Annotated in this window: 194 protein-coding genes and 8 pseudogenes (2 of these 202 cut by a window edge); 101 read left to right on the top strand and 101 right to left on the bottom strand. The window is 72.9% G+C overall.

From position 1 onward, the window contains the following. Together ACZ5NH_RS03265 and ACZ5NH_RS03270 are read right to left on the bottom strand one after the other, a co-directional pair. Positions 1–1,249, bottom strand: the 5' portion of a protein-coding gene (locus ACZ5NH_RS03265; protein ID WP_450982002.1) for a vWA domain-containing protein. The gene continues 104 nt to the left of window position 1, outside the view; only the first 1,249 of its 1,353 coding nucleotides appear in the window; it begins with the start codon at positions 1,247–1,249; the stop codon falls past the left edge of the window. After that, positions 1,246–2,103, bottom strand: a complete 858-nt coding sequence (locus ACZ5NH_RS03270; protein ID WP_451555928.1) for an AAA family ATPase — start codon at positions 2,101–2,103, stop codon at positions 1,246–1,248. Before ACZ5NH_RS03270 ends, ACZ5NH_RS03265 begins: the two co-directional genes overlap by 4 nt. Positions 2,104–2,285: 182 nt before the next feature. Between ACZ5NH_RS03270 and ACZ5NH_RS03275 the strand changes: the two genes are divergently transcribed. From ACZ5NH_RS03275 to ACZ5NH_RS03285, 3 genes are read left to right on the top strand one after another with little or no spacing between them, the layout of a single operon-like run. Then, on the top strand, positions 2,286–3,029 hold the full coding sequence (locus tag ACZ5NH_RS03275) for an ABC transporter permease (RefSeq protein WP_468772752.1): 744 nt from the start codon (positions 2,286–2,288) through the stop codon (positions 3,027–3,029). Further along, a complete protein-coding gene (locus tag ACZ5NH_RS03280; RefSeq protein ID WP_450982004.1) occupies positions 3,026–3,697 on the top strand; it encodes an ABC transporter permease in 672 nt (223 codons plus the stop codon). The genes ACZ5NH_RS03275 and ACZ5NH_RS03280 overlap by 4 nt, the downstream gene beginning before the upstream one ends. Then, entirely contained in the window at positions 3,694–4,632 is a 939-nt protein-coding gene (locus ACZ5NH_RS03285) for an ABC transporter substrate-binding protein (protein ID WP_468772753.1), read from the top strand. Before ACZ5NH_RS03280 ends, ACZ5NH_RS03285 begins: the two co-directional genes overlap by 4 nt. 6 nt (positions 4,633–4,638) lie before the next feature. Here the strand turns inward: ACZ5NH_RS03285 and ACZ5NH_RS03290 are convergent, their stop codons facing one another. From ACZ5NH_RS03290 to ACZ5NH_RS03320, 7 genes are all read right to left on the bottom strand, one after another. Further along, positions 4,639–5,793, bottom strand: a complete 1,155-nt coding sequence (locus tag ACZ5NH_RS03290; RefSeq protein WP_468772754.1) for an ABC transporter ATP-binding protein — start codon at positions 5,791–5,793, stop codon at positions 4,639–4,641. 282 nt (positions 5,794–6,075) lie between these two features. Continuing rightward, the gene (locus ACZ5NH_RS03295; RefSeq protein ID WP_468772755.1) at positions 6,076–6,717 is read right to left on the bottom strand and encodes a LutC/YkgG family protein; all 642 of its coding nucleotides are present in this window, start codon (positions 6,715–6,717) and stop codon (positions 6,076–6,078) included. Further along, positions 6,714–8,192, bottom strand: a complete 1,479-nt coding sequence (locus ACZ5NH_RS03300; RefSeq protein WP_451555924.1) for a LutB/LldF family L-lactate oxidation iron-sulfur protein — start codon at positions 8,190–8,192, stop codon at positions 6,714–6,716. Before ACZ5NH_RS03300 ends, ACZ5NH_RS03295 begins: the two co-directional genes overlap by 4 nt. Further along, complete coding sequence (locus ACZ5NH_RS03305) at positions 8,189–8,944, bottom strand: (Fe-S)-binding protein (protein ID WP_468772756.1); 756 nt, start codon at positions 8,942–8,944, stop codon at positions 8,189–8,191. The genes ACZ5NH_RS03300 and ACZ5NH_RS03305 overlap by 4 nt, the downstream gene beginning before the upstream one ends. Before the next feature lie 72 nt (positions 8,945–9,016). Next, positions 9,017–10,465: a rhamnulokinase gene (locus ACZ5NH_RS03310; RefSeq protein ID WP_468772757.1), complete on the bottom strand. Its 1,449-nt coding sequence runs from the start codon at positions 10,463–10,465 to the stop codon at positions 9,017–9,019. Beyond that, positions 10,462–12,501 carry a bifunctional aldolase/short-chain dehydrogenase gene (locus tag ACZ5NH_RS03315; protein WP_468772758.1) on the bottom strand — a complete coding sequence of 680 codons (2,040 nt, stop codon included), beginning with the start codon at positions 12,499–12,501 and terminating at the stop codon, positions 10,462–10,464. Before ACZ5NH_RS03315 ends, ACZ5NH_RS03310 begins: the two co-directional genes overlap by 4 nt. Positions 12,502–12,901: 400 nt before the next feature. After that, the gene (locus ACZ5NH_RS03320) at positions 12,902–13,777 is read right to left on the bottom strand and encodes an NmrA family NAD(P)-binding protein (RefSeq protein WP_468772759.1); all 876 of its coding nucleotides are present in this window, start codon (positions 13,775–13,777) and stop codon (positions 12,902–12,904) included. A gap of 169 nt (positions 13,778–13,946) precedes the next feature. Here ACZ5NH_RS03320 and ACZ5NH_RS03325 point away from each other — a divergent pair, with 169 nt between their 5' ends. Next, on the top strand, positions 13,947–14,807 hold the full coding sequence (locus tag ACZ5NH_RS03325; protein WP_468772760.1) for a LysR family transcriptional regulator: 861 nt from the start codon (positions 13,947–13,949) through the stop codon (positions 14,805–14,807). Between the two features lie 312 nt (positions 14,808–15,119). Here the strand turns inward: ACZ5NH_RS03325 and rhaI are convergent, their stop codons facing one another. Next, complete coding sequence (gene rhaI / locus ACZ5NH_RS03330) at positions 15,120–16,280, bottom strand: L-rhamnose isomerase (RefSeq protein WP_468772761.1); 1,161 nt, start codon at positions 16,278–16,280, stop codon at positions 15,120–15,122. Between the two features lie 272 nt (positions 16,281–16,552). On the opposite strand from rhaI, the gene ACZ5NH_RS03335 reads away from it, so the two are divergent. From ACZ5NH_RS03335 to ACZ5NH_RS03380, 10 genes and pseudogenes are all read left to right on the top strand, one after another. Next, positions 16,553–18,070 carry a sugar ABC transporter ATP-binding protein gene (locus ACZ5NH_RS03335; RefSeq protein ID WP_468772762.1) on the top strand — a complete coding sequence of 506 codons (1,518 nt, stop codon included), beginning with the start codon at positions 16,553–16,555 and terminating at the stop codon, positions 18,068–18,070. Further along, a complete protein-coding gene (locus tag ACZ5NH_RS03340) occupies positions 18,067–19,137 on the top strand; it encodes an ABC transporter permease (protein WP_468772763.1) in 1,071 nt (356 codons plus the stop codon). The genes ACZ5NH_RS03335 and ACZ5NH_RS03340 overlap by 4 nt, the downstream gene beginning before the upstream one ends. Next, positions 19,130–20,104 (top strand): ABC transporter permease, encoded by a 975-nt coding sequence (locus ACZ5NH_RS03345; protein ID WP_468772764.1) that lies wholly within the window; start codon positions 19,130–19,132, stop codon positions 20,102–20,104. Before ACZ5NH_RS03340 ends, ACZ5NH_RS03345 begins: the two co-directional genes overlap by 8 nt. Before the next feature lie 163 nt (positions 20,105–20,267). Then, on the top strand, positions 20,268–21,347 hold the full coding sequence (gene rhaS / locus ACZ5NH_RS03350; RefSeq protein WP_468772765.1) for a rhamnose ABC transporter substrate-binding protein: 1,080 nt from the start codon (positions 20,268–20,270) through the stop codon (positions 21,345–21,347). Between the two features lie 17 nt (positions 21,348–21,364). Further along, entirely contained in the window at positions 21,365–21,685 is a 321-nt protein-coding gene (locus tag ACZ5NH_RS03355; protein WP_468772766.1) for an L-rhamnose mutarotase, read from the top strand. 17 nt (positions 21,686–21,702) lie between these two features. Then, positions 21,703–21,977: pseudogene (locus ACZ5NH_RS03360) on the top strand (Tat pathway signal sequence domain protein); the annotation flags it as partial. A gap of 55 nt (positions 21,978–22,032) precedes the next feature. Then, positions 22,033–23,058: a LacI family DNA-binding transcriptional regulator gene (locus ACZ5NH_RS03365; RefSeq protein WP_388625193.1), complete on the top strand. Its 1,026-nt coding sequence runs from the start codon at positions 22,033–22,035 to the stop codon at positions 23,056–23,058. A gap of 110 nt (positions 23,059–23,168) precedes the next feature. After that, the gene (locus ACZ5NH_RS03370) at positions 23,169–24,470 is read left to right on the top strand and encodes an alpha/beta fold hydrolase (protein ID WP_468772767.1); all 1,302 of its coding nucleotides are present in this window, start codon (positions 23,169–23,171) and stop codon (positions 24,468–24,470) included. Between the two features lie 121 nt (positions 24,471–24,591). Continuing rightward, a pseudogene (locus ACZ5NH_RS03375) lies at positions 24,592–25,370 on the top strand (PIG-L deacetylase family protein). A gap of 10 nt (positions 25,371–25,380) precedes the next feature. After that, positions 25,381–26,238, top strand: a complete 858-nt coding sequence (locus ACZ5NH_RS03380) for a pentapeptide repeat-containing protein (protein ID WP_468772768.1) — start codon at positions 25,381–25,383, stop codon at positions 26,236–26,238. Positions 26,239–26,985: 747 nt separating this feature from the next. On the opposite strand, the gene ACZ5NH_RS03385 is transcribed toward ACZ5NH_RS03380, so the two are convergent. Further along, positions 26,986–28,632 (bottom strand): cytochrome P450, encoded by a 1,647-nt coding sequence (locus ACZ5NH_RS03385; protein WP_468772769.1) that lies wholly within the window; start codon positions 28,630–28,632, stop codon positions 26,986–26,988. Between the two features lie 134 nt (positions 28,633–28,766). On the opposite strand from ACZ5NH_RS03385, the gene ACZ5NH_RS03390 reads away from it, so the two are divergent. Together ACZ5NH_RS03390 and ACZ5NH_RS03395 are read left to right on the top strand one after the other, a co-directional pair. After that, entirely contained in the window at positions 28,767–29,372 is a 606-nt protein-coding gene (locus tag ACZ5NH_RS03390) for a TetR/AcrR family transcriptional regulator (RefSeq protein WP_388625208.1), read from the top strand. A gap of 112 nt (positions 29,373–29,484) precedes the next feature. Then, entirely contained in the window at positions 29,485–30,210 is a 726-nt protein-coding gene (locus ACZ5NH_RS03395; protein ID WP_468772770.1) for a DUF2470 domain-containing protein, read from the top strand. Here the strand turns inward: ACZ5NH_RS03395 and ACZ5NH_RS03400 are convergent. From ACZ5NH_RS03400 to ACZ5NH_RS03415, 4 genes are all read right to left on the bottom strand, one after another. Beyond that, positions 30,178–31,377, bottom strand: coding sequence for a lactonase family protein (locus ACZ5NH_RS03400; protein WP_468772771.1), 1,200 nt, complete (start codon positions 31,375–31,377; stop codon positions 30,178–30,180). The genes ACZ5NH_RS03395 and ACZ5NH_RS03400 overlap by 33 nt on opposite strands. Before the next feature lie 106 nt (positions 31,378–31,483). Next, entirely contained in the window at positions 31,484–32,539 is a 1,056-nt protein-coding gene (locus ACZ5NH_RS03405) for a hypothetical protein (RefSeq protein ID WP_468772772.1), read from the bottom strand. Positions 32,540–32,639: 100 nt separating this feature from the next. Next, positions 32,640–33,893 carry an FUSC family protein gene (locus ACZ5NH_RS03410; RefSeq protein ID WP_468772773.1) on the bottom strand — a complete coding sequence of 418 codons (1,254 nt, stop codon included), beginning with the start codon at positions 33,891–33,893 and terminating at the stop codon, positions 32,640–32,642. 254 nt (positions 33,894–34,147) lie between these two features. Next, on the bottom strand, positions 34,148–34,642 hold the full coding sequence (locus ACZ5NH_RS03415; RefSeq protein ID WP_451554946.1) for an FBP domain-containing protein: 495 nt from the start codon (positions 34,640–34,642) through the stop codon (positions 34,148–34,150). Between the two features lie 230 nt (positions 34,643–34,872). Here ACZ5NH_RS03415 and ACZ5NH_RS03420 point away from each other — a divergent pair. Together ACZ5NH_RS03420 and ACZ5NH_RS03425 are read left to right on the top strand one after the other, a co-directional pair. Beyond that, positions 34,873–35,319: pseudogene (locus ACZ5NH_RS03420) on the top strand (DUF3626 domain-containing protein); the annotation flags it as partial. Between the two features lie 631 nt (positions 35,320–35,950). Then, positions 35,951–37,240 (top strand): ROK family protein, encoded by a 1,290-nt coding sequence (locus tag ACZ5NH_RS03425; RefSeq protein WP_468772774.1) that lies wholly within the window; start codon positions 35,951–35,953, stop codon positions 37,238–37,240. A 118-nt stretch (positions 37,241–37,358) separates the two neighbouring features. On the opposite strand, the gene ACZ5NH_RS03430 is transcribed toward ACZ5NH_RS03425, so the two are convergent. Then, positions 37,359–37,535 (bottom strand): hypothetical protein, encoded by a 177-nt coding sequence (locus ACZ5NH_RS03430; protein ID WP_468772775.1) that lies wholly within the window; start codon positions 37,533–37,535, stop codon positions 37,359–37,361. Positions 37,536–37,568: 33 nt separating this feature from the next. Beyond that, positions 37,569–38,600 carry an SDR family oxidoreductase gene (locus ACZ5NH_RS03435; protein ID WP_468772776.1) on the bottom strand — a complete coding sequence of 344 codons (1,032 nt, stop codon included), beginning with the start codon at positions 38,598–38,600 and terminating at the stop codon, positions 37,569–37,571. A gap of 178 nt (positions 38,601–38,778) precedes the next feature. Between ACZ5NH_RS03435 and ACZ5NH_RS03440 the strand changes: the two genes are divergently transcribed. After that, complete coding sequence (locus ACZ5NH_RS03440) at positions 38,779–39,630, top strand: alpha/beta fold hydrolase (protein WP_468772777.1); 852 nt, start codon at positions 38,779–38,781, stop codon at positions 39,628–39,630. A 244-nt stretch (positions 39,631–39,874) separates the two neighbouring features. On the opposite strand, the gene ACZ5NH_RS03445 is transcribed toward ACZ5NH_RS03440, so the two are convergent. Together ACZ5NH_RS03445 and ACZ5NH_RS03450 are read right to left on the bottom strand one after the other, a co-directional pair. After that, positions 39,875–40,531 (bottom strand): HAD family hydrolase, encoded by a 657-nt coding sequence (locus ACZ5NH_RS03445; protein WP_468772778.1) that lies wholly within the window; start codon positions 40,529–40,531, stop codon positions 39,875–39,877. Between the two features lie 59 nt (positions 40,532–40,590). After that, entirely contained in the window at positions 40,591–41,634 is a 1,044-nt protein-coding gene (locus ACZ5NH_RS03450; protein ID WP_468772779.1) for a PHP domain-containing protein, read from the bottom strand. A gap of 162 nt (positions 41,635–41,796) precedes the next feature. On the opposite strand from ACZ5NH_RS03450, the gene ACZ5NH_RS03455 reads away from it, so the two are divergent. The 3 genes from ACZ5NH_RS03455 to ACZ5NH_RS03465 are packed head-to-tail and all read left to right on the top strand — an operon-like array spanning position 41,797 to position 43,884. Continuing rightward, positions 41,797–42,585 carry an SDR family oxidoreductase gene (locus tag ACZ5NH_RS03455; protein ID WP_468772780.1) on the top strand — a complete coding sequence of 263 codons (789 nt, stop codon included), beginning with the start codon at positions 41,797–41,799 and terminating at the stop codon, positions 42,583–42,585. Between the two features lie 4 nt (positions 42,586–42,589). After that, positions 42,590–43,603 (top strand): DNA topoisomerase IB, encoded by a 1,014-nt coding sequence (locus ACZ5NH_RS03460; protein ID WP_468772781.1) that lies wholly within the window; start codon positions 42,590–42,592, stop codon positions 43,601–43,603. Between the two features lie 35 nt (positions 43,604–43,638). Then, positions 43,639–43,884: a hypothetical protein gene (locus tag ACZ5NH_RS03465; protein WP_388625243.1), complete on the top strand. Its 246-nt coding sequence runs from the start codon at positions 43,639–43,641 to the stop codon at positions 43,882–43,884. Between the two features lie 12 nt (positions 43,885–43,896). Here ACZ5NH_RS03465 and ACZ5NH_RS03470 read toward each other — a convergent pair whose 3' ends face one another. Then, a complete protein-coding gene (locus tag ACZ5NH_RS03470) occupies positions 43,897–45,132 on the bottom strand; it encodes a lectin (RefSeq protein ID WP_468772782.1) in 1,236 nt (411 codons plus the stop codon). Between the two features lie 267 nt (positions 45,133–45,399). On the opposite strand from ACZ5NH_RS03470, the gene ACZ5NH_RS03475 reads away from it, so the two are divergent. The 8 genes from ACZ5NH_RS03475 to ACZ5NH_RS03510 all read left to right on the top strand — a co-directional run bounded on the left by ACZ5NH_RS03475 (position 45,400) and on the right by ACZ5NH_RS03510 (position 52,856). Then, entirely contained in the window at positions 45,400–45,594 is a 195-nt protein-coding gene (locus ACZ5NH_RS03475; RefSeq protein ID WP_451557676.1) for a hypothetical protein, read from the top strand. After that, positions 45,591–46,043: an MrpF/PhaF family protein gene (locus ACZ5NH_RS03480; protein WP_468772783.1), complete on the top strand. Its 453-nt coding sequence runs from the start codon at positions 45,591–45,593 to the stop codon at positions 46,041–46,043. Before ACZ5NH_RS03475 ends, ACZ5NH_RS03480 begins: the two co-directional genes overlap by 4 nt. 291 nt (positions 46,044–46,334) lie before the next feature. Beyond that, positions 46,335–46,598 carry a Na(+)/H(+) antiporter subunit B gene (locus tag ACZ5NH_RS03485; RefSeq protein WP_468772784.1) on the top strand — a complete coding sequence of 88 codons (264 nt, stop codon included), beginning with the start codon at positions 46,335–46,337 and terminating at the stop codon, positions 46,596–46,598. After that, a complete protein-coding gene (locus ACZ5NH_RS03490) occupies positions 46,595–47,332 on the top strand; it encodes an MnhB domain-containing protein (RefSeq protein ID WP_388625256.1) in 738 nt (245 codons plus the stop codon). Before ACZ5NH_RS03485 ends, ACZ5NH_RS03490 begins: the two co-directional genes overlap by 4 nt. Before the next feature lie 8 nt (positions 47,333–47,340). After that, complete coding sequence (locus ACZ5NH_RS03495) at positions 47,341–47,688, top strand: sodium:proton antiporter (RefSeq protein WP_468773078.1); 348 nt, start codon at positions 47,341–47,343, stop codon at positions 47,686–47,688. Further along, positions 47,688–49,460 (top strand): complex I subunit 5 family protein, encoded by a 1,773-nt coding sequence (locus ACZ5NH_RS03500; RefSeq protein WP_468772785.1) that lies wholly within the window; start codon positions 47,688–47,690, stop codon positions 49,458–49,460. Before ACZ5NH_RS03495 ends, ACZ5NH_RS03500 begins: the two co-directional genes overlap by 1 nt. A 188-nt stretch (positions 49,461–49,648) precedes the next feature. Further along, on the top strand, positions 49,649–51,868 hold the full coding sequence (locus ACZ5NH_RS03505) for an ArnT family glycosyltransferase (protein WP_468772786.1): 2,220 nt from the start codon (positions 49,649–49,651) through the stop codon (positions 51,866–51,868). Between the two features lie 40 nt (positions 51,869–51,908). Beyond that, on the top strand, positions 51,909–52,856 hold the full coding sequence (locus ACZ5NH_RS03510) for a ribose-phosphate diphosphokinase (RefSeq protein WP_468772787.1): 948 nt from the start codon (positions 51,909–51,911) through the stop codon (positions 52,854–52,856). Here ACZ5NH_RS03510 and ACZ5NH_RS03515 read toward each other — a convergent pair. Both ACZ5NH_RS03515 and ACZ5NH_RS03520 read right to left on the bottom strand, forming a co-directional pair. Continuing rightward, positions 52,831–53,205, bottom strand: a complete 375-nt coding sequence (locus tag ACZ5NH_RS03515; RefSeq protein WP_388625267.1) for an anti-sigma factor antagonist — start codon at positions 53,203–53,205, stop codon at positions 52,831–52,833. The genes ACZ5NH_RS03510 and ACZ5NH_RS03515 overlap by 26 nt on opposite strands. Before the next feature lie 153 nt (positions 53,206–53,358). Then, positions 53,359–54,309 carry an NADP-dependent oxidoreductase gene (locus ACZ5NH_RS03520; protein ID WP_468772788.1) on the bottom strand — a complete coding sequence of 317 codons (951 nt, stop codon included), beginning with the start codon at positions 54,307–54,309 and terminating at the stop codon, positions 53,359–53,361. Positions 54,310–54,380: 71 nt separating this feature from the next. Here ACZ5NH_RS03520 and ACZ5NH_RS03525 point away from each other — a divergent pair, with 71 nt between their 5' ends. Both ACZ5NH_RS03525 and ACZ5NH_RS03530 read left to right on the top strand, forming a co-directional pair. Then, positions 54,381–55,349 carry a GlxA family transcriptional regulator gene (locus tag ACZ5NH_RS03525; RefSeq protein WP_468772789.1) on the top strand — a complete coding sequence of 323 codons (969 nt, stop codon included), beginning with the start codon at positions 54,381–54,383 and terminating at the stop codon, positions 55,347–55,349. 60 nt (positions 55,350–55,409) lie between these two features. Further along, positions 55,410–55,736: a hypothetical protein gene (locus tag ACZ5NH_RS03530; RefSeq protein WP_468772790.1), complete on the top strand. Its 327-nt coding sequence runs from the start codon at positions 55,410–55,412 to the stop codon at positions 55,734–55,736. Between the two features lie 4 nt (positions 55,737–55,740). Here the strand turns inward: ACZ5NH_RS03530 and ACZ5NH_RS03535 are convergent, their stop codons facing one another. Beyond that, positions 55,741–57,366 carry an amidohydrolase gene (locus tag ACZ5NH_RS03535; RefSeq protein ID WP_468772791.1) on the bottom strand — a complete coding sequence of 542 codons (1,626 nt, stop codon included), beginning with the start codon at positions 57,364–57,366 and terminating at the stop codon, positions 55,741–55,743. 18 nt (positions 57,367–57,384) lie between these two features. Further along, a complete protein-coding gene (locus ACZ5NH_RS03540) occupies positions 57,385–58,887 on the bottom strand; it encodes an APC family permease (RefSeq protein WP_468772792.1) in 1,503 nt (500 codons plus the stop codon). 123 nt (positions 58,888–59,010) lie between these two features. Between ACZ5NH_RS03540 and ACZ5NH_RS03545 the strand changes: the two genes are divergently transcribed. Together ACZ5NH_RS03545 and ACZ5NH_RS03550 are read left to right on the top strand one after the other, a co-directional pair. Further along, a complete protein-coding gene (locus ACZ5NH_RS03545; RefSeq protein ID WP_450986728.1) occupies positions 59,011–59,730 on the top strand; it encodes a TetR/AcrR family transcriptional regulator in 720 nt (239 codons plus the stop codon). Positions 59,731–59,774: 44 nt separating this feature from the next. Beyond that, on the top strand, positions 59,775–60,236 hold the full coding sequence (locus ACZ5NH_RS03550) for a pyridoxamine 5'-phosphate oxidase family protein (RefSeq protein WP_468772793.1): 462 nt from the start codon (positions 59,775–59,777) through the stop codon (positions 60,234–60,236). Between the two features lie 29 nt (positions 60,237–60,265). Here ACZ5NH_RS03550 and ACZ5NH_RS03555 read toward each other — a convergent pair whose 3' ends face one another. After that, complete coding sequence (locus ACZ5NH_RS03555; protein ID WP_388625284.1) at positions 60,266–60,571, bottom strand: DUF4235 domain-containing protein; 306 nt, start codon at positions 60,569–60,571, stop codon at positions 60,266–60,268. 28 nt (positions 60,572–60,599) lie between these two features. Then, a complete protein-coding gene (locus ACZ5NH_RS03560) occupies positions 60,600–61,622 on the bottom strand; it encodes a glutathione S-transferase family protein (RefSeq protein WP_468772794.1) in 1,023 nt (340 codons plus the stop codon). A 151-nt stretch (positions 61,623–61,773) separates the two neighbouring features. Between ACZ5NH_RS03560 and ACZ5NH_RS03565 the strand changes: the two genes are divergently transcribed. Further along, complete coding sequence (locus tag ACZ5NH_RS03565) at positions 61,774–62,748, top strand: cation diffusion facilitator family transporter (protein ID WP_468772795.1); 975 nt, start codon at positions 61,774–61,776, stop codon at positions 62,746–62,748. A gap of 89 nt (positions 62,749–62,837) precedes the next feature. Here ACZ5NH_RS03565 and ACZ5NH_RS03570 read toward each other — a convergent pair whose 3' ends face one another. After that, complete coding sequence (locus tag ACZ5NH_RS03570) at positions 62,838–63,287, bottom strand: nitroreductase family deazaflavin-dependent oxidoreductase (RefSeq protein ID WP_388625288.1); 450 nt, start codon at positions 63,285–63,287, stop codon at positions 62,838–62,840. A gap of 712 nt (positions 63,288–63,999) precedes the next feature. Here ACZ5NH_RS03570 and ACZ5NH_RS03575 point away from each other — a divergent pair. Together ACZ5NH_RS03575 and ACZ5NH_RS03580 are read left to right on the top strand one after the other, a co-directional pair. Further along, complete coding sequence (locus ACZ5NH_RS03575) at positions 64,000–65,229, top strand: cytochrome P450 (RefSeq protein WP_468772796.1); 1,230 nt, start codon at positions 64,000–64,002, stop codon at positions 65,227–65,229. Positions 65,230–65,241: 12 nt separating this feature from the next. Then, positions 65,242–65,430 (top strand): ferredoxin, encoded by a 189-nt coding sequence (locus ACZ5NH_RS03580; protein WP_388625292.1) that lies wholly within the window; start codon positions 65,242–65,244, stop codon positions 65,428–65,430. Here the strand turns inward: ACZ5NH_RS03580 and ACZ5NH_RS03585 are convergent. Next, a complete protein-coding gene (locus tag ACZ5NH_RS03585; protein WP_468772797.1) occupies positions 65,417–66,016 on the bottom strand; it encodes a TetR/AcrR family transcriptional regulator in 600 nt (199 codons plus the stop codon). The two genes, ACZ5NH_RS03580 and ACZ5NH_RS03585, sit on opposite strands and share 14 nt — an antisense overlap. A 117-nt stretch (positions 66,017–66,133) precedes the next feature. Between ACZ5NH_RS03585 and ACZ5NH_RS03590 the strand changes: the two genes are divergently transcribed. Beyond that, a complete protein-coding gene (locus ACZ5NH_RS03590; protein ID WP_468772798.1) occupies positions 66,134–66,595 on the top strand; it encodes a nuclear transport factor 2 family protein in 462 nt (153 codons plus the stop codon). A 25-nt stretch (positions 66,596–66,620) separates the two neighbouring features. Beyond that, positions 66,621–67,145 carry a flavoprotein gene (locus tag ACZ5NH_RS03595; RefSeq protein WP_468772799.1) on the top strand — a complete coding sequence of 175 codons (525 nt, stop codon included), beginning with the start codon at positions 66,621–66,623 and terminating at the stop codon, positions 67,143–67,145. Here ACZ5NH_RS03595 and ACZ5NH_RS03600 read toward each other — a convergent pair. Together ACZ5NH_RS03600 and ACZ5NH_RS03605 are read right to left on the bottom strand one after the other, a co-directional pair. Beyond that, on the bottom strand, positions 67,142–68,011 hold the full coding sequence (locus ACZ5NH_RS03600; RefSeq protein ID WP_468772800.1) for a hypothetical protein: 870 nt from the start codon (positions 68,009–68,011) through the stop codon (positions 67,142–67,144). The two genes, ACZ5NH_RS03595 and ACZ5NH_RS03600, sit on opposite strands and share 4 nt — an antisense overlap. Positions 68,012–68,200: 189 nt before the next feature. Beyond that, on the bottom strand, positions 68,201–69,025 hold the full coding sequence (locus ACZ5NH_RS03605; RefSeq protein WP_468772801.1) for an endo alpha-1,4 polygalactosaminidase: 825 nt from the start codon (positions 69,023–69,025) through the stop codon (positions 68,201–68,203). 193 nt (positions 69,026–69,218) lie between these two features. Here ACZ5NH_RS03605 and ACZ5NH_RS03610 point away from each other — a divergent pair, with 193 nt between their 5' ends. After that, complete coding sequence (locus ACZ5NH_RS03610; RefSeq protein ID WP_468772802.1) at positions 69,219–70,187, top strand: aldo/keto reductase; 969 nt, start codon at positions 69,219–69,221, stop codon at positions 70,185–70,187. 12 nt (positions 70,188–70,199) lie between these two features. On the opposite strand, the gene ACZ5NH_RS03615 is transcribed toward ACZ5NH_RS03610, so the two are convergent. Continuing rightward, positions 70,200–71,009, bottom strand: coding sequence for a phytanoyl-CoA dioxygenase family protein (locus tag ACZ5NH_RS03615; RefSeq protein ID WP_468772803.1), 810 nt, complete (start codon positions 71,007–71,009; stop codon positions 70,200–70,202). A gap of 74 nt (positions 71,010–71,083) precedes the next feature. On the opposite strand from ACZ5NH_RS03615, the gene ACZ5NH_RS03620 reads away from it, so the two are divergent. Together ACZ5NH_RS03620 and ACZ5NH_RS03625 are read left to right on the top strand one after the other, a co-directional pair. Then, positions 71,084–71,998 carry a helix-turn-helix domain-containing protein gene (locus ACZ5NH_RS03620; protein ID WP_468772804.1) on the top strand — a complete coding sequence of 305 codons (915 nt, stop codon included), beginning with the start codon at positions 71,084–71,086 and terminating at the stop codon, positions 71,996–71,998. A gap of 284 nt (positions 71,999–72,282) precedes the next feature. Beyond that, positions 72,283–74,283: an RICIN domain-containing protein gene (locus tag ACZ5NH_RS03625; protein ID WP_468772805.1), complete on the top strand. Its 2,001-nt coding sequence runs from the start codon at positions 72,283–72,285 to the stop codon at positions 74,281–74,283. Positions 74,284–74,432: 149 nt separating this feature from the next. On the opposite strand, the gene ACZ5NH_RS03630 is transcribed toward ACZ5NH_RS03625, so the two are convergent. The 3 genes from ACZ5NH_RS03630 to ACZ5NH_RS03640 form a co-directional block, all read right to left on the bottom strand. Beyond that, positions 74,433–75,671 carry a polysaccharide deacetylase family protein gene (locus ACZ5NH_RS03630; protein WP_468772806.1) on the bottom strand — a complete coding sequence of 413 codons (1,239 nt, stop codon included), beginning with the start codon at positions 75,669–75,671 and terminating at the stop codon, positions 74,433–74,435. A 197-nt stretch (positions 75,672–75,868) separates the two neighbouring features. After that, entirely contained in the window at positions 75,869–76,561 is a 693-nt protein-coding gene (locus ACZ5NH_RS03635; protein WP_468772807.1) for a DUF4232 domain-containing protein, read from the bottom strand. A 153-nt stretch (positions 76,562–76,714) separates the two neighbouring features. After that, positions 76,715–78,106 (bottom strand): serine/threonine-protein kinase, encoded by a 1,392-nt coding sequence (locus tag ACZ5NH_RS03640; protein WP_468772808.1) that lies wholly within the window; start codon positions 78,104–78,106, stop codon positions 76,715–76,717. A gap of 47 nt (positions 78,107–78,153) precedes the next feature. Between ACZ5NH_RS03640 and ACZ5NH_RS03645 the strand changes: the two genes are divergently transcribed. Then, positions 78,154–78,702 carry an RNA polymerase sigma factor gene (locus ACZ5NH_RS03645; RefSeq protein WP_468772809.1) on the top strand — a complete coding sequence of 183 codons (549 nt, stop codon included), beginning with the start codon at positions 78,154–78,156 and terminating at the stop codon, positions 78,700–78,702. A gap of 257 nt (positions 78,703–78,959) precedes the next feature. Here ACZ5NH_RS03645 and ACZ5NH_RS03650 read toward each other — a convergent pair whose 3' ends face one another. Next, positions 78,960–81,359 carry a SpoIIE family protein phosphatase gene (locus tag ACZ5NH_RS03650; protein WP_468772810.1) on the bottom strand — a complete coding sequence of 800 codons (2,400 nt, stop codon included), beginning with the start codon at positions 81,357–81,359 and terminating at the stop codon, positions 78,960–78,962. A 265-nt stretch (positions 81,360–81,624) separates the two neighbouring features. Here ACZ5NH_RS03650 and ACZ5NH_RS03655 point away from each other — a divergent pair, with 265 nt between their 5' ends. Further along, complete coding sequence (locus tag ACZ5NH_RS03655; RefSeq protein WP_468772811.1) at positions 81,625–84,717, top strand: glycoside hydrolase family 2 TIM barrel-domain containing protein; 3,093 nt, start codon at positions 81,625–81,627, stop codon at positions 84,715–84,717. Between the two features lie 66 nt (positions 84,718–84,783). Here ACZ5NH_RS03655 and ACZ5NH_RS03660 read toward each other — a convergent pair whose 3' ends face one another. Beyond that, complete coding sequence (locus tag ACZ5NH_RS03660; protein WP_468772812.1) at positions 84,784–85,506, bottom strand: 2OG-Fe(II) oxygenase; 723 nt, start codon at positions 85,504–85,506, stop codon at positions 84,784–84,786. A 26-nt stretch (positions 85,507–85,532) separates the two neighbouring features. Beyond that, a complete protein-coding gene (locus ACZ5NH_RS03665; RefSeq protein WP_468772813.1) occupies positions 85,533–86,042 on the bottom strand; it encodes a methylated-DNA--[protein]-cysteine S-methyltransferase in 510 nt (169 codons plus the stop codon). Positions 86,043–86,218: 176 nt separating this feature from the next. Between ACZ5NH_RS03665 and ACZ5NH_RS03670 the strand changes: the two genes are divergently transcribed. The 3 genes from ACZ5NH_RS03670 to ACZ5NH_RS03680 all read left to right on the top strand — a co-directional run bounded on the left by ACZ5NH_RS03670 (position 86,219) and on the right by ACZ5NH_RS03680 (position 89,101). Then, on the top strand, positions 86,219–86,458 hold the full coding sequence (locus tag ACZ5NH_RS03670; RefSeq protein WP_388625325.1) for a hypothetical protein: 240 nt from the start codon (positions 86,219–86,221) through the stop codon (positions 86,456–86,458). 3 nt (positions 86,459–86,461) lie between these two features. After that, a complete protein-coding gene (locus ACZ5NH_RS03675; RefSeq protein ID WP_142219268.1) occupies positions 86,462–86,839 on the top strand; it encodes a toxin Doc in 378 nt (125 codons plus the stop codon). Between the two features lie 504 nt (positions 86,840–87,343). After that, positions 87,344–89,101, top strand: coding sequence for an RICIN domain-containing protein (locus tag ACZ5NH_RS03680; RefSeq protein WP_468772814.1), 1,758 nt, complete (start codon positions 87,344–87,346; stop codon positions 89,099–89,101). Positions 89,102–89,165: 64 nt separating this feature from the next. Here ACZ5NH_RS03680 and ACZ5NH_RS03685 read toward each other — a convergent pair whose 3' ends face one another. The 5 genes from ACZ5NH_RS03685 to ACZ5NH_RS03705 form a co-directional block, all read right to left on the bottom strand. Then, positions 89,166–90,335 carry a lactate 2-monooxygenase gene (locus ACZ5NH_RS03685; RefSeq protein ID WP_468772815.1) on the bottom strand — a complete coding sequence of 390 codons (1,170 nt, stop codon included), beginning with the start codon at positions 90,333–90,335 and terminating at the stop codon, positions 89,166–89,168. 68 nt (positions 90,336–90,403) lie between these two features. After that, on the bottom strand, positions 90,404–91,099 hold the full coding sequence (locus ACZ5NH_RS03690) for an alpha/beta fold hydrolase (RefSeq protein WP_468772816.1): 696 nt from the start codon (positions 91,097–91,099) through the stop codon (positions 90,404–90,406). Positions 91,100–91,225: 126 nt separating this feature from the next. Continuing rightward, entirely contained in the window at positions 91,226–91,897 is a 672-nt protein-coding gene (locus ACZ5NH_RS03695) for a cyclase family protein (RefSeq protein WP_468772817.1), read from the bottom strand. Next, positions 91,894–93,489, bottom strand: a complete 1,596-nt coding sequence (locus ACZ5NH_RS03700; protein ID WP_468772818.1) for a purine-cytosine permease family protein — start codon at positions 93,487–93,489, stop codon at positions 91,894–91,896. Before ACZ5NH_RS03700 ends, ACZ5NH_RS03695 begins: the two co-directional genes overlap by 4 nt. Positions 93,490–93,644: 155 nt before the next feature. Continuing rightward, the gene (locus tag ACZ5NH_RS03705) at positions 93,645–94,208 is read right to left on the bottom strand and encodes a hypothetical protein (RefSeq protein WP_468772819.1); all 564 of its coding nucleotides are present in this window, start codon (positions 94,206–94,208) and stop codon (positions 93,645–93,647) included. 335 nt (positions 94,209–94,543) lie between these two features. On the opposite strand from ACZ5NH_RS03705, the gene ACZ5NH_RS03710 reads away from it, so the two are divergent. Further along, positions 94,544–94,978 (top strand): protease inhibitor, encoded by a 435-nt coding sequence (locus tag ACZ5NH_RS03710; RefSeq protein WP_468772820.1) that lies wholly within the window; start codon positions 94,544–94,546, stop codon positions 94,976–94,978. 199 nt (positions 94,979–95,177) lie between these two features. On the opposite strand, the gene ACZ5NH_RS03715 is transcribed toward ACZ5NH_RS03710, so the two are convergent. The 6 genes from ACZ5NH_RS03715 to ACZ5NH_RS03740 form a co-directional block, all read right to left on the bottom strand. Next, positions 95,178–95,387 carry a CDGSH iron-sulfur domain-containing protein gene (locus ACZ5NH_RS03715; protein WP_388625348.1) on the bottom strand — a complete coding sequence of 70 codons (210 nt, stop codon included), beginning with the start codon at positions 95,385–95,387 and terminating at the stop codon, positions 95,178–95,180. Continuing rightward, a complete protein-coding gene (locus ACZ5NH_RS03720) occupies positions 95,368–96,042 on the bottom strand; it encodes a HemK2/MTQ2 family protein methyltransferase (protein WP_468772821.1) in 675 nt (224 codons plus the stop codon). Before ACZ5NH_RS03720 ends, ACZ5NH_RS03715 begins: the two co-directional genes overlap by 20 nt. After that, positions 96,043–97,056, bottom strand: a complete 1,014-nt coding sequence (locus ACZ5NH_RS03725; RefSeq protein WP_468772822.1) for an iron-containing redox enzyme family protein — start codon at positions 97,054–97,056, stop codon at positions 96,043–96,045. 265 nt (positions 97,057–97,321) lie between these two features. Beyond that, on the bottom strand, positions 97,322–97,498 hold the full coding sequence (locus ACZ5NH_RS03730) for a hypothetical protein (RefSeq protein ID WP_468772823.1): 177 nt from the start codon (positions 97,496–97,498) through the stop codon (positions 97,322–97,324). A gap of 55 nt (positions 97,499–97,553) precedes the next feature. Then, positions 97,554–98,051, bottom strand: coding sequence for a methyltransferase family protein (locus tag ACZ5NH_RS03735; RefSeq protein WP_468772824.1), 498 nt, complete (start codon positions 98,049–98,051; stop codon positions 97,554–97,556). Between the two features lie 76 nt (positions 98,052–98,127). Beyond that, entirely contained in the window at positions 98,128–99,636 is a 1,509-nt protein-coding gene (locus ACZ5NH_RS03740; protein ID WP_468772825.1) for an MFS transporter, read from the bottom strand. A 166-nt stretch (positions 99,637–99,802) separates the two neighbouring features. On the opposite strand from ACZ5NH_RS03740, the gene ACZ5NH_RS03745 reads away from it, so the two are divergent. The 5 genes from ACZ5NH_RS03745 (at position 99,803) to ACZ5NH_RS03765 (ending at position 103,775) form a co-directional block, all read left to right on the top strand. After that, a complete protein-coding gene (locus ACZ5NH_RS03745; RefSeq protein WP_388625362.1) occupies positions 99,803–100,123 on the top strand; it encodes an ArsR/SmtB family transcription factor in 321 nt (106 codons plus the stop codon). Between the two features lie 28 nt (positions 100,124–100,151). Further along, entirely contained in the window at positions 100,152–100,679 is a 528-nt protein-coding gene (locus tag ACZ5NH_RS03750) for an SRPBCC family protein (RefSeq protein ID WP_468772826.1), read from the top strand. Between the two features lie 538 nt (positions 100,680–101,217). Next, complete coding sequence (locus ACZ5NH_RS03755) at positions 101,218–102,069, top strand: SDR family NAD(P)-dependent oxidoreductase (protein WP_468772827.1); 852 nt, start codon at positions 101,218–101,220, stop codon at positions 102,067–102,069. A 6-nt stretch (positions 102,070–102,075) separates the two neighbouring features. Beyond that, positions 102,076–103,011: a DMT family transporter gene (locus ACZ5NH_RS03760; RefSeq protein ID WP_388625370.1), complete on the top strand. Its 936-nt coding sequence runs from the start codon at positions 102,076–102,078 to the stop codon at positions 103,009–103,011. A gap of 26 nt (positions 103,012–103,037) precedes the next feature. Beyond that, positions 103,038–103,775 carry a polysaccharide deacetylase family protein gene (locus ACZ5NH_RS03765; protein WP_468772828.1) on the top strand — a complete coding sequence of 246 codons (738 nt, stop codon included), beginning with the start codon at positions 103,038–103,040 and terminating at the stop codon, positions 103,773–103,775. Between the two features lie 35 nt (positions 103,776–103,810). Here ACZ5NH_RS03765 and ACZ5NH_RS03770 read toward each other — a convergent pair whose 3' ends face one another. Further along, positions 103,811–104,857, bottom strand: coding sequence for an MGDG synthase family glycosyltransferase (locus ACZ5NH_RS03770; RefSeq protein ID WP_468773079.1), 1,047 nt, complete (start codon positions 104,855–104,857; stop codon positions 103,811–103,813). A gap of 244 nt (positions 104,858–105,101) precedes the next feature. Between ACZ5NH_RS03770 and ACZ5NH_RS03775 the strand changes: the two genes are divergently transcribed. After that, complete coding sequence (locus ACZ5NH_RS03775) at positions 105,102–105,932, top strand: ribonuclease BN (RefSeq protein WP_468772829.1); 831 nt, start codon at positions 105,102–105,104, stop codon at positions 105,930–105,932. A gap of 29 nt (positions 105,933–105,961) precedes the next feature. Here the strand turns inward: ACZ5NH_RS03775 and ACZ5NH_RS03780 are convergent, their stop codons facing one another. From ACZ5NH_RS03780 to ACZ5NH_RS03800, 5 genes are all read right to left on the bottom strand, one after another. Beyond that, positions 105,962–108,778 carry an NHLP bacteriocin export ABC transporter permease/ATPase subunit gene (locus tag ACZ5NH_RS03780; protein ID WP_468772830.1) on the bottom strand — a complete coding sequence of 939 codons (2,817 nt, stop codon included), beginning with the start codon at positions 108,776–108,778 and terminating at the stop codon, positions 105,962–105,964. 1 nt (position 108,779) lies between these two features. Next, positions 108,780–110,999: an NHLP family bacteriocin export ABC transporter peptidase/permease/ATPase subunit gene (locus ACZ5NH_RS03785; RefSeq protein WP_388625379.1), complete on the bottom strand. Its 2,220-nt coding sequence runs from the start codon at positions 110,997–110,999 to the stop codon at positions 108,780–108,782. Next, positions 110,996–111,802, bottom strand: coding sequence for an HlyD family efflux transporter periplasmic adaptor subunit (locus ACZ5NH_RS03790; protein WP_388625381.1), 807 nt, complete (start codon positions 111,800–111,802; stop codon positions 110,996–110,998). The genes ACZ5NH_RS03785 and ACZ5NH_RS03790 overlap by 4 nt, the downstream gene beginning before the upstream one ends. A 101-nt stretch (positions 111,803–111,903) precedes the next feature. Next, on the bottom strand, positions 111,904–112,119 hold the full coding sequence (locus tag ACZ5NH_RS03795; protein ID WP_388625383.1) for a type A2 lantipeptide: 216 nt from the start codon (positions 112,117–112,119) through the stop codon (positions 111,904–111,906). A 452-nt stretch (positions 112,120–112,571) separates the two neighbouring features. Continuing rightward, positions 112,572–112,985, bottom strand: coding sequence for a PaaI family thioesterase (locus ACZ5NH_RS03800; protein ID WP_468772831.1), 414 nt, complete (start codon positions 112,983–112,985; stop codon positions 112,572–112,574). 183 nt (positions 112,986–113,168) lie between these two features. On the opposite strand from ACZ5NH_RS03800, the gene ACZ5NH_RS03805 reads away from it, so the two are divergent. Beyond that, positions 113,169–114,590 carry a S1 family peptidase gene (locus ACZ5NH_RS03805; protein ID WP_468772832.1) on the top strand — a complete coding sequence of 474 codons (1,422 nt, stop codon included), beginning with the start codon at positions 113,169–113,171 and terminating at the stop codon, positions 114,588–114,590. A gap of 106 nt (positions 114,591–114,696) precedes the next feature. Here ACZ5NH_RS03805 and ACZ5NH_RS03810 read toward each other — a convergent pair whose 3' ends face one another. Next, positions 114,697–116,841 (bottom strand): PP2C family protein-serine/threonine phosphatase, encoded by a 2,145-nt coding sequence (locus ACZ5NH_RS03810; protein WP_468772833.1) that lies wholly within the window; start codon positions 116,839–116,841, stop codon positions 114,697–114,699. A gap of 386 nt (positions 116,842–117,227) precedes the next feature. Here ACZ5NH_RS03810 and ACZ5NH_RS03815 point away from each other — a divergent pair, with 386 nt between their 5' ends. Further along, the gene (locus ACZ5NH_RS03815; RefSeq protein ID WP_468772834.1) at positions 117,228–117,836 is read left to right on the top strand and encodes a LuxR C-terminal-related transcriptional regulator; all 609 of its coding nucleotides are present in this window, start codon (positions 117,228–117,230) and stop codon (positions 117,834–117,836) included. On the opposite strand, the gene ACZ5NH_RS03820 is transcribed toward ACZ5NH_RS03815, so the two are convergent. The 4 genes from ACZ5NH_RS03820 to lanKC all read right to left on the bottom strand — a co-directional run bounded on the left by ACZ5NH_RS03820 (position 117,766) and on the right by lanKC (position 124,336). Next, entirely contained in the window at positions 117,766–119,598 is a 1,833-nt protein-coding gene (locus tag ACZ5NH_RS03820; protein ID WP_468773080.1) for an ATP-binding cassette domain-containing protein, read from the bottom strand. The genes ACZ5NH_RS03815 and ACZ5NH_RS03820 overlap by 71 nt on opposite strands. Positions 119,599–119,716: 118 nt before the next feature. Continuing rightward, a complete protein-coding gene (locus ACZ5NH_RS03825; protein WP_468772835.1) occupies positions 119,717–121,465 on the bottom strand; it encodes an ABC transporter ATP-binding protein in 1,749 nt (582 codons plus the stop codon). 116 nt (positions 121,466–121,581) lie between these two features. Beyond that, positions 121,582–121,695: a SapB/AmfS family lanthipeptide gene (locus tag ACZ5NH_RS03830; RefSeq protein ID WP_055704589.1), complete on the bottom strand. Its 114-nt coding sequence runs from the start codon at positions 121,693–121,695 to the stop codon at positions 121,582–121,584. Between the two features lie 37 nt (positions 121,696–121,732). Beyond that, positions 121,733–124,336 (bottom strand): class III lanthionine synthetase LanKC, encoded by a 2,604-nt coding sequence (lanKC, locus tag ACZ5NH_RS03835; RefSeq protein WP_468772836.1) that lies wholly within the window; start codon positions 124,334–124,336, stop codon positions 121,733–121,735. A 194-nt stretch (positions 124,337–124,530) separates the two neighbouring features. Between lanKC and ACZ5NH_RS03840 the strand changes: the two genes are divergently transcribed. The 3 genes from ACZ5NH_RS03840 to qcrB all read left to right on the top strand — a co-directional run bounded on the left by ACZ5NH_RS03840 (position 124,531) and on the right by qcrB (position 129,198). Further along, complete coding sequence (locus tag ACZ5NH_RS03840) at positions 124,531–126,990, top strand: SpoIIE family protein phosphatase (RefSeq protein WP_468772837.1); 2,460 nt, start codon at positions 124,531–124,533, stop codon at positions 126,988–126,990. A 442-nt stretch (positions 126,991–127,432) separates the two neighbouring features. Then, positions 127,433–127,708, top strand: coding sequence for a hypothetical protein (locus tag ACZ5NH_RS03845; protein WP_399174229.1), 276 nt, complete (start codon positions 127,433–127,435; stop codon positions 127,706–127,708). Continuing rightward, positions 127,705–129,198, top strand: coding sequence for a cytochrome bc1 complex cytochrome b subunit (gene qcrB, locus ACZ5NH_RS03850; RefSeq protein ID WP_468772838.1), 1,494 nt, complete (start codon positions 127,705–127,707; stop codon positions 129,196–129,198). The genes ACZ5NH_RS03845 and qcrB overlap by 4 nt, the downstream gene beginning before the upstream one ends. Here the strand turns inward: qcrB and ctaF are convergent. Together ctaF and ctaD are read right to left on the bottom strand one after the other, a co-directional pair. Further along, a complete protein-coding gene (ctaF, locus tag ACZ5NH_RS03855; RefSeq protein WP_468772839.1) occupies positions 129,134–129,517 on the bottom strand; it encodes an aa3-type cytochrome oxidase subunit IV in 384 nt (127 codons plus the stop codon). The genes qcrB and ctaF overlap by 65 nt on opposite strands. Beyond that, the gene (gene ctaD, locus ACZ5NH_RS03860; RefSeq protein ID WP_388625958.1) at positions 129,514–131,178 is read right to left on the bottom strand and encodes an aa3-type cytochrome oxidase subunit I; all 1,665 of its coding nucleotides are present in this window, start codon (positions 131,176–131,178) and stop codon (positions 129,514–129,516) included. Before ctaD ends, ctaF begins: the two co-directional genes overlap by 4 nt. 114 nt (positions 131,179–131,292) lie before the next feature. On the opposite strand from ctaD, the gene ACZ5NH_RS03865 reads away from it, so the two are divergent. From ACZ5NH_RS03865 to ACZ5NH_RS03875, 3 genes and pseudogenes are all read left to right on the top strand, one after another. Further along, on the top strand, positions 131,293–131,670 hold the full coding sequence (locus ACZ5NH_RS03865) for a DUF6479 family protein (RefSeq protein ID WP_388625404.1): 378 nt from the start codon (positions 131,293–131,295) through the stop codon (positions 131,668–131,670). A 117-nt stretch (positions 131,671–131,787) separates the two neighbouring features. Then, the gene (locus ACZ5NH_RS03870) at positions 131,788–131,982 is read left to right on the top strand and encodes a hypothetical protein (RefSeq protein ID WP_468772840.1); all 195 of its coding nucleotides are present in this window, start codon (positions 131,788–131,790) and stop codon (positions 131,980–131,982) included. A 13-nt stretch (positions 131,983–131,995) separates the two neighbouring features. Beyond that, positions 131,996–132,623, top strand: a pseudogene (locus tag ACZ5NH_RS03875) (sugar nucleotide-binding protein); the annotation flags it as partial. Positions 132,624–132,661: 38 nt separating this feature from the next. Here the strand turns inward: ACZ5NH_RS03875 and rfbC are convergent. The 5 genes from rfbC to ACZ5NH_RS03900 form a co-directional block, all read right to left on the bottom strand. Continuing rightward, positions 132,662–133,270, bottom strand: coding sequence for a dTDP-4-dehydrorhamnose 3,5-epimerase (rfbC, locus tag ACZ5NH_RS03880; protein WP_468772841.1), 609 nt, complete (start codon positions 133,268–133,270; stop codon positions 132,662–132,664). 4 nt (positions 133,271–133,274) lie between these two features. Then, on the bottom strand, positions 133,275–135,224 hold the full coding sequence (locus ACZ5NH_RS03885; RefSeq protein ID WP_468772842.1) for a glycosyltransferase family 2 protein: 1,950 nt from the start codon (positions 135,222–135,224) through the stop codon (positions 133,275–133,277). Between the two features lie 125 nt (positions 135,225–135,349). Beyond that, positions 135,350–135,934, bottom strand: coding sequence for a hydrolase (locus ACZ5NH_RS03890; protein ID WP_388625418.1), 585 nt, complete (start codon positions 135,932–135,934; stop codon positions 135,350–135,352). Between the two features lie 7 nt (positions 135,935–135,941). After that, positions 135,942–137,345 carry an MFS transporter gene (locus ACZ5NH_RS03895; protein WP_468772843.1) on the bottom strand — a complete coding sequence of 468 codons (1,404 nt, stop codon included), beginning with the start codon at positions 137,343–137,345 and terminating at the stop codon, positions 135,942–135,944. After that, entirely contained in the window at positions 137,342–137,779 is a 438-nt protein-coding gene (locus ACZ5NH_RS03900; protein ID WP_450983635.1) for a MarR family winged helix-turn-helix transcriptional regulator, read from the bottom strand. Before ACZ5NH_RS03900 ends, ACZ5NH_RS03895 begins: the two co-directional genes overlap by 4 nt. 164 nt (positions 137,780–137,943) lie before the next feature. Here ACZ5NH_RS03900 and ACZ5NH_RS03905 point away from each other — a divergent pair, with 164 nt between their 5' ends. From ACZ5NH_RS03905 to ACZ5NH_RS03920, 4 genes are read left to right on the top strand one after another with little or no spacing between them, the layout of a single operon-like run. Continuing rightward, the gene (locus ACZ5NH_RS03905) at positions 137,944–140,979 is read left to right on the top strand and encodes an FAD-binding and (Fe-S)-binding domain-containing protein (RefSeq protein WP_468772844.1); all 3,036 of its coding nucleotides are present in this window, start codon (positions 137,944–137,946) and stop codon (positions 140,977–140,979) included. Positions 140,980–140,990: 11 nt separating this feature from the next. After that, positions 140,991–142,100: an enolase C-terminal domain-like protein gene (locus ACZ5NH_RS03910; RefSeq protein WP_468772845.1), complete on the top strand. Its 1,110-nt coding sequence runs from the start codon at positions 140,991–140,993 to the stop codon at positions 142,098–142,100. A gap of 41 nt (positions 142,101–142,141) precedes the next feature. Continuing rightward, entirely contained in the window at positions 142,142–143,152 is a 1,011-nt protein-coding gene (locus ACZ5NH_RS03915; protein WP_468772846.1) for an SDR family oxidoreductase, read from the top strand. A 9-nt stretch (positions 143,153–143,161) separates the two neighbouring features. After that, positions 143,162–143,662, top strand: a complete 501-nt coding sequence (locus ACZ5NH_RS03920; protein WP_468772847.1) for a metallophosphoesterase family protein — start codon at positions 143,162–143,164, stop codon at positions 143,660–143,662. A gap of 11 nt (positions 143,663–143,673) precedes the next feature. Here ACZ5NH_RS03920 and ACZ5NH_RS03925 read toward each other — a convergent pair whose 3' ends face one another. The 7 genes from ACZ5NH_RS03925 to ACZ5NH_RS03955 are packed head-to-tail and all read right to left on the bottom strand — an operon-like array spanning position 143,674 to position 151,342. After that, positions 143,674–144,315, bottom strand: coding sequence for an SRPBCC family protein (locus tag ACZ5NH_RS03925; protein WP_468772848.1), 642 nt, complete (start codon positions 144,313–144,315; stop codon positions 143,674–143,676). Between the two features lie 21 nt (positions 144,316–144,336). Beyond that, positions 144,337–145,440: an XdhC family protein gene (locus tag ACZ5NH_RS03930; protein WP_468772849.1), complete on the bottom strand. Its 1,104-nt coding sequence runs from the start codon at positions 145,438–145,440 to the stop codon at positions 144,337–144,339. Next, on the bottom strand, positions 145,433–146,629 hold the full coding sequence (locus ACZ5NH_RS03935) for a vWA domain-containing protein (protein ID WP_468772850.1): 1,197 nt from the start codon (positions 146,627–146,629) through the stop codon (positions 145,433–145,435). Before ACZ5NH_RS03935 ends, ACZ5NH_RS03930 begins: the two co-directional genes overlap by 8 nt. A 5-nt stretch (positions 146,630–146,634) precedes the next feature. Beyond that, positions 146,635–147,510: an AAA family ATPase gene (locus ACZ5NH_RS03940; RefSeq protein WP_451557878.1), complete on the bottom strand. Its 876-nt coding sequence runs from the start codon at positions 147,508–147,510 to the stop codon at positions 146,635–146,637. Between the two features lie 15 nt (positions 147,511–147,525). Continuing rightward, positions 147,526–148,380, bottom strand: a complete 855-nt coding sequence (locus ACZ5NH_RS03945; RefSeq protein WP_468772851.1) for an FAD binding domain-containing protein — start codon at positions 148,378–148,380, stop codon at positions 147,526–147,528. Next, a complete protein-coding gene (locus tag ACZ5NH_RS03950) occupies positions 148,377–150,854 on the bottom strand; it encodes a xanthine dehydrogenase family protein molybdopterin-binding subunit (RefSeq protein WP_468772852.1) in 2,478 nt (825 codons plus the stop codon). The genes ACZ5NH_RS03945 and ACZ5NH_RS03950 overlap by 4 nt, the downstream gene beginning before the upstream one ends. Next, positions 150,851–151,342, bottom strand: a complete 492-nt coding sequence (locus ACZ5NH_RS03955; RefSeq protein ID WP_388625454.1) for a (2Fe-2S)-binding protein — start codon at positions 151,340–151,342, stop codon at positions 150,851–150,853. The genes ACZ5NH_RS03950 and ACZ5NH_RS03955 overlap by 4 nt, the downstream gene beginning before the upstream one ends. Before the next feature lie 261 nt (positions 151,343–151,603). Here ACZ5NH_RS03955 and ACZ5NH_RS03960 point away from each other — a divergent pair, with 261 nt between their 5' ends. Further along, on the top strand, positions 151,604–153,793 hold the full coding sequence (locus tag ACZ5NH_RS03960; RefSeq protein WP_468772853.1) for a GTP-binding protein: 2,190 nt from the start codon (positions 151,604–151,606) through the stop codon (positions 153,791–153,793). 69 nt (positions 153,794–153,862) lie between these two features. After that, positions 153,863–155,743 carry a cellulase family glycosylhydrolase gene (locus ACZ5NH_RS03965; RefSeq protein ID WP_468772854.1) on the top strand — a complete coding sequence of 627 codons (1,881 nt, stop codon included), beginning with the start codon at positions 153,863–153,865 and terminating at the stop codon, positions 155,741–155,743. A 66-nt stretch (positions 155,744–155,809) separates the two neighbouring features. On the opposite strand, the gene ACZ5NH_RS03970 is transcribed toward ACZ5NH_RS03965, so the two are convergent. Continuing rightward, positions 155,810–157,063 carry a YncE family protein gene (locus tag ACZ5NH_RS03970; protein WP_468772855.1) on the bottom strand — a complete coding sequence of 418 codons (1,254 nt, stop codon included), beginning with the start codon at positions 157,061–157,063 and terminating at the stop codon, positions 155,810–155,812. Positions 157,064–157,214: 151 nt separating this feature from the next. Here ACZ5NH_RS03970 and ACZ5NH_RS03975 point away from each other — a divergent pair, with 151 nt between their 5' ends. Together ACZ5NH_RS03975 and ACZ5NH_RS03980 are read left to right on the top strand one after the other, a co-directional pair. Next, positions 157,215–157,877 carry a TetR/AcrR family transcriptional regulator gene (locus ACZ5NH_RS03975; protein WP_468772856.1) on the top strand — a complete coding sequence of 221 codons (663 nt, stop codon included), beginning with the start codon at positions 157,215–157,217 and terminating at the stop codon, positions 157,875–157,877. 143 nt (positions 157,878–158,020) lie between these two features. Further along, a complete protein-coding gene (locus ACZ5NH_RS03980) occupies positions 158,021–159,046 on the top strand; it encodes an alcohol dehydrogenase (protein ID WP_468772857.1) in 1,026 nt (341 codons plus the stop codon). 28 nt (positions 159,047–159,074) lie between these two features. Here ACZ5NH_RS03980 and ACZ5NH_RS03985 read toward each other — a convergent pair whose 3' ends face one another. Then, a complete protein-coding gene (locus ACZ5NH_RS03985) occupies positions 159,075–159,371 on the bottom strand; it encodes a hypothetical protein (protein WP_468772858.1) in 297 nt (98 codons plus the stop codon). Here ACZ5NH_RS03985 and ACZ5NH_RS03990 point away from each other — a divergent pair. Then, complete coding sequence (locus ACZ5NH_RS03990; RefSeq protein ID WP_468772859.1) at positions 159,370–159,909, top strand: MarR family winged helix-turn-helix transcriptional regulator; 540 nt, start codon at positions 159,370–159,372, stop codon at positions 159,907–159,909. The two genes, ACZ5NH_RS03985 and ACZ5NH_RS03990, sit on opposite strands and share 2 nt — an antisense overlap. Positions 159,910–159,958: 49 nt before the next feature. Here ACZ5NH_RS03990 and ACZ5NH_RS03995 read toward each other — a convergent pair whose 3' ends face one another. After that, positions 159,959–160,324 (bottom strand): nuclear transport factor 2 family protein, encoded by a 366-nt coding sequence (locus ACZ5NH_RS03995; RefSeq protein ID WP_388625474.1) that lies wholly within the window; start codon positions 160,322–160,324, stop codon positions 159,959–159,961. A 175-nt stretch (positions 160,325–160,499) separates the two neighbouring features. Between ACZ5NH_RS03995 and ACZ5NH_RS04000 the strand changes: the two genes are divergently transcribed. The 4 genes from ACZ5NH_RS04000 to ACZ5NH_RS04015 all read left to right on the top strand — a co-directional run bounded on the left by ACZ5NH_RS04000 (position 160,500) and on the right by ACZ5NH_RS04015 (position 163,991). Beyond that, on the top strand, positions 160,500–160,805 hold the full coding sequence (locus ACZ5NH_RS04000) for a hypothetical protein (RefSeq protein WP_468772860.1): 306 nt from the start codon (positions 160,500–160,502) through the stop codon (positions 160,803–160,805). A 633-nt stretch (positions 160,806–161,438) separates the two neighbouring features. Further along, on the top strand, positions 161,439–162,524 hold the full coding sequence (locus ACZ5NH_RS04005) for an S-(hydroxymethyl)mycothiol dehydrogenase (RefSeq protein WP_468772861.1): 1,086 nt from the start codon (positions 161,439–161,441) through the stop codon (positions 162,522–162,524). Continuing rightward, a complete protein-coding gene (locus tag ACZ5NH_RS04010) occupies positions 162,524–163,153 on the top strand; it encodes an MBL fold metallo-hydrolase (protein ID WP_388625480.1) in 630 nt (209 codons plus the stop codon). The genes ACZ5NH_RS04005 and ACZ5NH_RS04010 overlap by 1 nt, the downstream gene beginning before the upstream one ends. A 49-nt stretch (positions 163,154–163,202) precedes the next feature. Beyond that, a complete protein-coding gene (locus tag ACZ5NH_RS04015) occupies positions 163,203–163,991 on the top strand; it encodes an SDR family NAD(P)-dependent oxidoreductase (RefSeq protein WP_468772862.1) in 789 nt (262 codons plus the stop codon). 4 nt (positions 163,992–163,995) lie between these two features. Here ACZ5NH_RS04015 and ACZ5NH_RS04020 read toward each other — a convergent pair whose 3' ends face one another. Together ACZ5NH_RS04020 and ACZ5NH_RS04025 are read right to left on the bottom strand one after the other, a co-directional pair. Next, the gene (locus ACZ5NH_RS04020) at positions 163,996–165,384 is read right to left on the bottom strand and encodes a pyridoxal phosphate-dependent decarboxylase family protein (RefSeq protein ID WP_468772863.1); all 1,389 of its coding nucleotides are present in this window, start codon (positions 165,382–165,384) and stop codon (positions 163,996–163,998) included. A 166-nt stretch (positions 165,385–165,550) separates the two neighbouring features. Then, positions 165,551–166,433: pseudogene (locus ACZ5NH_RS04025) on the bottom strand (LysR family transcriptional regulator). A gap of 11 nt (positions 166,434–166,444) precedes the next feature. Here ACZ5NH_RS04025 and ACZ5NH_RS04030 point away from each other — a divergent pair. After that, positions 166,445–167,044 (top strand): maleylpyruvate isomerase family mycothiol-dependent enzyme, encoded by a 600-nt coding sequence (locus tag ACZ5NH_RS04030; RefSeq protein WP_468773081.1) that lies wholly within the window; start codon positions 166,445–166,447, stop codon positions 167,042–167,044. Positions 167,045–167,157: 113 nt separating this feature from the next. Next, positions 167,158–167,853, top strand: coding sequence for a L,D-transpeptidase family protein (locus ACZ5NH_RS04035; RefSeq protein ID WP_468772864.1), 696 nt, complete (start codon positions 167,158–167,160; stop codon positions 167,851–167,853). A gap of 42 nt (positions 167,854–167,895) precedes the next feature. Here the strand turns inward: ACZ5NH_RS04035 and ACZ5NH_RS04040 are convergent, their stop codons facing one another. After that, entirely contained in the window at positions 167,896–169,098 is a 1,203-nt protein-coding gene (locus ACZ5NH_RS04040) for a Gfo/Idh/MocA family protein (protein WP_468772865.1), read from the bottom strand. A 136-nt stretch (positions 169,099–169,234) separates the two neighbouring features. On the opposite strand from ACZ5NH_RS04040, the gene ACZ5NH_RS04045 reads away from it, so the two are divergent. Together ACZ5NH_RS04045 and ACZ5NH_RS04050 are read left to right on the top strand one after the other, a co-directional pair. After that, positions 169,235–170,383 (top strand): ROK family protein, encoded by a 1,149-nt coding sequence (locus ACZ5NH_RS04045; RefSeq protein WP_468772866.1) that lies wholly within the window; start codon positions 169,235–169,237, stop codon positions 170,381–170,383. Positions 170,384–170,482: 99 nt separating this feature from the next. Further along, positions 170,483–170,668 carry a hypothetical protein gene (locus ACZ5NH_RS04050; protein ID WP_468772867.1) on the top strand — a complete coding sequence of 62 codons (186 nt, stop codon included), beginning with the start codon at positions 170,483–170,485 and terminating at the stop codon, positions 170,666–170,668. Between the two features lie 97 nt (positions 170,669–170,765). Here ACZ5NH_RS04050 and ACZ5NH_RS04055 read toward each other — a convergent pair whose 3' ends face one another. Together ACZ5NH_RS04055 and ACZ5NH_RS04060 are read right to left on the bottom strand one after the other, a co-directional pair. Further along, the gene (locus ACZ5NH_RS04055) at positions 170,766–172,157 is read right to left on the bottom strand and encodes a S1 family peptidase (protein ID WP_468772868.1); all 1,392 of its coding nucleotides are present in this window, start codon (positions 172,155–172,157) and stop codon (positions 170,766–170,768) included. Positions 172,158–172,291: 134 nt separating this feature from the next. After that, on the bottom strand, positions 172,292–173,122 hold the full coding sequence (locus tag ACZ5NH_RS04060) for an SAM-dependent methyltransferase (RefSeq protein WP_468773082.1): 831 nt from the start codon (positions 173,120–173,122) through the stop codon (positions 172,292–172,294). A gap of 145 nt (positions 173,123–173,267) precedes the next feature. Here ACZ5NH_RS04060 and ACZ5NH_RS04065 point away from each other — a divergent pair, with 145 nt between their 5' ends. Together ACZ5NH_RS04065 and ACZ5NH_RS04070 are read left to right on the top strand one after the other, a co-directional pair. Beyond that, entirely contained in the window at positions 173,268–174,446 is a 1,179-nt protein-coding gene (locus ACZ5NH_RS04065; RefSeq protein ID WP_468772869.1) for a MalY/PatB family protein, read from the top strand. A gap of 46 nt (positions 174,447–174,492) precedes the next feature. Further along, positions 174,493–174,879 (top strand): PPOX class F420-dependent oxidoreductase, encoded by a 387-nt coding sequence (locus tag ACZ5NH_RS04070; protein ID WP_388625503.1) that lies wholly within the window; start codon positions 174,493–174,495, stop codon positions 174,877–174,879. A gap of 98 nt (positions 174,880–174,977) precedes the next feature. Here the strand turns inward: ACZ5NH_RS04070 and ACZ5NH_RS04075 are convergent, their stop codons facing one another. Both ACZ5NH_RS04075 and ACZ5NH_RS04080 read right to left on the bottom strand, forming a co-directional pair. Beyond that, the gene (locus ACZ5NH_RS04075) at positions 174,978–175,397 is read right to left on the bottom strand and encodes a Zn-ribbon domain-containing OB-fold protein (protein WP_388625505.1); all 420 of its coding nucleotides are present in this window, start codon (positions 175,395–175,397) and stop codon (positions 174,978–174,980) included. 158 nt (positions 175,398–175,555) lie between these two features. Then, complete coding sequence (locus tag ACZ5NH_RS04080) at positions 175,556–176,302, bottom strand: TetR family transcriptional regulator (protein ID WP_468772870.1); 747 nt, start codon at positions 176,300–176,302, stop codon at positions 175,556–175,558. Positions 176,303–176,565: 263 nt separating this feature from the next. On the opposite strand from ACZ5NH_RS04080, the gene ACZ5NH_RS04085 reads away from it, so the two are divergent. The 3 genes from ACZ5NH_RS04085 to ACZ5NH_RS04095 all read left to right on the top strand — a co-directional run bounded on the left by ACZ5NH_RS04085 (position 176,566) and on the right by ACZ5NH_RS04095 (position 178,934). Then, a complete protein-coding gene (locus ACZ5NH_RS04085; RefSeq protein ID WP_468772871.1) occupies positions 176,566–177,417 on the top strand; it encodes an ATP-grasp domain-containing protein in 852 nt (283 codons plus the stop codon). A 167-nt stretch (positions 177,418–177,584) separates the two neighbouring features. Further along, entirely contained in the window at positions 177,585–178,226 is a 642-nt protein-coding gene (locus ACZ5NH_RS04090; protein ID WP_468772872.1) for a peptidoglycan-binding protein, read from the top strand. A 234-nt stretch (positions 178,227–178,460) separates the two neighbouring features. Beyond that, entirely contained in the window at positions 178,461–178,934 is a 474-nt protein-coding gene (locus tag ACZ5NH_RS04095; protein ID WP_468773083.1) for a flavin reductase family protein, read from the top strand. Positions 178,935–179,208: 274 nt separating this feature from the next. Here the strand turns inward: ACZ5NH_RS04095 and ACZ5NH_RS04100 are convergent, their stop codons facing one another. From ACZ5NH_RS04100 to ACZ5NH_RS04125, 6 genes are all read right to left on the bottom strand, one after another. Further along, on the bottom strand, positions 179,209–181,530 hold the full coding sequence (locus ACZ5NH_RS04100; RefSeq protein WP_468773084.1) for a SpoIIE family protein phosphatase: 2,322 nt from the start codon (positions 181,528–181,530) through the stop codon (positions 179,209–179,211). A gap of 267 nt (positions 181,531–181,797) precedes the next feature. Next, a complete protein-coding gene (locus tag ACZ5NH_RS04105; protein ID WP_228618288.1) occupies positions 181,798–182,178 on the bottom strand; it encodes a hypothetical protein in 381 nt (126 codons plus the stop codon). 444 nt (positions 182,179–182,622) lie between these two features. Further along, entirely contained in the window at positions 182,623–183,540 is a 918-nt protein-coding gene (locus ACZ5NH_RS04110) for a MurR/RpiR family transcriptional regulator (RefSeq protein WP_388625967.1), read from the bottom strand. A gap of 78 nt (positions 183,541–183,618) precedes the next feature. After that, complete coding sequence (locus ACZ5NH_RS04115; protein ID WP_468772873.1) at positions 183,619–185,793, bottom strand: phospholipid carrier-dependent glycosyltransferase; 2,175 nt, start codon at positions 185,791–185,793, stop codon at positions 183,619–183,621. A 92-nt stretch (positions 185,794–185,885) separates the two neighbouring features. After that, positions 185,886–187,793: a phosphatase PAP2 family protein gene (locus ACZ5NH_RS04120; RefSeq protein WP_468772874.1), complete on the bottom strand. Its 1,908-nt coding sequence runs from the start codon at positions 187,791–187,793 to the stop codon at positions 185,886–185,888. 356 nt (positions 187,794–188,149) lie between these two features. Continuing rightward, positions 188,150–189,049: an N-acetylglucosamine kinase gene (locus tag ACZ5NH_RS04125; RefSeq protein WP_468772875.1), complete on the bottom strand. Its 900-nt coding sequence runs from the start codon at positions 189,047–189,049 to the stop codon at positions 188,150–188,152. A 283-nt stretch (positions 189,050–189,332) separates the two neighbouring features. Between ACZ5NH_RS04125 and ACZ5NH_RS04130 the strand changes: the two genes are divergently transcribed. From ACZ5NH_RS04130 to ACZ5NH_RS04150, 5 genes are all read left to right on the top strand, one after another. After that, entirely contained in the window at positions 189,333–190,478 is a 1,146-nt protein-coding gene (locus ACZ5NH_RS04130; protein ID WP_468772876.1) for an ROK family transcriptional regulator, read from the top strand. Positions 190,479–190,782: 304 nt separating this feature from the next. Further along, on the top strand, positions 190,783–192,114 hold the full coding sequence (locus ACZ5NH_RS04135) for an ABC transporter substrate-binding protein (protein WP_468772877.1): 1,332 nt from the start codon (positions 190,783–190,785) through the stop codon (positions 192,112–192,114). 136 nt (positions 192,115–192,250) lie between these two features. Then, positions 192,251–193,228, top strand: coding sequence for a carbohydrate ABC transporter permease (locus tag ACZ5NH_RS04140; protein WP_468772878.1), 978 nt, complete (start codon positions 192,251–192,253; stop codon positions 193,226–193,228). An 18-nt stretch (positions 193,229–193,246) separates the two neighbouring features. Next, a complete protein-coding gene (locus ACZ5NH_RS04145; protein WP_468772879.1) occupies positions 193,247–194,125 on the top strand; it encodes a carbohydrate ABC transporter permease in 879 nt (292 codons plus the stop codon). A 5-nt stretch (positions 194,126–194,130) separates the two neighbouring features. Then, positions 194,131–195,960 carry a hypothetical protein gene (locus ACZ5NH_RS04150; protein WP_468772880.1) on the top strand — a complete coding sequence of 610 codons (1,830 nt, stop codon included), beginning with the start codon at positions 194,131–194,133 and terminating at the stop codon, positions 195,958–195,960. A gap of 6 nt (positions 195,961–195,966) precedes the next feature. Here the strand turns inward: ACZ5NH_RS04150 and ACZ5NH_RS04155 are convergent, their stop codons facing one another. Then, a complete protein-coding gene (locus tag ACZ5NH_RS04155; protein WP_468772881.1) occupies positions 195,967–196,629 on the bottom strand; it encodes a nucleoside/nucleotide kinase family protein in 663 nt (220 codons plus the stop codon). 85 nt (positions 196,630–196,714) lie between these two features. On the opposite strand from ACZ5NH_RS04155, the gene ACZ5NH_RS04160 reads away from it, so the two are divergent. Together ACZ5NH_RS04160 and ACZ5NH_RS04165 are read left to right on the top strand one after the other, a co-directional pair. Further along, positions 196,715–197,455 carry an HAD family hydrolase gene (locus ACZ5NH_RS04160; RefSeq protein WP_468772882.1) on the top strand — a complete coding sequence of 247 codons (741 nt, stop codon included), beginning with the start codon at positions 196,715–196,717 and terminating at the stop codon, positions 197,453–197,455. Next, positions 197,452–199,815, top strand: a complete 2,364-nt coding sequence (locus tag ACZ5NH_RS04165) for a glycoside hydrolase family 65 protein (RefSeq protein WP_468772883.1) — start codon at positions 197,452–197,454, stop codon at positions 199,813–199,815. The genes ACZ5NH_RS04160 and ACZ5NH_RS04165 overlap by 4 nt, the downstream gene beginning before the upstream one ends. A gap of 29 nt (positions 199,816–199,844) precedes the next feature. On the opposite strand, the gene ACZ5NH_RS04170 is transcribed toward ACZ5NH_RS04165, so the two are convergent. After that, positions 199,845–200,738, bottom strand: a complete 894-nt coding sequence (locus tag ACZ5NH_RS04170) for a M48 family metalloprotease (protein WP_468772884.1) — start codon at positions 200,736–200,738, stop codon at positions 199,845–199,847. After that, positions 200,735–201,118, bottom strand: a complete 384-nt coding sequence (locus ACZ5NH_RS04175) for a BlaI/MecI/CopY family transcriptional regulator (protein WP_388625558.1) — start codon at positions 201,116–201,118, stop codon at positions 200,735–200,737. The genes ACZ5NH_RS04170 and ACZ5NH_RS04175 overlap by 4 nt, the downstream gene beginning before the upstream one ends. 167 nt (positions 201,119–201,285) lie before the next feature. On the opposite strand from ACZ5NH_RS04175, the gene ACZ5NH_RS04180 reads away from it, so the two are divergent. From ACZ5NH_RS04180 to prcB, 3 genes and pseudogenes are all read left to right on the top strand, one after another. Next, positions 201,286–202,773, top strand: coding sequence for a hypothetical protein (locus ACZ5NH_RS04180; RefSeq protein WP_468772885.1), 1,488 nt, complete (start codon positions 201,286–201,288; stop codon positions 202,771–202,773). Further along, entirely contained in the window at positions 202,770–203,750 is a 981-nt protein-coding gene (locus tag ACZ5NH_RS04185; RefSeq protein ID WP_468772886.1) for a lysylphosphatidylglycerol synthase transmembrane domain-containing protein, read from the top strand. The genes ACZ5NH_RS04180 and ACZ5NH_RS04185 overlap by 4 nt, the downstream gene beginning before the upstream one ends. Before the next feature lie 73 nt (positions 203,751–203,823). Continuing rightward, a pseudogene (gene prcB / locus ACZ5NH_RS04190) lies at positions 203,824–204,677 on the top strand (proteasome subunit beta). Between the two features lie 219 nt (positions 204,678–204,896). Here prcB and ACZ5NH_RS04195 read toward each other — a convergent pair. The 4 genes and pseudogenes from ACZ5NH_RS04195 to ACZ5NH_RS04210 all read right to left on the bottom strand — a co-directional run bounded on the left by ACZ5NH_RS04195 (position 204,897) and on the right by ACZ5NH_RS04210 (position 207,227). Further along, positions 204,897–205,563, bottom strand: a pseudogene (locus tag ACZ5NH_RS04195) (response regulator transcription factor). Then, on the bottom strand, positions 205,517–206,272 hold the full coding sequence (locus tag ACZ5NH_RS04200; protein ID WP_468772887.1) for a phosphatase PAP2 family protein: 756 nt from the start codon (positions 206,270–206,272) through the stop codon (positions 205,517–205,519). The pseudogene ACZ5NH_RS04195 and the gene ACZ5NH_RS04200 overlap by 47 nt, the downstream one beginning before the upstream one ends. After that, positions 206,269–206,568: a hypothetical protein gene (locus ACZ5NH_RS04205; RefSeq protein ID WP_468772888.1), complete on the bottom strand. Its 300-nt coding sequence runs from the start codon at positions 206,566–206,568 to the stop codon at positions 206,269–206,271. Before ACZ5NH_RS04205 ends, ACZ5NH_RS04200 begins: the two co-directional genes overlap by 4 nt. Beyond that, on the bottom strand, positions 206,568–207,227 hold the full coding sequence (locus ACZ5NH_RS04210) for a DedA family protein (protein ID WP_451556463.1): 660 nt from the start codon (positions 207,225–207,227) through the stop codon (positions 206,568–206,570). The genes ACZ5NH_RS04205 and ACZ5NH_RS04210 overlap by 1 nt, the downstream gene beginning before the upstream one ends. Before the next feature lie 222 nt (positions 207,228–207,449). Between ACZ5NH_RS04210 and efeU the strand changes: the two genes are divergently transcribed. From efeU to ACZ5NH_RS04235, 5 genes are all read left to right on the top strand, one after another. After that, on the top strand, positions 207,450–209,480 hold the full coding sequence (gene efeU, locus ACZ5NH_RS04215) for an iron uptake transporter permease EfeU (protein ID WP_468772889.1): 2,031 nt from the start codon (positions 207,450–207,452) through the stop codon (positions 209,478–209,480). Positions 209,481–209,536: 56 nt separating this feature from the next. Beyond that, positions 209,537–210,808, top strand: coding sequence for an iron uptake transporter deferrochelatase/peroxidase subunit (gene efeB / locus ACZ5NH_RS04220; RefSeq protein WP_468772890.1), 1,272 nt, complete (start codon positions 209,537–209,539; stop codon positions 210,806–210,808). 102 nt (positions 210,809–210,910) lie between these two features. Next, on the top strand, positions 210,911–212,068 hold the full coding sequence (nicT, locus tag ACZ5NH_RS04225) for a Nickel transporter NicT (RefSeq protein WP_388625583.1): 1,158 nt from the start codon (positions 210,911–210,913) through the stop codon (positions 212,066–212,068). 69 nt (positions 212,069–212,137) lie between these two features. Further along, the gene (locus ACZ5NH_RS04230; protein ID WP_468772891.1) at positions 212,138–212,614 is read left to right on the top strand and encodes a DUF5709 domain-containing protein; all 477 of its coding nucleotides are present in this window, start codon (positions 212,138–212,140) and stop codon (positions 212,612–212,614) included. 397 nt (positions 212,615–213,011) lie between these two features. Continuing rightward, positions 213,012–214,145 (top strand): molybdopterin-dependent oxidoreductase, encoded by a 1,134-nt coding sequence (locus ACZ5NH_RS04235; protein WP_468772892.1) that lies wholly within the window; start codon positions 213,012–213,014, stop codon positions 214,143–214,145. Between the two features lie 144 nt (positions 214,146–214,289). Here ACZ5NH_RS04235 and ACZ5NH_RS04240 read toward each other — a convergent pair whose 3' ends face one another. Next, entirely contained in the window at positions 214,290–214,496 is a 207-nt protein-coding gene (locus ACZ5NH_RS04240; protein ID WP_388625588.1) for a hypothetical protein, read from the bottom strand. Between the two features lie 153 nt (positions 214,497–214,649). On the opposite strand from ACZ5NH_RS04240, the gene ACZ5NH_RS04245 reads away from it, so the two are divergent. Both ACZ5NH_RS04245 and ACZ5NH_RS04250 read left to right on the top strand, forming a co-directional pair. Then, the gene (locus ACZ5NH_RS04245) at positions 214,650–216,500 is read left to right on the top strand and encodes a glycoside hydrolase family 15 protein (RefSeq protein ID WP_468772893.1); all 1,851 of its coding nucleotides are present in this window, start codon (positions 214,650–214,652) and stop codon (positions 216,498–216,500) included. 91 nt (positions 216,501–216,591) lie between these two features. Next, complete coding sequence (locus ACZ5NH_RS04250) at positions 216,592–216,825, top strand: hypothetical protein (RefSeq protein WP_388625593.1); 234 nt, start codon at positions 216,592–216,594, stop codon at positions 216,823–216,825. 13 nt (positions 216,826–216,838) lie between these two features. On the opposite strand, the gene ACZ5NH_RS04255 is transcribed toward ACZ5NH_RS04250, so the two are convergent. From ACZ5NH_RS04255 to ACZ5NH_RS04270, 4 genes and pseudogenes are all read right to left on the bottom strand, one after another. Continuing rightward, complete coding sequence (locus tag ACZ5NH_RS04255) at positions 216,839–218,158, bottom strand: hypothetical protein (RefSeq protein WP_468772894.1); 1,320 nt, start codon at positions 218,156–218,158, stop codon at positions 216,839–216,841. 67 nt (positions 218,159–218,225) lie between these two features. Beyond that, positions 218,226–220,964, bottom strand: a complete 2,739-nt coding sequence (locus ACZ5NH_RS04260) for a SpoIIE family protein phosphatase (protein WP_468772895.1) — start codon at positions 220,962–220,964, stop codon at positions 218,226–218,228. A gap of 83 nt (positions 220,965–221,047) precedes the next feature. Then, positions 221,048–223,558: a SpoIIE family protein phosphatase gene (locus ACZ5NH_RS04265; protein ID WP_468772896.1), complete on the bottom strand. Its 2,511-nt coding sequence runs from the start codon at positions 223,556–223,558 to the stop codon at positions 221,048–221,050. A gap of 170 nt (positions 223,559–223,728) precedes the next feature. After that, positions 223,729–224,336, bottom strand: a pseudogene (locus ACZ5NH_RS04270) (2-phosphosulfolactate phosphatase) (it continues 129 nt past the right edge of the window).

Consider the following 224,336-nt stretch of genomic DNA (forward strand, 5'->3'; position numbering starts at 1 on the left):
TGCCCCACCGGTCCCGCGGCTCGGGGTTCAGCCAGTACACGCGGCGGGCCCGCCCGGCGACCTCGCGTACGGCGGCCAGGTTCGGGTCGCTCATGTTCGTCCGGGCGTCCCCGAGGACGAACACGGTGGTGCGCGGGCCCACCGCGTCGCCGTATCGCGCGGCGAACTCGCCCAGTGCCACGCCGTAGTCGCTGCTGCCGTGCCAGCCGGTGAGCGTGGCCTCGGCGTGGATGCGGGCGCCGAGCCCCTCCGGGTCGGCGCGGCCGTGGTCGAGCAGACCGGTCACCTCGTCGAGCCGGTTGACGAAGGCGAACACGCGGACCTTGCTGAACTGGTCGTGCAGCGCCTGCACCAGCAGCATCGTGAAGTCGGAGAAGCCGGATACCGAGCCGGACACGTCGCACAGCAGCACCAGTTCGGGGCGCACGGGGCGGCGCCTGCGCAGCACCGGCCGCATCGGCACCCCGCCCGTGGACAGCGAGGAGCGCAGGGTGCGGCGCAGGTCGACGGTGCCGCGCGCGGCCCGGCGGCGGCGTGCGGCGAGCCGGGTGGCCAGCTTGCGCGCGAGCGGCTGAACCGCCCTGCGCAGTTCGGCCAGTTGGTTCCGGTTCGCGTACAGGAAGTCCACCCGGTCCGCGGTCGGTACGACGCCACGCCGGGCGATCTCGTCCCGCCCGCGCCGCTCGGCGACCCTGCGCCGCGCCTCCGCCCCGACCATCCGCCGGAACTCCTCGATGCGGCCCCGGATCTCGTCGTCCAGCAGCCGGTCCGCGAAACCGGAACCGCTGCCGTCCCGGCCCCGGACGTCCGCTCGCACCCGGGCCAGCAGGGTCTGCGGGCGCAGCCGGTCCAGCGTCTGGTACGCCGACCAGCCGTCCGAGCCGGGTGAACTGCCGTAGCCGCCGAGGGCGTCGACCGCGTCCACCGCCAACCGGGCCATCAGTGCACGGTCGTCCGCCGCCAGGGCTTCCGCCAGCCGGTCGCGCAGCGCCTCGCGGTCCCTGGATTCTCCGTCCGGGCCGCCCACCCCGCGCGGGAAGTACAGGTCGAAGACCGGGTCGAACACCGCTCGCTGACCGGGGCCGTGCAGCAGCGTCGCGGCCAGCCCCTCGCGCAGCCGCTCCCGGTCGGCGAGCCCCAGCGCCTCCGCGGCACGGGCCGCGTCCACGGTCTCGCCGGTGCCGATCCGCACGCCGTGTGCGCGCAGCGCCCCGACCAGACCGGTGATCCGCTCGGCGACCGCGGTCACAGCGCGTCCAGGTCGAGCTTCGCCGCCGCCTTCTGGATGTCGTCCTGATGCTTGAGGATCACCCCGAGGCTGTCCCGTACGACCGTCTCGTCCAGGGTGTCGGCGCCCAGGGCGAGCAGGGTGCGCGCCCAGTCGATGGTCTCCGCGACGGACGGCGCCTTGCGCAGGTCCATCGCGCGCAGCGCGCCGACCACCCGGACCACCGACTCGGCCAGCGCCGCGTCGAGGCCCGGCACCTTCAGCCGTACGATCCGCCGCTCCAGCTCTTCCTCGGGGAAGCCGATGTGCAGGAACAGACAGCGGCGGCGCAGCGCCTCGGACAGCTCCCGGCCGGCGTTGGAGGTGAGGACGACGAACGGGCGCCGGGTCGCGATGACCGTGCCCAGCTCCGGGACCGTGATCTGGAAGTCGCTGAGCACCTCCAGCAGCAGCCCCTCCATCTCGATGTCGGCCTTGTCGGTCTCGTCGATCAGCAGCACCGTCGGCTCGTCACCGCGGATCGCGGTCAGCAGCGGGCGGGGGAGCAGGAACTCCTCGCTGAAGATGTCGGTGCGGGTCTCGTCCCAGCTCTCGTCGCGGCCCGCGCTGATCCGCAGCAGCTGCTTGGCGTGGTTCCACTCGTAGAGCGCGCGGGACTCGTCCACGCCCTCGTAGCACTGCAGCCGGACCAGCCGGGCCCCGGCCACCTGGGCGACGGCCTTGGCCAGCTCGGTCTTGCCGACCCCGGCCGGGCCCTCCACCAGCAGCGGCTTGCCGAGCCGGTCGGCGAGGAACACGGTCGTGGCGACGGCGGGTGAGGCGAGGTAGCCGGTCTCGGCGAGGCGGGCGGAGACGTCGTCGACGGACGTGAACAACGGGGCCTCCGGCGGGTCGGGAGCGGTTCGCGGACTCCTATCTAAGCGCTTGTTCAGCACCGCTGTCACGTGGATTCTGCGGAGCGGGCCGGCGCGCATGCTGTTGTCCGCTGTCCCGCGCAGCACCCCGTACGGGCCAGCCCAGCGCGCCGACCGGCTCGCCCGCCCGGTCCAATGAAACCGTGACCGCGCCCCCGGACGACTGCCTCGCGCGCAACGAATGGATCTGCGGCGCCTATCTGAGCACCCGCCGCCGGATCCTCCTCGACGCGGGCGTGCAGCACCTCCAGCTGACCGTGCTGTCGGTCCTCATCGGCCTGGCCGTCGCGCTGCCGCTCGCCGTGCTGGCGCGCCGCTGGGCCTGGACGGCCGGGCCGGTGCTCGCCGTGACGACGATCCTCTACACGATCCCGTCGCTCGCCATGTTCTCCCTGCTCCTGCCGCTGTACGGCCTCTCGGCCACGCTCGTCGTCGCCGGCCTCGTGCTGTACTCGCTGACCCTGCTCGTCCGCAACATCCTCGCGGGCCTGCGCGCCGTCCCCGAGGAGATCCGGCAGGCCGCGCGCGGCATCGGCTACGGCCCGATCCGGCTGCTGCTCACCGTGGAACTGCCCCTCGCCCTGCCCGCCGCGATGGCCGGCCTGCGCATCGCCACCGTCTCGGCGGTCTCCCTGGTCACGGTCGGCGCGATCGTCGGCTTCGGCGGGCTCGGCAACCTGATCTATGAGGGCATGAACACCTACTTCAAGGCCCAGGTGCTCACCGCCTCCGTGCTCTGCGTGCTGATCGCCGTCGCCGCCGACCTGCTTCTGCTGGGCGTGCAGTGGCTGATCACGCCGTGGACCAGGGCGGGCCGCGCAGGGGTGCCCGCTGGACGAGGCGGGCCGCGCACGAGGGTCCTCGGGGTGAAGGCGGGCCGCGCATGAGCACACTCACCGCGACCTGGCAGTGGCTCACCGACCCCGCGCACTGGTCGGGCGACGACGGCGTCCGGCACCGGCTGCTCCAGCATCTGGTGCTCACCGCCGTCTGCCTTTTCCTCAGCTGTCTGCTCGCGCTGCCCGTCGCCCTGGTCCTCGGCCATCTCGGCAAGGGCGGCGCGCTCGCCGTGAACATCTCCAACGTCGGCCGGGCCGTGCCCACGTTCGCCGTCCTGGTCCTGCTGCTTCTCACCCCGGTCGGCCAGTGGGGCGAGGGTCCCACGGTGGTGGCCCTGGTGCTGTTCGCCGTACCGCCGCTGCTCACCAACGCCTACGTCGGCATGCGCGAGGTCGACCGCGGCGTCGTACAGGCGGCCCGTGGCATGGGGATGACCGGAGGGCAGATGCTGCTGCGGGTGGAGCTGCCCCTCGCGCTGCCGATGGTCCTGAACGGGGTGCGGATCGCCGCGGTCCAGCTCGTCGCCACCGCCACCATCGCCGCGCTCGCCGGCGGCGGCGGGCTCGGCCGGATCATCACCGCCGGCTTCAACCTCGCCAGTACGCCCCAGGTGGTCGCTGGCGCCCTGCTCGTCGCCGGGTTCGCGCTCGTCGTCGAGGGTGTCTTCGAGATCGCCGAGCGACTGGCACCGGGGTGGGCGAGGAGCGGCCGATGAGAAGAAGAGCGCTCACAGCCGTCGCGCTCCTCACGCTCACGGCCTGCACCACCGGCCCCTCCCTGGAGAACCGCGGCCAGGTCACCGCATCGCCCGGCGACAGCCACCACCTCACCATCGGCTCGGCCGGCTTCACCGAGAGCGATCTGCTCGCCCAGCTGTACGCCCAGTTGCTGGACCGGGCCGGCTACAAGACCTCCCTGCTCACCGTCAACAACCGGGAGCTGTACGAACCGGCCCTGGAATCCGGCCAGATCGACGTCGTCCCCGAGTACGCGGCCACCTTCGCCGACTGGCTGAACGCCAAGACACACGGCGCCGACGCCGAGCCCGTCGGCTCACCCGGCCTCGGCAGGACGATGACCGCCCTGCGCCGGCTCGCCGCGCCTCGCGGCCTCACCGTCCTCCCGCCCGGCCGCGCGGTCGACCAGAACGCCTTCGCCGTGCGCGCGGACTACGCCCGCCGGCATGGCCTCAAGACCCTCAGCGACCTCGGCGCGGCGAAGCTGAGGGTGCGCCTCGCGGCCGGCGACGAGTGCGTCCAACGGCCTTACTGCGCACCCGGGTTGAGGAAGGTGTACGGCATCGACGTCACCGGCGTCGACCCCAAGGGCGTCGGCACCACGCAGGCCAAGCGGGCCGTGCAGGAGGACCGGGACCAGATGGTGCTGACCACCACCACGGACGCCACCCTCGACTCCTTCGGCCTGGTCCTGCTGGCCGACGACAGACATCTGCAGAACGCCGACTACGTGGTCCCGGTGGTCAACCGCTCCCGGGCGGGCAGCGCGGGCGTGGCCAAGGCGCTGGGCAGGCTCAACGACGTCCTCACCACACAGGACCTGGCCGACATGAACCAGCAGGTGGACAGCTGGCGCCGGCTGCCCGCCGACGTGGCCCGCGCCTACCTGGAGGACAAGGGCCTGCTGAAGTGACCGGGTTCAGGCATCCGCCACCGAGTCGAACGGAACCTGCCCCCGCGCCACGCCCCGCGCGTCCGCGTCCACCGAGCGGCGCAGCGCCTCGTGCAGCTTCGCAGGAGTGAGCACGCCGAGGAAGCGCGCACCGTCCAGCACCGCGACCCACCCGGCGTCGTACTGGAGCATCATCCCGAACGCCTGCTTGAGCGGTGCGCCGACCGGCACCCACGCGGTCATCCGGCGGGTGTGGTCCCCGACCGTGCCGCCCCGCACCAGCTCGTCGATGCCGGCCCAGCCGTGCAGATCGCCGTGCGCGTCGAGGACGACGGCCCACCGGGCACCCTCGGCCCGCAGCCGCTCGACGGCACGTTCGCCCGGCTCGTCCACGCGGGCCACGGGCGGCTGCTGAAGATCGTCCGGCTCGATCGCGGTGACCGACAGCCGCTTCAGCCCCCGGTCGGCGCCCACGAAGGAGGCGACGTACGGGGTCGCGGGCGCCCCCAACACCGCGCCGGGCGTGTCGAACTGCTCGATCCGGCCCTGCCCGTACACGGCGATCCGGTCACCGAGCCGCACCGCCTCCTCGATGTCGTGCGTGACCAGCAGCACGGTCTTGCGCACCGCGGCCTGCATCCGCAGGAACTCGTCCTGCAACTGCTCGCGCACCACCGGGTCGACCGCGCCGAACGGCTCGTCCATCAGCAGCACCGGAGGATCCGCCGCGAGCGCCCGCGCCACCCCGACGCGCTGCCGCTGTCCGCCGGACAGCTGCTCCGGATAGCGCGGCCCGTGCGTCTTCGGGTCGAGCCCCACCAGGTCCAGCAGCTCGGCGGCCCGCGCCCGCGCCTTCGCCCGCTTCCAGCCGAGCAGCGCGGGCACGGCCGCGGTGTTGTCCAGGACGGTGCGATGCGGAAAGAGGCCCACCTGCTGGATGACGTACCCGATGCGGCGGCGCAGCCGCACCGGGTCGACCGAGGCGATGTCCTCGCCGTCGACGAAGATCCGGCCGGAGGTCGGCTCGATGAGCCGGTTGACCATCATGACGGTCGTCGTCTTGCCGCAGCCGGAAGGCCCGACGAGCGTGACGAGTTCGCCCTCGGCCACCTCGAAGGAGAGGTCGTCCACGGCCGTCGTGCCGTCCGGATACCGCTTGGTGACCTGCTCGAACCGGATCATGTCCGCACGCTAGCGGGGACGTGCGCGCGGCGCGCGGCGGTGGGGTCCACCGGGTGGCGCAGGCCGGACCCGTTCGGGGGTTGCGGCTCCCCGATCGGACCAAACCGGCGCGCCGCCCGCCGAAGCAGGTGATCAGCTGAATCGCGGCACACCTGTCACCGGCACCGGGGGACGGGCGACGGACAGCCCGATCGCCCCCGCCCCCGGCGTGGTGTGCGGCGGCGGCATCGGCAACCAGGGCACGCTGGCGAACGCCGATGAACCAGCCGAAGTGACGCCCCGTCAGCTCAGCAGGATCACTTCCAGTGTGCGCGGACCGTGCACGCCTTCCACCCGGTCCAGTTCGATGTCGCTGGTGGCCGAGGGGCCGGAGATCCAGGTCAACGGGCGGGCCGGATCGAGGCGTTCGAGGGCCTGCGGGACCGAGGAGACCACCTGTTCCGGGACTCGGACGACACAGATGTGGTGGTCGGGGATGAGCGAGATACGGCGCCGGCCCTGGTCGGGGGAGCCGTCCAGGACGATCGTGCCGGTCTCGGCGATCGCCACCGCACACCCCGTCACCACACTGCCCACCCGGTCCAGCCGCTGCGGCGTGCTCACCGCCCGGTCGTGGATCCGCACCGGGTCCGCGGCGGACAGCCACGCCGGTGGCAGCCCCGGCGGTACCAGCACCTCCTGCGAGCCGCGCCGGGCCAGCAGCCGCATCACGAGATGCGGCATCTCCTCGTCGGTGGCCCGGTGGACGACCGCCCGGTAGTCCGCCAGGTTCTCGGCCAGCAGTTCCACCGTCCGCTCGGTCGTGCGCGTCCCGTGCTCCCGCAGATAGTCCCGGCTCACGGCCTGCTCGTACGGCCTCTCGTCCGGTGTCACATCGGCGAGCGCCCGCCGCACCCGGCCCAGGATCCTGTCCCTGCTGCTCACTTGGCCCCGTCCTTTCCACCCTGCGTGCGCTGCCACCAGTCCCGGAAGGGTTCCGCCGGTACGGCGGGCAGGTCCCGGGTGCCGCTCCACGCCCTGCCCGGGCCCGGCAGGGTACGGGGGTGCAGCCGGCGGGTGCGGGAGGCGAGGCGCTGGCCGGAGCGCAGGGCCCCGGGGTGGGTGAACGCCCAGCGCGCCGCCCGCATGGCCGCCCGCTCGGCCGCATGCCCCTTGGCCGGCTTCAGCACCACCTTGTTGCCCTGCCGTACCGCCGGACCGCCCTCCACGACCCGCTCCCGCAGATGCACCAGCACCTCGGGGATGTCGATGGCGACCGGGCAGACCTCGTAGCAGGCGCCGCACAGACTCGACGCGTACGGCAGTGAGGCGTCGATTTCGCTGGCCGTGCCGCGGAGTTGGGGACTGAGGATGGCGCCGATGGGGCCCGGATACACCGAGCCGTAGGCGTGGCCGCCCGCCCGCTCGTACACCGGGCACACATTCAGGCAGGCCGAGCAGCGGATGCAGCGCAGGGCCTGGCGGCCGACCTGGTCGGCGAGGGTGTCGGTGCGGCCGTTGTCGAGCAGGACGAGGTGGAAGGTGCGCGGGCCGTCGCTGTCCGTGGTGCCGGTCCACATCGACGTGTACGGGTTCATGCGCTCGGCGGTGGAGGAGCGGGGGAGGGTCTGCAGGAAGACCTCCAGGTCCCGCCAGGTCGGCACGATCTTCTCGATGCCGACGACCGAGATCAGCGTCTCCGGCAGGGTCAGGCACATCCGGCCGTTGCCCTCGGACTCGACGACGACCAGGGTGCCGGTCTCGGCGACCATGAAGTTGGCGCCGGAGATGCCGACCTTCGCGCGCAGGAACTTCTCCCGCAGGTGCAGCCGGGCGGCCTCGGCGAGTTCGGCCGGGGTGTCGGTCAGACCCTCGGGAGCGGGCCGGCCCCACTCGCCCATCTCCGAGCGGAAGATGTCCCGGATCTCCCCCCGGTTGCGGTGGATGGCGGGCACGAGGATGTGCGAGGGCCGGTCCTTGCCCAACTGCACGATGAGCTCGGCGAGATCGGTCTCATAGGCGTGGATGCCTTCTTCGAGGAGCGCCTCGTTGAGCCCGATCTCCTGCGTGGCCATCGACTTGACCTTGACGACCTCCGATTCGCCGGTCTCCTTGACGAGTTCGGCGACGATCCGGTTGGCCTCGTCCGCGTCGGCGGCCCAGTGGACCGTACCGCCCGCCGCGGTGACCGACTCCTCCAACTGCACCAGATAGCGGTCGAGATGACGTAGCGTGTGGTCCTTGATCCGGCGGCCCGCCTCCCGGAGCGCCGCCCAGTCCTCCAACTCGGCCACCGCGCGGGCTCGTTTGGCGCGGATGGTGTGGGTCGCGTGCCGCAGATTGCCACGCAGGGTGGCGTTGTGCACGGCATCGTGCGCGGCCTTCGGAAAGGCCGGCATGCCGACGAACGTTCCGCTCATGCCGCCGGTTCCTCCTCCGTGCTCGCCAGGATCTCCGCGATGTGGACGGGCCGCATGCCGACCCGCAGTCGGCTCATGGTGCCGCCGATGTGCATCAGACAGGAGTTGTCGGCCGCGCACAGCACCTCCGCGCCCGTCGACTCGGCGTTGCGGACCTTGTCCGTGCCCATGGCCGCCGAGACCTCGGCGTTCTTCAGCGCGAACGTGCCGCCGAACCCGCAGCACTCCTCGGCACCCGGCAGCTCGACCAGCTCCAGGCCCTTGACCGCCCGGAGCAGCCGGCGCGGCCGGTCACCGAGCCCGAGGGAGCGCAGGCCATGACAGGTGGGGTGGTAGGTGACCGTGTGCGGGTAGTAGGCGCCGACATCCGTCACCCCGAGCACGTCCACCAGGAACTCGGTCAGCTCGTACGTCTTCGGCACCACCGGCGCCAGCGTCCGCGCCAGCGAGTCCCCCCGCCCCTCGGCACGCGCCCGCTCGCCCATCCGCGGATACAGCTCCCGCACCATCGCCCCGCAGGAACCGGAGGGAGTGACGACCGCCTCGTACTCGCGGAAGACATCGGAGAAGTGCCGGGCCAGCGGCTCGGCCTCATGCCGGTAACCGGTGTTGTAGTGCGCCTGCCCGCAGCAGCCCTGACTCATCGGGAAGTCCACGTCGACACCCAGTCTGGTCAGCAGCTTCACCACGGCACGGCCGGTGTCCGGATAGAGCGTGTCGTTGACACAGGTCAGGAACAGGGCGACACGCATCGCGGCTCCTCGGGATCGGTCATCGGACGAGTGCAGGGTAGTAGGCGAACAACGCCGAAGGGAGACCGCCGCTCACCGTGCGGCGAGGCGCGCCTCGGCCTCCCGCCAGCGCGCGCCGTCGCCACGCGGCGCGTACCGGGTCAGCGGCTGGGTACGGCTGAGCAGCCGGCGCATCGCGGCCAGGTCGCCGACCAGCCCCTGGGCACGGGCCTGGACCAGGACGTTGCCGAGGGCCGCCGCCTCCGTCGCACCGGCGGCCACGGGCAGCCCGCAGGCGTCGGCGGTCAGCTGGCACAGCAGCGCGTTGCGGGTGCCGCCGCCGACGAGGTACACCACGTCCACCGGATGGTCGGCCAGCCGCTGCGCGTCCGCGACGGCCCGCCGGTGGGCGAGGGCCAGTGAGTCCAGGATGCACCGGGTGACCTCGGCCCGGGTGACCGGCACCGGCTGCCCCGACGCCCGGCAGGCCTCGGCGATCCGTTCCGGCATCCGCCCCGGCGCCAGGAACGTCTCGTCGCCGGCGTCCACCACCGAGCGCAGCGCCGGCACGGCGCCGGCCTCGCGCAACAACACACCCAAGTGGGGCTCGCCCCACGTGCGTTGGCATTCCTGGAGCAGCCACAGTCCCATGATGTTGCGCAGATACCGGACCGTGCCGTCGAGCCCCAGCTCGTTGGTGAAGTTCGCGGCCCGGCTCTCCTCGGTGAGCACCGGAGCGGTCAGCTCCAGTCCGGCCAGGGACCAGGTGCCGGTGCAGATGTAGGCGAAGGGCTCGCCGGTGGCGGGGACGGCGGCCACCGCGGAGGCGGTGTCGTGCGAGCCGACGGCCGTCACCGGCACGGGACCGGTCAGCCCCGTGTCCTCCAGCACCTCCGGCCGCAGCAGCCCGGCCGGATCGCCGGGTTGCCGCAGCGGTGCGAACAGGCCGAGGTCGATTCCGAGCCGCTCGGCGATGCCGTACGACCACGTCCGCGTCCGGGGATCGACGAGCTGGGTGGTGGAGGCGTTGGTCAGCTCGGTGCCCTGCTCGCCGGTCAGCCAGTACGACACCAGGTCCGGGATGAGCAACAGCCGCTCGGCATAAGTGAGTTGACGCTTCTCGCGGGCGGCAGTCAGCTGGTACAGGGTGTTGAAGGGGGCGTACTGGATGCCCGTCGCGGCGTACAGCTCCCCGGCCGGCACGTTCGCCCACACCTTCTCCGCGACGCCCTCGGTGCGGGCGTCGCGGTAGTGCACCGGATTGCCCAGCAGGGCTCCGTCGGCGTCCAGCAGGCCGTAGTCCACGGCCCAGCTGTCGATGCCGACCGAGTCCACCGGGCCGGCCGCCCGCAGCCCGTCCAGGACACCGCCGTACAGCGCGAGGATGTCCCAGCGCAGGCCCTCGGGGGTGCGCACCGGGCGGTTGGGAAACCGGTGCGCCTCGCTCAGCTCCAGCGAGTCCGGGCTCACCCGGCCGACCATCACCCGCCCGCTGGAGGCGCCCAGGTCGACCGCGGCGTACGACTTCACGAGCCCGCTCATCGCAGGAACGCGGCCGCCACACCCGCGTCGACCGGGACATGCAGCCCGGTGGTGTGGGTCAGCTCGCCGCCGGTCAGCGCGAAGACGGCGTTGGCGACGTGCTCCGGCAGCACCTCCCGCTTGAGGATGGTCCGCCCGGCGTAGAACTCGCCCAGCTTCTCCTCCGGCACCCCGTACACCGCGGCCCGCTGCGCACCCCAGCCGCCCGCGAAGATCCCGGAGCCGCGCACCACACCGTCCGGATTGACCCCGTTGACCCGGATGCCGTGCTCACCCAACTCGGCGGCCAGGAGCCGCACCTGGTGGGCCTGGTCGGCCTTGGTGGCGGAGTAGGCGATGTTGTTCGGCCCGGCGAAGACCGCGTTCTTCGAGGCGATGTAGACGATGTCACCGCCCATCCCCTGCGCGATCATCACCCGCGCCGCCTCCCGTGAGACGAGGAAGGAACCGCGGGCCATGATGTTGTGCTGCAGGTCCCAGTCGCGTGCCGAAGTCTCCAGCAGCGGCTTGGAGATGGAGATCCCGGCGTTGTTGACGACCAGGTCGACTCCGCCGAAGGCGAGCACCGCCGCCTTGAAGGCGTCCGCGATCTGCTCCTCGGACGTGACGTCGACGGTGACGGCGACCGCCTTGTCCGGCCCGCCCAGCTCCTTTGCCACGGCCTGGGCGCTCTCGTCGTTCAGATCGGCGACGACGACACACGCGCCCTCGGCCACCAGCCGGTGCGCGATGGCCCTGCCGATCCCGCTGCCCGCGCCGGTCACCAGCGCCACCCGGGTCGCCAGCGGCTTCGGCCGCGGCATCCGCTGGAGCTTGGCCTCCTCCAGCGCCCAGTACTCGATGCGGAACTTCTCCGACTCCTCGATCGGCGCGTACGTCGACACCGTTTCCGCGCCGCGCATCACGTTGATGGCGTTGACGTAGAACTCGCCGGCCACGCGAGCGGTCTGCTTGTCCTTGCCGAAGCTGAACATGCCGACGCCGGGCACGAGCACGATCGCCGGGTCGGCGCCGCGCATCGCGGGGGAGTCGGGCAGGGCGTGCCGCTCGTAGTAGGCGGCGTACTCCTCTCGGTACGCGGCGTGCAGCTCCTTGAGCCGGGCCACGGCCTCCTCCAGCGGCGCGGACGGCGGCACGTCCAGAACCAGGGGGCGCACCTTGGTCCGCAGGAAGTGGTCCGGGCACGACGTGCCCAGGGCCGCGAGCCGTGGATGCTCGGCGCGGGCGAGGAACTCCAGCACGACGCCGGAGTCGTCGAAGTGCCCGACCTGCGCCTTGTCCCGCGAGGCGACGGCCCGGACGTACGGCGCCAGCGCCGCCGCCCGCTCCCGCCGCGCGGCCTCGGGGAGGGCCTCGTACCCCTCGATCACCGGCCCGAAAGGCTCCGGCTTCCCGCGCTCGGCGAGAAACGCCTCCGCGGTGCGGATGATGTGCAGCGAGTTGCGCTCGCACTCCTCGGACGTCTCACCCCACGCCGTGATCCCGTGCCCGCCCAGAATGCAGCCGATCGCCTGCGGGTTGGCCTCCTTGACCGCCGCGATGTCCAGCCCGAGCTGGAACCCGGGCCGCCGCCACGGCACCCACACCACCGTGTCCCCGAAGCACTCGGCGGTCAGCTTCTCCCCGTCGGCGGCGCAGGCGAGCGCGATCCCCGAGTCCGGATGCAGATGATCGACGTGCACGGCTTCGACAAGCCCGTGCATGGCGGTGTCGATGGAGGGAGCCGCCCCGCCCTTGCCGTGCAGACAGAAGTCGAAGGCGCCGACCATCTCGTCCTCGCGCTCGACGCCCGGGTATACCCCCTTCAGTGCCCGCAGCCGGTCGATCCGCAGCACGGCGAGCCCGGCCTCGGTGAGCGTCCCGAGGTCACCACCGGACCCCTTGACCCACATCAGCTCGACATCACCGCCGGTCACGGGATCGGTGGCGGTGCCCTTGGCGGACGCGTTTCCGCCGGCGTAGTTGGTGGTGCGGGGATCGGAGCCGAGCCGATGGGACCGTGCCAGAAGGGCGGCGGCTTCGGGGTGGGGTGCCATGATCGGTTCTCTTTCCTGCGTCGTCGGAGCGGGGCGGCGCTGCGGTCGCGTGTTGTTTGAATCGTTTCAGGAAATTAGTCGCATGGGTGCGCGGCGTCAAGATGTCGGCGCAGTCGGCCCCGGTGGGTGCACGGGGTGCGGGAATTCATTCTGGTCCTCGGCGTCATGGTGTATGAAACGTTTCATGACATTTCACGGTCGACGGCACGTATGGGCGCGGCGGCGTTCGCCGACGAGTTGGCCACGCGGGGCGCGAGGTGGGCTGGCGGAGCGAGGCCGGGACGCTCGTGGTCGACGTCCTCGTTCCGCCGCACCTTCCGGCGGCCGTACCGCGCGCCCGCCCGGCCGTCGGCCGCGATCCGGCATTCGTTCGCCGGCCTCGAATGCGCGCGGGGGTTGCTCAGGCCAGGAAGGCGGGCCTGAGCACCTCCTCGCACCACTGGCGGAAGCCGGTGGGGCCGGGCGGTGTGGTGCGGTGCTCCTCGTCGTAGGCGCCGTTGTTCTGGGCCACGGCCATGTCGGCCAGACCCTGCGCCCAGGCCTCGCTCGCCCCGTGCTCCAGCATCGTCGCGCGGTAGGCCTCGACCGGCACCTGCTGGAAGCGGACGGCCCGCTCCAGCACCTCGGAGACGATCCGGGCCACGCCGGCGGGGGACAGGGAGTCGGGGCTGACCACGGGCACGGCGCCCTGACCGCTCCACGAGTCGTCGAGCAGGAGCGCGGCGGCCTTCGCGGCGATGTCGCGGGTGGCGACGAGAGCGAAGGTGTCATCCGCGGGGTGGGGCCAGAAGAAGGCGCCCTGGTTCCTGATCGTGTCGAGCTGCCAGAGCAGGTTCTCCATGAAGCCCGGGGGACGCAGCGCCCGGAACTTCACGCCCGTGCCCGCGAGCAGTTCCTCGCCGGCCCGGGCCGCCGAGAGGTGGCCGGCGTTCCGCTCGATCCCGGTGCCCATGGTCGAGACGGCGACGACCCGCTGGACGCCGTGGCTGCCGATCGCCTCGCACGCCGACCGGGTGGGGTCCAGGACATGGTCCTCCACGCTCTCGGCGCGCGGGTCCGGGGGTACCAGCCAGAACACGGCATCCGCGCCGGTGAACGCCTTCATGACCACATCGCGGTCACGGTGTGAGCCCTGCACGACTTCGACCCGCTCGCGCACATCCGGGGCGAGCCGGCCGGGATCGCGCACGATCACACGGACCGGCTCCTCTGTGCCGAGGACACGGTCGACGACCTGCCGGCCGATCTGGCCGGTGGGAGTGGTGACGACAAGCATCAGGAAGCTCCAAGAGAGTTCGTGGGAAAGGCGGTTGACGCCACGCGGCACGAGCCGGCGTACCGGGAGACCGCCTGCGCCGATCCTGCGCCGAAGCCGCACCGCACGGAAGGACCGGTCGGATCCCGCTTGTTACCCTCAGGGACATACCGAACGGAGGTGCCAGATCGTGGAGTCCCGGTCACTGCGCTACTTCGTCGCCGTCGCGAAGGAACTCAACTTCTCCCGAGCCGCCGAACGGCTGGGCATCTCCGCCCCGCCCCTGTCCCGTGCCATCCGCCGACTGGAGACGGACCTCGGCGTCCGCCTCTTCGAGCGCACCACCCACAGCGTCACCCTCACCCCGCCCGGCCGTGTCCTGCTGGCCGAGGCCCGGATCGCCCTCGACGCGCTGCACGCCGCCGGCCGCCGGGCCCAGCGCGCCGCCGACCCCGAGCCCAAGCTGGTCCTGGCCGTGAAGGCCGACGGCGACGCGGGCCTGCTGGAGCCCATCCTGGCCCGCTACGCAACCGAGCCCGGAGCCCGGCCCGTCACCGTCCGGCTCTCCGGCTGGCGCGAGCAGGTACGGCTGCTGCGCGAGGGCGAGGCCGACGCGGCCCTGATCTACGAGCCGTTCGACCGGACCGGTCTGGACGCCGAGCCGCTGGCCGTCGAGGCCCGCCTCGCCGCTCTCCCGGCCGCCCATGCCCTGGCCGCCCGCGACCACCTCACCCTCGCCGACCTGGCCCTCCCGGGCGTCGAGCCCGGCCGCCTCGACGGCCTGGACCGCTACCTGGACACCGTTGTCGAGCGCCACAGGATCGCCGACCTGTCGCAACTGCTCACCCTCGTCGAACTGGGGGAGGTGGTGACGCTCCTGCCCGAGTCGGTCACGACCCGCTACCCGCGCCCGGGCGTCGTCTACCGCGAGCTGCCGGACACACCCCCGGTCACCCTGTCCATCGCCTGGCCCCAGCAGTCCCGCTCGACGGCCACGGCGGCACTGATCCGCGCGGCCACCGCGGTGGCCCCCGTCGGCGTGGCTCCCTGATACCGCTGTCAGGCCACGAGGCGAAGAGGCGGCCGGGCCGGGTGGGGCCGGCGGTCGCACGGGATGGTGTGGAGGACGTTGACGCGTCGTCGAGCCAGGCCGATCCGGGGACCGCTCCACGATGTACGACCCGACCAGCCGCCGGAGTTGCGGACCACTGGAGCCCGCCGAGCGGGCCGCCCGACCGCAGCCGCGGGACGAAGACCCGGCGCGGATTGATCACGGTCACCGTGATGTCGTCACGCTTCGTCATACGATCGGCCGCCATCACGCCGGCGTATCCGCCGCGGCCTGATCGGGCCGCCCCCCGCCTCAGGCCCCCCACCCCGCCTGCTGCCCTCCGACGCGCTCCGCGACGATGCTCTCGGCCCAGCCGGAGCGGCGGTAGGCGGCCATCGGGTCGGGGTCCAGCCCCAGCTCCTGTCGCACCTCGGCCAGCAGCGGCCGTACATCGGTGTTGTACGCGTCCATGAGCACGGCGTTCGCCCCGAGCACATCACCCTCGCGCTGGGCGAGCGCGAGCGCTTCCCGGTCGACCAGCAGGGCCTTGGCGGTGGCTTCCTGGACGTTCATGACCGAGCGGATGATCGCCGGGATCTTGGGCTCGATGTTGTGGCACTGATCGAGCATGAACGCGACGTCCGGCCCGAGCCCGCCCCCACGCACCACCTCGTACATGATGCGGAAGAGCTGGAAGGGGTCGGCGGCGCCCACCATCAGGTCGTCGTCGGCGTAGAAGCGGGAGTTGAAGTCGAACCCGCCCAGCTTCCCCTCACGCAGCAGCGTGGCGACGATGAACTCGATGTTGGTGCCGGGCGCGTGGTGGCCGGTGTCGACGACGACCTGGGCCCTGTCGCCGAGCTTGAGACAGTGGGCGTAGGCGGTGCCCCAGTCCGGGACGTCGGTGGCGTAGAAGGCCGGCTCGAAGAACTTGTACTCCAGCAGCAGGCGCTGTCCGTCGCCGAGACGCTCATACACCTCGACCAGCCCCTCGGCCAGCCGCTCCTGCCGCGCCCGGATGTCGTCCTGGCCGGGGTAGTTCGTGCCGTCGGCGAACCACAGCTTCAGGTCCCTGGACCCCGTGGCGTCCATGATGTCGACGCACTCCAGCAGATGGTCGAGCGCCTTGCGCCGTACCACCGGGTCCGCGTGGCAGAGGCTGCCGAGCTTGTAGTCGTCGTCCTGGAAGGTGTTGGAGTTGATCGCCCCCAGTGCCAGCCCGCGGTCCTCGGCGTACTTGGCCAGCGCCGCGTAGTCCTCGACCTTGTCCCACGGGATGTGCAGGGCGACGGTGGGGGCCACGCCGGTGAACTCGTGCACCTTCGCCGCGTCCTGCAGCTTCTCCCAGGGGTCGCGCGGCACGCCCGGCTGGGCGAACACCTTGAAACGGGTTCCCGAGTTCCCGTACGCCCACGACGGCGTCTCGACGGCCTGGGTCTTGAGCGCGGCCTTCACCGCGGCGAGGTCGGTCACTGCGCGACTCCTGGTGATTTCGATCGTAACGACGAAGCTTGGTGAAACGATTCAGACCCGCAAGCTAGGACCCCTTCGGAAAGGTGTCAAGCGCTCCGGCCAACCCTGTTGTCTGTGATCCGGCCGTGAACTTTGGCTATCGAAACTTTTTCGAACCCGGCCATTGACGCGCCCCGGCCACCGTGCCTACGGTCCCGGCAATCCAGTTGAAACCTTTCACGACGCGGTGGAGGCCCTCGGGTTCTCCGGCCGGTGTCGTCGAGGAGCCTCACATGACCCACCCGCCTGACACGGGGCCGACGCCGGTGCTGGCGCTGAAGGGCGTCTCCAAGTCCTTCGGCGCCGTACGCGCCCTCAGGGACGTCTCCCTGGAGCTGTTGCCCGGCGAGGTGCACGCCCTTGCCGGCGAGAACGGCGCGGGCAAGTCGACGCTGATCAAAACCCTCGCCGGGGTGCACCGGCCGGACGCCGGCCAGGTGCTGCTCGACGGTCGGCCCGTCGTGTTCCACGGCCCCGGCGACGCCCGCGACGCCGGCATCGCCGTGATCTACCAGGAACCCACCCTCTTTCCCGACCTGTCGATCGCCGAGAACATCTTCATGGGCCGACGGCCGAAGCGGGCCCTCGGCCGGATCGACCACAAGGCCACGCATGCCGCGGCCCTGGCCCTGATGAAGCGCCTCGGCGTCGAACTCGACCCGGACCGGCCGGCCCGTGGTCTGTCCATCGCCGACCAGCAGATCGTCGAGATCGCCAAGGCCCTCTCTTTCGAGGCCCGGGTACTGATCATGGACGAGCCGACGGCCGCCCTGACCGGCAGTGAGGTGGCGCGGCTCTTCGGGGTCGTGCGTACCCTGCGGGAACAGGGCGCGGCGGTGCTGTTCATCTCGCACCGGCTGGAGGAGATCTTCGAGATCTGCCAGAAGGTCACGACACTGCGCGACGGCGCCTGGATCTCCAGCGAGCCGATCGACGGCATGACCGAGGACGACCTCGTACGGCGCATGGTCGGCCGCGAGCTCGACGCGCTGTATCCCAAGCAGGACGTGGCGCCGGGCGAGGTGGCGTTGAGCGTGCGGCGCCTGACCCGCGAGGGCGTATTCACCGACGTCTCCTTCGAGGTGCGGCGCGGCGAGATCGTCGGCCTCGCCGGACTCGTCGGCGCCGGCCGGACCGAGGTCGCGCGGGCCGTCTTCGGCATCGACCGCTGGGACGCCGGCGAGGTCGAGGTCGCCGGGCGCAGGCTCACCAACGGCGCCCCGTCCACGGCGATGGCGGCAGGGCTGGCCCTCGTCCCGGAGGACCGGCGCGCCCAGGGCCTGGTGATGGGCATGTCCATCGAGCGCAACATCGGCCTCACCGGTCTCCGTACGACCGTCAGGGCGGGGCTGATGGACCGCGGCGCGGAACGCAGCCGCTCCCTCGACTGGGCCGTCAGGCTCCAGGTGAAGTACGCCAGGATCGCCGACGCCGTCTCCACCCTGTCCGGCGGCAACCAGCAGAAGGTGGTCCTCGCCAAGTGGCTGGCCACCGACCCGAAGGTGCTGATCGTCGACGAGCCGACGCGCGGGATCGACGTCGGTACGAAGGCGGAGGTGCACCGGCTGCTGTCCCAGCTCGCCGCCGACGGGGTGGCGGTGCTGATGATCTCCTCCGACCTGCCCGAGATCCTCGGCATGGCCGACCGCGTGCTCGTCATGCACGAGGGCCGGCTCACCGCCCAGATCCCCCGCGCCGAAGCCACCGAGGAAACCGTGATGGCCGCAGCCACCGGGAGGGCCGCCGCATGACGGTGACCACCCAGGATCAGTCCCCCGCCGTCGCGGTGCCCCACTCCGCCGGCACCCGGCTGGTCGACCGCGTCTTCAAGATGCGCGAACTCGCCATCCTGGCCGTCTTCCTGGTGATGATCGCCGTCACCCAGGCGGGCAACAGCGAGTTCCTGTCCGAGCAGGGCATCAAGGACCTGCTGCTCAACGCGACCATCCTGGTGCTGGTCGCCACCGGCCAGTCCCTGGTGGTGATCACGAGGAACGTCGATCTGTCGGTCGGCTCGACCCTCGGCATCAGCGCCTTCACGGCCGGCACCTGTCTGCACGGCGGCGGCAACGCCGTCGTCGCGATCCTCCTCGCCGTCCTGCTGGGAGTCGGTTTCGGCCTGCTCAACGGCCTGCTGGTCAGCCTCGGCCAGGTGCCCGCCCTCGTCGTCACCCTGGGCACGCTGTACATCATCCGCGGCGTCGACTCCATCTGGGTCGGCTCCCGCCAGATCACCGCGGCCGACCTTCCGGGCGGTTTCGTGGACTTCGGCTCCGGGGGCGTCTCGGCGGTGCCATGGCTGGCCCTGATCGCGCTGGTGGTCCTGGTGGCGACGGCGTACTACCTCAAACACTTCGGCAGCGGGCGGGAGCTGTACGCCCTCGGCTCCAACCCCGAGGCCGCGCGCCTGGCCGGTATTCCGGTCCGCAGGCGGATCCTGGCCGCCTACACCTTCTGCGGCGGCCTCACCGGGCTCGCGGGCGCGATGTATCTGGCCCGCTTCGGAAACGTCGACTCCGGCACCGGAAACGGTTACGAACTCACCGTCGTCAGCGCCGTCGTGGTCGGCGGCGTCGTCTTCACCGGCGGCTCGGGAAGCGTGTACGGAGCCGCTCTCGGCGCCCTGTTGCTCACCTCGATCAACAGCGTGCTGCCCGCTCTCGGCGTCAGCTCCGTCTGGGTGCTCGCCATCAACGGCGTCCTGCTGCTGCTCGCCATCGCCGTCGACCGGATCGTCGCGCTGCGCGTCGCCGCCGCCCTGAAGAAGAAGTCGGACCGGAGGAACACCCCCATGGCGAAGGAGAACACCGGTGCCTGATTCGCTGACCCGCGCCGTTCGCTGGGACACAGTCGTCGGCGCGCTCCTGGTGGTCCTCCTGCTGGTCTCCTTCGGCACGGTCGACGGCTTCGGCAACGCCCTCAACCTGTCCTTCCTGATCGGCAACACCCTGCCGATCGCCCTGATCGCCCTGCCGATGACCCTCCTCGTCGTCTCCGGGGAGATCGATCTGTCCGTCGCCTCGACCGCCGGCCTGTCCGGTGCGGTGATGGGCAAGCTGTGGAACGACGGTATGGCCATCGAGACGATCATCCCGCTGTGCCTGCTGCTGGGCGTGGTGTGCGGGCTGGTCAACGGGCTCCTCGTGACCCGCCTCGGGCTGCCCTCCCTCGCCGTCACCATCGGCACCCTCGCCGCCTACCGGGGCATCGCCCAGATCGTGCTCGGCTCCGACGCGGTGACCGACTTCCCCGCGCAGTACCTGGACTTCGCGGCCGGCCGGGTCGGGAACTCCTTCCTGCCCCAGGCGTTCCTGCCCTTCCTGGTGCTGCTCGCCATCGCCGTGGTCGTCCTGCACGCCACCCCGTTCGGCCGGTCGCTGTTCGCGATCGGCGCGAGCGAGGAGGCCGCGCGGTTCGCCGGCATCCGGGTGAAGCGGACCAAGCTGCTGCTCTTCGTGGCCACCGGGTTCATGTCGGCGCTCACGGGTGTGTTCTGGGCGCTGCACTACGCCAGCGCGCGGTACGACAACGCCACGGGTCTCGAACTCTCCGTCGTGGCGGCCGTACTGCTCGGCGGCATCGACTTCGACGGGGGCAAGGGGACGCTGGGCGGCGCCGTCGCCGGGGTGTTCCTGCTCGGGGCGCTGCAGAACGTGATGAGTCTGCTGAACGTCTCCGCGCAGTCGCAGATCGTCGTCACCGGTGTGCTGCTCGTCGTCTCCGTGTTGGGCCCGCGGGTGGCCCGGCAGATCTCGATGGCCCGGGCGGCCGGTTCCGCCGGTTAGGCCGTTCCTCGGCCGCGGACCCGTCGTGGCCGGTCGCTCCCCCGAGTTCTCGGCTCCGCTCGAACCCGGGGGGACCCCATCGCGGCGGTATCCGTACATCAAACACAGCCCCGCGCCCCTGTCGGGGCGCTACACCACTCCTCCTTGCAAAGGACCGACCCCTATGCGCAAGCCCTCGCTCCGCCGCACCTGCGCCGCCCTCGCCGTCGGTACGTCCCTCGCCCTGGCGCTCACCGCCTGCGGCGGCACCACCAAGAAGGACGTCAAGGCCGACAACGCCTCCGCCGCCTCCGGCGGCACGGCCGACCCGAACGCCGCCACCAAGAAGGGCCTGACCGTCGGCTTCCTGCCCAAGCAGGTCAACAACCCCTACTTCACCACCGCCGACAAGGGCGGGGAGAAGGCGCTCACCGAACTCGGGTCGAGGTACAAGGAGGTGGGCCCCTCCAGCGCCACGGACACCTCGGGACAGGTCAGTTACGTCAACACGCTCACCCAGCAGCAGGTGAACGCGATGGCGGTCTCCGCGCAGGACCCGGGTGCCCTGTGCACCGCCCTCAAGCAGGCCATGAGCAACGGCATCAAGGTCGTCACCTACGACTCCGACACCACCCCCGGCTGCCGCAACGCCTTCGTCTCGCAGGCGTCCGCCGAGGACCTCGGCCGTACCGAGGTGCAGTTGCTCGCGCAGCAGATCGGGTACAAGGGCGAGATCGCCGTCCTGTCCGCCGCCCAGACCGCCACGAACCAGAACGCCTGGATCGGGTACATGAAGGACGAGCTGAAGGACCCGAAGTACAAGGACATCAAGTTGGTCAAGATCGCGTACGGCAACGACGACGCCCAGCAGTCCTTCCAGGAGACCCAGGGCCTGCTCCAGCAGTACCCGGACCTGAAGGGGATCATCTCCCCGACCACCGTCGGCATCAAGGCCGCCGCCCAGTACCTGTCGGGCTCGAAGTACAAGGGCAAGGTCAAGCTGACCGGCCTCGGCACCCCGAACGACATGCGCAAGTACGTCAAGAACGGCACCGTGGACGCCTTCGAGCTGTGGGACCCGGCCGAGCTCGGCGACCTGGCCGCCCGCACCGCCGTCGCGCTGGCCTCTGGGCAGATCAGCGGCAAGGAGGGCGAGAGGTTCAAGGCCGGCGGTACGACGTACACCATCGGCAAGGACGGCGTGATCACGCTGGGCAAGCCGACCGTGTTCGACGCCAAGAACATCGACCAGTTCAACTTCTGAGTGCCGGAGGGCAGTTGATGCAGCGCGTGTGTTTCCTGCTGAAGGTCAGGGCGGACCGTCTCGACGAGTACCGTGAGCGGCACGCCGCCGTGTGGCCGGAGATGCTCGACGCCCTGAAGGCGACCGGCTGGCACAACTACTCGCTGTTCCTGCGCGAGGACGGCCTGCTCGTCGGCTATCTGGAGACCGAGGACTTCGCCGCCGCCCAGGCCGGCATGGAGGCGGCCGAGGTCAACGCGCGCTGGCAGGCGGAGATGGCGCCGTTTTTCGAGTCGCTGGACGGCGCCCGGCCCGACGAGGCCATGCAACCGCTCACCGAGGTGTTCCACCTGTCATGACCGCCGCCGGAAGCGGGCTCGCGGCCAGCCGGCGCACCAAGCTCGTCCTGGACCGGTACGACAACGCTTACGCGGTTTTCCCGTTCGGCCGGATCGCCGCCGCGTCGAAGGACGCCGGGCACCCGACTGGACACTGCTGTACGACGGTGGTGACCTGAACGCCTTCGGCGAGGTGGTGATCGACGAGACGCGGATCCGGGCGGACAGCGTCCTGTCCTTCATGTGCCAGGAGAGGTCCACCGGTACGACGCCCTCGCCCCTGTACGTGGCCGACTTCGCGCTGCCGGCATGACGGTAATGTGAAGGTCGTCCCGCCGCCCCTAGTCTCCCCTGGAGGTCTTCGCCCGATGACCCAGTCGGTGGGTATCAAGGACGTCGCCCGTGTCGCCGGAGTATCGGTCGGCACGGTGTCGAACGTCATCAACCGCCCGGACACCGTCGCGAGCGAGACCCGGGCGCGGGTGCTGTCCGCGATCGACCGGCTCGGCTATGTCCGCAGCGAGTCCGCGCGGCAGCTGCGCGCGGGCCGCAGCCGGATCATGGGCCTGCTCGTGCTCGACATGGGCAACCCGTTCTTCGTGGACGTGGCGCGGGGCGCCGAGCGGGCGGCCCGCGAGGCCGGGCTCGGCGTGATGGTGTGCAACAGCGCCCAGAACGCCGCCGAGGAGGCCGACTACCTGGGGCTCTTCGCCGAGCAGCGGGTGCGGGGCGTGCTGCTGACCCCGGCCGACGCCACCGGCCGGAACATCGAGACCTTCCGCCGGCACGGCATCCCGTTCGTGCTGGTCGACCGGGTCGCCGAGGGCACCACCGAGTGCTCGGTGTCCGTGGACGACGTGGCCGGCGGCGCGCTCGCGGTGCGGCACCTGGTGGATGCGGGCCACCGCTCCATCGCCTACGTCAGCGGACCCCCCGGCCTCAACCAGGTCCGCGACCGCCGTACCGGCGCCCTGCACGCTCTCGCGGAGGCCGGGCTCGGCCCCGAGGCGCTGCGCGAGCTGCCCACCGAACGCCTCGACGTGGCCGCCGGCCGCGACGCCGGCGCCCGTCTGCTGGGCCTCGCCGACCGCCCCACCGCCGTCTTCTGCGCCAACGACCTGCTCGCCCTCGGCGTCCTGCAGGCCATGTACGCCGCCGGTGTCACCGTCCCCGACGACCTGGCCATCGTGGGCTACGACGACATCGAGTTCGCGGCGGCCGCCGCCGTACCGCTGACCTCCGTACGGCAGCCCGCCGTCACCATGGGCGCCCTCGCCGCCGAGCTGCTGCTGGAGGAGACCGAACAGGCCGAGGGCACGCGCACGCACGAGCACCGCCGGGTGGTGCTCCAGCCGGAGCTGGTGGTGCGCCGTTCCAGCCTCGTGGCACGCTGAGCCGGGCGCTGACCGGAAGTTCAGTAAGAATCCATGATCCGCGGGCTCCGTGCGGGCCCGGTCATGTGCTGAACTGGGACCCGTCCGTACCGTCCGTCCCGGGAGACCCGTTGAGCCTCAGCTACCGCCAGCCCGGCGTCATCCTCACCGACCGCTGCTTCACCGTGCCCCTCGACCACGCCGCCCCGGACGGCGAGACGATCGAGCTGTACGCCCGTGAGGCGGTCGCGAGCGACAAGGCCGGGCAGGAGCTGCCGTGGCTGCTGTATCTCCAGGGCGGCCCCGGCTTCGGGGCGAATCGTTTCGTCGGACGTCAGGCCTGGCTCGACCGGGCCCTGAAGGACTACCGCGTCCTGCTGCTCGATCAGCGCGGCACCGGCAGCTCCACCCCGGCCACCCGGCAGACCCTTCCGCTCCGCGGCGGGCCCGCCGAGCAGGCCGACTACCTCACCCGTTTCCGCGCCGACGCCATCGTCCGGGACTGCGAGGCCATCCGCGCCGAGGTCACCGGCGGCGCCCCCTGGACCGTGCTCGGCCAGAGCTTCGGCGGCTTCTGCGCGGTGGCGTACCTCTCCCTCGCCCCCGAGGGCCTGGAAACCGCCGTGATCACCGGTGGCCTGCCCTCGCTGCACGCCCACGCCGACGACGTCTACCGTGCGGCCTACCCGCGCATCGAACGCAAGGTCGGCGCGCACTACGCCCGCTACCCCCAGGACGTCGAGCGGGCCCGCCGGATCGCCGACCACCTCCTCACCCATGACGTGACCCTCCCGAACGGCTACCGCTTCACGGTCGAGGCCTTCCAGTCCCTCGGACTGATGCTCGGCGCGAGCGACGGCAGCCACCGGCTGCACCACCTCCTGGAGGACGCCTTCGTCCGCACACCGTTCGGCCTGGAGCTGTCCGACGCCTTCCAGGAACAGGCCCAGTCCCTGCTGTCGTACGCCGCCCACCCCCTCTACGCGCTCGTCCACGAGTCGATCTACGGCCAGGACGCCCGCCCCACCGCCTGGGCCGCCGAACGGATCCGCGCCGAGTTCCCGCAGTTCGACGCGGCCAAGGCGCTCGCCGGTGACACCCCGGTCCTGTTCACCGGCGAGACGGTCCACCCCTGGATGTTCGAGGCGGACCCCGCCCTGCGCCCGCTGCGCGAGACGGCCGACCTGCTCGCCGCCCGCACCGACTGGCAGCCCCTCTACGACCCCGCCCGCCTCGCCGCCAACGAGGTCCCGGTCGTGGCGGCCGTCTACCACGACGACATGTACGTCGACACCGCCCACTCCCTGGAGACCGCCCGTGCCATCCGCGGCCTGCGCACCTGGGTCACCGACGAGTTCGAACACGACGGCCTGCGCGCGGGAGCGCCGCGCGTACTGGACCGACTGCTGGCGATGGCGAGAGACGCGGTGTGAAGCGCCCCCGAAGGGGCGCGGGGCTGTATCGACATGCGGCTCCGCCGCGTGGGCGCGAGAAGCCACGACGGGCCCGCACCCGCCAGACGGCAGACGTGGGCGGACGATTGGTGTGCAGCCCATGACCGAGCCGAAGACCACTCAACTCCAGCCCATGCCCGAGGACTGGCAGCGTGCCCTGGCGGTGGTGGCGCACCCCGACGACCTGGAATACGGGTGCTCCGCGGCGGTCGCCGTCTGGACCGACGCCGGCCGCGAGGTCGCCTGCGTCCTGGCGTCCTCGGCGAGGCCGGCATCGACACCCTCGACCCCGCCGCGTGCGGCCCGCTGCGCGAGCGCGAGCAGCGGGCCGGCGCGGCCGTCGTGGGCGTCACCTCGGTCGAGTTCCTCGACCACCGGGACGGGGTGATCGAGTACGGGCTCGCGCTGCGCCGCGACATCGCCGCCGCGATCCGCCGCCACCGCCCCGAACTGGTCGTCACCCTCAACCACCGGGACACCTGGGGCGAGGTCGCCTGGAACACCCCCGACCACGTCGCCGTGGGCCGCGCCACCCTGGACGCGGCCGCCGACGCCGGGAACCGCTGGATCTTCCCGGAACTCACCGAGCAGGGACTCGAACCCTGGAACGGCGTCCGCTGGGTCGCCGTCGCCGACTCCAGCCGGCCCACCCACGCGGTGGACGCGCGGCCCGGGCTGGAGCGGGCGGTGCGCTCGCTGCTCGAACACCGCACCTACATCGAGGCGTTGACCGACCAGGACCCCGAGACGTACGTTCGCGAATTCCTGACCACGCAGACCACCGCCGTCGCCGAGCGCTTCGGCGGCATACCGGCGGTGGCCTTCGAGGTGTTCGGCCGCCGAAGGCGCCCGGCACAGGGCGGTTATGCAGGTCAGTAGGCTGGAGGGCATGCCGGAACAGACTGCGGACCCCTCCGACCTGCGGGGCGCGTGCGCCCAGTGCTTCGGGCTGTGCTGTGTCGCCCTGCCCTTCGCCGCGTCCGCCGACTTCGCGCTGGACAAGCCCGCCGGGAAGCCGTGCCCGAACCTCCAGGGCGACCACCGCTGCGGCATCCACGCCGACCTGCGGAAGAAGGGTTTCACCGGCTGCACGGTCTACGACTGCTTCGGCGCCGGACAGAAGGTCTCCCAGGTCACCTTCGGAGGCCAGGACTGGCGGACGGGGTCCAAGGAGCGCGCACGGCAGATGTTCGACGTGTTCCCGGTCGTACGGCAGTTGCACGAGCTGCTGTGGTACCTCACCGAGGCGCTCGGACTGCCCGCCGCCCGTCCCGTCCACCCGGAGCTGCGGCGGGCGCTGGCGGAGACCGAGCGGCTCACCCGGCAGACCCCGGAGGAACTGGCCGCACTGGACGTGGCCGCGCACCGGCAGCAGGTCAATGTGCTGCTGCTGCGGACCAGCGAGCTGGCCCGGGCCGGTGCCGCCGGCGGGAAGGGCGGCAAGAAGGGCAAGGGCAAGGGGAAGGACCGGCGGGGCGCGGATCTCATCGGGGCCCGGCTCCGGGGTGCCGACCTGCGCGGGGCGAGCCTGCGCGGCGCGTATCTCATCGCCGCCGACCTCACCGGCGCCGATCTGCGGGACGCGGACATGATCGGCGCCGATCTGCGCGACGCCGACCTGACCGACGCGGACCTCACCGGCGCCTTCTTCCTCACCCAGCCCCAACTCAACGCGGCCCGCGGCAGCACCGGCACCAGACTCCCGGAGTCGGTGACGCGCCCCACGCACTGGACAGCGGCCGGCTGATCCGAGGCGCCGACCGGCCAAGGCCGACTCGGTGTGAGGTGGGGACCGCGGCGGTGCCCCGGGGCCGGGCGGTGCCGAGGGGATGGGTCCGGCGTGCTGTTCGGGTTCAGTGTGCGGGCTGGTGCGTGGGAGGGCCGCGGGTTGGGATGGTGAGGGCGGCGGTGTCCCGGGCGGCGGCCGGGTCTGGCCGTGCCGAGCGGAAGGCCCGGGTGCTGTTCGGGCTGGTGACCTCGGCGGTGCCCTGGCCCGGGCGGTGTCGAGCGGGTGGGTCTGGCGTGCGGGCTGGTGCATGGGAGGGCCGCCGGTCGGGGTGGTGAGGGCGGCGGTGTCCCGGGTGGGGGCCGGGTCTGGTCGTGCCGAGCGGAAGGCCCGGGTGCTGTTCGGGCTGGTGACCTCGGCGGTGCCCTGGGCCGGGTGGTGTCGAGCGGGTGGGTCTGGGGTGCTGTTCGGGTTCGGTGTGCGGCTGGTGCGTGGGAGGGCCGCGGGTTGGGGTGGTGAGGGCGGCGGTGTCCTGGGCGGCGGCCGGGTCTGGTCGTGCCGAGCGGAAGGCCCGGGTGCTGTTCGGGCTGGTGACCTCGGCGGTGCCCCGGGCTGGTGACCTTAGTGGTGCCCCGGGCCGGGGGCCGAGTCGGGCGATGGCCCCAGGGTGCCTTCCGGCGTCGGCGTGCCGACTGGTGTGCCGGGCAGCCGCCGGTCGGGCCCATGGCCCCGGCGGTTTTCTGACTGGGCCCGGCGGGCTGTCGGGCTTCAGTGCGTCGACTGGTGTGCCGGACAGCCGCCGGTCGGGCCGGTGATCGGTGGGCCCTCGGTGGGCCTGTCCGTCGCATGGGTGGCGTTCGGCTCCGCGGTGCTTCCCGGCGCGCTCACCCCGTGTGCCGGGCACGCCTGTGGCGCGCTCGGCCCCGGTGTCGGGTCGGCCTCCGGTGCCCGTACCGGCGCCGGCCGGCGTACCAGGCTCAGCCGCAACCCCTCCGGCATCACCGTCAGCCGCTCGGTCACGGTCAGCCGGTACGCCGGGTCGGGCAGCAGGTCGTAGCGGCGCAGCAGGAGGCCGAGGACCAGCGTCGCCTCGTGCAGGGCGAACTGGCGCCCGATGCAGGCCCGCGCGCCGGTGCCGAACGGTTTGAAGGTGTGCGGGGGACGAGACCGTACGGCCGCCGCCTCGAAGCGGTCCGGGTCGAAGCGCTCGGCGTCCTCGCCCCAGACCTCCGGGTCGCGGTGCAGCATCGGTGTCAGCACCAGGGCCCACGCGCCCCGCAGCATCGGGTGGTCGTCGGCGAGCACGGTGTCCTGCCGGGCCTCCCGGGCGAAGGCCGGGGCGGTCGGCCACAGGCGCAGGGACTCGTCCAGCACCCGGCGGACATGGCGCAGCTTGGCCACCTGGTCGTAGCCGGGCTGTGCGGTGTCGCCCCAGACGCGGTTCACCTCGGCGCGCGCCCGGGCGGCGATCTCGGGGTGCCGGGCGAGGTAGTACAGGGCGAAGGAGAGCGCGCCCGAGGTGGTCTCGTGGCCCGCGACCAGGAAGGTGATCACCTGCCTGCGGACGTTCTCCGCCGACAGCTTCTCGCCGGTCTCCGGGTGCGCCGTCTCCAGCATCCGGTCCAGCAGGTCGCCCTCCCCGCGGCCCGTCCGGCGCCGCTCCGCGACCAGGTCGTCGACCGTCCTGTCCAGATACGCCATGTCGGCCGCGTTGCGCCGCGCGGCGGTGCGCAGCAGCAGCGGGGCCAGCGGCCCGGGCACGCTGTTCAGACGCTGGGCGTAGGTGAGCGTGCCGACCATCGCGGTGACGAAGGGATGCGGGCGGTCCCGCTCGAAGGAGCCGAAATCGTGCCCGAAGCCCGTCCGTGCGATCGTCTCCAGGGTCAGCTTGGTCATGTCCCCGGGCACGTCCACCGTGCGCCCGGCCGCCGCCTCCCGGTCCCAGTGATCGGTCAGGCGTCCCGCGACCGACAGCATCATCCCGTGGTAGGCCTCCATGGCCTCCCGGCTGAAGCCGGGGGCCAGGACGTCGTGCGCGAGCTGCCAGTTGGGCTCGTGGTTGTAGGCGGTGAACAGGCCGTCTCCGGCGACCGGCCGCAGATTGGCCACGCCGAGACCGACGTGTTTGGCGAACCGGGACTCGTCGGCCAGGTCCGCGGCCGGCCGGGCGCCCCACACGAACACGAACTCCTTGCCGAAGGCCCGCCGCCGGAAGATCGGCCCCAGCTCGCGCGCGAAGCGCATGGAGTCCTGGATCGGCTTGCGCCGGTCGACGCCGAGCACATCGCCGAGCAGCGGCACCCGGCGCGGCGGATGCGGGATGCGGTGCAGCTCGGGCCAGCCCAGTTCGGCGCTGCGGAATCCCTTCGGCAGCTCCGTCTCCGTCGTCTGCGTCCTGCGCGTCGTCTCCGCCATGACGCCGATCTCCCTTGATCCAGCGGACCGTTGAACCCGCGAGGTGCAGCTGTGGCGCGCCGTGTTGTACGTGGGTTCAATAACCGGCTTCAGTCTGGTCCGCTTGTTGAACCCGCGTCAAGTAAAGTGACGTCATGCCCGCGAACCAGGGGGAGCGCGCCCGGCGCAGACTCAGCACCGCGGAACGCCGTGAGCAGCTGCTGTCGGTCGGCGCGAAGCTGTTCTCGGAGAGCCCCTACGACGACGTGTGGATCGAGCAGGTCGCCGAGATCGCCGGGGTCTCCCGCGGGCTGCTGTACCACTACTTCCCGACCAAGCGGGACTTCTTCGCGGCGGTCGTCGAGCGCGAGAGTGAGCGCATGCTGCGCATGACGGCGGCCGTGCCCGGTGTGCCGGTGCGCGAGCAGCTCACCGCCGGGCTCGACACCTACCTCGGTTACGTCCAGGCCCACGCCCACGGCTTCCGCGCCTTCCATCGCGCCGACGCGGCCGGCGACCAGGCCGTACGCCGCGTCTACCAGCGGGCGCTGGCCGCCCAGGAGCAGCAGATCCTCGCCGCGCTCGCCGCCGACCCCGAGTTCGGGCCCGTCTTCGAGAACGCCCCGCATGTCCGCCTGGCCGTGCGCGGCTGGCTCGCCTTCACCACCGCCGTGTGCCTGGAATGGCTGCGCGACGGCGAGTTGACCCGCGAGCAGGTGCGCGACCTGTGCGCGCGGGCGCTGTTGGGCGTCATCGCCTGACCACCGCCCACCGCCGTCTGCCCCCTGCCTCATCCTTTCCGCCGGTGGGGTGTGGTTGGCGTGCACCCCGATCTCCGATAGGTTAGGCAAGGCTTACCTAAGGAGGTCGAGGATGGGTGACACGCAGGACTGGACGGCCGCACCCGGCGCGGCGGAGCGGGCACGGTCGGTGCTGGCCGCCGCCTGGTCGTGCGCGGTGACCGCGGACGGCGCCCGCGAGGAGTACGTCGGCGCGCACACCGTGACCGACGGCGGCGCCGTGCGGCTGGCGGTGCCCGAGGACAGCGCCCTGCTGACCGCGGCCATCTGCGCACCGCGCCAGGAACCCTCCGCCGTACTGGAGTTCGCCGACGTGGCCCCCGTACCGATGCGGGGCCGGATCCGGGCGCGGCTCCACCTCGCCGGCTGGTTCGCCCCGGACCGCGGCACCCTGCTGTTCCGGCCCACGCGGCTGGTGCTGCGGCGGTCCTCCGGGGCTGTGGTGGTCGACCTCGACGAGTACGCCGCCGCCCGGCCCGACCCGCTCGCCCAGGCCGAGGCCCGGCTCCTGACCCACCTCGCCGACGCCCACCCGGACGCCGTCGAGCGGCTGACCCGCCTGGTGCGGCCGGAGAGCCTGCACGCCGCGACCCGCGTGCTGCCCCTCGCCGTGGACCGGCACGGACTGACCCTGCGCATCGAGCGCACCCGCGCCCACGGAGACGTACGGCTGCCCTTCCACACGCCCGCCGACGACGTCGCCCAGCTCACCGAGCGCATGCACACCCTGCTGGCCCAGGCCGCTGCCGCCGCCCGCCCGCGCGCGCTACAGCGGCAGCGCGCAGACGGCGACGGGTGAGGCGAACGGCTCGCCGGCCGACCGGAGTTCACCGCTGCCCGCGTCGACGTGGAAGACGGTGACCGTCCCCGAGCGCTGGTTCGCCGCGAACAGCAGCCCGCCGTCCGGCGAGAGAGCGATCTGCCGCGGGAAGTCCCCGCCCACCGGAACCGTGCCGAGCAGCCGCGGCCGGGCGCCGTCGGCCTCGATCGCGTACCGCGCGAGGCTGTTGTGGCCCCGGTTGGCCAGGAACGCGTACCCGCCGTCCGCCGTCACCACGAACTGCGCCGGGTAGTTGGCGCCGCCGCCCGAGCCCGTGGGCTGCGGCGCGCCGATCGTCAGCCGGCCGGAGGCCGGGTCATAGCCGCAGACGGCGACCGTGTCGTCCACCTCGTTGGCCAGATAGGCGTACCGGCCGCCCGGATGGAACGTCAGATGGCGCGGTCCGGCCCCGGGCCGGGTGTGCGCCTGCGCCACCTCCGTCAGCGTGCCGTTCGCCTCGTCCAGGCGGTAGGTGTAGACGGTGTCGGTGCCGAGGTCGACCGCGAGGACGTGGCCACCGTCGGGGCTGGTGATGAACTGATGTGCGTGCGGCCCCTGTTGACCCGGGCCGGGAGGCGGGGTGGTGTGCGTGACGACGTCGGTGTGCTCGCCGAGGGCGCCCGAGGCGTCGATGGGATGCACGGCGACACCGCCCGAACCGTAGTCGGCGCTCAGCAGCCAGCGTCCGGAGGGATGCACCGACAGATGACACGGGCCCGCGCCGCCCGCTGCGCGAGTGCCGAGGACCCGCCGGTCGGCGAGGCGTACGGCCGTCACACCGCCGTCCTGGCGCTCGTCCACCGCGTACAGCGTGCGGCCGTCCGGATGCGCGGCGAGGTACGACGGGTCGGGGACGCCGGTGAGCGTGCCGGAGCCGGTGATCCGGCCGGTCGCCGGGTCGTAGGAGGCCAGTCCGATGCCGGTGCCGCCGCCGTCGGCCGAGGTGTAGGTGCCCACGTACAGCGGACGCGGACCGGAGGGCTTGCGGTGTGGTGCGGCGGCCCTGGGCCCGTCGGCCGCGGCCGGGGTGTCGGCCGGCGGGGCCGCCGGGGAGGGCACCGCCACCACGGCCGCCGTCCCCGCCACGGCTCCGACGAACCGGCGCCGGCTCCAGCCTCCGTTCACCGGTTCGTCGTCCGTGTCCATGCAGCACCTCAGGTCGTCGGTGGGCCCGGTCGTGACAGCCACCTTGGCCTCTGCCGCCCGCGAAGGGCAAGTACGGCAACGGGCGTTGCACTTTACGCAACGGCGCTTACCAGTCGCCGTCCTCCACCGGCTTGCCCGGCGCGTCCTTCAGCGGGGCCACCTGGCCGGCGGACGGCGCCTGCCACGGGTCCAGGTCGTCCCCGAGCCACTCGCCGACCGGCTTGACGGCGCCCAGCGTGTCCGTCGGGGCCAGATCCTGGGCATCGGCGTCGTAGTAGTCGTACCAGGGCAGGCCGGCCCGGGTGTACGCCGCCCGGTCCACCGGCGACGGCGGGGGTGCCTCACCGGTGATGCGCCGCCACTCCGGCGGCGTGACCAGGTGCACGAACACGCGCCCTGCGGGCTCCTCGGACCAGTCGGTCAGCGGCCGGTCGTCCCGGTACACCTCCTGGCGCATCGAGCCGCCGACGCCGAGACCCATGGCGGCGCCGCGGGGTGCCCCACCGGGGGCCGGGGGAGGCGGCATCGCCCCGGGCGCGGAGGCCGTCATCGGCATCGCCGCGCCGTACCCACCCGTCGGCCCGGCCGTCAGGGCCCTGCGCCGCGCCTCCTCCCGCTCCCGCTCGCGGCGCCGCCACTCGGTCAGGAGCGGCTCCCGCAGCGGGAACGACTGGAGCTGCACGCCGCCCCACACCTCCTCACCGGTGACCTGTCCCTCCACCGTCGCCCCCAGGCCCAGGGGCACGGCGACGAACTGGCGGACGGTCCCCTTGCCGGAGTTGATGCCGTCCAGCCAGGGCTGGCGGGGCAGCGCCACGTAGTTCTGCGGATCCCGGGCGAGCCGGTCGCTCCAGGGCCGGCCGGACACCGCGCACACCTTGCCGACCCCGACCTGGAGCGCCGCCGGCTCCCGCGTGCCGGAGAAGCTCAGCCACATCGCCTCGCGCAGATACACCGGCAGCATCACGCCACCGCGCGCCCGCCACTCGGCCGGGACCGTGTCCGGATAGTCCGAGACGCGCCGGATGGGGAACTCGCCCAGGCCGGGCGGAAGCGGATGCGTGCCCGTCTCCGGCAGCCGCAGGGTGCGGATGAACCGCACCGCCACCTCGCCGGGCAACCGCAGTGTGTTCCCGTCGATCCGCACCCCGGAACCGGCCATCCCGTCGCCCCCTCGCATCCGTGCCGGTCGCCCGGCAGCCCTCGCACTCCGTGCCGGCCGTCCCGGCACCCTGAGCGCCGAGCCCTGCCCGGCGCCTTCCTCACCAAAAACGCTCACCGAACCCCGCACGGTTCCGCCACAGCTCCTCCTGCACCCCGAGCCGTTCGCGCAGCCGGGTCATCCGGGGCAGCTTCGTCCGCTGCCTGCTGGAGACCCGGTCCAGCTCCTCGAACAGGCGCCGAGTGCGGTGTTCGGTGTTCAGCTCGTCGATGATCCGGGTCGTCTCGGTCAGCACGGCCCCGTACAGCTGCCAGTTCGCCGAGTCCTTGCCGATCTCCTCCTGGAGCAGCTCGGCCAGCCGGTCCCGGGTGCCGGCCGCCGTGTGCAGCTCGGCGGACAGCCGGGCCTCCGCCGACTCGGCGTTCTCGCTCAGATGCGTGGTGACCAGGACCGCGAAACTGACCACCGCGTCGGCGATCTCCGACAGCAGCTGTTCCACGGTCGCCCCGACCCGGGCCGGAAACAACTCCTCGGCCCCCCGGGCCTTGGCCAGGTCCGTGAAAGTACGGGCCAGCACCCGCAGGACCACCGTGCAGATCTCCAGCGCGTCCAGACCGGTGCGCAGCACCACCCGGTGCAGCAGCCCCTCCTTGACCCGCGGATTGAGCCGCAGGCTGTCCTCGGCCTGCCGGAGCGAGGCGTCCACCCGGGAGATGTGCTGGTCCAGCCCCCGCGCCTCGTGCAGCCGCTCGGCCGCCCGCTCCCAGGAGATCCGGCCGGCGGCCTCCTCACCCATCCGCAGCATCAGCTGCCGCACCCGGCGGGCCTGGTCCTCGATCGAGCGCCCCGCCTCGTCCACCCACACGGGGGGCGGCAGCAGCAGATTGCAGGCCGTGCCGACGACCGCGCCGATCAGCGTCTCCACGATGCGCGCCCAGGCGGTGAAACCGACGGTGGTGACCCCGAGGACCAGCATGGCGCTGATCGCCACCTCGGCCACGTACTCGTCGACCCGCACCAGGTGCCCGACGGCCAGCGAGGCCACGATCAGCAGGGCGAGACTCCACCAGGTCAGCCCCACCAGCACGCTGAAGGCGATCGCGACCAGCACTCCGGCGACCACCGAGTTCACCCGGCGGATGCCGTTGGTGAGGGTGGCGTAGAAGGTCACCTGGACGACCAGCAGCGCGGTCAGCGGCGCGGTGAGGGGGGCCGGCTCGGGGCTCAGCCGGAGGGCGATGACGTAGGCGATCGTGGCAGCCGTCGCCGACCGCAGCGTCTGGACGACCACCGGCTGCCGGCGTCGTTCCACCAGGCGCCGCAGTCCCGTGGTCCACTTCCGTACGTCGTGCATCCCTTGGCCTGTTCCCGTTCCTGGGGTGGGTCGAACGTCCCGCGACGGCGGACCGTTCCTGCCGCAAGGGTTCGTACGGTGATCCCGGCGGTTGAGCGGCTCGACCAGCAGGCCTACGGCCTCGCGCGCACCCCTGGCCGCCGGTGCGGGCGCCCTGGACGCCGCCGTGCACGCCTCGGACATCGTGTCGCCACCGATCAGAACCGGCCACTCGTACCGACGTCGGCGGCGGCCCTGCGCGGCTTTCGGTGTCGTCAGACGTACAGCTTGTCGATGAACGCGGACAGATTGCCCGTCGTACGGGCGATCTGCTCCTCCGTCGTCAGGGTCTCCTCGAACCGGGCGCCGGACTCCGGCACCTTCCTGCCCCGCACATACAGCGAGCACGCCAGGTCGGTGCACATGTAGAGACCGACCGAGTTGCCCTCACGGCCCGCCGCCCCCGCCTTGCGTGCGGCCATCAGCGTCACCCCTCCGCCGGGATGTGTGGTCAGACACACCGAGCACATGCTGCGGTGCAGAAACCCGCGCTGCGAGGCCTGGAAGCGCAGCGCCACGCCGACGAGTCGGTCGGCCCGTTCGGTCACCAGATAGCTGCGGTCGGGCGCCCCCGGATCCCGCCAGCCGAGGAAGTCCAGGTCGTCCCACGGGCGTTCGGCGAGATCGCGGGGCACCGTCAGTCGCTTGGCCTCCCCCTTGGAGCAGTTGACAAATGAGTTGCGGATGTCCTGCTCGGTGAGCGATCTCATGGGGGGAGTCCTTCCGGATTCGTCGCCGTGAACCTCGCGGTCCATGAACCTAATGGGTCTAGGTTCGCGGCTAGCCTAAGTAGTCAAGGGGAGGGTGGGCCAATGGATTTCCGGCAGGGGCTGCCGCCGCGCGCCCGACGGGCGCCGGACCATGTCGCCGCCGGGTGAGCGGCCCACCGCTCGACGCCGCATCCTGACTTGGTCTCCGGCGGACTGCGGAGCCTGGCCCGGCCGAGCGCCCGCTGTGTGGCGGGCTGAACTTCCGGCGCCAGGTCGTCGGCGCTGCCCCGCGCTTCGGATCCTCGCATCTCAGGCTGGCCGCAGCGGTGCTGGACCGGGCCACCTTCTGCTACCCGGACAGCGCGGACCGAGCCCGCAGACTTCGGCGTGGCCTCGGCGATGCCGCTGATGGCGCTCGCGGACGAGCAGGACTCCCTCGACGACTACATCGAGAGCCATGTGCACGGAGGCGTGTTGGCGCTCGACGCGAGCTACCGGTGGAAACGGCGGCCCGGAACCTGCCCTTCCCGCTGGAGTGGCTGACCCCGCGCGTCATCGGCGACGCGGCCCGCACCGCCCGGTACGAGCTGCAGGGCCTGAAGATGGGCTGGCACACCCCGATACGGCTCCCGACCCGGCACCGTCGGCTGCGGCGGTCTCTCCCCGGCCGGGCGTAGACGGCCCCGCAGCCCGGATCAGGTCCCCGTCCTGGACGCCCCCGTCCGCTCCGGAAGGGGCCGCTACCGGTGTACAGGCTCCGGCCACCTCGCGCCCCTCAGGCCCGGCGACACCCTGTACGCCCGCGTCCAGCCCTGCCGCGAGGCCTTCCGGACCGACGGCTCGGCACCGGCACCGGGCTCGCCACGTTCCGCGGGCCGTCGCCGACCGTGCCGCGGCCCGCGCGGCAGGCGACCGAACTCCCGCCCGCGCCGCTGTACTTCGGCTGCGACACCCCCGACGCCGACTCCTGCACGCCGGGGAGCTGCGGGCCGCCGAGGAGGCCGGCGCGGTCTCGCTGCGCCCGGCCTTCAGCGCGGCCCCGAGAACGGCGCGATGTTCGTCCAGCACCGCATCGCCACCGAGGCCGACGAGGTCTGGCAACTGCTGGCATCCGGTGCGAGGGTGTACGCCTTACGTGGAGGACGTGTACACGGCGGGGCGAGCCGCGCCCCGAACGGACGCTTCTCGCAGACGCTTCCCGCACCTCCCGCTTAGCTCAGGCCGTGAACTAAGGGTTGGCAGAATCTCGCCTTCCGCCTGTCCGAAGGGGTATGTTGCAGGTCGGGCAGGGTTTGTGAAGGGAGCGGCATGGCGGGGCGTAACGGGCGCACGGTGCGCGACCTCAGGCGCGGCAACCGTACGGCGGTGCTGCAGAAGCTGTACTTCGACGGCCCCCTCAGCCGTTTCGAACTGGGCCCGGCCACCGGCCTGAGCTCCGGCTCGGTCAGCAACGTGGTCGCCGATCTGATCGCGGACAGTCTGGTCGAGGAGGCCGGCAGCGTCGACTCCGACGGCGGCCGGCCCCGCACCCTGCTCCGCGTCGCCCCGGACAGCGGGCAGATGATCGGCGTCGACGTCGGCGAGACCCGGGTCCGCGTCGAGCTGTTCGACCTGGCCCTGACCGAACTCGCCCGCACCGAACGCCGGTTGGCCCCGCAGGGCTATGACGTCGAGGTGATCGCCGGCCACATCCGGGACGGCATCGCCGAGGTCCTGGGCGCCGAACAGGCCGTGCCCGAGCGGCTGCTCGGCGTCGGGGTCGGCGTCCCCGGCATCGTCGAGCACACCCCGGAGCAGGGCGCCGTGGTCCACGGGCAGACCATCGGCTGGGACGCCGTCCCGCTGGAGCAGTTGCTCCGCTCGGCCTCCCGACTCCCGGACGAGATCCCGTACTTCATCGACAACGGCGCCAAGACGCTGGGCCAGGCGGAGATGTGGTTCGGCGCGGGACAGGGCGCCCGCAACGCCGTGGTGGTGCTCTTCGGCTCCGGCGTCGGCGCCTGCGTGGTCACCCCCGAGGTGGAGCACGGGCGGGCGGTGGAGTGGGGGCACCTGACCGTGCGGGTGCGCGGACGCCGCTGCCGCTGCGGTGCGCCCGGCTGCCTGGAGGCCTACGCGGGCGCCGAGTCGCTGCTGGCCCGCTGGCGCGAGGAGGGCGGACGGCCGCCCGAGGACACCGACGAGGAGACCGCGCTCACCGCGATGCTCGCCGCCGCGTATCCGGCCGAGGGCGCGCAGCCCGACGCGGTCGCGCTGGCCGTGCTGGAGGAGACCGCGGAGTACCTCGGGGCCGGCCTGTCCGACCTGATCAACCTCTTCCAGCCCGAGCGGATCCTCATCGGCGGCTGGGCCGGACTCCAACTGGGTGCCCGCTTCCTGCCGGCGGTACGGCGACACGCGACGACCTACGCGCTGCGTCATCCGGCCGACAAGGTCACCATCGACCTCGGCCGGCTCGGCCCGGACGCGGTCACCGTCGGCGCGGCGATCCTGCCCCTGGCCGAGTTCTTCGCCAGCGGCGGCCGCCGCCCGGAACCGGTCACCGAGGACCGCCTGCCGGCATGGCGAGCCGCGCTGCGACAGAGGGCCCCTCGCTGACCGACCGCCGCCCGAGCAGGCGCGGGAACAGTGTGCGACATGCGGCTACCGTCGTGTGGGCAGCCACAGCCGGCCGTACACCACCTACGGCCTCCGCCGGCACTGCGCCACCCGCCGCTCAGGCCGGCGGTTCGTCCGCGTCCGGCGCGTCGTCCGCCGGAGTCACTTCGTGCTCGCGCGGCTTGGCCGGTGGGACCTCCCACCGGTCCTCGCCGGCGCCCGCCTGCTGGTCGGGCATGTCCCTCGGGACCGGGCCCGCGTCGCGGCCCTGCTCCGGCTCTCGATGTGCGCCCATGGCGTTCTCCCCTCGGCCCGGGCGCGCGGCGGGTCAGCCCACCTTGCGCCCGCGCATCGGCTCGGTGTCCATCCCCGCTCCCTTGTGCAGGCCGTCGAGGAACTCCCGCACCACCTCGGTCGCCGTGCGCCGCGGCTGCCAGCCCAGCTCGGTGCGGGCGCGGCCGGAGTCCATCAGCGGCAACCGCAGCACGGCGTCGAACAGGTGCGGTGAGGCCGGCAGCAGATGCAGCCCCCAGGCCGCGGCGATCGCCGACCGGGCCGCCGTACGCGCCAGCCGTACCGGGCGGCTGCCCAGCAGCTCGCCGAGCACGCCGGCGTCGAGCGGCGGGTCCGCGGCGAGGTTGAAGGCGCCCCGCGCGCCGTCCGGGTGCACGGCGAGCCGGTAGGCCTCGGCGGCGTCGTCCGTGTGCAGCGCCTGCACCCTGAGCCCCGGGACGTCCGGCAGGATCGGCAGCAGCTCCGGCCGGGCCAGCGGACCGGGCAGGAAACGCCCGCCGAAGATCCGCCGCTGCTCGCTCGCCGACTGCCACTTGAACAGGAACGCCGGGCGCATCCGCACCACCCGCACCTCGGGATGGTCCCGCTCGAACACGTCCAGCGTGCGCTCCAGATACGCCTTCTCCCGGCAGTAGGCGGCGTCCGGCCAGCCGTGCGTCGGCCAGGACTCGTCCACCGGGCGGTCCTTCGGGCCCGGTGAGTACGCGCCCACCGACGAGGCGTGCACCAGCACCGGCACCCGCGCCGCGGCGACCGCCTCGAACACCCGGATGCCGCCGAGCACATTGGTCCGCCAGGTGACCGCCGGATCGTGCGTCGGCTGGAACGCCCAGGCCAGATGGACCACCGCGTCGGCGCCCTCGAACCGCTCGGCGAGGTTCGCCTCTTCGGAGCCGATGTCGACCGCGGACCACTCGGTCTTCGGCGGCGACCACCCCGGCGTACGGCGGGCCAGTCCGCGCACCGACTTGATCCCCGGGTCCGCCGAGAGCAACCGCACCACACTCGTGCCGACATTGCCGGTGGCACCCGTGACCACGACCCTGATGCCCGCTGTGCTGCTCACCTTCGGCTCCTCTCCGCCCACCCTCCGGGGGACCGGCCGGGTACCCGGGCCCGGGCGCGCGCACACCCGGCCATGACCTGCCAGGTAATCGACCGGTGCCCGGGTGCCCGGAAGCATCGGGGCGTCGGTGCGGCCGAGCAGCGTCGCACCTGGTCCACACCGCCCGAGGAGGCACCGCATGCCGTACTACGACAGCCCGGTCGACGGCACCCGACTGCACTACGTCGACCACGGCCCGGCCACCGGCCCCGTGGCCGTGTTCGTCGCGAGCGCCTACATCGGCCACGAGATGTGGGAGTACCAGATGCTGCCCCTCGCCGAGGCCGGCTTGCGCTGTGTGGCGCTGGACCGGCGGGGCCACGGGCGTTCCGACGACGGCTGGAACGGTTACGACCTCGATACCCTCGCCGACGACCTGCACGGTCTGCTCGACCACCTGGAGCTGCGCGAGGCGACCCTGATCGGGCACTCCGTCGGGGCCGGGGAGGCGGTGCGCTGCCTCACCCGCCACGGCTCGGCCCGCATCTCCCGGCTCGCGCTCGTCGCCTCGATCAGCCCGGGCGTCGTCCGCTCACCGGGCACCCCGGACGGCGTCGACCCGGCGGTGGTGCAGGCCGACCTCGAGGTGTTCCGGCGTGACCGGGCGGCCTGGTTCGCCGCCGGTGTGGACAGCTTCTTCGCCGTGCACCTCCCCGGGAACGAGGTGTCCCCCCAGTACGTCCGCTATGTGACCGACCGCAGTATGAACACCGGCCCGCGCGCGGCGACGGGCATCCGGGCCGTCATCGCCGCTCTCGATCTCGCCGCCGAGCTCCCGTCGGTGGACGTACCGGTGCTGGTCGTGCACGGCACCGACGACAGCTCCGCACCCCTGGCCCGCACCGGTGAGCGCACGGCCGAGCTCGTGCCGGACGGCACGCTGAAGGTGTACGAGCACGGTGGCCACGGCCTGTTCGTGACCCACGCGCTGCAGCTCACGGCGGACCTGCGGGAGTTCGTCGAGGCGGGCCGGGCCGTGGCGGCCGGGTGAGGACACCGGCATGCAGGAGCCCCGGCCGTGACGGGGGATTCACGACCGGGGCGGTCTGGTGGTGGGCACGGACGGCGGTCGCCTCTCGGCGAAAGGCTCCACAGGGCTTCAGCCGAACGATCGTCCCTGTGGGCAGAAGGTGAGGCCCGGGGACACTGTCCCATCCGTACCCACGGCTGGTTCAACGGGCAACTACCTTCTGGTGTTCCAGCCGCCCATGTGACCTGTACCACTCCCATGATGCTCAGGTCAGCGGGCTCCCGTCCAGCCGTTCGAGCAGGTCGGCGGGGTCCGCGTACACGAGCTCCGCCCCGGCCTCCTCCAGATCGGCCCGGGGAATCCCGCCGCACAACACCCCCACACAGCGCACCCCGGCCTTGACGCCCGCCCGCATGTCCCACACGGTGTCCCCGACGAACACCGCCCGCGAGGCCGGAACCCCGGCCAGCTTCAGGGCGTGCTGCACGGGCTCCGGGGCCGGCTTGCCCTCCTGTACGTCCTCTGAGCTCGCCGTGTCCGCGATCGCGTCGTCGGCGTCGATGGCCCGGCGCAGCGCGCCCAGCTCGGCGCCGCTCGCCGACGTGGCGAGGACGACCGTCCAGCCGTCCCGGTGCAGCCGGCGCAGCAGCTCCCCGGCCTTCGGCAGGGCGGGCAGCCGGTCGAAGTACTGGCCGTACAGCGCTTTGTGCGCCGTGCTCAGCTCACCGTCCCGGTCCTTGTCGCGGCCGTCGCCCAGCAGGTGGGCGATCAGATCCGCGGAGCCGAGGCCGACGGCCCGGTGCACCGCGTGCATGGGCACGTCGTGTCCGGCCTGCCGGAACGCCTCCCACCAGGTGACGACGTGCAGGTGGTTGGTGTCGACGAGAGTCCCGTCGACATCGAAGACGGCGGCGCGCTCCATCCGGGTCCTCTCGTGGTTCTCGCTGCTCCTGCTGCATGCCGGGTACCACGCCGCCCAGATCAGGAACCCACCGCGCGGGCCGGGACCCGGCCCTCCCGGGTCCAGGCCAGCAGCTCGTCGGCGGACCAGGTGGTCACCACCCGCTCGGCGGGCACACCGGACTCCTCGGCCCGGGCGCAGCCGAGGATCTGCCAGTCGAGCTGGCCGGGCGCGTGCGCATCGGTGTCGACGGCGAAGAGCACCCCCGCGTCCACGGCCCGGCGCAGCAGGCGGCGGGGCGGGTCCAGCCGCTCGGGACGGCTGTTGATCTCCACGGCCGTACCGGACTCGGCGCAGGCGGCGAACACCGCGTCCGCGTCGAACTCCGACTCCGGCCGCCCCCGGCCCGTCACCAGCCGCCCCGTGCAGTGCCCGAGCACATCGGCGTGCGGATCGCGCACGGCGGCCACCATCCGGCGGGTCATCGAGCGGGCGTCCATCCGCAGCTTGGAGTGCACCGACACCACGACCACGTCCAGCCGCTGAAGCAGCTCCGGCTCCTGGTCCAGCGAGCCGTCCTCGAGGATGTCGCACTCGATGCCGGTGAGCAGCCGGAACGGCGCCCAGCGGGCGTTCAGCTCCGCCACCACCGCCAGCTGCTCGCGCAACCGCTCCGGCGACAGGCCGCGGGCGACGGTCAGCCGGGGGGAGTGATCGGTGAGAGCGGTCCACTCGTGCCCGAGCCCGGCCGCCGCCCGCCCCATCTCCTCGATCGGGCTGCCCCCGTCGGACCAGTCCGAATGGGTGTGACAGTCGCCGCGCACCAGCGCCCGCAACTCCGCCCCGGCGTCCTCCGCCCCGACCGAGACCCCGGCGTGCTCCTCCAGCTTCCGCAGATACCCGGGCACCTCCCCGGCCAACGCCTCCCGCACCACCTGCGCGGTCTTGGGCCCGACCCCTTTGAGCGCCTCCAGGGTCCCGGCCGCGGCCCGCTCGGCAACCTCGTCCGCGGGCAGCGCGGCCAGCGTCCGGGAGGCGGTCCGAAAGGCCTTCACCCGATAGGTGGGAGCCAAGGCCCGCTCCAGCAGAAACGCGATCCGGTCGAGGGCGGCCACGGGTTCCATGCAACCCAGGGTGCGACGGATGCCGGTCGGTGGCGCGGGGAACCGCGCGACAAGCCACAACGCACCCGCGGACCGCGACGGCGTCCCACCACGCAGCCGAAAGCCGTTTGCCCACCCCACGCACGGGTACTGCGATGCCCACACACGCTGAGGAGGCCGCCCATGCCCCGCGCAGCGATCGTCACCGGCGCGGACTCCGGAATCGGCCGAGCCACCGCCGTACGCCTGGCCGAGGCGGGCCTGGACATCGGCATCACCTGGCACACCGACGAGAAGGGCGCCGAAGGCACGGCGGAGGAGGTCCGCGGCATGGGCCGCCGCGCCGCCGTCGCCCGGCTGGACCTCACCCGGCTGCCCCAGGCCGCCGACACCGTGGACGAGCTGTGCGCCGAACTGGGCCGTCTGGACGTCCTGGTCAACAACGCCGGGACGGGCGTCATGACCCCGTTCCTCGACCTGACCCTCGCGGACGTGCGCCGGGTCCTGGACGTCGACCTCGTCGGCCCGTTCCTGTGCGGGCAGCACGCGGCCCGGCACATGATCCGGCAGGGCGACGGCGGCCGGATCGTCAACGTCACCTCCGTCCACGAACACCAGCCCCGGGTCGGCGCGGCACCGTACTGCGCGGCGAAGGGCGGGCTCGGGCTGCTCACGCAGGTCATGGCGCTGGAGCTCGCCGAGTACGGCATCACCGTGAACGCGGTCGCACCGGGCGAGATCGCCACCCCGATGACCGGCCAGGAGGACACCGACGTGCACACCGAGCGGAGGCCCGGCGTGCCGCTCGGGCGGCCCGGCGACGCCCGGGAGGTCGCCGCCGTCATCGCCTTCCTGGCGAGCCCGGACGCCTCGTACGTCACCGGCGCCTCCTGGAGCGTCGACGGCGGCATGCTCCGGATGGGCCCGCAGGCCGGCTCCCATCTGACCGGCGACGAATGGCGCCGGCCCTGAGACCATGTGCCTGCGGACCAGCTCCTGCGACGGGCCCGGCTACCGGCGCATCCGCTGCGGCCGGGGCTTCCGCTACGACACCACTGGCCGGCCCCTCACCGATCCCGGAGAGCTCGCCCGGATCCGGGCCCTGACCATCCCGCCCGCCTGGCGCGACGTGTGGATCTGTCCCTGGCCGGGCGGCCACCTGCAGGCCGTCGGCACCGACGACGCCGGGCGACGCCAGTACCTGTACCACGAGCAGTTCCGGGCCGAGCAGGAGAAGGCCAAGCACGAGCACGTGCGACAGGTCGCGCGGGCCCTGCCCGAGCTGCGGGGCAGGGTCGCCGTCGATCTGGCGGGGCGCGGGCTGAGCGCGACCCGGGTCACCGCCTGCGCGGTCCGCCTGCTGGACCTCGGCCTCTTCCGCATCGGCAGCGACCGGCACACCCGTTTCAGCGAGACGTACGGCCTGACGACCATGCTCCGTGAGCACGTCAGCTGCGGCCGGGGCGAGATCACCTTCAGCTATCCGGCCAAGGGCGGCGTGGAGACCGTCCGCGCCCTCGTCGACGAGCAGGTCCGCACCGTCGCGCGGGCCCTGCTGCGGCGCCCGCGCGGCGGCGACCGCTTCCTCGCCTACTACGCGCGCGGTCTCTGGCACGACCTGCACAGCGACGACCTCCACGAGGCGCAGCGCCGGCTGACCGGAACCGATGTCACCGCCAAGGACTTCCGCACCTGGCACGCCACCGTGCTCGCCGCTGTGGCGGTCGCCGAGAGCGGCCGGGCGAGCCGCACCGCCCGGCGCCGGCAGATCACCCGTGCGGTCCGCGAGGTCAGCCACTACCTGGGCAACACCCCGGCGGTGTGCCGGTCCTCCTACATCGACCCGGCCGTCTTCGAACTGTTCGAGGACAACGTGACCATCGCCCCCGTGCTCACCCGGCTGGGGGAGCACGGGGACTTCGGGCGCCCGGCCACCCAAGGGGCGGTCGAGGCGGCGGTTCTCGATCTTCTGGACGGCTGCGGCGGATGACTCGTCGGCGGGCGAAGCGTTCTACGCTGAATTGCATGACCGAACAAGGAGCCCCCTACATCTCCCATCCACGGGTCCTGGTGCACGGAGTGTGCCCGGGCAAGCCCGGCGAGCCGCCTTTCAGGATCATGGAGATCGACGGTCAGGTCATCGGTGAGGCCAGGACCGTCACCGACGTACTGGAGGCCGCCGCCTCGTACGGCATCACCATCCACGACCTGGACGACCCCGATGTGGTCCGCTGGGTCGGTGGTGGCAAGTACACCTGGACGCTGCACTGAGCGGCGCGCGGCTCAGCCGACCGTCCACTTCTGGTTGGCTCCGCCCGTGCACGTCCAGATCTGCAGGCGGGTGCCGTTGGCCGAGTTGTTCCCGGTCACGTCGAGGCATTTGTTCGCCTGCGGGTTGACGATGTCGTGCGCTCCGGTGACGGTCCACTTCTGGTTCGGGCCGCCGGTGCAGTCCCAGAGCTGGACGGTCGAGCCGTCCGCGGTGCCGTTGTCCGTGACGTCCAGGCACTTGCCGAGCGCCCGGATCGTGCCGTCCGAGCCGACCGTCCACTGTTGCGCGGCCGTGCCGTTGCAGTCGTAGAGCTGCACTGGTGTGCCGTTCGCCGAGTTCGCGCCCGCCACGTCCACACACTTGCCAGCCAGACCGCGTATCGGCACCCCGGCCGCGCTGTCGCTCGTCGTCACCGACACCGAGTCCACCACCAGTTGCTGCGGGAACTGGGTGCTGGAGTCCGGGTCGCCGGGCCAGTAGCCGCCGACGGCCAGGTTCAGGATCAGGAAGAACGGCTTGTTGTCGAACACCCAGGTCTTTCCGCCGAGGTCGGCGGGCGTACGCCGCTCGTAGACATTGCCGTCCACGGACCAGGTGATCGAGCCGGGCGACCAGTCGACGGCGAAGGTGTGGAAGGCGTCCGCGAAGGCCTGTCCGTTCGGCAGGCTGTAGGCCGCGCCGATGCCGCCGGAGCCGGAGTAGCCGGGGCCGTGGATGGTGCCGTGCACGGTCGAGGGTTCGAAGCCGACGTTCTCCATCACGTCGATCTCGCCCGAGTCCGGCCAGTTCACGGGCGTGCCGAGCATCCAGAACGCCGGCCACATGCCCTGCCCGCGGGGAATCTTCATCCGCGCCTCGACGTGCCCGTACCGGGCGTCGAACTTCCCGGCGGTGTTCAGCCGGGCCGAGGTGTACTGGCACGTGCCGTACCAGCACTGGTAACCGGCCGGGTTCTCCTTGCGGGCCGTGATGACCAGGTGGCCCTGGCCGTCCAGGGCCGCGTTGTTCGTGCCCGAGGTGTAGTACTCCCGTTCGTGGTTGTTGACGTTGTCGCCGGTCTCCAGGTTCCACTTCGAGGAGTCGACCGCGGAGCCCGCGGGCCCGTCGAAGTCGTCGGAGAAGGTGGTGACGGTCGCCGCCGCCGGCGCCGCGGCCTGGGCCCGCGCCGGACCGACGGCGGCGGAACCGACCAGCGCGGCGGACAGCGCGGCGAGGAGACATCTGCGGAGCGTGCGTGAGGAGGCCATGGCTCTCCGTTCGGCGTGGGGGGGTGAGACGCCTCTTGATTTAAGGAGTGAGGAAAGGGGTCGTCAATACTTTGGTGCAGACCTGCTCTTGACGAGCCGTCAGGCGCTCTGGGCGCACAACTGGTTTCCGTTCACGCTCCCGGGGCACTCCGGCTGCGGACCCGCGTGCCGCCGCCCCTGTGCGGGCCCGGCGGTGCTTGGATGCCCCGAGCGGCACACCGGACACTTCGCCGCGCATGTGTGCACGGCGGACCGAGGAGGTGGTCGATGACCCGGCGTACGGCCCCCCGCACGGTCCTCCTCGCCCTCGGTGAACTCCTCGCCTGGTGGGGAGCGCTGATACTGCTGTGGCTCGTGCTCATCACACCGGTCTACCCGCTGGAATGGGTCGTCGGCGGGAGCTCGGCGGCCGCCGGGGCACTGCTGGCACGGGCCGGCCGGCGGGCGGTGACCTGGCGGTGAACGGCTGGATCCTCGCGGCGGCCGTCGAACTGGGCGGGGGAGGGGCGGCCGCCCTGTGGGGCGTCACCACCGGCGGGCCGGCCCGCCGGGTCGTCGCGCAGAACATGACCACCTCGGCCCTGTGCCCGGCCCTGTTGCTGCTCTCCCAGGGCTACGGCCGCCCGGCCTACGTCGACCTCGCCCTGCTGTTCGCCCTGCTCGGCCCGGTCGGCACGCTGGTCTTCGCCCGCCTCCTCTCCGACGACCTGGAGGCGGAGCGGCCGAGCGCCTGGGGACTGACCTGGACCGCCGCCGCACTGAGCGCGGTGGTCGTGACCGCCGTCTGCGCCGCCACCGGCCCCGGCCGCGCCATGGCGAAGCTGCTGGTCATCGGCGCCCTCCTGATCTCCGGCAACGTGATCGCCTCACGCGCGCTGTCCGGCGGGTTCCGGGGGGTGCGAGGTGGCTGACACAAGAGCGCCCGGCGCCCGGGCGACCGCGCCACCCGCACCCCGTCCGCACCGACGCGAGGCGGCAGACCAGCGCTCGGCAGGCGCTCGGCGCTGCGCGGCCGATGCGCTCGCGGGCCGTCCATGGGGATGCCCCGCGGGCGGGGCGGTTGCGGGAGCGTGCGAAGGAGCGCGTGGCGGCTGCTGTGTGGGGCGGTCGCCGGAGGGGGTGGCGGTCCAGGTGTCCGCGCGCCGGCCGACGGGATGCGCGGCGGCTGACGAACCGTCGGCGGGGCCGAGCGGAGGTGCGGCATGGATGATGCCGTGATCGTCGTCGCGCTGCTGCTGATGGCCGCCTCCGCCACCGCCGCCGTCGTCCAGCGCGACCCCGTACGCCAGGCGCTGGTGCTGTCCGTGCTCGGGTCCGTGCTGGCCGCCTTGTTCACCGTCCTCCAGGCCCCGGACGTCGGCCTGTCCCAGCTGGCCGTCGGTTCCGCGCTGACCCCGCTGCTGATCATGCTGAGCGTGCGCAAGGTCAGACGCCGCGGTCGCGCGGAGGACGGTGGTGCGGAGTGAACCGGTTGCGGCTCGCCCTGCTGGCCCTCGGCGGCGCCGGCCTGGCCGCCCTGCTCGTCGCCGCCTGCCTCGGCCTGCCCCGCTTCGGCGGCCGGAGCCATCCGTACGGCACCCGGGCCGTACACGCCTCTCTCACCCGGCGCACCGCCAACACGATCGCCTCCGTCAACTTCGACCAGCGCGCCTACGACACCCTCGGCGAGATGAGCATCCTGTTCGCCGCCGTCCTCGGCTGCGTGGTGCTGCTGCGTCAGGCCCGCGACGAGCACCGGGCTCAGCCGCAACCCGCCGAGGTGGCCCGCCCGGTCCGCCGTTACGCGCTGATCGTGCTGCCCGTCGCCCTGGTCACCGGCCTCTACGTCATCGCCCACGGCCAGCTCAGCCCCGGCGGCGGCTTCCAGGGCGGAGTCGTCGCCGCGACCGCCCTGCACCTGCTGTACCTCGGCGCCGACTACCACGCGCTGGAACGCATCCGCCCGCTCGCCGTCTACGAGGCCTCCGACTCGCTCGCGGTCTCCTCCTACCTCGTGCTGGGTGTCGCCGGTGTCCTGGCCGGCACCGCGTTCCTGGCCAACACACTGCTGCCGTACGGCACCTTCAACACCCTGTCGTCCGGTGGCACCGTTCCCCTGCTGAACGCGGCCATCGGCATGGAGGTGGCGAGCGCGATCATCGTGCTGCTCGCGAACTTCCTGGAACAGGCCGTCGAGATCGAGGAGGGGCAAGGGAGTTGACCACCGTGATGCACGTCCTTCCCTACCTGGTCGCCGCCTACGTCTTCGTGACCGGCTGCTACGGCCTCGCCACCAGCCGCAACCTCATCCACGCCGTCGGCTGTCTCGCGGTCTGCCAGTCCGCCACCTATGTGCTGCTGCTGGCGGTCGGGTACCGGGACGGCGGCACCGCACCCGTCTTCTCCGACATCAAGCCCGGCTCCCGGCCGGTGGTCGACCCGGTCGTCCAGGCGCTCACGCTCACCGACATCGTCGTCGGCGCCACCGCCACCGCGCTGCTGCTCGCCCTCGTCCTGCAGATCGCCAAGCGGCACGGCACGGTCGACCCCGACGAACTACGGGAGCTGCGCGGCTGATGCACCATCTGCTCCCGCTGCTCGTCGCGATCCCGCTGCTCGGCGCAGCGCTGCTGGTGGCCGTCGGCCGCCATCTGCCCCGGATCGCCGCCGACGTCACCGGCTTCGTGGTCGCCGGCGGTACGGCCGCCCTCGCGCTGGTGCTGCTGCTGAACTCCTCGCCGCCGATGGTCGAGTGGGTCGGCGCATGGCTGCCCGTCGACGGCGAGAGCGTCGGCATCGCCGTGGTCGGCGACGGGCCCTCGCTCGGCATGGCCACGCTGGTCTCCCTGCTGACGCTGGCCGCGCTCGCCTACTCCTGGCGCTATTTCGACGAACCGCCACGCGGCCACCCCGGCGCGTTCACCGCGCTGATGCTGGTCTTCCAGGGTGCCATGTGCGGGTTCGCCATCGCCGGCGACCTGTTCAACGCGTTCGTCTTCTTCGAGCTGATGAGCGTCACCGCGTACGCGCTCACCGGCTACCGCATCGACGACGCGAAGGCCGTACAGGGCGCGCTGACCTTCGGTGTCGTCAACTCGCTCGGCGCCTACGCCATGTTGATGGGCATCGCACTGCTGTACGCCCGCACCGGCGAGCTGGCCATGGCGAAGATCGGGCGCGGTCTCGACACGGCGGCGGGCCACGGGGGAGCGGACCCACTGGTCCTCGCCTCCTTCGTGCTCGTGCTGACCGCGCTGCTGGTGAAGGCGGCCGTCGTGCCCTTCCACTTCTGGCTCCCGGACGCCCACGCCGTCGCCCCCACGCCGGTGTGCATGCTGCTGTCCGGGGCCATGGTCGAACTCGGCGCCTACGGCGTCTGGCGGGTGTACGGCACCGTCTTCGCCGGCCCCGGCGGCATCCCCGCCGCCGACCTGACCCGGGCCCTGGTGACCCTCGGCGTGCTCACGGCCGCGACCGGTGCCGTCATGTGCTGGTACCAGCGGCACATCAAGCGGCTCCTGGCCTACTCCACCGTCGCCCACACGGGCCTGTTCCTCGTGGGCCTCGGCATCCTCACCCCGCAGGGCGACGACGGGGTCGCCCTCTACATCCTCGGGCACGCCGGAGTGAAGGCCGCGCTGTTCGCCTGCGCGGGCGTCCTCCTCGACCGGTACGGTTCCGTCGACGAGCACGCGTTGCACGGCCGGGCCCGCGAACTGCACGCCACCGCGGTGATGTTCGCCGTGGGCGCCCTCGGCCTCGCGGGCCTGTTCCCGTTCGGTACGGGTCTCGGCAAGGCGGTCACCGAGGAGGCGGTCGGCGGGCCGCTCACCGTGGTGTACGTGGCTGCCTCGGCGATCACCGCCGGCGCCGTCCTGCGCGTCACCGCACGGGTGTTCCTCGGCCTCGGACCGCGGCCCGAGGAAGCCCACACCGAGCTGGAGACCAGCGGATCCGGGGAGGAGCCCGAGACGACCGGGCCGCTGAGCCGGATCCCGGACACCATGACGACGGTCCCCGCCGTGCTGCTCGCCGCCGCCCTCGCCGTCGGAGCGGTCCCCGGATTCGGCGACATGGTGGCCCGCTCCGTCAACGAGGCCGGATCGGGCGGCGCCCAGGCCTCGGCGCAGTGGACGGCGCACGGCATCCTGCTGAGCCTCGTCTCCACCGCGCTGGCCGTGGGCCTCGCCGGCCTCGCGGTGACCCGCCCGCACTGGACCGCCGCCCCCGACTGGGCACGGCCCCTGCGCCGGCTGCAGTCAGGCCATGTCGGTGACTACGTGGCCTGGCTGCTGGTCGGCGCCACGGCGCTGGGGGCACTGGCCCTGCCGGCGGTGCTCGGCGGCTGACCAGGAGACCGTGCGTACGCTGTCGGAATCCTGGGCATGACGGAATCAAGCCTCGGGTAAGGAACCGTCTTTCACGGTGCAAATTCCATGTTGTGTGATTAAAGAAATTCCCTCGGTGAGGTGAGAGTTTCCTTGAAGGGTGTTGTAACGGCGTGGTCGAGGCACGCGGTTGACGAAGACTGCTGCGCATGGCCACGAACGTCCTCGACGCAACGGCGCCCACCGGTGCCGTCCGCCGCGCACCCTGGCGATCCCCGGCGGACGAGCCCGCGTACGCGCGCCCGGCGCTGCTGCTCCTCACCGCCCTCGCCGCCGTTCTCTACAGCTGGGGCATCGATCACAGCCAGTACCACACGTTCTATGCGAGCGCCGCCCGCAGCATGACGGAGAGCTGGAAGGCGTTCTTCTACGGCTCTTTCGACCCCGGGAATTCCATCACGCTCGACAAATTGCCGGGATTCCTGTGGCCGCAGGCGCTCTCCGCGAGGCTTTTCGGATTCCACCCCTGGGCGCTGGTCCTGCCCCAGGTCCTGGAAGGAGTGGCCAGTCTGCTGCTCCTCCACCGCCTGGTGCGCCGCTGGGCCGGGGTGAACGCGGCGCTGATCGCCTGCGCGGCCTTCCTGGCGACCCCAGTGGCGGTCGGGTTGTTCCGCACCGCGGTCGAGGACCCCGCGTTCACGCTGTGCCTGCTGCTGGCGGCCGAGGCCACCCAGCGCGCCGCCCGTGACGGCCGGCTGCGCCCGCTGCTGGCGGCCGGTGTCTGGGTCGGCCTCGGCTTCCAGGCCAAGATGCTGGAAGCGTGGGCCGTACTGCCGGCGCTCGCCCTGGTGTACCTGCTGTCGGCACCCCTCACGCTGCGCCGCCGCCTGTGGCACCTCGGAGTGACCGCCCTGGTGGTGACCGCCGTGTCGGCGTCGTGGATGCTCGCCGTCACCCTCACCCCGGCCAAGGACCGGCCGTATGTGGATGGCACCACCAACAACTCCGCCTTCAGCATGGTGGTCGGCTACAACTTCCTGAACCGCTTCTCCTCCCTCGGCATCAGCGCGGCCTCCACGGGCAGCGTGAGCGCGACCCAGGGCGGCGGAGGCGGCCATAGCCTCGCCGGACACGGCTTCGGCGGCGCGGGTGGCACGGATGCCGCGCTCGTCCGGGACGCTCGCGGACCGGCGGTCACGGCCGCGGCCGGGGCGCGCGCCGGCCGGCCGGGCGCCGGCGGCTTCGGCGGCGACCAGAACGGCTGGTCGAAGATGTTCGGTACGGCGCTCGCCTCCCAGACCGGCTGGTTCTACCCGATCGCCGCGGTGGCCGCGATCTGCGGACTGCTGTGGCGCCGGGGACGGCCGCGCACCGACCGCCTGCGCGCCGGATACGTCCTGTGGACCACCTGGCTCGCTCTGTACTTCCTGGTCTTCAGCGCCGGAAGCGTCGCCGGCCACACGTACTACATGGGCGTCATCGCGGTACCGCTCGCCGCGCTCACCGGCGCCGGGACCGTGCTGATGTGGCGCGCCCTGCGAGCCGGCGGGCCCCGCGCCTGGGCCCTGCCGGGTGCGGTGGCGGCGACGGCCGCCTGGAGCGTGTATCTCGCCGGCCGGTTCCCGTCGTTCCTGCCCTGGCTCGCCCCCGCGGTCGCCGTGCTCGGCATCGCCGCCGTGCCGCTGCTCCTCCTCGCCCGGCCCGGCCGGGCGAGCGCCGCGGGCCGGATCGCGCTCGCCGGGCCGGCCGCCGCCCTGGCCGCCCTGCTCCTCGCGCCGAGCGCATGGGCCGTACAGGTCTTCAACCCGAGTTACCGCTCCTCCATCATGGGCACCGTCGGCCCGTCCGCCATGAGCCGTGGCTTCGGAGCAGGGCGACCGGGGCCGGGGCGGTTCGGCCAGGCCGCCTGGGCCGGCGGCCCGATGCCTTGGCAGCCGGCCCGCGGCGGCGCGCGCGGCCAGGGCCGGACCGGGTTCGGCGACTGGGGCGGCTTCCCCGGCCGCGGCGCCGACGGCAGCTCACTGACCGCGGACCAGCGCCGGGTGCTGGATTACACCCGGGCGCACCAGGGCTCCGCCACCTACGCGTTCGCCACCAGCAGCTGGAGCACCGCGTCGCCGTACATCCTGGCGACCGGCGCCCGCGTCCTGCCGCTCGGCGGGTTCAGCGGCCGGGTGCCGTTTCCCACCCAGGCGCAGTTCCGGCGGCTGGTCGACGCCGGCGAGGTGCACTACGTGCTGCTGGGCGGAGGCCGCGGCATCGGGCCCGCTTCCGCACGCACCGGGAAGACGGCCGCCGCGCAGATCACCACCTGGGTGCGGTCCGCCTGCACCGAGGTGCCGGCCGCGGCCTACGGCGGGACGACTCCCCTGAGCGACGCGCGGACGGCCACCGTCCAGACCCTCTACCGGTGCGGCCCCGGTCGGTAGCATGATCCCGGTCCTGCGGTGATCGGGCGAGGAGCGGATCATGAGAGACATCGCCGTCTTCAGCGGCAGTGCCCATCCCGACCTGGCCCACGAGGTCTGCGCGCACCTCGGCGTGCCGCTCAGCCCCACCCGGATCAGCCGGTTCGCCAACGACTGTCTGGGAGTGCAGCTCCAGGCCAACTGCCGGGAGCGGGATGTCTTCCTGATCCAGCCGCTGGTCCGGCCGGTGCAGGAGCACCTGGTGGAGCTGCTGCTGATGTGCGACGCCGCCCGGGGCGCCTCCGCGGCCCGGATCACCGTCGTCATGCCGCACTACTCCTACGCCCGCTCCGACAAGAAGGACGCGCCGCGCATCTCGATCGGCGGCCGGCTGGTCGCCGATCTGCTGGTGGCGGCCGGCGCGGGCCGAGTGCTCGCCATGACCCTGCACTCCCCGCAGGTGCACGGCTTCTTCTCGGTGCCGGTCGACCATCTGAACGCGCTGCGCGAACTCGCCGCGCACTTCCGGCGGTACGACCTGACCCGCACCACGGTCGTCTCGCCGGACCTCGGCAACGCCAAGGAGGCCGCCGCCTTCGCCCGGCTGATCGGGGCTCCGGTGGCGGCCGGTGCCAAACAGCGGTTCGCCGACGACCGGGTGAGCATCAGCTCGGTCATCGGAGATGTCACCGACCGGGACGTCATCGTGCTGGACGACGAGATCGCCAAGGGCAGCACCGTGATGGAACTCCTGGCTCGGCTGCGGGAGTTGGGCGCGCGGACGATCCGGGTGGCGTGCACGCACGGGCTGTTCGCGGCGGGTGCGCTGAAACGGCTGAGCGATCAGCCGGACGTGCTGGAGATCGTCTGCACCAACACCGTGCCGCTCCCTGAGGAGGAGGAGCAAACCGACAAGCTGCGCGTGCTCTCCATCGCCCCGGCCCTCGCCGAGGCGGTTCGGCGCATTCACAACGGTGAATCGGTCAGCGCCCTGTTCGAGCAGTCGTAGCCAGGGCCGCGTCCAGCGTCGGGTGCGGTGGCAGCAGCCGGGACAGACCCGTGACCCGGAAGACGCGCAGGGTCAGCGGATGCGTGCACACCAGGTGGACCTGTCCGCCGCCGTCCAGCACCCGGGCGCGGGCCCGGTACAGCAGCCGCAGCCCCGAGCAGTCGAAGAACTCCACCGACCGCAGGTCGATGACGACCCGTGCCCCGGGCCGGCCGGTGACCCGGTCCAGCGCGGGGCCGATCTCGGTCGCCGAGAGCAGGTCGATCTCGCCCCGCAACTCCAGCACCGTGTGCGCCCGGTGTTCGTACACACGGAGGTGAGGGGTGAGTGGTGCAGGCTCGTCTCCCACGACGGCATCACCTCCCACCCGCGCCCGGACGACGGTCTCCCGATCGTCAAGTTACCCTCGATGGAAGGAATTTGAGCATGTTCGGTTGACATATGTCTTCGAGTTTGAGGCGTGTCGCCCGGTAACCCTGGTCGGTCCGCCCGGTGTTGCCGCTCAGTCGACCAGAAGGACCAGCTTGCCCGCCGTCCGTCCGGTGTCGCCCACTTCGTGCGCCTTCGCCGCCTCGGCCAGCGGGAACGTCCCGGCGATCGTCGCCCTCAGCTTTCCGGACTCCACCAGCTCCGCGATCGTCTCCATCCCGGTCCGGTCGGCGTCCACCAGCATGCGCACCGCCCGTACGCCGAGCCGCTCGGCCTCGTCGTAGAACTCCCGCGAACCCACCGGCAGGATCGACACCACGACACCCCCCGGCCGCAGCACCTTCAGCGACTCGACGGAGGTGTCCCCGCCGAGCGTGTCCAGGACCACGTCGACGTCCCGTACCGCCTCGGTGACATCGGTCGTCCGGTAGTCGACCGGCTCGTCCACGCCGATCTCCCGCAGGAAGTCGTGCTTGCCCGCGCTGGCCGTGCCGATCACGTACGCACCGCGCGCCTTCGCGATCTGCACCGCCACATGCCCGACCCCGCCGGCCGCCGCGTGGATCAGCACCCGCTGCCCGGGTCGTACGTCCGCGTGCTCGGTCAGCGCCTGCCAGGCGGTCAGGGACACCAGCGGCAGGGCGCCCGCCTGGGCGTGGTCGATCGAGGCCGGCTTGGGCGCCAGGGCACGGACCGGGGCGATCACATACTCGGCGTGCGAGCCATGGCCGTAGGGGTAGGGCAGCATGCCGAAGACCTCGTCACCGGGCGCGAAGGCGGCCACGCCGATCCCGGTCTCGGCGACCTCGCCGGAGACGTCCCAGCCGAGGACGAACGGTGGCTCGCCCAGGAAGCCGCCCGTCGCCCGGTGCTTCCAGTCGGTCGGGTTGACCCCGGCCGCCCGGACCCGGACCAGCACCTGGTTGGGGCCCGGCTTCGGCCGTTCCACCTGTACTTCCTTCAGGACCTCGGGACCGCCGAGGACGCCCTGGCTGATGGCTCGCATCGTGTTCACATCGCTCATGGTCACCCAGCCTGCCGGGCCCCACCCGCCCGGGAAATGGCATGATTGCCAAGCTTCGATAGGATCGTGCCATGCCCGACATGCAGTTGCGCGCCCGGCGCCCGGAGCGCGTGGTCGTCCTCGCCCTCGACGGCGTCTATCCCTTCGAGCTGGGCATCCCCAGCCGCATCTTCGGCGCCGCCGACGGTCACTACGAGGTGCTGACATGCACGGTCGACGGCCGTCCGGTGCGCACCAACGCCGACTTCACGATCGGTGTGGCGCACGGCCCGGAGATCCTCGGGACGGCGGACACCGTGGTGATCACCTCGATGCCGCCCGCGTACATCCCCGCCGAACTGCCGGACGAGGTCGCCGCCGCCCTCGCCCGCATCCGCCCGGACGCCCGGATCGTCTCGATCTGCACGGCCGCGTTCGTGCTCGCCGAGGCCGGCCTGCTCGACGGCCGACGGGCGACCACGCACTGGCAGGTGGCCGACGTGTTCCGTCGCCGCTTCCCGAAGGTCGACGTCGACCCGGACGTCCTCTTCGTCGACGACGGCCGCATCCTCACCTCCGCCGGAGCCGCCTCCGGCGTCGACATCTGCCTGCACATCGTCCGCACCGACCACGGCAGCGAGCTGGCCAACTCCGTCGCCCGCCGCTGTGTCGTCCCGCCGTTCCGGGACGGCGGGCAGGCCCAGTACATCGAGCAGCCGGTCCCGGTCAGCGGGGCGGCGAGCACGACCGCGACCCGTGCCTGGGCCCTGGAGCGCCTGGACGAGCCGCTCACTCTCGCCGACCTCGCCGGCCACGCCCGGATGAGCCTGCGCACCTTCGCCCGCCGCTTCAACGACGAGGTCGGCCTCAGCCCGGGCCGCTGGCTGATCCAGCAGCGGGTCGCCCGCGCCCGGCATCTGCTGGAGTCCAGCGACCTGCCGGTGGACCGGATCGCCGCCGAGGTCGGCTTCGCCACCGGAGCCTCGCTGCGCCAGCACCTGCACGCCGCGATCGGGGTGTCCCCGCAGGCGTACCGGCGGACGTTCCAGCAGACCCGCTGAACGTTCTGGCCCGGCCCGGCGTCGAAGAGCCGGATCATGGCACCGGCGTAGGGGGCGGGAATGCGCAGAGGGCTGGTGGCGGTGACGGTACTGGCGGCCGTGGCGACGGCGGGGTGCGACGACGGCAGCGGTCCGGACCGGGTGGTGAAGGGATCCTCTCCGGCCCACCCGTACCACGGTCCGCTGGACGTGCCCACCAAGGAGCTCGACGGCAGCGGCCCGCGCGCCCTGCGCCTGGCCTCCGGCGCCGCCGGCCGGGCGCTGGAGTGCGACGGGGAGATCCACGAGGGCTCCGGACCCGACGGATGGGCCGCGTCCGAGGGCGGCGGCGCACCCGGCGGAGCCGAGGCCTGGCCCCGGCTGAAGCAGGCCGTGGGCTGCAAGTGAGCCGTCACCCGGCCGCGTACACCCGCTCCCCGCCCACATAGGTGAGCGCCACGGCCGTCTCCGCGATCGCCTCCGGCGGACCGGCGAACGGATCGCGGTCCAGCACCACCAGATCGGCGAGCGCGCCGACGGCCACCCGGCCGGTGTCGTCCAGATGGTTCACATAGGCGGACCCGGCCGTGTACGCCGTCAGCGCGTCCGCGAGGCCGAGCCGCTCCTGAGGCAGGAACACCGGGCCGGTGCCGCCCGGTTCGACCCGGTTGACCGCAACATGGATGCCCTGGAGCGGATCGGGGCTGCTCACCGGCCAGTCGCTGCCCGCCGCGAGCCGCGCTCCCGAGCGCAGCAGCGCGCCGAACGGGTACTGCCAGGCGGCCCGTTCGGGCCCGAGGAAGGGGATCGTCAACTCGTCCATCTGCGGCTCGTGCGCGGCCCACAGCGGCTGGATGTTCGCGGTGGCGCCGAGCCGGGCGAAGCGGGGCACGTCGTCCGGATGCACGACCTGGAGGTGCGCGAGATGCGGCCGGGTGTTGCTCGGCCCGTTCGCGGCGCGGGCCGCCTCGATCGCGTCCAGCGCGTCGCGAACGGCACGGTCGCCCAGGGCGTGGAAGTGGCACTGAAAGCCCAGGGCATCCAACTCGGTGACGAACTGGGGAAGTTGCTCAGGGTCGATGAAGCTCTTGCCGCGGTTGCCGGTGGCGCACCCGCACCGGTCCAGATAGGGGTCGAGCAGCGCGGCCGTGCCGTTCTCGGCGACCCCGTCCAGCATCAGCTTCACCGTACCCGCCCTGAACCGGCCGTGGCTCAACTCGGCACGCTTCTCGACAAGTTCGGGGATCTGCTCGGCCCCGCGTTCCCGGTCCCACCACAGCGCGCCCCGCACCCGCGCGGTGAGCGAGCCGTCCCGCGCCGCCGCGCGATACGCCTCGGCCGGGTCGTCCATGCCGAGGAAGTCACCGACCAGCGCGTCCTGCCAGGCGGTGATGCCGAGCGCGTGCAGATGCCGCTGGGCGTGCAGCAGCGCGGCCAGCCGGTCGGCCGGTGTGGCGGGCGGGGTGAGCCGGCCGACCAGCTGCATCGCACCCTCCTGGAGCGTGCCGCTGGGTGCTCCGGAGGCGTCCCGCTCGATCCGCCCGTCGGCCGGGTCGGGCGTGTCCCGGTCGACCCCGGCCAGCTCCAGCGCCCGGCTGTTGACCCAGGCGCCGTGGTGGTCCCGGTTGGGCAGATACACCGGCCGGTCCGGTACCACCGCGTCCAGCAGTTCCTTCGTCGGCGTACCGCCCGCGAACGCCTCCATCGACCAGCCGCCGCCCAGGATCCACTCCCGCTCGGGATGGGCCTCGGCGTACGCCCGTACGGCGGCCACGGTCTCCGCGGCCGTCGCCCGACCCGACAGATCGCACTGGGCCAGCTCCAGGCCCGCCGGCACCGGATGGACATGCGCGTCCTGGAAGCCGGGGAGCAGCAGCCGTCCGGCGAGGTCGACCACTTCCGTGCGCGGCCCGGTGAGGTCGCGCAGCTCGTCGTCCCCGACGGCGGTGATCCGGTCCCCGGTGACGGCCACGGCGGTTGCCGTACGGCCGTCCGGGGTGAGGACGGGGCCGCCGGTGAAGAGGAGGTGAGCGTGCATGATGCCTTTCCTGACAGGTCAGTTGGAGGTGGTGAGCAGCTCGGGCGCGTCGGCGTCGGTGCCCGCCCCGGTACGGAAGTACGGTGATCTGCGCACCCACTTGGCCCACGCGGCCACCGCGAACCCGGACACGATCATCGCGACCGGCATCAGCAGCAGGAACCAGCCGTTGTCCGCGCGGAGTTCGAGGTGGTCGGCGGAGGTGTAGAAGGACCAGCCCAGATAGCCGCCGAGGCCCAGCAGGGCCAGTGCGCTGAGCGCGGGCAGCAGCACCGCCCGCACGCCCTGCCGCCAGTCCTCGCGCAGCAGGGCGCGGAAGCGTACGGCGGCCGCCAGCGCCGTCAGCGCGTAGGACAGGGCGACGACGATGCCGACGGCGTTCACGATCGCGTCGATCATGTCGGCCAGACGCGGGATCACCAGCGCGGCCGCCGCCACGACGACGGCCAGCGCCCCGATCAGCAGTGTGCCGGCCGCCGGAGTCCCGTACCGGGCGCTGACCCTGGACCACACCGGACCGAGGGTACGGTCCCGGCTCATCGCGAACGTCCCGCGCGCCGTCGGGATGACCCCCGCCTGCAGCGAGGCCACGGCCGAGAACATCAGGGCGACGAGCGGCAGCGCGGCCAGCGGCTGGTCGGCCAGCCGGTCCCCGTAGTACGCGAGCCCCTGTGCGCCATGACCGGCCAACTCGCTCTGCGAGAGCACCCGTTGGAAGGCGACCGAACCCAGCAGGAACAGCCCGAGCATCGTCACCAGGGTGATGGTCCCGGCCCGGGAGGCGTCCCCGGGGTCCCGTACCTCCTCGTTGACGGTGAACGCCGCCTCGAAACCCCAGTAGCAGAACACCGACAGCAGCAGGCCCTGCGCCAGCGCGGTCGCCGAGGGGATCGCGAAGGGGTCGAACCAGGAGAGGCTGAAGGAGTGCGGCCCGGTGACGACGCCATAGCCGCAGAAGCCCAGCAGGACCAGGTACTCGAAGACCAGCAGCCCGGTCTGCAGCCGCGCCGCCGTGCGGACACCGGTCACGGCGGTCAGGGTGACGGCGACCAGGACGACGATCCCCAGCGCCGTCGTCTGCGCGGTCGAGCCCGGATCGAGACCGAGGGACCCGATCCGGTGCAGCCCGGCCTCACCGGCGAGCTGCAGCAGCGCCGAACCGGTCACCGCCGTCGTGTAGGCGAGGAACGCCACGCTCGCCACGACGTTCACCCAGCCCACCATGAAACCGAGCCAGGGACTGAGCGAACGGCCTACCCACACATAGCCGTTGCCCGCGTTCGGCTCCACCCGGTTCAGCCGCGAATAGGCCCCGGCGATACCGAGCACGGGCAGGAACGCCAGCAGCATGATGGCCGGCAGATGCGGGCCGACCACGCCCGCGGTCACCCCGAGCCCGATGCCGATGCTGGTCGTGGCGGCCGTACTGGACGCGGCGACGGCGACACCGTCCACCACGCTCAGGGACCTGCGCAGCTCGGGCCGCGCGGGGGGATCCACGCCGAAGGGTCTGTCGCTCATGGCCGGTTCTCCGCTCGCACCGCGGGGCCCCGGACGGCCCCGGTGACCGGAAATGAAACTGCCGGGGCACTTAACAGGTCAACGGTGTTGTCGTAAGGTGCCGACACACCCGAGGGAGGCCCCATGACCGACCGCGTTGTCCCGGCCGCCGCCCGGCAGCGACGCCGCCCCACCAAACAGGGCGTGGTGCTCTCCGAGGAGCTGATCGTGGAGACCGCCCTCCGGCTGATCGAGGAGCACGGCGCCGACGCGCTCTCCGTGCGCCGCCTCGGCCGGGCTCTCGGCGCCGACCCCAGCTCCCTCTACCGGTACTTCCGGCACACCGACGACCTGATGCTGGCCATCGCCGACGAGCTGATCGGCCGCACCCTGCGGACCTGGCGGCCGACCGGCGACTGGGCGGCCGACCTGCGCGATCTGGGCCTGCGTATGCACGCCGGGGCGCTCGCACACCCCCGGGCGGCGATGCTCAGCGCCCACCGCGTCACCGGGCGAGCCCAGGAGATCCAGGCCGTGGAGAGCATCCTCGGCGTACTGCGCCGGGCGGGCTTCCCGGACCCGGAGGCGGTGCGGATCTACCACGCGTTCGTCGACCAGGCCCTCGCCTTCGGCGCCCTGGACTCCGCGGGCACCGCCCTGCCGAGGGCCGCGCGCGAGGCCGAGGCGGACGTATGGCGCAGCACCTACGGCCGGCTGCCCGCCGACACCCACCCGCACATCGCGGCCACCGCGCCCCATCTCGTCGCCACCATGCGGTCCAGCTCCTACCCGGCCGCCCTCGAACTGCTTCTCACGGCGGCGCGGACACGCCTCGATCACATTCGTGCGGGGAGCCGGGGCTGACGGCCACACTGGACGGGATCCGGATCCCGAGGAGGCCGTACGCCATGACCCCACCGCCCGCCCGCACCGCCGCAGAGCGCAAGAAGGACACCCTCCACCGGCTGGAGAACGACGTCGACGTGTGGGTCGCCACCGCCGGCCCCGACGGCGCCGCCCCCTATCTCGTGCCGTTGTCCTTCGTATGGGACGGCGCCACCGTGCTGATCGCCACCCCGGCCGAGAGCCCCACCGGCCGCAACCTCGTCGCCACCGGCCGCGCCCGGCTCGGCCTCGGCCCGACACGGGACGTCGTCATGATCGAGGGCACCGTCCAGTCGTGGACCCCGGAGGACTTCCCCGAGGAGGACGCCGAGGTCTTCGCCGGCAAGACGGGCTTCGACCCCCGCCAACTCGCCACCCGCTACCTGTACTTCAGGGTTCTCCCGCAGCGTGTGCAGGCGTGGCGCGAGGAGAACGAGCTGAGGGGCCGGGAGTTGATGAGAGACGGTGAATGGATCACCCCGTAGGCGGCGCGGGGCTGTGTTCGGTACGCGGCTCAGCCCCGGCCCCCCTCCTTGGAAGCCACAGGCCAAACCCCCGTGGACCGGGCGATCGCCTTCGCGCCGGTACGATTCACCGCACTGCGCACCACCGCGAAGATCGCCCCCTGCACCGCCGCCGCCAGCAGAATCTCCCCCCACCCCCGGTCCTCGTCCAACGCGTCCGGCGCGTCCTCCTCGTGCCGGAGCGCCATCCACGCCTTCCGGAAGGCCATACCGGCCAGCGCGCCGCCCGCCCAGCTGAGCACGAAACCGATCGGCTGGTAGACGACGGGAAGCTTCTTCTTCTTTGTCTTGGCCATGTGTCACTTCTTCCTCGCCGGACGGCCCTCATGCGGGCCTTCCGCCGGGGGCCACCCGTTCGCCGGGCGGCACCGGGCCCGGTGGGGTACCGTCCCCGAAGGGCCGTCCGTCCAGCTCCTGGCGGTGGTGCGGAGTCAGCCAGCCGGCGAGATCGGGGCCGAGCGGCACGATGCCGGTCGGGTTGATGCCGGTGTGCACCTGGTAGTAGTGCCGCTTGATGTGGTCGAAGTCGACCGTGTCACCGAACCCGGGCGTCTGGAACAGGTCCCGGGCGTACGCCCACAGCACCGGGATCTCCGTCAGCTTCCAGCGGTTGCACTTGAAGTGGCCGTGATAGACGGCGTCGAACCGGACCAGCGTCGTGAACAGCCGGATGTCCGCTTCCGTGAGGGTGTCGCCGACCAGATACCGCTGTCCGGCCAGCCGCTCGGCGAGCAGTTCCAGCCGCCGGAAGACGCCCGCGCACGCGTCCTCGTACTCCTTCTGGTGCGTGGCGAACCCGGCCCGGTACACGCCGTTGTTCACGTCCTCGTACACCCCGGCCGTCACCCGGTCGATCTCCTCGCGCCGGCCGGCCGAGTACAGATCGGGCGCGCCGGCCCGGTGCAGGGCCGTCCACTCGGTGGCCAGGTCCAGGGTGAGCCGCTGGTAGTCGTTGGTGACCAGCCGTCCGCTGGGGACGTCCACGACCGCGGGCACGCTGACCCCGCCCGGGTAACCGGTCTCGCGGCGGTCGTGGGCCTCACTCAGGAACCGGATGCCGAGCACCGGGTCGCGGCCGTCCGGGTCCAGGGTGAACCGCCAGCTGCGGTCGTCCTGGACGGGATCGGCGACCGCCAACGACAGCGCGTCCTCCAGGCCCAGCAGCCGGCGTGAGATCACCGCCCGGCTCGCCCACGGACAGGCGCGCGAGACCACCAGCCGGTAACGGCCCGCCTCGACCGGCCGGCCGTCCCGGCCGTCGGCGGTGATCCGGTCCGTGAAGTGGCTCCTGGACCGGGTGAACGTCTTGTGCCCGTAGGCGCGGTTGCCTTCGCCGTCGCCTTCCATGTCTCCTCCTCGCCGTCCTCGCCGGCCGGGCTCCTCGGGCAACGCGTTCCCCGTCTTCCGCCGCCCGCACGGTGTGATCCGCCCGCTCGGGGGCAGTCGGCGTTAGGTGAGCGGGACATTCTCAGAGGGGGAGAAGGCCGCACGCACGGCCATGGACCACGCGCCCGGCACGGGCTCGAAAGCGGACCGGCAGACCAAGGTCACCGTCCTGGTGGCGCTCGCCGCCAACCTGGTGATCGCCGTCGCCAAGGCCGCCGGCGGTGTCCTCGCCGGCTCGCCCGCGCTGCTGTCCGAGGCCGCGCACTCCGTCGCCGACAGCTTCAACGAGGTGTTCCTGCTGGCCGCGCTGCGCCGCAGCCGCCGCCCCGCGGACGCACAGCACCCCTTCGGCTACGGCAAGGAACGCTTCTTCTGGTCCCTCCTCGCCGCGGTCGGTATCTTCGTCATGGGCGGCTGTTTCTCCTTCTTCCAGGGCTTCGAGGCCCTGCGTCAGGGCACGCAGGAGAAGTTCAGCGGCTATGTGGCGGGCCTGATCGTGCTGGGCGTGGCCCTCGTCGCCGAGGGCGTCTCGCTGCTGCGGGCCCTGCACCAGGTGCGCCGGCAGGGCGCGGGCCTCGGCTCGGTGGCCGACCCGGCGCTGCGCACCGTGGTCGCCGAGGACGGCACGGCGGTGCTCGGCGTGACGCTCGCTCTCGCCGGGATGGGTCTGCACATGGTGACCGGGCAGGTCGCCTGGGAGGCGTCCGCCTCGCTGGCGATCGGCGTCCTGCTGGTGTACGTCGCCTACCGGCTCGGCCGTGACGCCCGCGACCGGCTCATCGGGGAGGCCGCCGACCCGGAGCTGAGCGGCAGGATCCGCTCGCTGCTGCGGGCACAGCCGGAGATCGACAGCGTCGAGGCGCTGTTCACGATGAAGACGGGCCTGTACTCCACCCTGGTGGCCGCGCGCATCGACCTGGTGCCGGGTCTGGACAGCGAGCGGGTGGAGGAGGTCGCCGTACGCATCAAGCGGTCGCTGGCCCGGACGTTCCCCGAAGCCGGGCAGATCTTCCTCGACGTGACCGACCGGCCGGCCGGCGAGGCACGAGAGAGCCCCGCCGCGACGGGGGAACGCGGCGGGGCCTGACGCACGGGTGCCCGCCCCGGGACGGGTTCACACCTCCCCGGCGCAGATTCTTCCGAATCCCGCCGGTGCCCGGCGCGAATCAGCTCTCATCAGCTCGCGTCGAGGGGTTCCAGTACGAAGACCGGGATCTCCCGCGCCGTCTTCTTCTGGTAGTCGGCGTACGGCGGGTACGCGGCGACGGCCCGCTCCCACCACCGGGCCTTCTCCTCGCCGGTGACCTCACGGGCCCTCATGTCCCGCTTGACCGGCCCGTCCTGCAACTCGACCTGCGGATCGGAGGTGATGTTGAAGTACCACACCGGGTGCTTGGGCGCACCACCCTGGGAGGCGACCACCGCGTACGTCCCCTCGTGTTCCACCCGCATCAACGGCGTCTTGCGGATCTTTCCGCTCTTCGCGCCCCGGCTGGTCAGCAGGACGACCGGCAGCCCGGTGTCCATCAGCGTCGTGCCCTTCGTCCCGCCGGAGCTCTCGTACAGCTCGACCTGCTCGCGCACCCACTGCGCCGGGCTGGGTTCGTACTCGCCCTCAAGAGGCATGGGATCCGTCCCCTTCGTCGGTCCAACAGCCATCTGCCATCGGCATTCAACACCGGCGGCCCCGCGAATCATCCTTACCGCGGATCACTTGCGCCGACCGGGTGACAACCTCCCGGCAATCGCGCAACGCGGCGGCGCCCGCGTACCGACCGCCCGCCCGGCGGTCACCCGTGTCGGGCAGATCCTGGCCGACGGCGAGGACACGCTCGGGCCCGGCGCCATCCGGCGGACAACCGCACCGGGCGGACAACCGCACCGGGCGGACGGCGGCACCGGTCTGGCGGTGGCACCGGTCTGGCGGTGGCACCGGTCTGGCGGTGGCACCGGTCTGGCGGTGGCACGGGTCTGGCGGCGGCGCGGGGCTGGCGGCGGCACGGGGCTGGCGGCGGCGCCGGCCGGACGACCGCGCCGGACGGCCGGTGTCTGTGCCACCCGGTTGGCCCCGCACCTGGCTTCCCGGGACGGCCTGGTCTTACAGCATCACGTGGACGAGGCCGGCCCGGCCGTGGCGCGCGCCTTCGCCGCCTCCGGCGCGAGCCATCGGTTACCGTGAAACGTGGACGGACTCCGGCCGGTTTCCGTCCCTGTGACCCCTGTTCTTCGGCCAGATCACCCACATCGCCGAACTGGCCGAACTTGCAGTCGACCCATAGATGCCCGGGGCATCTAATGAAGATCGGCACGACGCACTACTTCGTCTGCGAGGTCTTCCATGACGGAACTGACGGACCCCACCGGCCCGGCGAACCCGGCCGACCCCGTCGCTTTCCCGCAGGACCGCACCTGCCCCTACCAGCCGCCCCCCGGATACGAGCCGCTGCGCGACGGGCCGGCCCTGTCCCGCGTCACCCTGTTCGACGGCCGCGAGGTCTGGGCGGTCACCGCCCACGCCACCGCCCGCGCGCTGCTCGCCGACCCCCGCCTGTCCACCGATCGCCGCCGTCCCGGCTTCCCCATGCCCACCGAACGCTTCGCGGGCATCCGTGACCGCCGGGTGGCCCTGCTCGGGGTGGACGATCCCGAACACCAGCGCCAGCGGCGGATGATGATCCCGTCGTTCACCGTCAAACGCGCCGCCGAACTGCGGCCGTGGATCCAGCGGACCGTGGACGGTCTGCTCGATGCGATGATCGCGCAGGGGCCGCCCGCCGACCTGGTCCCCGCCTTCGCACTGCCCGTGCCGTCGATGGTGATCTGCGGGCTGCTGGGCGTGCCGTACTCCGACCACGAGTTCTTCGAGGAGCAGTCCCGCAGGCTGCTGCGCGGCCCGCGGGCGGCCGACTCCGTGCAGGCCCGCGCCCGTCTGGAGGAGTATCTCGGCGGGCTCATCGACGCCAAGGCGAAGCAGGTGGAGCCCGGCGACGGAATTCTCGACGACCTGGTGCACCACCAGCTGCGCGACGGCACGGTGGACCGCGCCGAACTCGTCTCGCTGGCTGTCATCCTGCTGGTCGCCGGCCATGAGACGACCGCCAACATGATCTCCCTCGGCACCTTCACCCTGCTCCAGCACCCCGACCGGCTGGCCGAGTTGCGCGCCGACCCGGCGCTGCTGCCCGCCGCCGTGGAGGAGCTGATGCGGATGCTGTCCATCGCGGACGGGCTGCTGCGCGTGGCGCTGGAGGACATCGAGATCGCCGGCACCACCATCAGGGCCGGCGAGGGCGTGCTCTTCTCGACCTCGGTGATCAACCGCGATCCGACGCTGTACGACGACCCCGACGCGCTGGACTTCCACCGCCCCACCCGTCACCACGTGGCGTTCGGCTTCGGGATCCACCAGTGCCTGGGCCAGAACCTCGCCCGCGCGGAGCTGGAGATCGCCCTGCGCAGCCTGCTGGCCCGGCTGCCGGGGCTGCGGCTCGCCGTACCGGCCGAGGAGATTCCCTTCAAGGGCGGCGACACGATCCAGGGGATGCTGGAACTCCCCGTGACCTGGTAAGAGGCTCTGCTCATGCACATCGAGATCGACAAGGACGTCTGTATCGGCGCCGGTCAGTGCGCGCTGACGGCACCGCGCGTCTTCACCCAGGACGACGACGGCTACAGCACCCTGGTGCCCGGGCGTGAGGACGGCGCGGGCGACCCGATGGTCCGGGAGGCGGCCCGCGCCTGCCCGGTGAGCGCGATCAGGCTGTCCTAGGACGGCCGGCCGAGCCCCCCGGACCGGCGGCCGCCACCAGGGCCCGCGCCGCCTCGCGGGCCTCGGCCGCAGGCCGGGTGCTGCCCGTGATGCCCGCCGTCACCATCGCGCCCTCGGCGAGCAGGAACAGGGGCCCGGTGAGCGCGGCGGGCAGTCCGGCGTCCGCCACGAGCGAGGCCAGATAGTCCCGGAACGCCTCCTTGTGGGCCCGCACCTGCTCGGCGACCAGCGTGGAGGTCGCGCCCAGCTCGCCGTAGGCGTTGATCCAGGCGCAGCCGCGGAAGCCGTCCTCGCCGAACCACCCCTCCAGCCAGTCGAACACGGCCGGGATCCGCTCCCGCCGGTCCCGCTGCCGTGCCACGTGCTCGGCGAGGCGTCCGCGCCAGCGCTCGTCCCGCCGAGCCAGGTACGCCGCGACGAGCTGCTCCTTGGCGGGGAACAGCTGATAGAGGCGCTTGAGCGAGACACCCGACGCGCCGCGCAGTTCGTCCATGCCCACGCACTGCACGCCCCGGGCGTAGAACAGCTCCTCGGCGGCGTCGAGCGCCCTGTCCCGGGCGGCCGTGCTGTCCGTCGGCGACACCATGACTCCTCGAAGCCCTTGACCTCACGCCCTCCTTGACTGGAGAACGACCGTTCTCCTACCGTAGCAGCCACCTGGAGAACGCTCGTTCTCCGGTGCTGCCGCGCCCAGGAGGAGACCATGGCCGACGACCGTCCGCCCTTGCCGCCGTTCACCCGCGAGACCGCCGCGCAGAAGGTCCAGGCCGCCGAGGATGCCTGGAACACCCGCGACCCCCAGAAGGTGGCGCTCGCCTACTCCGAGGACTCCGTCTGGCGCAACCGCAGCACCTTCGTCACCGGCCGCGCCGGGATCGTCGCGTTCCTGACCGCCAAATGGGAGCGCGAGCTGGACTACGCGCTGCGCAAGGACCTGTGGGCCTTCGACGGCAACCGCATCGCCGTCCGCTTCCAGTACGAGTGCCACGATGCCGACGGCCAGTGGCGGCGCTCCTACGGCAACGAACTGTGGGAGTTCGACGAGCACGGCCTGATGACCCGGCGGGAGGCCAGCATCAACGACGTACCGATCGAGCAGAAGGAGCGCCGCATCCACGGCCCGCGCCCGGAGGCCGAGCGAGGGCAGTCCTTCCCGCTTCGGTAGCGTGATCGTTCAGTAGGGTTCCGGGATGACCGAACAGGCCGAGAAGCCCTTCCTCTACGTCGTCGTCTGCGCGGCCGGGGTCGCCGCCGGCGTCAGCAAGCTGATCAGCGCAGCCCAGGAACGGGACTGGGAGGTCGGCGTCATCGCCACACCGGTCGCCATGGGCGGCTTCTTCGACAGCGCGGCCGTGGCGGCGCAGACCGGCCGGCCCGTCAGATCGGCCTGGCGCACGCCGGCCGACCCCCGGCCCTTCCCGCCGCCGGACGCCGTCGTGGTGGCACCCGCCACCTTCAACACCGTCAACAAGTGGGCGGCCGGCATCGCCGACACCCTCGCGCTCGGCACCCTGTGCGAGGCCGCGGGCCTGGGCATACCGATCGCCGTCCTGCCCTGTGTCGCCGACGCACTGGCCGCCCATCCCGCCTACCGGGCCGGCCTGGAACGGCTGCGCGGGATGGGCGTCCGCTTCGGCGAGCCGTACACCGGCGAGGCCGGGCCGGACGGCGGCCGGCCGGACTTCGCCTGGGAACGGGCGCTGGATCTGCTCTAGCGGCAGGTCAGTGTCGGCCCCGCCAGCATGTTCCCGGTGAACATGTCCTGGCCCTTCGGCACCCAGTACCCGAGTTTCGACACCACCGTGGAGCACTTGGCCCCGACCGTGAAGCGGACCTGCAGCGTCTCCGGGTGGCCGGGCTGCAGCTCGGTCACCGTGCAGTCCAGGGAGTGCGCCACCCGGGTCTTCGACGGGTACCGCCCCACCAGCGGGTTCACGCAGCGCTTGTCGGCGGTGCTGATGCGCAGACCGGTGCCCTCCTCGCCGATCATCCCCAGCCGCGCGTTGCCGTCGCCCACGTCGGCGTCCCGGTGGATCGTGTACGTCACGGTGGTCGTGGCGTTGCGGCGCAGCACGTTCTTGTCGACGGTGACGGAGTGCGTCGCCTTCGCCTTGGGCGCGGTCAGCGACACGGTGGCCTGCACCGTGCCCTTCAGATCGACCCCATCGGGCGTCGACCGCACCCGCACCGTGGCGCTGAGGCCGTAGGTGCCCGGACCCGGGTACAGGCCCGAGCCGGGCAGCAATCCGTTGCCGAGGGTCTTGCCGGACCGGGTGGCCTTCCAGGTGCCCTCGGTGCGGCAGGCGTAGCGGACCCGGGAGCCGGCGATCCGGCAGCTGGCCGGGGCGGTGATGTTGAACCTCGGGACGCCGGTGTCCGCGCACAGGCTGACCTCGGCCTGCTCACCGTGCGCGCCGCGCAGCGTGCCGGCCGCCGAGCACAGGGTCGCCGGGGCCTCGGGCGCGGGCGCGGCCGCCGGCGCGGCGGCGGGCCGGGACTGCGCACAGGCGGGGGTGACCAGGGCCAGCGGCAGCAGCGCGGCTCCGGCCAGGGTTCTGAAAGTGGTGGGACGAGTCGGCACCGCGTTTCCTCCGGAGCGGCCGAGACCGGCCGGATGCCGGTCGTCTGCGCCGAGGATGAGCCGACAGTACGACGATCGTTCCGCTCCCACGCCGGACGGGTCACCTGGGGGCAGCAACGGAATCGTCCGTCTGCGGCTCCGTCCTGGTTGCTCGGACCGGGGACGACGACGCGGCACCCCGGACAGCCCTCACCCCGCCTCGCGCACGTACCCCTTGCTCCCCGGAGTGGACACGTCCCGGTCCCGCCGCACGATGCTCAGCCGGTCCCCCCAGTGGGTGACCGCCGACCGCAGACCGGCGTCGCTGTACTCGATGTCCACCACCCGGTCGTCGAACGCCTTGGCGAACACCCCGCACTCGTCGTACTGCCCGCACTCCTCCGTGACCGCGAAGTCCAGCCCGGCCCGCTCCCGCACACCGGCCAGCTCGGCGGTGTTCTTCTGCGCGACGGCCAGGTGCCGGGCGTGCGCGTGCCGGGACAGCAGGGTCATGAAGGCGGTCGCGTCGGCCGCGGTGAGCAGCCGGTGGGAGCGGGTGTAGCTGTCGTAGTTGTCCGGCTCGACCGCGTCGAAGCCCCTCTGCGCGCAGCCGTCGATCCACTGGTTCACCTGCCCGGCCACCCGCTCCCGCTTGGCCGGGGTGCGGATGTCGAGCAGGGCCTCGTGCCAGTCCTCGTCGATGACGGCCCTGCCGTGCGCATCGCGCAGCAGCAGGTCGGCAGGCCAGGAGGAGCGCTCTGCGGGCTGGGCCTGGAAGGCGTTGACGTAGCAGATGTTGTACAGGCCGGGCGCGGGGGCGTCGGAGCGGTCGCGGCTGACGATCCGTACGCCCTTCGGCGGGGGATAGGCGCCGCCGATCTGGTAGTCGAACCCGGCGTGCCGCGGCGGCAGCCGTACCGCCACGGGCTTCGGCGAGCTCCGCCGCTCCTCGCCGCCGGAGCCGCCCGCGGCACGGGAACCGCCGGAATCGCAGCCGGCCAGCACCGACAGGGTGACGATCAGGGCCGCTGCCAAGGCGCCTGCGGTCCTCCGGGAGCCCGCGGCGCGGAGAACACCCGTGGGGGGCACGTCCGCTCCATCCTGCCCACGCCGGGCGGCGCGGCGCGTGGCAGGATCAAATCGCCCGCCCGCTCCGGTCGTCAAGCCGGTGCCGGGCCACGCCGTAGGCTCGTGGGTGACCATCGTCCCGAAGGCAGGAGCAGCAACGATGCAGTACGTGAAGCTCGGTTCGACGGGCCTGGACGTCTCGCGGATCTGTCTGGGCTGCATGACCTACGGCCTGCCCGACCGCGGCGTCCACGAGTGGACCCTCGACGAGGAGGCGTCCCGCCCGCTCGTCCGGCAGGCGCTGGAGGCGGGCGTCAACTTCTTCGACACCGCCAACGTCTACTCCGACGGCACCAGCGAGGAGATCGTCGGCAAGGCCCTGCGCGAGTTCGCGAACCGCGACGAGATCGTGCTGGCCACCAAGGTGCACGGCCGGATGCGGCCGGGCCCCAACGGCGCCGGGCTGTCCCGCAAGAACATCATGACGGAGATCGACCACAGCCTGCGCCGCCTCGGCACCGACTACGTCGACCTCTACCAGATCCACCGCTACGACCACGCGACCCCCGTCGAGGAGACGATGGAGGCGCTGCACGACGTGGTCAAGGCGGGCAAGGTCCGCTACCTCGGGGCGAGTTCGATGTACGCCTGGGAGTTCTCCAAGCTGCAGTACACGGCGGAGCGGCACGGCTGGACCAAGTTCGTGTCCATGCAGAACCACTACAACCTGCTCTACCGCGAGGAGGAGCGGGAGATGCTGCCGCTCTGCGCGGACCAGGGCGTCGGCGTGCTGCCGTGGAGCCCGCTCGCCCGGGGCCGGCTCACCCGCGACTGGGGCACGGTCACCGAGCGTAGCGCCAACGACAACTTCGGCAGCCGTCTGTACCTGGAGAGCGACCGCTCGATCGTCGAGGCCGTCACCCGGATCGCGAACGACCGCGGTGTGCCCCGCGCCCAGGTGGCCCTCGCCTGGCTTCTGCACCAGGACACGGTGGCGGCCCCGATCGTCGGCGCCGCCAAGCCGCACCACATCGAGGACGCGGTGGCCGCCGTGGAACTGGAGCTGACCGAGAAGGAGATCGAGGAGCTGGAGCAGCCCTACACGCCGCGTGCGATCAGCGGCCACTGAGATCCTGGCGGCTCAGTGAGGTCCGTGTGGTGTGAACTCCGTGCCGCACGGACCCGCACCCTCGCTCTGCGGCAACGGCACCCGCTCGCCGGACATCGTGAGCGTCCGGTAGTACGCCCCGATCCGTTCCGCCGAGCGGCCCACGTAGTGCCCGATGAACGAGCGCCGGAACCGGTCGGCCGTGCGATTGGGCCCGGAGCCGTGCACGAGGCTGCCGTTGAAGAACAGCACGTCACCCGGAGCCAGATCCACGGGGACCGGTACGAGGCCGGGCGGCGGCGGAACGTACTCGCGAGCGAACGACAGCTGCTCGTCGGCGAGTTCGGGGCAGAACAGCTCCATCCGGTGGGTGCCCGGGACGACCTGGAGACCGCCGTTGTCCCGGTCGATCGGCTCGCAGGCCACCCAGGCCGCCACACAGGTCCCCGGTTCGACCCGCAGATAGAAGTTGTCCTGGTGCAGCGCCTGCCCGCGCGCACCCGGCGGCTTGAAGTAGAACATGCTCTGCGCGGCCAGCACCTCCTCGCCGAACAGCACCTCCAGCACGGCCCGCAGCCGGGCGTCCAGCAGGAACTGACGTGCGGGCGCGCTGAATTCGTGCGGCTGCATCACCCGGGGATACCGGCGCAGCGGGTCGGGGTCCGCCGGGCGGGGCTCGAAGCGGCCCGGCACCGGACCGGCCGCGTGCAGTGCGGTGAACGCGGCGCACAGCCGCTCGGTCTCGTCCTGGCCGAACAGCCCTCGTGCGACGGTGAATCCGTCCTCCTCGAACCGCTGCCGCAGCGCCTGAGCGAGGATGGCGCTGTTGTCCGTGGCTGTCATGTGCCCGCTCCTGTGAGTCCGGTGGTCAGGTGGTCACTCACTCGTCACGCTAGGCCGACGCGCCCGACGGGAGGATGCCCGTGCATGCTGAGGACCTGCCCGTGACGGCTGCCGCCGCCGACCCGTCCCCGCCGCCCGGACTCGTCGTGACCGGCCGCTACGACCAGCGGCCGGGCTATGGCGTCAACCGGCCCCGCGGCTCGGACAGTTGGCTGTTCACCTTCACCCTCGACGGCTGCGGACTGCTGCGCCAGGGCGCCGCCCGGGCCCGCGTCGGCACCGGGGACCTCGTGGTGCTCGCCCCGGGCACCGGGCACCACTACGCCGTCGCGTCCGGCGCCGGGAGCTGGCGGTTCTGGTGGACGCACTGCCAGGCCCGTCCGTCCTGGACGGCCTGGCTCGCCCCGTACGCCGTGTCCGACGGCCTGTACGCCGTGACGTCCGTGCCCGGCGCCCTGCACGGCCGGATCGAGGCGGCGTTCGGCCGGATGCTCACCGACGCCCGCGGACCGGCCGAGGGCATCCCGGCCGAGGCCACACCCCGCGAGCCGGACCCGGTGGCCGTGGCGCACGGCAGCCTGGCGCGGGAACTGGCCCTGTGCGCACTGGAAGAGATCGTCCTGCTCGCCGCCGGCGGCGCCCGGACGCCGCTGCACGCGGCGGACACCGACACCCGGGTGCGCCGGGCCGAGGAGCTGATCGCTGCCCATCCCGGCGCTCCGCACACCGTCCGCTCGCTCGCCGAGAGCGTCGCGCTGTCCCCGTCCCGATTCGCCCACCTGTTCACCCTGCGCACCGGCCGGTCACCGATGCGGGCGCTGCGCGAGGCCCGGCTGCGGCACGCGGCCCGGCTGCTGGAGGCCACCGACCTCACGGTGGAACGGGTGGCGGCGGCCTCCGGATTCAGCAGTCCCTTCCACTTCAGCCGGGTTTTCCGGGAACGCTACGGAGTGCCGCCCGGCGCCTACCGGGCGGGCGAACGGCCGTAATAGGCGGAGAAAGGGATTACTTTGAATCGGCGTCAATAAGGATCCGTGTCAACGGTGATTGTCGATAATCGAGAGATCCCTTGTTCGCGCCTGTGTCGCTGTGCAAAAGTGTGCGCTGTCGGCGCGCAGGCTCATCGCATTTCCCGCTGTATGCGCCAGGCCGCTCCCCGTACACCCCCCACGCTTCAAAAGAGCCGCCTCAGGTGGACGTTCGAGCAGCCCACCACCTTCCCATACTGCTTGGTATGGACTAATTTCCGTATCACGTCTGGAGGAATGCAGTCGTGAATGAGGCAGGCCGGTCGGACGAGCAACTCAGTGCCGAGCTGAAGAAGTGGACGGGAGGGACACCCGCGCTCCATCCCGTCGGTGAACTCCTCGACCGGCACTGGGAAGCGGCCTTCGCCTACGCTCGGTTGTGCACGGACGGGGCGCGTGCCGCCGGCATGCTCACCACCGCCGCTTTCACCCGGCTGTTCGGGGAATCGCTGCGTCAGTCCGGCCCGACCGCCGCTTGGCGGCCCCATGTGCTGGTCGCCGTCCGGCGGATCGCGGCCGAGTGGGACAACGACGGCCGTCAGGAACTCCTCCACCCCGCGCTGCGGTCCGGCGCCACCGGTGAGCGCGCCGCCGCCCGGCTGCTGCCGCCGCCCGGCCGGCGACTGCTGTCCCGCGCGTTCCAGCGGGTGCCTCAGGCCTCCCGCGCCGTGCTGTGGCACACCGAGGTCGAGGCCGAACCGCTCGCCGTCCCGGCGGCGCTGCTCGGCCTGGACGAGGAGGACGCGCGCGCCGAGCTGCGCCGGGCCCGCGAGCGGCTGCGCGAGGAGTGTCTCCAGGCCCACCGCGAACTCGCCCCCGAGAACGAGTGCCGGCGCTATCTGCGCATGCTCGACGTGACCTTCCGGCGCGGCGGCGTCGACATCGACCCTGATCTGCGCGAGCACCTGGGCCGGTGCGGCCACTGCAGCCGCACCGCCGACCAACTCGTCGCGTTCAACACGGGACTCGGCCTCGCCCTCGCCGAAGCGGTCCTGGGCTGGGGCGCCCACGCCTATGTGAACTCCCGCGCCGGCCAGGCCGAGGAGCCTGCCGCTCCGGCCCCGCGGCCCGAGACCGTCGCACCCTCGTCCGGCGAGCCCTTCCTGTCCGCCGAGCCGCCGCAACGGGCCGGTTCCGCCCAGTCAGTGGGCCGGGGTGGTTCCGGCGGCGGCGAGCGTCGGGGTGCTTCCGGCGGGTCCGCGCGCCGGGGTGCTTCCGCCGCCTCGGCCTCCGCCGATGCCACCGCGTCGGCCTCCGCCTCTGCCGGCTCAGCCTCCGCCTTCGCTGATGGCGCCGACTTTGTCGTCGGTGCGGGTGCCGGTGCCCCGGGATCCCCCGGAGACACCGTTCCCTCCCGCCGGTCGGCTCAGCGGGCCGCCCGTGCCCGCCGTGCCCGGCGGCGGAATCTCGCCCTGGCCGTCGTCACCGTCAGCGGGCTGGTCGTGCTGCCCCTGGTGCTGTGGTCGGTGCTCGGGTCGGGTGACGGAGGGTCCCCCGACGGCAAGGGCGCGTCTTCCCCGGCGCCGGGCAAGGACACTTCGAATCCCGGCGCGTCCCGGGCCGGTGCGCACGCGGCCGGCGGCGGCACCCTGCACGGCCGGCTGCACAACCTCGCCTCAGGACTCTGTGTCGGCGTCGTCGGCAAGAAGGCCGTCAAGGACGCCGAGACCGAACTCGCCCCCTGCTCCACGACCCCGAGCCAGCAGTGGACGTACGAGACCGACGGACTGCTGCGCAACTCCTCCGCGCCCGGCCTGTGCCTGGACTCCCATCTCGGTTACTCGGTCCGCCTCGCCCCCTGCTCGGCCACCGGCGAGGCCGCCAGGAACATCCGCTACGACTTCACCCTCCAGGGCGCCCTGATACCCCGCTGGAACCAGGACCTGGCGCTCACCCCGGCGGCCACCGACGGCTCCGGCGCCCTCGTCCTCAAGAACCGCGCCCCCGGCGCCGACCAGCGGTGGTCCGTCGACACCACCGAGCCCGAACTGCAGATGCAGAACGTCGACTGGGACAGCGGCATCACCCCGGCGCCGGCCGCCACCCCGCATCCCACGGCTCCGGCGCCCGCGCCCGCACCGAGGAAGAGCACCGCAGCCCCGGCACCCACGGCCACGAGGTCGAGTCCGCCACCGACGCCGTCCGCCACGCCCGACCCCTGCTCCGCGTACCCGTACTACTGCGGCTGGGGCAGCGGGGGATACGGGGACGGCGGGGGCTACGGCGGTGGGCGCCACCTCCGCTGACTCAGGGGCGGTGCCGCGGCGGCGGTGGGATGGTGCCGAGCCCCGGGGCCGCAGGCCCGGTACCGCGGGCAGATTGTTGATCAGGTGGGCGGGTCCTTCCGGCATGGATCAGTTGGTGCCCGCCCATGAAAACAGGCGACGTTCGGCGGCTACGAGCTGTGGCTGCCCGCCGCGCCCAGGAACTCCTCCCAGCCGCCCGCCGGGGCCTGTCCCGGCACCAGCGTGCGCAGCTTGCGCAGCATCGCCGGGTCCTGCGCCTCCAGCCAGGCCACGAGCTGCTTGAACGACACGAACCGCACATCGTCGCCGTACGCGGCCATCTTCCCGATGGCCTCCTCGACGGCGTCCATGTAGATGCCGCCGTTCCAGCGCTCGAAGTGGTTGCCGATGAAGAACGGGGCGCGGTTGGTCGTGTACGCGCGCTGGAAACCGGCGACATAGGCGTCGCGGGCCTGGGTGCGCCAGGCGTCGAACTGCGCGCGGTCGCCGTTCGGATTGCCGCCGGACTGGTTGAACATCATGTTGTAGTCCATCGACAGGACCTGGAAGTTGTGCCCGGGGAACGGTATGGACTGCAGCGGGAAGTCCCAGATCTTCCCGCCCTGCACCTTGCCCGGCCAGATCTGCAGCCCGCCGGGGGAGCTGGCGTCGTACTTCCAGCCCAGCGCGGCTGCCGTGGGCAGCAGGTTGGCCTGGCCCTCCAGACAGGGGGTACGGCCGCCGATCAGCTCCTTGCGGTAGTCGAAGGGCAGCGGCTCAAGGTCGGTGAAGCCGGTGTTGGTCTTCCACTGGGTCACGAAGTCGACCGCCTGGTCTATCTCGCTGCGCCACTCGGCGGAGGACCAGTTGCGCACGCCGGTCGCGCCGCAGAAGTGACCGTTGAAGTGGGTGCCGATCTCGTGGCCCTCCAGCCAGGCCGCGCGGACCTGCTGGAGGGTGGCGTGGATGTGCCGGTCGGCGAGGTAGCCGATGGCGGAGGCGCCGACCGGGTGCTGCGGCGGACGGTACAGGTGCTTCTTGGACTCGGGCAGCGTGTAGATGCCGCTGAGGAAGAAGGTCATCTTGGCGCCGTGGTCGGCGGCGACCTTGCGGAACCGGGAGAAGAGCTGGTTGCTCAGCTCTCCCGCGCCGTCCCAGGAGAACACCACGAACTGCGGGGGCTTCTGGCCGGGCCTCAGCCGTTCGGGCTTCGGCTGGTGCGGCTGGGCCCCGGTGTCGGCCGTGGAGCCGTCGCCGATCGGCTTCACCGGACGGCCCTGGGCGGTGCCCGTGCCGTCCGCCGGGCCGTCGACCCGCAGGCCGGTGCCGGAGGAACACGCGGCCAGCGTGCCCAGGGCGCCCGCGGCCGCGCCCGCCGTCAGCACCCGCCTGCGTGAGATCCCGCTCATCTTGTCCCCGATTCCCTTGTCACGGCCCCTGTGGGGCCTGCTCGCCGGTATTGGTCGACGGGTTCGATGACGGGAGCCGGGGGAAAGATCGTGGCCTCGGGGGCCTGTTGCCGTCCTGTGACAGTTGTGGCGCGAGCATGATGAACCCCGCTGCCCAGGGAGCGGGACAGCGGGGTTCTCGGGGGTGTCCGGGCCGGTCAGGGCGCCGTGCCGGGGCTGAACACCGACAGGAAGACGGAGGAGGAGTTCCCGGAGACGGGCACCGCTCCACCCGTCCACGCGACCTTCAGCGAGTCCCGCTCGTCCGGCGGCGTCACCAGCAGCGCGGCCGGGGTGGCCGTCTTGGCGCCGCTGATGCCGGGGTTGGAGAAGGTCAGCCCGGCCCAGGCGCTCTGGCCGGGCTTCAGGGTGATGGTCGCGGGAGAGCCCGACTCACGCTTGGGATCCGGGCCGATCCGGCTGCCGGAGCCGTTCACGAACGCCGCGCCCGGAAAGCCGCGCACGGTGCAGGTCCGGCCGGACCTGTTGGTGAGGACCACCGGAAAGTTCTCCTGGCCGGCGCCCGGGCTGTTGCGGCCCACCGAGGCGCTCAGCTCGAAGGTGTGGCAGCGGGTGCCCGCCGCGGCCGTGCCCGCACCGCCGCCACTCGCGGAGGGGGCCGCCGTCGAGGCGGAGGACGTCGTGGCACCGGTCGGGGTGCCGTCCGGGGCGGACGTGGCGGAGGCCGGGCTCTTCGTGGTGCCCGTCGCCGGCGCTGCCGTACCGGAGACCGTGACCGGCGAGTTGCTGTGGACGTCCTTGCCGTTGCCACAGGCGGTCAGCAGGCCCAGCACGGAGACCGTGCCCACGAGCAGGGCCCCGCGCCGCGCGGACCGGGGGGTGTACACCATGTCGCTCAACACTCCTGGAGGGTCATGGCACGCGCCGGAACGCGTGCCTGGAAGCGCTGGGTGCGCCGTCCGCACGCTCCGATGCTCGCAGCGCCGGAAGAGTTCGGCACACGCAGGAATCTTTTCCCAGCCATGACCTCTTGCAGCCGCCCGTCAGGTCACGCTCAACGAACGGAGTATCTCCTCGGTCGCATCCTTGTCGCCCCGCTCCCGGACCTGCACATACACCTGCGGCTGCGCGGCGCCGTCCGCCGGAGCCAGGGCGGACTCCGTGACCGAGCCGCCGTCCGGGCAGCCGCTCCAGGCCCGCACCAGACCGTGCCAGTCGGCGTCGGTGAAGGTGCGGCTGCCGGAGAAGCGGCAGCCGGAGTGGGCGAGGGCCTTCACCCGCGCGGTGACGTCACCGTGCTCGCTCATCCCGACGAACGCGCCGTCCACCGCCGCCCCCAGATCGGGCCACCGGCTCAGGTCGTCGGCGACCACCAGCCCCGGTTCGTGGCCCTTGGCGAGCCCCAGCGCGCCCGGGTCCCAGCCGGAGCCGCGCAACTCGCGGCCGAAGCCCGCCGGCACCCTGACGGCCACTCGTCCCGTCGAGTCCGTCACCCGCACCTGGTCCGAGGAGCCGCCGTGGTGGATCACCAGGGTCACCGTGGCCGCGGCCGCCACCGCCGCGAGGACCGCGGCCACGGCCAGCGTCACCGAATTCAGCCGGCCGCGCACACCGTCCAGCCGCCGGGTGGGCCGGAGCGCGGGCGGCCCCGCCGCCAGCCGGTCCAGCTCGTTCGCGAACGCCTGCGCGCCGGACCAGCGGCGCGCCCGGTCCGGCTCCAGCGCGCGCAGCAGCGCCCGCTCCACGTCCTCGCCGAGGTCCGGCCGCAGCCGCCGGGGCGGTGTCACCCGGCCCGGCGGGCCCGGCACGCTCCCGGTGACCAGTTCGTAGCCGACCGCGCCCAGGCTGTAGACGTCGGCCCGCTCGTCGATGCCTTCCCCGGGCTCGGCCTGCTCCGGCGGCTGATAGCCCGCCGAGCCCGCGGCCAGCGTGAGTACCGAGGCCTGCGCGAGGCTCTTGGCGAGTCCCAGATCGGCCAGCAGCACCCGCCGGGTGCCGTCCGGGGCGGTGTGCAGCAGCACGTTGGTCGGCTTGATGTCCCGGTGCACGATGCCCGCCTCGTGCAGCGCGGCGGCGGCCCGGGCGGCCTCGGCCGTCAGCGCGAGCGCGTGCCCCACCGGCAGCGGCCCGTGCGCCAGCAGGTCGGCGAGGGTGCCGCCGGCGGCGTACTCCATCACGAAGTACGGCCTGCCGTCGGGGAGTTCACCGATGTCGTAGACCTGCACCACGCGGCTGGACCCGGCCCGGCGCAGCAGCCGGGCCTCGGACAGGAAGCGGTCCCGGATATCCAGCCGGTGCGACCAGTTCTCCGCGAGGACCTTCACCGCGACCGGGGCCTCGAGCTCGTCGTCGTGAGCGAGCCAGACCGTGGCGAAGGCGCCGGTGCCCAGCGGCCGTTCGAGACGGTAGCGGCCGATCCGATCCAGGGAGTGCATAGGACTATCATGCCTGGCCTGAGATCGACTCGAGGGGGGACCCGTACGTGCAGGACCAGGCGCCGGTGGAAGACCTCGCCCGGTGGGCCGCCGCCGGCGACAGCGCGGCCCTGGACCGGCTGCTCACCGAGATCCGGCCGGAGGTCCTGCGCCGCTGCGGGCGCTTCCTGCCGTGCCGGGAGGACGCCGAGGAGGCCGCGCAGGACGTGCTGTTCCAGGTGGCCCGGCACATCAGCCGCTTCGAGGGCCGCAGCCGCTTCAGCACCTGGCTGTACACCGTGGTCGCCAACTGCTCCCGGCAGAAGTACCGCGAGCTGAAGCGGCGGGCCGCCGAGCAGCCGGCCGCCATCGAGCCCTCGCACGCCGTCGACCCGCGCACCACCAGCGTCATCGCCGGATCCCGGGTGGACCTGCTGGAGGCGCTGGAGCGGCTGGAGCGGACGCATCCACACCTGGTGGCGCCGCTGGTCTACCGGGACATCTGCCAGCTGGACTACGCGGAGGTCGCCGAGCGCGTCGGCATCCCCCTCGGCACCCTGAAGTCCCGTCTGCACGAGGCGCGCAAGCTGGTACGGCCCTGGCTGGTGGGCGGCTGAGCCGCTGCGCACCGGACCGGGCCCCGCGCGCTGGGATTCGGCCGGGCCACATGGTGTTTCCTGACGGCTGGTCGCCGGCGGTGGGCGCTGCGCCCCCGCCCCGGCCCTCGCGCCCGGCGCCTGTGTGGGACACGCCCGTGGGGGCAAGTCCGCCGTGTGCCGCCGGGTGACGGCGGACGACCGTCACGGCGGCGGGGGTCGTAGCCGGGACCCGGTGCCGTCCGGCTGGCCGGCCGGAACCGCGCCGCCGGGACGCTCTACTGCGCCACCTCGTACAGCGGCAGTTCCGCCCAGATCGTCTTGCCCTCCGGGGTGTGCCGGCTGCCCCAGCGCTGGGTGAGCTGGGCGACCAGCAGCAGGCCGCGGCCGCCCTCGTCGAAGATCTTGGCCCGGCGCAGGTGCGGGGCGGTGTGGCTGGTGTCGGACACCTCGCAGATCAGCGTGCTGGTGTCGTGGATCAGACGCAGCCGGATGGGGTGCGAGCCGTACCGGATGGCGTTGGTGACCAGTTCGCTGACCACCAGTTCCGTCGTGAACGCGGCCTCGCTCAGCCCCCAGGTGTCCAGCTGCTCCACCGCCTCCTTGCGGATCGGCGCCACCAGCGCCGGGTCGGCCGGGATGTCCCACGTCGCGACCTGCGTGGCCGGCAGGCCCTGGGTGCGGGCGAGCAGCAGTGCCACGTCGTCCAGGGAGCCGCCCGGCGGCAGCACGGTGTGCAGGATCCGGTCGCAGGTCCCGTCCAGGGAGTCCGCGTACGTCCCGAGCGCCTCGTAGAGCATCGCCCGGTTCGTCTCCGGATCCCGCTCCCGGGACCACACCAGACCGTCCGTGTACAGGGCGAGGACGGTGCCCTCGGGCAGTTCCACCTCCGTGGCCTCGAAGGGCAGCCCGCCCAGGCCGAGCGGGGGACCGGCGGGCACGTCCAGTGCCCGGGGCACACCGCCCGGCGGCAGCACCACGGGCGGCGGATGCCCGGCGCGGGCCACCGTGCAGCGCCGGGACACCGGGTCGTAGACGGCGTACACACAGGTCGCGCCGACCTCGCCGGGGCTGCCCGCCTCACCGGGGCTGGTGACGACGCCGGACTCCTCCGACAGCCTGACCACCAGGTCGTCCAGATGCGTGAGCAGCTCGTCCGGGGCGAGATCGATGTCGGCGAGGGTGCGCACGGCGGTCCGCAGCCGGCCCATGGTGGCCGAGGCCTCGACGCCGTGCCCGACGACGTCCCCGACGACCATCGCGACCCGCATCCCGGACAGCGGGATCACATCGAACCAGTCGCCGCCCACCCCGGCCCGTGCGGCCGGCAGATAGCGCGAGGAGGCCTCCAGCGCGGCCGTGCGCGGCAGCGTGCGGGGCAGCAGGCTGCGCTGGAGCGCGAGCGCGGTCTCCCGCTCGCGGGAGTAGCGGCGGGCGTTGTCGATGCAGACGGCGGCCCGGGCGGTGATCTCCTCGGCGAGCAGCCGGTCGTCCGCGGTGAACGGGTCCGGCCGCCGGTGGCGGGTGAACACCGCGACACCGAGGGTGAGCCCACGGGCCTGGATGGGCACCGCCATCGAGCAGTGGACGCCGAATCTGCACACCCGTTCGCCGCGCTCGGTGCTCCAGATCAGCCACGGCTGCGTCTCACCCGCCGCCACCGAGCCGAGGATCGTGTGGCCCGCGGTCAGCGAGTCGGCCTGGGGCGAGCCCGCCGAGTACTCCTCGTTCTGGCCGGGCCTCATCACCGCCTCCGGCACTCCCTCCAGGACCGACCGATGGGCGGCCCGGCGCAGGGTGACCGGCGCGGTGAGGCGGGCCGGGGGCTCACCGCCGTAGTCCTGCGGGTCCAGCAGGTCGATGGTTACGAAGTCGGCGAGCGCGGGCACACAGACCTCCGCCAGTTCCTGGGCGGTGCGGGCGACGTCCAGCGTGCTGCCGATGCGCACGCTCGCCTCGTTGACCAGCTGCAGCCGCTGCCGGGCCCGGTAGTTGTCGGTGATGTCGTGCGCGGCCAGGCTCACCCCGTGCACCCGGCCCTGATCGTCCCTGACCGGGGCCATCCCGGCGAGCCAGGCGTGAGCGCGGTCCTCGCCACCGGTGCGCATGAAGATCTGCATGTCCAGCGGGCTGCCGGTGGTCAGCACCTGGAGCATGCCCCGCTCCAGCTCCTCGCTCTGCGGCTTGCCGCCGATCTCCGAGAGCCGCAGGCCCCGCACGCGCTCCTCCGGCAGACCGATGACCTCGGCCATCGCGTCGTTCATCCGGCGCAGCCGCAGCTCCGCGTCGTACACGGCCACGGCGCACGGCGACTGGATCAGGCCCGCCGAGGCGAGCGGGTCGTCCTCGGCGGGCGGTGCCATGCCGGTCAGTGGGGTGACCACGAGCCAGCTGCCGCCGTCTCCGTCGTGCGCCGACCGGCGGTGGGCGAGCAGCCAGACCGGGACGGTACGGCCGTCGCGGTGGCGCAATCCGACCGTTCCCTGCCAGCGGGGGCCCGTGGGCAGGGAAGGGATGTCGTCCTCGGCCAGGAGGCGGGCGGCGGGGCGGCCCAGGACGGCGTCCGGCGGGTGACCGAGCAGGCGCCTCGCGCCCTCGTTCCACTCGACCAGCCGGCCGTCGTCGTCGATGACGGCCCGGGCCGTCGCCGCGTCGTCGAACGGATAGCCCCGGCTCATCCTCGCCGCTCCCAAGCGCACACTCACAGTGAACAGGTGGCACCTCTCGTGTTCCAGCGTAGTGCTTCGGGGCTTGCCGTGAACCGCCACCACCGCCGGCCTGGCCGACCGGTCGAACAGGGTCAAGGGGGAAATCCGGCCGATGCGCCGACGGGGGCGGTCGCGGGGCTCCGGACCCTTGACGATCGTGAGTGGCGACCCGTCAGAATCTGTTTGTTCACGATCAGTTGTGAGTACTTCTGGGCCCTGATGAGGGAGAGCCGTCATGACGGTCACTCGCCGATCGGTTCTGGTCGCCGCCACCGTGACACCCGCGGCCGGAGCGCTGCTGAGCATCCCCGCACCACCGGCCGCCGCCGCGGCGTCCGCCGGTGCCGACGGCCGCCACACCGTGCCTCTGCGGGACGGCTGGCGCTTCGCCCTGGTCGATCCGGGCGGCCTCACCGATCCCACCGGCGCCTACGCGCAGGCCGCCGATCCCGGCTACGACGACTCGGCCTGGCGCGAGGTCGCCGTGCCCCACGACTGGTCGATCGAGCAGACCCCCACCACCGACCACGGCACCACCAGCGGCACCGGCTTCCTCCCCGGCGGCCTCGGCTGGTACCGGCTCGCCTTCACCCTGCCGCCCGCGTACGCCGGCAAGCGCATCTCGGTGGAGTTCGACGGCGTCTACATGGACTCGTACGTCTACTGCAACGGCACGGAGGCCGGCCGCCACCCCTACGGCTACACCGGCTTCGCCCTCGACCTGACCGGCCTCGTGCACAGCGACGGCAGCACGCCGAACGTGCTCGCGGTCAAGGTGCAGAACCAACTGCCGAGCAGCCGCTGGTACTCCGGCAGCGGCATCTACCGCGAGGCCCGGCTCGTGATCACCGAACCGGTGCACGTGGCGCGCTGGGGCACCCGCGTCACGACCCCGGAGGTCTCCGCGGGCAGCGCCCTGGTGCGGGTGGCCACGACGGTGCTGAACGAGTCCGGCACCGGGGCGGACGTTCAGGTCCTGTCCCGGATCACCGGCCCCGACGGCCGCACGGTCGCCCGCACGTCCACCACGGCCGCCGTCTCCGACCGGGCCACCGAGACCCATGAACTGACCGTCGCCGAGCCCCTGTTGTGGGACTTCGTGACCCCGGAGCACCGCTACACCCTGCACACCGAACTGCGCGTCGCGGGCCGCACCTCCGACACCTACAGCACCCCTTTCGGCATCCGCAGCTACCGCTTCGACCCCGACGAGGGCTTCTCCCTCAACGGCACGTATACCAAGATCAAGGGCGTCGACCTGCACCACGACCAGGGCGCGCTCGGCGCCGCGATCAGCATCGACGCGGTCCGCAGACAGATGCGGATCATGAAGTCGATGGGCGTCAACGCCTTCCGCACCTCCCACAACCCGCCCTCGCCGCAGATGATCCAGGTCTGCGAGGAGCTGGGCATCGTGATGATGGTGGAGGCCTTCGACTGCTGGCGCACCGGCAAGACCAGGTACGACTACGGCCGCTTCTTCGACGAGTGGTGCGAGAGGGACGCCACCGAGATGGTCCTGGCCGCCCGGAACTCACCCGCCGTCGTCCTGTGGTCCATCGGCAACGAGATCCCCGACTCCACCTCGACGGCCGGACTCGCGATGGCCGACCGGATCATCGGCGCGATCAAGGCCGCGGACGACACCCGGCCGGTGGTGATCGGCTCGAACAAGTACCACGGCGTGCCCGCCCAGGGCTCGGCGGCCGACCTGATGCTCGCCAAGCTCGACGGCCTGGGCCTCAACTACAACACGGCCAAGTCGGTCGACGCGCTGCACGCGCGCTACCCCCACCTGTTCCTCTTCGAGTCCGAGTCCTCCTCGGAGACCTCGACCCGGGGCACGTACCAGGAGCCGGCACACCTGAACACCGGCGAGAACCACACCCCGGGCAGACGGGAGACCTCCTCCTACGACAACAACCTCGCCTCCTGGACGATGAGCGGCGAGTACGGGCACAAGAAGGACCGGGACCGGAAGTGGTTCGCGGGACAGTTCCTGTGGTCCGGCATCGACTACATCGGCGAGCCCACGCCGTACGACGTCTTCCCGGTCAAGACGTCCTTCTTCGGCGCGGTCGACACGGCCGGGTTCCCGAAGGACATGTACCACCTCTTCAGGAGCCAGTGGACGACCGAGCCGATGGTCCATCTGCTGCCGATGACCTGGAACCACGAGGAGGGCGACACGGTCGAGGTCTGGGCGTACGCGAACGTGCAGCAGGTCGAGCTGTTCCTCAACGGAAAGTCCCTCGGGGTACGGCAGTTCGACGTCAAGCGGACCACCGACGGCCGCGGCTACCTGGAGACCACCGAGGCCACGGGCGACGACAAGACCTTCCACGGTGGCCCCTACCCGGGCAGTTACACCAGCCCCAACGGCAGCGCGGGCAAGCTGCACCTGACCTGGAAAGTACCGTTCCGGCCCGGCGAGTTGAAGGCGGTGGCCCGGCGGGACGGCAAGGTGGTCGCCACCGATGTGCTGCGCACGGCGGGTGCCGCGCATGTCGTACGGCTGACCGCCGACCGCAATTCCCTTGCCGCCGACGGCCGTTCGCTGATCTTCGTCACCGCCGAGATCGTCGACGCTCACGGCGTGGTGGTGCCCGACGCGGCACACCTCATCACCTTCGACGTCACCGGCGGCTCCCTGGCAGGGGTCGACAACGGCCGCGAGGAGAGCGCCGAACGCTACCAGGCGAGCACCCGCAGCGCGTTCCACGGCAAGGCCCTCGCCATCGTCCGTTCCGGTACGAAGCCCGGCCCGCTGACGGTCACCGCCCGGGCGGACGGACTGCGCACCGGCACGGCGAGCGTGCCCACCACCCCGGCTCGCGACACCGCCCGCACCCCGGCGGCCGGCTTCCGGCCCGACCGCCCGTCGCCCGCGAACTACCCCTACGCGGACGCCGGCTACTCCGGCCGCCCGGACACCCCGCCCGCCGCGATGCTCGACGGCGACCCCGCCACCGGCTGGTCCAACGCCTTCGCCAAGTCGGCCACCGCGCTGCTGCCCGCGTTCAACGGCGCCCGCGCCGAGGACTGGGTCTCGGTCGACTTCGGGCGCACCCGGACCTTCGACCGGGTGGCGGTCTCCTTCACCGTGGACGCCACGCACGCCCTGCCCGCGAAGGCCGGCGTGGCGGTGTGGGACGGGCGGGCCTTCGTCCCGGTCACGGGCGCGAAGGTGGACTGGGCCACCGCGTCGGACAGTCCGACGGTGATCACCTTCGACGCGATACGGGGCTCCCGGTTGCGGTTGACGCTCACGAGCGCCTACCCGGGAGAGGCGAAGGGGGCGGTGCGGATCAGCAGGCTGGATGTGTGAGCAGAACGCCGGACACCGGAGACCTCGGCCGGGACGGGCCGCGGGCCCGCGGTGGCCGCGGTGCCCTCATGTCGCGTCGTGGAACACCAGCCCCAGCGTTCGCCGCCGGCCCGACCGCACGGTGCTCACCCCGTGCCGCATCGCCCCGGCCGACCAGCCTCGGCGGGTGCGCACGGGGTGGTCCCTGGTGGTGAACACCAGGCCGTGGCCCTGGCGCAGGATGCTCGCCGTGCCCCGGGACTGGGCGCGCGGGCGCTGTTCGACCATGAGGAACTCGCCGCCGGTGTAGTCGGTGCCGTACGCGTCCAGCGCGACCACCACCTGGAGCGGGAAGACCAGCTCGCCGAACACGTCCCGGTGCAGGGCGTTCCAGTCGCCCGGACCATAGCTGAGCAGGATCTGCGCCGAGCGGTCCTGGCCGGCGGCGTGACAGCGCTCCAGCCACTCGGAGAGGGAGTCGGGCCAGGGCGCCGGGCGGCCCAGACGGGCCGCCCAGTCCCGGGCGACCGGCAGCAACCGCGGGTAGAGCGCGGCGCGCAGCGCGGCCACCGGGGCGGGCAGGTCATGGGTGAAGTAGCGGTACTCGCCGGAGCCGAACCGGTGCCGGGCCAGATCGACCGTCGTCCGGAACAGTTCCGGCTTGTCGTAGAGAGCGGCCAGGTCGGCGCAGTCCGCGGGGGAGAGCAGCGGGCCCGTGGGCGCGTTGCCGTGCTCGTCCAGCTCGGCCGCGAGCGCGGCCCAGTCCGTGCGGGCCACCCGGCGGCGAGCCTCGGCCGGGGTGAACGTCATGAGGTCCTCCTTCACAGCAGGGTCCTTCACGGCAGGGCGGGCTGCAGTGCGCCCTCGTGCGTGAGCAGCCACAGCTTGCGTTCGACTCCGCCCGCGTAACCGCGCATCGAGCCGTCCGCGCCGATGACCCGGTGGCAGGGGCGGACGAGCAGAAGGGGGTTGGCGCCGAGCGCCCGGCCCACCGCGCGCAGGTCGGCGCGCGGCACGCCCAGCCGGGCGGCCAGTTCGCCGTACGTGGTCGTCGTGCCGTAGGCGATGTCGTCGAGGGCCTGCCACACCGCCCGCTGGAACGGGGTGCCGGTGGCGGCGAGCGGCAGCTCGAAACGGGTCCGGCGGCCCGCGAAGTAGGCGTCCAGCTGCCGGTGCGCCTCGGCGAAGGGCCCGTCGTCGCGGTCCTCGGCGCGGACGACGGGCGCGCCGCGCTGCCCCGGCATGCCGAGCGAGCCGAGTGTCAGGCCGGCCGCGGAGACCGTGCCGGTCAGCAGCAGGTCGCCCAGCGGGCTCGGGTGGAGGGTGTGGACGGTACGTGTGCTCATGGCAGGGCTCCTGGGTTTGCGCTGTCGGCTTCTTCCTCGCTGCCGAGTCTGCTGCAGTGCGGGCCGCTTGACCGGCGGGAATCGGACATGGCCCTGCGATCTTGCAGGTACCGATGGGAAGGGCACCTGACCTGCCGATATTTACGGGTAAGTACCCGCGCGGTACCGTGAGGGGCATGCCAGCTCTGAATGTGGAGTTCAGTGAACGGGAACTAGAGGACCTGCGGCAGATCGCCAAGGAGCGCGGTACGTCGATGAAGGCCCTGGTGCGCGAGGCCGCCGCCGCCGACATCGCCCGGCACCGGGCGCTGCAGGAGGGCGCCGAGGCCTTCCGCACGTTCTTCGCCGCGCACGCCGAGGAGTTCGCCGCGGCCTTCCCCGACGACGAGTCCCCCACGAAGGACGAGGCCGCCTGACGCATGCCCTCCGTCATCCATATCGACGTCCCCTGGCTGCTCCAGCGCCACGAGGAGGTCCTGCCCGACCAGCCCGCGGTCGACGACTTCTCCGCGCTGGTCGCCGCCGTCGCCCGGCACCGCGTGGATCCGCCCCGGCTCGGCGTGGACTCCGACCCCGCCTGGCGGGCCGCCGCCCTGCTGCACACCCTCGCCCTACTCAAGCCGCTGCCCGCGGCCAACGCCCGCTTCGCCTGCGCGACCGCCGTGGCCTACATGTTCGTCAGCGGCGTGGGCATCGACCCGCCCTACGGCGCCCTCGTCGACCTCGCCCGCGATCTGATCTCCGGCAAGACGGACGTGTACGGCGCGGCCGACCGGCTGCGGTCCTGGCAGATCTGAGCGGGCGGGCCCACAGCGCCCGTCCCGCCCCGGCCGGCGGGGGAAGCCGCCGGGGCCGCCGTCCGGGGCAGGGTGGGCGGGGCCGCCGGCCGAGGGCGGGAGGAGCGGGGCCGGCGGCCGGTTTCGCGCGGGAGAGCCGCCATCCCGCGCGGGGCCTTTCCGAGGAGGCCGGCCCCAGTCCACTACCGGACCGCACACCCAGGAAGCGTGCGCGGCCCCGCCGCCGTGTGCGCGTGCTTCACACGGGGCGCGTGAAAAACCGAAAGCCGCTGCACGGGGCCCGCGGGAGGGCGGTTTCTGACTTTCTTTCAAGACCGCCGATGTCTGCGGGCGCCTTGTTGCCCGTGTGGAAGTTGTGCAAGGGTTGAAACGACCGTGCGGGGGATAATATCCGGGGGTTCTCCCGGCAGTTGCAGAACTTCACCGGCCGAGCGCCGGCCAATTCCTTCCGCGCGCGTCGCAGAGCTACGCATCAACGCACGTCGCACCAAAGGAATCCGCTCAGTGCCCACCCCCCACCCTCCTCGTCCTCCCTATCCGCCGCCCGGCGGCGACCCCGGGGAGTCCGACGAGTCGCTCGCCGGTCCCCTGCGGGCCGGTTCCGATGCGGAGGCCTCCCGCTCCGCAGCCCTGCTGATGTCCCGGCACTGGCAGCCGGCGCAGGACTACGCGGTCGTCTGCCTGGCCCTGACCGGGCCGCTCGCCCACATGGTCACCGCGACCGCCTTCCACCAGGTGCTCGGCCGGCTCGCGCTCGGCGAACCCGCGGAGGCGCTGCGGCCCCGGCTGCTCGTGGCGGTCCGGGACACGGTCGTCAACTGGTCCGGCACCGACCGGATCACCGCCGTACTGCCCGGACTCGGGAAACCCGCCGGGGGGCGCGGTATGCGCGCCGCGAAGACCCTGATACCGGAAAACCGCGCCCTCTCGGACCGCTCATTTCACGCCCTTCCCCGGCTGGAGCAGGCGCTGCTCTGGCACATCGAGGTCGAGGCCGAGCCGATAACCGTTCCCGCCGGACTGCTCGGCGTGGACATCGAGAGTGCGGCGGTCGCGCTGGAACAGGCACGCGAGAAATTCCGGGAGGGCCTGGTACGCGCCCACCGGGAACTCGCGCCCGGCAAGGAATGCCGCTACTACAACCGTCTGCTCGACGTTCCGATCCGCCGCGGCGGCGCGGGCGCCCTGCTGCCCGACGTCCAGGAGCATCTGTCCGCCTGCTCCTACTGCCGGCACGCCGCCGAGCAACTGGGTCACGCCGACGCGGCGTTGGGAGTGCTGCTCGCCGAGGCCGTGCTCGGCTGGGGCGCCCGCCGCTACCTCGACTCGCGTCCCGGCCGGCGCCCCGGTACCGCCCGCACCCGCGGCGGCTCCCGGCGATCCGGCGGGCGCCGGCGCGGCGGCGGCAAGCCCGGTCTGCTGAATCGTGTCGCCCTGCCCGGCACCGGGCGGCGCGCCGACGGCGAACCCCGGACCCGGATCTCCGTCTCCCGCGGCCGGCGCCACGGCGGCGAGCCCGGACAGCCGGCCCGGGTCCCCGGCACCGCCTGGTCGTCCAGGACGCTGCTGACCGGAGTCGGCGTGGCCTCGGCCGGACTGCTCGCGACCGTCCTCGCGATCAGTGTGTGGCCGGACGGCGGCGACGGCACCGACCCGGTCGCCTCCACCAGCACCGTCCCCGGCAGCGCCGGCGGCCAGTCCCCGCCCGCCTCGGCCACCGTGCCCGGCACCGCGACCGGCACCGCGGGACTGCCCGCCACCGGCCGCCCCGCCCGGCTGCGCAACGCCGCCGCCGCCCTGTGCCTGGACATCAAGGGCACGCCGAAGGCCGGTGCGGGTGCGGTCCTGGCCGTCTGCTCCTCGGCACCGACCCAGCAGTGGACGTACGAGGCCGACGGACGCTTGCGCAGCGCGACCGCCCCGGGGCTGTGCCTGGACTCGCACGCCGACGCCGGAGTGGTGATCCTCGGCACCTGTGCGGACGCCGGGACGAAGCGGGGTGACGACGTGCGCTACGACCTCACCGGGCGGGGCGAGTTGCTGCCCCGCTGGGACCGGACGCTCGGGCTGGCGACATCCGCCGACGCTGTGGGCGCCGACCTCGTGGTCAAGGTGCGGGACGGGTCGGCCGGCCAGCGCTGGATGACCGATGTGGCCTCTGCGAGCCCCGGTTCCCTCTCGATCGCCGGCACGGGTGGCCCAGCGACCCGAAGGGGCGCGGGGAACTGCGCGACCTGCCGAGACGGCGCCGCAGACGCCTGACGGCCTGCCGCGGCACCCCGCGGAGCGCTGCGTGGCACCCAGCGGAGCGCTCCGCGGGCCGGGGTCAGGCCGGGTCCTCGACCAGGTCCGCCGACGTCACCGTCCCCGGACCGGTGTGCCCGGACAGAGCCAGCGTCAGATCCAGCTCCGCCAGCACGCACCGGACGACATGCTCCACGCCGGCCTGTCCATCCAGCCCGAGGCCGTAGACGTACGGCCGGCCGAGGAGCACGGCACGCGCGCCGAGGGCCAGTGCCTTGAACACGTCGTCGCCGGTGCGCACCCCGCTGTCGAACAGCACCGTCAGCCGGTCGCCGACCGCGTCCGCGACCCGGGGCAGCGCATCGGCGGCGGCGACCGAGCCGGCCACCTGCCGGCCGCCGTGGTTGGAGACCACCACGCCGTCCACCCCGGCGTCGGCGGCGAGCCGGGCGTCGTCCGGGTGCAGGATGCCCTTGAGCACGATCGGGCCGTCCCAGTGCTCCCGCAGGAACGCCAGGTCCGGCCAGGTGTGGCCGGCGTCCCCGAACAGGCCGAGGAAGTGCAGCACCGCCGCGTTCGGGTCCTCGTGCACGGGCTTGGCGAGTCCCGCCCGGAAGGCCGGGTCGGTGAAGTAGTTGGCGGTGCCCACCCCGTGCAGGAACGGCAGATACGCCTGGTCCAGGTCGCGCGGCCGCCACGCCAGCAGCGGGGTGTCCAGGGTGACCACGAGCACCGAGAACCCGGCGGCCTTCGCCCGGCTCAGAAAACTCCGCGTCACCTCACGGTCCTTGCCCCAGTACAGCTGGAACCACCGCTCGGCGTCCCCCATCGCCTCCGCCACCTGCTCCATCGGCGTGCTCGACGCCGAGGACAGGAGGTACGGCACGCCCTGCGCGGCGGCGGCCCGGGCGGCGGCGGACTCGGCGTCCGGATGCATGATCGACAGCACGCCGACGGGTGCCAGCGCCAGCGGTGCCGGGAGTGCCCGGCCGAGCACCTCGACCGACAGATCGCGCTCGGCCACGTCGCGCAGCATGCGCGGCACGATCCTGCGCCGGGCGAGCGCGGCCCGGTTGGCGCGAGCCGTGCTGCCGTCGCCCGCGCTTCCCGCCACATATCCCACCGGGCCCGGACCGAGCCGGTGTTCGGCCAGTTCCTCCAGCCGGGTCAGGTCGCTGGGGAGCCGGGGCACGGCACCCGACATCCCGTTCAGATAGATCTCGTACTGGAAATCAGCCCAGTGCTTCGCCATCCGGCCGTCCCGCCTCTCGTCGCTGAGTACGCGTGCAGCCCGACGATACTGGCGGGTAGTCGGGGGCCTCAGCGACGGGTGGCTGCTTTGTCCAGGATGCGGGCCAGCTCCCGGGGCGTGGAGAACATCGGCCAGTGGCCGGTGTCGAGCTCGACCAGCTCCCAGCGTCCGCCGCGCAGCGCCTCGGCCACGGCGGGCAGTGGATCGCGGCCGTCGAGGAGGCACTTGATGTACGTCGCCGGCAGCTCGGCAAGTGGGCGCTTCAGCACGGCCGGTTCGGTCAGCGTGGCGGCCGGGTGCGGGGTGCCCTCGTCGATGAGACGGGCGATCTGCTCGTCGGTGAGGTCCTGGTTCGCATAGGCCGCCGGCGGCAGGAGCGGCCACACGCCCTCGTGCTCGGCGAGAGCGGCACGGATGTGATCGCTGGGGAAGCCGTCGAGGAACGACACGCCGTCCGCCGGCACGTTGGAGTCGACGAACACCACGCGGCGCAGCCGGTCGCCGATCCGCTCGGCCGCCTGTCCGACCGGCACGCCCGAGTAGCTGTGCCCGACCAGGACGACGTCCCGCAGGTCCAGCCGCTCGACCTCGTCGACGATGTCCTGGACATGGATCCGCTGCCCGGCGGGCAACTCCCTCTTCTCGGCCAGCCCGGACAGCGTGAGGGCGTGCACCTCATGGCCGGCGGCGCGCAGGTCGGCCGCCACCTCGTCCCACGCCCATGCGCCCAGCCATGCCCCCGCCACCAGCACCAAGTCGGTCATGGCCGCCAACGTACCGCATGGATCCGACAACTTCGCCTGGAGACGGCTGAGTTGCGATTCCGGTCGCGGCCGATGCCGGATCTGCGAGCAGGCGTGCACTCCACCACCGGGCAGCCCGCGAGGCGTTCAGCCGGTCCGGGCCATCGCCCGCACCGGCGCGCCGTCCGCCCCCGGAAGCAGCAGCGGGAAGAGGAACACCTCGACCGCCGCCGCCCCGACCAGGCGGTCCAGGCCGGTGAGGTTCTCCGCGATGACCCCGCCCGCGCCGCACAGCACCCGATGGGCCGGCAGACCGTGGTCCGCGTCGGGATCGCCGGGCCGGGGGCTCGGGTCCACGCTGAGCGCATCCACGGCCACGGTACGGGCGCCGGTCTCGACCACGGCCCGGGCGGCCCCGGGGGTCAGCCAGGGGTGGTCGAGGTAGGCGTCGCTGCCCCAGTGCTCCGACCAGCCCGTGGCGAGGAGCAGCAGTGCGCCGGGTGTGGCCGTGAGGGCGTCGAGCGCGGGGGCCAGCAGAGCCTCGGTGATCGGCGAGCGGGCGGGCAGTCCCCGCACGTCGGCCACGACCGCGCGCCCGGCGAACCGGTCCGCCGGCAGTTCGTCCAGGCGCGGCCAGGCGTCGTCGACGTGGTACGGCGCGTCGACGTGGGTGCCGGACTGCGAACCCAGGTGGAGCGCCAGGACGTTGACGCCGTCGGCCGGGGCCCGCAGTGCGGGGGAGACCGTGACCTGAGGGTCACCGGGATACACGGGCATCCCGGTGACGATCGGCACCGACAGGTCGATCCAGGCCGTCATCGGCCGCCCTCGGCCGCCAGCGCGGGAGACACCTCGTCCGCCGGGGTGCCGGGACCGGTGATCGGGGCCACCGGGGCCTCGACGGTACGGGCCAGCCGCGGACCCTCGGGGCCGTACGCCGCCCGGGGCTCGGGGAACAGCCGCAGCAGCGTCAGGAACAGGATCGCGGCCACCGCGAGCGACAGCGGCAGGCTGATGTCGACGCCGTTCGCCAGGCCGCCCAGCGGGCCGACGAACTGACCCGGGATGTTCGTGAACAGCACGCCGATCACCGCCGCCACCCACCAGGCGGTCATGCCGCGCCAGTTCCAGCCGTGCGCGAACCAGTAGCGGCCGCCGCGCTGACGGCGGTTGAAGACCTGCAGCGCGTCGGGGTCGTACCAGCCGCGGCGGGTGCAGAAGCCGAGCATCATGACGACCATCCACGGTGTGGTGCAGGTGATGATCATCGTGGCGAACGTCGAGATGGACTGCACGAGGTCCAGGCCGAACCGGCCGATGAAGATGAACGCGATGGACAACACGCCGACCAGCAGCGTCGCCTGCACGCGGGAGAGCTTCGGGAACACCGACGAGAAGTCGAGGCCGGTGCCGTACAGCGAGGTGGTGCCCGTCGACATGCCGCCGATCAGGGCGAGCAGACACACCGGCAGGAAGAACCAGCTCGGCGAGATCGCCAGCAGCCCGCCCACGAAGTCGGGCGCGGCCGGGTCGACGTACTTCGGCGCCTTCGTCGCGATGATGCTCGCGGTCGCCAGGCCGAAGACGAACGGCAGCAGGGTCGCGATCTGGGAGAGGAACGCGGCGCCGACCACCCTGCGCCGCGGGGTGCCGGCCGGGATGTAGCGCGACCAGTCGCCGAGGAAAGCGCCGAAGGACACCGGGTTGGACAGCACGATCAGGGCCGCCCCGATGAACGACGGCCAGAACATCGACCTGGTCGCCGCGTCCGCCGAGGCCGTGAACACACCGGCGTACGACGGGTCGAAGTCACCGGCGAAGGCGATCGCGCCGAGCAGGAACAGCACGGTCGCCGAGGTCACCGCGATCTTGTTGACGAACAGCATGAACCGGAAGCCGTAGACGCACACCGCGAGGACCAGCCCGGCGAACAGGGCGTACGCGACGACGTACGACGGCGTGCCGCGCTCCAGGCCGAACAGCCGGTGGGCGCCGCCGACCAGCGCGTCGCCGGAGCTCCACACCGAGATGGAGAAGAACGCGACGGCCGTCAGCAGCGACAGGAACGAACCGACCACGCGGCCGTGCACGCCCAGGTGAGCGGAGGACGAGACCGCGTTGTTGGTGCCGTTGACCGGGCCGAACACGGCCATGGGGCAGAGGATCAGCGCACCCGCGACGACACCGAGGACGGTGGCCGCGAGTCCCTGCCGGAAGGAGAGTCCGAACAGGATCGGGAACGCGCCGAGTACGCAGGTGGAGAAGGTGTTGGCGCCGCCGAAGGCGACCCGGAACAGGTCCAGCGGGGTCGCGGTGCGGTCCGCGTCGGGAATCCGCTCGACGCCGTAGGGCTCGACCTCGGTGAGGGCCGGCGGCGGCGCGGTCGGCGAGTCGGGGGACTGAGGGGTCACGGAGGGCTCCAGCGAGGTCGCGGCGATGGAGCGCTGGGTCGCGCGGCGGTGGCGGACGACCGCCGTGCCGCAGGGGTGGTGCGGCGCCGGCGGGGGTCGCCCGGAGCGGTCTGCAGACGGTAAGACCGCGGTGAGGACCCCTGCCAGAGGACGATTCATCCATCTTCGCCGTCGTCAGTGGAGGAATCGGCCACCTCCTCCGCGTCGGGTCCCTGCGCCCGTACCCGCTGGACGTGTTCCAGCGACTCGCGCAGCTCGGTCAGCCAGTCCTCGGTGTGGCGCTGGACCAGGCGCACGCACCAGGCGAGGGCGTCACTGCGGCTGCGGGCGACGCCCCCGGCGATGAGGGTGTCCAGCACCAGACGCTCCGGCTGGCGCAGCCGGGTCATGACCGGCGCGGCGACATGGGTGAACAGGGCACGCTCCGGACCGCACACCACGCCCCAGGAGACCTTGCGGCGGAACAGGTGCTCGGCCTCCCGGGCCACCTCCATCCGGTCCTCGCGGGTGCGCTCGCGGAACTCCTGGATCCGGGCGCGCAGTGCGGCCTCCCGCTCGGCGTCCGAGGCGCCCTCGGCGAGCCGGGGCTCGGGGACGCGGCCGATCACCGTGATCTCCTCGCGGTCGGCGGTGACCTCCACCAGTTCCTCGAAGAGACCGTCCGGCAGACGGCCGGCGAACCAGCCGCGCAGCTTCTCCTTCTGCTCTGCTGTAATCATGTAATCAGCGTTACGCGGACACCTTCATGAACACAAGGAGTCGTGAAGGCGTCGTGAAAGCTTTCACTCACGGCGAACCCGGAATGTTTCAGGCCGATTAACGAGTCGGTGGTTTTCGGCCATGTGACCGCTCTCTGCGATCAAGAACCGCTCAGTTGCGCGGTCAGGGGCTTCCATTTCCGTAACTTCACGCCACTGTTTCAACACGCAAGGTTACTGAAAGCGGTGGGTTCGATGTGTGTTTCGGCGGCGGACTCGGCAGAGTGGCGCTCGCCGCTCCGGCGCCCACCGGGTCGGAGCCGGCAACCATCTATCCGAGCGGAAGGATGCATACAATGCGGAACACCGCGCGCTGGGCAGCGGCACTCGGCCTCACGGCCGCCGCCGTTTGCGGACCCCTGACCGGGGCCGCCGTCGCTGCACCGGACGCCGCCCCGTCGTCGCTCTACGCCCCCTCGGCGCTGGTCCTCACCACCGGCCACGGCAACGACGCGGCCACGGCCACCCCGGAGCGCGCCGTCACCCTGACCTGCGCCCCGACGGCCTCCGGCACCCACCCGGCAGCGGCCGCGGCCTGCGCCGAACTGCGCGGCACGGGCGGCGACTTCGACGCCCTGAAGGCCGCCGGCGACGTGTGGTGCAACAAGCTGTACGACCCGGTCGTCGTCACCGTCCAGGGCGTCTGGCAGGGCAAGCGCGTCTCCTACGAGCGCACCTTCGGCAACACATGCGTGCGGGACTCCGTGGGCGGCGGCGTCTTCGCCTTCTAGGACCGGGATCGCAACGGACCCCGCACAGGCCGGAACAGGTCCGCAACCGGGGAGTGCGGCCCCTGGAGCGGGGAACCTGCGATCTCGTACCGGAACCGACGGGCGGAGTGGGGCCGCCCGCCGGCTTCCGGGCACACAGCCGCTCCCCGGGCGGGCCCGTGGGGGGCCTTTCCCGGGGAGCGGCGAAAAACAGCCGGTTTCAACCGCTGTCCTTGGTCTTGCGCCGGTGACTCGTGTCGCACCAGGGATAACGGCGACTGCGCCGGCAGGTACACAGAGCGACCAGGAAACGGTCCGAGGACACCGTGGTGCCGTCCTCCAACTCGACCTCCACCGGCCCCTCCACGAGCAGCGGCCCCTGCCGCCGCACCGTGATCCGGCGGGCCCGGTCAGCCCGTTCGTTCGGCACGGACGACCACCAACTCCTCCTCCTGTGCGACCGGAGCGAGCAGACCGCACCGGCGCAGCCAGTCCTCCCGCGAGCGCAGCACCGGACCGAAGGGGATCCAGCGACGCCGGACCACCGAGGCCTTCAGGCGTGCGGCGCGCAGCAGTTGCAGGGTGCGTTCGGGATCGCTGAGCGCGGACTGCACGACCAGCAGCACGCCTCCGGGGCGCAGCAGTGCGGGCGCGTCCCGGCAGATCCGGTCCAGCACCTGCCTGCCGTCTTGGCCCGCGTCCCAGGCCCGGGCCCGGCCGCGCGGCCCGCGTCCGGCATCGGGTGCGGGGACGTACGGCGGGTTCGCGAGGATGAGGTCGTACGTGCGGCCCCGGACCGGTCCGAAGAGGTTGCCGCGCCGGATCCGCACCGGCAGCCGGGTCAGCCAGGCGTTCATCCGTACCGTCCACACCGCCAGCCGGGACACGTCCACCGCGGTCACCTCGGCGCCGTGCCGGGCCGCCTCCAGGGCCAGCGCCCCGCTGCCGGTGCCGACGTCGAGCACCCGGGCGCCGGGCGCCGGGGCCTCCTCGCGGAGGGACTCGGCCAGCAACTCCGTGTCGTCCTGCGGGGCGTACACGCCCGGAAGCACCACAGCGATCACACCGCGCGAGTACCCCGACATTCAGGATGTATGGGACACCTGCGGCGTCAGGGGTGTGCGCAGGGACGAGCGCCCGGCGCGCCAGTCGGCGAGCAGCCGCCGCGCCAGCCGGTCCTCCAGATACTCGGTGGCATCGATCCCGAAGGTCACGTCCGCCGCGAGTTCCGGCTCCTCGGCGAGCAGCCCGCCGATCACCTGATGGCGTACGACCTGTTCGTGGACGGCGTCCGCCTCGACATGCTCGTCGTAGAAGAACTCCGCCGCGGGGCCGGCGCCGGTGCGGCGCATGGCCTCGGCGAGCCGCCGGGAGGCCGGTGAGGAGGTGATCTCCACGTCGGCGAAGTGGCCCACCAGCGCGCCGCGCAACCCGCGGTGCAGGCCGAACAGGGACATCAGGTTGACTACGGCGAGCATCTCCGCGCGGGCCGCGTCCAGATACCGGCCGTAGGCGCTGTCCAGGCCCAGGTCCTGCATCAGTGCGGCGAACAGGCGCGCGTGCACCCTGTCGGCCCGGCCGCCGCCGAACTCGTCGAACTCCACCGCCGCCATCCCCGCCTTGGCCCGGCCCCACAGCCGAGGCAGCACCCAGGCGTGCGGGTCGGCCTCCTTCAGGTGGTACAGCGAGCGCTGGGCGGCGTACTCGCGCAGCTGCCACAACTCGCCCTCGGCACAAAGGAAATGGCTGACCCCGCTGCCCTCGACCGGTTCGACCAGCAGCGCGGCGAGGGCGTCGTCGAGGCTGTCGTGGCCCGGCGCGTCGGCGCGCAGCGCGGACAGGAAGCGGCGCTCCAGCGCGGCGCGGACACGCAGCAGGTCCGGATCCCATTCGGCCTCGGGGCCGACGCCGGCGAAGCCCCGGTAGTGCAGCTCGTAGCACAGGTACAGGGCGAGTTGCGGGTCGTCACCGTAGGTATCCGCCTCCTCGGCCTCGGCGGGGCGCGGGAGCGGTCCTGCGCCGCGCAGGCGGGCGGCGACCGCGGCGGAGAGGGGGCCTCGGGGCGGGGGCAGCCGGGGCCCGCGATCATGGCTGTTCATGAGTACCGGGTACCCAGGCCCCGGGAGGGCACGGCGGGCCGTGCCGCCCCGGGGACGGCTGCGGGTGGCGGTTCGGTCGCGGGACGGCTGCCGGTGGTGGCCGGGCGCCGGGACGGACACCGGCGGTCGTTCGGCCCGGGAAGATCTCCGGTGTGGCTCCGCCGTCGGCGCGCACGAGCCGTGGCCACGCCTGGGGCGCATGTGTGCCGGCCTGGGGCACATGTGTGCCGCCCCCCGAGCTACGGCCGGTTCCCGGCCGGTCTCCTCAGTCCCCGTCCGCCTGCTCCTGCGCCTCGGTGTTCGGTGTGATGACGTCCCCGGCCTCGCCGCCGGCGGCCCTGTCCTCGTCGCGCTTCTCGGCCTCCTCCACCTCCCGGAGCACTTCCTGCAGGGCGGTGTCGAACTGTTCCTTGCGCTCCTGCTCGTCTTCTTCGCTGGTCATGGCCTCTCCTTCCGCCGCCGTACCCCTGATCGCTGAGTTACCCGCCGACGGCGTCTCAAGCGCTCTGCCAGGGAGTGCGCCGGGGCCGCCAGGCCGGCACCGCACGACAGTAGCGCTCGTACTCGGCGCCGAACCGTCGCACCAGTCCCGGTTCCTCGTACCAGCGGACGAACGCCCAGGTCAGCACCCAGGCGCCGGCGGCATAACCGAAGAGCACCGGCCGGGCGAGCAGCAGACCCTGCCCGATGAGTACGGCGATCATCGCGACGTAGATCGGATTGCGCACGTACCGGTAGGGGCCGCTCACCACCAGCCGCACGGGCGGCGCGACCGGCGCCGGCGTGCCGAGCCCCTCCAGGGCGAACCGGGTGAAGGCCGCCAGTATGACGACGGCACCGGCCGCCAAGGGCAGCAGACCGAGCAGCCGCAGCGGCGGCCACCAGTGGCCGGCCCGCCAGCCACCGGTCAGCCACCACGGCACCAGCACGGCCGCGCTGCCCGAGACGAGGACGAGGAACAGGGCGCTGCCGAGCGCCGCCGACGCCTTGCGCACAACCCCACCATGCCAGGGCGAGGGGCCGCCGTCTCCCTGCTGACGGCGGCCCCTCGGGCCGGATGGCGCGTGGCCGTCACATGTGGACGACCGGTGCGGCGCCCGCGTCCTGCTGCGGCACTCCGCGCCGGTAGAACAGGAAGGCGAGCACCGTGCCCGCGGCGAAGAAGCCCGCCGACCACCAGAAGGCGGTCGTGTAGCTCTCGATCGTCGCCTGTGCCCGCACCGGCTTGCTGGTGGCGTCCCGGCCGGAGAGGTAGTCGGTGGCGGCGCTCGCGGCGAGGGTGTTCAGCAGTGCCGTGCCGATCGAACCGCCCACCTGCTGCATGGCGTTGACGGTCGCGGAGGCCACACCCGCGTCCTCGGCCGCGACCCCGCCGGTGGCCAGCTGCATGGCCGTCGGCATGACCAGGCCCAGGCCCACGCCGATCACGATCAGCTGCGGGAGCACCGCGCTCAGGTAGTGCGAGCCGAGGCCGATGCCGGTCAGCCAGGCCATGCCGGCCGTGGCGACGGCGAAGCCCAGCGGGATGACCGCCTTCGGGCCGATCCGGGGCAGCAGGACCGTGGTGCCCAGCTGGGCCGTGACCATCAGCGCACCGACCATGGGCAGGAACGCCACACCGGTCTTCGTCGGGCTGAAGCCGAGGTTGAGCTGGAGGTAGTAGGTCAGGAAGAGGAACACGCCGAACATGCCCGCGCCGGTGATCAGCACCGCGACGAAGGAGGCCGCGCGGTCGCGGTCGAGCAGGATGCGCAGCGGCAGCAGCGGATGCGCGGCCCGGGTCTGCCACCAGGCGAAGGCCGCCAGCAGCAGACCGCCCGCGATCAGGAAGCCCCAGGTCAGCGGCGAACCCCAGGGGCGGGTCTCGGCGTTGGAGAAGCCGTAGACGAGGGAGAACAGACCGGCGGCCACGAGGACGGTGCCCGGCACGTCCAGCTTGGCGTTGGCCGCGTCGCGGTGGTTGCCCAGCAGGATCCAGCCGCCCGCGAAGGCGACGACCGCGATGGCCACGTTCACGTACAGGGTCCAGCGCCAGTCGAGCGCGTCGGTCAGCACACCGCCGAGCAGCAGGCCCACGGCACCGCCGGCGCCGGCGATCGCGCCGTACACGCTGAAGGCGCGGGCCCGTTCCCGGGCGTCGGTGAACGTGGTGTTGAGCAGCGACAGCGCGGCGGGCGCGAGGAGCGCGCCGAAGGCACCCTGCAGGGCCCGGGCGACGACCAGCATGGTGAAGCCGTTCGCGGCGCCGCCGAGCGCGGAGGCCGCGGCGAAGCCGACGACGCCGACGAGGAAGGCGGGCTTGCGGCCGAACAGGTCGGCGATCCGGCCGCCGAGCAGCAGCAGGGAGGCGAAGGCGAGGGCGTACGCCGTCACGATCCACTGCCGGTTGCCGTCGGAGAAGCCGAGGTCCGTCTGGGCGGAGGGCAGGGCGATGTTCACGATCGTGGCGTCGAGGACGACCATCAGCTGGGCGAGGGCGATGACCGCGAGGATCCACCACCGCTTCGGCGACGCGGCGCCGCCGTGCTCGATCGCGGCGGCTCCTGCTCGGGAGCCCTCGGCCAGGGTCTTCTGGGGCATGGGGAAAGCCACTCCAGGGCAAGTCGTTCGGGATACGGGAAGGCGAACAGCCCTAAACGAAACTGTTTCGTACACGTCGAGCCTACGGCGCGCCTGGCGAAACGGCAACGTTTCTCTTCCGTCTATTCCTTGACTGGCATATAACTAGCAACGCATATTAGAGCCCATGTCCGACACAGCGCTCTGGTCCGCCCTGGCCGACCCGCACCGGCGGGCCATCGTCGCGCTCCTGCTGGAGCGTCCCCGGTCCGTCGGGGAGATCGTCGAGGCCTGTGGGCTGAGCCAGCCGAGCACCTCCAAGCATCTGAAGGTCCTCCGGAAGGCGGGCCTGGTCCGGGTCCGGCAGGACGCGCAGCGCCGCGTCTACGCCCTCGACCCGGCACCCATCGCCGCCCTCGACGCCTGGCTGGCGCCCTACCGCCGGCTGTGGAACCGCAGCCTGGACGCCCTGGGCCGGCGCCTCGACGAGACGTCGGACGACATGTGACACCTCCCAGCGAAGGACTTGACGCACCATGCCCGTCGACCTCACCGGCACCTATCTGACCCTTCAGGACGGCCGCCCCGCCGTCCGCTTCAGCCGCACCTACGACCACCCGGCGGACCGCGTCTGGCGGTTCGTCACCGATCCGGACGAACTGGCCCAGTGGTTCCCCTCCCGCGCCGAGATGGAGCTGCGCCCCGGTGGCACCATCCGCTTCAGCGGCGACCCGAACATGCCCGAGTCCACCGGCCGTGTGCTCGCCGTCGACCCGCCCCGGCACCTGTCCTTCGCATGGGGCGGCGACGAACTCCACTTCGACCTGGAGGCCGTCGGCGAAGGGCGCACCCGGTTCACGCTCACCAACGTCCTCAGGGAGGCGAACACCGCCGCCCGCAACGGCGCCGGCTGGGAGGTGTGCCTCGCCGCCCTCGACGCCAAGACGCGCAGCGAGCGCTTCGAGGGCGCGCACGCCGGGGTGAGCCCGGCCTGGAAGGAGTTCTACGACGCCTACCTCGGCGCCGGCGTGCCCTCCGGCGCGCCCGTGCCGGGCCTGGACTGACGGGCGCCCCGCCGGCCGGCTCACGAACACCCGGCTCAGGTCCGCGGACGACGTGCGGGGCTGGGCTGCCTGGCCGGGGACATTCGTACGCCCGGATGGCCGTCCGGGCGCACCAGGACCGCGGGCTCCCGGCGCTCGCTCAGGCGCACCGGGCCCGCAACTCACCCGCCTGTCTCTCGGCACCGAGAACTCCTCGGTCGCATCGCGCAGGCAACCGCCGTCCGGGGCGTGCTCGCCCGATGCCGGCCGGCGCCGGAGGTCGGGCCGGGCTCCACGACTGGGCTGTCGGGGACGTCCCGGCGTACGGTCGTGACGTCGGCCCTACGCCCCCGGTCCTGCCCCCCTTCGTTCCCCGCAACCCATGATCGTCCCGGACGCACCACCCGGCGACCCGGGCCCCGTCCGTACACCGGCGGCACGCGTTCGGCCGGACTCCGCCGTGCGCGTTGTTTCAGTGTGTGGCGCCCTGGATACACCGCGAAGGTTCGGCCCCGGAGTTCGCGAGCCCGTGCCCACATGTCGCAGTGAGGTCGTCACCATGTCCCACGCCCCGCCCCCCGCAGGACCGTCGAAACGCGCCGGGCCGATCGCGACCGTCCCGGACGCGGGCTCCGTCCTCGGATCCGCCGGGAACCGGGCCGCCCGGGGCGGCACCGCCCTGGTGACGGGCGCCTCCTCGGGCATAGGTGCCGTCGTCGCCCGCCGGCTCGCCGCCGAGGGAGGCTGGCGGCTGGTGCTGAACGGGCGGGACGCCACCCGCCTGGAGCAGGTGGCCGCCCCGCTCGACGCCCTGGCCGTGCCGGCGGACCTGACCCGGCCGGGCGCCGGCCGTCTGCTCACCGATCTGGTCCTGGACCACACCGGCCGCCTCGACCTGCTGGTGGCGTGCGCCGGCCTGGGCTGGGCCGGGGACTTCACCGGCATGCCGCACGCGCGCATCGACGAGATCGTCGGCGTCGACCTGCTGGCCACCCTGCACCTCGTGCGCGGCCTGCTGCCCCACATGGTCGCGGCCGGCTCCGGACGCATCGTGCTCATCGGGTCCGTGGCGGGCAGCGTGGGCGTGCGCGGCGAGGCCGTGTACTCCGCCGCGAAGGCCGCCCTCGCTGCCTTCGCCGACGCCCTGCGCTACGAGCTGCGCCGCACCGGGGTGGGCGTGACCCTGGTCATCCCCGGCGCGGTCGACACGCCGTTCTTCGAGCGCCGGGGCGCGCCCTACACGCGGGTATGGCCGCGCCCGGTGCCGGCCGAGCGGGTGGCGGACGCCGTCTGGGCCGCCGTCCGGCACGGCAGGGACGAGGTGTACGTCCCCGGCTGGCTGCGGTACCCCGCCCAGGTGCGCGGCGTCGCGCCCGGGCTCTACCGGTGGCTCGCCGCCCGCTTCGGGTGACCGGCCATGCTCACCGTCACGGTGCTGCTCGCGCTGCTCGCGGCCCTGACCAACGCGTCCGCGTCCGTGCTGCAGCGCCGGGCCGCAGTGCAGGAGCGGTCCGAGGAGGACGGGGCCGACGGCGGCCGCGGCGCGGGACCGGCCGTGCGCCGGCTCGCCCGGCTGCTGCGGCGCCCGTACTGGCTCGCGGGCGCCGCGCTGCTGGCGGTCTCGGGGCTGCTGCAGGCCGGGGCGCTGGCCGTGGGCAGCCTCTCCCTGGTCCAGCCGCTGCTCGCCACCGAGCTGCTGTTCACTCTCCTGGTGGGTGGTGTCGTCTTCCGGCGCCGCCCCGCCCTGTGGACCTGGCTCGCCTTCGTCGCCCTCGCCGCCGGGCTGGCCCTGTTCCTGCTGGCGGCGGCCCCGGGCGCGGGCCGGCCGACCGCGCCGCCGCGGGCCTGGCTGCTGGGCGGCGGCGGGGCGCTCGGCCTGGTCGTGCTCCTCGTGGCCGCCGCCCGTCCGACGAAGGGCGCGCTCCGGGCCGCGCTGTTCGGCCTCGCCTCCGCCGTGTGCTTCGCCGCCACCGCCGCGCTGCTCAAGGAGGCCGTGGGGCGGCTCGGACACGGGCCCGCCGCGATGTTCACCCACTGGTCGCCGTACGCCACGGCCGGCGCCGGACTCGTGGCCTTCCTGCTGCTGCAGAGCGCGCTGGGCGCCGGATCGCTCACGGCCTCCCAGCCCGCCCTCACCCTGGGCGACGCGCTCACCAGCGTCGTCCTCGGCTGGGTGCTGTTCGCCGAGGCGATCCACCTCGGGCTGCGGATGCTGCCGGAGGCGCTCGGCGTCGCGCTGATCGGGGCGGGCAGCATCGGACTGGCCCGGGCACCGACCGTGGGACGGGAGTGGGACACGCGGTCCCGGGACGGGAAGGAGACCGGGAGGCGTCTGCACCGGACGCACCGATGAGGACACGAACGGAAGGCGGGTGGGCCATGTCCCCCATGTGCGGCCGTCCATGGCGGACCGCGGCCGTCCTGCTGCCGGCCGCCGTCGCCGCCGCGCACATCGGACCGGCGGCCACCTGGCTGCCCGGGGTGCGGCTGCTGCTGTTCCCGCGGCTCTCCGGCACCGGCCGCCGCCGGCACGTCGCGCTGACCTTCGACGACGGTCCCGACCCGCGGTCGACGCCCCGCTTCCTCGACGTGCTGGACGACCTCGGCGTGCGGGCCACGTTCTTCGTGCTCGGCGAGAACGTGGTGCGCCATCCCGCGCTGGTCCGGGAGACCGCCCGGCGCGGACACGAACTGGCCGTGCACGGCTGGACGCACGACCGTCCCTGGCGCCCCGCACCTGCCCGGGACGCGGCCGAGGTCGCCCGGACCGTCCACGCCCTGCACGAGGTCTCCGGCCACCGCCCGCGGTGGTACCGCCCGCCGTACGGGATCCTCACCTCCGGACGCTGGCTGGCCGCACGGCGGGCCGGGCTGCGGCCGGTGCTCTGGTCGGCGTGGGGCAGGGACTGGACGGCCGAGGCCACCCCCGCGTCGGTACGGGCCCTGGTCGCGGCGGACCTGCGCGGCGGCGGCACCGTCCTGCTGCACGACTCCGACCGGCTCGCGGCCCCCGACTGCTGGCGCTCGGCCCTCGGCGCGCTGCCGGACCTGGTCGCGGACTGCCAGGAGGCCGGCCTCTCGGTCGGCCCCTTGCGCGACCACGGGGCACGCTGCTGAGCAAAGGCCGAGGAGGCGCCGGCGCCCCCGCCCCGTCACAACCACGCCACGTCGGCCATCGGATCGCCCCGGAACAGTGCCCGCCCCCGGGACAGCCGTTGCGTTCGCTCGGGGCTGCCCTCGGGGAGCCGGGCCAGGGCCGTCAGCAATGCGGGGCCGTCCGGGGCCAGTTCCGACACGCCGAGGCCGGCCATCCGGCGGACGCCGTCCACCCCATGGCCGGGCAGCGGCCGGTAGCCGATCACGGGCAGACCGGCGGCCAGGGCCTGTACGGCGGTCTGGCCGGCCGCGTTGTCCACCAGGGCGTACGCGGCGGACAGCAGCCCGGGCATGTCGTCCACCCAGTCCAGGGCCAGCACTCCCGGCACCCGGGACACCCGCGCCCGCAGCCGCGCGTTGCGCCCGCACAGCACCACCGGCAGATAGCCGGCCCCCGCCAGCAGCCGGGCGGTGGTGTCCGGGCGGTGCGCCGCGCCCCAGGCGCCCGCCGAGAGCAGGACCGCCGGCCGGCCGGGCGCCTCGCCGGCGAAACGCCCCCGCCACCGCGCCGCCCCGGGCGCCGGTGCGCGGAATTCGGGCGCGACCGCCGGGCCGGTCGTCACGGCCGGGGTGCCCAGGGCCCTGCGCACCTCGGCCGCCGCCCCGTCCGTCAGGCACAGATACCGGTCGTTGCCGGGATGCAGCCACTGCCGGTGCACGGCGAAGTCGACCAGGAACACCGCGCTCGGCACCCGCAGCCGCCCCCGGGCCCGGAGATGACCGGTGAGCTGGGCGGCCAGATGGAAGACGGACACCACCACATCGGCGTCCAGCCGCTCCACGAGCTCCGTCAGCCCGGCGGCGGCGAGCCGGGCCAGCGGCACCCCGCTCGGGCGTGGCCCCCCGCCGCCCCGCAGGAACGCGCCGTAGACGCCGGCGTACGCCCACGGGAAGTGCCGTACCGACGCCTGGTAGGAGCGGCGCAGCCCGCCGCCCAGGCCGTACGGCAGCAGGCTCAGGACGTCGGCCACCTGCGGCTCGTGTCCGTGCGCCGCGGCGCGCCGCGCCAGTTCGGCGGCCACGGTGTCGTGACCCGCGCCCATGCTCGCGCTCAGGATCAGCGGTCGCCGCCGACCGCCCGGCGGGGCCGGCGGCGGGGAGGGCACCTCGGCAGGAGTACGCACGGGGTCCGATTCTCCGGTGGAGGCCGCCCGCAAACCGGTCACTCCGCCGCCGTGTCGCCGGACCGCGGACCCACGACACGGCATCACCGCAAGTTGCCCCGAACCCGCCGGGGTGGATGAATCGGCTCAGGACAGCGTGTGCGCGGCGAGCACGGGAGGAGCCGTGAGGTGGTGGCGGCGCGGCCTGCACCGCGCTTGGGAGTGGCTCAGGGTCGGGGCCCTGGTCGAGCGCGGCCGCGAGCTGGAACTGATGCACCGGGCCATGGGGTTCGCCACCCTGGCGCTGGTGACGCTGGCGCCGCTGCTGATCGTGGTCGCCGCCGCCGATCCCCTGGTGCGGGGCGGATTCGCCTCGTGGCTCACCGACGGCATGGGCCTGTCCGGCCGGTCCGCCCGAGTGGTCACCGACGTCATCAGCCCGCCCCGCAACGTCATCGGCACCACCAGCGTCTGGGGTGGTGTCCTGCTGGCCGTCTTCGGCGTGTCCTTCGGCGGCAGCGTGCAGAACGCCTACGAACGGATCTGGACCGTGCCTCCCGGCCCCTGGCACCGGGTCTGGCGGCAGGCGACCTGGCTGGTGGCGCTCACCGCCTACCTCTACCAGGAGGTGGCGACCAAGGACGCGCTGCACGGCGGCCAGCGGATCGCGCTGTCCGCGGCGAGCGGCATCGCCTTCTTCTGGTGGGGGCAGCGCTTCCTGCTGGGCGGCCAGGTCAACTGGCGCTCCCTGCTGCCCGGCGCGCTCGCCACCGTCCTCGGCCTGGCCGGCCTGCGGGCCTTCTCCTACCTCGTCTTCACCCCTCTCATCGTCACCAACGCGCTGAGCTACGGCGCCGTCGGCACCGTCCTCGTGGTCGAGTCCTGGCTGATCGGCGTCGGGTTCGTCATCTACGGCGGAGCCCTGTTCGGCCGCTGGTTCACCGAACACCACTGGACGCCGCACCACGACGACGGGGGAGACGAGGAGCGGGAACCGCGCCGGGGGAAGTACTGAACCCTCCCCGCGGCCGGTCGCGGCGGACGCTACGTCAGCTGCCGGCGCACCAGCTCGTGCAGCCGGCCCGTGGTGTCCGCGAGCAGGTCCGCCGGTGCGCCCTGCTGGACGACCTTGCCGTCCTCCATCACGACCACCCGGTCGGCGTCCAGGACCGTCGACAGCCGGTGCGCGATGACGACACGGGTGGCGTTCAGCTTGCGGGTGCTGTCGATGACGATGCGCTGCGTGTCGTTGTCCAGGGCACTGGTGGCCTCGTCGAAGAACAGGATGCGCGGGCGCCGGATCAGGGCCTGCGCGATCATCAGCCGCTGCCGCTGACCGCCAGAGATCGCGCCGTTGCCGGCCACGATCGTGTGCAGTCCCATCGGCATCCGCTTGATGTCCTCCGCGAGCCCCGCCATCTCGGCCGCCGCCATCGCCTCCTCCGGCGTGTACGGCTCGGCGCCGCAGATGACGTCCAGGATGGAACCGGTGAACGGCTGCGCGTGCTGGAGCACCACCCCGCACTGGCGGCGCACGGCCGACTGGTCGAGCGCCGCGAGGTCCTGGCCGTCGTACAGGACACTTCCGGAGACCGGCTTGTCGAAGCCGATGAGGAGGCGGAGCAGGGTGGACTTGCCACAGCCGCTCGGGCCGACGATCGCCACGAACTCGCCCGGCCGTACGGCGAAGGAGACGTCGTCCAGGACCAGCGGGCCGTCGTCGGTGTACCGGAAGGACAGCCGCCGGGCCTCGATCGCGCCGGACAGCGGACCCGGACGGGTACTCGACGTGCGCACCTCGGGGGTCGCCTCGAAGACCGGCTTGATCTCCTCGAACAGCGGCAGCGCCGCCACGGCCGACACGAAGGAGCCGGTCAGCTGGGTGACTGAGGTCAGCACCATCGTCACCGAGGTGTTGAAGGTGAGGAAGTCCGCCGCCGACATCGCGCCCTTCGCCGGACCGGCCAGCAGCATGAACATCAGCAGCGTGCACACCGGCAGATAGATCCCGCCGAGCACCGTGGTGAGGTTCTTGATCCGGCCGACCTTCTGCTGCAGCTCCCGGCTGCGCGCGAACTCCCGCGCCCAGGCGGCGTACGCGTAGTTCTCGGCCGCCGCCACCCGCAGCTTGGGCAGGCCGCGCAGGGTCTGGAAGGCCTGGTTGTTGAGCTTGTTGCCGAGGACCGTCAGCTTCCGCTGCCAGCGCACCTGCCACAGCCCCAGCCCCAGGAACACGGCCCCGATGACGACGAGCATGCCGAGCGCCGCCAGGGCCATCGACGGGCTGTACCAGAACAGCAGGCCCAGGTTCATCGCGCCGACGGTCACCGACTGGGCGACCACCGGGCCGACGCCCGCCAGCAGCCGGCGGATCGCGCTGATGCCCATCGCGGCACTGGCGAGTTCGCCGGTGGAGCGCTGGGTGAAGAACCGGGTCGGCAGGCGCAGCATCCGGTCCCAGACGGCGGGCTGGAGCGCGGCCTCGATCCGGCCCTCCAGACGCAGGATGGAGAGGTTCTCCAGCAGGGTGAACGCCGCCGCGACCACCCCGCTCACCATCACGGCCAGACACATCTGGACGATCAGGCCCGTCTGCGCCCTCGGCACGAACTCGCCGAGCACCTTGCCGGTGGCGACCGGCACCAGCGCGCCGATCGCCACCGTCACCAGGCCCGCGAGGAGCAGACCCGTCAGGTCGCCGCGGGTGCCCTGGAGACTGAACCGCAGCAGGCCGAACGGCGAGAGCCCCTTGTCGGGCAGTGGCCGGTAGAACATCACCGCGCGCGGCTCGAACTCCTCCGCGTTCGCCTTCTCGATCGGCGTCTCGCGTCCGGTGCCGGGGTGCACGGCCACATACCCGCCGCGCCGCCACAGCAGCGCGACCGGCGCCCCCGACAGCGCCCGGTGCCCGACCAGCGGGCCCACGTTCTCCCGCCACCAGCGCCCCTGCAGCCGTACGGCCCGCGTACGCACCCGGGAGGCGAGCGCCACCCGTTCGACCGGGTCGAGGCGTTCGCTCTCGGTGCCGCTCTGCGCGGGCTCGGCGAGGGTGATCCCGGCCGCCTCGGCGACCAGCTTGCAGGCCGCGTAACCGGCGTCGGCGTCGGCGGCCGTCGCCCGGCGGGCCGAGCGCTTGCCGATGGCGGCCAGCAGGGTCCGGTCGGCCTGGGCGCGCACCGCCTCACCGGCCTTGATCCCGGCGGCCGTACGCGTCTCGTGGGTGCGCTCCAGCTGCTCGATCCACCGGTCCAGCGCGGTCAGCAGCCGGTACTGCTGGTCGACCATGGTCTGCCACAGCGCCGGGTCCATCAGCAGGTCGGCGACGGCCTCCGCGCCGTACAGCGAGCCGTACTGGACGCTGCCCGGCGGCACCTGCATCCAGAACACGTCGTCGTCGGTCGGTGCGGCCGCCCGGTCCTCCGCCATCGGCGCCTGGAACAGCACGGACAGGCCGCGGCCGACGCCGAGCGCGACCGCGTACTCCAGCGGGCTGGTGGCGGGCGGCACGTACTGGGGGTTGCCGTACTCGTCGTACGACCAGGTCTGGGTGTTCGCCGGCTGGTACAGCTCGCGCAGATTGATCCGGTGCACCACGCAGTCCCGGACCGGGCGGGCCACCAGGGTGTGCTGGGGGCCCGCGACCGGGCCGAGCAGCAGCGCGCCCGCCTCCAGCCGGCCCAGGTGGTGCCAGTGGCCCTGCTGGACGGCGTCCACCGCGAACAGGTCCAGGGCGCCGGCCGCGACCAGCCACAGCAGCTGCGGGCTTTCCAGGTCCAGCCGGTTGAACCCGGCGCAGTCGATGCGGGTGCCCATGGACCCCAGCGCACCGAGAACGAGGTCGCCTTCGCCGACGGTCGTCATCTCATCGCTCCCTGACCAGCGCGGCGTACGCGCCACCGTGCGCCACCAGCTCCTCGTGCCGCCCGCGCTCCACGACCGTGCCGTGCTGGAGCACCACGATCTCGTCGCTGTCGCGGACCGTGCTCAGCCGGTGCGCGATCACCACACAGGCGCAGCCGCGCCGGCGCAGGTTGTCCATCACGATCAGTTCGGTCTCCGCGTCCAGCGCGCTGGTCACCTCGTCCAGGACGAGGATGCTCGGCCTGCGCACCAGGGCCCGGGCGATTTCGAGCCGTTGCCGCTGGCCGCCGGAGAAGTTGTGGCCGTCCTGCTCGACCTTGCTGTGGATGCCGCCGGGCCGGCGCATCACCACGTCGTACAGGGCCGCGTCCTTCAGCGCCTCCACCACGGCCTCGTCCGGGATCGACGGGTCCCACAGCGCCACGTTGTCGCGGACCGAGCCCTCGAAGAGGAACACGTCCTGGTCGACGAAGGAGACGGAGGCGGCGAGCGCGCCGCGCGGGATGTCCTCGAGGCGGCGGCCGTCGATGCGGATCACCCCGTCCCACGGGGCGTACAGGCCCGAGATCAGCCGGGACACCGTGGACTTGCCGCTGCCGGAACCGCCGACCAGCGCCACCTGCTCACCCGGTCCCACGGTCAGGTCGAAGCCGCTCAGCAGGGGCTTGTCCAGCGGGCTGTAGCCGAAGGTGACGTTCTCCAGCTGGACGTGCCCCTGCAGCCGGCGCGTGGAGTCGCCGCTGCCCCGGCGGGCGTAGAGCGGGTCGGCCTGGAAGTTCTCCACGTCCTTCAGCCGGGCCACGTCGGCCGCGAAGTCCTGGATACGGCCCGCGACACCGTTGAGCCGGGTGAGGGGCGCGGTGAAGCGGGTGACCAGCGCCTGGAAGGCGACCAGCAGACCCACCGAGATGTGGCCCTCGACCGCGCGCAGTCCGCCGATCCACAGGATCAGCGCGCTGTTGAACGTGGCGAGCGTCGGCGCGACCACCCCGAGCCAGGCGCTCGGCACCCCGAGCCGCTGCTGCTCCTCCAGGGTGGTGGCGTGCTGACCGGCCCACTTGCGGAAGAAGCCGTCCTCGCCGCCGGTCGCCTTCATCGTCTCGATCAGCTGAAGACCGGTGTACGACGTGTTGGTGAGCCGCGCCGTGTCCGCGCGCAGCTTCGCCGTACGGGTCGCGCGCAGCCGTACGACCAGCCGCATCGCCACCACGTTGAACAGGGCGACGCCGATGCCGACGAACGTCAGCTGCGGGTCGTAGGTGTAGAGCAGGACGGCGTACAGGACGACGACGATCGCGTCCACGCCGGCCGCCGCCAGGTCGCGGGCCAGGGTCTCGGCCACCTGGTCGTTGGACTGCAGGCGCTGCACCAGGTCGGCGGGGGAGCGCTGGGCGAAGAACGTCACCGGCAGCCGCAGCAGATGGCGCAGGAAGCGGGCGCTGGAGAGGGTGGAGGAGATGATCCGGCCGTGCAGCAGGTTGGCCTGCTGGAGCCAGGTCAGTACCAGGGTGAGCAGGACGCAGGTGCCCATGGAGGCGAACAGCACGCCCAGCAGGGAGGTCCGGCCGCCGATGAGGAACGTGTCGATGTAGGTGCGGCTGAGCGCCGGCACCGCGGCGCCGACCGCGACCAGCAGCAGGCTCGCCAGGACGGCGGCGGGCAGGGTGCCGGCGGTGCCGCGCAGCCGGGCCGGCATCGCACCGAGCACGCCAGGCTTGCGCCCGCCCTTGCTGAAGCCGTCGCCCGGTTCCATCACCAGGACCACGCCGGTGAAACTGCCGTCGAACTCCTCCATGGGCACGAAACGGCGGCCCTTGGCGGGGTCGTTGATGTACACGCCGCGCCGGCCGAAGCGGCGGCCCATGCCGTCGAAGACGACGTAGTGGTTGAACTCCCAGAACAGCACGGCCGGCGCCTGTACCTCGGCGAGGGCGGCCAGGTCCATCTGCATGCCCTTGGCCGTCAGGCCGTAACTGCGGGCCGCCTTCAGCAGGTTGGAGGCACGCGAGCCGTCGCGGGAGACACCGCAGGCGATGCGCAGCTCCTCCAGCGGGACGTGCCGGCCGTAGTGGCCGAGGACCATGGCGAGGGAGGCGGCGCCGCACTCGACGGCCTCCATCTGGAGGACGGTGGGCGTACGGACCGTGCCGCCACGGGGCTTGGGGACCGGCCGCTTGGCCGGGGCGGCGCGTCTGCGGCCGCGTTCCTGGGTGGCGGTCACGGGAGCAGCCAATCGACGGGGTGCTGGTCGGCCAGCCTGATCGAACCGGAGGCGAGCGTCATGGAGTCGAGCCGGAACGGCGGCCCGTCGGTGGTGGACCAGCGGTAACCGCTCTTGGTGGACTGCGACTTGTCCAGCGCCACCAGTACGGCCACCGGGCGCCCCTTGCCGGTGAACTGCTGCCCGAGCTGGCTGTCGCCGAGGAACGCGGAGATCGACTGCGCGGACTGCGCGGTGCGGTCCACCGACTTCACCCGGCCGCGCAGCACGCCGTAGGTCTGCGTGGGCACCGAGGAGACCGTGAGGTCGACGGAGGCGTGTGCCGGGATGGCGGCGGCGTTCTCTGCGGGCACGTACACGGTGGCGTACAGCGGGTCGGAGGCGTGGGCGACCTTCTCCACCGCGGCGACATTGGTGCCGGTCTGGATGATCTGCCCGATGGTGGCGGCGAGCGCGGTGACGCGGCCCGCGGCGACCGTACGGACCACCGAGTCGCCCTGGCTCGTACGGACCTTGAGGACCGGGGCATTCGCGGGCAACCGCTCGCCCTGCTGGGCGAGGACGGCCGTGACCTGGCCGGAGACCGGGCTCTGCAGCAGATAACTGCCCTGTCCGTGGGTGAGGATGGCCGGTGCGCTCACCGTGGAGGCGACCGAACCGGTCACCGCCCAGACGGAGGCCGCCGCCATGACGACGACGGTGACGCCGAGGGCGAGCCAGCCCTGGGGGCGGGCCAGCCGCACCGGAAGGTCCAGCTCCTCCGGCGACTGGAGCTTGGCGAGGGCCTGTTGGCGGAACTGCACGGAACTTCCCTCACCTGTGGGAGAGACGCGGGTGTTTCAGGGCATCGATGAGCCCCGGAGCCGGGGGGCGGCTCCGGGACCTTCGATGCGACGAGGTGCGATCAGAGACCGGCGACCAGGTCGGTGACCGGCTGAACGTTCAGACCGGTGACACCCTCGACGGTACCGACGGCGGTGGTGACCGCACCGGAGACCGGGGCGACGCCGTTCACGGCGCCGGTCACGCTGTTGAGGGTGTTCACGGACAGACCGCCGGAGACGTTGTCCAGCTCGGTGTCCGAGATCTCGACGGTCTCGACCTGGGGGGTGGAGTTCATGATGGAACTTCCCTTCGTATGGATATTTCACAAGGGGGAGCGGCCCCCTCTGGGGACAGACGGACGGCCGCGACCGCGGGCGCCGGGCCCCCGTCGCCGGGAGCCCGCCGCGACCCCCGCGGTGTGATTGATCAAAGCACGCAGGCAGGGGGCGCTTCCAATCAATCAGGGCTCTCACCAGGGGACTTGGCTGGGGGAGGGCGCCATCCGTGCAGGTGTGTGCACGGCATGTCGGCGACTCCTTCACATGCCACACGGCATCGTCGCGCGCGAAGGCTTGCCCGCCGGACCGCGAATCCGGCACTCCGCGCCAAAGGAGTGCCGGGGGGCGCGCGGATGTGCAGATCCCCGGCCGACAGTGACTTGGTTGAGTATTCAATGTGCAGATTCCCTGAAGCGGGGATTCCACATTGAGTGGGGAACGGACCGTTACTGATCGGTAGCGGAGCGTGTCAGTCCAAAAGTGCGTACACCGTGCTCGCCCGGGCCGCGAGCGCGCCCGAATCCGTGTCGCTCAGGGTGATGTCCGCGAACGCCATCCGGCGGCCCAGCTTCGTCAGGACCGCTTCGATCCGGACATCCGAACCGGTCACCGCCCGCTGGAACGACGTCGACTGCTGAACCGTCGTCATCGGCACGAAAGCGCCCCGGGCGGCGGACACCGCGATCACCGTCGCCGTGTCGGCGGCCGCCATCAGCGCCTGCCCCGACAGGCCGCCGCCCTCCCGGGCCAGCCGCTCCGACCAGGGCAGTCGCAGCACGGCCCGGTCCTCGCCCACCGCCTCGACGGCGAGCCCGAGATCGAGCACCCAGGGGGCGAAGTGGGCGGAGAGGATCTTGTCCGCTTCGGCGGGGGTCAGCGTCATACGGGGGTTGTTCCCGGCTCTTCGCGACGGCACGCGGAGCATGGCCGATTCGCCCGTCCGACACGGCCGTTGGGAAACGGAATTGAACACACCGCACGGCCGGTGCGTACGTACGGCCATCCAGGCGCCCCGATACGAACTGCCCGCAAGCGGCAGGCCCCCGTCCCCAGGAGGTCGAGAAGTTTGAGTCACAAGCGAATGCCCAAGCGCAAGGCGGCGATAGCGGTGGGCGGTGTCGCGGCGCTCGGAGCGGCGGCCCTTCTGCTGCCCAACGCCAACGCGTCCCAGGACAAGAACCAGGCGTCCGGAGCCACCGGCACGGCGAAGACGCTGAAGGCCACACAGGCGTCCAACCTCGCCGCCCAACTGCAGAAGGTCCTCGGTGACGCCGTCGCCGGGTCTTACTTCGACAGCGGCAAGCAGCAACTCGTCGTCAACGTGGTCAGCGGCGACAACAACGTGATCGCGCAGGTGAAGAAGGCGGGCGCGGTCGCGCGCCAGGTGAACAACAGCACCCGCGAGCTCAAGGCCGCCGCCACGACGCTGAAGACCAAGGCGACGATCCCCGGGACGTCCTGGGCCGTGGACCCGCGCACGAACAAGATCCTCGTCACCGCCGACTCCACCGTCACCGGCGCCAAGTGGAACAGACTGCAGTCGACCGTGCAGAGCCTCGGCTCCGGCATGGCAACGCTGCAGAAGTCCGCCGGCACCTTCAAGACCTTCGTCGCGGGCGGCGACGCCATCTTCGCCCAGACCCAGCAGGGCGGTGTCCGCTGCTCCCTCGGCTTCAACGTCACCGCCTCCGACGGCAGCCCCGCCTTCCTGACGGCCGGTCACTGCGGAGTCGCCGCCAAGGACTGGTCCGACTCACAGAACGGCCAGCCCGTCGCCACCGTGGACCAGGCCAAGTTCCCCGGCAACGACTTCTCGCTCGTCAAGTACAACGACAAGACCACTCAGACGTCCAGCACGGTCAACGCCGGCAACGGCCAGACCGTGCAGATCACCCAGGCCGCCGACGCCACCGTCGGCGAGACAGTGTTCCGCATGGGCTCCACCACCGGCCTGCACAACGGCCAGGTCACCGGCCTCGACGCCACCGTCAACTTCGCGAGCGAGACCGTCCCGGGCGGCACCGACACCGTCAACGGCCTCATCCAGACCAACGTCTGCGCCGAGCCCGGCGACAGCGGCGGCTCCCTGTTCACGCAGGACGGCGGCGCCGTCGGCCTCACCTCCGGCGGCAGCGGCGACTGCACCAGCGGCGGCGAGACCTTCTTCCAGCCGGTCACCGCAGCCCTGCAGGCCACCGGCGCGACCCTCGGCAACGGCGCAGGCGCCGCCGGCGGCGCGGGCGACCAGTCCGGATCCGCCGCCCCGTCGGCCTCGGCGGGCGACCAGTCCGGCGCGGGTGACCAGTCCGGCTCCGCGAACCCGTCGGCCTCGGCGAGTGACCCGGCCGGCGCGGGCGGCGACCAGAGCGGCGGCTCGGCCGACCCCTCCGCCTCGGCCGGCGACCAGTCCGGGAACGGCGCGGGCTCCGGCGACCAGTCCGGCAACGGCTCTGCGAACGACGGCTCGTCGTTGACCAGTACACGCTGAGCGCTGCCCTTTCAGGGCGCTGCCCACCCCCATCGCCCCGCCGGTCTCACCCACGGTTCCGGCCGGCGGGGCAACGGTCCGGCCCTCCGGCGGGAGGGCCGGACCGTCATGCGCCGCCGCACGCACGCAGCAACAGCACCGCCACGTCGTCCGCCCGCTCCCGCGCGGCCGCGCCGTGCCGGACCACCTCGTCCGCCAGCTTCTCCAGCGGCTGGTCGCCGGCCTGCGACAGCAGTTCGCCGAGGACGACCAGCGCGTCCTCGATGTCGGTATCGGGCGTCTCCACCAGGCCGTCGGTGTACAGGACGAGCACCGAGCCGGGCGCGAGGGACACCTCGGTCGTCGGATACACCGCGTCCGGGTCGATCCCGAGCAGCGGGCCCCCGGCCAGGTCCAGCACCCGCACCCGTCCGTCCGGCCGTCTGAGCAGCGGCGGCGGATGCCCGGCCCGCGCCATCACGGCCTGCCCGCGTGCCGGGTCCAGCCGCAGATACAGGCAGCTGGCGAACAGCTCGGTGCCGAGGTCGACCAGCAGCCGGTTCGTGCTGCTCATGACCTCGTGCGGGGCCTGCCCGACCGTGGTGTACGCCCGCACTCCGGTGCGGATCTGCCCCATCAGGGCCGCCGCGGTCACGTTGTGCCCCTGGACGTCGCCGATCACCGCGGCCGTGAGCGGCAGCGTCGGTACCAGGTCGTAGAAGTCGCCGCCGATCTCCATGCCGTGGGTGGCCGGCAGATAGCGGGCGGCCGCCTCGATGCCGGGCGGTGGCGCCAGCGAGTTCGGCAGGAGGGCCTGCTGCAGCCCGTGCGCGAGCCGGTGCTTGGCGTCGTAGAGCCGGGCCCGCTCCAGCGCCTGCGCGATCAGGCCGCCCAGGGACGTCAGTACGGCCCGCTCGTCGGCCGGGAAGACATGCGGCTCGGCATACGCGAGCACACAGGTGCCCACCGGCCGCCCTGACGCGATCAGCGGCAGATACGCCCAGGCCGCGAAGCCGTCCGGGGGCTGGTGCCGGCCCGGATACAGCCGTTCCAGCTCCTCCTGGGATTCGAAGAACGCGGGCACCCCGCTGTTCAGCGCCTGGGTGCCCGGGGTCCGCTCGGTCAGCGGCAGCCCGTGGAACCGCTCCACGGTGTGCGGGTCCGGGTAGCCGCGATGTCCCAGCACGTGCAGCCGCCCGCCCTGCGAGCCGAGGATCATCGTCGCCTGGCTGCCGGCCGCCGGCGCCACCTCGTCCCAGACGAGTTGCACCACGTCCTGCACTCCGACCGCCTCGGTCAGCGCGCCCGCGAAGCTCAGGACCTGGGAGATCGTCACCAGCCGGGGCGGGGGCGGCTCCGCCCGCGCCGGCCCGCGCGCCATCTCCGCCACCGCCCTGGCCCGGCTGATCCGCACGCTCAGCCCGGTCGTGCTCGGGTACATCCGGAACGACAGCCACTCGCCCGGCGGGCGCATCGCCACGAACGACGTCGCCTGCTGGCTCATCAGCGCCCCCCGGTAACGGTCCTCGTACATCGGGTCGTTCAGCCAGGGCACCGACGCCCACAGCGGCGTGCCCAGGATCTCCCCGGCCGGCCTGCCGAGCAGCTCGGCCGCGGCCGTGTTGACGAACGCGATCCGGCCGTGCAGATCCAGCGAGACCAGCCCGTACGGCAGTCGGGACACCATCCGTGTCGCCTCCACCGAGCCCAGCGTGTCCGCCACGGCCGTCATCGGCTCCGTCAGCACCTCCGCCCCGCGGTCGAGCGTCCCGTCCTCCCCCGCGGCCCGCTCCAGCCGCAGCGCCAGCCGCTCGCAGGCCGTCCACAGATGGTCCCGCTCCCAGTCGGACAGCTCCGGCGGGTGCGCCCCCGGAAAGGTCACGAACACCGCGCCGTACACCTGCCGCCCGGTCGCCACGGGCAGCGCGGCCAGCGCGAACGGGTACGGCAGCACCACCGCGATCCGCGGATAGCGGCGGACCATCTCCTCCTCGCCGCCCACCCACACCAGCCGCCGCTCGCGCACCGCGTCGGCGACCGGGATCGGTGCGGACCGTCCGACCCGCTCCCACGGCGCCGCGAACGCCCGGGGCATCCCCGCGTGCACCGCCAGCTCCAGGACCGGCTCGTCGGGCCTGAGCAGGTAGAGCCCGCCGGCGTGCGCGTGCACCTCCTGCATCATCGACACCAGCGCAAGCGACAGCACCGGATCGACAGCCGGTGTCCCCTCGGCCGCCGGTGGCGGTACCGGCCCATCGGACACGCCGACCACCTCCTCGTACGGCCGCGTCGCGCATCCTGGGCACAAGATTCCCTCGTGAGGGCGCGCCGCGCACGGCGAGCACTCCGGCCGCGCTCCGGGGGACCACCGGATAAAGCGCCTTCGGATACCCCGTCCGGCCGCAGCCAAGCCCCTGCAGCGGAAGCGCGGGCGGCGTACGGGCGCCTCGCGTGCGCCCCCGCGCACCCTGATGGCCAGATCTCCGCGCCCGCGAACGGTACCGGCCCCCAAGAATGGGCACGCGCCTTCCGCGCCCGGGCCACGGCACGGATCGTGGCGGACCGCGCAGGGCACGAGGCGGCGGACCCCGACGGCACGGGCGGCGGCGAAGAGGAACGGAAGAACGGGCCTACGACGACGATCCGAGGGGGCGGACAGTGATCCGGGTACTTCTGGTGCAGGACGCGTGTCTGGTGCGATCGGTGCTGGCCGAATGGCTGCGGCGGGAACCCGGTCTCGACGTGGACGACACGCCGTGGCGGAGTGCCGTCGCGCGGGTGCGGTCCCTGGCGCCGGACGTGTGCGCGGCGGACATGGACTGTGCCGACGGCCACGGCGTGCCGCCGCTCGGCGAGCTGTGCCCGCCCGGCACCGGCGGCAGACCGCCGGCGCTGGTGGTGCTGGCCCAGGCGGACCGGCCGGGCCTGCTGAAGCGGGCCGCCGAGGCGGGCGCGCTCGGCTTCGTGGACAAGGCGGGCTCACCGGACCGGCTGGTACGCGCGATCCGGTCCGTCGCCAAGAGGGAACGTTTCGTCGATGACTCGCTGGGCTTCGGTTTCCTCAAGGCGGCCCAGATGCCGCTGACCCGACGCGAACTGAGCGTGCTGTCCCTGGCGGCCGGGGGCGCGTCCATCGCGGAGATCGCCGGCAGCCTGCATCTGTCCCACGGGACGGTCCGCAACTACATGGCGTCGATCACCCGTAAGACCGGGGCGCGGAACCGGGTCGACGCCATTCGGATATCACGTGGGGAGGGGTGGGTGTGAGGGGCGGGTCCGGCCGGCGGGGCAGCGGCGCCGGGCCCGTCCAGCGGCCGGCCAGGTCCCGGTACAGCGCCGAGGTGCTGAGCAGCTCCGCGTGGGTGCCGCAGGCGGTGCGCGCGCCGTCCATGACGAGGATCCGGTCGGCGCGGCGGGCGGAGCTGATCCGGTGGGCGACGACGACCAGCGTGCCGCCCGGGCGTGCCGCGAAGGCCCGCTCGGCGCGTGCCTCGGCCGCCGGGTCGAGGTGACAGGTCGCCTCGTCCAGCAGGGCCAGCGGGGCGGGGGAGAGGTAGGCGCGGGCGAGGGCGATGAGCTGGCACTCCCCAGCGGAGAGCTCCGCTGGTTCGACGGGGGTTTCGGGTCCGCCCAGTCGTCTCAGCAGGGGGGTCAGACCGACTGCGTCGGCGGCGGCGAGGAGTTCGGGCTCGGGCACCCGGTCCGAGCGGTGGAGGGTCAGGTTCTCGGCGAGGGTGCCGGTGTGGACGTAGGCCTCCTGCGGGATGAGGACGGGTGGGGAGGACCGGATGGTGCCGTGCTGTGGGGTGAGCAGGCCGGCGATGAGTGCGGTGAGCGTTGACTTGCCGATGCCGCTGGGGCCTACGACGGCCAGGTGGGCGCCGGTGGGGAGGGTGAGGTCGAGGTCGTCGAGGACGGGTTCGCCGGCTTGGCCGTAGGCGAAGGTGACGGAGCTCAGGAACAGGGCGGTGGTGTGTGCGCCTGATGAAGGGGGGAGTGCGGGCGTTGGGCGGGGGCGGGTTGCGTGGGGCTGGTCGCCCCCTGCGGCGGAGCCGCTGAGGAACACGGCCCCGCGCCCCTCAGGGCGATGGACGGTCAGTCGGCGAAGGACCACTGTGAGCCGTGAACCGCTCGTGCCCAGGCCGTGGACCAGGTTGTGCAGAGCAGGCAGCAGGGACTGGGTGACGTAGGCGAGCGCGCCCACCAGGGCGCCTGGGGTGACGCCGTGGCCGAGCAGCCAGGGGGCCGTGAGCAGGAGCAGTACCGCGGGGAGTTCGCCGCCCACCGTCAGGGCGGCCACGCGGGCCACGCTCCAGCGGGACAGGGCGCGGGCGGCCCGGAGTTCCGCGTCGGTGCGCTCGGCGAGGGTGGCGGCGACCCGTTCCTCGGCGCCGGCCGCCGTGACGTCCCGCAGTCCAGGGCAGACGGCGCCCAGCGCCTGCGCCAGCGCCTCGTCGGCGGCGAGGAAGGCCTCCTGACGGCGGGCCAGCGGCCCGAGCGTCACGGCGAACAGGGCCACCCCGGCGAGCAACGGGGGCAGGACCACCGCCAGCAGCAGCGGGGCCAGCGAGAACAGGCCGATCAGGGCGCCGGCGGCGGTGAAGAGGAACGAACGCGACACCATCACCACCCCGGCGAGCGTGTCCCGGGCCAGCTCCACCTGCTGGGTGAGCCCGGACAGCGCACCCGGGTCCGCCTCCCGCACCCCGCGCGCGACCACCGTCGTGACCAGCCGGTCCCGGGCCGGTTCGACCAGCGCCGCGACCACGCCGTACACCCGCCCGGTCCCGTACGCCCCGGCGCACACGGCGAGCCCCGCGGCCCCCAGCCACAGCAGGCCGGCCCGCGCGTTCCCGGCCAGGAACCCGGCGTCCAGCGCCCGGGCGAGGGCGTAGCCGACGAGGAAGGTCTGCCCGGCCTCCAGCACGGACCACGCGCCGAGCCGGACCAGCACCGGCCATCGTGCCCGCAGAAACCGGGATGCCTGGCTGCGCACACGCGCCGGGTCGGCTTCGGCCGGCCCGCGCATCCGGTTGCCGTGCACCCCAGGCGGGCGGTCCTCGTCACGCACGTCCGTCACCTCCCGTTCCCGGCAGTCACCGGGTCGCCGACCGTCGGGTACGTCCGTCGGCCCGCCCCGGCTTTCATCAGCCCCGTGCCTCCGTGCCGGTCTCGTCCCGGAACTCGCCCTCGCCGTCCCCGAACACCGCCCGGTACTCGGCCTCCCGCCACAGCTCCCGGTGTGTCCCGATCGCCCTGACCCGGCCGGCGTCCAGCCAGGCGACCCGGTCCGCGCGGGCCGCCGTCGACGCGCGGTGGGCGATCAGCAGACGGGTGCGGCCCGGGTCGGGGGCCAGCAGGGTCCGGGTGATGCGGTGTTCGGTGACCGTGTCGAGGCTGGACAGGGCGTCGTCCAGGATGAGCAGGCGGCCGCCGTGGGCGAAGGCGCGGGCGAGGCCCAGGCGTTGGGACTCACCGCCCGAGTGCGGGGCGTTGGCGAGGCGGGTGGCGTAGCCGTCGGGGAGGCGCCGTACGAAGTCGTCGGCGTGCGCGCGCCGGGCGGCGCAGCGGACGGCGGCCGGGGTGGCGGCCGTGAGCCCGAAGGCGATCGTGTCCTCGACGGTCGTGCCCAGCAGGGCGGGGCGCTCGAAGGCGTAGGCGACGGCGCGGCGCAGCTCGCCGTGGGCGAGGGCGGCCAGCGGAACGCCGTCGAGCAGGACCTCGCCCGTGTCGGGGTCGGCGAGCCGGCCGGCCACCTCGGCGAGCAGGGACTTGCCGGCGCCGGAGCGGCCGACGACCGCCAGGGTGCTGCCGCCCGGGACGGTCAGGTCGACGCCGTCCAGGACCGTTCGTCCGCCCCGGCGTGCGGTCACCGCCCGCAGCTCCAGCCGCCCGTTGCCCGGCGGCAGGCGGCGGGTGCCGTGTCCGGGCGCGGGCTCGGCGCGCACCTCGGCGAGCCGGCCGGTCGCCGCGCGGGCCCGCGCGAGCGCGGCCAGTTGACCGACCAGCGCGCCGACGCCCGTGGCGAGCACGGCGTACCGGGAGGCGGCCAGCAGCTCGCCCACCGACAGGCGATGCCGGGCCAGCAGCAGCCCGGCCACCGCCAGCACGCCCAGGTTCAGCAGCGGCGCCACGGTGACGGCCCGGGCGGCGGCCCGCCCCTGCACCTGCCACATGCGGTGTCCGGCGCGCGACAGTTCCGGCAGGGGTGCCAGGATCCGGGCCGTCTCACGCTCCTCGGCGCCCGCGGCCCGGATCGTACGGAAACCGCCGACCGCCTCCGCCAGCGCGCCGGCGATCCGGCCCTGCACCCGCTGGTAGTCGGCCACGCACGCCGATGTGTCCCGCGCGAAGGCGCGCAGCAGCAGGGCCAGGACCGGTGCCCCGACGAGGAACACGGCGGCCGGCCACGGGTCGATGAGGCCGAGCGCCACCACGCCCCCGACGGGCCCGGTGAGCGCTGCGAGCAGCGCGGCCAGCGCGCCCGGCGCGGTTCCGGCCTGCGCGGCGTTGCCGACCAGCCGCGCCACCAGATCCCCGGCACCGAACCGGGCCGTCGCGCGCGGGCCGAGCGCCAGGACATGCCCGGTGAGCTGCCGGCGCAGCCATGCGGTGGCGTGCGCGTCGGCGGTGCCGGTGAGCACCCCCGCGCAGCCGTCCAGCAGGGCGAGCAGCAGGACGACCCCGGCGCAGCAGCCGAGCCAGCGGGCCGCCGGGGCGCGGGCCAGCAGCAGGTCCAGGGTGTGGCCGAGCAGGGCGGGCAGCAGCAGGCCCGCCGCGGTGGCGGTGGTGCTCACTGCGCACAGCACGGCACAGCGCGCGCCGCCCTGCCGCAGCACCGCGCGTGACAGGGCACGGCCGGCCGCGGAAGTGGCGCTGCGGGTGCGGGAGTTCATGGGCTGCGGCCTCGCTGGGATCGGACGGCAACGGGAGGGCTCTCGGACGGAGAGGCTCCGGACGGCCCCTCCCGCAGGGGAGGGCGCCGTCCGGAGCCGTGGGCTCACCGGCCCGGTCAGAGGCAGAGCAGAACGCTCGCCGCGGAGACACAGGAGAGCAGGCTCGCGGTGCTCGCGCCGGTGTGGGTGTGCTCCTCGGACTCGAGGGTCTGCAGGTCGAGCAGTGCCATGGCGTTGTCCTTTCCCTGAATCGGGGACGGGGTTGTGTCACGGCTCCGTCGGTGCGGAGCCGCGTGTGCGGGCCGCCGGTGGCGGCGGAAGGAAGGGCAGGTGCGCGGTGCCGGCGTCGTCGCGGGCCGCGGCGAGCGCGAGCAGGCAGCCCGCCGTGCCGGTGGCGAGGTCCATGGAGAGGCGCATCATCTGGTGCCCGGGGAAGGCCAGTTGGCCCTGGTAGTCCATCGCGAACCAGCCCAGCCCCGCGACCTGCTGCTCCAGCCGCTCGCGGCCGGCGCCCGGCGCGGTGCTGCGGGCCAGGTGCAGGATCATTCCGGCACGGCCCTGGAAGAGGCCGGGCTGGGCGTAGAAGCGGGAGGTGGCGGCGGTGAGGATGCCGGACCGGGCGCGCTCGAACTCCGCGCTGTCGGCGTGGGCCAGGAAGTCGTCCAGGACCAGGCCGATCCCCGCACTGCCGTCGCCGAGGTAGGGCAGCGTCCGCCAGCCCTCGTCCACCTCAAGACCGCCGCCCGCCTCCTGGGTCACACAGCAGTCCAGGTCGCGGCGGAGCGCCTCGCCCGCCGCGCCCAGGTAGCCCTCCTCGCCGGTCTCCTCGTACCGCCTGAGGAGGAACAGCGCGGGCCCGCTCGCACCGCGCAACAGCCCGGCGCGCCGGCGCGGGCCGTGCGGGACCGGTTCGGCGAGGCGTCGTACAAGGATCTCGGCGGCCTCCGCGGCGTGTTGCCGTAAGGCCGGCTCGCCCGTCGTGTCCGCGAGCCGGCCGAGGACCAGGCCGAGCCCGGCGAGTCCGCCGTGCAGGTCGGAGGCGAGGCTGCGCCAGTTCTCCCGCAGGATGCCGTCCAGCAGGTCCAACGCCCGCTGCCGGTGGCCGAGTTCGTCGAGGACGAGGGCGACGCCCGCGAGACCGTCGTACAGGCCGAGCGGGGTGCCGGGCGGCGGCGGGGCGGTGTGGTGCAGCAGCCAGCGCTCGCCCTCGTCGTACCGGCCGGCCCCGGATGCCCGGAGGGCGTACAGCACCCCGGCCGCGCCGTGTGCGAGGCCGAGGCCGCCGCCGTCCGCGAACTGGGCGATGTCGCCGGGGAAGAGCCGGTCGTCGCGTTCCGGGGTGGCGGAGGCGAGGATCGCCTTCACCATCGAGTCCCGGCTGTAGGGCCAGTCGCCGGGCACCACCGGGGGCCGGTACGAACTGTGCGCCGTGCTCCGGGTGATCTCCGCGACCGCCTCGTCCAGGAAGGTGCGCGGCACGTCCGGGAACTGCTCGGCGATCACCTCGGCGAGATGCGCCGCCTTGCCGCGGTCCACCACGAACAGCGTGGTCACCGGCAGGAACAGGGCGAGCCGCAGACACGCCAGCGCATAGCGGTCGACGTCCGTGCCGCGGCGGTCCGGCGGGGCGAAGAAGCCGGGGTGGGCGACGGTCTGCCGGGCGTTCTCCTCGGCTGGGGCGGCGGCCTCGAAGTCGATGAGACACACCGACTGTTCGTCGTCGGCCACCATGATGTTGAAGACATGCAGGTCGTTGAAGACCAGCCCGCGCGCGTGCACGGCCGCCACCGCCCGCTCCACCGCCGCGTTGATCCGCAGCGCCCACGCCGTGTACGCGGCGACCGCGGCCGGGTCGGGGTCGGGCGTGAGCAGCGGATGCCGCTCGGCGAAGAAGGAGTTGAGCGTGCGGCCCGCCAACTGGTCCATGACCAGGAACCGGTGCTCGCCGAGCGTGAACCAGTCCCGCACCTCGGGCACCACACCGGTCCCGGCGACCCGCTCCAGCGCCGCCCTCTCCCGCTCCAGCCGGGTCACCGCGTCCGCGCCGTCGGCGGCGAGGCCCGCGTGCGGCCGGGCCTCCTTCAGCACCACCCGGCGCCCGTCCCGCGTGTCGGTGCCGGCGTACACCCCGCCGCCGTTGGAGAAGTGCAGCGCCTTCTCGATGCGGTACGGCAGTTCGCCGACCGTCGTGGTGTTGCGGGCGTCGAGATGCGGCCGCAGGAACTCCGGCAGGCTCACCCACTCGGGCACCTGGAAGGACGGCGCCCGCCGGTCCGGCACCAGCCGGCCCGTGCCGTCGGTCACCGCCGGGACCAGGGAGCCGCGCTCGTCGACGACGTACCGGCGGGCGAAGGCGCCGTAGCGGACGTAGAGCGGACCGTCGTACCAGCGCAGGTCGGTGAGGACGTACGGCCCCTCGAAACCCTCCAGCAGCGCGCCCAGCTCCCGCAGCGTCCGGTGCAGCTGCTCCTCGTCCGCCGGGTAGACCGTGACGAACTTGCCGCTGGTGTCGCGGCCCGCGTACTTGGCGTTGCGCAGGTGCAGCAGGTGCGGGCCCGGCACGAACTTGAACGGGATGCGGCGCGGCACGCAGTAGTCCCACACAAGGGCCGCGATCCGTTCAGCGTTCGCGGCCGTCGCCGAGGAGTGGATCTTCCAGCCCTGCGCCGGAGACGGCAGCGGCGCGCGGTCCGCGCCGAGCGGGGTCAGCGTCAGCCAGTCGCCGGAGCGCGCCGCGTGCCAGCCCTCCGGGACGGTGCGACGCGCCGTCGCGAACAGCGGCGCCGGCTCACCGGCCGCTCCTGGGAGCCGATCGGGCGTGTCGTAGAAATGCCCGTCGGCGAGGGCGTACACCTCGTACCGCTTGTCCATGCGCCTCCCGCCCCTCGTCGTGTGACCGGAACCGACACTCGCAGGAGTCGGGTGGTCGCGGAAAGTCACGTCTGTCACGAGGTCCCCATGCGGAACTCATGGGTCAAGATGTGTTCGGCGGCTTTCGAGCGAACGGGCCCGTCATGACACCCGAGCCTTCACAGGGGCTGCGCGGAAGCCCCACACGCGCTGTAATGGCGAACGTGGTGAGGAGCGAGGGCGCTGCGATCAGCAGAACGAGAACGGAGCGTGCCGAAGCCGCCCTGGACACGCTCACCGCGGCACCCGCCACGCCCGACCGGCTCCGGAGGGTCCTCGAACAGGCGCTGGTGTTCGCCGGGGCGGCCTTCGCCGGGGTCTACACGCCCGGCGACGACCCTGCCCAGCTGCTCCTCGTCGAGTCGGCGGGCCTGCCGCGCACCCTGTACGGGGTCCGCGACGGCTATGCGGCCGCCGGCGGCTCCCCGGTCGCCGAGGCCCACCGCGCCGGACACCCGCTCTGGCTCGGTCCCGAGCAACTCGCCGGCTGCCCCGAGGCACGGCGCACCCCGTCCGCTGACTTCTCCGTGGCCGTACTGCCGCTCGGCCCGGCGGGCGGCGGCTGTCTGCTGGCCGTCAGCGAACACGTCGGCGGCTTCGGCACCGACGACCGCGCCTGCCTGGAACTGGTCGCCCGCGCGATCGCCCCGCCCAGCCCGTCCGCGCCCGCCGAGGAGGGCGGCGAGCTGCCGCCGGACGCCTTCAGCCTCGCCATGGACAGCGGCCGGATCGAGGTCGGCGACGAGATCCTGCGGCTGTTCGGGCTCGCCCGGGACGCCTTCGACGGCCGCGTCGAGACCCTGCTGGCGCTCACCGTCCCCGAGGACCTGCCCGCGCTGATGTCCGTCGTCGAGGCCGACCACATGTCCATCGGCGACCGTGAGCTGGAGTTCCGCATCCTGCAGCCCTCCGGCCCGCCCAAGTGGCTGCGGCTGCGCGGCCGGCAGCTGCCCGCCGGCGAGGGCCGCTCCGCCCGGCTCGTCGGCACCGTCGCCGACGCCTCCACCCTGCGCTCCGACGTCACCGACGTGGCCCGGGTCCAGCGGCTGGCCGCCTCCCTCGCCACCGCCACCACCGTCAAGGACGTCGGCAACGCCGTCGTCGCCGCGCTGCGCGCGCCGCTGAAGGCCGACCGGCTCGCGCTCGCCGAACTGGAGAACGACCGGCTCGTCGTCACCGTCCTCGACCCGCCCGAGCCCGAGTCCTGGCCCGAGGTGTGGCGCACCGAATGGCGCACCGAGTGGCCCGACGCGCCGGTGCGCGCCATGCCCACCCTGGCCGCCGCGCTGCGCGAGGGCCGCTCCCGGATCTGGCCCGCCGGCAGTCCACTGGAGACCGCGCTCGCCGAGGTCGGCCCCGGGGGCCTCGCGGTGCTGCCGCTGCCCGCCGGCGGCCGCATGGCCGGCGCCTGCCTGATCGGCTGGGACCGCCCGCACCACTTCAGCCCCGACGAACGGGCCCTGCTCACCGCCTGCGCGGGCCTGGCCGGCCAGGCCCTGCTGCGCGCCCACGCCTTCGACGCCGAGCACGAACTCGTCGGCATGCTCCAGCGCACCCTGCTGCCGCGCCGGCTGCCCCGGTTGCCCGGCGCGGTCGCCGTCGCCCGGTATCTGCCCACCACCGCCGGACTGGAGGTCGGCGGAGACTGGTACGACGTGATCCCGCTGGCGGACAACCACGTGGCCCTCGTCATCGGTGACGTCCAGGGCCACAACGCGGGCGCCGCCACACTGATGGGCCAGATGCGCACCGCGCTGCGCGCCTACGCGGCCGAGGGACACACGCCCGACGTGGTCGTCGCACACGCCAACCGCCTCCTCCTGGACATGGAGACCGATCTGTTCGCCACCTGCGCCTACGTCGACGTCGACATGGAACAGGGCACCGCCTGGTGCGTACGCGCCGGGCATCTCCAGCCCGTGCTGCGGCACCCGGACGGCACCGCCGAGATCATGCGGGCCGAGGGCGGGCCGCCGCTGGGCGTGCTGGCGCAGGCCGACTTCCCGATGACCCCGCTGCGGCTGCTGCCCGGCACGGTGATCGCGCTGACCACCGACGGCCTGGTGGAGGCGCCGGGCACCGACATCGACGACGGCATGGACCGGCTCGCCGCCCAGCTTGCCGCCGCCGACCCCGAGCACCTCGGGCTGGTCGCCGACGCGCTGCTCGGCGGCGCCCACCGCGGCGACGACGTCGCCCTGCTGCTGATGCGCTACGACGGCCTGGCGGTGCGCCCGCTGCGGGAGAGCTGGACGGTGTGGCGGGTGCCGGAGGCGGTCCGGCACGCCCGCCGCTTCACCCGGCGCACCCTGCGCACCTGGGGCGTCTCGCAGGACACGCTGGACACGGCCCTGCTGGTGGTCTCCGAACTCGTCACCAACGCCCTGGTGCACACCGACGGGCAGGTCCGCCTCGACATGAGCCTGATCAACCACCGGCTGCGGCTCGCCGTCGCCGACGCCTCCCCGCGCAGCCCCGTCAAGCCCACCAGCATCGGCTGGGAGGCCACCGGCGGCCGGGGCATCCTCCTGGTGGAGGCGGTGTCGGCGGCCTGGGGCACGGTCCCGGTCAGCGGCGGCAAACAGGTGTGGGCGGACCTGGTCCCCAGGGACTGACCGTCACGGCGGGGGTTTGCTTGGCCGCGGTCGCCGGCTGCCTGTTGCCGTGGGCTGACTGCTGTCTCGTGGCTGACCGCGACCGTCCGCCATCCTTACCCGCGGCTGACCGCCGACCGTCCCTGCCGTCCCCTGCGCTCCGTCGCGTCGGCCGCCGTCCTTGCCGTTCCCTGCGCTCCGTCGCGTCGGCCGCCGTCCTTGCCGTTCCCTGCGCTCCGTCGCGTCGGCCGCCGTCCTTGCCGTTCCCTGCGCTCCGTCGCGTCGGCTAACCGTAGGCCCCGCGTCCGCCGTCCTCCAGGCCCCGCCCGGGCGCCCCGCCCCGTCGGCTGAACCGACAGCCCCGGTGGTGCCCCTCGTCGCTGACCGCCACACGGGTGCGTTTCGGCAGGTTCGTGAGGCTTGGGGAGGCGCATCGGGAAAGGGGTGCCTAGGGTCGATTGGTGTGGCTCACACCTTCGACGAACTCGTGCAGAAGCAGCGCGCGGCCGACGCGGCCCACGCCACGGTCGACGAACTGCGGGACGCCTACGGCCCGCCGGCCGAGCGGCGGATGACCGGCGCCCAGTCGGGCACGTACGAGACCGCGCTGCGGGCCTGGCGGGACCTGGACCGGGACGTGCAGACCGCGCTGAGCGAGTTCGCCAAGGAGACGGGCCGGCCTCGCCCCGAGGTGGAGGCCGAGGTGGCCCGCGCGGCGGCGGAGCCCGAGGACGCATGAACCGTGCCGGCCGCCGCGCCGAGCGGCTCGTCGACGCAGCCGACGCCCGACTGCCCGTCATCGACGGCGGGCAGCTGCTGCGCAAGGCGTTCCCCGACCACTGGTCCTTCCTGCTCGGCGAACTCGCCCTGTACAGCCTGCTGGTGCTGATCGTGACCGGGGTCTGGCTCACCCTGTTCTTCCAGCCGGAGATGCGCGAGGTCGTCTACAGCGGCCCGTATGTGCCGCTGCAGGGAGTCCGCATGTCGGCCGCCTTCGACTCCACCCTGTACATCAGCTTCGACGTACGCGGCGGACTGCTGATGCGGCAGACCCACCACTGGGCCGCGCTGGTCTTCGTCGCCGCGATCGGCGCGCACCTGCTGCGGATCTTCTTCACCGGCGCCTTCCGCCGGCCGCGCGAGCTGAACTGGGTGATCGGCGTGACCCTGTTCGCGGTCTCGCTGGCCGAGGGCTTCGCCGGTTACTCCCTCCCCGACGACCTGCTCTCCGGCACCGGACTGCGCATCGCGCAGGGCATCATGCTGTCCCTCCCGGTCGTCGGCACCTACGTGGCGTTCTTCGTCTTCGGCGGCCAGTACCCGGCCCACGACATCATCACCCGCCTGTATCCGGTGCACATCCTGCTGCTTCCGGGTGCCCTCCTCGCGCTGGTCGCCGTGCACCTGATGCTGGTGGTATATCTCAAGCACACCCAGTGGCGCGGACCCGGCCACAGCCGGCGCAACGCCGTCGGCAAGCCGTTCTTCCCGCAGTTCACCGGCTCCTCCGGCGGCCTGGCCGTCATCGTCGCCGGCGTACTGGTGCTGATGGGGGGCATCGCCCAGGTCAACCCGGTCTGGAACTACGGCCCCTACCGCCCCGACCAGGTCTCCACCGCTTCCCAGCCGGACTGGTACGTCGGTTTTCTGGAGGGCGCGCTGCGGCTGGTCCCGCCCTGGGAGACGAATGTCGCGGGGCACACCCTCATGTGGAACGTCCTGCTTCCCGCGGTCGTCCTGCCCGGCCTGCTGTTCACCGCCCTGTACGCCTATCCGTTCGTGGAGCAGCGGCTGACGGGGGAGTGGTGGGCCGAGCGGCACCTGTGCGACCGGCCCCGCGAGCGACCGGTGCGCACCGGCCTCGGCGTCGCGGGCACGGTCTGGTATGGCGTGCTGCTGCTGGCCGGCGGCAACGACGTCATCGCCCAGACCTTCCACGTCTCCGTCAACGCCATCACCTGGGTGCTGCGCGTCGCCTTCGTCGTGGCGCCCATCCTCGCCTTCCTGGTCACCCGGTGGCTGTGCCGGGCCCTGACGGCGGCCGAGAACGAGCGGCTGGCCGAGGGCGTGCCCACGGGCGAGATCCGGCAGAGCGTCACCGGCGGCTACGAGACCGCTCACGAGCCCGTGGAGACGTTCCGGCCCGGCGCCCCGCACAGACCCCTCACCGGTGCCCGTACTGGTACACCATCCCGAACACCCCCCGCGCCAGAACGCCCAGACCGATGAGGAACAGCCACAGACCGAAGACCACGCCGGTCGCCGTCAGCGTGAAACCCAGCGCGGTCACGATCGGCCACAGGCTCTCGTCGGGGAAGAACGCCACCGGCCCGGCCGCGTCCGCCACCTCCGCCTCGGTACGGTCCTGGGCCCGGGTGCCCCGGCGCCGGTACTGGATCAGGCAGAAGAACGCGACCAGCGCGGCCATCCCGCACGCCACGACGAGCACCGCGGTGCCCGTCTCGTCCTGCGACCACACCCCGTACAGCGCCGCGGATCCGCCGAAGAACGCCGCGACCCCGCCGAACAGCATCGCCTCCGCCTTCATCGCGCCAGCTCCTCTCCGGCCGGGCTCTCGATCTCCGGGTGGTGCAGGTCGAAGGCGGGGGACTCGGAGCGGATCCGGGGCAGCGCCACGAAGTTGTGCCGCGGCGGCGGACAGGAGGTCGCCCACTCCAGGCCGCGTCCCCAGCCCCACGGGTCGTCCAGGGTGACCTTCTCGCCCTTGGTGGCGGTGCGCCACACGTTGTAGAGGAACGGCAGGGTGGAGACGCCCAGCAGGAACGCGCCCGCCGACGACAGGGAGTTGAGCAGGGTGAAGCCGTCCTCGGGCAGATAGTCCGCGTACCGGCGGGGCATGCCGGCCTCGCCGAGCCAGTGCTGCACCAGGAAGGTCAGCTGGAACGCCGGGAACAGCAGCCAGAAGTGCACCTTCCCGAGCCGCTCGTCCAGCATCTTGCCGGTGAACTTCGGCCACCAGAAGTAGAAGCCGGCGAACATCGCGAACACCACCGTGCCGAACAGCACATAGTGCAGGTGCGCCACGATGAAGTAGGTGTCGGTCAGATGGAAGTCCAGCGGCGGCGAGGCGATCAGCACCCCGCTCAGCCCGCCCAGCAGGAACGACACCAGAAAGCCCAACGACCACAGCATCGGCGTCTCGAACGACACCGAGCCGTGCCACATCGTGCCGATCCACGCGAAGAACTTGATGCCCGTGGGCACCGCGATCAGGAACGACATGATGGAGAAGAACGGCAGCAGCACCGCTCCGGTGGCGAACATGTGGTGCGCCCACACCACCGCCGACAGCATGGTGATCGCGATCGTGGCTCCGATCATCGGCAGATAGCCGAACAGCGGCTTGCGTGAGAACACCGGAATGATCTCCGAGACGATCCCGAAGAACGGCAGTGCCACGATGTAGACCTCGGGATGCCCGAAGAACCAGAACAGGTGCTGCCACAACAGCGCACCCCCATTCGCCGCGTCGAAGACGTGCGCCCCGAACTTGCGGTCCGCCTCCAGCACCAGCAGCGCCGCCGTGAGCACCGGGAACGCGGGCAGGATCAGGATCGAGGTGAACAGCACGTTCCAGGTGAAGATCGGCATCCGGAACATCGTCAGGCCCGGCGCGCGCAGGCACAGGATCGTGGCGATGAAGTTCACCGCGGTGAGTGTCGTCGACACACCCGCGACCACCAGCCCCATGGCCCACAGGTCGCCGCCCGCACCGGGGGAGAAGTAGGCGCTGTTCAGCGGCGCGTAGGCGAACCAGCCGAACGCCGCCGCCCCGCCGGGCACCAGGAAGCCGGAGACCACCATCAGGCCGCCGAACAGGTACATCCAGTACGACAGCGCGTTCAGTCGCGGGAAGGCCAGGTCGGGCGCGCCGATCTGCAGCGGCATCACGGCGTTGGCGAACCCGGCGAACATCGGGGTCGCGAACAGCAGCATCATGATCGTGCCATGGACGGTGAAGAACTGGTTGTAGCCGTGCTCGCTCAGGAACTGCAGACCCGGCCGGGCCAGTTCAGCGCGCATCCCGAGGGCGAGCAGCCCCGCGAGCAGGAAGAAGCAGAACGCCGTGACCATGTAGAGCCGGCCGATCACTTTGTGGTCGGCGGTGGAGACCCAGCGCAGCAGGGCCCGGCCGGGACGCGGCGCGGGTGCCGTGTAGCGCGCCACGACCTCGGGAGTGTCCGACATTTCCGGTAGTTCCGTCATCGCGGGTGACGCTACTCCCCGTGACCTGCGGCCTCCCGTGCGCCACGCCCTCGCGGCCGGGGTCGTATCCGCCGCTCGGCCGGGTACCCGAGCGCCATGAACTCCGCCATGTACACAGCCGCGACAGCCGCCACCGGCGCCCGGGTGTTCGGGTACGTCCTCATCCTGCTCGCCGGGGTCGTCTGTGTCGCCGGACTGCTCTGGGCCTTCCGGCTCGGATTCCAGGTGCGCCGACGCGAACCGGCCCCGCCGCGGCCCGAGGAGCAGCCCCGCATGCCGCCGTCCGGACCCGTCCACGAGGCCCATGAGATGCGCGAACCCGACGAGGTGCCCCGGGCCGCGGACGACAGCGAGCGGCTCACCCCCTACCAGATCGGCAATGTCCGCTCCCGGCGCGCCGACGACCAGCGCCGCCCGCGCTGGTCGCCCGGTTCCAGCGGATCCTTCGGCGGCGGAGGCGGCGGCCGGACCTGAGCCGGCACGGCGTTTGCGGGCGCGGTCCGGCGGGGACCCGGTCGGGCACAGTTCGCACACGGACTGCCGCCTGGGGCCGGCGCACCGGTCCCGCCCGGCGTACGACGCAGAAGGAAGATGGACGACGTGACCGCGCCCGCGCATCCCAGTGACAAACCCGCACTGCCCTACGCCGAGACCGGCTGGGCGAAGGCTCGCCGACACCGTGACCGGGGAGTACGGACCTGTCTCCCGGCCGTCCTGGACCGCCGCAGCGCGCCGCGGCAGGGCGCGGCCGGCACGTACGACAACATCGTGCGGGGCGAGGACTGAGCCAGTCGTAAGGCTGGTGCTCTCCGGCGGCTCCGGGACCCGGCTGCGGCCGATCATCCACACCTCGGCGAAACAGCTGGTACCGGTGGCGAACAAGCCAGTGCCGTTCCAGGCCTGGGATCCATCGCCGATGCCGGGATCACCGAGACCCCAGGACAGGAACGACCCCTCGGCCTCGCGCACGCGGTCCTGATCGCCCGGGACTTCCTCGGCGACGACGACTTCGTGATGTGGGCGACAACTTCGTCGTCGGCGGGATCAGCCCGCTGGTCGAGGAGTTCCGCCAGAACCGGCCCGACGCCCAGATCCTGCCCACGCGCGTCACCGACCCGCGCGCCTTCACCGCCTACGGCCGCACCAAGCTCGCCGGGGAGCCTGCCGTACTCGCCGAACTCCCCGACGATTCGGCCGTGTTGCGCACCGCCTGACTGTACGGCGTGCACGGCCGGAACTTCGTGCGCACCATGCGGGAGCTGAAGGCGGCCCGGATCGCCGACCTGGGCGCCACGGACGGGCACGGTGTCTTCCACGCCACCAGCTCCGGCGAGGCCGGCTGGTACGAGCTGGCGCGCGAGGCGTTCCGGCTCGCCGGCGTCGACCCGGACCGGGTGCGCCGTACCGGCAGCCGGGCCTTCGACCGGTCCGGCACCGCTCAGCCGCTGATCTCGCCCCCGCACCGTCAGCCGCTGAACTCCCCTGAACGCAGCCGCCGGTAGTGGGCGGAGCAGTCCGCGTACGTGGGCAGCAGCCCGGACCGCTCCGCCTCGGCCAGCGAGGGCGCCTCGGCGTCCTTGGGCGACAGCACCGGCTCGATGCCCTCCGGCCAGGCGATGCCCAGCGCCGGATCGAGCGGGTGCACCCCGTGCTCGCGCTTCGGCGCGTACCCGGTCGAGCACAGGTACACCACCGTGGCGTCGTCGGTGAGTGCCATGAAGGCGTGCCCGAGCCCCTCGGCGAGGAACACCGCGCGCCGGGTGTCCTCGTCCAGCCGTACGGCCTCCCACTGTGCGTAGGTGGGGGAGCCGACGCGGATGTCCACGACCACGTCGAGGACGGCTCCGCGCACACAGGTGACGTACTTGGCCTGCCCAGGCGGCACGTCGGCGAAGTGAATGCCGCGCAGCACGCCCCGCCGGGACACCGAGCAGTTGGCCTGGGCGAGGCCGAGGTCATGGCCGGTGGCCTCGCGGAACTCCGCGCCCCGGTACCACTCGTGGAAGCTTCCCCGCTCGTCCGGGAACACCTGGGGCTCCAGCACCCAGGCGTCCCCCATCCCCAGTTGCCGCACGCCGTCATGCCTTCCGTGTCGTCGTGGTCGTCCGCGTCCCCGGCACGCCGCCGAGCAGGCGCCGTGCCCTGCGCAGCAGCCGGCGCAGCATACCGGGCGGCGACGGGCGGACCACCGCCACGGCACCCGGCGCGCGGCCCACCCGCAGCAGCAGGGGCAGCTTCAGGATGGGTCCGCCGGCCAGGCGCAGTTCCGTGCGCCACAGGGCGCCCCGCAGTTCACGCAGCGGCAGATCGGCCGCCAGCAGCGCGTGGACGCCGTCGGCGGGCGTGAGCACGGCCGGCCTGTCGACCGTCCGGCCGGAGGCACCGGCCAGCCGGACGGTCACCTCCGTGCTGTCGGGCACGTACAGCGGCAGCGCGACGGTCAGTGTCTCGGCGTCGGAGACCGCCGCGTCCGCCGGAGTGAGCCGGTGCAGGCCGAGGGACTTCACGGCCCGGTCCACGTCCAGGGACAGGTTGCGGTACTGCTTCGTCCAGTACGGCAGGACGACCCGGCCCGCGACGATCCCGGCCGGCGGCAGCGCGAACTCCTGCGCGGGGGCCGGGCCGAGCCGGCACTCCTTGGTCCAGCCGCCCAGCCCGACCCGCACGTACAGGTCCCACAGACCGCCGCCGAGCGGGTCGCCGCCGGCCGCCGTGGCGGGGTCGACGGTGGCCGTGGCGCGCAGCACCAGCCGGGTGCCGCCGTCCTCGGCCGGGATGCGCTCGCGGGTGAGCTCCACCGGCTGGAAGAACGCGGCCGCGGTGGCCCGGTCACGCACGATCAGATCGACGGTGGCGGCGTCGAAACCGTTCCCGGCGGCCGCGGCCAGCCAGGACGCGGCCTCGGCGAGATCGCGGGGCGTGCCGTCCGCCGGGGGCGCGGGGGCGTCCGCGGGGACGGTCAGCGGGCCCTGCGCGGTGGTGTACTCGGCGGCGAGGTCGAGACGCAGGGCGCCGTCCTGCCAGGCGACACCGGCCGGGACGGCGCGGAGCCGCACCCCGGCCTCCCGTTCGGCGTAGGCGACCAGGTCGTCGTAGCGGTTCTCGCGGATCAGCGCGGCGACGATCCGCTGGGCGGGGCGCAGCCCGGGTGCGACCCCGGGGCCGAAGCGCTCGACGACGACCGCGTGCATCTCCTCGAGCAGCTCGCGCCGGTAGTCGTCGGGCAGCGCTAGCAGGCGGTGCCCGCTCATCCGCTCGACGATCTCCACCCGCAGCCAGCGGCGCAGCAGCTTGTCGCGCAGCGGGCCCGGCTCGGTGTACCGCTCGACCACGTCGAGGGCCTCGCGGAGGTTCTGGAAGTAGCCGGCCGGCTCGAAGCGCTGGAAGCCGGCGTTGGAGGCGTCGTCGCGTTTGAGGTGGTAGTAGCAGACGTAGTCGCTCAGCACCGAGACGTTGTCCGCGCGCAGATATGCCTCCGCGACGAAGACGTGGTCCTCCAGGCGCCGCCGGCCCTCCTGGAAGCGCAGCCCGGTGCGGTCCAGGAAAGAGCGCCGGAGCATCTTGTGCGGGGTGAGGCTGTCGATCAGGGGCGCGTTCTCGACCGTGGCGTGCGGGTGGTTGCGGCGGAACAGCTCCACCGGCACCGCCCGGCCCTTCCCGGCCATCTTGCCCACGATCACATCGGCCTTGTTCGCGACCCCGTAGTCGTACATCCGCTCCAGGGCCTCGTCGCCGAGTCGGTCGTCGTTGTCGACGAACATCACGAACTCGCCGCGGGAGGCCTCGATGCCCACGTTGCGGGGCTTGCCGGACCAGCCGGAGTTCTCCTGACGGATGACGCGTAGGTGCGGATGCTCGGCGGCGAGCGCGTCCAGGCGGGCCGGGGTGGCGTCGGTGGAGCCGTCGTCCACGAAGATCACTTCATAGGCGTCGGGAGGCAGCGACTGGCGCAGCAGCGAGGTGATGCAGTCCTCGATGTACGGCCCCGGGTTGTACACGGGGACGATGACGCTGACCTTGACCGGCATCCGGCTCCAAGCCCCCTCAGTTCGCTTGCCGTTGCCTCCTTGGCACGGTGAGCGTGGCCGAATGCTAACCCGGCCCCTTGGCGCGGAGTGCAGGCATCCCACGGCAAGGGGCCGAGCCGCTCGGGTCAGGCGTGGGTCTTGGCGAGCAGCTCCAGGATCTCGGCGGTGGTGCCGCTCTCGCCGAGCCGCGGGAAGATCCGCTCCACGCTGTTCGTGTGCGCCTCGGCGTCGGCGTCGGCCATCGCGTCGGTGGCGAGGGTGACGTGGTAGCCGTGGGCGTAGGCGTCGCGGGCGGTGGACTCCACGCCGATGCTGGTGGCGATGCCGGTCAGCACGATCTGGGTGACGCCGCGGCGGCGCAGCTGGACGTCCAGGTCGGTGCCGTGGAAGGCGCTCCAGTTGTGCTTGGTGACGCGGATGTCGCCGGGGTGGCCGGACAGTTCCTCGACGACGACGTCCCAGCCCTCGGGGAAGGCGAGGCCGCGCGCCTGGCGCTCGGTGCGGCCGGGGACGGCGTCGGCCCAGTCGGGCGCGAAGGAGACCCGGACCAGGATCACGGGCAGGTTCCGGGACCGGAAGGCCTCGGCCAGTTCGGCCGTGCGCGAGACGACGTCCGAGGCCGCGTGCGGCTGGACGGGCATGCCCACGATGCCGTTCTGCAGGTCGATCGCGACGAGGGCGGTACGGGGGTCGAGCGTGGTGAGCGACATGAGTCGGTCAGGCCTTTCCGATGGTCAGGGGGGTGGTGCCCAGCCGGCCGAGGGACCGGTCCGGCAGGGTCGTCGCCAGCAGCAGCACGGAGCCGGCGAGCATGAACAGGGCCAGGCTGTGCAGCCCGGCCGTGTCGGCGCGGTGCGGGTAGAACCCCGCGGTGGCGGCGGACGCGCCCAGCGCGCCGAGGTAACTGAAGGTCCGCAGCAGCCCGGCCGCGGAGGCGATCCGCTCCGGATCGGCCTGCCGGTACAGGGCGTTCTGCGTGGCCAGCCCGATCAGTCCCTGCGGGATGCCGAGCAGCGTGCCGACCGCGAGCAGCAGCCACGGCGCGCTGTCGGCACGCACGAGGAGCAGCAGGGCGCAGCCCGCGACCTGGAGTGCGGAGCCGACGATCAGCTTGCCGCGCACCGCCTCCCGGCGTCCGGTGAGCGAGGACACGATCAGCGCGGACACCGACAGCGGCAGCAGCACGAGCCCCGCGGTGGAGGCGCCGAGCCCGCGCCCCTGCTCCAGCCACTGCGGGTAGCCGTACATGAAGGCGTAGGAGGTGGTGTAGGTGAGCAACTGCCGTAGGTAGGTGGCGAGTTGCGGGCCGTTGCCGCCGAGAACGCGCAGGTCGATGAACGGGTCGGGCACCCGCAGCTCGCGCACGGCGAAACCGGCGGCGGCGACGGCCGACAGCACCGGCAGCCACCAGCGGTCGGCGCGCGGTTGCATCAGGAACAGCATCAGCGCGACCAGCAGCAGCGTGAACAGCGCCATGCCGGGCAGGTCCACGGCTCGCCGCCGGGTCCCGGACCGGGGCAGCCGCAGGGTGCCGAGCACCAGGCAGACCGCCGAGAGCGGCACGTTGACCGTGAACACGGCGCGCCAGCCGCCCAGGCCGATCAGCAGGCCGCCGAGCGCGGGCCCGACGACGGCCACCGTCTGGTTGGCGACGGCCAGCGCGGCCAGCACCCCGGCCGGGCCGTCCTGCCCCGTGCGCTCGGCCTCGCCGCGGATCAGCCGCATGGCCGCCGGGTACGCCGCCGACGTCCCGAAGCCCAGCAGGACCCGCGCAGCGACGAGCGCGCCCAGCGAGGGTGCGAGCGCGCCGAGCAGACCGGCCACACCGACCAGGGCCGTACCGGCGAGATAGAGCCTGCGCGGGCCGTACATGTCCACCAGGCGGCCAATGACCGGCTGTCCGACGGCCGTGGCCAGATAGAGCGCCGAGACCAGCCAGGCGGTCTGGGCGGGCGGGGCTCCGAAGGCGACGCCGATCGGCACCAGGGCGACGGCGATCATCGAGGAGTTGACCGGGTTGAGGACCGAGCCGAACAGCATCGGCGGGATCAGCCGGCGGTCGAATCCGGCGGGGGCGGGGCGGGTGGCCTTCCCGGCGTGTCCGGTGAGCCTCGGTGTCACGGCTGCGACAGCCGTTCCATCAGCTCCAGTGCCGTCAGGACGGTCTGCCGTTCCTCCTCCGTGTAGCGGTCCTGGAAGGCGCGGGCCAGCCACTCCTCGCGGACCTGGCGGTTGCCCTCGATACGGGCCCGCCCGGCGTCGGTCAGGGTGACCAGCTGGCGCCGGCCGTCCTCGGGGTCGGGGGCGCGCCGGATCAGACCGTGCTGGTCCAGTGCGGCCAGCGTGGTCGCCATCGACTGCGGGCGCACCCCCTCGGCGGCGGCGAGCGCGCTGGCCGTGGCGGCGCCGTGCTTGCCGACCAGCGTGAGCGCCGACTCCTGTGAGGGGCTGAGGTCGGTGTTCTGTGCGACCTCGCGGATACGGCGCCGCAGCCGGCTGAACACCACGCGCAGATCGCGCGCGGCGCGGGCGGCGGAGTCGGAGATGTCAGCCATGCCGCCAGCCTAGGACCGACAGCTGAAACTGTCCAGTTCAACCTGTCCAGTTCTATCTGCTCAGTTTTCCTGTTCAGCTTTCCTGTTCAGTTTTGCCTGGCGATTTGTCGGGTACTCGCCGGTCCTCGGACAGCGCAGTACGTCGGTGAACCCAGGGAGCGCAGATGACCCCTCCGGACACGTCCGGCCTGGAGGCCGCTCTGAGTGCCGAGGTGGACGGCGAGGTCCGCTTCGACGCCGGCAGCCGCGGCGCCTACGCCACGGACGGCTCCAACTACCGGCAGGTCCCCCTGGGCCTCGTCGTCCCCCGCACGGTGGAGGCAGGCGCCCGGGCGCTGTCGGTGTGCGCACGCTTCGACGCCCCCGTCCTCTCCCGGGGCGGCGGCACCAGCCTGGCCGGACAGTCGACCAACACCGCCGTGGTGGTCGACTGGAGCAAGTACTGCACCCGGCTGATCTCCGTCGACCCCGAACGGCGCACCTGTGTGGTGGAACCCGGGATCGTCCTGGACGAACTGAACCGTCAACTCGCCCCGCACAAGCTGCAGTTCGGACCGAAACCCGCCACACACAGCCACTGCGCGCTCGGCGGGATGATCGGCAACAACTCCTGCGGCGCCTCCGCGCAGGCCTACGGCAAGACCGTCGACAACGTCCGGGGTCTGGAGATCCTCACCTACGACGGACAGCGCACCTGGACCGGCCCCACCCCACCCGACGAGCGCGCCCGCATCGCCGCCGCCGGCGGCCGGCTCGCCGAGCTCTACGGCGGCCTCGACCGCATCGCCGGCGAGTACCTCGCCGACATCCGCCGCGGCTACCCCAAGATCCCGCGCCGCGTCTCCGGCTACAACCTGGACTCCCTGCTGCCCGAGAACGGCTTCGACGTGGCCAAGGCGCTCGTCGGCAGCGAGAGCACCCTGGTCACCGTCCTGCGCGCCGAACTCGACCTCGTCCCGGTGCCGCCGTACCAGTCGCTGCTGGTCCTCGGCTACGACGACATCTGCGCCGCCGCCGACGACGTACCCCGCCTGCTGGAGCACTGCTCGCCCAGCCAACTGGAGGCGCTGGACGACCGCATGGCGCAGCTGATGCGCGAGGAGGGCGCCTACCTCGACTCGCTCGCCATGCTGCCCGAGGGCGACAGCTGGCTGATGCTGCAGTACAGCGGCGACAGCCAGGAGGACGTGGACGAGCAGGCGCACGCCCTGCTGCGGGCCGTCGGCCGGGACGAGAAGGACCGCGGCATCGCCTTCTCCGACAACCCCGAACGCGAGCAGAAGATGCTCAGGGCCCGCGAGGCCGGACTCGGCGTCACCGCGCGCCCGCCGGACGACCGGGAGACCTGGGAGGGCTGGGAGGACTCCGCCGTACCGCCGGAGCGGCTCGGCGACTACCTGCGCGACCTGAAGGGCCTGTTCGACGAGTTCGACTACGACAGTCCGACCCTGTACGGCCACTTCGGGCAGGGCTGCGTCCACACCCGTATCCCCTTCGACCTCAGGACCGCCCACGGCGTGGCCGACTTCCGCGGCTTCGTGGAGCGCGCCGCCGACCTCGTCGTCTCCTACGGCGGCTCGCTGTCCGGCGAGCACGGCGACGGCCAGTCCCGTGGCGAACTGCTCACCCGTATGTTCGGCGAGCGGCTCGTGACCGCCTTCGGCGAGCTGAAGGCCCTCTTCGACCCCCGGGACCGGATGAACCCCGGCAAGATCGTCCGCCCCAACCCCGTCGACGGACAGCTGCGGCTCGGCCCCGGCTGGCGGCCGGCCACGTCCCCGACCCACTTCGGCTTCCCCGAGGACGAGCACAACTTCAACCGCGCGGTGCTGCGCTGTGTCGGCATCGGCAACTGCCGCAGCCACTCCGGCGGCGTGATGTGCCCCTCCTACCGGGCCACCATGGAGGAGGAGCACTCCACCCGCGGCCTGGCCCGGCTGCTGTTCGAGATGCTCGGCGGACACGCCGACTCCGCGATCGAGGACGGCTGGCGCTCCACCGCCGTACGCGACGCGCTCGACCTGTGCCTGGCCTGCAAGGGCTGCAAGTCAGACTGCCCGACCGGCGTCGACATGGCCACCCTCAAGGCGGAGTTCCTCGCCCACCACTACGAGGGCCGGACACGCCCCGCCGCGCACTACTCCATGGGCTATCTGCCGGTCTGGGCCCGGCTCTCCCGTATCGCCCCCGCCCTGGTCAACTCCGCGCTGCACGCGCCCGGCCTCGCCCGCGCGGGCAAGCGGCTGGCGGGCGTGGACGGCGCCCGCTCGGCACCGGTGTTCGCCGAGGAGTCCTTCCTGCAGTGGTGGCGGGCCCAGGGACGCGAGCAGCCGGACCCGGCCGACCCGCGCACCGTCGTGCTGTGGCCCGACACCTTCAGCACCTACTTCCACCCCGCGATCGCGAAGTCGGCCGTACGGGTGCTGCAGGACGCGGGCTTCCGTGTCGCCGTCCCCACCGAGCCGGTGTGCTGCGGTCTGACCTGGATCTCCACCGGCCAACTGCCTGTCGCCAAGAAGGTGTTGACCCGCACCCTCCAGGTGCTGCGCCCCTACCTGGAGGCGGGCACCCCCGTCATCGGCCTCGAACCCTCGTGCACGGCCGTCTTCCGCGCCGACGCCCCCGAACTGATGCCCGCCGACCAGGACGTGCGGCGGCTGGCCGGACAGGTCCGCACTCTCGCCGAACAGCTCGTCCACCACGCCCCCGAGACCTGGCGGCCACCGCAGCTCGCCCGGCAGGCGACCGTGCAGACCCACTGCCACCAGCACGCCGTCATGAAGTTCGAGGCCGACGAGGAACTCATGCGCCGCGCCCACCTGGACGCCGACATCCTCGACGAGGGCTGCTGCGGACTCGCCGGCAACTTCGGCTTCGAACGCGGCCACCACGAGGTCTCCATGGCCGTCGCCGAACTGGGCGTCCTGCCCTCCGTGCGCGCCGCCGCACCGGACAGCCTGATCCTCGCCGACGGCTTCAGCTGCCGCACCCAGATCGAGGAGGGCGGCACCGGCCGCCGCGCCCTGCACCTCGCGGAGGTCCTCGCGCTCGCCCTCGACGGCAACCTGCCCAGCGACCACCCGGAACGCCTGGCCGACCGCCCGCCCGAGCCCTCGCGCACGGCCCGCTGGGCGACGACGGCGACCGTTGCCGGACTCGCCGCCGGCGGCGTGGTGCTCGGGGCGCGGCGGCGGGCGTGAGGAGGCGAGCCGTGAGCGACCGGCCGACCGTAGACGACGTCGACACCGCCGTCTACACGGTGCCCACCGACGCCCCCGAAGCGGACGGCACCCTCTCCTGGGACAAGACCACCCTCGTCCTGGTCACCGTGCGCTCCGGCAGCACCACCGGCCTCGGCTACACCTACGCCCCTGCCGCCACCGCCCACGTCGTCCGCGAACTCCTCGCCGGCACCGTCAGCGGCCTGCCGGCGCTCGACGTGCCGCGCGCCAACGAGCGCATGTGCCGCGCGGTGCGCAACGCCGGACAGCCCGGCGTGGCCGCGCAGGCGATCGCCGCCGTCGACATCGCCCTGTGGGACCTCAAGGCCCGCCTGCTCGAACTGCCCCTCGTCGACCTGCTCGGGGCGGCCCGCGACGACGTGCCCGTCTACGGCAGCGGCGGCTTCACCACCTACGACGCCGAGCGTCAGGACCGCCAACTGCGCGGCTGGGCCGAGGAGGAGGGCATCCCCCGCGTCAAGATCAAGATCGGCGAGTCATGGGGCAGCCGTGAGGGCCGCGACCTCGAACGGGTCGACCGGGCGCGGGCGAGCGTCGGCGACGGGGTCGAGCTGTACGTCGACGCCAACGGCGGCTACACCGGCGGGCAGGCAGCGCGCATCGGCGCCGCCCTCGCGCACCGGGGCGTCACCTGGTTCGAGGAACCGGTCTCCTCCGACCATTTGACCCTGCTCGCGGACCTGCGCGGCCGCCTCCCGATGGACGTCACCGCCGGCGAGTACGGCTACACCCTGCCGTACTTCGAGCACATGCTGGCCGCCGGGGCCGTCGACTGCCTCCAGGCGGACGTCACCCGGTGCGGCGGCATCACCGTCTGGCTGCGCGTCGCCGCGCTCGCCCACGCACGCGGGATCGAGATCTCCGGCCACTGCGCACCACACGCCCACGCCCATGCCGCCGCGGCCGTGCCCAATCTGCGCCACCTGGAGTGGTTCCACGACCACGTCCGCATCGAGCGGCTCTTCTTCGACGGCGTGCTCGACCCCGGCGGCGGCAGCATCACGCCGGGCGCCGACGGGGCACCCGGACTGGGACTGACCCTGGTGGAGGAACGGGCCGGGCCCTGTCGGACGGAGTGAAGACACTGGATGAAGTCACCGTGTGGGAAAGGAAGAAGACCATGCCCTCGACCGTCGTCATCACCGGTGCCAGCGCCGGGATCGGGCGCGCCACCGCCCGTCTGTACGGCCGGCGGGGCGCGAACGTCGTCCTGGTCGCGCGCGGCGAGGGCGGACTGCGGGCGGCGGCGGACGAGGTCGCGGCCCTCGGCGGACGCCCCCTCGTCCAGCCGGCCGACGTGGCGGACCAGGCCCAGGTCGAGGCCGTCGCCGAAGCCGCGGAGAAGGAGTTCGGCCCGGTCGACGTGTGGATCAACTGCGCCTTCGCCACCGTGTTCGCGCCGTTCGACGAGATCACCCCCGAGGAGTTCCGGCGGATCACCGACGTCACCTACCTCGGCTTCGTCAACGGCACCCGCTCGGCCCTCAGGCGCATGCTGCCCCGCGACCGGGGCACGATCGTGCAGGTCGGCTCGGCGCTCGGGGAGCGGTCGATCCCGCTGCAGTCGGCGTACTGCGGCGCCAAGCACGCCATCAACGGCTTCACCTCCGCCCTGCGCACGGAACTGCTGCACCGAGGCAGCCACGTCCATGTCACCGTCGTCCAGCTGCCCGCGGTCAACACCCCCCAGTTCGAATGGGTCCGCTCCCGGCTCTCCCGGCACCCCATGCCGGTACCGCCGATCTACCAGCCGGAGGTCGCCGCCCGGGGCGTGGTGCACGCGGCCGACCACCCGCGCCGCAAGCAGTACTACGTCGGTGCCAGCACTGTGGCCACCATCTGGGCCAACCGGCTCGCTCCGGCCCCGCTCGACCGCTACCTCGCCCGCACCGGTTTCGACTCCCAGCAGACCGACCGCATCCCGCCCGCCGGACTGGACAACCTCTTCGCACCGGTGGACCAGGACCCCGCCGAGGACCAGGGCGCCCACGGCTCCTTCGACGACAGCGCGCACCCCCGTTCCTGGCAGCAGACCCTGGTCCGGCACCCCGCGGCCACGGCCCTCGGCGCGGGCGCCGCGCTGCTCGGCGCCGTTCGCGGCCTGCGCCGGCTGAACTCCCGCGCCGCCTAGGCTGAGGGCGTGCGCCTGCTGCTCACGTCCGACACCCATCTGCCCAAGCGCGCCAAACGGCTCCCCCAGCCGCTGTTGGCCGAACTCCCGCACGCGGACGTCGTGTTCCACGCGGGCGACTGGGTCGACACCGCCACCCTGGACCTGCTGGAGGGCCGCAGCCGCCGGCTCATCGGGGTCTACGGCAACAACGACGGACCCGAGCTGCGGGCCCGGCTCCCCGAGGTGGCGTACGCCGAACTGGACGGCCTGCGCTTCGGTGTCGTCCACGAGACCGGCCCCGCCCAGGGCCGCGAGGCCCGCTGCGCCGCCCGCTTCCCCGGCCTCGACGTCCTGGTCTTCGGCCACAGCCACATCCCCTGGGACACCACCGCCCCGACCGGCCTGCGCCTGCTCAACCCCGGCTCGCCGACCGACCGGCGCCGCCAGCCCCACTGCACGTACATGACCGCCGTGCTCGCCGACGGCGTGCTCAGCGAGGTGACCGTGCACCGGTTGCCGCAGCGGTAGGGAGTTGCCCGTCACCGGCGGCGAGCAGTGAGCCTCCGCCGCGCCCGTCGTAGCAGCCCGGCCGTCGCCCATGCCAGTACGGCCACCGCCGCCGCGGCCGCCGCCCGTTTGGCCACCGGCAGACCTGCCGTGCGCAGGAGGTCCAGCGGCTCCGGCTCCGGCTCCTCCCACAGCTGCGGTTGCTCCTCGGCGGCAGGAGTGGGTGCCGGCTCGGACAGGCGGTCCGCCAGGCAGGTCGCGAACTGGCCCACCAGGCGCTCGCCGACCTCCGCCAGCACGCCCCGCCCGAACTGCGCGGGGCGGCCGGTCACGGTGAGGTCGGTCCGCACCGACACCGCCGTGCCGCCGCCGTCGCGTTCGGTCAGGGTGCCGGTGACCGTCGCCCGGGCCGTGCCCTGTCCCCGGGTCTCCCGGCCGCTCGCCACGAGCACCATCCGGTGTGCCGCCCCGTCCTGCTCCTCGAAGACCGCCGTGCCCCGGTAGGTCACGGTGACCGGGCCGACCTTGACCTTCACCGAGCCGGTCACGGTCTTGCCGTCGTAGTCCTCCACCACCGCGCCCGGCAGACAGGGCGCGACCCGTTCGATGTCGAGGAGTGCGTGCCAGGCGTCGTCGACCGGCACGGGGACGGTGAACTCGTGGTGCAGTTCCATGACAGGCTCCTTCCGGGCTCTTCAGCCGGGGGGCGGGTGGATGGCTCCGGCGGTGGTGGTCAGCGGCGCGCCGCTGCCGCCCCAGCGCAGCGCGACGATCTCGGCGGCGACGGAGACGGCGACCTCCTCGGGCGTACGGGCCCCCAGGTCCAGCCCGAGCGGTGAGCGCAGCCTGGACAGTTCGGCCTGGGTGAGGCCCGCCTCCGCGAGCCGTTCGAGGCGCTCCTGGTGGGTCTTCCGGCTGCCCATCGCGCCGATGTAGGCGGCCGGGCGGCGCAGGGCCTCCTCCAGCAGCGGCACGTCGAACTTCGGGTCGTGGGTGAGGACGCAGATCACGGTGCGGTCGTCGGTGTCCGTGCCGGCGAGATAGCGGTGCGGCCAGTCCACCACGACCTCGACGGCCCCTGGGAACCGTTTGGGCGTGGCGAAGACCGGTCGGGCGTCGCACACGGTGACCCGGTAGCCGAGGAAGTCGCCGATCCGCGCCACGGCGGCCGCGTAGTCGATCGCGCCGAAGACCAGCATGCGCGGCGGCGGCGCGAACGACTGCAGGAACACCGTGACGGCGTCCTCGCGGCGCTCGCCGTGCGGCCCGTAGTGCCGCAGGGCCGAGGCGCCGAGCGCCAGTTCGCCGCGCGCGTCGGCGGTGACGGCGACGTCGAGGCCGCTCGCGCCGAGCGTGCCCGCCGCCCGTTCCGGCCAGACCGCGAGCGTGGCGCCGCGCGGCGCCGGTCCGTCCACCACTGTGGCCACGGTCACCGGTTCGCCGCCGGCGACCGACGCGGCGACCGCGCCGAACGCCGGGTCCGACTCCGGCGTCACCGGCCGTACCAGCAGGGTGATCTCGCCGCCGCACGTCAGCCCGACCGCGAACGCGTCCTCGTCGCTGTAGCCGAAGGTCGCAAGACGCGCCTCGCCGCTCGCCACGACCTCCTGGGCGAGTTCGAACACCGCGCCCTCCACACAGCCCCCGGACACGCTCCCCACGACCTCGTCGTCCGGACCCACCGCCATGGCGGCACCGGGGCCGCGCGGCGCGCTGCGGCTGACCGAGACGACCGTGGCCAGTCCGAACGGCGTCCCGGCCGCGTGCCAGTGCGCCAGCGCCGGCAGGATCTCACGCACCGTCCGCTCCTCTCACCGGGCCCGCGGCGCCACCGGCACCGCGCACCACCGCCGCCAGCCGCTCCAGCGCCGCCAGGCTGTGCCCCGCGACGAAGGCGTCCACACTGGGCAGCGCCGCCGCCATCCCGGCCGCCAGCGGTGCGTAACCGGGGCGGGCCTTGCGCGGGTTCGCCCAGACCACCTGGTGGGCCAGGGCGTGCAGCCGGCGCATCTGCTGCCCGAGCAGCTCCGGATCGCCGCGCTCCCAGCCGTCCGAGAGCAGGACGACGATCGCGCCGCGCGCCATCCCGCGCTGCCCCCAGCGGTTCAGGAACTCGCGCACCAGCTCGCCGAGCCGGGTGCCGCCGCGCCAGTCGGGGACCGCCGCCGCGACGGCCGCCATCGCCAGGTCGGGGTCCCGGTGCGAGAGTTCGCGGGTCACCCGGGTCAGCCGGGTGCCGATGGTGAACACCTCCGTGCGGCCCGTGCGCACCGCCGCGTGCGCGAACCGCAGCAGCGCGTCGGCGTACGGCGCCATCGAGCCGCTCACGTCGACGAGCAGCACCACCCGGCGTGGCCGCTCCACGCGCGCGTGCCGGTGCAGCCGGGCCGGTTCCCCGCCCCGCCGCAGCAACTCCCGTACGGTGCGCCGCGGATCGACCTCACCGCGCCGGGCGGGCTTGCGCCGCGCCGAGCGCCGCGCCTGACCTTCCAGGGCGAACGCGGCGAGCAGCCGGCGCAGTTGGTCCCGTTCGGCGGGGTCGAGCGCGGCGAAGTCGCGGTGCCGCAGTACCTCGGCCGAGCTGGCGAGCGCGGCGACCGGCGGCCTGGGCGGGTCACCCTCGCCCGGTGTACGCGGTCCCGCGGGCGCCTCCCGGGCGACCAGTCTCTGCCGCGGCGGGGGCGCGGCAGGCACCGGCCGGCGGGCCTGCTCGTCGGTGGCGCCGAAGTACGCGGCGAACACCCGCTCGTAACGCTCCAGGTCGTCGTGCCCGCCGCACAGTGTCGCGCGCCCCGCCCAGTACACATCCGCCCGCACCCCCGGCCGCAGGGCGGCCACCGCCCGCAGGAAGGCGTGCAGCCGCTCGGTGCTCGCCTCGACCCCTGCCGCGCGCAGCGCCCGCACGAAACCGAGCAGCACGGCGTCGGCCCCGAGGCGTTCGGCGTCCGCCTCCCGCGGGCGGTCCGTCCCGTTCCCGGTCGTGCCCACCGCCCTCACCCGCCCCGGGCCGCGAGGACCGCCGCGAGATCGAGCCCCCGTGCCCGGTCCGTGTCCTCCCGGTACTTCAGCACCGAGCCCAGCGTCGCCACCGCCAGGTCCGCGTCCACCTCGCTCGCCCCCAGCGCGTCCAGGGCCTCGGCCCAGTCCAGGGTCTCGGCCACCCCGGGCGGTTTGATGAGGTCCGCGTCCCGCAGCGCCTGCACCAGCGCCGTCACCTGCTCGGCCAGCCGCGCCGACACCTGCGGCAACCGGCGGCGCACGATGGCCAGTTCACGGGCGAAGGAGGGATGGTCGAACCAGTGGTACAGGCACCGGCGTTTCAGCGCGTCGTGCACCTCGCGGGTGCGGTTCGAGGTCAGCACGGCGACCGGCGGGCGCTCGGCGCGCAGCGTGCCCAGCTCCGGGATGGTCACCGAGTACTCGGACAGCAGCTCCAGCAGGAACGCCTCGAACTCGTCGTCGGCCCGGTCGATCTCGTCGACCAGCAGCACCGACGGCTGGGTCTGCAGGGCCTGGAGCAGCGGCCGGGCGATGAGGAAACGGCGGTCGTACAGCTCGCTCTCCAGCCGGTCCGCGTCCGTGACCCCGGCCGCCTCGGCGGCCCTCAGATGCAGCAGCTGGCGCGGGAAGTCCCAGTCGTACAGGGCCTGCGAGGCGTCGATGCCCTCGTGGCACTGCAGCCGGATCAGCGGCGCGCCGAGCGCCCCGGCGAGGGCGGCGGCGAGCGCGGTCTTGCCCACGCCCGCGTCGCCCTCGCAGAACAGCGGCCGGTGCAGCCTCAGGGCCAGGAAGCAGGTGACGGCCAGCCCTTCGTCGACGAGGTACCCCGTCTCCTCCAGGCGGGCCCGCACCTGCTCCGGGTCGTCCATCGTGATGATCGGCGCTCACCCCATTCCGGTGGCGGTCAGCACCGCCCGCCTGGTCAGCACCCGCGCCAGATGCCGCCGGTACTCCGGCGAGGCGGACAGGTCCTGCGCCGCCCGCGTCCCGTCCGCCGCAGCCTCGGCGGCCCGGGCCACGGCCTCCGGGCCGTCGGCACCCGCCAGCGCCTCCTCGGCCGCGGTCGCCCGGAGCGGGGTCGCCCCCATGTTGGTCAGCCCGACGCGTGCCTCGGCGATCCGCCCGTCGTCGCGCCGTACCAGTGCGGCGACGCCCACGACGGCCCAGGACTGGGCGACCGGGTGGAACTTCTCGTAGTGGAAGCTCCAGCCGTCCGTCTTCGGGATCCGCACCTCCAGCAGCAGTTCGTCGTCGGCGAGCGCCGACTGCAGGTAGTCCACGAAGAAGTCCCGCGCGGCGATGGTGCGGCGCCCGGCGGGACCGGCCACGACCAGTCCGGCGTCCAGGGTCAGCGCCACCGCGGGCAGGTCACCGGCCGGGTCGGCGTGGGCGAGCGAGCCGCCGAGGGTGCCCCGGTGCCGGACGGCCGGGTCGGCCACCGTGGCCGTCGCCTGCGCGAGCAGCCCGGCGTGCCGGCGCACCAGCGGGTCGTGCACCACCTCGTGGTGCGTGGTCATCGCGCCGATGACGAGCGAGTCGCCGTCCTCGCGGACCCCGCGCAGCTCGGGGATCCGGCCGACGTCCACGAGCAGCTCCGGGAAGGCCAGCCGCAGCCGCAGCAGCGGCACCAGGCTCTGCCCGCCGGCCAGCACCTTCGCCTCGTCGCCCGCGTCGGCGAGCGCGTGCACCGCGTCGTCGACGCTGTCCGGACGGGTGTAGTCGAACGCGGGGGGAATCATGCCGAACCCTCCTCACCCGGCCGACCGTACTGACCCAGCTCGCCGGACCGGGCCGCCTGCCCGGACTGCCCCGACTGCGCGGGCCCCGTCCCGCCGGGCCCGCCGGCCGCACCGGACCGCGCCTCCCGGATCGCCTGCCACACCCGGTGCGGGGAACACGGCATCCGCACGTCCCGCACCCCTAGCGGCCTGAGCGCGTCCACGACGGCGTTGACCACGGCGGGTGTCGAGGCGATCGTCCCCGCCTCGCCGACGCCCTTGACACCGAGGGCGTTGGAGGCGGCCGGTGTCTCCGTCCGGTCGGTGACGAAGTCCGGCAGGTCGGCCGCCGACGGCACGAGGTAGTCGGCCAGGGTGCCGGACAGGAGGTTGCCGTCGTCGTCGTACACGGCCTCTTCGTACAGCGCCTGCGCGATGCCCTGCGCGAGCCCGCCGTGCACCTGGCCCTCGACGATCATCGGGTTGACGACCCGGCCGACGTCGTCGACGCAGACGTACGACCGGATGCGCGTCCGCCCCGTCTCCGTGTCCACCTCGACCGCGCACAGGTGGGTGCCGTGCGGGTAGGAGAAGTTCTCCGGGTCCACGACGTGCTCGGCGTTGATGGTGGGCTCGACGCCGTCGGGCAGGTCGTGGTTGGTGAAGGTCTCGAAGGCGATCTCCTGGATGGTCCTACGGGCCTCGGGCGAGCCCTTCACGGAGAACACGCCGTCGCTGAACTCCAGGTCCTGCTCGCTGGCCTCCAGCAGGTGGGCGGCGACCTTCCGCGCCTTCTCGACGACCGTCTTCGCGGCCCGGTGCACGGCCTCGCCGCCGACGGCCAGCGACCGCGAGCCGTAGGTGTCCATGCCCTGCGGGGCCGCCTTGGTGTCGCCGTGCAGCACCTCGACGTCCTCGAAGGGCACGCCGAGCACGTCGGCCGCGATCTGGCTCCAGCAGGTCTCGTGGCCCTGCCCGTGCGGGCTGGTGCCGGTGACCACCTCGACCTTGCCGGTGGGCAGCATGCGGATGCTCGCCGCCTCCCAGCCGCCGGCCCCGTACCTGAGGTCGCGCAGCACCCGGCTTGGCGCCAGCCCGCACATCTCGGTGTACGTCGACACGCCGATGCCGAGCCGTACCGGGTCGCCGCGCTCGTTGCGCCCCCGCTGCTCGGTGCGCAGGTCGTCGTACCCGAACAGGGCGAGCGCCTTGTCGGTGGCCGCCTCGTAGTTGCCGCTGTCGTAGGTCAGTCCGGCGATCGAGGTGTACGGGAACTCCTCGTGCCGGATCCAGTTCCGGCGCCGCAACTCCACCGGATCCAGGCCGAGTTCGGCGGCCAGCTCGTCCATGATCCGCTCGATGGCGAAGGTCGCCTCGGGGCGCCCGGCGCCGCGGTAGGCGTCGGTGGGCGTGCGGGTGGTGAACACCCCGGTGCAGGTGAAGTCGTAGGCGTCCATCTTGTAGATGGCCGGGTACATGAAGGCGCCGAGGATCGGGATGCCCGGGGTGACCAGCATCAGGTAGGCGCCCATGTCGGCGAGCAGGTCGACCTTCAGGCCGAGGAGCTTTCCCTCGCGGGTGGCGGCGATCTCGACGTCCTGGATCATGCCGCGGCCGTGGTGGGTGGCGAGCGCGCCCTCGGAGCGGGACTCCGTCCACTTCACCGGCCGGCCGAGCTTGCGGGCGACCGCGAGCGCGAGGGCCTCCTCGCCGTACACCTGGAGCTTGGAGCCGAAGCCGCCGCCCACGTCCGGAGCGACGACCCGGAGCTTGTGCTCGGGGATCCCGGTGACCGTGGACAGCATGATCCGCAGGATGTGCGGGATCTGGGTCGCCGAGTAGAGCGTGTACTCGCCGGAGGCGGCGAGCGGGGTGACGACGACCGCGCGCGGCTCCATCGCGTTGGGGATCAGCCGCTGCTGGTGGTAGCGGCGCTTCAGCGTCACCTCGGCGCGGTCCCGCACCGCCGCGAAACTCTCGCCGGTGGCGAGCGGCCAGGTGTAGCAGCGGTTGGTGCCCTTGTCGGCGTGGACCAGCGGGGTGCCTTCGGCGAGTGCGGCCTCCAGGTCGAGGACCGGGGGCAGCGGGTCGTAGTCGACCTCGATCGCCTCCAGGGCGTCGGCGGCCGAGTACCGGTCGCGGGCCACCACGACCGCGACCGGGTCACCCGCGTAGCGGACCTCGTCGACGGCGACCGGCGGGTGCTCGGGCAGCACGATGTCCTCGGTCACCGGCCAGGCGCAGGGCAGCGAGCCCAGCCCCTCGGCGAGGTCGGCGCCGCTGAACGCCGCGACGACACCGGGGCGTTCGCGGGCGGGGGAGACGTCGACGCGGGTGAGGCGGGCGTGCGCCATCGGGCTGCGCAGGATCGCGAGGTACAGCAGTCCGGCCACCTGGATGTTGTCGGTCCAGTTGGTCTGGCCGGTGATCAGCCGGGCGTCCTCCTTGCGCAGCCGGCGGCGCCCGACCTCGCGTTCGACGGCCTGGCCGGTCATGCCGAGACCTCCTCGGCAGCCGCATGAGTGGGTCGTCCGGACGCGGCGAGCACCGCGCGGACGATGTTCTGGTAGCCGGTGCAGCGGCAGAGGTTGCCCTCCAGGCCCTGCCGGATCTCGTCCGCGTCGGGATGCGGGTTCTCGCGCAGCAGATCGCGCGCGGCCATGATCATGCCCGGGGTGCAGTAACCGCACTGCAGGCCGTGCTGTTCGTGGAAGGCGCGCTGCAGTGCCGTCCACTCGCCGTCCTGGGCGAGCCCCTGGATCGTGGTCACCGTGCAGCCGTCCGTCTGCACGGCGAGCACCGAGCAGCTCTTCACGCTGGCTCCGTCCAGGTCGACCGTGCAGACGCCGCAGTTGGAGGTGTCGCAGCCGATCGTGGTGCCGGTGAGACCGAGGCGGTCGCGCAGGTAGTGGGCGAGGAGAAGACGGGGTTCCACATCGTCCTCGTACGTCGTGCCGTCCACGTTCACCGAGATGCGGGTCATGTGCCCTCCAGACCGTGCGGGAGAGGGTTTTCAGCCAGGGATCTCCAGCCATCGGACGTGACGTACGTCACCCTACGACCGCACCCTGGTCACGGCGAGTGCTGGGACCGGCATTTGTTGAGCGTTAATCCATTGCTGCCGGGTGCCGGTGTCTGCTGCACTGCGCGGTACCCGTCGTCACACAGAGAGGATCAGCGATGCGCGCTGCGTGCATGTCCGCCCAGGAAGGAATCCGCCCCGTGCCGAAGGACATCACGCTCAGTGCATCTGCTCAATCTCGGAATTCTCGCGCATGTCGACGCCGGTAAGACCAGCCTGACCGAACGGCTGCTGCACACCGCCGGAGTGATCGACGAGATCGGCAGTGTCGACGCCGGCAGTACCACCACCGACACCCTCGCGCTGGAGCGGCAGCGCGGCATCACCATCAAGTCCGCCGTCGTCTCCTTCCCGCTCGACGGCGTCACCGTCAACCTCATCGACACCCCCGGCCACCCGGACTTCATCGCCGAGGTCGAGCGGGTGCTCGGCGTGCTGGACGGCGCCGTGCTGGTCGTCTCGGCCGTCGAGGGCGTCCAGGCGCAGACACGGGTGCTGATGCGCACCCTGCGCCGGTTGCGCATCCCCACGCTGATCTTCGTGAACAAGATCGACCGGCGGGGCGCACAGGGCTCCGCCGTGCTCGACCAGATGACCCGCAGGCTGTCCGTACCGCTCGTCCCGATGGGGGAGGCCACCGCACTCGGCACCCCCACCGCCCGTTTCGTCCCCGGCCTCGGCCCGGCCGCGCTGGACGTGCTCGCCACTTACGACGACGACCTGCTCGCCGCCTACCTCGACGGCGGGGTGTCCGACGCCCGTCTGCGCACCGCCCTCGCCGCCCAGACCCGGCGCGCGCTGGTCCATCCGGTGTACTTCGGCTCCGCCATCACCGGAGCGGGCGTGCCCGAACTGACCGCCGGCATCGAGCACCTGCTGCCCGCCGCCGGTGGGGACCCGTCCGGCCCCCTGTCCGCCACGGTCTTCAAGGTCGAACGCGGCCCGGCGGGCGAGAAGGTGGCCTACGCCCGCATCTTCTCCGGCACCCTCCACATCCGGGACCGGGTCCCGTTCGGGGACGGGGGAGAGGGGGCCGACCTGGCCGACGGTCGGTTGAAGGGTGGGGCTGACGAGGGCCGGGGGGAGGGGCGGATCGCGGGGGAGGACGGGAGTGCCGGCGGTCGGTTGGAGGGCGGGGCCGCTGGAGGCCGGGGGGAGGGCCGGGGTAGCGACGGTCGGTTGGAGGGTGGGAGTGCCGGCGGCCCGTCGGCAGGGCCAGGTGCCCGGCGCCGTACCGAGGGGCGCGTCACCGGGCTCAGTGTGTTCGAGTGCGGCACCGACGTCCGGCAGGACCGCGCCGGTGCCGGGCGGATCGTCAAGGTGTGGGGGCTCGGCGGTGTGCGGATCGGTGACGCGATCGGGCGGCCGGGGAGGGCGTACGCGCACCACTTCGCGCCGCCCACCCTGGAGACCGTCGTCGTGCCCGGTCCCGGCGCCGACCGGCGCTCGCTGCACCTCGCGCTCACCCAGCTCGCCGAGCAGGACCCGCTCATCGGGGTCCGGCACGACGAGTTGCGCGGGGAGACCTCCGTGTCCCTCTACGGCGAGGTGCAGAAGGAGGTGATCCAGGCGACCCTCGCCGAGGAGTACGGCCTGGTCGTCCGCTTCCGCGAGACGACGACCCTGTGCATCGAACGCCCCGTCGGCACCGGACACGCCGTGGAGTTCAACAAGAAGGACGCCAACCCGTTCCTCGCCACCGTCGGTCTGCGCGTCGAGCCCGCACCGCCCGGCTCCGGGGTGGAGTTCCGCCTGGAGGTGGAGCTCGGCTCGATGCCGTACGCCTTCTTCAAGGCCGTGGAGGACACCGTCCGCGAGACGCTCGGTCAGGGACTGCACGGCTGGCGGATCCCCGACTGCACGGTCACCATGACCCACTCCGGCTATTCGCCCCGGCAGAGCCACGCCCACCAGGGCTTCGACAAGAGCATGTCGAGCACCGGTTACGACTTCCGGTGCCTGACCCCGCTGGTCCTGGCCGAGGCGCTGCGCCGGGCGGGCACCCGGGTGCACGAGCCCATGCACCGCTTCCGGCTTCAGGCCCCCGCGGACACGCTCGGCGCGCTGCTCCCGGTGCTGGCCCGGCTGGGCGCCGTACCGGAGACCACCGGGGCACTCGGCGCTGCCGTCGCGCTGGAGGGCACGGTGCCGGCCGCCCGGGTGCACGAGCTGGGGCAGCGGCTGCCCGGACTCACCCGGGGCGAGGGCGAGCTGGAGACCGCGTTCGACCACTACGCGCCGGTCACCCGCGGCACGGTCCCGGAACGGCCGCGCACCGACCAGAACCCGTTGAACCGGAAGGAGTACCTGCTCAACGTGACACGCCGGGTGGGAGATCGAGCAGCGAACTGACTGATAGTCAACTTACTCAAGAGTCAGAAGGTGTTGACGCTGTCCGGACATCGCCGGACTGTAGTGGACATGCCGAATATTCGGATGCGTCTGCTCGTTGTCCTGGTCGTCCTCAGTGGATTCCTGACGGTGGCGGGCCTCCCGCCCGCCACCGCCGCGACCCCCGCCATCTCCTCCGCCCTCCCCACCGACTCCCTCTGGTTCGACGGCGCCCCGCTCACCGCGCAGGGCGGCCGCTTCACCGACGGCCAGGGGCGCGAGATCGTCCTGCGCGGCTACAACGTCTCCGGCGAGACCAAGCTGGAGGAGAACGGCGGCCTGCCCTTCGCCTCCATAGCCGACGCCCGGAAGTCCGCGGCCGCGCTGCGCGCCCTCGGTGGCGCGAACACCGTGCGCTTCCTGTTCTCCTGGGCGCACACCGAACCCGTGCGAGGCCAGGTGGACACCGGCTACCTGGCCGCCGTCACCGAGCAGTTGCGCGCCCTCCTGGACGCGGGCATCCGTGTCTTCCCCGACTTCCACCAGGACCTGTACTCCCGCCACCTGTTCAACAGCGGCAGCTGGTACACGGGCGACGGTGCGCCCAAGTGGGCGGTGGACGCGGGGAGTTACCCGGCCGAGTCGTGCGGCATCTGCCTCTTCTGGGGCCAGAACATCACCCAGAACGCCGCCGTGCGGCAGGCGCAGTACGACTTCTGGCACAACACCTACGGCCTCCGGGACGCCTTCCTCGCCACCGCGCAGGCGGCCATGACCTACCTCCGACAGCACCTGAACGCCGCCGAGTTCGCGGGCATCGCCGGGTTCGACCCGTACAACGAGCCCTATGCCGGCAGTTACGACTCCGGGCAGACCTCCCGCACCTGGGAGAGGGACCTCTTGTGGCCGTTCTACGAGAAGTTCCGCGCCCGCATGGACGCCGCCGGCTGGCAGGACAAGCCCGCCTTCGTGGAGCCCAACCTGTTCTGGAACGCCAACATCTCCACCCAGAAGCAGGAGGGCGGCCTGCTGGACGCGGGCACGCTCGGCCCGGGTTATGTCTTCAACACCCACTTCTACGACCAGAAGGCCATCTCCGGCATCCTCATGTGGGGCAAGGCGGCCGACGGCCAGTACGCCTCCGACTTCGCGACCGTCCGCGACCGCGCCGCTGCCGCCGGCACCGCGGCCGTGGTCAGCGAGTTCGGCCACCCCTTGTCCGGCACGGTCTCCGACAAGGCGCCGACCGTGCTGAAGGCCATGTACCAGGCCCTCGACTCCCGCCAGCCGGGCGCGAGTTGGTGGACGAACCCCGCCGCCTCCGGCCCGGTGCTCTCCGGCACCCAGTGGCAGTGGGACCTCTACAGCGGCCGGCATCACGAGCTGATGAACGGCAACCCCGACAAGGTGCTCAGTTCTGGCGACGCCTGGAACGACGAGGACCTCTCCGCCGTACGCCTGGACGACTCCGGGAACGTCACCCTGCGCCAGGACGCCAGGCTGCTGGACCGTCTCTACCCGAGCGCCACGGCCGGTACGGCCCTCGCCTTCACCTACGAGGACCGCTCCCGCGACGGCTCCACGACCCTCACCTGGAACCCGGTGCCGTCCTCGCTGCCGAACGTGGCGAAGCTGGTGGGCTCGGGCCGGTACGGGTTGCTGGTGTGGCGCTCCGGCGACGGCAGCGCCCCCACCGAGCTGCACCTGCCGGCGTCCTTCCCCACCGCGTCCACCACCGTGGTCTCCGACCTGGGCACGGCCCACGCCCCGCCCGCCTACACCGGCGCCGCCACCCCGGTCGCCGTCGCCCCCGAGCCGGGCGGCACCGGCAGCCGCCGCCTGCTGCTCACCGACACGGACTCCGGCGCCCTGCACTACGCGCTGGTGACCGACGGGGCCGGCGCGCCCTCGGCGGACCTGCTGAGGGCGGCGAAGTCCGAGCTGGACGCGTGGGCGGCGGCGCACTTCTGAGGCCTGGTGAGCAGGAGCCGTACGGCCCCCGGGAGGAGTGGGGTCACCCCGGGAGCCGTACGGCGCTCAACTCCCCGCCGGACCCGTCCAGTCGGCCTGGACGTGCCCCAGCCGGACGCGCTGCGGATGGTCGCCGACCGGCACGGACAGCACCTTCTGGCCGGTGGCGAAGTCGATGGCCGTGACCTGGTCGGCGCCGGCCTCGGAGATGACGCAGTCCTTGCCGTCGCCGCTCACGGTCGCCCAGTACGGCGTGGCGGCGGTGATCAGCGGGCCGACGTCGAAGGAGGCCCGGTCGACCACGGTGGCGTAGTTGTCCATCGTCCCGGCGACACACAGCTTGGTGCCCTCCGGGTTCATCGAGATGCCGTGGTGGCGCGAGTCCAGCAGCCAGGTGGTGCGGTCCGGGTTCGTCGCCGGGTTCTCCGGCAGGGTCTTCACCCGGGTGATCTTGTCGGCGGCGACGTCGTACTCCAGGAAGCCGTTGAAGAACGACACCTGGAAGTACAGCTTGGACCAGTCGGGGGTGAAGGCGGCGGGCCGGACGGCGTCGGAGAAGTCCTTCAGCCCGATCGCGTCCAGCCACTGCCGCATGTCGATGGTCCTGACCTGCTTGAACGTCGTCGCGTCGACGACGGTGATGTGCCGGTCGCCCTTCGTCCAGTCCCAGCCCGGAGCGTCGAGGGAGGTGGTCACCTCGCCGATGGACATGTTCCAGATGTACTTGCCGCCGTTGGTGAAGAAGTTCTCGTGCGGCTTGTCGCCGGTGTCGAACTCGCCCAGCTCCTTACCGGAGTCGATGTCGAGCACCTGCACCTTGTTCGCGGTCGAGGCGGAGACAGCGACCCGGGTGCCGTCGGGCGAGACCGCCATGTGGTCGGCGCGGTAACCCGCCACCGGGAAGCGCCAGTTGATCCTGTCGGTGGCCAGGTCGATGGACACCACGTCGGCGAAGCTGGGCCGGGAGACGACCAGGGACCTGCCGTCGGGCGTGGAGTACATGTCGTCCACGTACTGGTCGTGTCCCTCGCCCACCTGGTTGCGGATGGACGTGTAATAGATCCACTTGATCGGGTCGGCGTTGATCTCGGCCAGCCGCGCCGCCTTGTCGGGGACGACGTTGATCCGGCCGATCTTCGCGAAGTCGCCGGAGGACTTGATGACATCGGCGGTGCCGTCCCAGTTGTTGCCGACGAACAGCACCTCACGCAGGCCGTCGGAGGCGCCGCTCGCGGCGGACGCGGCGGTCGCCGGGCCGGCGACGGTCAGGGCGAGGGCGGCGGCCACGGAGCACAGGTGCCTGGTTCTGGAGGCAGGCATGACTGCTCTCCTTCCTCGGGGGGGTGTGCGGGGAATCTGAACACGGGCGCATTCACAGTGAACTTACTGAAAAGTAAGGAACGGGTGGGCTGCTCGACAAGATGTGTGCACGACAAGATTGGGTGACCGGTGGCGGACGGAGGGGGAACACGTGGCGGGCAGGCTCAAGGCGCCGACGGGCCGCTACGGCGGCAGATCCGCCGAGGAACGGCAGGCCGAGCGGCGCAGGCGGTTCCTGGACGCGGCCCTGGAACTGTTCGGCGGCACCCCCGGCTACCGGGGCACGACGGTCGCCGCGCTGAGCCAGGCCGCCGGCCTGTCGACCCGCCAGTTCTACGAGGAGTTCCGCACCCTGGAGGACGTCCTCGCCGCGCTGCACCTCCAGGTCAACGGCTGGGCCGAACAGGCGGTGCTGGACGCCCTCGCCACGGCGGACGGCCTGCCGCTGGCCGAGCGGGCCGGCGTGCTCTTCCGGGCCTACGCCCGCGACGTCACCTGCGACCCGCGCCGCATCCGTATCACCTTCGTGGAGATCGTCGGCGTCAGCCCCCGCCTGGAGGAGCAGCGGCTGGCCCGCCGGGCCCGCTGGATCGACCTCATCCGCGCCGAGGCGGACGCGGCCGTGGCGCGGGGGGAGGCGGCGCCCCGCGACTACCGCCTCGCCGCGACGGCCTTCATCGGCAGCGTCAACGGCCTGCTGCACGACTGGAGCGCCGGCTGGGTGGACGCCACGCTCGACGAGGTGGTCGACGAGCTGGTGCGGCTGTTGCTCGGCATGCTCCGGCCGGAGGGCTGGCGGCCCCGGGGCGGGTGACCGGGCAAGGGCGTCCGGGCCGCGGGCCGGTGCCGGGGCCGTGGAGCGAGGCCGGCACGGGTCCGAGGGCTCGACGCGCGCGATCGGCCCGGAGCTGGTGTGCTGGACCTCAGGCCTGTCGTACCCGTTCTCCGGAGAAGCGCATGAGTACGTATCGAGTCGCGCAGGTGACCGCTCCGAACGGCACGTTCGAGCTGGTCGAACGAGAGGTGCCGCAGCCCGGGCCGGGCCAGGTGAGGATCGCCGTGGAGGCGTGCGGGGTCTGCCACAGCGACGCCCTCTTCGTGAGCGGCGGACTACCGGGCGTGACCTTCCCCGAGGTGCCCGGGCACGAGATCGCCGGGCATGTCGAGGAACTCGGCCAGGGCGTGCTGGAAGGGAGCTGGAAGGTCGGTGACCGGGTGGCGGTCGGCTGGTTCGGCGGCAGCTGCGGGCACTGCAAGCCCTGCCGGCAGGGCGACTTCATCGTGTGCCCGAACCTGAAGGTCCCGGGGTGGGCCTACGACGGAGGCTTCGCCGAGAAGGTGATCGCGCCCGCCGACGCCCTCGCCCGGATCCCGGAAGGCCTGTCGGCGACCGATGCGGGACCCATGGCCTGCGCGGGCGTGACCACGTTCAACGGGCTGCGGCGCAGCTCCGCCCGGCCGGGAGACCTGGTCGCCGTGCTCGGGCTCGGTGGTCTGGGGCACCTGGGGGTGCAGTACGCCGTCGCGATGGGCTTCGAGACCGTGGCGATCGCCCGGGGCGCGGAGAAGGCCGACTTCGCCAAGCGACTGGGCGCCCACCACTACGTCGACAGCACCTCCGGCACGCCGGTCGCCGAGGCACTGCAGTCCCTCGGCGGCGCCCGGACCGTGCTGGCCACCGCCGGGAACTCCGACGCCATCACGGCCACCGTGGACGGGCTGGGCCCCCGCGGTGAGCTGGTGGTCATTGGAGCCGACACCGCGCCGATGGGCGTCAATCCGGCCCAGCTGCTGATGGCCGCGCGCGTCGTGCGGGGCCACCCGTCCGGCACCTCGCAGGACGTCGAGGACACCATGGCCTTCAGTACCCTGCACGGCATCCGTCCGACGACCGAGACCGTGCCGCTGGACGCCGCCGGCGAGGCCTACCAGAAGATGCTCGCCGGCAAGGCGCGCTTCCGGATGGTCCTCACCAACGGCTGACCCCTGAGGGCCGGCTCCGGCCGGCTCGTCAGCCGCCGAGCCGCTCCAGTGCCGCGAGTACCGGGGCCGCACTGTCCTCGTCGCGGATGCGGGCGCCCAGCGAGCGCGCCCGCTCCCGGTACGCCCGCCCCCGGGTGGCCCGCACCAGCGCCGGGACCAGCGCGTCGCGGTGGCGCGAACTCCCCTGTCGCGGCGAGCGGTTGCAGAAAGACGCCCATGCTCGGCCCCCGCAGCCCCTCGGCGATCGCATGCCCGAGCGGGGCCAGGGAGGGGACAGCAGCAGGACCCCGGCCTCCCGGGCTGCTGTGAGCAGATCCTCGGTCATGCGCCCGACCAGCCGCCGCGCCAGGTCCATCACCCGCAGCAGCTTCCCGGAAAACCGGGAGGCCATCGCCGCCCAGCTGATGATCCTGGCCCGGCACACGGCGCAGGCCCGCCGGGAGGTCCCGGACGCCGACGGCCTGAAGTACTGGCAGTACAAGGTGCTGTTGACGCTGCGCAGGTCCGGACCGCCGTACGAGTGCAGTCCTTCGGGGCTCGCCGAGCGGCTGGGTCTGACCCGGGGCGCGCTGTCGGCCCGGCTCGGGCCGATCGAGGAGACAGGACTGATCACGCGCACGCAGGAGACCGGTGACCGCCGGCGCGTACGGGTCCGGCTCACCGAGGCCGGCCACGCCGCCTTCGAAGCACACGCGGCAGCGGAGGACACGGGCGAAGGCGCGCTGCTCTCAGCGCTGACCGAAACAGAACAGCGCACACTGGCGGACCTGCTGCGGAAGCTGGTCCTGGCCGTCGAGGGCGAGCCGGGGGCAGCCGCCCCAGGCTCGCCTGCGCCGAGAAGGTCCAGGTCAGCCGGGAGGTGACCCGGACCCTCGCGAATCTCCTTCCGGCACCTGTCATACCGGGGTGCGCCTACTCGTCCCAGGCCTGGATGATCAACTGGTCGGCAATCTTGCCGTCGCGCAACGTGACCATCGACTCGGCGAGGACGCGGGTGCCGTCCCCGTACTGGCAGGACTCACTGAACGCGGCGTGATCGCCCTGGACGACGCACCGGTCCAGCTTGTGTGTCATGTCGCGGCTGTAGATGTCGTCCAGCAACTCGGCGATCTGACCCCGCCCGCGCAGCACGGTGGGGTGGCTGGGCTGGTTGTTGCGGTCGACGATACGGATCTCCGCGTTGTCGGCGTAGAGCGACAGAAGGGTGTTCCCCGTGTTCCCTTCTATTCCCCGGCGCAGTGTCTCGATGTCGAAGGCGGAACCTGTCGCGGTGCCCATGGGTGACCTCCTTCGGGCGCCCGCGGCCCGGCGGGGCGCGGACCGCACGGGCCCCCACCCTTCGAGATTCCCCCGGCCCGGCGGCCACGGCAAGCGCAGACGGCGGGCTCCGCCTCACGAGTGAGCGAGAGCCGCCGCCCGTGTCCGGACGGGGTCCGCGGCCGTTGCTGAGAACATGATCTCAACACGACGTATCGTCGCCGCCCTCGGCCTCGCCGCCGGGGTCACGGGCCTTGCCGCACCGCTGGCGAACGCGGCCGGCGCGAGCGCACCGCACCCCGGGCAGATCAACCCCATGGCCGTGCTCGACTCGCTCACTGTCAGCGACATCCCCGCCCAGCACAAGGCGCAGGTCCCGCGGGTCTCCCAGCAGGTGCGCTCGCTGAACCGGGTCAGCCAGCTGAACCGGCTGAACGAACTGCACCAGGTCACCGACCTCGTGGCACCCGTGACGGGCCTGCTGCCGGCCGTCCAGGCCTGACCCGCACGCGGACACGAGGGGCGCAGGACACCTGCGCGAGGGCCGTTCCCGGCGGGGCGGCCCTCAGTGCCGCACGGTCGCCGGAAGCGGCCCAAGCCGCTGTACGACCCCGGTGGCGGCCCTCACCCCTGTACGGCCCCGGAGCCGGCGCTCGGCCCCGACCGCAGCGCCGCCCAGTCCCGGGACAGCGCGAAAGAGCCGCTGCGCTTCGCGGAGGCGGGTCGGCCGGCTGCACCGCGACCGGAGTCCGCACCTGGCTCGAACTGGGCGCGGGTGACGGGCTTCACCCGCCTGCTCCCGGAATGTCTCCCGGACTGCCTCCCGGTCGGTACGGCCTCGGCCCCAGAACTCCGGCTCGGCGGTCTCCGCGCCCACCGGACGGGCGGTGCCGTCGGACACCAGGGAGAGGCGTGGCGCACCCGGGTGGAGCGTGGGGAGATACGGATCGAGGCGCCCGCAGAGGTCGTCCAGCGCGTCGGCGAACACCGGGAACACGTCCAGGAGTTCACGTCCTGTTCCGGGCCGCGGTGCGCACTCCGTTCTCGCCGGGCGCGCCCGGCGAGGCGTCCGCCCCGCTACCGATCGGTCGCGCGTAGGGTCGGCTGCGAAGGCATTCGAGGAAGGGGCCAGAGCATGGCGCAGGAAGTGCGCGGCGTGATCGCACCGGGAAAGGACGAGCCCGTACGGGTCGAGACGATCGTGGTGCCGGACCCGGGGCCGGGCGAAGCCGTGGTGCGCGTCCAGGCCTGCGGTGTCTGCCACACCGACCTGCACTACAAGCAGGGCGGCATCTCGGACGACTTCCCCTTCCTCCTCGGCCATGAGGCCGCCGGTGTCGTGGAGTCGGTCGGCGAGGGCGTGAGCGATGTGGCACCCGGTGACTTCGTGATCCTCAACTGGCGGGCCGTGTGCGGACAGTGCCGGGCCTGTCTGCGCGGCCGGCCCTGGTACTGCTTCGACACGCACAACGCCAAGCAGAAGATGACCCTGACCGACGGTACGGAACTCTCGCCCGCACTGGGCATCGGCGCGTTCGCCGAGAAGACGCTCGTCGCCGCCGGCCAGTGCACCAAGGTCGACCCGGCCGTCTCCCCGGCGGTCGCCGGCCTGCTGGGCTGCGGGGTCATGGCCGGCATCGGCGCCGCCCTCAACACCGGCGGCGTCGGCCGGGGCGACTCCGTCGCCGTCATCGGGTGCGGCGGCGTCGGCGACGCCGCCATCGCCGGATCCCGCCTCGCCGGCGCGGCGAGGATCATCGCCGTGGACATCGACGGCCGCAAGCTCGACAAGGCCCGCACCCTGGGCGCCACCCACACCGTCAACTCCGGCGAGACCGACCCGGTCGCGGCGATCCGCGAGCTGACCGGTGGCTTCGGCGCCGACGTCGTCATCGAGGCCGTCGGCCGCCCGGAGACCTACCAGCAGGCCTTCTACGCCCGCGACCTCGCCGGCACCGTCGTCCTCGTGGGCGTCCCCACCCCCGAGATGAAGCTCGAACTGCCCCTGCTGGACGTGTTCGGCCGCGGCGGCGCCCTGAAGTCCAGCTGGTACGGCGACTGCCTGCCCTCCCGTGACTTCCCCATGCTCATCGACCTGCACCTGCAGGGCCGGCTGCCGCTCGACGCGTTCGTCTCCGAGACGATCCAACTGGACGAGGTCGAGAAGGCCTTCGAGCGGATGCACCACGGCGACGTGCTGCGCTCGGTGGTGGTCCTCTGATGACCGTACGCATCGAACGCCTCGTCACCTCCGGGCAGTTCACCCTGGACGGCGGCACCTGGGACGTCGAGAACAACGTGTGGATCGTCGGCGACGAGCGGGAGGTGATCGTCATCGACGCCGCCCATGACGCCGAGGCCATCGCCCGTGCCGTCGACGACCGGCGCCTGATCGCCATCGTGTGCACCCATGCCCACAACGACCACATCAACGCCGCCCCCGCACTCGCCGACCTGACCGGCGCCACCATCTGGTTGCACCCCGACGACCTGCCGCTGTGGAAGACGACCCACCCGCACCGTGACCCCGACCGGCACCTTCTGGACGGCCAGGTCATCGAGGCGGCCGGCGCCGACCTGACCGTGCTGCACACCCCGGGGCACGCCCCCGGCGCCGTCTGCCTGTACGACCCCGGCCTCGGCACCGTCTTCACCGGGGACACCCTCTTCCAGGGCGGCCCGGGCGCCACCGGACGCACCTATTCGCATTTTCCGACGATCATCGACTCCATCCGCGACAAACTCCTCACCCTCCCACCGGAGACCAAGGTCCTCACCGGCCACGGCGACGCCACCACGATCGGCGCCGAGGCACCGCACCTGGACGAATGGATCCGGCGCGGCCACTGAGACCGCGCCGGCGATACCGACAGAACTCGCCGGGCCGTACGGTCACCCCATGACCGATCACACCCGCTTCTCAGGACACGGAGTTCTCGTCACCGGCGCGGCCCGCGGCATCGGCGCCGCCGTCGCGCGGAGGCTCGCCGAGGAGGGTGGGCAGGTCCTGGTCACCGACCGGGACCTGCCCGAGGCCGAACGGACCGCCGCCGGCTTGCGCCAACAGGGACTGGTCGCCGAGGCGTTGGCGTGCGACACCGCCGACCGCGGCTCGGTGGAGGCGGCCGTCGCCCACGCCGTCGCCGCGTTCGGCTCACTCGACGTGCTGGTCAACTGCGCCGCCCACTGCACCCCGGACGCCCCGCTCTTCGAGGAGGAGTCCGACGAGGCATGGGCCCAGGACCTCGACGTCACCCTTACCGGCGCCTACCGCTGCTGCCGCGCCGCCCTGCCTCACCTCGCCGCCTCCGGACGCGGCGCGATCGTCGGCATCGGCTCCGTCAACGGGCAGCAGGACTTCGGCAACCACGCCTACAGCGCCGCCAAGGCGGGCCTCGGCTCGCTCACCCGCACCCTCGCCGGGCACGCGGCGGGCCGGGGCGTGCGGGTGAACCTCGTGGTGCCGGGCACGGTCCGCACCTCGGCGTGGGAGGGCCGAGACGACGAACTCGCTGCGATCCGCCCGCTCTACCCGCTCGGCCGGGTCGGCGAACCCGAGGACATTGCCGCCGCGGTCGCCTTCCTCGCCTCCCGCGACGCCGCCTGGATCACCGGCACCACCCTGGTGGTCGACGGCGGACTCACCGCGGTGAACACCGGCTTCCGCGCGGCCCTGCAGCACCCCTGAACCGTCAGCCCGAGGCCGTCGCCAGCACCTGAAGCACCCGCTCGGTGTCGGCCTCGGTGGTGCGCCAGTTGCTGAACGCGGCCCGCAGCCCGGGCACCCCGCCGTACACCGTCGGCGTCACATACGCCTCACCCGAATCGGCGACCGCCCGGGCCAGTGCGTCGACCCGCTCCTGCGTGGGGTCCTCGGCGAGGGTGAAACACACGACGTTCAGCCGGACCGGTGCCAGCAGTCTCAGGCTCGGCAGCGCGTCGATGCCCGCGCCGAGCCGGCGCGCCAGGGTCACGTTCCGTTCGACGATCTCGCGATGCCCGGCACGTCCGTAGGCCACCAGCGAGAACCACGCGGGCAGGGCGCGCAGCCGCCGGGAGTTCTCCGGGGTCAGATGCAGGAAGTCGGGCTCGTCGGCGGGCAGGCCGAGATAGGGGGAGGCGTTGTGGAACACCCTGACCTGAAGGTCGCGGCGGCGGGTGAACTGCACGGCCGCGTCGTAGGGGACGTTGAGCCACTTGTGCAGGTCCACGCAGACCGAGTCGGCCGCGTCGAGACCGTCGACCAGCGCGGCGTATTCGGGGGACAGCGCGGCGAAGCCGCCGAACGCCGCGTCCACGTGCAGCCAGAAGCCGTACCGCTCCCTCAGGGCGGCGATCGCCCGCAGATCGTCGAAGTCGACGGTGTTCACGGTGCCCGCGTTCGCCACGACGATCGCCGGCCGGCCGTCCAGGTCCGCGAGGGCCGACTCCAGCGCGGCCACGTCCACGGCCTCCCGGTTGCCGGGCAGCAGCGGCACCTTCCGCAGCCGGTCGCGGCCCAGCCCCAGCACCGACATCGCCTTGGTCACGCTGGAGTGCGGGCTGCCGGAGAGCACCTCGACCGGGCCGAGCGCCGCCGCGCCCTCCCGCGAGACGTCCACACCGAGCCGCTCGCCGAGCCACTCCCGGCCGATCGCCAGCCCGACCGTGTTGGAGGCGGTCGCCCCGGTCACGAACGCCCCGCTGTGCGCCTCGCCCAGCCCGAACAGCTCGCGCAGCCAGGCCACCGTCTCCCGCTCCAGCTCCTGCGCCCAGGAGCCGCCCGCCCCGGACAGGTTCTGGTCGAACGCCGAGGTCAGCCAGTCCCCGGCCACCGACGCGGGGGTCGCGCCACCGGTGACGAAGCCGAGGTAGCGGGGGCCGGCGGAGCCGGAGAACCCAGGCGCCCACCGCTCGGCGAACCGTGCGAGCGCCGCTTCCCCGCCGGCGCCGTCCTCCGGGAGCGGAGCCCGCGTGGGCGCCCCGCCGGGCGCGGCGACCGGCCGCTCGGCCAGCCCCGCCGCCTCGCGGACGGCGACATCGCGGGCGGACTGCAGGAGTTCGGGGAGCCGGGAGAGATCCTCGGCGAGGGTGGGGTGCATGTGCCGCAGCCTAGAGGGACGGGGCAGCCGCGGACCCGGTCCAATTCCGGGGAAGTGGACTGGACGGGAGCGCGCAGCTACGAGCGCCCGGAAGGGGTGCGGGGAACTGCGCGACCAGCCACCCGTGCACCCGTACCCGGCAACGGCCAGACCCTCCGGACGGCGCTCAGCCGCCCCCGCCCATCCCCTCCCGCAGTCGCCCGAGAAGCTCTCGCGCCGCCGGCGGCATCGTCCCCTCCGCCCGCCACGCCAGGGCCACCCGGCCGCGTGCCCGTGGGTCCTGCAGGGGGAGGACGGTGAGGCCCGGCCGGGGGCCGAGACCGGGCAGGACAGCAACCCCGAGCCCGCGAGCCGCCAGCTGGCCCAACGCGTCCGGCGTCGCCGCCTCGAACGCGATGTGCGGCCGGAAACCCGCCTCGGCGCACAGCCGTTCCAGGACACCGCGCACCCCGGTCCCGCGCGGCAGGCCGATCAGCCGGTGCCCGCGCAGGGCCGCCGGCGGAACGGCGGCGCAGCCGTCGTACTCGGCGAGCAGGGGGTGTCCGGGGACGGCCGCCGCGACCAGCGGCTCGTCGATCACCACGTGGTGCGCGATGCCCGGCGGCGCCTCCTCCGCGACACCGGCCACCGCGAGGTCCAGCTCGCCACGGCGCAGCGCGGCCAGCATCCGGTCGGAGGTGTCCTCGGTGAGTGTGACCTCCACTTGGGGGTGCGCCTCGTGGAAGTCCGCCAGCTGTCCGGCCAGGTCGAAGGGGTGCGCGAGGGTGCCGGGGACCAGACCGACGGCGACCCGGCCGCGCAGCAGGCCGGTGTACTCCGCCACCGCCTGCCGCACCCCGTCGACCGCCGCGAGCGCGGCCCGCGCATACGGCAGTACGGCCTCACCCACCTCCGTCGGCCGCACGGAGCGGCCCGAGGTCCAGCAGCGGCTGTCCCAACTCCCGCTCCAGCTGCCGTACTTGCGCGCTCAGCCCGGGCTGGGCCAGACGCAGCCGTGCCGCGGCCCGGGTGAACCCGGCAAGCAGACACCGCAGCAGACAGGGCCGCAACGGCCGCCGCCATCGCCGCCGAGCGTCGAGAACTGGCCGATCTCTTCGAGGCGTTGACGCCCGAGCAGTGGAATGCGCCCAGTCTGTGCGCGGGGTGGCGGGTGCGGGAGGTCGTGGCGCACATGTCGATGGGGTTCCGCCATCCGACGGCGCGGGTGCTGGTGGAGCTGGTCAAGGCGCGCGGCAGCCTGCACCGCGTGACCGACCGGCTCGCCGGCCGGGACGCGGCCGCCCACCCGGACGCCGTACTCGCCGGGTTCCTGTGCACCCATGCCCACCACCCCTGGACGCCCCCGGTCGGCGGCCTCGCCGCGGCCCTCGGCCACGACGTCGTGCACGGCCTGGACGTCACTGTCGCCCTCGGGCTGGACCGAGAGGTACCCGAGGACCGGCTGCGGATCCTGCTGGACGCCGTCGACCCGCGCGCGTTCCGGATCTTCGGCACCGACCTCACCGGCGTCCGGCTGTGCGCGGACGACGTCGACTGGTTCTTCGGCTCCGGCGCCCCCCTTCACGGTCGAGGCCAGGACCTCCTGCTGGTCGCGTACGGCCGCAAGCTGCCCGCCGGCCGGCTGCGCGGCGAGGAAGTTCACCGTTTCGTCACAGCCTGACCGGAACCACAACCCCCGGACCCCCGCGCAGGTCTAGTAGTCCGAGATCGCGGGCATCGCGCAGGGGAGCACCCGGGGCAGGCCCTGGGCGAGTTGGGGAGAAGGGGTTGCACATGGGGGACATACGCAGACGGGGTGTCGTCGTGCTGGGCGTCACGGGACTGGTGGCGCCGCTCACGCTCGCCTTCACCGCGGCACCGGCCCAGGCCGCGAGCTGCACCACGCAGACGGGGCCGTACCAGAAGCAGGTGGAGAAGTTCCTCGGCCTGCCGGTCGACGGCAAGCAGTCCGCCGCCGACTGCCAGGCCATCAAGGCCTTCCAGGACAAGCACGGCATCGTGCCCGACATCGGCTACGCCGGTCCGGTCACCTGGGGCGTGATGGACCTGATGAACAAGCAGAAGGCCGTCGGGAACAATCCGAACAAGGACGGCGCGTGCCCGGTGAACAAGGGCCGGATCGCCTGTGTGAACCTCACGCTCCAGCTGACCTGGATCCAGGACGGCAGGAAACTCGTCTACGGACCGGTCCCCGTGCGTACCGGCCGCAAGGGTTACACCACCCGCACCGGCCTGAAGAAGATCTACTGGCGGGACCTCCACCACGTCTCGACCGTCTACAACGTGCCGATGCCCTACAGCCAGTTCTTCGACGGCGGCCAGGCCTTCCACTCGGTCAACCTGAGCATGTGGAACCCGCCGGGCTCGCACGGCTGCGTCAACATGACGACCAAGGACGCCAAGGCGTACTGGTCGCTGCTGAAGACGGGCGACGACGTCTTCGTGTACGGCCGCAAGCCGGGCACCTGATCACCACCCGGGCGGCACCCGAGTCCGTCGCCGCCCGGACCGTCACGCCTCCGGCGCGTCCCCGAAGTCGGGGATCGGCAGCCGGGCCCCGCCCTGCCGCGCGGACTCGTGCGCGACGATGCCCGGCAGGGTGTAGCGGGCGGCCACCCATGCGTTCACCGAGGGCAGCGAGCGGGTGTTGACCGCGGTGACGAAGTCGTCCACGAGGAAGTGGTGGCTGCCCTCGTGACCGTTGTGCAGGTGGTCGAACTCCCGCGGCAGCCGCGCCCGTTCGTGCACCGGAGCCGAACCCGAGGTGAAGGCGGCCCGCAGGTCCGGCGCGATGTGCGCCAGGGACGGATCGTCGGGGGCCAGGGTCGGCTTGGGTTCCAGCAGCTCGCTGATGTCCTTCACCCCGTTCTTGTCCTGCCACAGTGCCACCGTCGCCAGCTGCTCCATGCTGGCCTCCGTACCGAAGAACCGGAACCGGGACTCGCGGATGTGCGAGGGATAGCCGACCCGCCGGAACTCGTTCGTGCGGAACGATCCGCCGCCCGCGACTTCGAACAACGCGGTCGCGTTGGACACGTCGTTGTCGAACTGGCTGACCGAACGATCGAAAACGCCGTCACCGCGATCGTCCCGCACCCCGATCGCCGACACGCTCACCGCGTGAGTGCGCCAGGCCCCGAGCACCCCGCCCACCGAGTGCGTCGGGTACAGCAGCGGCGGATAGCTGGCCGTCGTCTTCCAGTTGTCGCCGCCGCTGTACTGGTAGGCCTCGTAGAAGCCCAGGTCCATGTCGTGCACGTAGTCGCCCTCGGCGTAGAAGAGCCGGCCGAAGGCACCCTGGGCGATCTGGTTGCGGGCGTGCACGGTCGCCGGGTTGTACTGGCTGGTCTCGCCCATCATGTACGTCAGCCCGGTCGCCCGTACCGCGTCGATGATCGCGGATATCTCCTCCGCGGTGATCGCCATGGGGACGGCGGAGTAGACGTGCTTGCCCGCGCCGAGGCCCGCGAGGACCAGCGGGCCGTGCGTCCAGCGCTGGGTGAAGACCGCGACGGCGTCGACCGCCTTCGACTCCAGCATGGCCTCGTACGACGGGAAGGTGCCGGCGAGACCCTGCGCGGCGGCGAGCCGCTCGGCCCGCTCGGGCAGCAGGTCGGTGACGTAGACGTCACGGACGCCGGGATGGGCCTGGAACAGCGTGGCGAACTGACCGGAGAACTGTCCGGCGCCGACGATACCGAGAGAGGAAGTCATGCCGATTACTTTTGATGCGGAAGAATCACACCGTCAAGAGGTGGGCTGGATGTTCTGCGACGCACCTCAACCGCGTAGTGTTGGGGTGATTACTTCTGAGTCTAAAGAAAACGAAAGATGAGGAGGGGTCGGGTCCATGACCAGCTGGCTGCCGCTGAGCCCCGCGGAGCGCTCCGTGGCGATCGAGGTGCTCGTGCACGGACCGCTGTCCCGCACCGAGCTGGCCCGGCGACTGGGGCTCTCCCAGGGCAGTCTCACCCGGCTGACCAAGCCGCTGCTGGAGTCCGGGCTGCTGGCCGAGAGCTCCGGGACGGCCGGCCCGGCCCAGGCACGCCAGGGCCGTCCGTCACAGCCGCTCGACGTCGTGGCCGACGTCCGCTCCTTCCTCGGCTTCAAGATCACCGGGGACATGGTCTACGGCGTCGTCACCACCCTGCGCAGCGAGGTGACCGCACGGCTCGACCGGTCGCTCGTCACACACGACCCGGCCGCCGTCGCCGCACTGCTCGCGGAGCTGGCGGCCACCCTGTCCGAGGGGCACCCCGCCCCCGCGGGCATCGGCATCGGCGTGGGCGGCCTGGTGCGCGAACGCGCGGTGGTCGCCGAGTCACCGTTCCTCGGCTGGCGGGACGTTCCGCTCGCCGCGCTGGTCGGGGAGCGCACCGGGATGCCGGTCGTCGTGGAGAACGACGTGGCCGCCCTGGTCGAGGCCGAGGCGTGGTTCGGCGCCGGCCGCGGACTCGACCGCTTCGCCGTCCTGACGATCGGCGCCGGGATCGGGTACGGGCTGGTGCTCGGCGGCAGGCGCGTACCGTTCGCGGAGGACGGCCACGGCTTCGGCCATCACTGGATCATCGACCCGAACGGCCCGCTCACCCCGAGCGGCGCACGCGGCAGTGCCGTGTCGCTGCTCACCATCCCCGGCATCGAGTACCAGATCCGCGCCGCCACCGGCCGTGACGCCAGCTACGAGGAGATCCTCGCCGGCGCCGCCGCGGGCGAGCCCATGGCCACCCGGGTGATCGACGAGGCCGCCCGGGCCCTCGGTACCCTCGTCGCGCAGATCGCCAACCTGGCGATGCCGCAGAAGATCCTGCTCGCCGGAGAGGGGGTCGGCCTGATGGATGTGGCCGGGAACACGGTCCGCGAGACGATCGGCGCCCACCGGCATCCACTGGCCGACCCGGTCGACCTGGAGACGAAGGTGTCCGACTTCCACGACTGGGCACGCGGCGCCGCGGTGCTGGCGATCCAGGTGCTGGTACTGGGTGAGGGCCCGGTGTGAACTCCCGTCCCAGGCTTGACACATCGACGTGATGAGCACCGCGTCCGGAATGTCCGCCTCGGGTGTACTTACTCACAGCGCCTTCACCTCGATCGGCATATGCTTCACAGCATGTCCACCAATGTTGAAGCCGCCCCCGAGCGCTCGGCCGCGGAGGTCAACGAGGAGATCAGGGCCCTGTGGCGCCGGTCGGGCGGGACACTGACCACCGAGCAGCGCGCGGAGTACCAGCGCCTCGTGATGGAGTGGGCCGCCGCGGCCCCGCGGTCGCAGCGGGCGGCCTGACCGACCTCGCGCGGACCGCACCATACCCTTACCTTCAGGGCACCCGTGAGCGCACGGGTGCCCTTCTCATGTCGCCCGCGTCACCCCGTCGCCCGCGTCAGCCCCAGGTCGCCGAGTAGTAGCGCTGATAGGCCTTGCGGTCCTGTTCGGCCCGGATGTAGCGGGTCGCGACCAGCGCGATCAGGCTGCCCGCGATGACCAGCAGCCCGGGGCCGAGGTTCCGGGTGTCCGTCAGCCGTGCCAGCAGCGTCTCGCCCTGCGCGCCCGTCACCGGCGCCGCGGAACCCGGCGAGGCCGCGTTCGGCGCCACCGCGCCCTGCGCGGCCGAGGCGGACGGCGCGGGGGAGGGGGACGCATTCCCGGCGGCACCACCGGCGTTCTGCGCCGACACGATCAGCTTCACGTTCAGCGCCGCCAGCGCACGCGTCACCGGCTGGAAGAACGTCGTCCCGCCCGTCGTGCAGTCACCGCTGCCGCCCGAGGTCACACCGAGCGCGATCCCGTTGGAGAACAGCGGCCCGCCGCTGTCGCCGGGTTCGGCGCACACATTGGTCTGGATCAGCCCGGTGACCGTCCCCTCGGGGTAGTTGACGGTCGCGTTCAGCGCGGTGACCGTCCCGTCGTGCAGTCCGCTGGTGCTGCCGCTGCGGAACACCCGCTGTCCCACCGCCGCATCGGCGAGCCCCGTGATCCGCACTCCGTTGCCGCCGCCGATCGCGACGATGTCGGCGCCGTCACCGGCCCTGCCGGAGGCGTACTGCACCAGCGAGAAGTCATTGCCGGGGAAGGTGCTGGCCACCGTCCGGCCGAGCTGCTGATTCCCCTGGTTGTCGGCGAACCAGGTGGATCCCGCGGGACCGCAGTGGCCGGCCGTGAGAATGAAGTCGCTCTGCCCGTTCGTCACATTGAACCCCGCCGAGCAGCGGCCCCCCGTCGACAGGATCGGCTGGGCGCCGTTCAGCCGCGTGGTGAACGTGCCCTTCGTGCGCTCCATCCGCACGAAGCTCCCCGCCTTCGCGGCCACTTGGCTCATCCTGGACCAGTCGCTCGCGGACACCGTGCTGTCCGCGCTGACCAGGACCCGGTTGGTCCGGTAGTCCACCGCCCACGCGGTACCCGCCACCCGCGGCGCCGAACGCAGCGTCGCCGTCGCCGACTTGAGCTCGTTCATGCTGTGCGCCACGACCTTCGCCTCGGCGCCCGCGCGCCGCACCTCCCGCGCCGCCGCCTCGTCGGTCACCGCCACGACCGGCCGCCCGTCGGCGCCGATCCAGCTGCCCGCCGTCCGTGCCGTGCCGAGCCGCGCCACCAGCGCGGTCCCGGTGCCCCCGGCGCCGGATGCGCCCGACGCGGCGAGCGGCCTGGCCGCGGCCGGGGGTGTCTCGCTCGCCATGGCCGCCTGGGCGACCATCGCGCCGCCCAGGAGGAGTCCGCCGACCGCCGCCAGGCGTGTCACCCGCCTGACGATCCGTCGTCGTGCGTGCCGCATGCAGGGCTCCCGAAGCCGAACCGAACGCGCGCCGCCCGTGCCGGCGGCGCGGGACCCTCGGGTCGTCGAGGGCCCGTACCTCCATACGCGCCCGGGGGCCCGGGCGTTCAGCGCTCGACTTCGGAGGGCAGGGCTCAGCCCTTGCGGGCCACCCCGCCGAACATCGCGACCTCCTCCGGCTCGGCCCCGTGGTCGTCCTGCGGGCGCCAGCGCGAGCAGGACACGACACCGGGCTCCAGCAGTTGCAGACCGTCGAAGAAGCGGGCCACGCCCTCGGGGGTGCGCTGGGTCAGCTTCGGAGTGCCGTGCTCGTTCCAGAACGTCACCGCCTCGTCCACGTCCGGCATCGCCGGGTGGGTGACGGTGTGCGACAGCACCAGGTGGCTGCCGGCCGGCAACCGGTCCGTCAACCGCCGCACCAGGCCGTACGGGTCCTCGTCGTCGCCGATGAAGATGACCACGCCGAGCAGCATCAGCGCCACCGGCTCGTTGAAGTCCAGCGTCCTCGCCGCGTGTTCGAGGATCGCCTCGACATTGCGCAGGTCCTCGTCCAGATAGTCGGTACGGCCCTCGGGCGTGCTCGTCAGCAGGGCACGCGCGTGCGCGAGGACCAGCGGGTCGTTGTCGACGTACACGATCCGCGCCTGGGGCGCGATCCGCTGGGCGACCTCGTGCGTGTTGCCGGCGGTGGGCAGCCCGGTCCCGATGTCCAGGAACTGCCGGATGCCCACCTCGCCGACCAGGTGGCGCACCGCACGGCCCAGGAACAGCCGGTCGGCACGCGCGTACTCCCCGATGCCGGGGTGCAGTTGGCGGATGCGGTCGCCGGCCGCGCGGTCCACCTCGTAGTTGTCCTTGCCGCCGAGCCAGTGGTTCCAGATCCGGGCGGTGTGCGGCCGGCCGGTGTCGATACGGGCACGCAGCGACACGGACGCGTCGCCGGTGGCTGCCGGGTTGTCGGTCACGTGGGTCAGCTCCTGGGTACGGATGAGTTGCCGGACGAGGGACACACCGTTCAAGACGCGATCCGGGCGCCCGAGTTGATATGGGCTCGGCTCCCGGGCGTTCCGGTCGTTCGCGCGCCCCGCACGGGCTCCTATCGTGAGCCCCATGACCCGCATCCCGCACGCCGTTCCCGGCGAACCCGACCCGCTGCGCACCCTCGGCCTGGAGCAGCTGCGCCGCCGTACCAGCATGAAGTGGCGCACCTACCCCGAGGACGTGCTGCCGCTGTGGGTGGCCGAGATGGACGTACCCCTCGCCGGACCCGTCGTCCGCGCCGCGACCGACGCCCTCGCCCTCGGCGACACCGGATACCCCGCCGGCACCGCCTACGCCGAGGCGCTGGCCGCGTTCGCCGCCGCGCGCTGGAACTGGGACGGGATCGCCGTCGAGCGCACCGCGATCGTTCCGGACGTGATGCTCGGTGTGGTCGAGATGCTCAAACTGGTCACCGGGCCCGGCGATCCGGTGATCGTCAACCCGCCGGTGTATCCGCCGTTCTTCCAGTTCGTCACGCACATGGAGCGCCGGGTGGTCGAAGCCCCGCTCGGCCCCGGCCTGCGCATCGATCCGGCCGGCCTGGAGGAGGCGTTCCGGGAGGCGACCGCCGGGACCGGCCGCGCCGCCTTCCTGCTGTGCAGCCCGCACAACCCCACCGGCACCGTGCACACCGCCGACGAACTGGCCGCCGTCGCCGCCCTCGCCGAGCGCTACGGCGTCCGGGTAGTCGCCGACGAGATCCACGCCCCGCTCGTCTTCCCCGGCGTCACCTTCGTGCCGTACCTGAGCGTGCCCGGCGCCGAACGCGGCCTGTCCCTGATGTCGGCCTCCAAGGGCTGGAACCTGGCCGGTCTCAAAGCCGCCCTCGCCCTCGCCGGACTCAAGGCCGCCGCCGACCTCGACCGGCTGCCCGAGGAGGTCGGCCACGGCCCCAGCCACCTCGGCGTCATCGCCCACACCGCCGCCCTGCGCGAGGCCACCGGCTGGCTCGACGCCCTGCTCACCGGACTTCAGGCGAACCGGCGACTGCTCACCGGCCTGCTCGCCGAGCAGCTGCCCGCGATCCGCCTGCACCCCGCCGAGGCCACCTGTCTCGCCTGGCTCGACTGCCGCGCCCTCGGCCTCGGCGACGACCCCGCACAGGTCTTCCTCGACCGCGGCCGGGTCGCCCTCAGCTCGGGCCTGCCCTTCGGCACCGGCGGCGCGGGGCACGTACGGCTGAACCTGGCGACCTCTCCGGACATCCTCACCGAGGGGGTACGGCGCATGGCCGCGGCCCTGGCATGACCGAGCGGTGCGCGCACGAGCCGTACGGCCTCCTAGACTGCCGTGCATGGACGACACGCGGCTGGACCGGCTCGGCTCCGGCAAGTACCTGCTGGTCACCAGCCATCGCAGGGACGGCACCCCCGTCGCCACCCCGGTGTGGGTGGTCCGGGACGGTGACACCCTCGGCGTCTGGACGACCGCCGACAGCTTCAAGGTCAAGCGGATCCGCCGCCGCGCCGACGTCCTGGTCGGCCCCTGCGACCTGCGCGGCAACCCCACCGGCGACCAGGTGCCGGCCGCCGCGGAGATCACCGACGCCGCCACCACCGCCCGCTACCGGGACCTCATCGCCCGCAAGTACGGCATCGTCGGCCGCCTCACCCTGCTGGGCAGCCGGCTGCGGCGCGGACTGGACGGAACGGTCGGGATCCGGGTGACCCTCGCGGAGTGAGGCGACCCCCGCGGAGTGCGGGCCGCCCGGAATCGAGCCTGCTCCCGCAAGGGAGTTGCCCCCGGAGCCGAGGCGCCGGGGACGGCGGCGCGGTGCCGTCAGGTCCAGGCGCCCCGGTACGGCTCGTCCAGCAGCTGGAAGACCGGCTCGCCCCGCACCGGATCCTGGGCGGTGGACAGCCGGACCCGGTCGCCGCTGTGGATGCCGATCGGCGGGCCCATGACCCGGCCCCGTACGACGAACCCCTCGGCCATCTCTATCAGTGAGACATTGCGTGCCGCGGGCGTGTTGCGGTGCACCACGGTGGAGTGCCGGACCGTGCCGACGCCCTCGCTGCGCTCCGTGCGCAGCTCGCTGCCCTGGCACACCGGACACAGCAGCCGGTGGTACATCGCGGTGCCGCACCAGGTGCACCGCTGGAAGACGATGGCGTCCCTGGAGTCCGCGGAGACGGGGTCGAGAACACCCGCCGCGGAACCGGCCGCCGGATGCGAGGCGCTTGCTGAGTGGTGGTACACGCTGGTCAACTCCCTGCGCTCGGCCGGAATCCCGCGTGTCCGGCGCGCACCGGGCACACGCGTGCGCGGCAGCCGTGCCACCGTGCACGCCGACAGAGTATGGCACTCAGTGTCACTCGTAAAGGCACTGCGTACCCCCAATCTGCGGGAAGGGGGTGTCAGGTGCGACCGAGTGCCGTCTCCAGCTCCTGCACCACCCGCCACAGCGGGGCGTCCCGGCGGGACACCAGCACCACCACGTCCTCGGGACCGCCCTCCGCCCCGCCGGCCGGCGGCCATTCGATCCGGGCAGGCGCCGCGACCGGCTCGGTCGTGTGCCCGAACGCCCGTTGCACATACCCCAGCGCGTGGTCCACGGCCGCTCCCGCGTCGCCCAGACCGTCCGAACGCAGCCACGAGCGCAGGGCGTTGTTGTGCGCGGCGACCACGGCGGCCGCGATGACATCCGCCCGCAGTGTTCCGTCGGGCCGGCCCGCGAACCGTCCGCGCAGGTACTCGGCGAGGGCGCGTTCGTAACGCCACACCACCGACAGCTCGTAGGCCCGCAGGCCCGGCACCTGCTTGGTGAGGCGGTAGCGCTGCACGGAGAACGCCGGGTTCTCCGCGTACATCCCCAGCACCAGCCGGGCCGCGTCACACACCCGGCGCACCGGCTCGTGCTCCTCCTCGCTCGCGGCGAGAAAGGCGGTCATATCGGCCAGGCAGCGCTCGTGGTCGGGGAAGACCACGTCCTCCTTGGAGGGGAAGTAGCGGAAGAACGAACGCCGGCCGACCCCCGCCAGGGCCACGATGTCGTCCACGGTGGTCTGCTCGTACCCGCGTTCCAGGAAGAGCTGGAAGGCCGCCGCGACGAGGGCATCGCGCATCGGCGGCTTCACGGCCGGCGCCGCGCTGCTGGAGCTCATGGAGGGGAACGTAGCACTCGGATGAGCCATATGACACTCAGTGCAGTCCGAGTAGCTGCATGGGGGAACTGAGTGCTGCGGATGCGGCACCGGTCCTGGGGCCCGGGTCCGCGCCGCGCAGCACGGAGTGCGGGTTGCCGGCCAGGTCGGGGCTGGGAACGGGAGCGGCCGTACCCCGACGTAACCTTTCTGCATCCACCGCCGACACGGCACCTTTCCGTGCCCGCCGCCGACACGGCCGCATCCGCCCGAGGAGACCCCGTATGCCCGCCGCCCGCCCCCGCCTGCTCTACGTCACCGATCTGGCGTACGAGGCCCGCGGGCGCCGCTACTGCGACGAGGACATCTTCCTCACCTCCCGGCTGCGCACCCGCTTCGACCTCGCCCTGTGCCATCCGCTGGACGCCGAGGCGCTGATGGACGGCTTCGACGCCGTGGTCGTCCGCAACAGCGGGCCCGTCCTCGGCTACCAGCGCACGTACGACGCCTTCCGCGCGCGTGCCCTCGCCACCGGCGCACGGGTGTACAACCCGCTCACCGGCAAGGCGGACATGGCCGGCAAGCAGTACCTGCTCGACCTGAGCGCCGCGGGCTTCCCCGTGATACCGACGGTCGGCCGCGCCGAGGAACTGCACCTGCTGCCGGCCGCCGAGCGGTACGTCGTCAAGCCCATGCTGGGCGCCGACTCCCTCGGCCTCAGGATCGTGCCCGCAGGCCAGGTGCCCGCGCTCGCCACCGGCCAGGTCCTGATCCAGCCCTGCGTCGACTTCGTCCACGAGGTGTCCTTCTACTTCGTCGACGACGACTACCAGTACGCCCTGTATACCCCCGACCCGCGGCGCCGCTGGGAGCTGAAGCCCTATGCGGCCACCGCCGCCGACCTGGAGTTCGCCCGGCGGTTCATCGACTGGAACGACCTCGGCCACGGCATCCAGCGCGTCGACGCCTGCCGCACCCGCGACGGCGACCTCCTGCTGGTCGAACTGGAGGACCTGAACCCCTACCTGTCCCTCCAGGCTCTGCCGGAGGAGGCCAGGGACGCCTTCGTCACCGCGTTCACGGCGTCCCTGGGCCGGTTCGCGCAGGAAGCGCGGGGGATGCTCAGCCCAGCCTGACGGTGACCCGCCGGGTGGCCCCGGCCGTGCCCGTGAGGTCGCCGAAGGGGGCGCCGTGCCCGACGGCGGCACGCTGTCCTCCGAGCGTTTGGAGGATGTCGGCCACGCCTGAACGGCGGCACCTCCGTCGTCGTATCTCAGCACGGGGACGACGGAAGGAGAGCCAGGTGCCGACACCTCCCGATCCCGAACGGCCGCATCCCCGACCGGTCCTGGAACCCGTCCGGGTCCTGCGGCCCCGCCGTCTCGACGGGCTCGCGGAGCTGATGCGCGAGATGGACAGCGCTCCCGCGCGAGCAGCAGACACCGACGAGGCGGAGACACAGGAGCTCCCGCCCGTACCGCCACAGCCCCGCACCACGTCCGCCCTGCGCCGGACCGCCGTCGCCGGGGCGGTGGCCGCCGCGGCTCTCCTCGGTTTCGGCGGCGCCCTGCTCCTCACCGGCCGCCAGCAGGCCGCGGCGACCGCACCCCCGCATCGGCCGGCGACGACCGCACCGTCCGCCACGTCACCGGCACCGACCCTGACCGCATCCCCCGCGCCCACCGCCGCCACCGACCCCGACGGCCCCGGCACCCTCCGCCCGGGCGACACCGGCCCCGGGGTCACCGAACTGCAGGAACGGCTGCTCCGCATCCCGGACGTCTACCGCGACGGCTCCACCAGCGGCACCTACGACGCCGACCTGACCGCGGCCGTGGCCCGGTTCCAGCTCTGGTACGGCATCAGCGGCGACGAGACCGGTGTCTACGGCGACGACACGCGCCGCGCGCTGGAGTCGCGGACCAGCCTGGGCGACGATTCATGAGAGGGGCGCAGGGAACCCCGGGGAAGTGGCGCGGGCGGCCTCCGGGCCTTCCTGCGTACGCCGAGGCCGGGCCGTAGCGGCGGACGGGAGCGCGGTGCCATGACGGACGTGGACGGGACGCGGAGCACGCGGGACGTGGACGGTGCGGCGGCCCCGGAGGGCATGAACGGCGCCACGGACGGCCCCATGAAGAGCGCCACGGACGACTCCCTGAACGGCCCCCTGCACGGCTCCATGGCCGGCTTCTTCGCACGGCTGGACCCCGACATGTGCGTGGTCACGGCCGTGGCCGACGGTGAGCGGGCCGGGTGTCTGGTCGGCTTCGCCTCGCAGTGCTCCATCCGGCCGCCCCGGTTCACCGTCTGGCTGTCCAAGGCCAACCACACCTACCGTGTCGCCCGGGCCGCCCAGCACCTCGGCGTCCACCTGCTCACCCGGGACCAGCGGGACCTCGCGGAACTCCTCGGCGGCGAGACCGGCGACAAGGTCGACAAGTTCGCGCACCTGGAGTGGACGGAAGGGTACGGCGGCGCGATGGTGCTGCGGAACACGGCGGCCTGGTTCGTCGGCACCATCCTCCACCGCACCGACGGAGGCGACCACGTCGGCTTCGTCCTGGATCCGGTGCAGTGGGGCGAGGGACCCGGCGGGCCGCTGCTGCGCCTGTCCGACGCGGTCGGCATCAAGGCCGGTCACCCCGTGGAGTGAGCGGATTCGAACACCGGGAGACACTCCGAAGAAGGCATTGCCCCGGCGGTGACCCGGCGCCATCATAGGCAGCCCGCGGCCGACGGCCGCGCGTACCGCCGCACCACGACCGAAAGCCAGCCCGATGACCGGCTCCCGCATTCCGGGCCTGCTCGTGCCCGCCGTCTTCCTGCTGGCCCTCGTCGTCGGGGTGCTCTGGTACTGGCGGCACCGGAACGACGACTGATCCCGGCCCCGCCCCCGGCGGCGTCACGGGTCCCGGCGCCGCCCGGCCCTAGTCGTCCGTGCCCGGCGCGTCCGTCCCGTCCGTCAGGTCCTCCAGCGGCATCCTGATGTCCAGCACGCACACATCGTCCCGCCCCTCCTCCGCGAGCATCGTGGCGAGCAACGCGTCCAGGGATCCGGACGCGCCGCAGCCCTGGTCGCGCACCGCTTCGGCCAGCCGGTCCAGGCCCGCTTCGAGGCTCTCGCCGGGGCGCTCGACCAGGCCGTCGGTGTACAGCAGCAGCCGGTCCCCGGGCTCCAGGCCGAGTTCCGCCGCCTCGAAGACGGGGGCCGCGCTCGCGCCGAGCAGCATGCCGCCGGGCCGGTCGAGATAGCGCACCTCGCCCCGGCGCGAGAGCAGCGGCGGCAGATGCCCGGCCTGCGCCCAGGCGAGCTCGTGCCGGCGGGGGTCGTAGCGGGCGAGCACCATGGTGGCGGTGGTCTGGGTGTCGCGGGAGTGCAGCAGCAGGTAGTTGAGCCGCAGCAGCACCCCGGTCAGCGAGGAACCAGTGGTGACCATGCCCTTCGCGCTGAACCTGAGCTGGGCCATCGTGGCCACGGCGTCGACGCCGTGGCCCGCGACGTCACCGACCACGAACAGCACGTTGTCGTCGGGCAGTTCGATGGCACTGAACCAGTCGCCGCCCACATGGATTCCGGACTGGGCGGGCAGATACGCGACCTCGATGCGCAGCCCGGCCAGCCGCACCGGCTTGCTCGGCAACGGCAGCAGGGCGTGCTGCAGCCGGGCGGCCAGGGCCCGCTCGGCCTGCAGGATCCCGCGCTGCAGCAGCATCGCCCGCTCGCTCTCCACGAGCGCCAGTTCCGCGCTGCGCTGCCTGGTGAGGTCCTGGACGAAGCCGTGCACCTCGACGGTGGTGCCGTCCGGCGCCCTGACGGCCTCCGCGACCAGCCGCAGATGCCGGACCCCCTCGGGCGTGTCCATGCGGAACGGCATGTCGAACCGCCGGGCGTGGCGGACGAGTTCGGCGATCGCGTGGGTGAGCGGCCCCGCGTCGTCCGGCAGGGCGAGGTCAGGGAGCCGTTCCAGAGCGAGCGGCCGCTCGGCCTGGGGGCGGCCGAGGACGGCGTACGTCTGCTCGGACCAGGAGATCTCCCCGGTGATCAGGTTCCAGTTGGCCCAGCCGAGGTTGCCGAGCCGCTGCACATCGGCCAGCCGCTGCTCCTGCAGCTCGGCGGGGTCGTGCCGCACCCAGGTGACCAGCAGCCCCTCGCCCAGCGGAGCGGCCCGCACCGAGTAGGTGGCGACCACGGGCACCTCGCCGACCACCTCCTGATGGACGAACGACTCGCTCTCGAACGGCACCCCGGCCTCCAGCGCCTGGAGACAGCCCTGCCACAGCGGCTCGCCCGCGACGGCCGGATAGCTCTCCAGGACCTGTCTGCCGACCATCTCCCGGCCGGAGCGGCCCAGCACGTCGACCGCCCCGGAGGTGGCGGCCTCGATGCGGTAGTCCGCCACCTCGCCGGAGGCGGCGCGCAGCGGCGTCAGCAGGATCGCCGCGCCCGGCAGCGCGTCGAACACCGCCTGCACGGTCTGGGCGACGGCGCCGCCGGTGCGTTCCCGCGGGGTGTCGAAGGCGCGCAGCCGACCCGCGCACAGCCGGGTCACGGCCTGCAGCAGCCGCCGCTCGCGCGGTTCGAACGTCCCGCCGCGGCTGCGCCACACGCCGAGGACGACATGCGCGGAGTCCCCGGCCGGCATGGGCAGCCAGGCGCGGCTGGGCCAGCGCTCCGGCGACTCCCCGATGATCGGACACCGGTCGCGGTCCCCGGAGAGGTCCTCCAGCCATCGCGGCTCGCCGGACCGCAGGGCGTCGAGCGGGACCGTTCCGGTCGCCGGGGGGACGTACCGCCACTGCGCGGCGAAGGTCGTGTCGAGACCGGCGTGCCCGATCAGTTCGAGACCGCCCTCGGGCATCCGCGTGTACAGCATCACGGCGTCGGCGTCCGTCTCGGGCGCGATGTGGCCCAGCAGGCACCAGGCCAGCTCGTGCGGCGTGCCGACCCGGACCAGGTCCCGGCCGATGCGCCCGAGTGTCTTGGCGAGGTCCACCGCGCCGGTTGGCGCGCCCCAGGAGTCGGCGGCCTGCGGTTCGGCGGGTGACGTGCCGTCCGGCCGCTCCTTCGGCGGCGGCAGGGCGCCCAGGGTGAGCCAGCACTGTTCCAGGAGCGTGCGGTTGCCGTCCGCGGCGCGCCGCAGCAGCTCCTCGTGCGCGGCCGCCGGGGAACATCCGGTGACGGCCATGAGCACGCCTTTGGCCCTCTCCTGGACCGCCGAGGTGGCGGCCAGGTCCCGCAGCCGTTCCATCTCCGCGCGCTGCCGGGCCACGACCCTGGCCAGTGCGGCCGGATCGCCGCCGACGGGATTCGCCGGGTGAACGGGCTCGCTCGTCACGCGACGAGCATGGCATATCGGGGCCCGCTCGATCACTCTTCTGGCGGGTCGGGATTCATACGAGCTTCACACGAGCTTCGTACGATCGCCCGAGGGCACCCGCGAGTCGTCCGTGTGATCCCCGCACGAGGGGAAACGGTGGTGCGCCGTCGGCCGACGGAGCCGGTGGAGGTCTGTGGATCAGCGGCCCGTGCCGCGTCCGGCCAGGGCCTCGCTGACCGCGCGGACGCTGCGCGCTATGTGCTGCAGCTGCAGGACCTCGGCGGCGTACAGCTTGATCGTGTGCTCGATGACCGACTCGGGCAGGCCGAGCATCGGCAGCTCGGCCCGTGCGGTCTGCAGTGCCGTCCGGGCCACCCGGATCTCCTGCTGGACCTGCAGCTGGGCGTGCCGGGCGAGCAGGACGGGGTGGCGGATGAGGGCCGGATAGCTGGCGTAGCGCGCGGGGATCAGCTCACGCAGCCACTTGGCCGCCGAGCGCTCCCAGTCGTACGAGCCCGGCGTCTTGACCTGGCAGGGCCAGTCGGGGCTGATACGGGTGCTGGTCAGGGGCATGGTCATCGCTTCCGGTGTGCGGCGTCGTGAGGGTGGTCCGACGGGTGCGGGGCGGCCCCGGCCTAGGGGATGGCCGGGGCCGCCACGGGCGCGTCGCGCAGACGGCGCGCCCCGGTACACCCCGGGCGCCGACGTGGGTAGGGGACGGCGGCTGGGGGTGTCCGTGCGGGGCCCCGGGCGTCGGAAACCGGCGCTGCGTGGTGACTGGGCATACGCATGGGCGGTCGTCGGCTTTCTCGGGGCGGTGGTGCGAGCGGTGAGTCCGCAGTGCGGAACGTGCCCGGAGTGGGCCGGGCGCGATCCGTGAGCAGTATTTATATATGCCGTCCGGTTTGCAAGACGTATGAAAACATTCATGCGTGATTTGTCGTGGATGATCCCCGTCCATGGCAGGGGAGACCGCAGAATCTTCACCGCATCCTGCGTCGCGGCCGCACGAATGCGCCGGATTCAGTCCTTCATGAAGAACTGGTGCTGGTCGGAGAGCTGCTCGTACTTCTCCAGCCGGGCCTGGGTGCGCTCCGGATCGGCGTCGGTCATGGCCTGCAGCAGCGCGGCGGCCATCACGCCCGGCGCGGCGTAGGAGTCGAAGACCAGCCGGGAGCCGGTGCCGGTGGCGAAGGTGACGTCGGCCTCGTCGGCCACCGGACCGAGCGCCAGGTCGGTCACCAGGGCGACCTTCAGACCCGCGCCGCGGGCCACCCGGACGGCCTGCAGCGTCTCCTGGGAGTGCCTCGGCATGGCGAAGGCCAGCACCCAGGTGCCGCCCGCCTCGCGGCACTGCAGCAGCGCGTCGTAGGCCACGCTGCCGCCCCGGGTGACCAGCCGCACGTCGGGGTGGATGCGGCGGGCGGCGTATCCGAAGTACTCGGCGAGCGACTCCGAGATGCGCAGGCCCAGCACCGTCAGCGGGGTGGAGCGGGACAGCTCGCGGCCGACCCGGATGATCTGGTCGGGGTCGGCGAAGTCGCGCCGCAGGTTCTCCAGGTTCTCGATCTCGGCGTCGACGGCCGCCTGCAGCTCGTTGGCCCGGTTCTCCTCGGCCGGCCCGCCGGCCAGCGTGCTCAGCGCGATCGCCTGCAGCCTCTCGCGCAGGGCGGGGTAGCCGCTGAAGCCGACGGCGCCGGCGAAGCGGGTGACCGACGGCTGGCTGACCCCGACCCGGTCGGCCAGCTCGGTGATGGACAGGAACGCGGCCTCGGTGATGTGCTCGATCAGGTACTGGGCGATGCGCCGCTGCCCCGGCGACAGACGGGGGCCGTCGAAGAGTTCCCTGAGCCGCGAGGTCGGGGCGGCCTCGGCCGCGGGCACGGTCTTGCCGGACGTGATCGCTGATGCCTGTGCGCGTGCCTGCTGCGGCGAGGGCACCGGTCCGCCTCCTTTGTCTGCCACAAGCACTCAACATAGCTCACCCACCGTCAGGAACAGGGGGTTGAGCAGGAGGTTTCAGCGCCGGAAGAGGCTGATGGAATCGCCCACGTCACCGGCGGGCCGGCTACTGCCGACCAGCTCGGCGAGCCGCCCGCGCGCCTTGGCGAGCGCGGAGTCCGAGACCACCAGCAGACCGTGCACCCGCTGCGGCGGCACGCCGCGCGGATCGGCGGCGTGGATGCCGTAGTACGACGGCACCCCGCTGCCCTTGTACACCAGCCACACCCGCTCGCCCGGATACCGCTCACGGAGCCGGTCGGCGAGCCGGCCCAGGTCCTGTCCCCAGTCCACGTTGGAGTCGTGCAGCAGCCGGTGGGTGTGGGCGGGGCCGCCGAAGGCCTCGTTGGAGTACGGCAGGTAGTACGGGAACGTCCGCAGCGAGCTCACGGCCGTGCACAGCACCAGCAGCGCCGTCACGGCGGCCGTCCACCGCCGGCCGGGCCGGGGCACACAGGCCGCCGCCACCGCGAGCAACATCGGCACGAACAGCGCGTACCGCGTGCCGAAGTCCCGCGACCCCGTCATGGCCGCCGCGAGCAGCACCCCGGGCGGCAGCAGCACGTACGGCGCCGCGGGCCGAAGCCGCCGCACCGCCACGACCGCCACCGCACCCGCCGCGCCCAGCGCCAGCAGCCCGAGCGGCGTCTTCACCAGCAGGGCGGCCGGCAGGTAGTACCAGAGCGAGCCGGTGTACAGGTGCCCGAACAGATAGCCCTGCCACGGCTGGTCCTCCAGCCCGAACTGCACCCGCATGCCCGCCCGGTAGGCACCGGGCACCGGTAGCAGGTCCACCAGCCGGCCGCGCAGCCCGTGCAGGGCCGGGACCGGTTCCGCGGGGGAGAACCGCAGGCCGGGATCCACGGCCAGATACGCGGCCCAGACGACGGCGAGCGCCACCCCAGCCACGACGACCGCACCGCCCAGCGCCGACAGCGCTTTCCGGCGCCGGCCGCCGGGGGCACCCGCGAGGACGGGCAGAGCCGTGCGCAGGGGCGTACCGGCCGCGCCGGAAGGCGTGGGCAGCGACAGTGCCTCGTGCGGGCGAGCGCCCGCGGGGCCCGCGAGGGCGGAGCGGGCCGTACGCCGGTGAGAATCGGCCCGGGTCGTGAGGGCGGACAGGACCCGCCGGGCCCGGCCCGTGCGCGTCGGCGGCCCGCCGGTCGGAAGGGCGGCCCGTTCCCGACCGTCGTCGCTCGTACCCGGGCCGTCGGTGTGCGGTGTCCGCCGATTTCGGCCGTCGCCCGTGTCCGGCCCGCCGGTTCCCGGGGCCTCCCGCTCCCGGCGGAGGCTCGTGTCACGGCGCGCGCCGGTCGGGTGCATGTCCCGTTCCGGGCCGATGTCCGTGTGCCGTGTGCCCCTTGCGTGTGCACCCCCTGCCAGGCGCGGGTCCGCGTACGGGCTCGCGTCCGGCCGATCCCCCGGCGGCAGCCCCGGTCCCCCGCGCGCCGTCAGGACGGCCGCCGCGGCCAGCGCCATCAGCACCGGAACCGCCGGCAACGCGCTCATCTTGGTCGCCACAGCCGCGCCGAGAGCCGCCCCGGCGAGCGGCAGGTACGGCCGGGGCCGGCGCCGTGCCCGCCACACCAGCCAGGCCGACGTCAGCACGAACCCGGCCATCGGCACGTCCAGCGTGGCCAGCGAGCCGTGGGCGATCAGATCGGGCGAGAAGGTGTACAGGGCGAGTGCCACCAGGCCGCCCGCCGCGCCCGTCAGGTCGCGGGCGAACGCGAAGGCGACCAGGCCGAACAGCAGCGTCAGCACGATCACCGGAAGCCGCGCCCACAGCATCACACGCCAGGGGTCGTTGCCCGACGCGTAGAGCAGATGCCGGCCCACATCGCCCTGGGTGCCGGTGTACGACGGGTCGTAGTGCGGGTCCGCCGCCGCCACACCCGTCGCGATCAGCAGCTTGCCGAGCGGCGGATGCTCGGGGTTGTAGCGGATCCGGTGCTCGTGCAGATAGTCGGTGGCGGTCGCGACGTACACCGGCTCGTCGATGGTCGGGGTCTGCTGGACGGCCGTGGTGACCATCGCCGCGGCCATCTGGGCTAGCAACAGCGCGGCCAGCAGCGGCACCAGCCAGCGCCGGTGGCGGCGCAGCCGGGCGCGGAGGCGGGCGGCGGGCGGCCGGCGCGGGCCCTCCACGGCAGCCGCACGGGTGAGGAGCAAGTGCTGTTCGCGCGCCATCATCCGCCCCGAGGTGGCACCGGCCGGGGCGCGGCGGGAACGGTCGTGGGCCGGATCATGGCCCTACTGTCGCACCGCTCCCGCCGCCGCAGGCGTCACCGCTTCACGAGTCGTACCGACAGACCTTCTGCCGTGTACACGGGTACGGCCCGCAGCCGGTCGGAGTTCACCTCGATCCGGATGAACCGGCCGCGCAGCCGGGGCACGTCGACGACCGGCAGGGCGCTGCCCTCGGCCGGCGGCCGCTCGGTGTCCAGCCGCAGCGACAGCACCGCCGAGCCGCCCAGCACGGCCAGGTGGTGCACCGTCAGCGGCGCCTTGCGGCCGGCCCGCAGGGTGACCTGCAGCGTGCCCGCGTCCTGCGCGTAGGCGCCGCGCACCCGCAGCCGTCCGGCCACCCGCAGGGTGCCGCCCGCGACCCGCGCGTCGCCGTGGCCGAGGGCGTCCTCGGAACCGGCGACCAGCGTGCCCTCGGCCAGCACCGTCCCGCCCGTGTAGCGGTTGCGGCCGGTCAGCGTCAGCGAGCCGGTGCCGCGCTTGGTCAGGCCACCGCGCCCGTCGATGTCGTTGCGCCAGGTGTCGGCGGCCGAGAAGCCGCCCGCCGCCGCGTCCAGCGTGACCGAGACATCCGCGTCGAAGGCGCCGTAACCGTCCGCCGCGGCGAACAGGTTGAGCCGGCCCCACTGCTCGAAGCCGTCGAGGAGGACGTACCCGGAGGGCAGGCCGGTGGTGCGCAGCACCTCGCGGCGCTGATCGGCCGTCAGGTACGGCAGGCGGGTCTCCAGCAGCACCTCCGCGCCCTTCGGCACGGTCAGCGGCAGATCGCGGCCCTGCCGGGTGAGGACGTACGTCAGCCGGGGCCCGACCGTGCGGGCGCCCGCGTCCCGGTCGGCGTACGGGTCGGTGCCGGTGTGGGCGTAGGCGTACAGCGTGTCGGCGGTGGCACCGGTCTGCGCGGTGAACCAGGCGAGGGCCTGGGCACGGGCGGCGGCCTTCAGACCCGCGTTGGCCGGGTCGGCCAGGGTGGCCGCGGCGAGCGCGGTGGCCATGATCCGGCCGCCGATGACGTCGACCGGGTGGTGCATGCCCGCCACGATCCGGGTGTGGCTCAGCTCGAACGCGCGGGTCACCAGCTCCTGGAAGCGCTCGGGTACGGCGTAGGCGTAGGCCAGCGCGGCCAGGTGGAAGGCGTTGGTGTGGCCGCTCGGGAAGCCGCCGTCGTCGGCCGGGGAGGTGCCGCGCTGGCGCAGCAGCTGCGGGGCGACCACCACCGGTGAGTCGTACACGGGGAAGCCGAACGCGTCCGTCCTCCCCGTGTCGACGACCTCGCTGTCCTCGGTCAGGCGCCACGGACGCGGGTACTGGTAGGCGTACTTGGCGGGGTTGCCGGAGGCGTAGGGTCCGCGCACGGTGTCGACCAGTTCGGCGACCTTGCCGAGGGCCGAGTCGTGGGCGCCGGCACCGAGGGCCGAGCCGGCCGGGGCGTCGGCCGGTACGGCGTCGCTGACGGTGGTCGCGGGTGTGCCGTCGGGCGCGCTCGTGATCGATGTGACCGCCTTCGCGCCCGCCGTGTAGAGGCCGGCGAGCGGGCCGAGGCCGGCGATCACTGCGTAACTCTGGTGCTGGCGGTCGTAGACGAACGCCTCCTTCGCCTGTGCGTCGGTGCGCGTCTGCGTGACGCGGGCGCAGTAGTCCAGGTCGGCGCGCAGCACCTCGGGGCGCAGCGGGGCGCCGCTGTTCCAGGCGGAACCGGTCTTCCACACCTGGGTGAAGCCGCCGAGGATCCGGACCACCGCGTTGGTCTCGGGCGTGAGGTTGGCGACGACGTTCGTCTTGTAGTCGTCCACGAACGCGGCCGGGGCGGTGGCGGCCTTCGCGTCGGCCGCCGGCAGCCAGGGGGCGACGGCCGGGGCGGCGAGCACGCCCGCCGACGCGGCCAGCGACGTCTTGAGGAACCCGCGCCGGTTCGGCACGGAGGAGGGGTGCCCGGCAGGTGACGGCATGCCTGTGCCTCTCAGGAGTCGTCCGCGGGGCGCCCGTCGGGATGTGCCGACTTGTGCGATCCCGTGGAGAAGAAGGGGGAAGAAGTCGAACTGCTGAATATCTAGGGCTGTGGTGTGACCCGCCGGGGAGGCCCCGGTGGTCTGCGCATGGTCGGCGGGTGAACGCGGGGCGTACGCCGCACAGAAACGCCCAGACCCTGTCCTGGCCTCACAGGAGCGAACGTGCCGGCGCCACCGCCCCGTCGACCGGCGGCACCCGCAGCGGCCGCGGCCGGGCGGACGGCAGGGACTCGGCGAGAGCGGCGGGTGAACGCGGGGCGTACGCCGCACAGAAACGCCCAGACCCTGTCCTGGCCTCACAGGAGCGAACGTGCCGGCGCCACCGCCCCGTCGACCGGCGGCACCCGCAGCGGCCGCGGCCGGGCGGACGGCAGGGACTCGGCGAGAGCGGCGGTGAACGCGTCGTAGAGCAGCGGCTGGGCCAGAACCATGCCGCCCGCGATCACCACGTCGTCCGCCGGCACACCTCGCCGGACCAGCAGCGCCACGAGGGCGGCCAGTGACCGGCCCCCGGCGGCGATCACCGCGTGGGCGAGCGCCGAGCCGGCCTCGGCGGCGGCGAAGACGGCCGGTGCGTGCCGTCCCCACTCGGCGGAGGGATCCGTGGCGCGCTCCAAGGCCGCTCCCAGAGCGGGCACTTCGGGCACGCCGAACGCCTCCAGGAGCGCCGCCGCCAGCGCGTCGGGTGCCTCGCCGCGGTCGTGCGCGGCCCAGCAGGCGCGGGCCGCCTCCCGGACCAGCCCGGCCGCGCCGCCCTCGTCGCCGAGGGCCGCGCCCCAGCCGCCGACCTGCACGGGGGTGCCGTCGGCGCGCCGGCCCACCGCCACCGAGCCGGTGCCGGCGACCACGCCGACGCCCTTGTCCAACCCGGCGGCGGGGACGAGTAGTTCGGCGTCACCCACGACCTGTGCGGGCACGTCGACGTACGCACGCAGGGCGGTGCGCAGCAGCGCGCACTGGCGCGGGGTCTCACAGGCGTGGCCGCCCACGGCCAGCGCCGACGGGCGGACCCCGGACGGCAGCCCGTCGGTGACCAGCCCGGCCAGCCAGGACGCGGCGGCCGCGGCGTCGTGCGGCCGCCAGCCCCCGCTCGCGCGGACGAGGTCGGCGACTTGAGCGTCCCCGGCCACGGCCCGCAGATGCGTCTTGGTGCCGCCCACGTCGATGCCGACCAGGACGGGCGTGGAGTCCTGCACGCAACCTCTTTCGTCGGTGCGCTGCTTACGACGGTGGGCGAACCGTGCCTGGGTGAAGGGTGGTTGGAGCGGTCGGGAAGCCCCGGGACGGGCCTCGGGCGGAGTACGGCAGGCGAGTACCGTGAAGTTCGTTAGGAAGTTAACTAACCAAGTACAGTGCGTCAAGAGGCGTCGCGCTCAGGGCCCTTGGCACCACCGGGGCCGCCCCGCGTGACGCCGGGCATTCCCAGCGCCGTTGTCCGGGGTGCCCTGCCGACAGCGGTCCTTGACCTGTGGGAGAACCGTGGAACACGACGTGGTGACGGCGTCCCGGCTGTCCGAGAGCGCGAGCGCGGTTTTCGCCGTGCTCGCCCGGGCGGGCAGCGCCACCCGGCCGCAACTGGCGAGCCTCGCCGGGCTGTCCAAGCCGACGGTGTCCTCCGCCGTCGCCGAACTGGAAAGCGCCCGGCTCGCCGCCCTCTCCGGCACCGCCTCCAGCGGCACCGGCCGCACGGCCGCCGTCTACCGGCTCGGCCCGGACGCCGGCGCCGTGCTCGCCGTCGACCTGGGCCCCGACCGCACCCGGGTACGGGGCTGCGCCCTGGACGGGAGCCTGCTGGCCGAGGCCACCGGCTCCCGGGCCGACGCCGCCGACGCCGTACGCGAGGCGCTCGGTGCGCTGCCCGCCGGCGTCCCGCTGCGCACCGTCGTCGTCGCCGTCGGCGATGTCACCGCACGGGCGGCGGAGGGCGGCGGGATGCGTCCGGCGACCGACAAGGCGGGCCCGGTCTTCGACTCCATGGCCGTCGCACTGCCCCCGGGAGTCCCCGTCCACCTGGAGAACAACGTCAACTGCGCCGCCCTCGCCGAACTGCACCAGGGCGCCGCCCGGGGCCGCGGCACCTTCGGCTATCTCCGCGTCGGCGTGGGCGTCGGCCTCGGCATCGTCGTCGACGGCCGGGTGCTGCGCGGGGCGAACGGCGCCGCCGGTGAGCTGGCCCGGCTGCCCTACCCCTGGGACGACGGCCGCGAGCCACGCCTGGAGGCGCTGGAGGAGTACATCGGCGCCCGTTCGCTGCTGCGGCGTGCCGCCGAGGCCTGGCGGGCCGTGGACGGCCCCTGCCCGTCCACCACCGCGCGGCTGTTCAGGCTCGCGGGCCAGGGGTGCGCCCCGGCCCGCACCGTCGTCGCCCGCCATGCCGCCGACGTGGGCCGGCTCGCCGCCGCCGTGGCCGCCGTGCTCGACCCCGGTCTGATCGTGCTCGGCGGCAGCACCGGCGCCGACCCGCAGCTGCTGCCCGGGGTGCGCACCGAACTGGCGCGGCTGAGCTGGCCCACCGAGGTGGTCAGCAGCACCGTCGGTGACCTGGGCACCGTCGTGGGCGCGGCCCGGCTCGCGGTCGCCCGCGGTGTCCGAACCGTGACCGAGGCCGCGCGAAGGAAGGATTGACGGCCTCCGGCTCGTTCTGCCAATGTCCGGACAAGCGCTTTCTAAGCCGGTCGGGACACCGGCTTGGGGTGGCATCCGGGCCGTACGCGACGTACGGCGCGGCGCACGAGGGCGTGCTCGTGCGTCACCGGCCCGCAGGCGGCCGGGGATCCCACCCGCAACTCAGGCGGCGCGGCCGGGCGAGGCCGCCCCCGGGAGGCGCTCGTTCGCCAGTACCGCACCCGTGCCGCAGCGACCGCGCACCCGCACCCCCGTGCCGCGGCGACCGGCCGGACATCCGACACGCACCTTCAGGGAGGACCCGGTGGGTCACCAGATCTCGCGCAGAACCCTCTTCCGCACCGCGAGCGGGCTCGCCGTCGCAGGCGCTCTCGGGCCCGCGCTCACGGCCTGCGCGGGCGGCACCGGAGCCGGCACCACCAGCAGCAGGCTGACCATGACCTGGTGGGGCAGCGACGAGCGGCACGCGGCCTACAAGAAGGCGCTGGCCTACTTCCAGCAGAAGAACCCGAAGATCAGGATCCAGGAGACCTACTCCGGATACGACGGCTACTTCAACAAGTTCAACACCCAGATCGCCGGCGGCAGCACCCCCGACCTGCTGCAGATGGACACCGCGCTGGTCGCCCAGTACGCCCGCAAGGGAGTCCTCGCCCCGCTCGACGACTACGTCGGCAAGTCCCTGGATCTCACCGGCTTCTCCAAGACGCTGCTCGCCGCCGGCACGGTGGACGGCAAGCTGTACGGCGTACCGTCCGGTATCGGCACCAACCAGCTCACCGTCAACCGCAGCGGGCTGGAGAAGCTGGGCCTGAGGTTCCCGGACGCCGAGTGGAGCTGGGCCGACCTGAAGAAGATCGCCGTCGACGTCAACAAGAAGAGCGGCGGCAAGCTCTTCGGCGTCGACGACGGTGGCGGCGGCACCCTCAACGCCTTCGAGATCTTCGCCCGCGAGCACGGCCAGAACCTGTTCTCGGACGACGGAAAGAAGCTCGGCTTCACCTCGGACACCCTCCAGGCGTGGTGGGAGTACTGGGCCGAGATGCGCAGGATCAACGCCTCCCCGGCGGCCGCGGTCACCTCCGCGGCGCACAACGACCTCACCAAGAACGGCGTGGTCATCGGCAAGACCCTCTTCACCTTCGACATCGGTGTCTACGGCGCGGGCGGCTCGATCACCAGCGCCACCCTGGACTTCCTGCCCACTCCGCAGGGCGACTGGTCCGGCGCCCGGGAGGGCAACTTCCTCAACGGCGGTGTGCTGCTGAGCGCCACCAAGTCCAGCAAGCGCGTCGCCGACTCCGTGAAGATCATGTCGTTCTTCGCCCAGGACGCCACGGCCATCAAGGACATGCAGTTGCTGCGCGGCATCCCACCGACGGACAAGGCGCGCGGCCTCATCAGCGCGGGCCTGGACGACACCGACAAGCGGGACATGGCGAACGCCGACTACATCTCCAAGCGGGTCGCCAAGGCCACCGGCGCGCTGCCCGCCCCGCCGCCCCCGCCCGCGGCCGCCACTCAGATCTGGGACCTGCTGTTCCAGTCGAATCTCGCCATCGCCTTCGGCAAGACGACGATCAAGGCGCAGCTGGGCAAGTTCTTCGACCAGGCGGCAGGAATCCTGAGCGCCTGAGCGCTCCGCTGGAAGCACGGTGATGAACCCGCGGGCCGGTGGGGGCTGGTCGCGCGGTTCCCCGCGCCGGCACTTCACCAAGGCCGCCTAGCCGCGCCGCACCACCGAACACCGGGAGAGGGCCAGGGAGATGAGTATGACCACCGCGCAGACCGGCGCGGTCGCCGAGGAGCCGTCGGCTCCGGCGGCCCCGTCCGACCAGCGGGAGAGCGACCGGATGCGGCGCCGCCTCGCCCATCGTCGGGGCGGGGGCTGGTGGCCGTACCTTTTCCTGGCCCCTTGGTTCGTGGGCCTGTTCGGCCTGACGATCTACCCGATGCTGGACTCGCTGTACCTGTCCTTCACCAGGTTCGACCTGCTGTCTGCCCCGCAGTGGATCGGCGTCGGCAACTACCGGAAGATGTTCACCGACGACCCGGTCTTCTGGGACTCGGTGCACGCCACGCTCCTGTACGTCGTCGTCTCCGTGCCGCTGAAGCTGGCGTTCGCGCTCGGCGTGGCCATGCTGCTCAACCGCCCGCTGAAGGGCATCGGCCTGTACCGGGCCGCCTTCTACCTGCCCTCCCTGCTCGGCGGCGCGGTCGCCGTGGCCATCGTGTGGCGGCAGGTCTTCGGCGGCGACGGCCTGTTCAACCACTTCCTGGGCTGGTTCGGCATCAAGGGCCAGGACTGGATCTCCAGCCCCGACACCGCGCTCTACACGCTGGTGCTGCTGGCCGTCTGGCAGTTCGGCACCCCGATGGTCATCTTCCTGGCCGGTCTGAAGCAACTGCCGAAGGACGTGTACGAGGCGGCCGCCATCGACGGCGCCGGACCCGTCACCCGCTTCTTCAGGATCACCCTGCCGTTGCTCACCCCGATCGTCTTCTTCAACGTCGTCCTGCAGATCATCGACGCGTTCAAGACCTTCACGCCCGCCTTCGTCATCAGCAACGGCACCGGCGGACCGCTCGACTCGACCATGCTGTACTCCCTCTACCTGTACAAGAAGGGCTTCGCAGACCTGCAGATGGGCTACGCATCGGCGCTGGCCTGGGTGCTGTTCCTGGTCATCGCGGGCTTCACGGCGGTCAACTTCGTCGCCGGCCGCTACTGGGTCCACTACGACGACTGAGCGAGGAGCCAGCCGAACATGTCCGCCATCGCCCCGAACGCGTCGCCGGTGCAGAAGCTCCGCTCGCTCACCGGCCCCCGCCGCGTCCTCCTGCACACCCTGCTCATCGGGGTCGCGCTCGTCATGCTCTACCCGCTGCTGTGGATGCTCAGCAGTTCCCTCAAGCCCGACACCCAGATCTTCACGCACCCCGGACTGATCCCGGGCCGGCTGCACCCGCAGAACTACTCCGAGGGCTGGAGCGGCTCCGGAAACTCCTTCTCGCTCTACATCACCAACTCACTGATCGTCACGATCGGCGCGGTGACCGGAAATGTCATCTCCTGCTCGCTGGCCGCCTACGCCTTCGCACGCTTCGAGTTCCGGGGAAAGAAGATCTGGTTCGGCCTGATGCTGGGCACGCTCATGCTGCCCATGCAGGCCACGCTGATCCCGCAGTACACGATCTTCGACAACCTGACCTGGATCAACACCTTCCTGCCGCTGATCGTGCCGAAGTTCCTCGCCACGGACGCCTTCTTCATCTTCCTGATGGTGCAGTTCATCCGCTCCATCCCGCGCGAGCTGGACCAGGCCGCGATGATGGACGGCGCCAACCCGCTCCAGATCTACTGGCGGATCATCCTGCCGCTGATGCGGCCGGCCCTGGTCACCACCACGATCTTCACCTTCATCTGGACCTACGACGACTTCCTCAGCCAGCTCGTCTACCTCCAGCAGAACGCCCGCTTCACCGTCCCCCTCGGCCTCACCCTCTTCCTGGACAAGACCAGCGGCTCCTCCTACGGCGCGATGTTCGCCATGTCGACACTCGCGCTCGCCCCGACGCTCATCTGCTTCCTCGTCTTCCAGAAGAGACTGGTGGAAGGCCTGGCCACCACCGGAATGAAGGGCTGAACAGCGTGCATCTGCCCTACCAGCGCGGCCCGCTGCACGACCTGCCGGACACCGCGGACGCGTACGACGCCGTCCTCGCCCACGTCACCGAGCAGGCCCTCGCCCGGATGACCCCCGAGGGCAACCTCGAACACCCCGACGTCCACGACGACATCGGCGACACCTCCCTCGGCATCACCTCGCTGCTCGCCCTCGCCTGGCAACGCGGCAAGGACCCCCGGCTGCCGGAGGCCGTCCGCCGCAGCCTCGCCTTCCATCTGCGCGAGCGCGTGTACACCGAGGACAACCCCGGCTACCCGAACCTCAAGGCCACCGACTCGGGTCTGCCGTACGCCCGTTACGTGCTCCAAGCAGGCGTCCACCCCATCGGCGACTGGCCCAGCACCGTCTGGGCGCTGCTCCAGGCGGTCAACGTCCTCGATGCCGCCGACGGCCTGCTGGACGACGAACAGCGCAGGTTGTTAGGGGAGTTGGCGTACGGCTACTGGCGGTGGCTCACCGAGGCCACCTTCTTCAACCCGCAGGAGGCCGGGAACCAGGCCATCGGCTGCGTCACCGGCGGCCTGATGCTCGCCCGCCATCTCCCGGACCATCAGGGCGAGTCGGTCCGGGTGCGAGCGCTCGGCCTGTACGCCGACGAGATCCGCGCCCACCGCGTACGCGACCGCGGCGCGCTCCTGCCCCCCGAGCACGGCGGCGCCTACGACAACAACTACGGCCCGATCTCCCTGTCCTTCCTGGCCCAGGCCCACCGGGTCAGCGGAGAGGAGATCCTCGCCGAGGACGGCGACGCCCTCGCCCGGTACATCGACGCCCGGCTGACGTCCGGCGGCTACGACAACGGCGGCCCCCGGTACAGCGAACAGCACTCCGGTTTTGAAGCCGTCCTGGGACTGCGGTACTTCGGCGCACGCATCGGCTCCGACCTCGGCCGCTACCGGGGTGACACCCGCTGGGGCAGGCATGCCGCCCAGCGGGACGGCCGGATCGACGGGCACTTCGCCTTCATGCTGGTCTGGCAGATCCAGGACCCCACCCGCTGGCACCGCACCCCGTCCTGTGCACCCGCCCGCCACCAACTGCGCTCCGGCAACGTGTCCGTGGCCTTCGACGGCCGGATGACCCCCTCGCTCATCGAGGCGGGCGGCACCTACTACCTGCCCGCGGCCGTGCGCCGTCAGCACGGGTTCGGGCCGGTCGCGGACGGCTTCCTGCTGTGCCGCCCCATGGGCGAGGTCCGGGTCGCGGACGTCCGCGCCGAGGGGCTCGCGGCGAAACTGGTGACCAAGCCCGTCGTCGGCCGCGACCACGTCCTGCGCCATGTCCGCTCGCTGTACGTCACCGACGGCGCCAGCCTGTGGGTGGCGGTCGCCGTGGAGCGGCTCGACGGGGCGCCCTACCTGCTGTCCGGGCTGCCGTACGCCGCCGACGACGGCGACCGGGTGCGCCGCACCGCCGAGGGCGAGGTCGTCTCGGCGGGGGGTCTGCGCCTCACGCACCCAGCGGACGCCGGGCCCGACCACTTCGACACCCGCGCCGGACTCACCCAGGAACAGGCCGCGTTCGCGCTCGCCGCCGACCCGCGCGGCTACGGCAACCCCGACGAGGGCTGGCGCCACCTGGTCTCCTCCAGCGCGCTGGAGGCAGAACCGGCACCGAGCGCGCCGGAGGGGCTGCATGTGTTCGCCGTGCGGTACGGGCCGGGCGGCCCCTTCGCGCCGGTGTTCGAGGAGGGCCCGGACGGGCTCATCGCCCGCACGGAGGCGTTCACGGCGGTCATCGGCGCGGTGGCGGGCGACGGCCGTGGGGAGCCGTCCCTCACGCTCCACCGCTGAGCCTCGTCAGCGCTCGGGCAGCACCGGTGCCGGCTGCGCGCCCGCCGGCACCACCAGGTCCGCCCGCCCCCGCGTCGTCGCCACCAGCTCGGCGTTGCGCTGGTCCGTGCCCAGCACCCAGGCCGCGGCCGTCTCGTGGTCCTTGCCGAACTCCTCGTGCCGGGCGATCAGCCGCCGGATCCGCTGGTCCTCGTCCGTCTCGCAGAACCACACCTCGTCCAGGCACGGCCGCACCCGCGCCCACGAACCCTCCGTCAGCAGAAGGTAGTTGCCCTCGGTCACGACCAGCCGGGCGGCGGGCGGTACCGGGATCGCGCCGGCGATCGGCTGCTCCAGCACCCGCTCGAACCCGGGCGCGTACACCACCTCGCCGGTGTCCTCGCGCAGCCGCCGCAGCAGCGCCGCGTACCCGGCCGCGTCGAAGGTGTCCGGCGCGCCCTTGCGGTCCCGGCGGCCCAGCCGGTCCAGCTCGACGTCGGCGAGGTGGAAGCCGTCCATGGGCACGTGTGCGACCCAGGGCGGCCCGTCGGCGTTCAGGGCGCGCACCAGATGCTCGGCGAGGGTGGTCTTGCCCGCCCCGGGGCTGCCCGTGATGCCCAGCACGGCACGCCGGTCGTCCCGGACGAGGTCACGGGCGCGGTCGAGGAGGTCGTCGAAGGTCAGCGGCACACTGCAGAGTGTGTCACCAGGAGTTCGCGCGGTGTGTGGCGTGTGCCACTCACTGGACCGTGCCCCATGGGGAACAGTGCTGGGTATGACTCAGCTCGGTCTTCCCGACACCATCCAGGCCTGTCTGTTCGATCTCGACGGGGTCGTCACCAAGACGGCCGTCGTACACGCCGCCGCCTGGAAGGAGACGTTCGACGCGTTCCTGCGGGACTACGCGGGGGAGCAGGGGCGGCCGTTCGACGCGGTCGCCGACTACGACGAGTACGTCGACGGCCGCCCTCGCGCCGACGGCGTCCGCGCCTTCCTCGACTCGCGCGGCATCCACCTGCCCGAGGGCACCCCCGAGGACCCGCCGGACGCCCCTACCGTGCACGGCCTCGGGAACCGCAAGAACGTCCTGTTGCTGGAGCGGATCCGCACCGGCGGTGTGGAGGCCTACGAGGGCACCCTGCGCTATCTGGAGGCGGTCCGCGCCGCGGGGCTGCGCACGGCAATCGTCTCCTCCAGCGCCAACTGCAAGGACGTGCTGCGCTCCGTCGGCGCCGAACACTTCTTCGACGTACGGATCGACGGCGTCGTCGCCGCCGAGCGCCATCTGCCGGGCAAGCCGCGCCCCGACACCTTCCTCGCCGCCGCCCACGACCTGGGCGTCGAGCCGTCCCGGGCGGCCGTCTTCGAGGACGCGCTGGCCGGCATGGACGCGGGCCGCGCGGGCGGCTTCGGACATGTCGTCGGCGTGGACCGCGTGGGGCAGGCCGACGCGCTGTACGCGCACGGCGCGAGCATCGTGGTGCGGGATCTGGCCGAGCTGGGAGGCAAGCAGTGATCACCGACCGGTCGTACAGCGTGGAGCCGTGGGCGGTGCGGGAGACGTCCCTCGATCTCGACGTGCTCGCCCAGAGCGAGTCGGTGTTCGCGCTGTCCAACGGGCACGTCGGCTGGCGCGGCAACCTCGACGAGGGCGAACCGCACGGCCTGCCCGGCAGCTACCTCAACGGCGTGCACGAGGTGCACCCGCTGCCGTACGCGGAGGCCGGCTACGGCTACCCGGAGTCCGGCCAGACGGTCATCAACGTCACCAACGGCAAGATCCTCAGGCTGCTGGTGGACGACGAGCCGTTCGACCTGCGCTACGGCCGGCTCGTCGCCCACGAGCGGGTCCTGGACCTGCGCCGCGGGGTGCTGGAGCGAACCTGCGAGTGGACCTCCCCGGCCGGCTCCACGGTCCGGGTGCGCTCCACCCGGCTGGTGTCGCTGACCCAGCGCGCGGTGGCCGCGGTGGCGTACGAGGTGACGGCCATCGGCAGCCGCAGCCGGGTGGTGATCCAGTCCGAACTGGTCGCCAACGAGAGCCTGCCCGAGTCGAACGGCGATCCGCGGGCGGCCATGGCGCTGCAGTCGCCGCTGGAGCAGGAGGACCACTTCGCCTCCGGCAGCCGGCTGCGGCTGGTGCACCGCACCCGGCGCAGCGGCCTGCGGGTGGCGGTGGCCGCCGAGCATGTCGTCAGCGGCCCCGGGCGCACCACCACGCGCAGCGAGAGCGGCGCCGACGTGGCCCGGCTGACGGTCACCTCCGTGCTGGAGCCCGGGCAGACCCTGCGGGTGGAGAAGCTGGTCGCCCACGGCTGGTCCGGCACCCGTTCGCTGCCCGCGATGGCCGATCAGGTCGACGCCGCGCTCGCCGCCGCCGCGCACGACGGCTGGCAGGGCCTGCTGGCGGACCAGCGGGCCTGCCTGGACGACTTCTGGGCCCGTGCCGACGTCGAGGCGGAGGGCGACGAGCAGGTCCAACAGGCCGTGCGGTTCGCCCTGTTCCACGTCCTGCAGGCCGGGGCCCGCGCCGAGCAGCGCGCCATCCCGGCGAAGGGCCTGACCGGCTCCGGCTACGACGGGCACGCCTTCTGGGACACCGAGATGTTCGTGCTGCCCGTGCTCGTCCACACCGCCCCCGCGGCGGTCGCCGAGGCGCTGCGCTGGCGGTACAACACTCTGGACGAGGCCCGCGAACGCGCCGCCCAACTCGGGCTCGGCGGGGCCGCGTTCCCGTGGCGGACCATCGCGGGACCGGAGGGCTCGGCGTACTGGCCGGCCGGCACCGCCGCCTTCCACGTCAACGCCGGCATAGCCGACGCGGTGGTCCGGTACGTCGAGGCCACCGGCGACACCCTGTTCGAGCGCGAGGCCGGCGTGGAACTGCTGGTGGAGACGGCCCGGTTGTGGCGCTCGCTGGGACACCACGACGCGCACGGCGTCTTCCACATCGACGGCGTCACCGGACCCGACGAGTACAGCGCGGTCGCCGACGACAACGCCTACACCAACCTCATGGCCCGGCAGAACCTGCTCGCCGCGGCCGACGCCGCCGAATGCCATCCGCGTGAGGCGGCGCGGCTCGGCGTGGACGAGGAGGAGAGCGCGGCCTGGCGGGACGCCGCCGAGGCCATGTACGTCCCCTACAACCACGAACTCCGTGTCCACGAGCAGCATGCCGGGTTCACCCGCTACCAGCGCTGGGACTTCGCGGGCACCCGTCCCGAGCAGTACCCGCTGCTGCTGCACTTCCCCTACTTCGACCTCTACCGCAAGCAGGTCGTCAAGCAGGCCGACCTGGTGCTGGCCATGTACACCTGCGGGGACTTCTTCGACACCGGACACGACGAGGAGGACGCCGAGCAGGCCGCCCGGAACTTCGCCTACTACGAGCCGCTGACCGTGCGGGACTCCTCCCTGTCGGCGTGCTGCCAGGCCGTCGTCGCCGCCCAGACGGGCCATCTGGACCTCGCCTGGGCCTACACCGCAGAGGCAGCCCTGATGGATCTGCAGGACCTGGAGCACAACACGCGCGACGGGCTGCACATCGCCTCGCTGGCCGGCACCTGGATGGCGCTGGTGGCGGGCTTCGGCGGGATGCGCCGCGACGGCGAGCGCCTGCGGTTCGCGCCCCGCCTGCCCGAGCGGCTGAGCCGGCTGGCCTTCAACGTCGAGTTCCGCGGCCGGCGGTTGCGCGTGGACATCGGCGCGGACAAGGCGACGTACGCGCTGCTGGACGGGCCGCCGCTGAGCCTGCGGCACCATGGTGAGCCGCTCACCGTGAGCGCCGACGAGCCGGCGGTGCGGGCGGTGCCGCCGGTCGTTCGCCGTGCCGCTCCCGAGCAGCCGCCGCACCGGGCTCCGAACGGGAGTTGACCCCTTCGGGGCGCTTCTCGCGGGCTCTCTCAGTTCAGGACGCCCGACAGCTGCCGCAGCAAGTCGCCCGTCGCGTCGGCCGCGAGCAGTGCGGACAGGGTGCCCAGGAGGAGGACGGCCGCCGCGGCCGTCCACAGCCGTGGGGGCGGGCTGGTCTGCAGGGCCGCGATCCGGCGGATGACGGCGCGGTCGGTGAAGTGCAGGGCACAGGCGGTGCGGGCCCGGCCGGTGGTGAGCGCGGCCCGGGCCAGCGCCCGGGCGGTGGTCCGCCGGTCGCCGACCGTGGCCGCCGCCTGCTCGTCGGCCCACCGCTCCACGAGGAAGCCGACGGCCTTGCGCACCGGGCCGAGCAGCGGGTCGGCCGCCGCCGCGAGCGTCGCCGCCGCGACCAAGGGCCCGTGCCGGTGGGCGAGATGGGCGCGCTCGTGCGCGAGGAGCACCCGCCGCTCGGCGGGCTCCAGCGCGCGCAGCATCGCCGAGGTGACCAGGATCCGGCCCGGCCGGCCCGGGATCGCGAACGCCTGCGGCACCTCGGAGGCGGCGACGATCAGCTCGGTGCCCGCCGGGTGCCCCGCGCACAGCCGGCGCAGAGCGCGGCGGGTGCGGCGCTCGGCGCGCAGGGCCCGGTACACCCGTATCGCGATCGCCACCAGCGCCAGACAGGCGGCGAGGCCGATCGCCTCGGGCACCGGGTCCGTCACCGGATGCCCGTCCTGGCGGGCCTCGCGGATGACCGGCGGCGCGTCCCCGAGGAGCGCGGCGGCCAGCAGGGCCAGTGACCAGGTGGTGGCCGCGGCCGTCAGGACGGCCGCCGAGGTGAGCACCCGCGCGGCCAGCGCCGGAGCGACCCGGCGGGCGACCAGCGGACCGGCCACCGACAGCAGCAGGGACAGCACCAGCGGGGTGTACACGTCGAACCTCATGCGGCGCCTCCGGCGAGCAGTTCGCGCAGCGCCCGCTCCTCCTCGGGGCTCAGTCCGGTCACGAACTGCTGGAGCGCGGCGATCGGGTCCGGGCCCCGGTCCAGGGCCTCGTGCATCGCCTCGGCGGTCAGTTCGGCCGCGTTCTTCGCCGGACGGTACGCGCCGCGCCGCCCGTCGGCGTCCCGCAGCACCAGCCCTTTGTCGTACAGGCGTTTGAGGATGGTGTGTACCGTGTTGTAGGCGAGCGCCCCGTCGATCTCGGCCTGTATCTCGGCCGGGGTCAGGGGCCGCTCGGTGGCCCAGAGCGCGGCCAGTACCTCGCTCTCCAGCTCACCGGCGCTGCGCCGCTCCGCCCTGCCGCGGGACCCTGTGCCAGCCATGCCCCAACCTTACAGCGCGTAGTGCCGTCGGCCGGATGGCCCCATCCTCCCGGCGCGAGGCCCGGGTTCGGGGTAGTTTGGCGGTGTTTTCCCCGACTCCCGTTCGCGACCCTACAGGCTGTAGGGTGACAAGGGTCCCCACACGCCGCGGGGGCAGAGGGGTGATGATGGCCGGCAGCGCGTACGCCACACTCGCCGGAATCCGGCGCTCGCGCTCGTTCCGCACGTCCCGTGGCGTCCGGCCGTTCCCTGCCACCGCACCGCTCGCGGCCGTCGCCGTGGCCTTCACCCTGGCCCAACTCCTCCTCGTCCGGCCTGGCATGGGCCTCGGCTGGGACGAGACGGTGTACGTCAGCCAGGTCAGTCCCCAGGCCCCCGCCGCCTTCTTCAGCGCACCCCGCGCGCGGGGCGTCCCGCTGCTCGTCGCGCCCGTCGCTTCCTGGTCCACCTCCACGGCACTGCTACGGATCTACCTCGCCGTCCTGTCCGGCCTCGCCCTGTATCTGGCCCTGCGCGCCTGGCGCGGCCTGTTCCCGGTGCGCGTGCTCGCCCTCGCCGGCGCCCTGTTCGCCTCCCTGTGGGTCACCCTGTTCTACGGCCCGCAGGCCATGCCCAACTACTGGGTCGCCGTCGGCGCCCTGGCCGCCGTCGCCTGCTTCCTGCGCGCCCGCGCCGACCGGGCCGACCGGGCCGCCCCGTGGGGCCTGGCGGCGAGTGCCGCGCTCATGGCCCTGATGCGGCCCATGGACGCCGTCTGGGCGGTGCTGCCGCTCCTCGCCCTGGGCCTCGCCCGCCGCCACTGGCGGGCGCTCGCGGTGCTGCTCGCCGGGCTAGCGGCGGGCAGCACCGAGTGGGTGATCGAGGCGTACACCGATTACGGCGGCCCGTTGCGCCGGCTGTCCGAGGGCTCGCGGATCCAGGGTGGACTCGGCTGGCACTCCGCCGTCGTCGACCAGCTGCGCAGCCTCGGCGGCCGGGCGCTGTGCCGGCCGTGCACCGGTCACCTCCCCAACCCGGTGGTCACCCTCTGGTGGTTCGTCCTGCCCCTGCTCGCGGTGCTCGGGCTCGCCGTCGCCGTCCGCGCCCGGCGCACGACGGCCACGCTGCTGCCGCTCGCCTGCGCGGCCACCGCCGCCTTCCCGTATCTGTTCATGATCGGCTACGCCGCCCCGCGCTTCCTGCTCCCGGCCTACGCCCTGCTGGCACTGCCGGTCGCCGGCGCCCTGGTGTACCTGCTCACCGCGCCGCGCCGGCCCTGGCGCCCGGTCGTCGCCACACTGCTCTGCCTCGGACTCGCCGCCCACCTCGCGGTGCAGCTGGCGGCCCTGGAGAAGACGGTCCGCAACACCACCGCAGACCACCGCGGGTGGTCCCGCACCGCCGCCCTCCTGCACCGGCTCGGCGTCCGCCCGCCCTGCCTGCTCACCGGGGACGAGGCGATCCCTGTCGCGTTCTACACCGGCTGTTCCTCGACCGCGACGGCCGGGCACAACGCCAACAGCACCCAGGAGGCCATCATCGGGACCGCCCGCCGGATCCCGGTCGCCGCGCTGGTGCCCGACGTCACCAGGCCGCCCGGATACGCCCGCCACTGGCCGTCCGAACCGCTCGACGGACAGCGGCTGTACTACTCCGTACCCAGGGGCGGCCGATGACGTCCCCGCTGCGTACCCGAGAACGGCCGCTGGAGTCCCCGCCGGAACCCACCACGTCCCTGGGCCGGCGGCACGCCTACTGGCACGCGGGCGTCCTGCTCGCCGTCCTGCTCGGCGGGCTGTACCTGGCCCGCCGGCACTGGCCCGCCCTGGAGAGCGGGGCCGGGCGGCTGGCCGGCGCCGACCCGGGCTGGCTGCTGGTCGGCGCCACGGCGGCCGTCGGCACCTGGGCGGCCTCGGCCCTCGCCCAGCAGGGCGCGGTGCTCCGACGGCTGCCCGGACACCGGCTGGTCGCCGCCCAGTTCGCCGCCTCCGCCGCCAACCATCTGCTGCCCGCCGGGCTCGGCGCCGGCGCGGTGAACCTCAGGTTCCTGATGCGCTGCGGACTGCCCGCAGGCCGCTCGGCCAGTGCCCTCGCCGTCAAGGCCACCGCGGGCGCCGCGGTCCGCCTGGCACTGATCGCGCTGCTCGTCCCGGCCTGCCCGGGACTGCTGCGTCCACCGCACCTCACCCCGACGACCCTCGCCGTCGCCCTCGGTGGACTCGTGCTGCTCATGGCCCTGCCGGCCACCCCCTGGTGGGCGCGCTGCCGACGGGCCCTCACGGCCGTCCTGACCGACATCCGCGCCCTGCACACCTGCCCCGCGCGAGCGGCGGCCCTGTGGGGCGGCTCCCTCGCCTTCGCCGCGCTGCACTCGCTGGTCCTCATCGCCGTCACCCAGGCGGTCGAACTGCCGTTGCCCCCGCTCCAGGTGGCCCTGCTGTACCTCGCCGCCAGCAGCGCCGCCGCCCTGCTGCCCACCCCGGGCGGCCTCGGCTCCCTGGACGCGGCGCTCGCCCTCGCCCTCACCGTCTCCGGCGCGCCCGGCGCGGCCGCCGCCTCCGCCGTGCTCGGGTACCGGCTGCTGACCGTGTGGCTGCCCCTGCTTCCGGGGCTGCTGGTGCTCGGCGTGCTGGTGCGGCGCAAGGCCCTGTGAGGCAGCGGGAGTTTCCCGCACGCCCGCCACAGGTAGGAGTCGGGTGTCGATGCCGTGCAGGAGGGGGAGAGCCATGTCGGGGAACGACACAGCGGGGCTGCCGGGGGAGGCGTTCTTCACGCCGGGGACGTCGTCCTTCACCGAGTTCCTGGCCGCGCACCGCCCGGGCTGCTGCCCACCGCGCCCGTGCTGCCCGCCGGAGTGCGGATGGCCCCCGACAGGTTCCCGCACGGCACCACCGTGCTCGCCCTCACCTACCGCGACGGCGTGCTGATCGCCGGCGACCGCCGGGCCACCATGGGCAACCTGATAGCCCAGCGCGACCTGGAGAAGGTGCATCCGGCCGACGACCACACGGCCGTCGCCTTCGCCGGCACCGTGGGCCTCGCCGTCGACATGGTGCGGCTGTTCCAGGTCGAGCTGACCCACTTCGAGAAGATCGAGGGCACGCCGATGACCCTGGCCGGCAAGGCGTCCCGGCTCGCGGCCATGATCCGGCAGAACCTCGCCCAGGCCATGCAGGGCCTCGCCGTCGTCCCGCTGCTCGCGGGGTACGACCTCACCGAGCCCGACGGCGGCCGCGGCCGCATCTTCGGCCTCGACGCGGCCGGCGGACTGTACGAGAAGTACGACTTCCACGCCGAGGGCTCCGGCTCCCCGTACGCCCGTGGCGCGCTGAAGAAGCTGTACCGGCCGGGCCTCACCCGGCGCGAGGCCGTCCTCGCCGCGCTCCAGGCGCTGTACGACGCGGCGGACGACGACTCGGCCACCGGCGGCCCGGACCTGCACCGCCGCATCTTCCCGGTCGTCGCCGTCATCACCGAGGACGGCTTCGAGCGGCTGCCGGGGGAGGAGACCGAGGAACTCAGCCGGGAGATGATCCGGCAGCGCAGCGCCCGCCCGGACGGCCCCCACGCCACCCCCTGACCCCGAGCGGCGCCGGGCGCCAGGCCCTGTCGTCGAACTCCTGCCTGCCCCCGACGCCGTGCACGCTCCCCCAAAGCGGGTACCCCCACTCGGCCCGGCACTCCGCCAGCCAACGGGGACCCCCAGAGCACGCAGCTGACGCCGCGAGGCCCGCCCTCCGGGCGGACGGCGGGAGTTCGACGACAGGACCTGGACCGCCCGGGCCGTCGTCCCACCGTCTCAGGTCAGGCGGTGGCCGATCCCGCGGGATGTGGCGATGGTCCGATCGCAGCCCGCCGTGCGCAGTTTGCGGCGCAGCCGGGTCAGATACTGGTCCAGCGTGTTGTCGCTGATCTGTGCCCCCTCCGGCCAGCCCGCGCGGAGCAGGTCGCGGCGGCGCACCAGCTCCCCGCCGGCCGCGGTGAGCGCCGCCAGCAGCCGGAACTCCGTCGGTGTGAGATCGACGCGCCCGCCGGACACGGTGGCGCTGTGCCGGACGGCGTTCAGCACCAGCTCGCCCGCGGCGGCCGCCGGGGCCGGGGGCGCGGTCCGGCGCAGGGCGGCGCGCAGCCGGGCGGCCAGCTCGGCGAGGTGGAACGGCTTGGGCAGATAGTCGTCCCCGCCGGCCGAGAAGCCGGACAGGCGGTCCGTGAGTCCCTGCCGCGCGGTCAGGAAGAGGACCGGGGCCAGGAAGCCGTTGGCCCGCATCGCCTGGCAGACGTCGCGGCCGTCGGCGTCGGGCAGACCGACGTCCAGTACGACGCCGGACACGTCCGGTGTCGCCAGCCGCAGCGCGGTGGCGCCCGTCGCCGGCACAGACCGTGTCGAAATCCTCGTCCTGCAGACCGCGGCGCAGCACGTCACGCAGGGCGTGATCGTCCTCGACGATGAGGATCCTCGGGTGCATGTCTCTCCACCGGCCCGTCGGCCGTGTCGTTCGGGTGGGGTGTGCCCCGCTCCGGGGCACGGGGGACGTATCGCCCGGGCAGCCACCGGGCCACCACGCAGACGAAGACACCGAGCCAGCCGACGGCGAGCAGCCAGCCGCCCACCACGTCGGTGAACCAGTGCACGCCCAGGAAGACACGGGTCAGCCCGACCCCCGCCCCCCAGCACGCGACCAGCAGACACAGCACGGTCCGGCCGTGTGGGGCACGCAGGCACAGGGCCGTGATCAGCAGGCCCGCCGTCAGCGCGGCCGTGGTCGTGTGACCCGAGGGGAACGACCAGCCGGAGGCCTGGGTCTGCCAGTCGTACTGCGGCGGCCGGGCCCTGGCGACCAGCTCCATCACGCCGTACCGCACCGCCTGGCCCCCGCCCAGGCAGACCGCGGCGAGCGGCACGGCCACCATCCGCTGCCGCCCGGTGCGTCCGGCGATCAGCCCGGCCAGGACCACCAGGACGTACGGCACGACACCCGTGCCCGTGGCGGTCAGACCGCGGGCCAGCGCCACCGCGACCGGCGGGCGGTGTTCGACGGACCAGGACAGCAGGCCCCGGTCCGGGGCGAGCGGGCTGCCCTGGTCGCTCACCACCACGGCGGCCAGCGCCGCGAACGCCATCCAGGCGCCCAGGGCCACTGTGCCCGCCGACGCCGCGAGTCGTCCGGACCTCATACGGCTGCCGCCACCAGCAGCGGGCGCAGCCAGGTCCCCGCCAGGGGTGCGGTGCGGCGGGTCTGCGGGCGGCGAAGGACGATCATGGCCAGGAAGCGCGCGCACACCGGGGCGAGGGCGCCCGGCTGCCGGGAGACGAAGAACAGGGCGACCGCCGCGGCGCGGGCCGCAGCCGCCACCGGCACGGTCAGCTCCGTACCCGCCGCGTCCGCCCTGTGCCGGCGGCCCCGCCACCGGCCCACCACGTCTAGGTGGAGCGGCCGGTCGGCCGAGGAGCCGGACGGAGCGGACGTCATCAGCGGGTCTCCCTGGCCGCCCTGCGGGAGCGCAGCACCTCGGCCGCGAGCGGGAGGAGGGACACCACGACGATCAGCGCGATCAGCGGAAGCAGGTACTTGTCGATGCTCGGGATCGAGGAGCCCAGCGCGTATCCCGCGAGCGTGACACCGAGACTCCACACGAGGCCGCCCGCCACCTGCCAGAGGGTGAAGGTCCGGGCCGGGACCTCGAGGGCGCCCGCCAGCGGGTTCAGCACCGTGCGCACCACCGGGATGAAGCGGGCCAGCACGATCGCCTTCGCGTGTCCGTACCGCTCCAGGAGTTCCTCGGCGCGCTGCGCGCCCTCGCGCAGCTTCGCCGACCGGCTGCGGGCCAGCAGCGCGCCGCCCGCTTTCCGGCCGATGAGGAACCCGCACTGCGCGCCGGCCAGCGCGCCGACGGCCGCCGCGACGAGCAGCGGCCCGAGCGAGAGGTGCACCGCGCTGTCGGACTTGCCCGTGCACAGCAGCCCCGCCGTGAACAGCAGGGAGTCTCCGGGCAGGAAGAACCCGATCAGCAGTCCCGTCTCCGCGAAGAGCACCACGCCGACGCCGAGCACGCCGAAGGCGGCGAGCAGCGAATGGGCGTCGAGCACGTTGACCGCGAGCTGCGACGCCAGGTGTGGGGGAGTGGCCATGCGCCGTACGCCCTTTCCTTCGACTGTGACTTCGACTGTGACTGGATCCGACTACACATTTGTAGACGGTCTAACGACCCGTAGACGAACGGAGAGCGGCGAACGTTCCCGGACTTTACCCGCCCATTGCCGCTTCATGACCGGCCGACTACATGATCGTGGTCATGATGGTCCGCGAAGGTAAGGTATGCCTTCGCTAACTAACAGGGAGGGCAGCAGGGCATGTGGGACGACGCGTTTCCGAGTTTCCTGATCGGACTCAGGGAGGGACTGGAAGCCGGACTCATCGTCTCCATCCTGGTCGCCACCCTGGTGCGGGCCGAGGCGCGCTCGCGGCTGCCCCAGGTGTGGACCGGCGTCCTGGCCGCCGTCGCCGTGGCGATGAGCTTCGGCGCGGTGCTCACCTTCACCGCCGCCTCCATGCCGCAGACCGCCCAGGAGGCGTTCGGCGGCACCCTCAGCGTGATCGCGGTCGCGTTCGTCACCGCCATGGTCTTCTGGATGCGCCGCTCGGCCCGCGGCCTCTCCGGCGAGCTGAAGGAGAAGGTGACCGGCGCCCTCGCCATGGGCTCCGGCGTGCTGATCCTCACCTCGTTCCTCGCGGTCGGGCGTGAGGGCCTGGAGACCGCCCTCTTCCTGTGGACCACCGCCCGGGCGGCCGGGGAGTCGGCCGGACCGCTGACCGGCGCCGCCATCGGCCTGGTACTCGCGACAGGCCTGTGCTGGGGCCTGTACCGGCGCGTGCTGAAGATCAACCTGACGAAGTTCTTCACCGCCACCGGCGCCGTGCTGATCGTCATCGCGGCCGGGGTCCTCGGGTACGGCCTGCGCGACCTCCAGGAGGGCGGCGTGCTGCCCGGGAAGACGGCCTACGCGGTCGACCTCGCGAGCAGCGTCGACGCCGGCTCCTGGTACAGCACCCTGATCCAGGGCGTCCTCAACCTCACCCCGACCATGACCTGGCTCCAGGTGCTTGCCTATGTCGCCTACCTGGCCGTCGTGATGACCCTGTTCGTGCGCGGCGTGCGGACCACGGCTCCCAAGCAGGCGAAGGAGCGCCGCGAGCGCGAGCCGAAGGCCGGCCGGCCGCAGCGGCGCCGGCCGGTCTGGGTGGTGCCCGCCGCCGTGGTCGCCGTACCCGCCGTGATCGCCGGATTCGTCGTCGCCCTCTCCCGGCCCAAGCCCGCCGGGGACCAGACCGTCGCCGTCTCCGAGACCCAGTGCGGCAAGGGCTTCACCGCGCCGAAGCCCGGCCGGCAGACCTTCCAGATGCAGAACACCGGCAGCAAGACCTCCGAGGTGTACCTGATCGACCCGTCGACCAGCGCGGTCTACGGCGAGATCGAGGGCCTCGCCCCCGGCACCACCCGCGACCTCGTCGCCACCGTCGCCGGCGGCACCTACGCCTGGCGCTGTGTCCCCACCGGCGGCAAGGCCGTCACCTCCAAGCCGGTCACCGTCAGCGGCGGCGGCGCGGCCAAGCCGGTCGTCCCCGTCTCCGAACAGGACCTCGCGGGCCCCCTGACGGCGTACAAGGCGTACGTCGGCCAGGGTCTGGCCACCCTCGTCGGCCAGACCAGGACCCTCGCCGACGACATCCGGGGCAACCGCCTGGACAAGGCCCGCACCGACTGGCTCACCGCCCACCTGACCTACTCCTCGCTCGGTGCCGCCTACGGCACCTTCGAGGACTTCGACAAGAAGATCAACGGCCGGGCCGACGGACTGGCCGACGGCGTGAACGACAAGGACTTCAGTGGCTTCCACCGCATCGAGTACGGCCTGTGGCACGGCCAGTCGGCCAAGGACCTGACCGGCCCGGCCCAGCAGCTCGCCACCGACTCCGCCGGACTGCAGAAGGCGTTCCCGACCCAGGACTTCGACCCGGGCGACCTCCCGCTGCGCGCACACGAGATCCTGGAGAACACCCTCCAGTTCGAGCTGACCGGCGACACCGACGAGGGCAGCGGCACCAACCTCGCCACCGCCGACGCCAACCTCAGCGGCACCCGCGAGCTGCTCACCGTCCTCAAGCCGCTGCTCACCAGCCGCGCGCCCAAGGTGCTCCCGACGGTCGACGCGGACATCGCCCGTGTGCAGAAACTCCTGGACGCCACCCACGACGGCGGTCACTGGACCCCCGTCGACCGGCTCGCCCAGACCGACCGGCAGCACCTGAACGGTGCCACCGGCCAGCTGCTGGAAGACCTCGCCCCGATCCCGGACCTGCTCGAGATCCGGAAGTCCGCCTGATGTCCGAAGCCCGCCCGATCATGTCCGCGCACCCGCACCCCGAAGGGAACCCCGCGATGTCCACTGCCGAACCGTCGGCCTGCCCCGTCGGCCCCGCCCGCCGCTCCTTCGTGCGGACCGCGCTGGGTGCCGGTGCCGCCGGAGCGGTACTGGCCGGCGGCGGCTTCGCCCTCGGCGAGAGCGGCGGCACCGCGCAGGCGCAGTCGGCGAACGCCGACGGCACGGCCAAGGTCCCCTTCCACGGGGCCCACCAGGCCGGCATCGTCACCCCGGCACCGGCCGCCGCCACCTTCGTCTCGCTGGACGTCATAGCCGACGACCGCAAGGGCCTGACCGACCTGCTGAAGACCATCACCGAGCGGGCCCGCTTCCTCACCTCCGGGGGCGCCCCCGCCGACCTGGGCGTCGGCGCGCCGCCCTCCGACAACGGCATCCTCGGCCCTGAGGTCCCCTCGGACGGCCTCACCGTCACCGTAGGTGTCGGCGCCTCCCTGTTCGACGGCCGCTACGGTCTCGGCAAGGCCAGGCCCGCCCGGCTCACCCCGATGCGGACCTTCCCCAACGACAACCTGAACGCGGCCGAGTGCCACGGGGACCTGTCCCTGCAGATCTGCGCCCAGAGCCAGGACACCGTGCTGCACGCGCTGCGCGACATCGCCCGGCACACCCGCGGCGCCATGCAGATCAAGTGGCGCATCGACGGCTTCCAGAACGCACCGCGCCCCACCGGCGCCCAGCGCAACCTGCTCGGCTTCAAGGACGGCATCGCCAACCCGGACGTCACCTCCGCCCGCGAGACGGACAAGCTGATCTGGGTCGGCGACGGCCAGGGCGAGCCCGCCTGGACCAAGGGCGGCAGCTACCAGGTCATCCGGATCATCCGGATGCTGGTCGAGTTCTGGGACCGGGTCTCGCTCACCGAGCAGGAGAAGATGTTCGGCCGCCGCAAGGACACCGGCGCACCCCTCGACGGGGCCAAGGAGACCGACATCCCCAACTACGCCAAGGACCCGCACGGCACCGCGATCCCGCTCGACGCCCACATCCGCCTCGCCAACCCGCGCAAGGCCTCGACCGACGGCTCCCGGATCCTGCGCCGCGGCTACAACTACGACCGGGGCGTGGACAACGTCGGCAACCTCGACATGGGCCTGGTCTTCTGCTGCTACAACCAGGACGTCAAGCGCCAGTTCGAGGCGGTGCAGACCCGGCTGATCGACGAGCCCCTCGTGGACTACATCTCCCCGACGGGCGGCGGCTACTTCTTCGCCCTGCCCGGCGTCCGGGACGCCGAGGACTGGCTGGGGCGGGGCATGCTCTCCGTCTGACGGCACCCGGCGGCCTTATTGCACATCGGTTGCAAGTGCGGTTTTATAGCGCAAGGCTGCGCTGTGCAGCCGTACCCGCACCACAGAAGGATGCCCCTCCCGATGACGGCCGCCCCCGGTTCCGCTCCGTCCCTCCCCGCCCAGGCCGACGCCAAGCGCTCGGCCTGGCAACGCGTCCGCGGCTCCATGACGCGCCAGGAATGGACCAGGGTCGGCGGAATGGCCGCGTTCGTGCTCGCCCTGCACATCATCGGCTGGGGCACCCTGATCGGTGTCATCGCTCCGCAGCACTTCAGCGTGGGAACCCAGTCCTTCGGCATCGGCATCGGCGTCACCGCCTACACCCTCGGCATGCGGCACGCCTTCGACGCCGACCACATCGCGGCGATCGACAACACCACCCGCAAGCTCATGGGCCAGGGGCAGCGCCCGCTGTCGGTCGGCTTCTGGTTCTCCCTCGGCCACTCCAGCATCGTCTTCGGCCTCTCCCTGCTGCTCTCGCTCGGCATGAAGACCCTGGCCGGACCGGTCCGCGACGACAACTCGCATCTGCACCAGGTGACCGGCCTGATCGGTACGACTGTCTCCGGCACCTTCCTCTACCTCATCGCCGGCATCAACCTCGTCATCCTGGCCGGCATCTGGAAGGTCTTCCGGCAGATGCGCTCCGGCGCCTACGACGAGGCAGCGCTGGAGACACAGCTGAACAACCGCGGCTTCATGAACCGCCTCCTCGGCCGGGTCACCGGCTCGATCAGCAAGCCCTGGCAGATGTACCCGCTCGGCCTGCTGTTCGGCCTCGGCTTCGACACCGCGACCGAGATCGCCCTACTGGTGCTCGCCGGTTCCGGCGCCGCCTCCGGCCTGCCCTGGTACGCCATCCTCTGCCTGCCCGTCCTCTTCGCGGCCGGCATGTCCCTGCTGGACACCATCGACGGCTCGTTCATGAACTTCGCCTACGAGTGGGCGTTCTCCAAGCCCGTCCGCAAGGTCTACTACAACCTCACCATCACCGGCCTGTCCGTCGCCGTCGCCCTCATCATCGGCACCGTCGAGCTCCTCGGCCTCCTCGCCGACAAGCTCGACCTGCACGGCGCCTTCTGGGACTGGATCTCCGGCCTCGACCTCAACACCGTCGGCTTCGTCATCGTCGGCCTGTTCTTCGCCACCTGGGCCGTCGCCCTGCTGGTGTGGAAGGCGGGCCGCATCGAGGAGAAGTGGACGCAGGGCCTGGCCACGGCCGACCAGTCGGGGTCCTGACCGGGGGTTAGCCGCCCGCTTCCGGGAAACGCGGACCGGGACCGTCCGCGAGCCCAGAGGAAGGCGACCATGAGCGACCAGCAGTCCGAGCAGACCCCGATGGCGGACGACGCCTATCAGCCCACCGGAACCAACGAGGAACAGGCGGACGCCGGTCCCCTGGACCTCCAGGACGCGGTCGACGAGCGCACCTACGACGACGTCCTCGACGAGGGCTACTCCCCGCCGGAACGCCCCCTGGCCGTCACCAAGAAGGGCACCACCGCCGCCGAGCAGCACGCCGGGGAGACCCTGGACGAACGCCTCGCCCAGGAGACCCCGGACGCGCAGGCACCGGTGGGCGACGAGATCGGCGACATCCCCGGCGGTGAGGGCGAGCCGGTCGACCCCGAGGCGGGTGAGTCCCGCGCAGGCCGCCTGGTCGCCCCGGACGAGGGCGCGCACACGGACACCACCAAGGAGGAGATCGCCCGGGACGTGGGCGTGGACGGGGGAGCGGCGGGGGCGGAAGAGGCAGCCGTGCATGTGGTCGAGGAGGAGACCTGAGCCGGTCGGCCGACGGGACTGGTCCCACCAAGGGGCGCGGGGCCGTATCGATATGCGGCTCCGCCGCGTGGGCGCGAGCAACCACAGACCACCCGCACCCGGCGCCGGACAGCAACCCCAACGGCGCTGCCCCAACCGGTCAACCCGGCGGAGCCGATTCGTCGCGTCCAGCGCAGCGACCTTGTACGACTCGGCCGGCGTCGGACAGTTGAACACCGCGTTGACCAGGTAGACCACGGAGCAGTGAACCCCGAGCAGCGTGCACCTGCGGAGTCTGTCAGCCCTGCGGACCGCCCCGGAAGGGATCGCCGCCGCCGAAATCCCTGGAGCCGCGCGGCAGTTGCCGCCGGTGCCGGCCTTGGTCGCCACGTCGGTGCCCCGGGAGGACAATGACGCCATGGGCGAGCGAACCGGCGACGTGAGCTCCCCCGCCCGGCTGGCCGGTCCCGGCGAGGGGATCGGTGCCGACGAACTCGCGCTCGCCACCCGCAACCACGGTCTGCCCCTGGAGGCGATGCGGCACGACGTCACCCCGCCCGGACTGCACTACGTCCTCACGCACTACGACATCCCGTACGTGCCGGACGCCGGTGCCTGGCGGCTGACCGTCGACGGCCGGGTGCGCACCCCGCTCGACCTGTCCCTCGCAGACCTGCTGTCCTTCCCGCAGGTCACCACCCGGGTGACCCTGGAGTGCGCGGGCAACGGCCGGGCCCTGCTGACCCCGCGGCCGGTCAGCCAGCCCTGGCTGGTGGAGGCGGTCGGCACCGCCGACTGGACCGGCGTCCCGCTCAGGCTGCTCCTCGCCGAGGCGGGCGCGGACCCGGCGGCCGCCGACGTCGTCTTCACCGGCGCCGATCACGGAGTCGAGCGGGGCGTCGAGCAGGACTACCAGCGCGCCCTGCCCCTGGTCGTGGCCACGGGCCACGACCCCGAGGTGCTGGTCGCCACCGCCATGAACGGCGCCCCGCTGCCCCCGCAGCACGGCCGGCCGCTGCGGCTGATCGTGCCCGGCTGGTACGGCATGGCGCAGGTGAAGTGGCTGCGCTCGGTCACGGTGAGCGACGTGCCGTTCACAGGCTTCCAGCAGTCGGTCGCGTATCGGATCAGGCGCACCGCCGACGAGCCGGGCGAGCCGGTCACGCGGATCGCGCCACGCGCCCTGCTGGTGCCGCCCGGCTTTCCCGACTTCATGTCCCGCACGCGGGTGGTGCGGCCGGGGGCGGTGAGGCTCGTCGGCCGCGCCTGGTCCGGGCAGGCCCTCGTCTCCTCGGTGGAGGTCAGCACGGACGGTGGCGCCCACTGGGTGCCGGCCCACCTCGAGCCGGTGGCGGACGGGCACAGGTGGGCGTGGCGCCGCTGGCACCACGACTGGGCCGCGGTGCCCGGCGCATACGCGGTGGGCGCACGGGCGACCGACGCCGGTGGACGCAGCCAGCCCCTTGACCAGTGCTGGAACCGGGGTGGCTTCGGCAACAACGCGGTGTGCTGGGTGCGGGTGGTGTGCGTGGCCGACGCCCACTCGCCGTAGCAGCTTGCGTGGTGTGGCGGGGTGCGGGCTGTGCGTGGTTGATCGCACCCCGCGGCGGAGCCGCACATCGCATACGGCCCCGCGCCCATTCGAATCGGCTGTTGTGCCCCCGTTGAAAAGTAGCCCTTGCTTCCCCGGACCGCCCTACGGCATCAGCCTCTCGATGGCTGTCGGGCCCTCCTTCTCCATCTTGCGGCGTGCCCAGTCGAGGTTCTTCGGTGTGACGTCCCTGCCCGCCGCCATCACCAGATCCTCCGGGGTGACATCCCTGGAGGGTGCGGAGTGGAGCAGGGCGTCCGGGGTGCAGTGGTCGTCGGACGACCGGGACTCGTCGGGTGTGATCGTCGACATGATGTCTCCTCCTCGGTCCGGATGACCGCATCCGTGCCGGTGCCGCCGAACGGGGCACTCTCTCACCATTCCCCGCAGCGCCTTCCCACGCCACCCGAGAGCACTCGCACCTAAGCTGGAAAACATCTCGCACCGCTCACCGGGAGGCCGCAGATGGCCGAGACCCCGTTTCCCGAGGACGTCCGATCCCACCCCCGCTATCTGCCGATCGCCGAGCACGGACTCATCGGCGACCTGCGCAGTGTGGCCCTGGTCGGCACGAACGGCACGATCGACTGGTACTGCTGTCCGTCCTTCGACTCACCGAGCGTCTTCGCGGCCGTCCTCGACGCCGAGCGCGGCGGCTGCTTCGAGCTGGCCGCCGCCGTACCCGCGCGTGCCAAGCAGTTCTATTTCCCCGACACCAACGTACTGATCACCCGGTTCTTCACCGAGGACGGCGTCGGCGAGGTGCAGGACTTCATGCCGGTCACCTCCGACGGCACGGCCGGCACGGGCGAGGCGGGCCGGCACCGGCTGATCCGGCGCGTGGTCTGCGTCCGCGGCACCGTACCCTTCCGGGTGCTGGTCGCCCCGCGGTTCGACTACGGCGCGGCCCCGCACACCCTGCGCACCATGGGCGGCACCCTCGTCTTCGAGTCCGCCGAGCGGTCCCTGGCGCTGATCTCCACCGTCGACCTGGAGCACGACGAGCGGGACGCGCGCGGCGACTTCAAGCTGGGCGAAGGCGAGTCGGCGGTGTTCGCCCTCGACCAGGTGGGCGACGCGGTGGCCCCCCGAGGCTGCGCCCACGCCGAGGCCGAGCACCAGTTCAACGCCACGGTCGCCTACTGGCGGCACTGGCTGCGCCAGTCCCGCTACCGGGGCCGCTGGCGCGAGATGGTGCACCGCTCCGCACTGACCCTGAAGCTGCTCACCTACGGGCCCACCGGCGCCATCGTCGCCGCCCCCACCACCAGCCTGCCCGAGCAGCTCGGCGGCGAGCGGAACTGGGACTACCGGTATGTGTGGGTACGGGACGCCGCCTTCGCCGTGTACGCGCTGCTGCGGCTCGGTTTCGCCGGGGAGGCCGAGGCCTTCATGCGCTTCCTGACCACGCACGTCAGCCCCTGCGACACCGACAGCTCCGCGCCGCCGCTGCAGATCATGTACGGCATCGACGGCCGCCCCGACCTGCCCGAGCGCGAGCTGCCGCACCTGGAGGGCCATCTGGGCTCCGCCCCGGTCCGGGTCGGCAACGCCGCCGCGGACCAGCTCCAGCTGGACATATACGGGGCCCTGATCGACTCCATCTACCTCTACGACAAATGGGCCCAGCCGATCTCCAGCTGCCAGTGGGACGACGTGTGCAGGCTGGTCGACTGGGTGTGCACGCACTGGGACCAGCCCGACGAGGGCGTGTGGGAGACCCGCGGCGGCCGCAAGAACTTCACGTACTCGCGGCTGATGTGCTGGGTGGCCATCGAGCGGGCCATCCGCCTCGCCAACCACCGCGGCCTGCCCGCCGAGCTGCCCCGCTGGCGGCAGGCCCGCGACACGATCTACCGGCGGATCATGGACCGCGGCTGGTCCGAGCGCCGGTGCGCCTTCGTGCAGCACGAGGGCGGCGACGTGCTGGACGCCTCGCTGCTGATGATGCCGCTCGCCAAGTTCATCGCGCCCACCGACCCCAAGTGGCTGTCCACCCTGGACGCCCTCACCGAGGACCTGGTCTCCGACTCCCTCGTCTACCGCTACGACCCGCAGGCCAGCCCCGACGGACTGCGCGGCGACGAGGGCACCTTCTCCATCTGCTCCTTCTGGTACGTGGAGGCGCTGGTGCGGGCCGGCCGGCTCGACGAGGCCCGGCTGGCCTTCGAGAAGATGCTCACCTACGCCAACCACCTCGGGCTGTACGCGGAGGAGATCGGCCGTACCGGCGAGCAACAGGGGAACTTCCCGCAGGCGTTCACCCACCTGTCCCTGATCAGCGCCGCCTTCAACCTCGACCGCGCCCTCGGCTGACCATCGGGGCGGTGTGTGCGCAGGTCGTACGGGTACCCGGGAGTCTCCGAAAGGAGACCGACGCAGGGTCGACAGAAGGAGGAGACCTCGTATGACCAGCTCCAGTGAGACAGGTGGCGTCACCGGTACCCGCGACAAGAACTACGACCTCATCTGGTACGTCGAGGCGTGTCTGGACAACGCCCTGCGCCTGGAGACGTACATCCAGGACGCCGAACGCGACAACGACCGCGAGCTCATGGACCTGTTCCACAAGGCTCAGGCCGACAGCCGCAAGGGCGCCGAGATGGGCAAGGAACTGCTGCGCGAGCGGCTGAGCGGCTGACCGCCTCCTCCGCTCAGGCGAAGCGGGAACTCGGGACGGGCCCGGCGGAGTCGACGCGCGCCCGGTCGCCGCGCAGCCAGGTGCCCCTGACGGCGCCGGCGAACGCGGCGAACGGCGCGTCGTCGTCCGCCGGGCCCTCGCCGTCCCCCGGATCGGCGGCGGGGTCGGCGGCCGCCACCTCGGCGGCGATCTCCGCCTCCGGGCGGTCGTCCGCGGGGCCCCGCTCGACGCCGCCGTCCGCGCCCGCGCGCAGGTGCTCACCCCAGGGCGGTACCACCGACTGGTGCAGCAGCCCCACGCTGTCCGGGGTGATCGCGGGCGGGTCCGTCCAGCAGCTCGCGTGCGCGTGCAGCACCTGACCGGGCACGCGCTCGAAGAGCTGCCCGACGATCTCCGGGCCGCCGTCGTGCGCCGCCAGTCCGTCGAGGTCGTAGGCGACGACCACCGTGTCCGTCCGGCCGGGCGCGAACGGCTCGGCCGGCAGGTCCAGCACCTCCGCCGCGGCGAGACCGAGGATCCGCGAGTCCCGGTCGGGCAGCAGCGACACCGACCGCGGCCGCATCTCGGTGGCCTCCAGCAGCGTGCGCAGCCGCAGCAGACCGCGCAGACAGCCGTCGGGGGTGTCCTGCAGCCAGGCGTAGCGGCCGTGCATGCCCGCGTCGAAGCCGTACGGCGACAGGGTGCCGAGGACCGTGCCGGCGATCACGTACTGCCAGCCGCGCAGATCGGTCAGATCGAGCGAGGACACCCGCTCGGCGTCGGCCGCGCGCTCCAGCACCCGGGTCTGCCGGTCCCGCGCCGGCTGCCACTGCGTGTCCTCGGGGTCGGCCAGCAGTGCGTGCTGGCGCCGGGCCAGCTCCAGATCGCCCGCCAGCACGGCGTTGAACACCAGCAGATAGCGGTCCGGCCAGTCCTGGAACGTCCCTTCGTGCCGGGCGAGTTCGGTGACCGCCTCGCGGTGCCGGCCCTCGTCCTCGAACGCCGACACCAGCTCCCGCAGCACGACGAGCGAACCGTCGCTGCGGCGCAGCGCCTCGCGGAGCGGCGGGATCGCCAGGTGGGACACGCCGCGTTCGACGCAGGCGTAGCCGAAGTCGAAGAGCGCCCTGGGGCGTTCGGGGTCGGCGGCGAGAGCCGCGGCGGCCTCCGCGAGGTCGTCGAAGCCCGCCGCTGCCGCGGCCCGCCGCACCACCAGGGCCACCTCCACGAGCGGCTGCTCCTCGCCGGCCGCCCGCAACTGCCGCAGCGCACCGGGCACATCCCCCGAGTCCAGGGACTCCCAGGCCTTGAGGAGATCGGGGGACTTCGGGCGGCGATTCCTGCGTGAGAACATGCCGGAGATCATCACTCGTTCGCTGACGTGTCCTCAACACAATTCCCGGACACCGTTCCGCCGAGGTCTACGGCAGCGGCTGCTCGGCCCAGATGATCTTGCCGTCGGAGGTGTAGCGGGTGCCCCAGCGGTCGGCGAGCTGCGCGACCAGGAACAGGCCCCGGCCGCCCTCGTCGGTGGTCGCCGCGTACCGAAGATGCGGGGAGGTCGTGCTGCGGTCGGACACCTCGCAGATCAGCGTGCGGTCGCGCAGCAGCCGTACCCCGATCGGGCCGCGCCCGTAGCGGATGGCGTTGGTGACCAGCTCGCTCAGGATCAGCTCGGTGGTGAAGTCCAGCTCCACCAGGTCCCAGTCGGCGAGCTTCCTGGTCACCGCGGCCCGCACCTCGGACACCGCCGCCGGATCGGACGGCACCTGCCACTCGGCGACCCGGTCGGCGCCCAGCACCCGGGTCCGGGCGACGATCAGCGCGACGTCGTCGCTCGGCCGGGCCGGCAGCCGGTCCAGCACGGCGCGGCAGGTCTCCTCCGGCGAGGCGCCCGGCGTGTCGCGCAGGGCGCCGCTCAGCAGTTCGAGACCCACGTCGATGTCCCGCTCGCGGTCCTCCACCAGCCCGTCCGTGTACAGCACCAGCCGGCTGCCCTCCGCCAGCTCCAGCTCGGCCGTCTCGAACGGCAGCCCGCCCAGACCCAGCGGCGGCCCGGCCGGCACCTCCGGGAACTCCACCCGGCCGTCGGGGTGCACCAGCGCGGGCGGCGGATGGCCGGCCCGGGCAAGGCTGCAATGCCGTGCGACCGGGTCGTACACCGCGTACAGGCAGGTCGCTCCGGCGATCGCCGCGGAACCGTCCGTGGCGGTCTCGTCCTGGTCGATCCGGCCCACCAGCTCGTCCAGCAGACCGAGGAGTTCGTCGGGCGGCAGATCCAGCGCGGAGAAGTTGTGCACCGCCGTGCGCAGCCGGCCCATGGTGGCCGCCGCGTGCAGCCCGTGCCCCACCACGTCCCCCACCACGAGCGCCACCCGGGCACCGGACAGAGGCAGCACGTCGAACCAGTCGCCGCCCACCCCGGACTGCGCCGGCAGATAGCGGTAGGCGATATCCAGCGTGTCCTGCTCCGGCAGCGAGCGCGGCAGCAGACTGCGCTGCAGCGTGACCGCCATGCTGTGCTCGCGGGTGTACCGGCGGGCGTTGTCGATGGACACCGCCGCCCGCGCGACCAGCTCCTCGGCGAGCGCCAGGTCCTCGGAGTCGAACGGCTGCGGCTTCTCCGCACGCCAGAAGTTCGCCACGCCCAGCACCAGGTTGCCCGCCCGGAGCGGCACCGTGATCAGCGAGTGGATGCCGTACGCCAGGACCCGGCCGGTGTGCTCCGGGTTCTGCGCGCGCCAGCCGGGCGCCTCGCGCAGCACGGGTTCCAGGACCGACTGCCCGGTGGTCAGGCTGCGCGCCTGCGGCGAGGTGGCCACGAACCGGATCCGCTCGCCGACGGGATACAGCGGGGAGTCCTCGCGGATGCCGGCACAGGCGGCGCGGCGCAGTGCGGTGCCCGGCTTGGGCTCCTCGCCGTGCAGCACCGCGTCGAACAGGTCCACGGTCGCGAAGTCCGCGAACCGCGGCACCGCCAGCTCGGCCAGTTCCTCGGCGGTACGGGTCACGTCCAGGCTGGTGCCGATGCCCACCCCGGCGTCGTACAGCATGTTCAGCCGCTCGCGCGCCACCTCCGCCCGGCCGGACAGGGCGCGCAGCTCGGTGGAGTCGCGCACCGTGGTGACACTGCCCGCCGGGCCGCCGCGGACATCGGTGGGGCGCTGGTTGATGGCCAGCAGCCGGTCCTTGACCAGGTGCACCTCGTCCGTGGCCACCCGGCCCGAGGCCAGCAGCGCCGCCGTCTCGTCGTCCAGGCCCAGCTCCAGCACGCTGCGCCGCTCGGCGTCCTCGGGCAGGTCCAGCAGCCGGTGCGCCTCGTCGTTGGCGAGCAGCAGCCGGCCTTCGTCGCCGACGATCAGCACACCCTCCCGGACCGCGTGCAGCACCGCGTCGTGGTGCTCGTACATCCGGGTCATCTCGTACGGCCCGAGGCCGTGCGTCTGGCGCAGCAGGCGTCTGCTGACCAGGGCCGTGCCCGCGGTGGCCAGCGCGAGCGCCGCCGCTGCCGCCGAGAGCAGCAGGGGCAGCTGCTGTTTGGCGGCCCCGCCCACATGCGCGGTGGTGATGCCCGCCGACACCAGGCCCACCACCTTGCCGGCCGCGTCCTTCACGGGCACCACGACCTGCACCAGCGGGCCCATGGTGCCGGTGACGTGTTCCACGACCGTGCCGCCGGCCTGCGCGGGGCCGATGGTGCCGACGAACTTCCTTCCGATGCGGTCGGGGTTGGGGTGCGTGTAGCGGATGCCGTCGGTGGTCATCACGACGACGAAGTCCACGCCGGTCGCCTTGCGCGTGGCCTCGGCCTTGGGCTGGAGGATGGCCGTCGGGTCCGGGGAGCGCAGCGCGGCCGCCGTGCCCGGCGCGTTCGCGAACGACTGGGCGACGGCGAGCGAGCGGTTCTGGGCAGCCATGTCGCTGTCGCGCCGCACCTGGAGCACCTGTGCCACCACGGCCGCGACGATCAGCAGCAGCACGATCACCACCTGGAGCACGAACACCTGCCCGGCGACGCTGCGCCTCGTCACCACCGACCGCAGCGCCCCGGGACCGCCGCCGTTCCTGCCCGAGCCCCGCGGCCCCGGGCTCCCCGATGCGCGCGGGGGCCCGGAAGGACGGGGCGGCCGGGTCGCACTTCGGCCGGGCAGTCGCACCATGTGCCCATGTCTACACTGCCCGGCCCGCTCCGGCGAGACCATCACCCGAGGTGGCTACGGCCGTTCGGAGCCGCGCGGTCCGCTCACCGGAGGCGTACGGGGCCCGAACGGCGGGCGGCGAGCAGCAGCGCGACGTCGTCGGGCCGGTCGGTGGCGTGCCGGGCGGCGGCCGTGAGCCGGTCGGCGACCCCGGCCAGCGACCGCCCGCCCCGGCGCCCGGCGGCGGCCCCGGTCCTGGCGAGCGCCAGCCGCAGCGCCTCGATGCCGTCGTCGATGTCCGCGCCCGGCCGCTCCACCAGCCCGTCCGTGTACAGCGCGAGGATCGCGTCCGGCTCCAGCAGCAGTTCGGCCACCGGGTACCGGGCCTGCGGGTCCACCCCGAGGACGACATCGCCGGGGACGTCCAGCAGCCGGGTCCGCCCGTCGGGGGACCGCAGCAGCGGCGGCGGATGCCCCGCCCGGGCGATCCGGGCACGGCCGGTGGCGGGGTCCAGCCGCAGATAGCAGCAACTGGCGAACTGACCGGGATCGAGGTCGATCAGCAGGTGGTTGGTACCGCTGAGCACTTCGTCGGGCGGCCGGTCGCCCAGCGCGAACGCCCGTACGGCACTGCGCAACTGCCCCATGGTGGCCGCCGCCTGCACCCCGTGCCCCTGCACATCACCGATCACCAGCGCGAGCCCGTCACCCGCCTCGACCACGTCGTACCAGTCACCGCCCACGTCCATGCCCTGCGTGCCCGGCAGATACCGGCCCGCGGTCTCCACCTGCGGATGCGCCGAAAGCCGGCGGGGCAGCAGCGCCTGTTGCAGGCCGCGGGCGAGGGCCGCCTCGCTGTCGTAGCGCTGGGCCCGTTCCATGGCGTGCGCGATCAGCCCGGCGAGCGCGGTGAGGACCGTGCGCTCCTCGGCGCTGAAGCCGCGCGAGCAGTCGAAGCCGAGAATGCACGAGCCGACCGGCCGGCCGGAGGCGATCAGCGGCAGGAAGGCCCGGGCGCCCTCGTCCGCGTCCAGCGGGATGCCCGGGTAGGCGGCCGCCATCTGCTGCATCGACTCGAAGAACAGGGGCCGGCCCGTGGTCAGGCACTCCACGCCCGGCAGCCGCGCGTCGAGGCCGATCCCCTCGAAAGGATCGAGGAACCCCTGCGGGAAGCCCGTCTCCCAGGCGAGATAGAAATGCCGTTCCTGGAGCAGGTAGATGGCGAGGCACCCGCCGCCGAACGCGGGCAGCAGCTCCCGCACCACCACCGCCGACACCTGCCGGGCGGTCACCGCGTCCGTCAGCGCGATGGCCAGGGCGATCGGCCGGTACAGCGGCGCCAGCGAGCCGCCGACCGTCACCGTGTCCTCCAGGACGTGCTCCTCGTCGGCCGGGCCGACCGGTGGGTCCATCCGGCTGGCCGGGACGAGCGTGCAGCTCAGCAGGTCCTCGCTGCAGTGCACCGACACGGCGAGCCAGTCGTCCGCACCGGGCTCGCCGCGTTCCCCGGCCGGCCGGCGCACATGGAAGTGCACCGGGCCCGGGGACAGCAGCGCGCCGCGCAGATGGTCGTCGTACGGCGCACCGCCCAGCCACGGCATCGCCTCCCACAGCGAGCGCCCGAGCAGCCACTCCCGGTCCCGGCCGGCGAGCCGGGCCGCGGCCTCGTTGACGTACACGATCAGCCCCAGCCGGTCCAGGCAGAACACGCCCTGCGGCAGCAGGTCGGCCGCGCCGTCCGCGGACTCGGCGCGCCCCGGGACCACCACCACCCCGTCGACCTGCTCGCCGGCCCCGCCCTCGGTGGCCGGCCACAGGTCCAGCAGCCGCGGCGTGCCGTCCTGCGCCCGCAGGCACAGCGGCGCGGCGGGCGGCTTCCCGGCCGCGGTGTCGCGCAGCGCGGCCAGGACCAGGTGTGCGTCGTGCGGGGCCAGCGCGTGCGCGAGCGCCGTGTCCGTCCCCTCGAAGTCGCCGGGGGACAGCCCGAGAAGGGCGTGCAGCCGGTCGTCCGCGCGCACCGCCGAGGTCACGGGATCCCAGCCGAACCGCGCCACGACGGCCTGCGCCGGCCGGCTCGCGGGCGGCCGGACGCACAGCGGCTCACGGTCCCAGACCACCGCGCCCGGGTCGCCGTCGGCGAGCCCGAGCAACTCGGCGCCCAGGCCTTCGGCGAGCCTGTCGAGCAGCTCCCGGTCCAGCAACTCGTCCGCGGTGTCCGTCACCGCCGGGCGCAGCACCATGAGCACCCCGAGCGGCTCGCTCCCGCCCGGCACCGGCACATGCACCGATCCGAACGGGAAGGGCAGGCCCGCCGCGAACTGCGGGTACCGGCGCACCGTCTCGGCGGCGTTCGCCAGCACCACGGGCACGCCGAGGCGGTAGGCGTCGGCGACGGGGAAGGGGCGCTGCACGTGCAGTCGCCACCAGGGCCGGAACAGCGGTCCGGGCAGCCCCGCGAGGGCCGCGAGGCGCAGCAGGCCCGGGGTGCCGGAGCGCAGATACACGGCCGCCACCCGGCCGCCGGCCGCACCGAGCGCACCGGTCGAGGTGTCGGCCAGCAGCGCGGCCAGCCGGGCCCGCGTACGGACCGCCTGCTCGCCACCGCTCCCAGTCATCGCCCCTGCCTCGTCCCGTGCGCCTTCGGGTGGATGACACAGCAAGAATGCGCCTGGAGGACCGTGCGACGCACCTGGTACGAGCGGGAAACAGGGAGAGAGCCGAGGAAAGGGGCCGGGACGGTCGGGGCGTGCCGCCGTGGGGCCACCGACCGGGCCCGGCGCAGCTGTCAGCCGGCCGGTCGTGCCGGTCCCGCAAGGTCCGGCTCGGGGTTCCCGGTGTCCGCCGGACGCAGCACCAGATGACCGTCCAGCCGGGCGGCCGCCATCGCGAAGGGGAAGGTGTCCGCCTCCAGGCACATCGCCGCGTCCTCGGGATGGACGCCGGTCCAGCCCCGCCGGACCCCGTCGGCGAGCCGGGCGGCGGCGTCGGAGCGCCGGGCCCGTTCGAGGTAGGGGGCGGGGTCCGCGTCGGCCGCCGGGACGCGGTCCGCGATGTACTCGGCGTACTCGGCGCAGGCGAGATCCCCCTCGGCCCGGCCGCCGTCACCCGTGACGACGAAGGTCACCGTCTGCGGCCGGACCCGGCGCGGCACCTCGGCGGTCGCACCGGCCACCACGAAGCTCGCGCACAGCAGCAGCCCGGCGTCCGCCACGGCGAGCACCCCGGCCGTCCCGGCGGTGGTCTTCCGCACGACCGTACGGCCCCGGACGTCCAGCGAACGCAGCCGCGCGGGCGAGTTGGCCAGGTCGAACCCCGGCACCGGCTCACCGTCCTGGAAGGCGAGCCGGCCAGGGTGACGGGACTTCAGCTCCAGGGCCTCCTGCTGCGCAGCGG

The organism is Streptomyces sp. NPDC031426 (assembly GCF_055581585.1).

Excerpts from the sequence above, each read along its gene's own strand:
- ACZ5NH_RS04050 (WP_468772867.1), top strand. The coding sequence starts at position 170,483 with ATGCTTCACAGCATGTCCACCAATGTTGAAGCCGCCCCCGAGCGCTCG.
- ACZ5NH_RS04210 (WP_451556463.1), bottom strand. The coding sequence starts at position 207,227 with ATGGCCACTCCCCCACACCTGGCGTCGCAGCTCGCGGTCAACGTGCTC.
- ACZ5NH_RS03865 (WP_388625404.1), top strand. The coding sequence starts at position 131,293 with ATGAACTCCGCCATGTACACAGCCGCGACAGCCGCCACCGGCGCCCGG.
- ACZ5NH_RS03970 (WP_468772855.1), bottom strand. The coding sequence starts at position 157,063 with ATGCCTGCCTCCAGAACCAGGCACCTGTGCTCCGTGGCCGCCGCCCTC.
- ACZ5NH_RS03995 (WP_388625474.1), bottom strand. The coding sequence starts at position 160,324 with ATGGGCACCGCGACAGGTTCCGCCTTCGACATCGAGACACTGCGCCGG.
- ACZ5NH_RS03690 (WP_468772816.1), bottom strand. The coding sequence starts at position 91,099 with ATGACCGACTTGGTGCTGGTGGCGGGGGCATGGCTGGGCGCATGGGCG.
- ACZ5NH_RS03725 (WP_468772822.1), bottom strand. The coding sequence starts at position 97,056 with ATGAACAGCCATGATCGCGGGCCCCGGCTGCCCCCGCCCCGAGGCCCC.
- ACZ5NH_RS03450 (WP_468772779.1), bottom strand. The coding sequence starts at position 41,634 with ATGGAACCCGTGGCCGCCCTCGACCGGATCGCGTTTCTGCTGGAGCGG.
- ACZ5NH_RS03495 (WP_468773078.1), top strand. The coding sequence starts at position 47,341 with ATGCACGTCCTTCCCTACCTGGTCGCCGCCTACGTCTTCGTGACCGGC.
- ACZ5NH_RS03520 (WP_468772788.1), bottom strand. The coding sequence starts at position 54,309 with ATGAGCGATGTGAACACGATGCGAGCCATCAGCCAGGGCGTCCTCGGC.
- ACZ5NH_RS03510 (WP_468772787.1), top strand. The coding sequence starts at position 51,909 with ATGAGAGACATCGCCGTCTTCAGCGGCAGTGCCCATCCCGACCTGGCC.
- ACZ5NH_RS03705 (WP_468772819.1), bottom strand. The coding sequence starts at position 94,208 with ATGATTACAGCAGAGCAGAAGGAGAAGCTGCGCGGCTGGTTCGCCGGC.
- ACZ5NH_RS03470 (WP_468772782.1), bottom strand. The coding sequence starts at position 45,132 with ATGGCCTCCTCACGCACGCTCCGCAGATGTCTCCTCGCCGCGCTGTCC.
- rhaS (WP_468772765.1), top strand. The coding sequence starts at position 20,268 with ATGCGCAAGCCCTCGCTCCGCCGCACCTGCGCCGCCCTCGCCGTCGGT.
- ACZ5NH_RS04035 (WP_468772864.1), top strand. The coding sequence starts at position 167,158 with ATGGGGGACATACGCAGACGGGGTGTCGTCGTGCTGGGCGTCACGGGA.
- ACZ5NH_RS04055 (WP_468772868.1), bottom strand. The coding sequence starts at position 172,157 with ATGCGGCACGCACGACGACGGATCGTCAGGCGGGTGACACGCCTGGCG.
- ACZ5NH_RS03340 (WP_468772763.1), top strand. The coding sequence starts at position 18,067 with ATGACGGTGACCACCCAGGATCAGTCCCCCGCCGTCGCGGTGCCCCAC.
- ACZ5NH_RS04120 (WP_468772874.1), bottom strand. The coding sequence starts at position 187,793 with ATGCCGTCACCTGCCGGGCACCCCTCCTCCGTGCCGAACCGGCGCGGG.
- ACZ5NH_RS04080 (WP_468772870.1), bottom strand. The coding sequence starts at position 176,302 with ATGAGCTCCAGCAGCGCGGCGCCGGCCGTGAAGCCGCCGATGCGCGAT.
- efeB (WP_468772890.1), top strand. The coding sequence starts at position 209,537 with ATGTCCACTGCCGAACCGTCGGCCTGCCCCGTCGGCCCCGCCCGCCGC.
- ACZ5NH_RS03825 (WP_468772835.1), bottom strand. The coding sequence starts at position 121,465 with ATGAACTCCCGCACCCGCAGCGCCACTTCCGCGGCCGGCCGTGCCCTG.
- ACZ5NH_RS04175 (WP_388625558.1), bottom strand. The coding sequence starts at position 201,118 with ATGGCTGGCACAGGGTCCCGCGGCAGGGCGGAGCGGCGCAGCGCCGGT.
- ACZ5NH_RS04095 (WP_468773083.1), top strand. The coding sequence starts at position 178,461 with ATGGCCGGCTTCTTCGCACGGCTGGACCCCGACATGTGCGTGGTCACG.
- ACZ5NH_RS04170 (WP_468772884.1), bottom strand. The coding sequence starts at position 200,738 with ATGAGGTTCGACGTGTACACCCCGCTGGTGCTGTCCCTGCTGCTGTCG.
- ACZ5NH_RS04200 (WP_468772887.1), bottom strand. The coding sequence starts at position 206,272 with ATGAGGTCCGGACGACTCGCGGCGTCGGCGGGCACAGTGGCCCTGGGC.
- ACZ5NH_RS03980 (WP_468772857.1), top strand. The coding sequence starts at position 158,021 with ATGAGTACGTATCGAGTCGCGCAGGTGACCGCTCCGAACGGCACGTTC.
- ACZ5NH_RS04070 (WP_388625503.1), top strand. The coding sequence starts at position 174,493 with ATGGACGACACGCGGCTGGACCGGCTCGGCTCCGGCAAGTACCTGCTG.
- ACZ5NH_RS03610 (WP_468772802.1), top strand. The coding sequence starts at position 69,219 with ATGCAGTACGTGAAGCTCGGTTCGACGGGCCTGGACGTCTCGCGGATC.
- ACZ5NH_RS03885 (WP_468772842.1), bottom strand. The coding sequence starts at position 135,224 with ATGCCGGTCAAGGTCAGCGTCATCGTCCCCGTGTACAACCCGGGGCCG.
- ACZ5NH_RS03800 (WP_468772831.1), bottom strand. The coding sequence starts at position 112,985 with ATGACGCTGACCCCCGCCGAAGCGGACAAGATCCTCTCCGCCCACTTC.
- ACZ5NH_RS03320 (WP_468772759.1), bottom strand. The coding sequence starts at position 13,777 with ATGCTTGTCGTCACCACTCCCACCGGCCAGATCGGCCGGCAGGTCGTC.
- ACZ5NH_RS03915 (WP_468772846.1), top strand. The coding sequence starts at position 142,142 with ATGCCCTCGACCGTCGTCATCACCGGTGCCAGCGCCGGGATCGGGCGC.
- ACZ5NH_RS04005 (WP_468772861.1), top strand. The coding sequence starts at position 161,439 with ATGGCGCAGGAAGTGCGCGGCGTGATCGCACCGGGAAAGGACGAGCCC.
- ACZ5NH_RS03905 (WP_468772844.1), top strand. The coding sequence starts at position 137,944 with ATGACCCCTCCGGACACGTCCGGCCTGGAGGCCGCTCTGAGTGCCGAG.
- ACZ5NH_RS03570 (WP_388625288.1), bottom strand. The coding sequence starts at position 63,287 with ATGCCTCTTGAGGGCGAGTACGAACCCAGCCCGGCGCAGTGGGTGCGC.
- ACZ5NH_RS03410 (WP_468772773.1), bottom strand. The coding sequence starts at position 33,893 with ATGCACGACGTACGGAAGTGGACCACGGGACTGCGGCGCCTGGTGGAA.
- ACZ5NH_RS03745 (WP_388625362.1), top strand. The coding sequence starts at position 99,803 with ATGTCCGACACAGCGCTCTGGTCCGCCCTGGCCGACCCGCACCGGCGG.
- ACZ5NH_RS03460 (WP_468772781.1), top strand. The coding sequence starts at position 42,590 with ATGTGCCTGCGGACCAGCTCCTGCGACGGGCCCGGCTACCGGCGCATC.
- ACZ5NH_RS03445 (WP_468772778.1), bottom strand. The coding sequence starts at position 40,531 with ATGGAGCGCGCCGCCGTCTTCGATGTCGACGGGACTCTCGTCGACACC.
- ACZ5NH_RS03890 (WP_388625418.1), bottom strand. The coding sequence starts at position 135,934 with ATGTCGCTCACCACGCTCGACCCCCGTACCGCCCTCGTCGCGATCGAC.
- ACZ5NH_RS03750 (WP_468772826.1), top strand. The coding sequence starts at position 100,152 with ATGCCCGTCGACCTCACCGGCACCTATCTGACCCTTCAGGACGGCCGC.
- ACZ5NH_RS03415 (WP_451554946.1), bottom strand. The coding sequence starts at position 34,642 with ATGAGATCGCTCACCGAGCAGGACATCCGCAACTCATTTGTCAACTGC.
- ACZ5NH_RS03525 (WP_468772789.1), top strand. The coding sequence starts at position 54,381 with ATGCCCGACATGCAGTTGCGCGCCCGGCGCCCGGAGCGCGTGGTCGTC.
- ACZ5NH_RS03300 (WP_451555924.1), bottom strand. The coding sequence starts at position 8,192 with ATGAGCGGAACGTTCGTCGGCATGCCGGCCTTTCCGAAGGCCGCGCAC.
- ACZ5NH_RS04000 (WP_468772860.1), top strand. The coding sequence starts at position 160,500 with ATGATCTCAACACGACGTATCGTCGCCGCCCTCGGCCTCGCCGCCGGG.
- ACZ5NH_RS03900 (WP_450983635.1), bottom strand. The coding sequence starts at position 137,779 with ATGGCTGACATCTCCGACTCCGCCGCCCGCGCCGCGCGCGATCTGCGC.
- ACZ5NH_RS03650 (WP_468772810.1), bottom strand. The coding sequence starts at position 81,359 with ATGAGCCGGGGCTATCCGTTCGACGACGCGGCGACGGCCCGGGCCGTC.
- ACZ5NH_RS03640 (WP_468772808.1), bottom strand. The coding sequence starts at position 78,106 with ATGCACTCCCTGGATCGGATCGGCCGCTACCGTCTCGAACGGCCGCTG.
- ACZ5NH_RS03925 (WP_468772848.1), bottom strand. The coding sequence starts at position 144,315 with ATGGAACTGCACCACGAGTTCACCGTCCCCGTGCCGGTCGACGACGCC.
- ACZ5NH_RS03615 (WP_468772803.1), bottom strand. The coding sequence starts at position 71,009 with ATGACAGCCACGGACAACAGCGCCATCCTCGCTCAGGCGCTGCGGCAG.
- ACZ5NH_RS03710 (WP_468772820.1), top strand. The coding sequence starts at position 94,544 with ATGCGGAACACCGCGCGCTGGGCAGCGGCACTCGGCCTCACGGCCGCC.
- ACZ5NH_RS04065 (WP_468772869.1), top strand. The coding sequence starts at position 173,268 with ATGACCCGCATCCCGCACGCCGTTCCCGGCGAACCCGACCCGCTGCGC.
- ACZ5NH_RS03575 (WP_468772796.1), top strand. The coding sequence starts at position 64,000 with ATGACGGAACTGACGGACCCCACCGGCCCGGCGAACCCGGCCGACCCC.
- ACZ5NH_RS04255 (WP_468772894.1), bottom strand. The coding sequence starts at position 218,158 with ATGTTCTCACGCAGGAATCGCCGCCCGAAGTCCCCCGATCTCCTCAAG.
- ACZ5NH_RS03385 (WP_468772769.1), bottom strand. The coding sequence starts at position 28,632 with ATGGCGGAGACGACGCGCAGGACGCAGACGACGGAGACGGAGCTGCCG.
- ACZ5NH_RS04145 (WP_468772879.1), top strand. The coding sequence starts at position 193,247 with ATGTCCGCCATCGCCCCGAACGCGTCGCCGGTGCAGAAGCTCCGCTCG.
- ACZ5NH_RS03695 (WP_468772817.1), bottom strand. The coding sequence starts at position 91,897 with ATGACGGCCTGGATCGACCTGTCGGTGCCGATCGTCACCGGGATGCCC.
- ACZ5NH_RS03795 (WP_388625383.1), bottom strand. The coding sequence starts at position 112,119 with ATGAACTCCACCCCCCAGGTCGAGACCGTCGAGATCTCGGACACCGAG.
- ACZ5NH_RS03405 (WP_468772772.1), bottom strand. The coding sequence starts at position 32,539 with ATGGCCGGTTCCGGGGTGCGGATCGACGGGAACACACTGCGGTTGCCC.
- ACZ5NH_RS03755 (WP_468772827.1), top strand. The coding sequence starts at position 101,218 with ATGTCCCACGCCCCGCCCCCCGCAGGACCGTCGAAACGCGCCGGGCCG.
- ctaD (WP_388625958.1), bottom strand. The coding sequence starts at position 131,178 with ATGTCGGACACTCCCGAGGTCGTGGCGCGCTACACGGCACCCGCGCCG.
- ACZ5NH_RS03310 (WP_468772757.1), bottom strand. The coding sequence starts at position 10,465 with ATGAGCGGGCTCGTGAAGTCGTACGCCGCGGTCGACCTGGGCGCCTCC.
- ACZ5NH_RS03455 (WP_468772780.1), top strand. The coding sequence starts at position 41,797 with ATGCCCCGCGCAGCGATCGTCACCGGCGCGGACTCCGGAATCGGCCGA.
- ACZ5NH_RS03290 (WP_468772754.1), bottom strand. The coding sequence starts at position 5,793 with ATGATCCGGTTCGAGCAGGTCACCAAGCGGTATCCGGACGGCACGACG.
- ACZ5NH_RS03740 (WP_468772825.1), bottom strand. The coding sequence starts at position 99,636 with ATGCCCCAGAAGACCCTGGCCGAGGGCTCCCGAGCAGGAGCCGCCGCG.
- ACZ5NH_RS04205 (WP_468772888.1), bottom strand. The coding sequence starts at position 206,568 with ATGACGTCCGCTCCGTCCGGCTCCTCGGCCGACCGGCCGCTCCACCTA.
- ACZ5NH_RS03355 (WP_468772766.1), top strand. The coding sequence starts at position 21,365 with ATGCAGCGCGTGTGTTTCCTGCTGAAGGTCAGGGCGGACCGTCTCGAC.
- ACZ5NH_RS03730 (WP_468772823.1), bottom strand. The coding sequence starts at position 97,498 with ATGACCAGCGAAGAAGACGAGCAGGAGCGCAAGGAACAGTTCGACACC.
- ACZ5NH_RS04230 (WP_468772891.1), top strand. The coding sequence starts at position 212,138 with ATGAGCGACCAGCAGTCCGAGCAGACCCCGATGGCGGACGACGCCTAT.
- ACZ5NH_RS03945 (WP_468772851.1), bottom strand. The coding sequence starts at position 148,380 with ATGATTCCCCCCGCGTTCGACTACACCCGTCCGGACAGCGTCGACGAC.
- ACZ5NH_RS04160 (WP_468772882.1), top strand. The coding sequence starts at position 196,715 with ATGACTCAGCTCGGTCTTCCCGACACCATCCAGGCCTGTCTGTTCGAT.
- ACZ5NH_RS04040 (WP_468772865.1), bottom strand. The coding sequence starts at position 169,098 with ATGACTTCCTCTCTCGGTATCGTCGGCGCCGGACAGTTCTCCGGTCAG.
- ACZ5NH_RS03580 (WP_388625292.1), top strand. The coding sequence starts at position 65,242 with ATGCACATCGAGATCGACAAGGACGTCTGTATCGGCGCCGGTCAGTGC.
- ACZ5NH_RS03830 (WP_055704589.1), bottom strand. The coding sequence starts at position 121,695 with ATGGCACTGCTCGACCTGCAGACCCTCGAGTCCGAGGAGCACACCCAC.
- qcrB (WP_468772838.1), top strand. The coding sequence starts at position 127,705 with ATGAACCGTGCCGGCCGCCGCGCCGAGCGGCTCGTCGACGCAGCCGAC.
- ACZ5NH_RS03285 (WP_468772753.1), top strand. The coding sequence starts at position 3,694 with ATGAGAAGAAGAGCGCTCACAGCCGTCGCGCTCCTCACGCTCACGGCC.
- ACZ5NH_RS03765 (WP_468772828.1), top strand. The coding sequence starts at position 103,038 with ATGTCCCCCATGTGCGGCCGTCCATGGCGGACCGCGGCCGTCCTGCTG.
- ACZ5NH_RS03965 (WP_468772854.1), top strand. The coding sequence starts at position 153,863 with ATGCCGAATATTCGGATGCGTCTGCTCGTTGTCCTGGTCGTCCTCAGT.
- ACZ5NH_RS03630 (WP_468772806.1), bottom strand. The coding sequence starts at position 75,671 with ATGAGCGGGATCTCACGCAGGCGGGTGCTGACGGCGGGCGCGGCCGCG.
- ACZ5NH_RS04235 (WP_468772892.1), top strand. The coding sequence starts at position 213,012 with ATGGGCGAGCGAACCGGCGACGTGAGCTCCCCCGCCCGGCTGGCCGGT.
- ACZ5NH_RS03305 (WP_468772756.1), bottom strand. The coding sequence starts at position 8,944 with ATGCGTGTCGCCCTGTTCCTGACCTGTGTCAACGACACGCTCTATCCG.
- ACZ5NH_RS04240 (WP_388625588.1), bottom strand. The coding sequence starts at position 214,496 with ATGTCGACGATCACACCCGACGAGTCCCGGTCGTCCGACGACCACTGC.
- ACZ5NH_RS04010 (WP_388625480.1), top strand. The coding sequence starts at position 162,524 with ATGACCGTACGCATCGAACGCCTCGTCACCTCCGGGCAGTTCACCCTG.
- ACZ5NH_RS03675 (WP_142219268.1), top strand. The coding sequence starts at position 86,462 with ATGCCCTCCGTCATCCATATCGACGTCCCCTGGCTGCTCCAGCGCCAC.
- ACZ5NH_RS03550 (WP_468772793.1), top strand. The coding sequence starts at position 59,775 with ATGACCCCACCGCCCGCCCGCACCGCCGCAGAGCGCAAGAAGGACACC.
- ACZ5NH_RS03280 (WP_450982004.1), top strand. The coding sequence starts at position 3,026 with ATGAGCACACTCACCGCGACCTGGCAGTGGCTCACCGACCCCGCGCAC.
- ACZ5NH_RS03780 (WP_468772830.1), bottom strand. The coding sequence starts at position 108,778 with ATGACGACCGTCGGCGAAGGCGACCTCGTTCTCGGTGCGCTGGGGTCC.
- ACZ5NH_RS03985 (WP_468772858.1), bottom strand. The coding sequence starts at position 159,371 with ATGACCGAGGATCTGCTCACAGCAGCCCGGGAGGCCGGGGTCCTGCTG.
- ACZ5NH_RS03425 (WP_468772774.1), top strand. The coding sequence starts at position 35,951 with ATGGCGGGGCGTAACGGGCGCACGGTGCGCGACCTCAGGCGCGGCAAC.
- ACZ5NH_RS04015 (WP_468772862.1), top strand. The coding sequence starts at position 163,203 with ATGACCGATCACACCCGCTTCTCAGGACACGGAGTTCTCGTCACCGGC.
- ACZ5NH_RS04045 (WP_468772866.1), top strand. The coding sequence starts at position 169,235 with ATGACCAGCTGGCTGCCGCTGAGCCCCGCGGAGCGCTCCGTGGCGATC.
- ACZ5NH_RS03665 (WP_468772813.1), bottom strand. The coding sequence starts at position 86,042 with ATGAGCACACGTACCGTCCACACCCTCCACCCGAGCCCGCTGGGCGAC.
- ACZ5NH_RS03540 (WP_468772792.1), bottom strand. The coding sequence starts at position 58,887 with ATGAGCGACAGACCCTTCGGCGTGGATCCCCCCGCGCGGCCCGAGCTG.
- ACZ5NH_RS03505 (WP_468772786.1), top strand. The coding sequence starts at position 49,649 with ATGGCCACGAACGTCCTCGACGCAACGGCGCCCACCGGTGCCGTCCGC.
- ctaF (WP_468772839.1), bottom strand. The coding sequence starts at position 129,517 with ATGAAGGCGGAGGCGATGCTGTTCGGCGGGGTCGCGGCGTTCTTCGGC.
- lanKC (WP_468772836.1), bottom strand. The coding sequence starts at position 124,336 with ATGGACAAGCGGTACGAGGTGTACGCCCTCGCCGACGGGCATTTCTAC.
- ACZ5NH_RS03365 (WP_388625193.1), top strand. The coding sequence starts at position 22,033 with ATGACCCAGTCGGTGGGTATCAAGGACGTCGCCCGTGTCGCCGGAGTA.
- ACZ5NH_RS03440 (WP_468772777.1), top strand. The coding sequence starts at position 38,779 with ATGCCGTACTACGACAGCCCGGTCGACGGCACCCGACTGCACTACGTC.
- ACZ5NH_RS03595 (WP_468772799.1), top strand. The coding sequence starts at position 66,621 with ATGACCGAACAGGCCGAGAAGCCCTTCCTCTACGTCGTCGTCTGCGCG.
- ACZ5NH_RS03560 (WP_468772794.1), bottom strand. The coding sequence starts at position 61,622 with ATGGAAGGCGACGGCGAAGGCAACCGCGCCTACGGGCACAAGACGTTC.
- ACZ5NH_RS03620 (WP_468772804.1), top strand. The coding sequence starts at position 71,084 with ATGCCCGTGCATGCTGAGGACCTGCCCGTGACGGCTGCCGCCGCCGAC.
- ACZ5NH_RS04180 (WP_468772885.1), top strand. The coding sequence starts at position 201,286 with ATGGCCGGCAGCGCGTACGCCACACTCGCCGGAATCCGGCGCTCGCGC.
- ACZ5NH_RS03315 (WP_468772758.1), bottom strand. The coding sequence starts at position 12,501 with ATGGCACCCCACCCCGAAGCCGCCGCCCTTCTGGCACGGTCCCATCGG.
- ACZ5NH_RS03990 (WP_468772859.1), top strand. The coding sequence starts at position 159,370 with ATGCGCCCGACCAGCCGCCGCGCCAGGTCCATCACCCGCAGCAGCTTC.
- ACZ5NH_RS03485 (WP_468772784.1), top strand. The coding sequence starts at position 46,335 with ATGGATGATGCCGTGATCGTCGTCGCGCTGCTGCTGATGGCCGCCTCC.
- ACZ5NH_RS04185 (WP_468772886.1), top strand. The coding sequence starts at position 202,770 with ATGACGTCCCCGCTGCGTACCCGAGAACGGCCGCTGGAGTCCCCGCCG.
- ACZ5NH_RS04250 (WP_388625593.1), top strand. The coding sequence starts at position 216,592 with ATGACCAGCTCCAGTGAGACAGGTGGCGTCACCGGTACCCGCGACAAG.
- ACZ5NH_RS04260 (WP_468772895.1), bottom strand. The coding sequence starts at position 220,964 with ATGGTGCGACTGCCCGGCCGAAGTGCGACCCGGCCGCCCCGTCCTTCC.
- nicT (WP_388625583.1), top strand. The coding sequence starts at position 210,911 with ATGACGGCCGCCCCCGGTTCCGCTCCGTCCCTCCCCGCCCAGGCCGAC.
- ACZ5NH_RS03685 (WP_468772815.1), bottom strand. The coding sequence starts at position 90,335 with ATGGCGAAGCACTGGGCTGATTTCCAGTACGAGATCTATCTGAACGGG.
- ACZ5NH_RS03390 (WP_388625208.1), top strand. The coding sequence starts at position 28,767 with ATGCCCGCGAACCAGGGGGAGCGCGCCCGGCGCAGACTCAGCACCGCG.
- ACZ5NH_RS03840 (WP_468772837.1), top strand. The coding sequence starts at position 124,531 with ATGGCGAACGTGGTGAGGAGCGAGGGCGCTGCGATCAGCAGAACGAGA.
- efeU (WP_468772889.1), top strand. The coding sequence starts at position 207,450 with ATGTGGGACGACGCGTTTCCGAGTTTCCTGATCGGACTCAGGGAGGGA.
- ACZ5NH_RS03395 (WP_468772770.1), top strand. The coding sequence starts at position 29,485 with ATGGGTGACACGCAGGACTGGACGGCCGCACCCGGCGCGGCGGAGCGG.
- ACZ5NH_RS03475 (WP_451557676.1), top strand. The coding sequence starts at position 45,400 with ATGACCCGGCGTACGGCCCCCCGCACGGTCCTCCTCGCCCTCGGTGAA.
- ACZ5NH_RS03500 (WP_468772785.1), top strand. The coding sequence starts at position 47,688 with ATGCACCATCTGCTCCCGCTGCTCGTCGCGATCCCGCTGCTCGGCGCA.
- ACZ5NH_RS03565 (WP_468772795.1), top strand. The coding sequence starts at position 61,774 with ATGGACCACGCGCCCGGCACGGGCTCGAAAGCGGACCGGCAGACCAAG.
- ACZ5NH_RS03770 (WP_468773079.1), bottom strand. The coding sequence starts at position 104,857 with ATGGGCGCGGGTCACGACACCGTGGCCGCCGAACTGGCGCGGCGCGCC.
- ACZ5NH_RS03400 (WP_468772771.1), bottom strand. The coding sequence starts at position 31,377 with ATGGACACGGACGACGAACCGGTGAACGGAGGCTGGAGCCGGCGCCGG.
- ACZ5NH_RS03590 (WP_468772798.1), top strand. The coding sequence starts at position 66,134 with ATGGCCGACGACCGTCCGCCCTTGCCGCCGTTCACCCGCGAGACCGCC.
- ACZ5NH_RS04115 (WP_468772873.1), bottom strand. The coding sequence starts at position 185,793 with ATGATGGCGCGCGAACAGCACTTGCTCCTCACCCGTGCGGCTGCCGTG.
- ACZ5NH_RS03955 (WP_388625454.1), bottom strand. The coding sequence starts at position 151,342 with ATGACCCGCATCTCGGTGAACGTGGACGGCACGACGTACGAGGACGAT.
- ACZ5NH_RS03660 (WP_468772812.1), bottom strand. The coding sequence starts at position 85,506 with ATGACGTTCACCCCGGCCGAGGCTCGCCGCCGGGTGGCCCGCACGGAC.
- ACZ5NH_RS03380 (WP_468772768.1), top strand. The coding sequence starts at position 25,381 with ATGCCGGAACAGACTGCGGACCCCTCCGACCTGCGGGGCGCGTGCGCC.
- ACZ5NH_RS03950 (WP_468772852.1), bottom strand. The coding sequence starts at position 150,854 with ATGACCGGCCAGGCCGTCGAACGCGAGGTCGGGCGCCGCCGGCTGCGC.
- ACZ5NH_RS03670 (WP_388625325.1), top strand. The coding sequence starts at position 86,219 with ATGCCAGCTCTGAATGTGGAGTTCAGTGAACGGGAACTAGAGGACCTG.
- ACZ5NH_RS03720 (WP_468772821.1), bottom strand. The coding sequence starts at position 96,042 with ATGTCGGGGTACTCGCGCGGTGTGATCGCTGTGGTGCTTCCGGGCGTG.
- ACZ5NH_RS04100 (WP_468773084.1), bottom strand. The coding sequence starts at position 181,530 with ATGGAACGGCTGCGGGACCTGGCCGCCACCTCGGCGGTCCAGGAGAGG.
- ACZ5NH_RS03635 (WP_468772807.1), bottom strand. The coding sequence starts at position 76,561 with ATGGTGTACACCCCCCGGTCCGCGCGGCGCGGGGCCCTGCTCGTGGGC.
- ACZ5NH_RS03545 (WP_450986728.1), top strand. The coding sequence starts at position 59,011 with ATGACCGACCGCGTTGTCCCGGCCGCCGCCCGGCAGCGACGCCGCCCC.
- ACZ5NH_RS03655 (WP_468772811.1), top strand. The coding sequence starts at position 81,625 with ATGACGGTCACTCGCCGATCGGTTCTGGTCGCCGCCACCGTGACACCC.
- ACZ5NH_RS03585 (WP_468772797.1), bottom strand. The coding sequence starts at position 66,016 with ATGGTGTCGCCGACGGACAGCACGGCCGCCCGGGACAGGGCGCTCGAC.
- ACZ5NH_RS04085 (WP_468772871.1), top strand. The coding sequence starts at position 176,566 with ATGCCCGCCGCCCGCCCCCGCCTGCTCTACGTCACCGATCTGGCGTAC.
- ACZ5NH_RS04265 (WP_468772896.1), bottom strand. The coding sequence starts at position 223,558 with ATGACTGGGAGCGGTGGCGAGCAGGCGGTCCGTACGCGGGCCCGGCTG.
- ACZ5NH_RS03430 (WP_468772775.1), bottom strand. The coding sequence starts at position 37,535 with ATGGGCGCACATCGAGAGCCGGAGCAGGGCCGCGACGCGGGCCCGGTC.
- ACZ5NH_RS03760 (WP_388625370.1), top strand. The coding sequence starts at position 102,076 with ATGCTCACCGTCACGGTGCTGCTCGCGCTGCTCGCGGCCCTGACCAAC.
- ACZ5NH_RS03535 (WP_468772791.1), bottom strand. The coding sequence starts at position 57,366 with ATGCACGCTCACCTCCTCTTCACCGGCGGCCCCGTCCTCACCCCGGAC.
- ACZ5NH_RS04105 (WP_228618288.1), bottom strand. The coding sequence starts at position 182,178 with ATGACCATGCCCCTGACCAGCACCCGTATCAGCCCCGACTGGCCCTGC.
- ACZ5NH_RS04245 (WP_468772893.1), top strand. The coding sequence starts at position 214,650 with ATGGCCGAGACCCCGTTTCCCGAGGACGTCCGATCCCACCCCCGCTAT.
- ACZ5NH_RS03820 (WP_468773080.1), bottom strand. The coding sequence starts at position 119,598 with ATGCGCGGGCCGGCCGAAGCCGACCCGGCGCGTGTGCGCAGCCAGGCA.
- ACZ5NH_RS03465 (WP_388625243.1), top strand. The coding sequence starts at position 43,639 with ATGACCGAACAAGGAGCCCCCTACATCTCCCATCCACGGGTCCTGGTG.
- ACZ5NH_RS04020 (WP_468772863.1), bottom strand. The coding sequence starts at position 165,384 with ATGCACCCCACCCTCGCCGAGGATCTCTCCCGGCTCCCCGAACTCCTG.
- ACZ5NH_RS03555 (WP_388625284.1), bottom strand. The coding sequence starts at position 60,571 with ATGGCCAAGACAAAGAAGAAGAAGCTTCCCGTCGTCTACCAGCCGATC.
- ACZ5NH_RS04140 (WP_468772878.1), top strand. The coding sequence starts at position 192,251 with ATGACCACCGCGCAGACCGGCGCGGTCGCCGAGGAGCCGTCGGCTCCG.
- ACZ5NH_RS03530 (WP_468772790.1), top strand. The coding sequence starts at position 55,410 with ATGCGCAGAGGGCTGGTGGCGGTGACGGTACTGGCGGCCGTGGCGACG.
- ACZ5NH_RS03940 (WP_451557878.1), bottom strand. The coding sequence starts at position 147,510 with ATGGACGACCCGGAGCAGGTGCGGGCCCGCCTGGAGGAGACGGGGTAC.
- ACZ5NH_RS03870 (WP_468772840.1), top strand. The coding sequence starts at position 131,788 with ATGGACGACGTGACCGCGCCCGCGCATCCCAGTGACAAACCCGCACTG.
- ACZ5NH_RS03335 (WP_468772762.1), top strand. The coding sequence starts at position 16,553 with ATGACCCACCCGCCTGACACGGGGCCGACGCCGGTGCTGGCGCTGAAG.